The following is a 230686-nucleotide window of genomic DNA, read 5'->3' on the forward strand; positions in this document are numbered from 1 at the left end:
TAGGCCAGCCAATTACGGTATTTCCATTCAGTAACCGGATTACAACAGCTTGCATTTGGCTCACGGCCAGTTGGATCTCATCGTTCATTCGTACAACCTCCTCTCTATACTATTTGTCGTCGGATATTTAATCTTTTTTTATAGTCGGTAAGGGGTTACAAAAAATAAAATCTGGGGATTGCCTTAGCTGAAGGTCATTTACTGGAATAGCTTGAAAGGAAGAGGGAAATTGAAGAAAAAGTTACTAAGTTTTATAGCTTTAGTGCTGCTAGCTGTGGGCGCGTACTGGGTTGAAGGAGACAATCTTTTTACAAAAATAACAGGAGAAAACCCGCCTTCATCAGCTCAGGTAACGCTGCAATTTCCGTCAGGTCGTTATCCTGAAACGGCGCAGCATATTAAGGAAGCCATTCAAGCGGGAAAATCACCAGTATGCACAATTGACCGGGAAGGAGCCGAGCAAAATCGTAAGCATTCGCTTGCGGGTGTTCCTACTCGTAAAGGGTTTGATCGTGATGAATGGCCGATGGCTATGTGCTCAGAAGGGGGCAAGGGTGCAAATGTCAAATACATAGCTCCTAAGGATAACCGTGGGGCAGGATCATGGGTCAGTCACCAGTTAGATCAGTATGAGGATGGAACTCGTGTAAAATTCGTTATTAAATAGTTTTTGATTTCGTGTTTTTACCTTTTAGCTCCTTAGATGTTTCCTGTTTGGCTTTAATCAGCGCCAGAAAATCAAAAAAATCACCTAGTGTATTGAAGCCGGCACCTAAAATGGCCAGGTCTTCAGCAGATAGTTGATTGAACCATTCCATTTGCTTAGCGTCAAACATATTATCACCGCCAACCCTTAATAATGTATAGTATGTAGTGGCGGCAATGAAGGTCAGGGCTCTGGCATACCTTTTAAGTATGCCTGTTTTTTGTGCAGAGGATGTGTGAAACTCATGTTTAAATTTAATTTTTATACTAAAATCGTGTCCATCGTTATCGTATTGCTGATACCTGTGCTGCTTCTGTATGTCTACTCTAATCAGACAACGACAGGTGTATTACGTGAGGAACTGAATCAATCCAATTATAATCAGCTGACTTTTTTTCAAAACCAGGTGAATACAAATATTGAAATGATTTCCTCCTGGCCGCATCTGCTGATTCATGATCCGGATGTTGCCAGTTTTCAAGCGATTTTTTTAAAGGACAAGACTCTCAACTTGGATGGAATTAACCTTGTCAAGCGAATTCAAACCAAGCTTGGGCTTCAGGAAAGCTCTTCTAACTGGAGAACAGGGCTGAGTATATATTCCCCTTCACTTGGACGAGTTGTATCGGAGAATGGAGCCAGTTTTTATGATCAGAAGGTATTAAATCAATCGATTACAAACGGCTGGCAGGTATCTAAGAAAAGAGTGTACGGTAAGGATCAATTTATATTTTCATTGTATACCTTATCCCCGTTTTCCTCTCTAGCTAATCCGAAAACCGCTAACACGATTATTAAAGTGGAATTCGATAGCAGCAATATTCAGGACATGCTTGACCGCTTTAAAGGCGATGGACGAAAGGAGCCTTTTTATTATAAAAAAGGCGTAGGAGTGATTTATAATCGCTCTGCAAATGAAGAATTGTCAAGCCAGCTGATTGCGAAACTGGAGAAATTGGGATTACATGAAGTTGATAATTTGACCGTGAAAATTGGAGAAGAGAGTTACCTTGTTCACGCCGTTCTTTCGCAAACGACAGGCTGGTATTTGATTGACTACATGCCTTTGTCCGATATGATGTCTCCGATTTACTCATCTAACCGACTATTTTATATAACCGTTGTTGGTTCACTACTGGTAGGCATCATTGGTGCTTATCTCCTTCACTCACAGGTACAAGTCCCGATTCTTCAGCTTGTGCGGGCATTTCGGAGATTAAAGGATGGAGACTACGCTGTTCGTTTGAGTCCTAAGGGCAGTCACGAGTTTGCATTTCTGTCACGTCAATTCAACCTGATGGTCGAACAGATTCAGGAGCTGTTTGAGAAAGTTTACGTTGAGAAGCTGCATGTGAAGGAAGCGCGTCTAAAGCAGCTCCAGTCTCAAATCAATCCTCATTTTTTTTATAATTGTTTTTCCTTTATCACGAGTATGGCAAAGTTGCGCAATCATGAGGCAGTCGTGGCCATGGCTCATAATTTATCCAAATATTATCGCTATACGACAAGACAGGAAAGAGATTTGGTTCCTTTATCAGATGAAGTCGAGTTTGTGCAATATTATTTGAAAATTCAGCAGATGCGTATGCCACGGTTAACGTTCACTATTGATATTTCTTCACAGGCCAATCATCTGCTGGTTCCACCGCTTGTGTTGCAACCCCTGGTGGAAAATGCGGTGTTGCACGGAATAGAACCTCAGGCGGAGGAGGGGATCATCCGTATTATGACTGAGTGTGTCGGCTCATCCATGTACTTGATTGTAGATGATAACGGGCTCGGTTTGAGTGATGAAGGTACAATGTCCCTTACATTAGCACTAGAGAACCCTGTAGAAGAAAAAAGTGGTTATGGTTTATGGAATGTGCACCAACGAATGCGGTTACATTTTGGTGAAAACGCGGGCTTGGAATTCTCGTTGTCTCCGTTGGGAGGATTGAGAGTGATTTTAAAATGGCCACTGTCAATTGAAGAAGGGCAGGAAGACGGTTTGATCCATTCTTCGTCAAATTCAAGAAATAGTAAATTGGAGGATACTGATGGTTCAGATATTACTAGTGGATGATGAAAGCTATGTTACTGAAAGCCTGGCGGCTACTATACCGTGGGAGACGTTGGGAATCGAGAAGGTTCATCAAGCAGCTTCTGCCTTGGCAGCAATAGATGTGCTGGAAGCATACGATATTGATATTCTGGTTACGGATATTCGTATGCCCGGCATGACGGGATTGGAGTTGATTGTTGAAGTAAACGAGCGTTGGCCGCATATCCGTAGTTTATTACTGACAGGCTATGCTGATTTTGAATACGCTAAAAAAGCGCTCCAGCTTAAGGCTTTTGATTACATTTTAAAGCCGGTGGATGATGAAGAGTTTATCAAATGTGTGTCAGCTGCCATGGATTCGCTAAAGGAAGAATGGGAAGCATTCGACAAGGTTCATCAATTACAATACAGTCGCAGGAACGATTACGGTGTGCTGCGCACTCATTTGATGCACGATTTGTTACTCGGGCGTGATTTAACTTTACAAAAAATAAAGGACAAAATGTCCGAGTATGAAATCAAGCTACGCACAGAACATCCTGCCAGTATGCTGCTTATTCAGCTGGGCAAGCAATTTTCTGACATGGATTATCACTCAGTGTCCTTAATTGAGTATGCGATTGGGAATATTGCAGAAGAAGTGTTCGCTCCTGATTTTCATGTTTGGCATTGCAAAGCGCCACATGATTGCCTAATCGTATTAATAGAAGGGAATTGGGATTTGTTTCCTAAACGGACTCTGGATGAGCAGAATCATTTTTTGCGTGCAGCGATTGAAACCTTTCGAAAAAATGTGAGCAATTACTTGAAAGGGGAAATTTACGTCACATTAACCAATTGGTTTCATTTCCCGGATGAGCTGCCTAAGCTATATCAGACAGCGATCAGATCCTTATATTGGAACCAACAGGAGGAGACGAATCCACTCCTATTCATAGAAGAGCAGACAGAACAGTCACACAACTCAGTGAAGTCGCTGGAGGGGCTTTATACGCACCCTACGCTTACTCATCTGCTAGAGTCCAGGCAATGGGAAGAGGCCGAAGCAAAAGTAAGCCGTGTATTTGGCAAAATGGAAGAGGCGGGATATACACGCGAGCATTTATATGAACTGTTTATTTCGGTAACGAGCGCCTTTATGTATACAGCTCACAAACAAGGACGTTTCATTACACAGATGGACCAAGTAGGCTTTGATCCGTTACATGCGCAGAAATTGGTTCATTCGTTCCCACACCTCAAAGAGTGGATATTTTCCATGATGAACAAGCTTAAAGCCGAGTGGTCTGCAAGCGAGCAAAGCGCCAAAAGCTATGTGGTCAAGCAGGTCCAGGAGCTGATCGCCCAGGATAAAGGGCAGGAACTGTCTGTTAAGACGATTGCCGACCAAGTTTATCTTCATCCCGTCTATTTGTCTAAAATCTATAAAGCTGAAACTGGAGAAGGTCTGGGAGATTATATTATCCGAATGAGAATGGAACGGGCTCTTTATTTGCTCAAATATTCCAACAAAAAAATATATGAAATAACCACTGAACTCGGCTATCAGAATCCCCAATATTTCAGCAAGATGTTCAAAAAGCATTATGGAATGACTCCGCATGAATTTCGGGACCAGTAAAGACAAATGAGTAAAGATCAGTTGGGAAAGGTGCAGAAATATTTATTTTGTGACATAGGCTGCTAAGAAAAGCCCTCTTATAATAAAAGAGTAGAAAATGATTTTTAGAGGGGGAACAAGATGCGAGTTCATTCGAAAAAAAAGCTATTGTCGTTGCTCGCCGCAACTATGGTATTAGGGGTTGGCCTTGTGGGCTGCTCAGGTGCAGGAAATGATGGGAATGCGGACAGCACAGCTAAAACTGAAAACGTATACAAAGAAAAATACAACCCAGAAGTTACAATATCCACGGTATGGGGTGTAGATCCCGCCTTAAAATTTAAAAATGGCGAATCTATCGAAAATAACGTTGCGACAAAATGGGCCAAAGAGAAATTTGGTATTAATGTAAAATCACTCTGGTCTGTCACGGATACAAATGGTGCGTTTGCGACCAAGCTGCGGTTGGCGATGTCCTCCGGTCAGGAGATGCCTGATGTCGTTGTACTGGGGACGGAGAATGAGCAGCTGGCCCAGGATATGATCGATTCCGGTATGTTCGCTGAAGTTGGCCCATTATTTGATAAATATGCTTCGGACTCTTGGAAGCAGGCCATGAGTCAGGATACGAACGTATGGAATCAGTATAGCCGAGATGGTAAAAAAATGGGTATCCCTGTGCTTGATTTCGCTTATAACCATGATTATGTATTGTGGGTACGACAAGATTGGTTGGATAAGCTGGGGATGAAGGCTCCGGAGACGATAGATGATCTGGAAAAAGTGATGGATGCCTTTAAAAACAAAAATCCAGACGGACTGGCTCCGGACAAAGTGACCCCGCTCAGCATCGGTTTCAAAACATCCATGAACACATGGATGGGTGATCCGTCCTGGATTTTCGGAGCTTTTGGCACACTACCCCAACAGTGGAACAAAGGTGCAAACGGTAGCTTGGAATATGGCTCTGTTCAGCCTGGCATGAAACCGGGTCTGCAAAAGCTGAGCGAGTGGCTCAAAAAAGGATATATTCCTCAGGAAGCAGCATTGTGGGATGAAAATAAAACGGCAGAACCTACAGTTGCAGGGACAGCCGGGATGATTCCAGGACCATATTGGATGAGCGGTTGGCCGCTCCAGGATACGGTTAAAAATGCGCCGAGTGCTGTATGGAAGCCGATCAAGATTCCAGCGGGACCTGACAACAAAGCTATGCGCCATGGAACGCAGTACACCAATGGTGTCGTACTCATCAACAAACAAATGCAGCATCCTGAAGCTTTCTTCACGTATCAAAATTACTTGTTTGACCATTATGCAAATGCCAAACCGGACGGTGACTTGTCGAATGGGCTGTTTAAGGGCTACGATTATGATTTAGATGCCAATGGAAAGCTGATGTCTATTGATAAAATACCAGGCGGTTATGTAAACTCTATTCGTTATTTGCTGGTTCGTGATGGTGCACGTATCCCTGATGCCCAAATGAAGGCTTTGTTAAGCTTGGCTGACGGTGCAGAACCGAAAACCAGACTGGAGAAAGATGTAATGGTGAATTACGGGAAAGACACTCCCGCAGCGGCCAAAGTGCTTATGGAACAAAAGGATATCTCTATGAAAGATCAGTTCACAGGACCAACTACACCAACCATGAAGGCTAAAAAGGATTACCTGGATAAGATTGAAAGCCAGACCTTCAATGAAATTATTTATGGCAAACAGCCGATCTCTGCTTTTGATACCTTTGTGCAGACGTGGAAAACAGCTGGTGGCGAACAAATTACAAATGAAGTAAACGAATGGTATAAGAGCGTAGAAAAGTAAAAGTTATTGATGATGTAAAACAAATTAGGAGGGCTGTCCCAAGGTGGACAGCCTTTTTACTTAAGCTTCACACGGATTAATTAAAATGATTGCTTTTGTGCCATGTATGTTGGTTTTTTGAACTGTTGGGACTGCGAAAACGCTTTTATAATTAAGGTATACCATGAGAATTACAGGAGGAACTGCAATGAGAAGTCTGCAACGTACGTGGCCATTTCATATCATGCTGCTGCCAGCCATCATTTTCTTAATTGTATTCAGCTACATTCCGATGGGCGGCATCGTGATGGCCTTTCAAAATTACAAGCCTTGGCTAGGCATAACTGGTTCCGAATGGGTTGGACTGGATAATTTCCGCTTTTTGTTTCAACGGGAGGACAGTCTTCAGGTCGTATGGAACACACTGATTATTGCTGTGTTAAAGATGTTTTTCAATCTGTTGGTTCCGTTTGTTTTTGCTATACTGCTGAATGAAATTCGCAAGGTCGGACTTCAGCGCTCCATTCAGACATTGGTGTATCTGCCACATTTTCTGTCATGGGTTATCTTGGGCGGAATTCTGATTGACCTGTTGGCTACTGATGGATTTATGAACCGGATTCTTGGAAGTATAGGAATCCAGCCTATCTTCTTTCTGGGAGATAACAACTGGTTTCGTTTTACCGTCATTGTATCGGACATATGGAAAGAGTTTGGCTACAATACCATCGTATTCCTCGCTGCACTGGCGGGTATCAATCCTTCGTTGTATGAGGCTTCTGAAATGGATGGAGCGAGCCGATGGAGACAGACACTGCACATTACTGTACCTTCATTGATTCCGATGGTGGTCGTTGTTGGGACGCTCGCCCTTGGTAATGTTCTGAATGCCGGTTTTGACCAGATTTTCAACCTTTATAATCCGTTGGTATACCAAAAAGGCGATATTATTGACACATTCGTCTATCGGACAGCATTGATCAATGGGGAGATGGGCTTTGCTACCGCCATTGGGTTGTTCAAATCCGTTATCAGTATGATTCTCATTCTGATATCTTATCGGCTTGCTTACAAATGGGCAGGTTACCGCATATTCTGATTCCACGAGGCTGAAAGAGGGAGAGTCATGTATCATAAAACAACGCCATATCGCATTTTCAATGTGTTCAATATTTGCTTACTAGTGATTTTGTCTATCATGTGTATCGTTCCATTGATTCATGTGTTGGCAGTATCATTTAGTGCTAAATCAGCAGCAGATGCCAATCTGGTTGGCCTGTGGCCAGTGCAGTTTTCATTAGAAGCCTATAAGAAGACGATGAATAACCCGATTTTTCTGCACTCCATCTGGATTTCTGTCTGTCGGACTGTATTGGGAACCGGCTTGACGCTACTTATTACCTTTTTAGCTGCTTATCCGCTTTCGAAGGAAACAACGGTGTTCCGCAGTCGCAACATTTATTCATGGCTGTTTGTATTTAGTATGATTTTTAACGGTGGTCTGGTTCCATTCTATATGGTTATTCAAAAGATCCATCTTATGGACAGCTTCTGGGTACTTGTTTTGCCAGGAGCGGTCAATACATTTCTGGTCATTCTTATGCTGAACTTTTTTAGAGGAATTCCCAAAGAGATGGAAGAGGCCGCATTGATCGACGGAGCAGGGCATTTTCGGACATTGTTTAGTATTTTCTTACCAATATCCATGCCTTCCATTGCAACGATTGCGCTGTTCAGTATGGTATTTCATTGGAACTCATGGTTTGACGGTCTGCTCTATTTGAGCAATGCAAAGGATTATCCGCTGGCGACGTTCCTGCAAACTGTAATTATACAGAAGGACATGAGTTCCATGAGCATGAGTCCCAAAGAGATGGAATTACTGTCACAAACGACGGTTAATGCAGCACAAATTTTCATTGGTGCAGCGCCTATTCTTGTCGTATATCCTTTTTTACAAAAGTATTTTGTTAAAGGTATGACACTAGGTTCCGTCAAAGAGTAATAGAACTAATACAAGGAGATGATTTGTAATGACCTATTCAAACATAACCAAGTACCCACCCATTAGTGAGCGAGTTCCACGTATGCTGCATGGAGCGGACTATAACCCGGAGCAATGGCAGCAATATCCCGAGGTATTAGCGGAGGATATCCGCTTGATGAAACTAGCCAAATGTAACGTGATGTCTGTCGGCATTTTCTCATGGGTTTCATTAGAGCCTGAGGAGGGCGTATTTACGTTTGAATGGCTGGATCGTATTTTGGATTCGTTTGCTGAAAACGGAATCTATGCGTTTTTGGCTACTCCTAGCGGAGCAAGACCAGCCTGGATGTCGCAAAAATATCCCGAGGTACTGCGAGTGGAGGCTAACCGTGTCCGTAATTTACATGGGTTTAGACATAACCACTGTTATACGTCGCCTGTCTACCGGGAAAAAGTACGTATCATGAATACGAAGCTGGCTGAGCGTTATGCTAATCATCCTGCTGTTATTGGCTGGCACATTTCCAATGAATTTGGTGGAGACTGCCACTGTGATCATTGTCAGGAGGCATTTCGCGCTTGGGTGCAGGATAAATATGGTACGTTAGATAAACTTAATCATGCATGGTGGACGACATTTTGGAGTCATACAGTTACGGACTGGAGCCAAGTTGAATCTCCGGCACCTCATGGTGAAACGCAGGTTCATGCCATGAATTTGGACTGGAGACGATTTGTAACCGAACAGACCGCAGATTTTATCAAACATGAGATTGTGCCGCTCAAGGCTGCGAATCCGGACATTCCAGTCACAACCAATTTAATGGAGTTTTTTGAAGGATTGAATTACTGGAAGTTTGCTGATCTGCTCGATGTTATATCCTGGGACAGTTATCCGACGTGGCATGACCGTGAAGGGGATGACAGCCGTCAGGCTGCGAGAGTGGCTATGATGCACGATATTATTCGCTCCATTAAAGGTGGGAAACCCTGGATGCTCATGGAAAGTACGCCAAGCTTAACGAACTGGCAAGACGTGAGCAAGCTGAAGCGACCAGGTATGCATCTGCTATCGTCTTTACAGGCTGTGGCGCACGGTTCAGACACCGTTCAATATTTTCAGTGGCGGAAAAGCCGCGGTTCAAGTGAAAAGCTGCACGGTGCAGTCGTCGATCATGTCGGACACGAGCATACTCGGGTATTCGGAGATGTGACAGATGTCGGTCATGCACTGGAAAAACTGGAAGAGGTTATCGGTACATCCGTACCGGCTGAGGCCGCAGTCATTTTTGACTGGGAGAACCGTTGGGGAATCAACGATTCACAGGGACCGCGGAACAAAGGCGTGAAATATGAGGAGACAGCTGAAGCACATTATTTGGCATTGTGGGAGCAGGGAGTGCCAGTAGATGTCATTCATATGGATGCAGATTTCTCCAAATATAAGCTTTTGGTAGCTCCAATGTTGTATATGGTTCGCAGCGGTGTAGGAGAGCGCATACAGAAGTTTGTTGAAAACGGGGGCATATTCGTAGCAACCTATTGGTCCGGCATCGTGGATGAACAGGATTTATGCTTTCTTGGAGGCTTTCCAGGACCGCTTCGTAAGACGCTGGGGATCTGGTCGGAAGAGATTGATGGATTGCATGATCATGATCGTAATTACATTATACCGGTTGAAGGAAATGAGCTGGATCTACAAGGGGAATATGAAGCTGTAGAATTGTGTGATCTCATTCATACGGAGGGTGCAGAGGTACTGGCTGAGTACGGAGCAGACTTTTATGCAGGACGTCCGGCTTTGACGGTAAACCGTTTGGGACAGGGAAAAGCTTATTACATTGCTTCACGCAACACTGGACTATTCCATAGTCATTTTTACAAAAGTTTAATTGATGATGCAGGTCTCAGTAAAGCACTCGATGTGCAGTTGCCACATGGGGTGAATACAGCGATTCGTACTGATGGAGTTCATGACTATATTTTTGTAATGAATTTTACGCATGAGCCGCAAAAGCTTACACTGGATGGACGAACTTATTCGGATCTGCTTGAAAATGATGTGATAGCAGATAGCAGCGTTCAACTGGGTGCCTATGCTGTTAAGGTTTTAAAGGCAGAGCGCAATAATTAGAACACGTTATACATGTGATCGCCGCCGTTTCCCGAGTGAGGGAGCAAGTGGATTGGCCAGAGGCAATGTGAGTATATAATTTAGACAGGGGATGACTTATGAGAACAGGTAAACGTACTATGGTATTTGCGATGTTGATCTTGTTATCCAGCTTTTTGTACCCATTGGGCTCTGTGGGAGTGAGTGCGGCTTCGGCCGCCCCTGCTTTCGCCAAAGGAGCAGATATAAGCTGGGTTGCAGGGATGGAAGCCCAAGGTATGACCTGGAAGGATAAAAAAGGGGTTCGCCGGGACGTGCTGCAAATTTTACGGGACGATTATCAGATCAATTCGGTTCGTATTCGCGTATGGGTAAATCCTGACATGAAGGATTATGCAAGCGGATACATGAATGCTGAAAAGGCGGCAGAACTTGCGCAGCGAGCCCAAAAGTTAGGCATGAGCGTTATGCTGACCCTGCATTATAGCGATTCCTGGGCTGATCCAGGCCAGCAGAATAAGCCTTACGCATGGCGCAATTTTACATTTACACAACTTATGGATGCGGTCTGGTCCCATACTGTCTATGTAATGAACACGATGAAGAGCAAGGGTGTGACACCGGATTGGGTGCAAATCGGCAATGAGACGAACAATGGCATGCTCTGGGATGATGGCAAAGCCTCGGTGAATATGAAAAACTATGCGTGGCTCGTCAATACAGGGAATAACGCTGTTAAATCCGTAAGCAGCAGTACCAAGACACTCGTGCATTTAGCTAATGGGGATAACAGTTCCGTTTTAAACTGGAACATTGGTGGACTGATTGAAAACGGAGCTCAGTTCGACCTTATTGGCCTGTCTCTATATCCGTCTTCCTCTGACTGGCAGGGTAAGGTGGATCAGACGATTACCAATGCCAATAGTCTCATTGCAAAATATGGTAAAGGCATTGTCATCAGTGAAATCGGAATGGAATATAATGAACCTGCTGCATCCAAGGCATTTATTTCTGCAATCAAAGCGAAGGTTCGGAGTATCGGAGGGGGCAAAGGCGTGGGCGTATTTTATTGGGAGCCGGCTGCAACCCCAGGTTATAATCAAGGTTATAACAAAGGTGCTTGGCAGGCTGACGGCAAGCCAACCTCAGCGTTGGAAGGCTTTCTAAACTAAAGAAGTGTGTAAAATATCAAAGAACCTCTAATGTGCATTCTATGCAGACTAGAGGTTCTTTATTGTTATGAGGATTGGATAGTTATAGTTTTAGACTTCACGGTTTACTTTGAAGAATGAAATAAGCTCTTCCAGCTCCCCGGACATCAATGTAAGCTTGTCCGAAGCTTGGACAATCGAGGCCATAGACTCAGCCTGTTCCCCAATGGTTTGTTCAATTTGTTTGCTGCTGTTGACTGTTTTGCTAACTGTGGAAGACAACTCGTCCGAGGTAGCTGACATTTCCTGCGTGCTGGCCGAGATTTGCTCAGTTGCACTGGATACCTCCTGGATTTGTGACGACACTTTATTGGACGCTTCTAAAATTTCAGAGAACATTTCGCCTGTCTGCTTCGTAACTTCCAGTCCGACGTGAACTTCTTTTGTACCCAGGCTAATGCCTTTTACAGTTTGTTCAATCTCTTTTTGAATTTCTTCAATAAGCTCTGCAATTTGTTTGGCGGACTCTTGAGATTGCTCAGCCAAATTACGCACTTCTCCCGCTACGACTGCAAAACCCTTGCCTTCTTCACCCACTCTGGCAGCTTCGATCGAAGCGTTGAGAGCAAGCAGATTCGTTTGGCTGGCAATGCCGGTAATGATGCTTACAATATTACTGATTTCGTTAGAACGGTTCTGCAGTGCATTAACCGAATCAACTGTACTGCCCATTGTAGTGGAGATAGAGTCCATTTGAGTGGATAGCTTTTGGGCTACCTGATTGCCTTCAACGGAGCGTTTTTCCATGGAATAAGCTTGATCCGCTACAGAAGAGGAGCTTTCAGCAATGGTTTGGATCACTGTAGACATTTCATTCATAGCCCTGGAGCTTTCAAGTGCTGCGTGATCCTGAGCTTCAAGTCCCTGAGTTATTTCCCGAATATTGCTGTTAATGATGTTTGTATTCGTACTATTTTTCTCGCTAATGCTTAACAATTCCTGAGCTGATCCTGTTACTTCTTGCGTCGTATCCTGTACTTTCACCATCGTATCGTTAAGGCGCTTGATCATTGAATTAAATTTTTGATTGATAATACCAAGATCGTCTAGGCCTGTCTTGATTTTTACATTCAGATTACCCTCGCTGACTTCTTCAATCCCCTTCATCAAGGAACGAATCGGGGAGAGCGTGCGTTTTACCAGTAAGTATTGAATTGTCAAGAAGATAGCAAGAAACAGAATGAGCAGTGAAACACCATATACAAGCAACTTATGAAGACCCGTAGGTACAGAGCTCGCATCTACGTCAAAGTAAATTGCACTTGTGACTTTACCGCTTGCATCTGTAATCGGATAAACAATAGTAGTCCATGTGCCATATTCGTCCGTATAAAAGCTGCTCAATGCTGATTCATTGGATTGAAGCATTTTATTTACGGCGTCTGCATTTTCGTCAGGCAACGTGTACATATCCCCAATATTCATCTTCGAGTTTTGGAAAGCTTGAACCAAATTAGTGGGAACGCCAATAATGGAGGTTTGATTTCCTTCTTTTAGTTCTGTCCCAAATATGTAAGCTTGGGCGACATTAGGATAAAATGTGTGAATGGAATCTAGAAATTTGCGTATTTCTTGTTGAGCAGAACCGTTATAATCTTTTTCGCTTAATGCTTGTTGTACTTTTGTTTTGTCAACATCTTCTGCCCATTTTTTGGTCAGCACTTTTACCTGATCTTGCAGCTGCGTGGTGAGAATGTTCTTTTGAAGTATATAGCTAGATGTGATAAGAATAGCACCTATTAATACGATGTTAAGAAAAGATATTAATAGATTTTTACCAAAAAAGGACATAGTGCTCCACTTCAAGTTTTTCACAAGTTTCTTCTCCTTTAAATTTTAATTTAATGCTACAGTACAGCTATCCCTTATATATTTCGTCAATTTCCTTTATAAATGTTAGCGAATTATTACAATTGGGATATACTTACTGATGGATAGTGAAAATAATGATAAGAACCAACAAAAGGTATGGAAGCTTACCAAAAATAAAAAGCGGCAACCCACATGGAATAAATGTAGGTTGCCGCTTGCTAGCAAAACGGGATATCATACTGGTTTTCAGCTCAAATATGACTAAATCACTTTATTGTTTGGACAATATTTAAAAAATAAGATAAATGAGGGCGAACGAATGCCCTTAACTATTATATATAACAGTCTTTCGCTGAACGTTGAAAGCTTTCTGTCATTATACAAGTAGTGAAATGAGCAGAGGGAGCGAAATGAGCGATAATACTGAGCTTATAACAAATGCAGATGCCGCTTCTGTTTCCAGTGATTCATAGCGGGTCGCAATCATAGCGGCTACAGCAGATCCGGGAAATGCGACAAGCAGTACGGCTTTGGTTACATCCTCAGGGGACAGTCCGATCAGAACAGCAATACCGAGCATAACCATAGGCATCACGATCGCTTTCAGTACAGCGATACTAAGTGCTTTTGGACTGAATGTAATCTTTTTAATTCCAATAGTTACCCCGATGGCAAATAGAGCCGTACCAGCAGTAATATTGCCGATCTGATCAAACATAGATTGCAAAAGCTTCGGAGCTTGGAATCCGCATAAAGTCAATACAACACCAATCAAGGGTACGCAAGCTAGCGGCTCGCTGAGTCCATGAAGGACAGATTTTATAGTGACTGTAAATAAATTGCCTTTAGTGTCGTCAGATTCTGTTGATTTACGCTGGCCGACCGTTCCCAAAATACTTGCAAGCGGATCAAGAATCGCATTAACGACGATGCCGGTAATCGCAATAGGAATGGCGACCGCCGCACTTCCGAACAAGCTTCCCAAAACCGGAATCCCCATGAATGCGAAAGAGGGCTGTGTTGAATTCAATGCGAACATGGAGGATTCTGTCAGACCTTTTTTTGCAATTAAGCGATATAAGATGAGCAATACAATGTAAAAGCCGATCACTCCAAGCAGCAATGCAACAAGAAAGGGCCACTTTTGGATTAACGTCTCTCTTGGTGTCGTCGTAATACCAATAAACAAGTGTGCAGGTAAAGCGAATTTGGTTACCAGTGTATTTAATCCCTTAGATGAAGCTGGGTTAAAAGCCTTAAAAAAACCTGCAAAATAACCAATTAAAATGACAAAGAAAATAGGAATTAAGATAATAAAGATATGACCTGTAGCCATGATGTCGCCTCCAATAAAGATGTCCGCCAAAAATGGCGGACATCAGTTAAATAATCACTTTGCTTACAGCAAGTATAAATTTTGATGTTGTTCGCTATTTTTAAACCAGAACGGCTTCCTGTCCATACTGTTTTATGGGTTTATATTTGCATTCCCACATGGAATCCCGAACCGCTTGTACGATATCATCCGGCTGATGACGCGCAACTCCATCTTGAACTGCCGCCTTAGCAACTGCTACAGCAACAGCTTCAGATACTTCTCGCAGTTCGTTGATTTTTGGTAGCAGGGAAGCACCAGGCTGTGACAAATCAACCATTTGAGCTACTGCATGTGCAGCTGCTGCAAACATGCTATCTGTTATAATTTTGGATTTTACTACGATTGCTCCAAGACCAAGACCTGGGAATACGAATGCATTATTGGATTGTCCAATTTCAAACTTAATATTGTTGTAGATTACTGGCTCAAAAGGACTTCCTGTTGCAATAAGGGCTTTTCCTTCCGTCCAGTGGATCAGGTCTTCAGGAGTTGCCTCTGCCAGAGGAGTCGGATTGGACATTGGCATAATAATAGGGCGTTCTGTATGCTTGGCCATCTCTTTCACGATTTCCTCACTAAATGCTCCAGCAACACCGGAAGTTCCGATCATAATCGTCGGTTTCACACGGCGAATGACTTCAAGCAGAGGGATTTTGCCATCTTCAGCATGCTCCCAGTCACGGCATTCGGCAGCATCACGCACATAAGGGACCTGGAATGGGAAAAGTCCTTCCGTTTCATTGGTAAGCAGACCACGGTAATCATATGCCCAGAAGTTACGTCTTGCTTCAGCTTCTGACAATCCTTCGAGCATCATAGCCGCACTAATTTGGTCTGCATTGCCGATTCCGGCAGCTCCTGGACCAAACACTAGAACCCGATGCTTGCTCAGTGGGATTCCGGACAATTGAACACCAGACATCACACCTGCGAGCGTAACCGCGCCAGTACCTTGAATGTCATCATTAAACGTTAAAATATTATTTCCGTACTTGTTGATAATATTCCGAGCATTGACGTTACCTAGATCTTCCCAGTGCAGCAGTGCGTTCGGGAAAGAAGAAAGTGCAGCTTGAACATAAGTATCAATAAATTGATCATATTGTTCTCCACGTACACGCTTATGACGATTCCCCATGTATAAAGGATCTTCTAACAGCTTTTCGTTGTTTGTACCTGCATCAAGCACAACGGCCAGCACCCGGCTAGGATCAATTCCAGCAGCAGCTGTATATACAGCAAGCTTACCGATAGAGATGTTAATACCGCCAACTCCCCAGTCCCCGATTCCCAAAATACTTTCGGAATCTGTGGCTACAATCAGGTCGATATCATCAGGGCCCAAGTTCAAATTCTTAAAAGCTTCTTTGATGCCAGCAAGGTTATCAATAGATAAATACATACCACCTGGTTTATGATATTCATGACTGTATTCCTGAATAGCCTGACCGACTGTTGGTGTATAAACAATCGGAAGCATCTCGCTCAGGTGCTCGGAAAGCAAACGATAATAAAGGACGGTATTCCGATTAAAAAGATCATTTAATGCAACGTTTTTACGCAAATTATCTGGTTGGCTTTGAAATTGCTCGTATACCCGTTGAACCTGTTCCTCAATAGTTAATATGGTAGGAGGAAGGAGGCCGTCAAGTCCAAGCTGCTGACGCTCTTCCAGCGTAAAAGCCACTCCTTTGTTCAGCAGTGGGTTGGCAAGAAGATCCTTTCCGGTTAATTTGGTTTCGATAGTTCCATCTTCCGTAACATGAAAAGCACGCATTTCCAATTCCTTCTTTCCTAAAAAAATACATTTGGTTAACCCTTGAACAATTCGTGAACAAGTATACGCCTTATTTTAAACGAAGTGAACAAGTATGTTGTGTGAAAAATGGTTATATAAGTGTTTACATAAGAAAAAATATGAAAATGAAAGCGATTTTCAATGATTTTCAACTGAAAAATTCATTAAATTTTCATAATGTTTTCGGTAAATATTCATTAAATGTGACTTTTTTCATAGATTTTATAATTAGTTTGAATATGTATAAGGAAATAGCTTAACTTCATTTTTCTATAAACGAAGTTAAGCTATTTTTGATTATTAGGGATAATTGAGGCTTAAAATCTAACGGCTTCATTAGCAACTGGAGCAGAACGTCGCATCCAGCTGTCGCGCCATTTCAATTGCATGATGATCACGAGGGCAAGAGCACAGAATGTGATCAGGCTTAGGCAGATGAAGCCTGGCATGTAAGAACCCGTTAATTTGTACAGATGTCCCAGAATCAGGGGAAGAAAGTACCCGCCTATACCGCCAGCAGCACCGACGATGCCGGTCATGAGCCCGATTTCGTTGCCAAATCGCTGCGGCACGAGCTGGAATACGGAGCCGTTGCCAGCACCAAGGCACATCATACCTACGAACAGCAGGACTACGACCACGGCAAGGGGTGGTAAAAACGCAATACTGGCGAGCATAATCCCGGCTCCGGCATACAAGTACATTAACATGCGTGAACCACCAATCCGGTCGGACAAAAAGCCGCCTACAGGACGAAAGAAGCTTCCGGCAATGACACAAACGGTCGCAAAATCAGCAGCATGTACCGCGGAGAGACCGTATTGTGTATTGAAGAAAATGGTCAAATAATTAGAAAGGCCAACGAACCCGCCGAACGTCACGCAATAAAAGGCACAGAACACCCAGGCATCCCTCTGTTTGAGCACCGAAGCATATTGTGACAGACTTTTTGGTGCTGGGCGATGAGGGCTGTTGCGGGCAAAAATACTAAACAGAACAAAAACGATGAAAATCGGGATGATGGCTAAGCCAAAAACGACCTCCCAACTGCCAAAATGTTGGGCAATGCGGTTGGCAAACAAAGTTGCGAGGACGGTCCCACTGTTGCCGGCACCGGCAATTCCCATGGCCAGCCCTTGATGCTCTTTGGGGTACCATTGGCCAGCCAACGGCAGTGCAGCTGCAAATGAGGCTCCGGCCACACCCAGAAGCAGGGCTACAGCGTACAACTGCTCCAGCGAATCAACCCACAGCCAGCCAAGCAGGAGAGGAATGATTGTGACAAGCATACCGATCTGTCCCGTGAGCTTCGGACCGATATAATCTGACATGAATCCAAGCACGAGTCGCAGAAGGGAACCACTAAGTATTGGGAGAGCGACAAGGTTGGCTTTTTGTACAGGGTCCATTGGATAGTCATTAGCAATGACAACGACCAACGGTCCGATCATTCCCCATATCATAAAGCTAATATCAAAATACAGAAAGGAGCCCAATAGGGTGGGCTTGTGCCCGCTTTGCCAGAAACTTTTTTTCTTCATTCTCGATCTCTCCTCTTCTTATTGTGGTTTGTAGAGCTCAGTCTTCAATCTTCTGTTGAACATAAAAAAACCGCAAATCGTCCCGACATCGTATCTGGGAAACGCTTTGCGGCTTCATTGCCGTGTTTGACACACCTCATTGTGCATCGCTTTGATATGATCACATCGTAGTGATTTTAATTCAAATTATAAAAAGACATTCTATCTATGTCAATATACATAACATTAAAATTATAATAAATTTAAAATAAGGTTTAAATACAGGTTTCATGTATTGAATATTGACATGACGCTCACAATTCAGTAATCTTAAGTACATATCGGTACAACGATGTGCCGACATTTACGGCAACGGTGCCCTTTTCCATCGAATGGAGAAGGGCTTTTTCTGTCTTATTTTAGTACGGAGAATGGGGCTGGATTCATTATGATAAAAAGACTGGTCGTCATCGGTAATGGTATGGCAGGCATCAAATGTGTGGAGGAAATTATCAGTCTGGAGCCGGAGCGGTTCCAAATCACAATATTTGGTGCTGAACCGCGGCCCGGATACAACCGTGTGCTCCTGTCCAAAATGCTTCAGGAGGAGAGTACGTTCCAACATATCGTTACCCATAGCTGGGACTGGTACGAAGAAAATGAGGTAAAGTTGCAAGCTGGTGAACGTGTGTGTCGTATTGATGTGGCAACTGGTATGGTGGAAACGGAATCCGGTATTCAAGAGCCCTATGACATTCTCGTACTGGCAACTGGCTCATTGCCTTTCATGCCACCCATTCCCGGAGTTCGAAAAGAGGGAGTAATTGCTTTTCGTGATGTAAATGACTGTGAAACCATGGCGAGATATGCTAAGACGTACCGCAAGGCCACTGTCATCGGAGGAGGGTTATTGGGGCTTGAGGCTGCTCAAGGCTTGCTGAATCTGGGGATGGAAACTGACGTTGTTCATAATGCGCAGTATCTGATGAATCGTCAGCTTGACCGTACTGCAGCTGTACTTTTACAACGACGGTTGGAGCAACAGGGCATGCGGTTTCATTTGGCGAAGGATACAGTCAACATTATAGGTCGCAACCGGGCACAAGGATTGATGTTTGCGGACGGGAACAGATTGGAAACGGACTTGGTTGTGCTGGCGGTTGGTATCCGGCCGAATATTGGTTTGGCTCAGGACAGTGGTCTGACAGTAAACCGTGCCATTGTCGTGGACGATTATATGCGCACGAGTATTCCTGGTATTTACGCAGTTGGCGAATGTGCTGAGCACCGCGGGATTTCATATGGGCTGGTGGCGCCGCTATATGAGCAGGCCAAAGTGCTGGCAAAGGTGATTTGTGGTCGTGAAACGGCTCCCTATGAAGGGACGGTCCCGTATGCACAGCTCAAGGTGGCGGGAATTCATGTGTTTTCGGCAGGAGACATTCGTGAAGAGGGCAGCGAGATCGCGATCATGGAATATAACGGTATGCAGGAGATTTACAAAAAAGTGATGATGCGCGCCGGCAATATCACTGGAGCAATTTTGTTTGGGGATACGGCGGAAAGCACCTCGCTGCTTGGAATGGTACGGCGCGGCGCGCCAACTACAGAGCTTACATCCCAGAATAATAGCAAAAGCAAAGCAGAGGATGCTGCGGAAGCATTGCCCGAAGGAGAGACGGTATGCGCATGCAATGGTGTGAGCAAGGGGGATATTTTGCGAGCGATTGCCACGGATAAGTTGAAAACAGTTGAAGAGGTGAAGAGCCGTACCAAAGCGTCCGGTTCCTGCGGAGGCTGCCGGCCGCTAGTGGCTGCACTGGTCAAAAATGGTTTGTCCCGAGAAACAGCTTCTGGACCTGTGGTAACTCCGACTGCTCAAGAAGTTGTTTCTGTGTGTGGTTGTACGCATTATGATCATGATTCGCTTAAGACAGCGATGGTGGACGCAGTTTGTCGAACTCCAGAGGAAGTAGTATCCCGTCTTGGTTGGACCAGACAGCAGGGGTGTGAATTATGTCGTCCAGCTGTACTTTATTATCTGGAATCTCTAGGTTTGCGGAACGGATCTGCAACAAATCAACTGGGAATAGACGTTGCGGTTCAGTCCACCGTACCGTACGAAGGGGAAGTGGGTTCTGTGGGCCTGAGTTTTACAAATTTGAATGCTGAACGTCGGGATTGTGTTGATCCTGCCCCGATCGATCAGGCTTGTGGTGGAGTGATCTGGCTAAGAGAGCGGCTGGCGGCAGTATGGGGCAGTCTTTCATTACCGTCACCAGTTGCGGTTGCTGTCAGTACGGGTTCAGATTATCCCGGTGGCGTGCTTGTCCATGACATTGGAATATCCCGATCACCAGCAGGTTGGGAGGTTTATGCCGGTGGGCATGCAGGGCACCCGGTTCGTCAGGGGTTGCTGCTTGGATTGGAGGAGAATCTAGAAGAAGTAGTGCTGATGGCTGTAACCTGCTTGCAAATATACAGGCATAGTGCTAGGTATGGGGAGAAAATGTGGGAATGGATTGAACGGACTGGCGTTCTGGCGCTGCGGGAAAGTGTGCTCGACGCTACTCTGCGAAGTGAACTGACCGGTAGCCTGCGGTCCACCATGCTGACAGGTTAACGGATTGTGGGAGTTGTAGTGATAGATTCGTATGCGAGGACAGTAACATTGCAGCGAATGGAGAGAGAAGGTGGCTTTTATGTGTCAGTCAGGAGAAAACAAACTGGAAGCTGGTCAATTCGTCCTCCCTGTGGTGGAGACACAATGCCCATTTTGCAGCGTGCAATGTAAGATGACCGTTAGTACGGAAACGGAGACACTCGCGGGTATCATTCGAACGGTGTATAAAGCGGAAGGCAAACCTAACGCAGCCTCACAAGGCAGGTTATGCATCAAGGGTATGAATGCGCATCAGCATGCAACTCATGCAGAAAGGCTGACACAGCCCCTACTGCGCAAAGAGGGCAAGCTTGTTCCCGTTCAATGGGGGGAAGCGATGGATGCTGTAGGTAGCAGTTTCTCTTCGCTGCTGTCCACGCAGGGCCCTGACGGAATCGGCATTTACGGCGGAGGCTCGCTATCGAATGAAACGGCTTATTTACTCGGGAAATTTGCGCGGGTGGCTATTGGCACGCGCTATATCGATTATAACGGGCGCTTTTGCATGTCGGCAGCAGCATCTGCTGGCAGCAAAGTGTTTGGTATTGACCGCGGACTGACCTGCAGGCTGGCTGATATTCCGTTGGCTCGTTGTATTGTGCTTGCAGGTACGAATATCGCTGAATGTCAGCCGACGTTAATGCCTTATTTTCACCAAGCGAAGGAAAATGGTGCGTTTGTCATCGTAATTGACCCGCGCGCGACACCCACAGCGGCAATAGCCGATCTGCACCTGCAAATCAGACCGGGTACGGATGCTGTGCTGGCCAATGCCATGCTAAAGGTCATCGTGGATGAGGGATTGGTAAATGAAGAATTTATCCGCAAGCGGACCAACGGGTATGAACAGTTGTTGACTCATTTGAATGGGGTGGATCTGAACGAATCAGCTGCGCTGTGCGGAGTCGAGGCAGAGATGATCCGGCAGGCAGCGCGTGCCTTTGGCAGTGTGGAAACGGGTATCGTTTTTACCGCCAGGGGTGTCGAACAGCAGACGGATGGGCACATGGCAGTGCGTGCATTTCTTAATCTTGTGCTGGCCACCGGAAAGATTGGAAGAGAAGGGTGTGGGTATGGGGCCATCACAGGTCAGGGAAACGGGCAAGGGGGACGAGAACACGGTCAAAAGGCTGACCAGCTTCCTGGCTACAGATCGATTGAGAATGAAGAAGATCGAGCCTATGTTGCGTCCGTGTGGGGAGTTGAACCAAGCAGTTTGCCGGGAAAAGGAGTGTCGGCCTATGAAATGATGGAACTGGTTCATCAGAGAAAAATCCAAGCTCTGTTCGTGATGGGCTCTAATCCTGTTGTATCTAACCCGAATGCCCGATTTGTCGAGGAGGCGCTGAAAAAGCTGGATTTGTTGATTGTGGCGGATATGTTTCTCACTGAAACGGCGCGAATGGCCGACGTTGTTTTGCCTGTGACGTCTTATTTGGAGAATACGGGGACGATGACTAATCTAGAAGGCCGCGTTTTGCTGCGGGAAGCGGTGCGGATTGCACCGGGCGAAGCTAGAGATGACTGGAGCATTTTATGCCAGATAGCTTCAAGATTGAACAAGGGTGGATATTTCGCGTACAAGGATACAGAGGATATCTTTGAAGAACTGCGCCTCGCTAGCCGGGGAGGGGTTGCTGATTATTACGGGATCACTTATGACAGGCTGCGTCGCGAGGAAGGAGTATATTGGCCATGCCCATCTACGGATGAAGCTGGTATGGATACGATGTTTCGGGAAAGCTTTGCTCTTTCCGACCGAAGGGCTGTTTTTACAGTGGTTGAAAGCTGTGGAGCAGGAGAGGAAATATCCGAGGAATACCCGCTTACTTTGACGAATGGCCGCGTGCTAGCTCACTATTTGACCGGCGCACAAACACGCAGAAGTCCTTCGCTGGCCGCGCGTGAGATTGAGAATTATGTAGAAATTCATCCGCGTACAGCACAGCGCTGGTATATCAAGGACGGGGAGTGGGTAGAAATAGTATCCCAGCGCGGTAGCTTTACTGTCCGCAGCCGGATCAGGCCGCATATTCGCGAAGATACGCTTTTCGTACCTATGCATTGGGGCGGGGCGCAAAATGTAAATCGGGCGACCCGTCCAGACCTTGATCCGTTCTGCCGGATGCCCGGCTTCAAGACGGCAGCTGTATGCATCCGTCCCCTCCGCCTAGCTGTAGCTGCAACCAGTGGACATAACGGGGAGTGGTCACAGTTCTAGAACAGGAAGGTGTGAGTGCATCTTCTTTTTCCTTGCATAAAAGGCCCGCCCCCTTTGCATGAGCATGGGGGCGGACCTTTTTGAGTAGTTCAGTTTATGTCCCGATAAATGCTGGACTGTAGGAGACGAGTTTTATAAATGAAAATGGGGTTCGGATGTGCCGACTCCCGTTTTTATTTCTTTTCTCAACATAGCTTCACGCCAACGGCAGTACAAATCCCAGGCTTCCCCGTTTTCAAGCAGTGGTTTGCAGGTATATAAGCCTTCCTCAATGGAGTCTACTCGCCCTGCAACGAACAGTCGGACCGCGCCGTTGAGCAACACTTGGTTCGAGAAGGCAGTAGGAGCTGTACCTTGCAGCACTTCCTCTGATATGCGCAGTTGTTCAGCGGGGGTCCAGTTGTGTTCTGGTACTACCGAATCCAGCCCGTACATTTCGGGATCTATAACCTGGAGTGACACTTCACCGTTAGCAAACAGGTAAGTCCGGGTCGGTCGATCGATGAACAGGTCCTCCGATCCTTCGCTCCCCTGAATGATCAAAGCCCTGCGATAATTCAGATTCTGCATAACTTTCGCCGTCTTGTCGAATACGGTGTTGTGGAAAACGCCGAATACAATGTACGGGGAAGAACCGTAATCAACTAGTTTCTCGGCTGTGTTCAGTACTGTGCGAAGCCCCAACTCTTCGCGAATAGGCCGCAGATCTCGCAGGGGCGTGCACCATTGTTCGGAAACGACGAAAAGCACGCCTGTCTGCTTCGCAGCATGAATGGCGGTTTCGTGTGTTATGTCCGCAGTTGCTACCCCCATCTCCTGCAACAAAAGTGGGAGTGTAACCCCCCATTTGGGAGGGAGAGGTGCACTGCCATGCATCGTTACAGGTATTCCGTAGGAGGAAAGCAGAAAGGCAGTTGCGAAGGTGGCAATAAATGATGACTTTCTACCGTCGTACGGACCAGCGAAATCAATGCCTTCCTCCATGGGAAAGTGGTGGGAATATTTACGACAGACATTAACGAATGCTTCCAGCTCGTCAACACTCTCCATTTTGATGCGTTCCGCGGCAAAGAAGGCTCCGATTTGAGCAGGGGTTGCCGACCGAGTCATAATCAGTTCGGCGGCAGCTTCGGCTTCGGCGTAGTTCAGATCACGGGCGCCTCTTTTGCCGCACCCAACTTCTTTTAATATTTCAATGATATTCATGTTCAGGCCCCTTTCAGATTTATGCTTTTAGCATTTGCTGTGCTTTCACAATGGAGATGGCCACATCAACGATTCGTTTGCGTTCATTCATCGCTTTTTTACGCAGTAGATCATATGCCTCCGCTTCCGGTATGCCGTTTACTTCGCCAAGTATCCCCTTCGCCATATCAATCCATTTGCGTTCTTCCAGCCGAGCGGTCAGTTGTTTGCGTTCACTTTGCCAATGCTGGCGTTCAAAAAAGTGTTTGGCGCTAAAATGAAGAGCCCAATTCAGCTCATGAGCTGCCATGGAAGGGGTTAGAATACCGTCGACAATCACATCTGCTTCGCAAGCCTCCGTCGATGACAGCGCTGATATCGGGCTGCACCACCAGAGCAACGGAATTGCTTTGGTTTGCTCTAACTTGCTGCTCCACATGCTGATTGTGCCGACAGGTATGTTAAGTACTGCCGCATCTGCATTATGGATGAGCTGTTTGATTTCAGATTCATTGCGGCAGGGCAAAGGTAGGTATCCGTTGGATTCTAAAAGGTGCTCAGGTCCTGCCTGCCATGAGGGAATGGCGTTTGCCTGCTCGGATGCAGGGTCAGCGTGTAAGTGGATTACTAACAAGGAACGCAAGCGGGCTCCTCCTCTCTTTAACTCAAGGGTAAATAAGCATGAGGATTGTATGTCTTGATAAGAAATGTGACATAGAACTTTGCGAGATGGTTTTGCTTTTCCATCATAATGAAGTGGAAACGGACTTTTAAACCATTCTGGCGTGTTTTGGACTGAAAATCAATCCTAATTTTGCAGAAGAGTGATATTTTATACGTCATGGATATGTTACTTAGTGATAAAATATAATTTTTTATAAGATAATGCGTAAGGAATATTGACATGTGATTTGAATCGTTATATATTGGCTACAGTACTTTAAATTCATACTCTGATGGATACAACGGCGTATTCAATGAAACGGCAATGGAGCCTGTTTTTACATGTGGAGGGATATTTTTTATCCCCGTATGTGAAGCAGGCTTTTTATGTTTTAAGGATAGAAATGGAGAGGGAGTGACCTAATGAACTACATCCAAAAATTAGTGCTGGTCGGCAACGGAATGGCGGGGATACGCACTCTCGAACATTTGCTGAAGATCGCACCAGGTGCTTATGAGATTACGGTATTTGGGGCCGAGCCCCATCCCAACTATAATCGGATCATGCTGTCCTCTGTTCTGGCTGGAGGAGCAGGTTTGCAGGATATTATCATCAACGATTGGAGTTGGTATGAAGAGAATAATATCCGATTGTATACCGATGATCCTGTCACAGCTATCGATACGGAAAAGCGGCAGGTGACTTCACGATCCGGTGTATGCGTCTCTTATGATTTACTGTTGTTGGCAACAGGTTCTAAAGCCTTCATCCTGCCGCTTCCAGGAGCCGACAAGGATGGTGTGATTGGTTTCCGGGATATCCGTGACTGTGAGACGATGATAGAGACGGCGAAGACGCACAAAAAAGCAGCCGTTATCGGCGGCGGATTGCTTGGGCTAGAGGCAGCCAGGGGGCTGCTTAATTTGGGGATGGACGTTACAGTTATTCATATCAATGGATATATTATGGACCGACAGCTGGATGAGGCAGCTTCCCTTATGTTACGGCGCGAGCTGGAGGAACAGGGAATGACTTTTCTGGTCAATAAGCGGACGGCGGCTATCACCGGGCGTCGTCGCGTGGAAGGGCTGAAGTTTGCTGATGGCAGCGAACTGGAAGCGGATTTGATCGTTATGGCGGTAGGTATCAAACCAGATATTGAACTGGCGGTTTCGGCGGGAATTCCCGTAAACCGCGGCATCATCGTAAATGATAACATGGAAACGAACATTCCTGGCATATACGCCGTTGGAGAATGTGCAGAACACCGGGGAATCACTTACGGTCTGGTTGCCCCATTATATGAGCAGGGGGGTATCCTGGCTCAGCGACTCGCGGGAATAGAGACTCCCGGCTATAGTGGTTCCGTCACTTCGACAAGGTTGAAGGTATCGGGCGTCGATGTGTTTTCAGCAGGCAATTACAAGGATGAGCCAGAAACGCGATCTCTGCGGTATCAGGATGATATTGGTGGCGTCTACAAAAAAATCGTCATCAAGGAAGAAAAACTGATCGGAGCCGTTCTGTTTGGGGATACATCTGATGGAGCTATGTTGTTTTCTCTGATCAAAAGTGGTGATTCGGTGGTTGGTCGAGAGAAAGAGTTGTTACTTGGCTTTAACCCTGGTCAACCAGAAGGTAGTGGCACCATGATGCTGGAGCAGATGCCTGAAGATGAAATTGTATGCGGATGTAATGGTGTATCCAAGGGTGACATTGGAGAGGCGGTTGCGGCAGGCTGCAGGAGTCTTGGGGAGATTAAGGCCTGCACGAAGGCATCGGCATCATGCGGCGGCTGTAAGCCAGTAGTGGAGGGGCTCTTACAGCTGTACGCAGGTGCAGAAACCGGAGAACCAATTAAAGAGGGGATATGTGGTTGTACAACACTTGATCGGGAAGCGATTATTGATGGTATCCGGGAAATGGGGCTGAAGAGCGTCAAAGAAGTGATGAACGTGCTGGGCTGGAACGAACCTGAAGGATGTACCAAATGCCGGCCGGCCCTCAACTATTATCTAGGTATGCTGTGGCCACTGGATTATGAGGATGAGAAGGAATCCAGATTCACGAATGAAAGGTACCATGCCAATATCCAAAAGGATGGTACCTACTCTGTGGTGCCCCGCATTTATGGAGGAGTTACTTCACCTGCCGACCTGAAGAAGATTGCCGCTGTCGCGGAGAAATACAACGTGCCTTTGGTTAAATTTACGGGTGGCCAACGTCTCGACTTGCTTGGTGTGAAAAAGGAAGATCTACCGGGAATCTGGTCTGAATTGGATATGCCATCAGGGTATGCATATGGAAAGACATTGCGAACGGTCAAGACGTGCGTTGGTAACACCTTTTGTCGCTTCGGCACACAGGATGCTATGGGTATGGGCATCCGGTTGGAAAAGGCATTCGAGCGTCTGAATGCACCATCCAAAGTCAAACTGGCTGTGTCGGGCTGTCCGCGTAACTGCGCAGAAGCGACGATTAAGGATTTGGGCGTTGTCGCTATTGATGGTGGCTGGGGGATCTACATTGGAGGTAATGGCGGTATTAAGGTGCGGGCAGCAGAACTGCTGTGTACTGTAAAAACCGAGGATGAAGTTATGGAATGGACTGGTGCCTATTTACAGTATTACCGTGAGCAGGCGAATTGGAACGAGCGAACAGCTCATTGGGTAGAACGGGTAGGCGTAGACTCGATCAAACAGGTACTAGCAAATGCGGAGATGAGGCAGCAACTGGTAAGCAGAATTGAGGAGACGTTAAGCACAACGACGGATCCGTGGCACGAAATCATTCATAACGAAGAGCTGCGCAAAAATTTTGTGCAGCTGCCAGAGCTTAAGGCAGTAATGGAATAGGGGGCTGACCAAATGGAGAGCAATACGATAACCAGCAGAATCAGGATTGCAGATCTGAACGAAATTGACCAACGTGGAGCAAGAACAGTTCGCATTCAAAATACAGAGATAGCCGTATTCCGCCTTAGTGACGGCAGCGTGCGTGCGCTTGAGAACCGTTGTCCGCACAAAGGGGGACGGTTATCTGAAGGAATGATCTGTGGATCGGTAGTCCATTGTCCGCTCCATGACTGGAAAGTCGACCTATCCACCGGCCAGGTGCGAGATCCGGATACTGGATGTGTGACCACTTATCCCACAGAGATTGACAGTGAGAGTGGAGCTGTTTTTATTATAATCTAGAGGCTTTGAGTTTATTGTGCTTGGGGTGCTGGGCTTAGTTGTTCTTCTATATAATAGAAGAGATATGTATTGCCTAACGATTCTCTAGAATTCAGTCTTACTGAATAAAGAGATATTACAACTTAAGTGTAACGGTAGAGTATATAAAAAAGTCAACCTTATTGGGACTGACCCCCGTTTGTGAGACAGGGATCAAAACACCTTCCAAGTTTAAGCAGTTAGTTGTCGGAAATGAACCGGCGACTGGTTGTTTAGTTTTGTTTGAATGCGAATTGAGTTATAGTAAAGGATGTACTCTCGAACGGTCTGCTCGACGATTGCCGTCGTCGTACAGGTTAAACCTTCGAGGTAGAACGTTTCAGACTTTAGTGTGGAATGAAACGATTCGATGGGGGCATTATCAGCAGGCGTTCCCTTACGGGACATGCTCATGATAATGCCTTTTCCTTTTACAGCTTCCTGGTAGGCCAAGGAAGTGTAGACGCTGCCTTGATCGCTATGAAGTATTGCACCTGGTAGAGATGGCAACTGACGAAGGGTATCGAGCACAAATGCGGTGTCCTGCTTGTCAGCTATACTGTATGCCACAATCTCTCCGTTAAACAAGTCTAAAATACTCGACAGATACAACATTTTTCCTCCAAATGGCAAATACGTAATGTCCGTTACAAGTTTTTGCATAGGCGTATCTGCTTCAAACTGTCGCTTTAGCAGATGCTCCGCGATATGAATGGGTTGCCCAGTAGGTTTCCGTTTCTTCGCTTTGACACGACATTGTAGCCCTTCACGCTGCATAATCCGTTGCACGCGTTTGTGGTTTACCGCATACTCCCTCCGAAGCAAGGCCGTGATTTTCCGGTATCCATAACGATATTTATGCTGGATACAGAGTTCGCGGATTTTCTCTACCAAGTGGTCCTCAAGTTTGCTCACATACTCCGCCTTCCAGCGATAGTACGTGGCGCGAGAGATTCCTATCCATGCACAAGCTTGCTTCACACTCACTTCCCCTCGGATCGACTCTATCCACTCCATTACGATCTTTGACGATACCTCCTCTCCAGTACCCTGTACTTTTTTAGCAACTCTAGTTGTTGTCTCAAAAACCTGTTCTCAGCCTGGACCTTCTCTAATTCCGAAGTGTATTCGGGTCCTTTGCCGTAGCTGTATTGCTTACCTACAGGCTGCTCTAAACGGTTTTGCTCGCCACTACGGTACCATCTCATCCAAGTTTCCACTTGTGTCTTGTTTCGTATGTTTAATTGCTCCATGATTTCTTTGACTGGTATACCAGCCATTCTCATTTCAATCGCCTTCATTTTAACCTCTAATGGATAACTGACTCTTGTTGCCAACGAAAAAACACCTCCAAGGTTGTCTCCATATCTTACGACATGGTTGCATTCTCTTGAAGGTGTTTTGATTTGTCTCACGTTAAGGGGTCAGTCCCATTTCAGGTTGGCTTTTTTATCAATAAAATCTTGAACAATGGACAGTCTCTCTTTTTAGCAAAATTCGCTGTATCTCCAAATAAACAAAAAAACCTTGAATATCAAGGCTTTAGACGTATAGGACGGATGGGGATCGAACCCATGACCCTTACCCTGTCAAGATAATGCTCTCCCGCTGAGCTACCGTCCTGTAGTTACTAGATAATATCATGTATTAACCATATATGTAAAGTGAAAAAATACAAATCAGCCTGTACTTCATAACCATTTATATATATAATTCAAATTTAGCGAGTTTACATTTGAAATTAGAGATGGAGGAACAGATGATGGCCGCAGAAATTATAACTGTAACAACAGAAGAGCAACTGCAGAAGGCAATATTAATCCGGACCAAAGTGTTTGTCGAAGAGCAAAAGGTTCCTCTAGATCTTGAAATTGATCATTATGACAAGCTGGGAGATACCGCCCATCATTTACTAATTTGTGAACATGGGGAAATGGTGGCTACTGGTCGGTTGACATATTATGATGAGGATACAGCTAAAATGCAACGTATTGCCATTCTCAAGGAGCATCGTGCAGCAGGTTATGGACGTGTATTACTGCTAGCACTGGAGGAACGTGCACGTGAACTGGGGCTGAGATACTCGTTGTTAGATGCTCAATGTCAAGCTGAGAAGTTTTACGAAAAACTTGGCTATGAAACGATCTCTGATGAACCTTTTGACGATGCGGGAATACCGCACGTACGTATGCGCAAAAAGTTGTAATTGAGGCACGGGGTGTATACAAAGCTGTACAATGCGCATGCTAGTAAAAGTTCCTCCACTATACTATGGATAAGGAGCGATGCAGCATGGCGAATACAGAACGAGAACAAATTACGGCAGTACGTAAAAACGGGGATGGCGATCTTACGTCATTTCAGACATCTACTGGACGGATTTTGGATTATAGCCAAGCGTTGAACGAGATTGAAGCAGGCTCCATTGCAGGCGTCAACGTGTTCAAGGCCAAGGATGGAAGCAAACGAATTCGAGGGGATGCCGATGGAGATCCTTCTAATAACCTGGATCAACTGCCGTTGTTCTGACCTTGACTCGCAACATTAACGTCCAAGCTTATCATTGTATACAAAAAATATGCAGCAAGCCGCCCGGCTATCCTTTGTAGGAAAGCCGGGCGGCTTTTTGTTAATTGTTTAAGCTCTCATTAGCTCGGCTACTCTGCACGTTCCAAATCTGCTAGCGGATAAACTCGCTGCTGCTCCAGAAAGGACATAATCCCTGCCTTATCTCTAAATTGTTCCATATCATCACTATAGTGCATCAGATGAATTTGCTCTTGCAGAGGTGTTGGCAAGCTTAGCAGCTCATCTAACGTTGTATGTACTTCTCCAGCGCCTTGTAACTGAACCTCATGTAAAATGCTCCGGCATCCCCGTTCATGCACCAGATGATGAAGTAAATCGGGATCAAAAACCATGTCCGCACTATAAAAAAGACGATCATTTATGAACAAAGAGTAACTGTGTTTACCAGGAATATGCTGTGTAGGGATCAGCTCTACCTGGATACCGGGTACTAATGTGGTGGATACGCCAGGCGTTATGACATTTACCTCAAATACATCCTCAAGCTTGTCAATCATACCTTGCTGGGACATGCCGCCCTTGAGCGTATGCTCCCATAAAGGGTGGATTAATGGTTCGGCGATATAAAGTAGAGGTTTGCGACGATGGAGGATATTCATTTGAAAACCAAATTCCTCTAAGCCTCCGACATGATCTGCGTGAATATGTGTGATTAAAATAGCGTCAATATCAGGCAAAGGGACACCCATCTGGTGTAATGCCAGCGATGCGGTTGTACCGCAATCGATCAGCAGCTTGCCTTCCCCGCTATCCAGCAGTGCGTTATTGTTGTAATAATGCTTGGCAAAGGCGCTGCCTGTACCAAGCATTTGTATCGTTAGGCCCATTATGGATTCACCCTCCAGACGATGTGTTATAGGACATTCTACAATCGTATTTTAACATCTAGGCTGCGAGAACTAAAGATTTGGCTCCTTATGTAAAAACTTTGGACAATTTGTGAAACACAGCGCAACTTGTGCGGCTGAGCTAGGTATAAATGTACGACAGATGGTTTTTAACAGATAACGATGGAGGGATATGTAGTATGAAATGGAGAAAAGTGATGGCCCTAGTGATGGCCTTTTCAATAATGGGAGGGACCGTCATTTCGGCGGAGTCCGCCAAGGACCAAGTGCAGTTGATTATTAACGGAGAAGTGTCAAAAGATGGCGCAGTTGTCATTGATGGGAAAACTTATGTGCCTATCCGTGATTTTAATGGGCTTGTAAATTTTGATCCCTCTGGTGGAAAAGTTGTTTTCGACCAGCCAAACGTGCATATGTTCCTGTTCAAGGGGGATACTGTGTTTGGTAACGTGAATAAAGGCAACAAAGTGAAGTTTAATGTTTTCAGTCAAATTGATACCCTGAAAACAGATATTTCCGGAGTGAAAGTAGCAATTACCGACCCTTCGGGCAATGTAAAGGATATTCAGTCCCAAGATATCAAAGGAGCGCAAAAGGATAACTTCTGGTTCCGTACAAACGACTTTACGTATGATTTCAAAACAGCAGGAAACTATCGGGTCGGTTTCTACATTAAAGAAAGTAAAGATGGCAGTTATACCCTCGTGTCCGAAAAAGTCATTACAGCGATAAATTAGGCATACCACAAATTGACCTGCACTCTTGATCATGTTACGATACGAGGGAAAATAAAACAATTTGAAGGTAGGTATTTCCATGAGTGATCACAAACATGAACACGGTGAAGCCTGCAACCACGATCATGACCACGAACATGAAGAAATGGTTCTTACGCTAACTGATGAAAATGGCAAAGATGTAGAAATGGTGCTGGTAGAGACCTTTGACGTAGAAGATCACGTGTATGCTCTTTTGCTTGAGCGAGGCAATCCCGAAGCGGATGGTATCATTCTTCGTATGGAAGAAGAAAACGAAGAAATGGTGCTTTACAATATTGAGGACGAAGATGAGTGGAAGCGTGTAGAAGCTGCATATAGCGAGCTTGTTGCCCAATACGAATAGGATTGGATACAGTAGCTGTTCTTGCTCATCACACAATAGAAAAGCCCCCAAATGGGGGCTTTTTTTGTTGACTATCAACATTTTTTGCAAGCAGGTGTTAACAGATCATGTTTAAGAAATAGCGTCAGTTTCAACGATAACCTTCACCTGATGTACCGTTCGATCCTCAGGTCCTTTAACAGGCAGGCCTACTTCCACATGATCTACAATATAATCAATATTGTCCTGCGAAATAACTTCTCCCGGCAAAAGGATCGGGATGCCCGGTGGGTATACATAAATGAATTCTGCAATGATACGGCCAGCAGATTCCTTGAAGGGCACGATTTCTGTATCTCCGTAAAAAGCGTCTCTCGGAATGAGGGAGAGCTGCGGTATATCCGGTATCTTTACAACCAGCTCATGCTGCTGACCTGTGGAATAGTGCAGTGCAGCCAGCTCTCGCAAAGCTTTTAATAAAATGTCAATTTCCTCTTTGGTATCACCAGGGGTCACCAAACAGAGAATATTATACATATCGCTAAGCTCAACCTCGATATTGTAGTGATCTCTCAGCCAATTTTCCACATCATATCCGGTAAGGCCTAAATGGCGAATATGAACTGTAACTTTGGTCGGATCATAATCATAGGTAGCTTCTGTGCCAAGAATTTCGCTGCCAAAGCAATATAGCCCTTCGATTTTGTTGACCTCTGCGCGGCAATATTCAGCTAATTCCAGAGCACGTTGTGCTATTTCATGGCCGTTAAGGGCCAGGTTGCGTCGGGATGTGTCCAACGAAGCCAGCAGGATATACGAAGTGGACGTCGTTGTCAGCATGCTGAAAATAGTTTGTACACGCTGCGGATTAACGAATCCGTTTTTTGTATTGACATTCAGTATCGAGCTTTGAGTCAAAGAACCACCCAGCTTGTGGACGCTTGTAGCTGACATGTCTGCCCCCGCCTCCATAGCAGACATCGGCAAATCAGCGTGAAAATGAATCAGTACTCCGTGAGCCTCATCGACCAGGACCGGCACATTATAGCTGTGAGCGAGATCTACAATTTCCTTCAAATCGGCGCACACACCGTAATATGTCGGGTTGATGACAAGGACGCCCTTGGCGTCAGGGTGACGTTCCAATGCCCGGCGTACGGACTTGGTTGTAACCCCGTGGTGAATACCGAGATTCTCATCACTGACCGGAGAAATGAATACCGGCTTCGCACCAGCGAAGATAATGGCAGACATTATGGATTTGTGTATATTTCGGGGTACAATAATTTTATCACCTGGCATGCAAATGGACATAATCATGGTGATAATGGCTCCGCTTGTCCCCTGTACACTGTAATAAGTATAATCAGCTCCGAAGGCTTCTGCTGCAAGCTTTTGAGCTTCTTCAATGACGCCTGATGGCTGATGCAGATCGTCCAATGGAGCGATGTTAATCATATCTATGGAAAAAGCATTATCCCCCATAAATTCGCGAAATTCCCGATCTGCGCCCACTCCCTTTTTATGACCTGGGATGTGAAATTGAACCGGGTTGCTCTGAGCATGCTTTTTCAAAGCAGTAAAAAGCGGGGTGTTGCTTTGATTCATTAGTGTTGTCACAACCTTTCATGCAGGATTTCGACAATCCTGTGCAATTGATAATAGAACAAAATTGAGTATAGCAGTTTGAAGTAGGAATGCAAGCGATTGAGGGCGCATTTATTTGCGAAAGAGCGGAGTAGGCGGAGAACCCCGAATGTATAGACAATAAACGAAGGCGGAGGATGTGGGATAAATGAAGCAAATAAGACGAAAAAAAGCTTCGCAGCGGCTGTGGACTCCTTTTTTCGCCAAATTATGGATACTGGTGTTTCTGGTCGAATTCATGAAGGGATCTCTTCTGGTATCCATCCTGCCGGTATATATGGGAGAAACGTTAGGGCTGTCGGCCGGAATTATCGGATTAGCCTTTTCGCTTCAGTATTTTGGAGACAATGCATTCCGGGCACCGGCGGGCTGGATGGCTGAACGGCTCGGTTATCGTGGAACGATGTCAACCGCGTTGTTGTTTACCCTTGTAGCGATCATTATGCTAAGCACCCTGACAGAACCTGTGTGGCTCGTCATCGCGTGTCTGCTGCTAGGACTGGGGACATCTCCGCTCTGGCCTTGTGTGATGACTGGAACGACCGAAATGTCTGGTCCTAATAACAATAACGGTGCAGCGATGGGGACACTGGAAATTGCGTCCATGGGCGGAACGGGCTTCGGTCCACTCATTATGAATTTCGCCATATCCCATTACGGACACTCTTACGGTATGGTGTTCATGATTTTAATAGGATGCAGTATTGTATTGCTGTTGGTTGCTCTTATGCTGCCTGGAACGAACAGGTCTGCTGGCAAAGACGACCTCGAACAGAGCGCTCTCATATCTTCTGGTGGGAACTCCAAGCAGAAGCGGCAAGTGTTGAGAGGTATCCAGGAGACGATCAACACGCTCAAAACAAAGCTTAATGTGAATCCGTTAATTTATCCTGCGCTGTTTTTGCAGTCCTTTGTCATCGGCTTGATCAGCCCTGTGCTAACGCTTTACGCGCGCACGGATCTCGGAATTTCACCGAACCTGTATAGCGTGCTTCTGATTGCCGGTGGTGGGGTGACTGTGCTGGCATTGATCCCTTGTGGCAAGCTGGTGGATCGCCTTGGAACCAAGTACTTTTTGCACATCGGTTTTTTGCTTGCCGGGACCACGCTATTTTTCTTTTCAACAGTACAGACCATTCCACTTGTGTTTGTATCTGTAGCCATTATTGGCTTGGGATATGCGCTCATTTTGCCTGCATGGAACACGTTTCTTGCCCAACTGATTCCGGAAAGCGAGCGTGCAACAGTATGGGGCTTTTTTTTAACACTCCAAGGCTCTGGCATGGTTATTGGCCCGCTCGTTTCAGGAGTGCTATGGGACCGTGCTGGACACACAGCTCCCTTTATCATCAGTGGGATCGTGATGCTGCTCATGTTTGGCTGCCATCTGGCTTTGGCGCGCAATCCACGGAGAAAAACCGTTGTTAAGACTTGAACGGTACTCTTAGTAGCGGATCAGGGACGCATTTATCTGAAACTAGTCCTTTGGAAAAGACATCCGGTACAGTGGCAGTAAATGCTCAAAGGTAGAACGCACCGTCTGCAGTAACGCAGCTCCGTCACTGGCAAGAGGGTCATTACGATCAATACGGAGCCCACACATGACCTCGGCTTTTTTCACCTGCTGTAGCTTGTTAATAATGGTTTGAAACTCTTCCGTGTCCATTTGCTGCTGTTCTGTACCTTTTGGATCCATATGATCCATGGACCAGTAGAAATGACCTGGTATGTTAGAGCGCACATCGCTCAGGTTGGCTTCAAGCGCCTGGGCAAACGTGATTTTATTCGGACTTTCATAAATGACTGCGAATATGACGAATATATGGGAAGCGAACATACCTACCTCAAAATGCGGCAACGCCTTATACCCGCGTTTATTTGCCGCCCAAGCTACCCATGTATCGATCGGGGGATTGACCTTGCGTCGTGCATGCTTGGCCACGTGAACGTGCATAGGCTCCCCGCATAAGTCCGTCAGGAAGGGGGCTAACTCCTCGCCAATCGCCTCCAACTTGGGCCGAACCTGCTGAATCAGCACCTCCATGCGAGGTTCCAATCCTGGTATTTCAAAGACATCAAAGTCCTTTGCAGTAAATCCACTGAATGTCATTCCTATTCCTCCTGTATCTAGGCTAAGCCATATCGTGTGGCGTAATATGTCCGATTATAGCATAATGTCAGCGGGCTTGGCCGACTTTAGGCCGGGCTCGGTACAAGCATATAAGGCAAAAGTAGGATTGTGCGTTGTTACTCATAAAAATAGGTCAAATAACCAAGTACCCTTACATAAAATGAAGTATAAAATAGAGCAAGGGAAGATCAAGCGGGAAAGCCGCAGGCTTGCTGTAGCCGGACTTCTTGAATCGGACTTGAAAAAGGAGGGAATGCCGTGAACAAGGGCTGTGAGGTAGAATATTGCAATCTAGAGCTCCGGTTTAGCCGTCGGCATATCCATAATCTGATCAAGGATTTGATATCGGAAGGGTATTCGCTGTACTGGAGCGAGGATGAGTCGTATCTGGTTTTGTCGGTGAGAACCGGGCGCAAGCTGGTGAAGCTCCGTTTTCAACAATTGCGCACAGGACACTACAAGCTGGCTGGAGATTATGTAATCCGCGATGCCAAGCTGGCTGAGTGGTTGGAGAAGCTGATTGGAAGCACCCGAGGTCATGCCATTGTCAAAAGAGTCAAGGATCATCATATTTTGGTGGAAAATATTTTGTTCGGCGAGGTCATTCGTCTGGTCGAGGTTACTGGCTTTAAGCAGCGTGTTATTTATCAGAAGGGACCGGTGCTGTCCGCTCAGGAAATGGAGGATATGTACGCTTCCAATGAAGGGGAAACCCGGCTGCTGCTGCTTAAGATGGAAGTAGACGATGAATTGGAGAAGCTGTTCAAGGCGATGACGGAGAAAGATAAGATTAAAATCGAGAATAGCCATAAACGCCTGCAAACGCTATCTCACCAACTGCTGATGATGGAAGCGTAGTACATCGGAACACCTCATGCAAAATGAGGTGTTTTGATCTGCGATCAGACAGGGGTTCACTTCTGACACTAAAAACGTTAAAATAGAAGTGCACGTGTTCCGATTCACATAAAGTGTAATGCGGTAAAGCGGCGATATAGAATACAAAATATGTTGCAAAGGATGAGGAACCAGATGGCAAAACAGCAAATTGGTGTGATCGGCCTGGCGGTAATGGGTAAAAACTTGGCCCTTAATATTGAGAGCAGAGGCTTCACCGTTTCGGTTTTTAACCGCTCTCCAGAAAAAACGCACGATCTTATCAAAGAAGCAGAAGGTAAAAAACTGACGGGTACTTTCTCTATTGAAGAATTTGTGAACTCACTGGAATCACCCCGTAAAATCCTGATCATGGTTCAAGCTGGTAAAGCTACAGATGCCACGATTGAACAGCTTGTGCCTCATCTGGACAAGGGCGACATTATTATAGACGGAGGCAATGCCTACTTCCCTGATACACAGCGCCGCAGCAAGGAGCTGGAGGAAAAAGGACTTCGCTTTATTGGTACAGGCGTATCCGGTGGTGAAGAAGGTGCCTTGAATGGTCCTGCCATTATGCCAGGTGGACAAGAAAGTGCCTACAAACTGGTAGAGCCGATTCTGACTGCAATCTCTGCTAAAGTGGACGGCGACCCATGCTGTACATATATCGGTCCCGACGGTGCTGGTCACTATGTAAAAATGGTGCATAACGGTATCGAGTACGGCGACATGCAATTGATTGGTGAAGCATATCACTTGCTGAAATCAGTTCTGAATGTGAGTGCAGAAGAGCTTCATGAAATCTTTACAGAATGGAATAAAGGTGAATTGGACAGTTACCTGATCGAAATTACAGCTGACATCTTCTCCCAGTATGATGCTGAAACAGGCAAGCCTATGGTAGATGTGATTTTGGACGCTGCAGGTCAAAAAGGGACTGGTAAATGGACAAGCCAAAGCGCGCTGGATCTGGGTGTGCCATTGTCCATGATTACTGAGTCCGTATTCTCCCGTTTCTTGTCTGCTATGAAAGACGAGCGTATTGCGGCAAGCAAAGTGCTGAGCGGTCCTAAAGCTGAATCCTTCAGCGGCGACAAAAAAGAATTTATCGAAAGCGTACGTAAAGCACTGTTCGCAAGTAAAATTGTGTCTTATGCTCAAGGTTTCGCTCAAATGCGTGCAGCTTCCGATGAGTATGATTGGGATTTGAAATACGGAAAAATTGCAATGATCTTCCGCGGTGGTTGCATTATCCGTTCGCAATTCCTGCAAAACATCAAGGATGCGTATGACCGTGATCCTGCTCTGAAAAACCTGTTGCTGGACTCTTATTTCAAAAATGTAGTAGAAACGTATCAAGATGCATGGCGTCAAGTGATTTCCGTGGCTGTATCTCAAGGTATTCCAGTGCCTGGCTTCTCCAGCGCGCTTGCTTACTATGACAGCTATCGCACTGAGCGTTTGCCAGCAAATCTGTTGCAAGCGCAACGTGACTACTTTGGTGCACATACGTTCAAGCGTGTGGACAAAGAAGGCGTATTCCATCATCAATGGTTCTAATGAACTGACGAATATGTAAGGATGTAGTATGTAACACAACGGAAGCTTTTTTGCCCTTGGGGTAGAAGAAGCTTCCGTTTTTTTAATTGGTATTTTAGATACGAATTTGGATGTGCTAAAGGATTGTGTATTCTTTTGACGCTATGGTATGATAGAAGCACAATAGTTTAATGCTTTACCGCGTCTAAGCCTGAGCTTAAATAAAAGAGACGGAAAGTTTCCGTCTCTTTTATAGACTAGCTGTTTTACTGCTCCTGTGACCATTGCAGCATGCCACCAGTCATGTTGGTGCATCCCTCGTAACCTAGCTGCTGCAAATATTCGCAGGCACGTTCACTGCGATAACCGCTCCGGCAAATAAAGATAATTTCACCGGTGCGTTCAATTTCCTCAAGGCGGCCCGGAATCTGTCCGAGCGGAATGTGTTTGGCACCTTCAATCATACCTTCCGCTACTTCTTCCGCTTCACGGACGTCGATCAATTGCAATTGCTCTCCTGCTTGCAGGCGTGCGCGAAGCTCAGAAGGTTCAATCAGAGCGATTTGCGTCATGGCTGGACCTCTTTTCTAATGTAAATGGGTACTACTTGTATTGTTGACGTGTGAGAAACGTCACACTCTCTATGTATGATAGCGAAGCGATCTCTAAGCTGTCAATTAGCCTAAATCTAAAAATCAAATAAAGATTAGTCAACCAGGTTGCTAAACCTCGATAGACCTAGATGAATATTCCTTATTTTTTAGGTGGAGAAATGAACGTTACAACTTGTATAATTAACGTAAACTAGGATGGTTTGAATCGAAAAGGAGCATGTATAATATGGATGTTATCGTTAGACCTACCCCTTCCTTGCAAGGAGAGATTGGGGCTTTGTCCTCCAAAAACTACACGACTCGTTATCTGCTTACGGCTGCACTAGCCGATGGACAAAGTACTATTTATTATCCAGCTCATAGTGAGGACAGTGACGCTATGCGTCGTTGTATCACCGATCTGGGAGCAGTGCTGGAAGAGGATGATGAAAAAATAGTGATTACAGGTTTTGGTAGCCATCCTCAAGCTGTGAAGGAACTGAACGTAGGCAATGCAGGAGCGGTGCTCCGTTTTTTGATGGGAATTGCGTCCCTATGTCCGGATGTTACATTTGTGAATACATATCCCGACTCATTGGGGAAAAGGCCCCATGACGATCTAATTGATGCATTGGGCCAACTAGGTGTTAAAGTAGATCATCGTGAAGGCAAGTTGCCAATACGTATTCAGGGTGGTCAGGCGAAGGGCGGTAAAATTCAGGTGTCCGGCTCGGTTAGCTCACAGTATTTAAGCGCTCTGTTGTTCCTTACACCTTTACTGGAGGAAGATAGTGAAATTGAAGTGCTGCATGATTTGAAATCCAAAGTGGTCATTGGGCAGACTCTAGAGGTATTGCAAGAGGCTGGTATTACCATTCATGCAAGTGATGACTACATGTCTTTCCGCGTCCCGGGGAGGCAATCCTATCAGCCACGTACGTATACTGTACAGGGGGATTATCCAGGGAGTGCTGCGGTGCTGGCGGCGGCTGCAGTAACGAATTCCGATGTTACCATCCATCGTCTTAAAGAGCAGAGCAAACAGGGAGAACGCGCTATTGTAGATGTACTGCGTATGATGGAAGTACCACTGACACATGAGAACGATACCGTTGTTGTAAAGGGGAACGGCCGATTGAAGGCCATCGAGTTTGATGGTGATGCCGCGACAGATGCTGTACTTGCCATGGTAGCTGCGGCTGTATTTGCCGAAGGTACATCTCGTTTTTATAACGTGGAAAATTTACGGTATAAGGAATGTGACCGAATTACGGATTATTTGAATGAGTTGAGCAAGGCTGGGGCTCGGGTAGAAGAACGTCAAGCGGAAATCATTGTGCATGGTAGACCGGAGGGTGTCGAAGGTGGAGTGGAAATCAACGCGCATTATGATCACCGTGTCATTATGGCATTGACGGTTGTAGGTTTGCGCGCGCAGAAGCCGCTAGTGATCAAGGATGCGCATCATGTCGCCAAATCGTATCCACAGTATTTCGACCATCTGACGACGCTTGGTGCTTCCGTAGAATGGGTAAAATAAAGGTAAGTTAAGATACAGACAGGAGGAGATAGAATGGCTTTTGAAAATCCGTCCAGAGAAGAGATTAAGAATATTTTGGAACAAGTAGGCAATATTGCGGTTGTAGGTTTGTCTGATAAATCAGACCGCACCTCATACATGGTTTCTTATGCTATGCAAAAGCGGGGATACCGGATTATTCCGGTTAATCCTGCGGCCGCAGGGCAAACAATTCTTGGAGAGACTTGCTATGCCAGTCTTGCTGAAGTACCAGAGCCCGTTGAATTGGTTAATGTATTCCGTCGTAGCGAATACTGCGCAGAGGTTGCGCGTGAAGGCGCTGCTATTGGAGCTAAGATATTGTGGCTACAACAGGGAATTATAAGCCAGGAAGCCGCTGACATTGCGCAGGAGCATGGAATGACGGTTATTATGGATCGTTGCATTAAGGTGGAGGATTCAGTGACCCAAGCTGTTCGTAAAGGATAATCACACCTCTGACCCATGCTATATGCACATGAAGAAAACCTTCTTCCCTTGTTTCATAGGGTTGAAGGTTTTTGGTGTGAAATCAGAATCATGATACAGTATATTATACTTTCAGGAATCCATATAATGTATATATGCTTGGAATGTGATGTGGTCTAGTTAAATTCATAGGGTTATCGTTGAGTAATAAGTTATATGACCTGTAAAAGCGTAAATAAATATTTTTGGCTGACGGAACCATGGCTTTGACAAAAGTATTTATTCGGCTTACCATCAGGGATAGAAGGGAGAGGAATGCCATGAATTGGCTCGGATCCTTACAACAGCTTGGTCGTGCTGTCATGCTCCCGACGATGGTGCTACCGGCAGCTGCAATATTGCTAAGTCTCGGCAGCCTTCCTTGGGCCACGTGGGGATTTCCTATGGTGTCCGATATGGCAAATGCGGCGGGACACGGGATTTTTTATTTTTTGCCGTATTTGTTTGCGGTTGGTGTTGCACTGGGTATGTCGAATCAAGCAGGTCAGGCGGGACTGGCTGCATTGGCTGGTATGGCTATATATGATCAGGTCACATTGAGATTTGGAAACGGACTCATTCAGCCAGCGACGCTCATTGGTATCATTTTGGGGATCATTTCAGGGTTGGCTTATAATCGCTTCAAAAGCATTAAGTTGCCTGAAGTGCTTCAGTTTTTTGGGGGAACCCGATTTGTTCTGCTGCTTATTGGTCTGTTCTCTGCTGTATTTGCAGGGCTCATGTTGATTATTGCTCCGCTGATTCAACGAGGACTGGAATTTATTGTAGGCCTGGAATCGAGCTTGGGCGGTTTTGGACTGCTTATTTACGGCATTCTATACCGGCTGTTGGCCGCTTTTGGTCTTCACCATCTGCTTAACAATATATTTTGGTTTCAACTGGGTACATACAAAACTCCGTCTGGCAACGTTGTGCAGGGGGATCTACCCCGGTTTTTTGCTGGCGATCCGACAGCGGGTTATTTCATGTCTGGGTTGTTTCCCATTATGATGTTTGCGATCCCTGCGATTGCTTTAGCGATCATTCAGGAAGCTCGTGAAGATTTGAAGCCAAAGGTGCAAAAAACGTTTCTGACGGCCGCATTGGTCTGTTTTTTTACCGGAGTGTCGGAACAGATTGAGTTTGCCTTTTTGTTTGCTGCTCCTTATTTGTTCCTCGTTCATGCGGTTATGTCCGGTCTGGCCATGTGGCTTACCTTTGAACTGGACATTCATCATGGCTTTTCATATTCGGCGGGTTTTATAGATTATGTCCTTAATTTCCATCTATCACATAACGCCTGGTTGTTAATTCCAGTCGGAGTGGCATATGGGCTTGTGTATTATGTACTGTTTCGATGGGCAATCCGTCGCTTCCGGATTCCAACTCCTGGACGTGAGGAAGGCTCGGTTCTGGAGGATTGGGCCGGTAATATTCCTTACAGTGCTCCACTTATTTTGGAAGCACTCGGTGGGAAGGAGAATATTGTGCAGGTAGAAGCCTGCATCACCCGTTTACGGCTGACTGTCCATAATGACAGGCTGATTGATACCGGAGCGATGAAGGCTTTGGGATCGGCCGGGCTTATTAATCTGGGCGGAGGTAATTTACAAGTCGTATTTGGAACCTATTCAGAACTAATTCGTGAGGAAATTGCAAAGCTGATGGAGCGTGATCTCCCTCAAATTTTGTTCAATGCTCCTGTACATGGAAAAATGCTACCGATTCATGAAGTGCCTGACAAAATTTTTGCAACGAAGCTGGTTGGGGACGGTGTTGCTTTTGTTCCTGAACGCGGTGAACTTGTGTCTCCGGTGTATGGTACTGTGATGCACTTGTATCCGACCATGCACGCTTTAGGCATCTCCACACGAGAAGGACTTGAGGTTCTGCTTCACATCGGGATTGATACTTCACAGCTAAAAGGGAATTTTACTGCTATGGTAGAAGCAGGCGATACGGTGGAACCGGGGCAATTGCTGATCAAATTTGATTTGCAGGCGCTACGAGAGCAAGCTCCATCGCTGGTGACTCCTATGGTCATCACGAATCCGGATCGCGTCAAGTCGTGGAGCTTTGCTCCGTTTAAAACAGTGAAAAAAGGTCAGGCTTCGGTAATGTCCGTTGTGCTGCATGACAGGAATGTTGGAGGGGTAGAAACATGATAGAAGGCATCGGCGCCGCAGCAGGTGTGGCCATCGGGAAGGCATTTGTCCTGCCGAGCTGGGAATGGGATTTACCTGATCAAAAAATGGATACGGTAGATCTAGCGAAGGAATTTGAACGTTTGTATGAAGGGATACGTACATCCAAAAGTGAAATCCAGTTTATTAAGGATGAGTTCCGAGAGATGGTGGGAGCGGAGGAATCCAGCATTTTTGATGCTCATCTAGCGATATTGGAAGATCCGGAGTTCATGAATGAAATTAGCGGCATTATTCAGCGTCAGTATAAGGCGGCCGAGGTGGCTGTGAAGGAAGCTATTGATCATTTTGTGACAATGTTTGATTTGCTGGATGATGAATATATGAAGGAGCGGGCAATCGACATCAAGGATGTGGGGAACCGACTGCTCAAGCATTTGCTGGGCGCACCGGAAGTGACTCTTCCCAAGGACACTCAGCCCTATATCCTGGTAGCCAAAGAGCTCTCACCATCCCAATCGGCACACTTGAATCCCAGCTATGTGTTAGGGATTGTGACTATGAATGGTGGTAAAACATCGCATTCCGCGATTATGGCCCGTGCGCTTGGTATTCCACTCGTTTCTGGATTGGAGAGCAATATGAATTTGCCTGTTCAAACCGGAGATATGATGGTTGTGGATGGAGACCTGGGTAGAGTGTATGTGAATCCAGAAAAATCTGTAACAGACCACTATATCATTTTACGTGACGAGCAGCGACGTAGAAAAGAGCAGCTTCAGGTACTCGCTTCGGTAGAAGCTGTGACCAAGGATGGAACCACGCTGAGACTGGCGGCCAATATTAGCTCCGTTAAAGAACTAGAGGCTGCTTTGAAGCATGGAGCTCAAGGTGTGGGGCTGTTCCGCACGGAATTTTTATATATGGATCGTAAATCTGCTCCTAATGAAGAGGAGCAGTATCAAGTATATCGACTAATAGCGGAAAAGGCAGGCAATCACTCCGTAGTCATCCGTACATTGGATATCGGCGGCGATAAGCCGTTGGATTATCTTGAGCTCCCAGAGGAAGAAAATCCTTTTCTAGGTTATCGTGCTATACGGATTAGTCTGGATTGGAAGGAAATGTTTAAAACTCAGTTGACTGCAATTTTGCGAGCCAGTGCAACGGGGAATATCAAGGTCATGTATCCGATGATCTCCTCCGTGGAGGAAGTCCGTCAGGCAGATGCTCTTTTGAAAGAAGCTATGGCGGATTTGGATGCAAGAGGGCTTGCCTATAATCCTAAAATTCAGCGAGGGATTATGATTGAGGTTCCAGCTGCAGCGATGATCGCGGATCTATTAGCAGCTGAAACCGACTTTTTTAGTATCGGAACGAATGATCTAGTTCAGTATGTGCTGGCTGTAGACCGTATGAATGAGCAGATTGCACATATGTACCATCCATACCACCCGGCTGTACTTCGAATGCTGCGCATGACTGCACAAGCGGCACTTCAAGCCGGAATTGATGTGAGTGTCTGCGGTGAGATGGCTGGAGATGAACGATCCGTTCCACTTTGGCTAGAACTGGGAATACATCAGCTCAGTATGTCCCCCCAATCTTTGTTGCGGGTCAAGCATCGTGTGCTGAATACGACTGCATCTGAAGCAATGGCAATCGCTCGTGCTTGCTTTGGCATGTCCACTGGTGCAGCGATCGAAGACAAGCTGACTGCAGCTAATATCAGCTGTACCCCGGCCGGACCCGGGCGGCCGTAATATTTTAATATCCGCAATGCTTAGATAGCTCGGACGAAAAAGCACCTTCAAAACCATGAATAAAGTGGTTTTGAAGGTGCTTTTTCGATATAGCCATAGATAAGGTTACTCAAGTCCTAAATGTGCGGACTACATATCTTATTTCCGAGCGCTATTAGCTAATACATCGCAGAACGCTTTTCCGTAAGGTGGAAGATCGGGCGGTCGACGAGCGGATACAATGTGTCCGTCTGTCACAACAGCTTCATCCTTCCAGATTGCTCCTGCATTTTCCATATCATCACGGATACCTGGTGTGGAGGTGACTGTAACACCATCCAATATTTTAGCAGAAATCAGTACCCAGCCTGCATGGCAGATTTGTCCGATGGGTTTATGTGCGGCATGAAACTCCTGTACGAGTTGAATTACCTTGGGATAGCGGCGCAGTTTATCGGGCGCCCAACCACCTGGGACAAGAATACCGTCATAATCGCTACTATTGAGTTCTTCAAAGGCATATTCTGCTTCAGCAGGTACGCCGTATTTTCCAATATATTTTTTCCCCTTTTCAGCACCGGCTAAATGTACCTCTGCGCCTTCTTCACGAACACGATACACCGGGTACCATAATTCCAGATCCTCGAATTCCTCATCTACGAGGGCAATGACCTTTTTTCCGGTAAGTCTTGACATCTAACCATCCTTTCATGGGTCACATATGACATCTTTGTTTTGTAATCTGTACTTTTACATCTTAAGAAAAAGTAAGCCCGAAGTCCATTCCTTCGCAGATTCTCAGGTTAGGAGTCGCTCTTTTACAACAATCGCCGTCATTTTTTGACCCTCTAATGCCTTGGTAATTTGTACATTGCTGCAATCTGTGGAAGGATTTGAGACCCCAAAGTCGAAATAAAAAAAGGTATGATAGATTTTATAGAGTTAACAAATATTTTATAGACTAGTAGATAGATATATCTGGATGCTGAAGAGATCCTTATATAGTTTGATCCTATGTAATGAGGTGGTAATAGTGCAAAAGCAATGCCAATGCGGTGAACCGATGGGACTGGAATTGCGAAAGGTAATATATGCGAGTAAGGTTGAAATTTTGCATGTTCCTGTATTTTCATGCCCGTCATGCTTTTCCAGTGAGGTTCTGCAACATGTGACGAAGGACATTAAGGAACTTTTACAAAGTCTAGGGAGCAAACCTGCGCCCCGGCGAATATCTTTTGCTCGCAACAATGAACTGGCAGAAATTATTCGCAAGCTTGTACTGGAGGAAGCGGACAATCCCAATGTTGATTGGCAATCTGCTTTGGAGGAGCGAATGGAGCTTCGAATTAATCTCTTGCTGGATCTTTATCGCTATGCGAGAAGCCTAGGAGATGAAGACTGGATGAATGATGTAGAGAAAAGATTGGTTCAATTATCCGGTTTTACCAGTAAATCGGTGTTCACGAATACGAAAAACTAAAAAATATGAAAATTTTCATGGTCACCATTGGATTTTACATGTTCTTTTTGTTACGATGAGAATAGGCCATACGACAAGACACAGAAAGGAATGTATATCCAATGGCGACGATGACGAAAATGACTACTATTCAACAATTAAATACGGCTCTGGAAGCGTCATCAGACAAACCGTTACTCCTCTTTAAGCACAGCACACGTTGTCCGATAAGTGCAGGCGCATACCAGGAAGTGGAGTCTTATTTGGAAGGTGCTCCCGACGAAAATATTGAATACGGTATCATTTATGTAGTAGAAGATCGGCCGGTGTCCAATGCGGCTTCGGACAAGCTTCAGGTGAAACATGAATCGCCGCAAGCCATTTTAGTCAAGGACGGGGAGGCTGTCTGGCATACATCCCATTCGAATATTACAGCCCGTGCGCTCCACGATCATCTCACATAGATAGAATGAGTGCTGTCGTTGCATAAAGTAGTATTTTGTCGTATCATGGTTCTAATTAGTTGATCTAGGATTCGGTTGAAAATTTATTGGCAATGGAGAGAAGGAATGTGACGGTAACGATCTATGATGTAGCTCGCGAAGCTGGGGTCTCAATGGCGACAGTGTCCCGCGTAGTTAACAATAATCCTAATGTAAAACCTCAAACTCGCAAGAAGGTGTACGAAGCGATTGAACAATTGGGATATCGCCCAAATGCGGTAGCTAGAGGTCTGGCCAGCAAGAAGACAACGACTGTTGGCGTTGTTATTCCGGATATATCGAACTCAATTTTTGCAGAAATTGCGCGCGGTATTGAGGATATTGCAAATATGTATCACTATAACATCATTTTATGTAATGCCGACAAACGGAAAGAAAAAGAGATCCGTGTTATCAATACGTTACTTGAAAAGCAAGTCGACGGGCTTCTGTTCATGGGCGGCACAGTAACGGACGAGCATATTCAAGCGTTCCACACAGCTGCTGTCCCTATTGTTCTATGTGCAACGAGTGATGAAAAAGGTAGCTATCCTTCGGTCGATATTGACCATGAAGCCGCTGCTTTCGATGCGGTTAACACATTGATCCGCCATGGACACCGTCAAATCGCAATGATCAGTGGTACGCTTCAAGACCCTGCAAATGGTTATGCACGTTTCCAAGGTTACAAGAGAGCATTGGAAACAGCCGGAATTGATTATCAGGAAGATCTCGTGCGAATCGGGAATTACCGCTATGAATCCGGTGTTGAAGCCATGAAATACTTCCTCGGTCTGAAGAAGAAACCAAGTGCTATTTTTGCCGCTACAGATGAAATGGCAATTGGTGCGATTCATAGCATTCAGGATGAGGGATTGAAAGTACCTGATGATTTTTCGGTCATCAGTGTTGACAATATTCGCATGGCCTCCATGGTTCGTCCTCAGCTGACAACCGTCGCACAACCAATGTACGATTTGGGTGCGGTAGCAATGCGTTTGCTAACCAAGCTGATGAAGAAGGAAAACGTGGAGAACTCTCGCGTTATTTTGCCGCACGAAACTATTTTACGGTTATCAGTTAATTATTTAGACTAGCGACAGTGCTGAATAGGATATATCTTCGATGAAAGCTCCTTTGACGGAGCTTTTTTCGTAGATACATATTCTCTTGTGAAATCATCATCAAACTAAGAAACGAGGGATGCGTAATGAGCCGACTTTATGGATTAATGGGTGCTATGGATGAAGAAATTGAATTGCTGCTCTCGGCGATGACGGAAGCAAGTAAGACGACCAAGGCGGGAATCACATACACTACAGGAATGATTCACGGGCAAAGGGTGGTTGTCTGCAAGTCCGGTGTGGGCAAAGTCAATGCTGCGGTAACAACACAAATCCTGATTGATCATTTTGGCGTAGAACAAATTATATTCACGGGAGTGGCAGGGGCGGTACACCCGGATTTAAACATTGGGGATATTGTCATTTCATCAACATGTATGCAACATGACATGGATGTAACGCCTTTGGGTTATGCCAGAGGGGTCATTCCTTATCAGGACACCTCAGAGTTCGCGGCCGATCCCGAACTTGTCCGTCTGGCTGAACAAGCCTGCAAATCGTTTGGAGATCGATATATTGTCGGAAAAGTACTTTCCGGCGATCAATTTGTCGCAAGCCGTGAGATAGTAACAGCATTGCATCAAGAAATGGACGGTGCTTGTACCGAGATGGAAGGCGCCGCAGTGGCTCAGACAGCTCATATGAATGCTGTGCCTTATGTTGTCCTACGATCTATGTCAGATAAGGCTGATGGATCGGCTCACGTGAATTATGCTGAGTTTACAGTGGAAGCTTCACATCGTTCACACCGTATTGTGGAGTTCATGCTCAAGCATTTGGATTAAGGGTGTAATTTTTTTAATACATGAATCTTCGGACAAACCGGATGCGGTCAAACTGTTCTCGTGATTCGAGGGGCACATCATCTCCCATTCGTACCATCAGACAGTTCGCAGGATGTGAGCATATTTCAGGATCATCCGTGGCGTACCATACCATATTTACGGTTTTCATTAGGCGTTCCATCATGCGGCGGTATTCCCATACGGAAAGACCGCTGCCTTTTAAATCCCAGTGCCAGTAATATTCGGTTGTAAAAATAATATAGGATTCGAGCTGTCCGTCTTCAAAGGCAATCCGAATCATTCGGCTACCTAGGCCCAGTCCGCGATAGTCATCGGCTACCTCGACAGCTCCGAGTTCCAGTAAATCCTTCATGCCAGCTTCCGACCAGCGTTCCATCTCATCAGGATAGTGAAAAGTAACGTATCCCAGAAGGGTTTCTCCGTCATGGGCAATGATAATTCTGCCTTCTGGCAGTTCTGAAATTTCCACCAGCGCCTCGAATTGCTCCTTTGGTTTACGAAAGGCATCCAATTGCGTATGCATTTGAAATGAACGCAATCGATCAGCGGATACCGGTCCTTCTACATGGATGGTTTGTCCGTTGTGATCCAGCGTGTCCAAGTGGTACAATTTTAAATGCTGCATGGGTGCGACCTCCTTGTTTGCCATCAGTAGCTCTTCATATCCCCTACTTATAACAAAAAAACAAATAAATGAAAAGGATGGTCGTCACATCCTTACCTATGATATACTGATTTAGACACGAATTGTTCACAATTAAGTGCTTTTAAATCAAACCACAAATCAAAAGAAATCATTTGCACCATTAATTTTGTAAGCGCTATTTTGTTCTGTGTAATTCTCATTATTCCATTGTGAGGAGGCTGAACGCATGAAGATTGAAGAACTCCAGGCTGTAGTTCCCACATCCAACATGGGCTCTTATGAACAAGCTTACAACAACTTTCAGTGGGAAGATGTAGAACGTCATTTTACGTGGTATGAAACAGGCAAAGTGAATATGGCACATGAAGCGATTGATCGACATGTAGAGGAAGGTCGGGGTGAGAAAGCAGCACTTTTGTATTGTGATGCAAACCGTCATGAAACCTACACTTTTTCTCAGCTTCGTGCCAGCTCGAACAGGTTCGGAAATGTGCTGCGCAAATACGGTATTGGTAAAGGGGAACGGGTGTTTATATTCATGCCGCGTTCACCTGAACTGGTCATTAGTATGCTTGGGGTTTTAAAGGTAGGCGCTGTTGTCGGTCCACTGTTTGAGGCGTTTATGGAAACGGCGGTTAAAGATCGCTTGGAGGATAGCGGGGCGGTGGCATTAGTAACCACACCTGCGCTTCTTTCACGGGTAAAACGTGAGGAGCTTCCTGAGTTGCGTCATATTTTTGTGGTCGGTGATATGGACGAACGGGAGCAGGGAATTATTGATTTCGAAACGGAAATGCTCACATCCTCAGAAGAGCTTGAGCCCGAATGGCTGAGTCGTGAAGATGGATTAATTATTCACTATACATCAGGCTCAACGGGCAAGCCCAAAGGCGTGTATCATGTACAAAATGCAATGATTCAGCATTACTATACGGGTAAAATGGTGCTGGATCTGCGGGAAGATGATGTATATTGGTGTACTGCGGACCCTGGCTGGGTTACGGGAACGTCATATGGCATTTTTGCTCCTTGGCTAAATGGAGCAACAAATGTCATCCGTGGAGGCCGTTTCAGCCCAGAGGACTGGTACCGTACGATTGAACGTCACGAAGTGACGATTTGGTATAGTGCTCCTACGGCGTTTCGGATGTTGATGAGCGCAGGGGAGCAGGTAGTTTCCAACTATGATCTCAGCAGCTTGCGGCATGTATTATCCGTTGGGGAGCCACTGAATCCCGAGGTAGTGAGATGGGGGTGGCAAGTATACACACAGCGTATTCATGATACTTGGTGGATGACGGAAACAGGAGGCCAGTTGATCTGTAATTACCCAGAGCTGCCGATTAAACCAGGTTCGATGGGAAAGCCACTTCCAGGTATTCAAGCTGCTATTTTGGACGACAGAGGCCAGGTGTTGCCTCCTAATAGGATGGGACATTTGGCGATTCGTACACCATGGCCATCCATGATGAACCGTATATGGAACAACCCAAATAAGTTTCAGGAATATTTCCGCTTTCCCGGTTGGTATGTATCCGGTGATTCAGCTTACATGGATGAGGACGGATACTTCTGGTTTCAGGGAAGAATTGATGATGTTATCAACTCCTCCGGAGAGCGCATCGGTCCTTTTGAGGTTGAGAGCAAGCTTCTGGAGCATCCTGCTGTAGCGGAAGCTGGAGTCATTGGGAAACCAGATACTGTTCGAGGAGAGATCATTAAAGCATTTGTCGCCCTGCGTGATGGCTATACCGCGTCGGAAGCGTTACAACAGGACATTTACCGCTTCGTCAAGGAAGGGCTGTCTGCTCATGCTGCTCCGCGTGAAATTGAATTTAAGGAAAAGTTACCCAAAACCCGTTCCGGCAAAATTATGAGACGTGTGCTGAAAGCCTGGGAGCTTAACCTTCCTACAGGTGACCTGTCTACCATTGAGGATTGAATTGATGCATGTTTGCACTAAAAAGGGAGTCTCCATAGCCATTATAGCTATGAAGACTCCCTTTTTTATTAGGATGAACTCATTCATCTCACCCAAAATATTGCTTCTTGTTTTTGTCTTGAACTATGGACGAACGGCTCCAGAAGGAGCCGATTCCCCCATGGTATTCATGGAAGTAACACGGAACCAGCCTTTGGGCTTGCGGCCTGGTTTATACTCAAAGTTGGTGTTTGCGGTAGAGCCTATGTTTTTAAAAGGCTCCGCACCGCTTTCACTGTAATATACGTTATAGCCTGTTATAGCGTCCGCAGGCTTTCCTGCACTCCATTGGAGCACTACGGACGTGCCTGCCGCTTTAGCTTGGGGCTGTTCAGGAGCAGTAGGAACTTCTGTAGGCTGCGCACCTGTTTCATCTCCCTCGCCCGGAACTTCTGGTGACTCAGAATCCGCAGGTGGCACTACAGGTGCTGTGTCTGCTTTGCTGCTTGGTCCAGACTCATGTCCTCCCACATCAACGGCGGTCACATAGTAACTTGCGCTGCTTCCACCAGGGCTGTCGGAGAATACCTTGGAGCCATCAGCCATGACAACCTTGCCAAGCCGCTCGAAGCTGCCTCCATCTGTAGAACGATATAGACGGTAACCTACAACATCACTGTTTCCGCTTGGGCTAAAGCTAATTATGGCCTTGCCGTCGCTATAGCTTACGCTGACGCTAGATGGAGCGTTAGGAGCTGCCCCATCGTCCTTGCGTGGATCAATCTGAGTAGGAGCTTCTTTATCTGCATCTTGAGGCAGATAGTAGGACAACGAATTATGCCGTCTCATCACTGTAAAGGCTTGCTGAAGCTCTTTAATCAATTCTGAGATTGGCTTTTCCCGTTTTCTAACGGTCCGTTCATACAACATATCATCTGGCGTACCATCACGTGGAATGTAATTTACACCCTGATAGGTAATATATTTCGCACGGGTAACGCCATTTTCACTGTTTTTGGGTAAATATTTACTGTTATAAATATCTGAACCATAAGCGGATGCTGTCCGGCTTACAATACCGTCAGGTCTCTTGAAACTATCCGTTTGGAATAACTGAGAATCTTTAGCCGTTACTTCATTCATGATTAGAGCCCATAGACGACGAGCCCGCTCTTTTTGTGCTTTCGTTTCAAGCTTATTGACAGGTTGCTTGTATCCAACCCACACTCCCAGCGTGACGTCAGGTGTAAAGCCCTCGAACCACACATCGGTGTAGGATTGCGTAGTGCCTGTCTTACCGGCAATCGGAATCTTGCCGGATTGATTAAAGTTACGTCTCACCAGTTTGCCTGTGCCTTCCGATACGGCTGTACGTAACATATCCGTCATCAGGTAGGCAGTTTGTGGTGTGAAGGCTTGCACGGGATTAGGCTGATGCTTGTATACAATATTGCCTTGCGAATCCACGATCTTTTCGATCATGTAGGCATCATTAAACACACCGCCATTTGGGATGGCTCCATATGCATTGGTGAGCTCCTCAACGGTTACCCCGTGGGCCAAGCCACCGAGTACACCGGTTTGGGCGTTGTTATCGCTTGGTTCCAAGGTGGTAATACCCAGTTTTTTAGCAAAAGCCCACGCCTTATTGATCCCTACCTTTTCGTTAAACAGCTTGAGTGCTATCGTATTTAGCGATTGATTCAGTGCATAACGCGCTGTGACTAATCCTTGGTAGCGGTTGTTGGAATTTTTCGGGATGTGATATCCATTACTGCCATCCTTCAAAATAATAGGGGCATCATCCACAATCGTGCCAGGCTGTACAAGACCGCTGTCCAAAGCAGGCAGATAAGCAGCAATCGGTTTCATGGCTGAACCCGGCTGGCGTACCATCTGGGTAGCGTAGTTCATTTGCTCTTTTTGGAAGTCACGACCTTCCATCATACCGAGAATGGCGCCGGTTTTATGCTGAATCAGAATGGCTGCCGCTTGCTCGTCACCTTTGGTTTTACTAGTAGCAGAGAAGTTGTCCTTATTTTCTGCAATTTGACGCATAGATTTGTACACGCTCTTATCAATGGTGGTATATACCATATAGCCGCCTGTGCGAAGCTGCTGTTCGGCTTCTTTGAGCAAGTCGTTATCATCCTTGGTTTTGGTATCCGCACTGGCATTAGCCTTTTGACTCGGATTGGTGACAGACATGAGTGCCTGCGCAGCTTGCCGCTCTGTTTCCATCATAAGATATGGATAGGTGTTATAAGCCTTAACAGTGCGTGGTGCGAGAGATTTTTTGATATCAAAAGCCATCGCTTCATCATATTGTGCTTTATTGATTTTGTTCTCCTCCAGCATTCGGCTGAGCACCAGGTGCTGGCGGTTGATCGCTCTTTTAAAACCAGCTTCATTAAATTCGCCTTTACCGTTGTAAGCAGAATAAGAAGAAGGGAGTTGTGGCAAACCTGCCAGATAGGCAGCTTGGGCTACATTAAGCTTGCCCAAATCATTCTCATTAAAAATACCTTTGGCCGCTGCTTTAATACCAAAGACGTTGTAACCGCTTGATCCGTTACCGAAAGGTACCTTATTGAGATAGGCTGTAATTATTTGCTGCTTACTCAGGAAGCGCTCCAGGCGCAGAGATAGTAAAATTTCTTTGACCTTGCGGTCATCCGTACGATCAAGATTTAAAAAGACACGACGTGCAAGCTGCTGGGTAAGAGTACTCCCTCCAGTTTGTACGGATTCATGTAGTGCCTTTTGCTTCACAGCACGCAGCGTTCCCGACAAATCGACACCTTTATGCTCGTAAAAATGGTTATCTTCAATAGCAATGACTGCGTCAATGACGAGCTGAGGAATCTCCTTAAATGTAACAGGTCTTCGATCTTCCTCGGTCCGAAGCTGCCCGATGGGAGAGCCATCATTGAAATAAGCGAAGCCTGTAATTGCATTTTTATCTACTTCCTGTAGAATCGTAGATCTGGAACGCACGGGCTCGTTTTTTACAATAGAAGCAATATAGCCGGCGGCGGTTCCTCCTGCGAATAGTGCTCCCATAAAACCGATGATGACGACCCACTTTATGACACGGCCGAGCCTTCGCATGGTTCTCCGTAAGCGGGAAGGCTTTGGCTCTGATACATTGTTTTTTTCTTCAACCATTAAGTCTTCCTCCTTTATAACAGCCATTATTATAGCATAAAATTACAAAATGAACCCATATGCTAAAAAGCCTGTCTTTTGGTGTCGTTGACTACATAAAAACAGTGTGTTATAAATAGGTCAAAGTAAATATCGTGAAAAGCAGAGAAAGACTTCAGTAGAAGGCGGAATCACGTTGTGCAGAGAGCCGATGGGTGGTGTGAATCGGTAGCGTCCCTCCTTTGAATTACCGTCTGGAGCTGTCTGGATGAATGGAAGGCTTTTGCAGGTTTGCGAAGCTCATCATAGTAATCCGGTACCGGGTGTAGACCCGTTATAGGAATGAAGTGAAAGAAACGTTTGCTTTTGCATACGTTTCTTTAATTAGGGTGGTAACGCGAGCAGCTCCTTCTCGTCCCTTGGGATGAAAGGGGCTTTTTGGTTTGTTAAAATAGTAATTTTTGGATGAAAAATAGGAGGGATTCAGGATGAAGTGGGAAGAATTGAAGCCTGAGCAACAGGCAGAGGTAGAACGACAACTAGAAGTGATACGTCGTGGAGTAGCGGAAATTGTACCTGAGGATGAGCTGAAGCGTAAGGTTGTTAAATCGGTTGTTAGCGGCGAGCCACTCAAAATTAAGCTGGGTCTGGATCCGTCTGCGCCCGACATTCACATCGGACATACGGTTGTTATGCACAAACTGCGTCAGTTCCAGGAATTAGGTCATCAAGTGCAACTGATTATCGGAGATTTTACAGGCAGAATTGGTGATCCGACAGGTAAATCGGAGACCCGCAAGCAACTGACTGAGGAAGATGTACAGCGCAATGCACAAACATACAAGGAACAAATTTTTAAGATTCTCGATCCTGAAAAGACAAAGGTATACTACAATTCTGAATGGTTAGGCCCGATGTCTTTTGCGGATGTGGTAACCCTGTCTGCTAAAGTAACGGTTGCCCGTATGTTGGAGCGGGATGATTTTACAAAAAGATACCAAAACGGCCTGCCGATCAGCATCCATGAGTTCTTTTACCCGCTGATGCAGGGCATGGATTCTGTGGCTCTCCAAAGTGATATAGAATTGGGTGGTACAGATCAGAAGTTTAATCTGCTGATGGGTAGAACGCTGCAAAAAGAATACGGAGTGGAGCCGCAGGCAACTATTACATTACCACTGCTTGAGGGTCTTGATGGCGTTCAGAAGATGAGCAAAAGTTTGGGGAACTACATTGGTGTGGATGAGGAGCCAAACGAAATTTACGGTAAATCAATGTCCGTTCCTGACGAGCTGATGCTGAAATATTTTGAGCTTGCAACGGATATTACCAATGAGGAGCTGGCAGAGCTGGCGAAAGGTGTTAAGGAGGGTTCTGTGCATCCACGTGATGCCAAAATGAAACTGGCCGGAACATTAGTCCGCATGTACCACGGTGAAGAAGCGGCGGAAGCAGCCAAGCAGCATTTTGTGACCGTATTCCAACAACGCGCGCTTCCTGATGATATTGAAGAATTCACCTTGACAGCAGATCAGCTAGAAGAAGGCGGCATTCGTGTGATCCAGTTGCTGACTCATCTAGGCTTTGCAGCATCTAACGGTGAGGCCAAGCGTAGTATTCAGCAGGGTTCGGTTAAAATTAATGAAGAGAAGTGGACCGATGTGAACGAAGCATACAAGCCGCAAGAAGGCGACATTGTACAGGTAGGTAAACGGAAATTTGCTAAAATCAAGCTCGGATAATTAAAATACATTCACTAGCAGCGTTGAGATTGATTTTACATCTCAGTGCTGCTTTTTTTTATTTCTGCCAAATGAAAAGCCGTGGTAAACTTAGCACAAATAATCAAACAAGTAGGTAAAGAGTTATACATAATGAATACGTGGGTTACCCAATGTGGATGTAGGCTAGATAAATTACAAGTGCGGGGAAGGATTATATGGACTACTTTAAACGAATTCAGTGTGCGATTGAGTTTATTGAATTGAATCTCCGGGAGGATTTAAAAATTGCCGAGGTTGCTTCACAGGCATACTTTTCAGCATTTCATTTCCAGCGGGTTTTTCAGGCCATTTCGGGTTTTACAGTTCAACAATATATAAGAAGGAGAAGATTGTCCGAGGCGGCTAAACGGCTAAAGCAATCCAATCTAAAGGTATTGGACATTGCTATTGAGTATCAGTACAACTCGCAAGAAGCTTTTACTCGCGCATTTGAAAAAAGTTTTGGGATCACCCCTGGGAAATATCGTAACTGTGATATTGAGCTTTCTGGTCAAAGCAAAATCAATTTTCTGGATTACCAAAAAAACGCAACGGAGGAATTAGAGGTGAACAAGCCTGTGATATTGCAACTCGAAACGACCAAAATTGTAGGATATGAATATAAAACAAATCTGAATAATGAGCAGCACTATAAAGAAATCCCAGGATTTTATGAACACTTTGGCGCACATGAATATTTTATGTGTATTCCGAATAAAATCGCTCCGGGAATGTCATATGGGATTGCCTGTCGATTTGAAGATAACGGTGCATTTTCATTTGTGGTGGGTGAGGAAGTTGAAAAAGAATCAAAAGAACTGGCAGAGGGTTTCATATATATGGAGATTCCAGCAGGCAAGTATGCTGAGTTTGACGCTTCAGGTTCAAATGGACGAGTTCAGAATATACGAAATTTTATCTATGGCACATGGCTTCCTAATTCTAATTTTGAACGGAGGGAGGGGCCTGATTTTGAAATTACGGACGTGATGAATTCCTATCCTGAACATTTGAATATGAAAGTGTACATCCCCATTGAATAAAAATCTCAGGCTTAATATGTGGGGAATATAAAAAGCACCCGAATGAATTCGGGTGCTTTTTGGTGCTAATGCAAGGATTAGCGGTTGTAGAACTCGACGATTTGTTTTTCATCGATATCTTGGGACAATTCAGCACGCTCAGGCAAACGAATGTATTTACCTTCCAGAGCTGCGTCATTGTACTCCAGGTAAGCTACCAAGTGGTTACGGTTTTCCAAAGCTTCTTTGATGGAAGACAGGGAACGACTTCTTTCACGAAGACCGATCACGTCGCCAGGGCTTACTTGGTAAGAAGCGATGTCAACTTTTTTACCGTTCACAGTAACGTGACCATGAGCTACCAATTGACGTGCGCCTGCACGGGAATTAGCAAAGCCAAGACGGAATACAAGGTTGTCCAGGCGGCTTTCCAGCAAGAACATAAAGTTTTCACCAGCGATACCGTGCATGTGTTGAGCTTTGTTGAACAGGGTACGGAATTGTTTTTCACCCAAACCGTACATGTGGCGCAGCTTTTGTTTTTCTTGAAGCTGCATACCGTAGTTACTGATTTTTCTCCGTTGGTTTGCACCATGTTGTCCCGGAGGGAAAGGGCGTTTCAATTCTTTACCTGTGCCGCTCAGGGAAATACCGAGACGACGGCTCAATTTAAATTTAGGACCAGTGTAACGTGCCATTATAGAGTTAACTCCTTCATAATTAAAATTTGAGTTGGGGCTCTCTTTGCGCTCCAATTTGTTCGGCGCTACCTAGAAGGTGAGACGCACTACTGACAGAAAAGTTCAGCCGCTGTCCTGTCAGCAACAAATAAGATGAGGGTGACACAAACTGTTACGCCCAAAATTTAAGATCCGCACAGTAGATAGTTCTGCCGTACAGTCTTTTTCAATAATATATATTATATGTTATAGTGGGTCAATGTCAAGTAGAGAAAAAGAATGAAAACGTCAAAATTTGTCGATAGGGCTTAAGAACTAAAAAGGTGGGACGAATTTCTGAAAAATGGATGCAAATTTCTAAAGTTGAGAGTAAAATAGATCATATTATGAGCTATAGTGGTGTATAGCCGCTGTCTTGGTACAGCTAATTTTGCTGTGAAGGAGCGCCTTAATATGTCGGAATTTTCAACAACGGATCAGCAAACGCTTGACAGTAAAACAGTGCAGGCTAGCGGTGCTCCGCTGTTTGATGATAAAGGATATACGTCTTTTGCCTGGCTCCAGAACATGGATATGACACCCTATGATTACCCCTATATTAATCAGCTTCTCGTCCAAGGATATCGGTATTGGTTACAGCAGAGCAATGGTATATCCTGGATCAGTGAAGAGTATACTGCTGTCTTTAATTTTACAGGTGTTCGGGTTGCTGGTAGGGAAGAGGATGATGACGAGGATTTAGAGTTGGTCGAGCGTTGTTGCATATCTAGAGAGATGGAAGTGAGCCAGCGTAAACTTCGAGATGGGAGCCTTGCATTTGTATACATGGTTCCCATACTATGCCGCAATTACAAGAGAGAGCCTTTCGCCGCTCTTCGTTTTACACGGCCTGCTCAACATTTTGTCTCGAATCAGGACGCATTGTTAGTGGCTTCTTTGCATTTTAGATCCTGCTTTTACTCGAAGTTTGAGTATATATTTATGGAAGATATCCTAGGGATGCAGAATCGGAGTGAACGTGAAGGCAGACGCCGCTCTATTTTATTTCAGATTGTAAAACGGATGCATGACAAGATTGATGTGGAAGGCGTGCTGGATGAAGTATTTGGAAGTATCGCCTATTTGTTTCCCCATGTGGATATCACGTTGTATATGAGTCAGGATCGGCACAGTCGAAATCCTCAGGTCAAGCCTTTGTTGCTACATGAACGGGACGAGGATGTATGTGTCCGTGCATTTATGAAAGGGCAAATGGCTGTGAATGAGCCTGCCGGTCCACAAGATGAAATAACTGAAATCGGTATCCCGTTACGTGGCAAACAGGGCGTATATGGTGTTTTCCATATGATTCTTCCGGCAGGTGCGGATAGTATGGAAAAAGTGGACGTAGAGCTGATTGCGATGATGGCAGATACAGCTGGCACCGCATTTGAAAATGCGAAGCTGCTGGAGCAATCGAATGTACTTATTCATGAATTACGGCTCATTAATGAGTTGGTTCAGCGTTTGAATCAGAGCCTGAAATTAAATGAAATATTTGAGTTTGCCGTGCAGGAATTATTAAAAATGTTCATGGCCGACTTTTGTTGTATTGTGCAGCTGGATCAGGAGGGAAGTTGTTTTAGGGTGATGTCAAGCAATGTGGAAAGTTTAAAGCTGGAGAGTTACCCTCGTGAAGGTGGATTTGCTGGACTGATATGCAAAACGGGAGAACCCGTGATTGTGTCTGACTATAGAAAGGATGGGAAGATATCCTCTCGGTTTATGGATACGACGGACTCTCAGTCTTTGATGGCTGTGCCTATGAAGAACAGGGGGACTCCTAGAGGGGTTATATTATTGTCGAGCAAGCTTCCACATTTTTTTTCTTACGATAATTACAAGATGCTGCAAATGCTAGCTCCTCATATCGGACTGGCCGTAACCAATGCTATGCTACATGCCGAGGTGCGGCGTCTGGCTAATATGGACATGTTAACAGGTTTATATGTACGTCATTATGTAGACCGAATTATTCAGGAGCATCAGGAAAAGGATTTCTGTGGCTCTCTTATTTTGGTTGATATTGATCAATTCAAGCAGGTGAATGATACGTATGGGCACCAGACGGGTGACGAAATTCTGAAAAGCGTCAGCAATATTGTTCGCTCGGCGACTCGTGATGAGGATGTATGTGCCAGATGGGGCGGAGAGGAGCTTGCCATTTATTTGCCGCAGCTGGGGGTTCAACAGGCACTGGGATATGCAGAAAAAATACGTAGCCGTGTGCAGCATGAAACTAATCCTCAGGTGACTGTTTCTTGCGGGATTGCCGAATGGAACTGGCTGGACGAGCAAATCAGCATCGAATCTTTATTTTATAGGGCTGATATGGCCTTGTATGAAGCGAAAAATGAAGGACGTAATCGTATAGTTATTGATCATGTAGGCGATATGTAGAGAATATTCCTTAAGGAATGTTCTCTTTTTGTTTTGCATAACCGATTGTAGACAGGTAATCCTAAGCATAGCTATAACCTGGATGTTCTGAAACAGAATTTTTATCATGATTTATAGTCATGTTTAGGATAGGACGGATGATGGTATGCATTGGAGAAAGCAATGGGTAATGCGGGGCTGTGTGTTTCTGATTATATGTGTGTTAAGCGGTTGTGCACTGGATCGGCAATATACTCCTGAGCAGATTTTTAGAAGAGCTGTTGCAGGAATGGCTGGCAGAGAGAGGATAACGTTTATCGGACAGACTAGAATCAGAACTGACGGCCTGCCTACGACTAAACAGTTTGAATATCGCGGGAAGCTAAAAAATCACGATGAACTGATCATGCACTGGGGATCTGCAGAGGCTTTGCGTAAGCAAGGCGACTATGTAGCACTGAAAGAAGATAAGTTTGAGCCTGGTGTTACACATGAACGGTTTCTTCGTCAAAATGGAAAATGGATTGCGCTGACATCTGGGGATACTTCTATGGTTCAAAATGGCATGTTAAATCGCTTCAATCCGATTCAGGAGCTTGAGGAATTAAACACACTGAATAAGAGCATTCGTATGGAAAAGGGAGCTGCCCGGGGAACTTGGGTGGTGAGGATTGAACCAGAACCTGCCTCGGCAAAGCGTTGGTTGAAAGAACGTTTAATGGAAGAAATGAATACGTTAAATCCTCAAATCAGGATTTTAAAAACGCAGCAAACAGAAACGAACCAAGAGCTGCAACAAAAGCTAAGCCAAGTATGGAAGGAAAGTTGTGAGGATATGAACAACCAGCTGGAGCACTCCGATGTGCGGACTGTGTACCATTTAACTATAGATCGCCAAACGGGTTTGCCCTTAAAGCTGTCATCGGAATGCCGAGTTTCCCGACAGGTTGCGAATGAAGAGCTGCACCAAGAGGCTCTGATAACCAGGGTTGCTTTTGAGGACTACAAGTAACGGAGCGGGCATGATACAATGGAATTTGAATTAACCGTTGTTCAAAAAGAGCGAAATAAAGAAGGAGAGACACTACATGAAAGATCCTAGAATACTTAAGCTGGCGGAAAATCTGGTAGGTTATTCTGTTGAAGTGCAGCCTGGAGAAAATGTATTGATTGAAATGATTGGTACAGAGCGTGACTTGCTTAACGCCATCATTCATGAAGTTGGTAAAAAAGGCGGAAATGTTTTTGTTCAGCTTACAGATCGTAAGGTGCAGAGCGCTATGCTTCGTAATGCGACAAAGGAAATGCTGGAAACTTGGGCTGAAATTGACCTCAACCGGATGAAACAAATGCACTGTTACATCGGAATTCGTGCAGGCGAAAATGTAAATGATCTGTCAGATGTACCGGAAGATAAAATGAAAATGTATAATTCCATTTATCAGCATGCGGTACATAGCGAACAACGAGTGAAACACACCAAATGGGTAGTGCTGCGTTATCCGAATGACAGCATGGCTCAATTGGCCAATATTAGCACTGAAGCATTCGAAGATTTTTATTTCGATGTATGTAACCTGGATTACGCGAAAATGGACAAGGCTCAAGATGCATTGGCAGACCTGATGAACCGGACAGACAAAGTACGGATCAGCGGTCCAGGTACTGATCTGAGCTTCTCTATCAAGCAAATCGGAGCCATTAAGTGTTCGGGTCAATGCAATATTCCGGATGGCGAAGTATATAGCGCGCCTGTACGTGATTCAGTTAACGGAACCATTAGCTATAATGCACAAACCCTGTATAATGGAATTACCTTTGAGAATGTTAAATTCCGTTTTGAAAATGGTAAAATCGTGGAAGCGACAAGCAACGATACCAAGCGGTTAAATGATATTCTCGATTCCGATGAGGGAGCACGCTATATTGGCGAGTTTGCCATTGGGTTTAACCCACACATTTTACACCCAATGAAGGATATTCTGTTTGACGAGAAGATTGCTGGTAGCTTGCATTTTACACCAGGTCAAGCTTATGAAACGGCGGATAACGGTAACCGTTCTTCGATTCATTGGGATTTGGTATTGATTCAGCGTCCGGAATATGGTGGCGGTGAAATTTATTTTGATGATGTTTTAATCCGTAAGGACGGTATTTTTGTGCTGCCTGAGCTGGAGCCGTTAAATCCTGAAAACTTGAAATAACGATATCTGTTCTTGCTGAGAAAGCGATTTCAATGTATCATAATGAATGAGCATTGATATATGAAAATCCAGTAAAGCGAGGGATCTCACTATGTCCAACAATAATGCGGCGGTTGTTGAAATTGCACAGACGGCGAGCAAATTCACTTCTTCCATCGTCCTTCATTCCGAAAATAAGTATATTGATGTGAAAAGTATACTGGGCTTGTTTACGACCTTGGTCAGCAGTCACAGTTATGAGCTACATGTTCACGGGCCTGACGCCGAGGAAGCCCAAAAAGCGATTATTGAGGTGTTCCAGAAGCACGGGCTGCACATTTCAGTAGCCACCTAACTTATTGAGGAAGCAAAAGCATCCCTACCTGTAACTGTAGGGATGCTCAGATTGTCGAGAAACCCTGTCTTTGGAGACGAGGGTTTCTTTTTCTTTACATAATAATGGGTCTGGCACCTGGGGAAAACGGGGGATTACCCCTGTTTCGCCAGGCGATCCAGGTGAATCGCCATCTTCTTCATGTTCTGCACGGCTGCCGTCATGAGGGCTTGTTCCCTGACGTTCGGAAGTCCGCGCAAACGGCAATAGCGAAACCCATGGAGCTCTTTAGCATCCGCGAAGCTTCGCTCAATCGTCTCTTTTCGTTTGCGGTACAGCCGTTTTCCAGATGGGCTCAGCCGGTTATTCCGTACCCATTCTTTGCTGTCTTCCCAGACATGGCGAGTCACCACTTTACGGTGATTCTGAGACTGGGTACACTGGCTCAGTAACGGGCAGTGCTGGCACTGAGCTGGATCGGACGCGTACTGTCTGTATCCCTTTCGGTCCGTCGTTCGGTAGGGCAGTTCCTGTTGGGCTGGGCATCTATACACATTGCGTTTGGCATCGTATTCAAACTTCCATTTCGGAAACAGTCCTTGTCTGGGATGGAATCTTCGGTGAGCAATCACGGCAAAAATCTTTCGGTTTTGCAAACCTCGGCAAATCGGCGTCGTTAAATAACCTGAATCTAGTGCAACAGCTTCTACTTGAAAACCAAAACGTTCTCTTTGGCGATCCAAACGGAACAAATAGGGGACGGAATCATGTACATTCCCCGGTGTCACATGCACGTCCGTAATCACATTGTACTTCGTATCCACCGTACGGTGGTCCAGATAAAAGAAGCCTTCGGGCTTGCCATCACGGATCATATAGCCGCTGTCTGGGTCTGTTTTGCTTACTTTAATCTCTTTCTCTTCGTTCACTTCCTCTCGGGATTTTAAGGCTTTTTTCCGTGGTTTTTCCGGTCCTCTTTCACCGCTTCGTTCAGCTCGTCCATATAGTCTTTGGTATTCTGTAATACTTGTTCTTTGGTGTACTGGTGTCTGTTAGCATTGGCTTTGACGTGTGTGGAATCGGTGACGAGAACACGTCCGCTCACCATTCGGTGAGAGATCGCCTGCAGCACAATTTCATCGAAGATATCTTGAAAGATCGTGGTGTTTTTAAAGCGGGTGCGACGATTCCAGCTTATGGTGGTGTGGTCCGGAACCTTATCCGTTAAGCCCAGCCCCAGGAACCAGCGATAAGCCAGGTTCGTCTGAATTTCTCGCTCGAGTTGTCGTTCCGATCGAATGCCGTAGAAATAACCGAGGAAGATCATTTTAAACAACACGGTAGGATCAATGGCAGGACGCCCGTTGTCTGTACAATACAGTGGTCGAACTTTATCATCGATAAACGAAAAATCGATATACTTATCTACTTTGCGGAGCAAGTGATCTTGAGGAACCAGATCTTCGATGGAAACAAATTCGTAGGATTGTTGTTTTTCGCGGTTGGAACGTAGCATATCAACACCATCCGTTCTACAATAGTCACCTATATTATACAACATTAACGCGGTGCCGTCTTAAACAAAATAAACATAAAATAGGCTGTCGAGACTTTCTCGACAGCCTGAGCATCCCTACCTGTAACTGTAGGGATGCTTTTTTTGTCAGGTTCTTGTATTAGCCTGCAATTTGGTCTAATATTAAGGTTAGGACGTCTTGTGCGACATTGAGACATAGGGGGGAAGAATCCATGACTTCATCTGATTTGCAGGAACAATTGAATATCAAGGCCATTAATCTGCTTCAGGAAGATGCAGATAAAATAAAGAAGCTTATTGAAGTACAGATGGAGAATCTGGCAACCCGTTATTGCCCTCTCTATGAGGAAGTGCTGGATACTCAGATGTACGGATTTTCCAAGGAAGTGGATTTTGCGGTTCGCGCCGGACTTCTTCCGGAAATGGTAGGTAAACAGCTGGTCAGTGAGCTGGAACGCAATCTGGCTATTCTATATGAGGCCATGAATAATAAGGCTAATTAGGAAGACGGTTGAATTGATGAGAGCATGCGAAGTTTGAGAGCATGCTTTTTTTGATGCCATTTTTTAAAAAGAGGATGAGAGGTTGCTTTTTAGCGTTCACCTTTGCCCTTGAATTTTAACAGCTTACAGGATTATATTGTCTTAAAAATTCAAGGGCAATAGTGATCAGATGTTTAAATGAAATGCGAAGCAGTCACTACAATTTAAATTAACATTTTAAATTAAAACTTTGGAAGCTACACAAGAAAGAAGGATACACCTAACAATACATACACTACCAGCAGCATAAGTCCCTCATACCAGTTGGTTGATCCGTCCTGGGTGATGGATTTGGCGATAAATACAGCGACGGCAATGGCTACCAATTCAATGGTTGTGAAAACAATATTCATCGTGTTTCCCATAAAGTAACTGACAAAAATCAGCACAGGGGCAACGAATAGGGCAATTTGCAAACTGCTGCCGACAGCAATTTCAACAGATGCACCGATTTTGTTCTTCATAGCCAGTAAAATGGCAGCGCTATGTTCGGCCGCATTACCAATAATAGCGACAAGAAATGCACCCACGAACAATTCGCTGAGTCCAAATTGAGTCGTAAATACTTCCAGTGTACCTACCAGCCATTCGCTGACAAAAGCGACCATAACGGTAGCGAGTACCAAATAGGCAATGGATTTATTTCTAGACCATACAGGGGCATGCTCATGCGGCAATTCTTCATCTTTTTGTTCGGTCACGTCAGCTAAATAGTCCTTATGCGTAATCATAGAAAAAATAAGCCAAGCAATATACGCGACAATAAGCGTGCCTGCAACGATAAGACTGAGTGTATCTGACTCGCTATCCGTGATCACATGCGTGTTCAGAAAGACAGCTGGAACGAACAAGGCAATAACAGCCACAATCATCAGGGAGCCACTTAATCCAGCCAGCGATATATTGAAATTTTGTACTTTATATTTCAAACCGCCAGCAAACAGACTCGCTCCGAGCACCAGCAGCAGATTGCCGATGATCGAACCGGTAAGACTGGCCTTTACCATATCGTAAAGACCTTCTTTGACGAGAAAAATGGCGATGATCAGTTCGGCTGCGTTACCAAAGGTGGCATTTAAGAATCCACCTAAACGTTGACCAGCATAATGAGCAACACTTTCAGTCGCTCTACCGAGAAAACCGGCTACGAATACAACAGAAATCGCACAAATAACAAATTGGGCTATGGCATTCCAATGTGTGTAATGAGCGACTGCACTAAGAGCAAATGTCGCTAGGAGCAAAGCGGGAGATAACCATTTTTTCAATGAAGAGCACCTCGATATCAATAGTTGTGTACAAGTTTGGTGAATACTGTCACTTGTATGGATTTTCTAAATTAATATACCCAAAATGATATAGGTTGTAAACGAACGATGTTTTTATACGTAAGGTTTGCATTTGGAGTGGCTGAGGCTTTACAATACAAATAAAGGATGGATGAAGGGGGACATAGGTCATGGCAGAGCAAATTCAACAACTGGAAGCAGGAAACATCAAGATTTCCAACGATGTCGTAGGAAAAATTGCCGGGATGGCCGCATTAGAGACACCAGGCATTGCTGCAATGTCAGGCGGCTTATCGGAAGGCTGGGCCAAAAGGCTGAGCGGTAAAAATGTACAAAAGGGCGTATCAGTGGAGGTTGGACAACTGGAAGCTGCCATTGATCTACGTATTATCGTGCTCTACGAAACACCTATTCATGAGGTGTCCCGAATTCTTCAGCAAAATGTGCGAGAAGCCGTCGAAAGTATGACGGGATTGCGGGTCGTGGAAGTGAACGTAAAAGTGGAAGGTGTCGCCTTCAAGGACGATGCAGTGTAATAGACCCATCACATGCTAAATGGACATTTTTCATCAATGGTATAGATGCCGGGAATTCCCTGCGATAATCCGAATAAGTTACACGAAAACTGGTGGTTATAAAACGCCAGTTTTCGTTTTGTGAATCTGCTGGATAACATTTTGCAGACGGACCTGTAGTTATATACATATACAAAAAAAGAACTTCCAATGCCACCGTGGTTAGTGGCTATATGGAAGTTCTTTTTTTAGCGGTAACGGTTGGTTCTACGAGTTTGAAAGCGAGTAGGGACTTCATTACGGACAGTTACCCCTGTAGTGCGTTCTTGCACTGCTTGTTTGGTGTTCTCACGAGAAATACTGAGCATGATGCCCATGGAGAACATCATAACAAGCAGGGAGGAACCACCAAAGCTAATAAACGGAAGGGTTACGCCAGTGATTGGAATCGTTTGGGTTACTCCGCCGATATTAATGAAGGCCTGAATGGCGATCAAACCCATGATGCCAGTGCCCACCAACGTTCCGAACGGATCATGGCAACGCAGAGCAATGAGCATGCCTCGCCAAATGAAATACAAATATAGCATTAGGAAAATGGCTGTTCCGATAAATCCAAACTCTTCACCAATGACAGAAAAGATAAAATCATTAAATGAATTGGGCAAATAATGAAGCTTGATAATGCCTTTACCAAATCCTGATCCGTTTAAGCCGCCTTCGCCAATAGCTTGCAAGGACTGCACCAGATTGTATCCCGTTCCTTGTCTATACTTCTCAGGATCAAGAAAGGCTTGAAACCGTCCGATTTTATAATCTTGCTTGGCAGCAGTAGCTTGTCCATTTGCGCTTTCGGAATCTCCTCCAAACAATGACCCAATACCAAATACGATGGAAGCGCCTAGCACGAGCAGGATGATTGATGCGGTAATGTGTTTGACGCTGGCTCCCCCGGCATAAATAATCAGGCCACTGGTGGCTACCAAAATAAAGCAGGAGCCTAAATCTGGTTGAAGCATGATGAGCCCTGCGACAGAGCCTACAATGACAGTTACAGGTATGTAGCCAGTCCGCAAATCTCTAAAGCGATCTCCTTTTTTGACAATCAGCGCGGATAAGTAAAGGATAATGGAGATTTTTGCAAGTTCCGTTGGCTGGAAGCCAATACTACCAAATCTGAGCCAGCTTTTTGCACCATTCAGAGAGCCTGTAAAAAGAACGATGATTAGCAGTAATATGGTTATGAAAAATAAAGGCACAAAAAGCTTTTTATATTTTTCCATCTTAATATTCATAGCTACCAACATAATGAAGAGTCCAAGTACAGCAAATGCGGCTTGGCGCTTCACAAAATATAAAGAGTCAAAATTGTATTCTTTATTCAGCAGAGCTACGCTGGAGCTGGAGCTAAATACCATGATTACACCGAATCCAACCAGCAACAAAGTGAGGATCAGCAATTGGAAATCCGGTGTCCCTCTTCTTCGAGTCTCCGGCTTCGTATTTCTCATATCAGCTTCCCCCGGTATTCGCCGCAAGGTACATTCCTCGCAGACGTTTATCATTTTATCGTTTATCCATTTTATCATAGTATGTTTGATAGGCTTCTGCAACCATCTGGAGCAACAGATATCACAACAATTCCATATCTGCTACAATAGGATAAAAATAAAGACTTGAGAGAAACGGCGCATACGTGGTAAAGCTGCATGATTTATCGGAAACTTGCCCGATGTTTTAAAAGGAGAGGTGGAACATAATGACACAACAGGCGATGGACCAAACCTGGTTCGATCAATTACAAGAAAACATGGTAGAGTGGCGTAGACATTTACATAAGAATCCCGAAATTTCTTTTCAGGAAAGTAAAACTGCCGCTTTTGTAGCGGATAAGCTAGAAAGCTGGGGATTAGATGTTCGTCGACAGGTAGGGGGACACGGTGTTGTAGGTACCATTCGTGGTGCCAAACCTGGACCTGTTGTTATGTTGCGCGCCGATATGGACGCTCTTCCTATTAAGGATGAAAAGGAGTGTGAATATCGCTCCACCGTGGATGGGGCCATGCATGCTTGCGGACATGACGGACATACGTCCGTATTGCTTGGGACAGCTTACTATTACAGTCTGAACCGCGATGAGCTGGAAGGAGAAATCCGATTTTTGTTCCAACCTGCGGAAGAATTGTTGCCTGGAGGTGCGGTCAATGTAATCAAAGATGGTGTACTGGAAGGTGTGGAAGTTATTTATGGCATCCATTTATGGACACCATTCTCGGTCGGGACCGCTGCGAGTTGTGCAGGGCCGTTGATGGCGGCGGCCGACGATTTTTATATTGAAATTGCAGGTAAGGGTGGGCATGGTGGTATGCCCCAATCTACAAATGATAGTGTGGTGGCAGGCTCAGCTCTTGTTATGCAACTGCAGAGTATCGTAAGCCGTTCAGTCGACCCGTTAAGTCCTGCTGTGTTGACGGTGGGAACCATCGAAGGGGGCTCTGCGCAAAATATAATTGCGGAAACCTGTCGCTTGAGTGGAACCATTCGTACGTTTGATGAGCAGACCCGGACGGTCATGAAGGAGCGACTGCATGAGGTAACTGAGCTTACAGCAGCAACATATGGGACATCAGCAAAGATTCGTTACATTATGGGATACCCGCCAGTTGTTAATGATGCCCGAGAAGCAGCTCGCTTTTTTAAGGAAGCCAAGCCTGTGTTCGGCGAGGGGAATGTACAGGAAGCGCCGAAGTTGATGCCAGCAGAAGATTTTGCGTATTATTTGGAACGTGTACCAGGTTGTTTTATGTTCGTAGGGGCGGGTAATCCGGCCAAAGGAGCAATTTATCCGCACCACCATCCAAAATTTGATTTTGATGAGGATGCCATGATCGACGCAGTTCGTCTGTTTATTGCCATGTCTACCGGATATGCTGCTGAATGCAAAGAAGGGGCAATTAACGGCTAATACGAGCTAAATTGGGAACGGTCCAATCTGGAGTATGAGCTGAATGAAATGGGGTACCCTACTCTTGAAAAGGAGGGAGTACCCATGAAAAAGGTTCAGGAAGTTATGACTAAAAAATGTGTAACGGTTACCCCGCAGGACAATATTTACGAAATAGCGGTCAAAATGAAAGACAATGATACTGGCTTTATCCCAGTTGTGGAAAGCGAAGGCAGTGATAAGTTGATCGGTGTAGTAACAGACCGTGACCTTGTAATTCGCGGCTACGCAGCTAAAAATTCTGGTTCTGGTTCGGTGGATACGGTAATGACAACAGGTATTCGTACAGCCAGTGCTGACATGTCAGTGGACCAAGCAGCTGAACTGATGGCAGAGCAGCAAATCCGTCGTTTGCCCGTGACGGAAGGAGATCGTCTGATCGGGATTGTTTCGATCGGGGATTTGGCTGTTCGAAATATTTTTGCAGACAATGCTGGAGAGGCGCTTAGCCAAATTTCCGAGCAGGTTCACTAGAAGGATAATAAAGTGGGCACCAGTTTGGGACGGTTTTTATCCCGAGCTTCTGATCAGGAGTTCAACCCGAGTGTGGGTTGGACTCCTTGCTATTCCGGTTGATCTGCGAATAAACGGATAAGCTATTATTATAGAACTTTTGAGTGTCAGGAGGTAGTCATGAATCCAGATCATCCTTGTATTGTACAACGTGATTTTACCGTTTTGCTGGAAATGGGTTTGCCTGATTCGGAATGGGCTCGTTCACAGTTGCAGATTTATGCGGAGCTGGTAAAAAGTCCGTCCGCTTTTCATACATATCACATCACTCCATTGTCGCTCTGGAACGCAGCCGCTCTCGGGTGGAGTGCTGAGGACATTCAAAATAGTTTGCACTCTATGTCCCGTTGGGATATTCCGCGTGATTTGTTGAAGGATATTGAACAGCTTGTTTCTCGTTATGGGACGTTGACGCTGTCACGGGCGAGTGCAAAAGAAGAACAAACTTACGGCACAGATACGATTGACGCGCATCGTGATGAGCAAGAGTCAGACAGAGATACAAAGGCGAGGAAAGCCAACACATACACAATAGGTGATCACTTGATCTTGGCAGTAGAGACTCCAACTTTACTGGATGAGTTATTGAACAAGAAAGAGCTAAAACAGCTTGGTTTGCTTCGCACCAATGAGACAAGCGCATCCGTACCGCCCGAAAATCGTGGTTTGCTCAAGCAGGAATTAACTCGCTTGGGATATCCCGTTGTGGATACGGCAGGTTATCTTGAGGGGAATCTGCTTCGTTTTACATTGGGGAAGGGACAAACGGAGTTGCAGCTTCGTGATTACCAGCTGAAAGCTGCTGATGCATTTGAAGGCACAGACGGCTTAGGGGGGAGTGGTGTACTAGTGCTCCCATGCGGAGCCGGAAAAACAGTGATCGGTATGGCAGTGATGAATCGACTTCAGTGCGAGGTGCTTATTTTAACTTCTAATACTATTTCTGTGCGGCAATGGATCGAGGAACTGAAGCAAAAGACAAATATTCCTGTCGATTCTATTGGGGAATACAGTGGTCAGAAAAAGGAGGTGCGACCGATAACGGTGGCAACCTACCAGATTTTGACGCATCGGCGCAACAAAGACGGAGAGTTTGAACATATGAAACTGCTGAGTGAGCGGAAGTGGGGACTCATTATATATGATGAGGTACATTTGCTGCCTGCGCCAGTATTTCGAGCCACGGCCGATATTCAGGCTACCCGTCGTTTGGGATTAACAGCTACGTTAGTTCGAGAGGATGGGTGTGAGCGGGATGTGTTCTCTTTAATTGGACCCAAACGGTACGATATGCCGTGGAAGGAACTGGAGCGACAGGGCTGGATTGCTCAGGTCGATTGTGTAGAACTGCGTTTGCCCATGACCGCTGACCTTTTGGAGCAAAGTATGCGTGCTGAAGGCAGACAGCAATACCGAATTGCAGCCGAAAATCCGGCTAAGATGGAGGCAGTACGTAGTCTGGTGGAGAAACACAAGGGGATACCAACACTTATTATTGGTCAATATTTAGACCAGTTACGTAAATTGGCTCAGGAGTTGGACGTCCCACTGATTACGGGTTCCATGACTCAGAGCGAGCGGGTGCGTTGGTTCGATGCGTTTCGCAAGGGTAATATTCAAACCTTATTAGTATCCAAGGTAGCAAACTTTGCAGTCGATTTGCCGGATGCAGCAGTAGCGATAGAGGTATCGGGCAGCTTTGGCTCCCGTCAGGAAGAGGCGCAGCGACTTGGCCGCATTTTACGACCAAAGCCAGGCGACAATAAAGCTTATTTTTATGCATTAGTGACGGAGAACAGTAAAGAGATGGATTTTGCAGCACGTCGTCAGCTGTTTCTGATTGAACAGGGCTATGAATATGCGATTCGCAGGTTTGATGGGACGATGGCTGGCAGAAGCCAGGAGGATGAGATTGAAGATGGCGGAAGAAAAAGGAGGCCTAACCAAGGATGGACGTAACGAGTACGCAAGGCAACTGGAATGAGCTTTCAGCGGATGAGTTGCTGGTGCTTAGACGATGCTTTGTCCGGTATGCGGCACAGCCTATGAAGGAAGAGGAGCCTATACAGCTTACCCAAGGTGCCTTAAGCGGAGTCGAAACAAAACTGGCACTGCATGGGCTTCGCTCTCGGGGGTGGCTGGAGGCAGTCACCAAATCGTGGGGCGAACGGATTTTATATATTCCGGTTGATCGGCTACCCGCTCTGTACGATATGTTGTTAGAGCAAACTCCAATGAACGGGATACATACAGATCATCCAATAACGGTACATGAAGCAATGACAGGACTGGAGTCAGAGTTACTGCATGTGTTGTCACGTATTGCGATACAGGGAGTTCCTTTGACGGCCAAAGGAACCATACATAAACGGTCATTGCAAAAATTGAATGAACTGACCCCCTTTCGTCCGGAGGACCTGGAGGGACTTGGGTTGCATTATGCGCATGCCGAGCTATATCCAGTACAAACGGTGGTAATGATCGATTTACTACTCAGTTTGGGGCTGTTAGTGAAAGAAACAGTGTCTTTTCGCATTCAGGAGGCGGAACTGGCGACATGGATTCGTTTGTCTGCTGGGCAAATGCGCAAGCATATTTTTGACACCCTCATGGAGAGGTACGGCAAGGCTAAAGCGCCTATGCAGCATTTTCGCTATATGCTGTGTGCCGTCTCGCAGTATGGAGGAACAGATGGATGGATATCTATTCAGTATCTGCTGCAATGGATGCTTCAGGTAGGATTAATACCGCAGAATAGTTTAAGTGGAGATGATTCTACGAACAGTGCCTTTATAGATATTGTTCCTACAATCGCAAATCTCAAAGGGCTTGCGGACGAGACGGTATCTGATTTTAATTTCAATGGATTTTTTATGGAAGATATAATGGGTTGGTTGAAGGCCCTGACGGCTTTTGGAATGGGGGATTGGGGTCAGACTACATCAGGCGAAATCTGTTTTCGCTGGAATGTCTCTGTGACAGATCTGCTTCGTCCCTATAATGACGAGGATACACATCAAGAACAAGGTGCCTTTTATGTGCAGCCTGATTTTGAAATACTGGTGCCGCCAGATGTCGCATATGATGTGCGCTGGCGATTGGAATGCTGCTGTGAACGTGTGACAGGAGACCGGATGGTAGTGTATCGGATTACCAGAGAGAGTATTACAGAGGCAATCGAGCTGGGCATGGAGGCCAAGGAGATTCCTGCTCTTTTGGACAAGTACAGTCGGACAGGGGTGCCAGAACATGTACGGTTGGCAGTAGAGCAGTGGGCAGGCAATGTCGGACGAACGGCTTTTGCGACGGTAACACTTTTGCGATGCGGTACTCAGGAGGATGCGGACATGGTTGCGCGTCATCCTGCACTTGAAGGATTACTGGAGCGACTCGGCGACAAAGATTTTATGATCCTGGTACACTCTGCTGTAAAAATACGAAAAGCGCTTGCTGCAATTGGATTAAGTCCGCGTCTTGAGCCGAAAAATGCGGATGAGCCAGCTCACCATTATCCACTTTTGACGGAGATAGAGAACCTAGATGCAGGCCGTTCCCTATTTTCACAAGAGGGAAGGGCTGGTCTGGTTTACACAGGGCGCACGTTGCATTTTTATGAACAAGAGCACACCCTGCCTGACCCGTCTGGCTATTTTCCAGAAAGGTCTACAGTACCCTCTTCATGGACAAAAGAATGGAGGAGTTACCATACGTCCACTTCCAGGCAGTTGATGGAGCAAGCGATCCGTTGGCAGGCGGCGGTGGGATTGCGAATCAGTGGGAAAGAGGTTAAATGGATACCGGAATCAGTGGTTTCCGGCGATCCCTGGAGTGTCACAGGCTGGTACGCCTCAGGAATGGATGAGGAAACACCTTCTCGTGCGACCTTGCAGCCAAGTGATTGGTCCGATATGAGGCTGTTGGTTCCTTTTACATAGTCGTGTCAGGAAGTGTATGAAATTCCTTCTTCTCAAAAGAAGGATGTGGTATGATAAATGAGTCTACTTTTGTTGGGTAGAACTTTATATAAAGTGAGATGACATTCATGAGCGTAGCCGAATTGAACACGGTCAATATGGCAGAAGTGCTTATTAACGCCTATGAATTGGGCGATATGGTCAACCGGTCCTTTGAGGTATCGGATTATTTATATTGGAAGCAGCGTGTGGAATTGAACCCGTCTATTCAGGCGTGTGTCCGCAAGCTGGATGCCAAAAAGGAGCTTTTCGCTGAAACGGAGCGTTTTGGGCATTTTCATCCCAACTATCATGAAGCGAAGGACGCAGTGCAGGCCGTTGAACTGGAGCTGGAACAATTTGAGGCTGTTAAGGAGTTCAAGCGGGCCGAAAAGGCGTTGGATGATATGCTTCATGCCATGTCTGAAACGATTGCATATTCCGTGTCCGAGACCATTAAGGTGCCGAGCAACGACCCAAATGTGAAAAAGGGCGGATGCGGCAGCGGAGGGAAATGCTCCTGCGGATAGGCCATAGGAATGATACGGAGGGGAGATGAAGCGAATGTTTGCCGAGCGGACAGGGTACATCATTTGGGTAAGCGATATCAAGGCTGCCCGCAATCTGGAGAAATACGGAAATGTCCACTATATTTCAAAGCGTATGCATTATGTAGTTATATATATGAATGCGGATCGGGCAGAGGACACCGTTAAAAATATTCGCAGACTTTCCTATGTACGTAAGGTTGAGCGCTCTTTCCGAAATGAGATTAGGACGGAGTACAACGACGATAAGGAAAAGATGAAAGAATATGAAATATAAGCTTTGATTGTCTATACATTCAAATTTCTTGAAAAAGGTCAGCCTACGGGCTGGCTTTTTTTTGTGAAGCCAGGACTTTTGCATACTAATCTTAATGCTGTTAGACCTAAAAAATCTTTAAAAAACACCCATAAACTTCAATTTTGTAACTTGTAGTCCCGGGTCTGTTGAGGTAACATATGAATATATTGGTAGATATAAAGACCTATCTGGTGGGGAGAGTGATCCCGTGCGTGACAAGGCAATGCAGCGATGGAGTACATACGAACCGTTCTACGTGGAGATGGGCGATAAGAAAGTCGCCGATATCGTGATTACAAATCATGCGAAAACACGTTATTTAGATCGGGTAGAGCAGAAACAGTCCGAGACGAATCATATCGCCGCCTGGCTTTGGGAGTGCCTGAAGCAAAACAGGATGGAGTCCTACTATCATAATGAAGAGGATGTATATTTAATTGATGGTGATCTGGTCGTTGTCGCCGAATTTGGTGAGTTGCCAGGTGAGATGGACATTGCGGGGAATCCGCTTCATAAGATGATTATTATTACCTTTTTGGGTCGGATGTCAGAGACTATCGAATTAAGGGACTTGAAGTCCTACTATTCATGGCTACGCCATTCACGGCGCATGACACTGATGAAAAGCACTCGTAAGCAAAAATAGACGGTGATTTGACGGACGGTTCCATTAGAAAGCGGGCACATTGACACCGTCGAGTTTGAGTAGAAGTATGCAGTTATCAGCTGCATGCTTTTTTATTTTGCAAGCATATAACTTCCCATTTCGGTAAGTTTACTCGGAAATTGTTCGCCAGATGTTTTTCTTATGTTAAAATAAGGAGATCAGAGGGGAGAGGGCTGGTCAGTATGAACTTTCATCAGCTGCACATTTTTTATACCGTAGCGGAGCGCGGAAGCTTCTCGGCGGCGGCGCAAGCGCTGCATATGACGCAACCTGCGGTGACGATGCAAATTCAGTCTTTGGAAGATTATTTTGGCACGAAGCTGCTGCACCGATCGACTAAAAAAATTGAGCTTTCGGAGGCAGGAGCGACATTACTGCCTTTTGCAAAAAGAAGTATGCAACTGATCAGGGAAGCTGACGAAGCGATGTCTGCTTTTACTCACATGCTGGAGGGAAGATTGCATATTGGTGCCAGCCTAACGATTGGTGAATACATTGTGCCAAGAATGTTGGGACCGTTTGGTCAGGAGTACCCTCACATACGTATGGCAATGAATGTAATGAATACGACTCAAATTATGGATGATATACTAAAGCACCAGTTGAATTTAGGGCTGATTGAGGCCCCGGTTCAACACCCGGATATTGTGGTAGAATCTGTGATGCAGGACGAACTGAAGCTGATTGTTCCTTCGGGGCATGTGCTGGCCAAGGCCAAAAAAGTAGTTTTAGAAGATGTATTCAAGCATCCCTTTGTAGCCAGAGAAAAAGGTTCTGGTACACGCCAAGTCATAGAAGACGGGCTGAAAAATCGTGGTGCGGATGCCTCTCGACTTGATATTGTAATGGAGATGGGCAGCACTGGAGCGGTCAAATCAGCGGTAGAGGCAGGACTGGGGATTACTATGCTGTCACCTTCTTCAGTCAAACATGAGGTTGCGCTCGGGTTATTGAAAATTGTAAATATTTCAGATATTACCTTCAAACGAGAATTTTATGCAATTCATTTGAAATCAGCGTTGTTGCCGATCCCGGTAGTAACTTTTCTGTCTTACTTGCGTCGCCATGATCAGGGAATGGACGTATTCGAGGACTCGTAGGACAAGCTTTAGAGATGAAGAGGAGGAGAATCTACATGATGAAGGAACAGAATAATTTGCAACGATATGATCTACATACACACACCCAAGCATCTGACGGTATGCAATCACCTGCTGATAATGTGCGCTGGGCGAAGGAAAAAGGGCTGGCCGGTGTGGCTATTACAGATCATGATACGGTGGCCGGTTTGGAGGAAGCCTTGGAGGAGGGAAGACGCATTGGGATGACCGTGGTGCCGGGTGTGGAAATCAGCACACGTGCTGGCGGCAAAGATATTCATATATTAGGTTATTTTATGGATTACCGTAATAAAATGTTTTTGGAACGGTTGGAAAAGCTGAGACAGGCGCGGGATACCCGTAATGATTTGATTTTGAGTCAATTGCGTAGCTTGGGCGTGGAAATCACGCTAGATGAGGTGGTGGCTACAATGGGCAGACCACTAGCGCCGGATGAAAGTATTGGACGTCCGCATATGGCAGATACCCTGGTTCAAAAAGGTTACGCGAAGGACATGCGGGATGCGTTTGATCGTTACTTGGCAGAAGGTGCGCCCGGATACGTGTCTGTACCCCGTATAGAGCCTGCGGAGGCTATAAGCTGGATTCGTGAAGCAGGAGGAGTGCCTGTAGTGGCCCACCCTGGCTTGTATGGAAATGACGAACTGGTGTGCTCCATTATAGAGGCAGCGAAGCCTGTAGGGTTGGAGGTGCGCCATTCGGATCATGATGCTGAGGCCGAGAGACGATATACTGCAATGGCGCTGCATTATGGGCTTATCGCAACGGGCGGCTCGGATTTTCACGGTGCACGCCAAGGTGTGATTTTCCACGGCGATCTGGGTAGCCGTAGTGTGGACGGTCAGGTCGTCGAGGAGTTGAGAAAGGCTGCTGTTGGACAAAAGTAATGAAAAAGCCCCTTGCCTACCGCATGAAACACAGAAGTGTACCGTGCAAAGGACAAAGGGCTTTTTATGTGGATTCCATATGCTAGTGGAACCTAGCCGTTTTTGATGCGATTCGGCAGCTTTTTGACCAGTTCCTCATCAGGTGTGATAAAGAGCGTACGCTGATGATCGTAGATGACAAAGCCGGGCTTCGCTCCGCTGGGCTTGCGTACATGTCGAATCAAGGTGGCGTCTACAGGTACGCTGCTGGACTGCTTGGCTTGGCTGAAATAGGCAGCCAGTTGAGCTGCTTCCTCCAACGTCGCGTCTCCGAATTTCTCGGCACGAATAACGACGTGTGACCCTGGAATATCCTTTGTATGCAACCACGTGTCATTGGGTCCGGCCAGTCGGTTGGTCACATATTCATTCTGCAAGTTATTTTTGCCAACCAGTAGCTCGATGCCTTCGGATGATGTATATACATGCAAGGTCGGACGGTCATTTTTCTTCTTTTTCTTTCCTTTTTTAACCCGATCCCTAAGATAGCCCTGCTGAACCAGTTCTTCACGTATTTCCTCAATGTCGTTGATAGAGGCATGGGCTAGCTGCTGAAGAAGATTGTCCATATAACGAATTTCTTCGTGTGTCTTCTCGAGTTGTTCGTCTATGACAGCCAGGCTGTTTTTATATTTGTTGTACTTTTTAAAATAACGCTGTGCATTATCTGAAGGGTTGAGCAGCGGGTCCAATGGAATGGTGATCGCACTCTGTTCCTCGTCATAAAAGTTAGTGAGTGTTACTTCCTTGTCACCCTTTTTTACCTCATGAAGTGAAGCGAACAGCAGCTCTCCGTAAATCCGAAATTGATCGGCATCTTCTGCTTCGGCCAAATCTTGATGGAGATGATCGAGTTTTTTTACGTTTTTGCTCCGCTCGTTTTGCAGAAACCGCAGTAGGTCGCTAACCTTTTGCTTAACCGTGTCCCTTTCTGCCTTTTCGCCGAAAAAGTCCTCCATACACTCACTGATGGTAGCGTATTCCTTACGTTCTCCTTGGATCAACGTCAGTGGGATGGCTGAAAATATTACTTTATCTTGTGCGTTCAGTCCAGATACCGGCTGAAAATGATGATTCCGCACGTCATCCATGATGTCACTGAATGCCCTCCACAGTCGACGATCCTTGTCACCAGAAGCTTCTTCATTAGATGCTCGGATTAGTATCTCTTCAGCAATGAGGGGACTAAGTCCGGTAAAAGTGTTCACGATCCAGCGTTTGGGAGCTTCTTCCGCCTCAATGGCTGCTTGATACGAGGAAAAGAAGGCTGCTTCTTCGACTTCTAGTGGATCTAGCTTGTTTTGTTCAGGAGGCTCTGTGTATTGAAAGCCTGGCATAACGACCCGATAGCTGCTGATAGAGGGTGTGACATGATGAATGCCATCCAGCATCACACCTGTTTCCGGGTCAAGCAAAATAATGTTGCTATGTCTACCCATTACTTCAATAATAATGCGCTTAAATGAAATATCCCCCAGCTCATCACGCTGACGTATATCCATATGAATTATGCGCTCCATGCCCACCTGCGTAATGTTCTCAATAATGCCTCCTTCGCAATGTTTGCGAAGAAGCATACAAAACATGGGAGCTTCTGTCGGATTGAGAAAACTTTGCTCTGTAAAATGTACGCGCGGAAATGTCGGATTAGCCGACAGCAACAGTTTTACACTCCCACCTTGTGCCCGCAGGTTCAGCACGATATCGCGTTCGTTTGGCTGATGTATTTTATTAATGCGCCCGCCCCGGATGGCTTGCAATTCGTGTACGATAGCGCGGGTTACGATTCCGTCCAATGCCATAATGTATGTTCTCCTTTGAAGCAAATGTATTTTCGTCTTCCTTCTATGATACATAACTTTGGGACAAAACTTAAGCGGCTTTGTGATATTTCGAGTCCTGTCCGAATAGATTGAATCAAGAAAGTCTGTCCAGCATATCAGCAATCGTGGCACAAAAATATAATAACGGGCAGCCATCCTACGCACAACCGACGGAATCGGACTATCTGACCGGGAGGGAATTGGGGAGAATGGAACAAGCACACTGGCACCAATTAAGCAATGAACAGCTTTCAACAAGTCTGGAAGTCGACCCGAAGCAGGGTCTTTCGGAGGAGCAGATTGCGGAACGAAGAGAAAGGACGGGATGGAATGAGCTGAGCGAGGGCAAGCGTGTTTCGGCAATTTTGCTGCTGCTCAACCAGTTCAAGGATTTTATGATGCTTGTATTGATGGGAGCGACCCTGATATCTGGCTTACTCGGTGAGTATTTGGACGCGATTACCATTATTGCTATCGTTGTGCTAAATGGAATTCTCGGCTTTGTGCAGGAATTCAGAGCTGAACGTTCATTGCGAGCCTTAAGACAGCTTTCTGCTCCAACCGCCAAAGTGCTGCGAGGAGGTAAACGAGTACATGTTCAGGCCAGAGAGCTGGTTGTGGGCGATATCGTGCTGCTGGAAAGTGGTGATCGTATCCCTGCAGATGTAAGGTGGTTGAGTACAAACGGCTGCGATGTCGAGGAGTCTGCCCTGACAGGTGAATCGGTTCCGGTGAGTAAGCATTGCCGCCCTATTCATGCCGCCGAAGTACCTCTTGGGGACCAAAAGAACATCGGTTTTATGGGCACTATGATGACCAGAGGCACTGCACAAGGCGTGGTCATTCGCACAGGCATGACTACCGAAATGGGGAAGATCGCAGACTTGATCGAAAATACGGAGTCGCAAGAGACACCGTTGCAGCACAGACTGGAACAACTGGGAAAAATCTTGATTATCGTAGCGTTGGCGCTAACCGTGCTCGTGGTCGTAGCGGGCATTTTGCATGGTCAGCCAGCCATGAACATGTTTTTGGCCGGCGTGAGCTTGGCTGTGGCAGCTATACCAGAAGGATTGCCCGCGATTGTAACCATTGCCCTCGCTTTGGGTGTACAGCGTATGATCAAACGCAAGGCCATTGTGCGCAAGCTGCCTTCCGTTGAGACGCTCGGCTGTGCGTCTGTCATTTGCTCTGACAAAACGGGCACACTGACTCAAAATAAAATGACAGTCACCAAGCTGTGGCTGGATGGTCGTTTCTGGGGAGTTACCGGAGAAGGTTATGATCCACACGGTCATATTATGGACAGGGATCTTCCGGCCGACCTAAAAAACGGACAATCCTTGCGTAGATTGCTGCAAGCCAGTGTACTTTGTAATAATGCGGAGATTGTTCAAGCTGACATAGATGAGCTGCGTTCGAAAAAGAAAACCAAAGAGCCGACGCCTTCCGCTGTTTGGGAGCTGAAAGGTGATCCGACAGAAGGAGCGCTGGTCACGTTAGCTGCAAAAGGCGGAGTCACGCGACAAGGCCTATATGAACTGTATACACGGGAGCGAGAATTCCCTTTTGACTCGGATCGGAAGCGGATGTCGGTGCTCGTACGCCACCAGGGAGGACATATTGTATTTGCCAAAGGAGCGCCGGACGTGCTACTGGGTCAGTGCTCTTACATTTTATGGGAAGGTAATGTCGTTCCGCTAACGGGTACGCTGCGCCAAAAGGTATTGGCAGCCAACGAAGGTATGGCATCAGAGGCGCTGCGTGTACTTGGTGTCGCTTACCGTGACATCCGCTCGCATGAACGTGTCTCTACGGCTGAGGAGGCTGAAGAACAGCTGGTTTTTATCGGCCTGACCGGCATGATTGATCCGCCACGCCGCGAGGTTCGCGAGGCCATCGGCAAGTGCCGTCGTGCTGGCATTCGCACCGTGATGATTACGGGTGATCATGGCACAACTGCGGAGGCCATTGCACAGCAGCTGGGTATTCTCCAACGCGGCTCACATGTGTTGACGGGACAGCAACTGTCTCTCATGGATGATGCGGCGTTGGATAACGTTGTGGATACCGTCTCCGTGTATGCGCGGGTGTCGCCGGAACACAAGCTGAGAATCGTCAAGTCGCTGCAAAGACGCGGACATGTCGTAGCTATGACCGGAGATGGCGTCAATGACGCACCAGCGATCAAGGCATCGGATATCGGTATTGCCATGGGCATTACAGGAACAGACGTGACTAAAGAAGCGGCTGCACTTGTACTGAGTGACGATAATTTCTCAACGATTGTAGCGGCAATTGAGGAAGGCCGAAATATTTACGAGAATATCCGTAAATTCATCCGTTATTTACTCGCCTCCAATGTTGGTGAAATTTTGACGATGTTCTTTGCCATGATGGCTGGGCTGCCGCTACCTTTGCTACCCATTCAGATTTTATGGGTAAATCTGGTAACTGACGGTTTGCCGGCGATGGCTCTGGGTGTGGATCAGCCGGAAAAGGATCTTATGGAGCATAAGCCTCGTGGCGCAAAGGAAAATATTTTTGCTCGTCGACTGGGCTGGAAAATCATTAGTCGCGGTCTGTTGATCGGCTTATGTACACTTGCGGCCTTTTGGTTGACATTACGGATTTCTCCGAATGATGCAGGGCAACTGATCAAAGCACAGTCGGTTGCGTTTGCTACGTTAGTGCTGGCGCAGTTAATTCATGTATTTGATTGCCGCAGCTCCCGTTCCGTTTTCCATCGTAATCCGTTTCAAAATAGTTATCTCGTGCTTGCTGTACTGTCATCCATTGTATTGATGCTGGTTGTAATGTATGTGCCTGTGCTGCAGCCTATTTTCAAAACGGTACCCCTTGGTTTACGTGAATGGGCATTATCTATTGTCGCTGCTGGAATTCCAACGTTCCTGATGGGAGCGGGAAGTGTATGGGGCGGTCGACGTAACCGTCGGCACGGCGGAAATTCACACTTTTCAGCGGGACGTACAAAGTTTTCAGCCTAGAATTTGAGTCATGCATATCGCATCGCTTTCCCGCTTTTGCCCTGTATGATATTATGGGATCAAAGCTTCAAGAGGAGCATGAGATCAGCAGCAACGGCGGGGGGAAGCTATGGAATTCACTAAAATGAATGGTCTGGGTAATGATTTTATCGTTTGGTACGGGCATCAGGAATTGCCGTCTGACGCCTCGGAATTAGCTGTTCGGCTATGTGATCGACATTTTGGTATTGGCGCCGATGGATTGGTATATATATTGCCGTCTGACAAGGCAGATTTTCGCATGCGTATCATTAACTCGGACGGCTCGGAGGCCGAGCAATGCGGTAACGCTATTCGTTGTGCTGCCAAATACGTGTATGACCGTAAGCATATCAACCGTGAACAGATTACGATCGAGACGCTGGGTGCAGGTGTGCAGCAGGTTGAACTGACTGTTGAAAACGGAGCTGTACGAATGGTGAAGGTAGATATGGGGGAGCCAATTCTGGAAGGGTTGAAAATTCCAACTACACTCGATCTGACTAACGTAATTGATGAGCCCATTGAAGCTGGAGGAAGTGGTTTTCGCTTTACGGCTGTATCTATGGGAAATCCGCACTGTGTCATTTATGTTGAGGATGCGCCTAGCTTTGATCTGGAGGCCTGGGGACCGAAGCTGGAGTGTCATCCATTGTTCCCTAAAAAAACAAATGTTGAGTTCGCCACGGTACGAAGTCGGAAGCATATAGATATGAGGGTATGGGAGAGGGGAGCTGGACCTACGCTAGCCTGCGGAACCGGAGCCTGTGCTACGCTTGTTGCTTCTGTACTAAATGGATACAGCGACCGCCGCGCCATGGTAAGCCTAAAAGGCGGCGATCTGGATATCGAATGGAGCGAGGATGATAATCACATTTATATGACAGGGCCGGCTGAGATTGTGTTCGAAGGTCGTATATAGAAGTGAGGGTGAAGAAGACCTTAGCAGGTCTTCTTTTTTTGCCCTTTTATGCCGCTGTTTACTGGGAAAATGGTGAACAGAGCGATATTCTGTCTTTTTTTGACGTCTGAACGATGTATAATATAGAAAATGAGAAAACGATAAGGAGGCCGTTCATAGTGCGGAAATTTCGTTGGGTATCAGCAATTGCAATCCTCATTCTTATAGCCACCGCGCTTCCGGTTCAAGCGGCGACTATTCCTGCTGCCACAGAAACGACGGACAAGCAGGTTGGTTCGCTAACTCCGACAGTCGTAAGCCGTTTAGAAAAAGCAGTGCAAGAACTTATCGGTTCAAAAACTGCATTTCAATTTGACGATGTAACGGATATGGGGAAAACCTGGATTGTCGAGGGTGAATTGGAAGATGGAACAGCTACGTTACAGACAGAATATAATAAAGAGAAAAACAGAGTAGATTCTACAACCATACGATATAAAATAAGTAGTTTGGGAAAGGCGATGAACGCGCCACTCAAGGCAAAAGTATTAAACAGCGCCAAAGCGTTTGACAGCAAGCGCCCCTTACAATTTGAAGCATTCTGGCGAGTCAAATCCCCTTATCAGTCCAACAAGCCTTCAAATTACTGGGTATTCTGGGGGGCAGGAGAAAAAGCTTCCTCATTGTATGTTGATGTGGATCAAGGTAATGCTATTACCGTCAATGCGGACTATGCGCTGAAGCAGGTGGATCCTGTGTTACTGAACCGTGCAATGAACACATTTAAGCGAGTGAGTGGACAGCGAATCACAGTGCAGCATGTCTCACGGTACAAGGATGAGAAAAAGGGGCTTTCTTATTGGTCGTTCGAGGATGCAAGCGAGGCGAATGAAGTCAAAATTGGTGCGGTAACCGGCAAAGTACTGGCTGTGTCCACATCAGGGATGGACTGGGATGATGACGCAGATTTCAAAAAATCTTTTGCAAGTCCAAAATATACTGCCGCCGAAGCATTGAAGTTGGTCAAGCCTAAGGTTCAGTTGTTGTTTAATATCAATGTGTCCGGCTATAAAGTGAAAGTTCAAGGAAATCAATATACGTTCTCCAAGCAGCAAAAGGGGACGGATTCTATTGTGGCTAAAGTAAATAAAAAAGGGACTTTTTACGAGTTTTCTCTCCATTCTTCTGATGGGAAAATGCAATGAAAATGTAGTGGGAAATAGAAAATGATCAATCAAGTTGCTTCACTCCTGATATCATATTGTCGGGACGTGAGGCGGCTTTTTTTGTTTTTGGCTTATGTTTGTAGTCTCTTTATGTTACATTAGTATGAAAATAAAGTGCGGGGTGGAGCAGAGGACATGAAACCGGATTTGCGTACTGTGCTGAATCGTGAAATTATTGTCGGAGACGGCGCTATGGGGACTTTTTTGTCCCAGCTAGGATTTCCAGTAAATACGTCTTACGAAGAACTGAACATTACTTCGCCTGGCGTCATATCAGACGTGCATGGTCAGTATTTAAATGCAGGAGCACGATTGCTGGAGACGAATACATTCTCTGCAAATGATTATAAATTAGCCCGCTTTGGATTGGAATCTAAGGTAGAAGAAATCAATCGTGCTGGTGTGAGGATTGCCAGGGCTGCGGCTGGACCCGAACATTATGTAGTAGGTGCGGTCGGTTCCATATGCGGAGGCAAACGTCTCAGCATATCCAAGCTAGAGCTGTCAAGAAACTACGAACAGCAGATTGATGCTCTTCTGTCCGAAGGGGTTGACGGCATTTTATGCGAAACGTTTTATTCACTGGACGAAATGCGCATTGCGCTTCACAGTGTACGTAAATACAGTGACATTCCGGTAATTTGTCAATTTGCGGTTGACCAAGTTGGTCGTACCCAAGATGGGTTTTTAATGGTACAAGCCTTTTCAACACTGCGTAGTGAAGGAGCTGACATCCTCGGGTTTAACTGTCACTCTGGTCCACAGGGAATTATGAGTGTAATGGAGCAACTGGACGGTCCCTTGTCTGTACCACTGTCTGTATATCCGAATGCGGGATTGGCAGATTATGTGGACGGTCACTATGTATACGGTGCATCACCTGAATATTTCGGAGAATGTGCTACGTCCTTTGTAGATCTCGGTACGAGACTGATTGGTGGTTGCTGCGGAACGACACCAGACCATATTGCTGCTATTTCCAAAGCTTTAAACAATTTGAAACCGCCCCCGTTGGCTCCAAAAGAAACCTTTTCGACGGAAGTCATTCATGTGGTGGAGCAGACAGCAGATGAAGGGGGACGAGGAAATGGCAGACATACCAGCGAACCCAACATTGTGGATCTGGTTAAGGAACGGCATACGGTTATTGTAGAGCTGGACCCTCCGCGAGATCTCGACATTACCCGGTTTATGCAAGGTGCGCATGCCTTGAAGAAAGCCGGAGCCGATGCACTTACACTTGCTGACAATTCGCTCGCAGTCACTCGTATGAGCAATATGGCGCTTGGGCATCTGGTTAGTATTGAAACAGGCTTGCGTCCATTAATTCATATCGCATGTCGTGACCGTAATCTGATTGGTACGCAATCCCACATGATGGGTTTTGACGCACTGGGTATTGACCATGTACTGGCGGTTACTGGAGATCCAGCGCGGTTCGGTGATTTACCAGGCGCCAGTTCGGTGTATGATATGACATCTTTTGAAATCATACGCATGATCAAGCAACTAAATGATGGTGTCGCATTTTCTGGTAAGCCACTCAAGCAGAAAGCTAATTTTGTGGTGGGAGCTGCTTTTAATCCAAATGTTAAGCATTTGGGGAAAGCCGTACAGCGGTTGGAAAAGAAAATTGCCTCCGGGGCCGATTATATTATGACCCAGCCTGTTTACGATCCCGAGCTGATTACAGCTATTGCAGAACAGACACGACACTTGGATATACCGATTTTTATCGGTATTATGCCGCTGGCTAGTGGCCGCAATGCAGAATACTTGCACAATGAAGTGCCAGGCATTCAGTTATCCGATGAGGTGCGTGCACGCATGTCGGGGCTGGAAGGCCCGGAAGGACGAGCTATGGGCGTGTCTATTGCCAAGGAGCTGCTTGATACGGCCATGGAACATTTTAATGGGATCTATTTCATGACTCCTTTCATGTTCTATGAAATGACAGCTGAGCTGACTTCATATGTGTGGCAAAAATCAGGCCGAGCACAGGCCCCCTTGTTTCGACTATAATAATCAATTACAATAGTATAATGGATGTGATGCCGATGTCATTGAGTATGACCGGATACGGTCAAGCCATCCTTCATCATGAGGGGTATAAAGTGCGCTTGGAATTGAAATCGGTCAATCACCGCTATTGCGAAGTGATGATGAGAATTCCACGTGAATGGACTCGTTATGAAGATGGCTTGAGAAGAACGGTTCAACAGCAGATTAAACGCGGTCGTATCGATGTTTTCATCCACAGGGAACGTGATGAAGAACAGATACCCGCCGCACGGTTGAATGACACTGTCGTGCAGGCTTACCTGCGTGCAGCGGAGCAGCTGGCGGATCGTTATGGCGTGAAAGGAACGTTAGGTATAAGTGATATCCTTGCTTTGCCTGATGTTCTGGGTGAGCCTGGAGAGGCTTGCAATGGAGACGAAGAGGACTGGGAAGAGCATTTACAGCGAGCTTTGAACGAAGCTTTGCAAGGATTGCTGGAGATGAGAAGGCGAGAAGGCGGGCATTTGGCACAAGATGTGGAATCTCGTATCTTACGTCTGGAATCCTTTCATCATGAAATGACGGTGTTGGCTCCTCATGTTGTGAGCGACTACCGTAACAGGCTGAAGCACAGGCTTAAAGAGCTTCAGGACGGTTCATTTACGCTTGATGAACATAAGTTCGGAATGGAGATTGCGTTATTCGCGGATCGCAGCAATATTGATGAGGAGCTTACCCGGCTTCAAAGTCATTTTGGACAGTGCAAAAGGTTGCTGCTGTCGGACGAGCCGGCCGGTCGCAAATTAGATTTTTTAATCCAGGAAATGAACAGGGAAGTCAACACGATCGGCTCTAAGGCTAATCATCTCACATTAGTTAATTTGGTCGTTGAGATGAAAGCAGAGCTCGAAAAAATTCGTGAGCAGGCTGCAAATATTGAGTAGCTACCTGGTAGCGGCACGGCTGCAATAGTCACATGTATAGGGGGAAAGACCTGAATATGGCAATCAAATTGATCAATATTGGCTTTGGCAATATCGTGTCGGCCAACCGAATAATCTCCATCGTCAGTCCGGAGTCTGCTCCGATCAAGCGGATTATACAGGAAGCCAGGGACCGTCATATGTTAATTGATGCTACCTATGGCCGCCGGACACGGGCTGTTATTATTACAGACAGTGATCATGTAATCCTGTCTGCGGTGCAGCCGGAGACGGTCGCTCATCGCCTATCCACTAAAGATGATGACAATGACGAATAAAAATGGAGTGTACTATGGCTAAGGGATTATTATTTGTAATATCCGGACCTTCGGGGGTCGGTAAAGGGACGGTAGGCAATGCATTGCGCGAAAAGCTACCTGAGATAACGTATTCCGTTTCTGCTACAACTCGAACACCTCGTTCGGGCGAGCAGGATGGAGTGACCTATTTTTTCAAAACGCGTGAAGAATTTTTAGGCATGATTGAACGAGATGAATTGCTGGAGTACGCAGAGTATGTAGGTAACTACTATGGCACTCCACGTGATTTTGTAGACCAGACGCTTGCGCAGGGTAAAGATATCTTTCTGGAAATTGAAGTTCAGGGCGCGCTAAAGGTTAAAGAAAAATTCCCGGAAGGCATATTCATTTTCTTGCTTCCGCCTTCACTGGATGAATTGAAGGATAGAATTCGGGGACGTGGCACAGAAACTCAAGCAACCATTGATCACCGTATGTCGGTAGCTGTGGACGAGATGAACCTGTTACGTCACTATGATTATGCGGTTGTCAATGATGAGATTGATTTCGCTTGTAAACGAATAGAATCCATTATTATCGCCGAACATTGTAAGGTTCGACCTTAATCGAGGCTTTACATATGCCAAGCGTACCAAAAGAGAAATAATACTGTATAAGCTGAGCTTGAAGGTGTACACTGGAGTTCAGCTTATACAGCTTAAAACTACATGAAGAGGTGTCTATTCGTGCTGTATCCTTCCATTGATGAAATGATGAAAAAGGTAGATAGTAAATATTCGCTGGTTGTAGCGGCATCACGCCGTGCTAGACAGTTGCGTGAGGGCGAGAAGACGAGCTTGAAGAGTCCTAAATCTCACAAACAGGTTGGAGTAGCTCTGGAAGAGATCTATGCAGATCATCTTTTGCTTGAAAGCGGCGAAGAAGAATAAGAATTATAGACAATCATTATAACCAGGCGCAATGCCAATTCCTTTGACAACCGCAAGGTTGTTATTTTTTTCGGTCAGGGGGAGTTAACGATGTTGAAGGGGAAAGTTATTATTCTTGGTATAACCGGTGGAATTGCTGCTTATAAAGGGGCTGCGCTCTGCAGTAAGTTGACGCAAAAGGGGGCCGATGTTCATGTGATTATGACGGCTTCTGCCAAGGAGTTTATTACCGAACTTACACTGCAGTCACTCTCTCGCAATCCGGTGTACAGTGATACATTTGATGAAAGAGAGCCGTCCATCGTATCTCATATTCATCTGGCGGATGCGGCTGATTTGGTGCTGGTTGCTCCTGCAACGGCGAATATCATCGGAAAAATGGCGCATGGTCTTGCTGATGATATGTTATCGACAACGTTACTGGCTACGACAGCACCTATTATGGTGGCCCCTGCGATGAACGTACATATGTACACTCATCCGGCAGTCATGCAAAATATGGAGACACTGGTATCACGTGGTGTGAAGATGATTGAGCCTGGGGAAGGATTACTGGCTTGCGGTTACGTTGGCAAAGGACGTTTGGAAGAGCCAGAAACTATTGTGCAAACGATTGAGCGCTTTTTTGATCAGCAGGCTCTGGAACCTGAAGCCGCAATCAAATCTGAATCACGGTGGTTTGGAGAAGAATCTACAGAGAATCAAGTAACTGAGCCACTTGTAAATAAGAATGAACTAGCGCTTTCAGGAAAAAAAGTCATTGTCACGGCTGGAGGCACGATTGAGCGAATTGATCCTGTCCGTTATATTACGAATGATTCATCCGGTAAAATGGGCTTTGCTATTGCGAAAGTGGCTCAGGAGATGGGGGCGGAGGTACATTTGATTGCTGCCAATACCAGCGCGGAGCCGCCTTCAGGTATTTCGCTTGAAAGAGTCCAGTCAGCTGAAGATATGTACCAGGCTGTGCTAAAACAATGGGAAACGAGTGACATGGTCGTTATGGCTGCTGCTGTGGCAGATTATCGACCACGTGAGGTGGCACAGACTAAGATCAAGAAAAAAGATAGTGTATTTACATTAGAGTTAGTGAAGAACGTCGATATTTTGGAATCACTCGGACGCAGCAAGAAACATCAATTTTTAATTGGCTTTGCAGCAGAAACGGGAAATTTGGAGACGTATGCAATAGATAAATTAGAACGTAAAAATTGTGATTTGCTTGCGGCAAACGATGTAACTGTGGATGGTGCAGGTTTTGGTGTTGATACAAATGCTGTTCAAATATATGACCGAAGCGGGATGGTAGAGCAGATCCCTGTACAGTCAAAGGAAGAAGTTGCGCGTAAATTGCTTACTCTAGCCGCGGGACGCATGGGTGGGGTGTTGCATTAATGGAAACAGGCAATTTAGTTGCCAAGGTTATTGTCGATGTACCTGCCAAAGATACAGATCGTACCTTCGATTACCTGATACCGGATTCAATGAAACCTTGGATTGAGCCAGGTAGTCGGGTAGCTGTGCCTTTTGGCAAACGGACGGTGCAGGCTTTTGTTATCTCGGTAGTTCCAGCTGAGGAGCCGCCAAAATACAGGATGAGGGCGATTCAGGAGTTGCTAGATCTGGTACCGCCCTTATCTCCAGATTTGGTTGAATTGGGCAAATGGATGAGCGAACGTTATGCTTGTAATCAGATTATGGCACTGCAAGTGATGATTCCTACCGCGCTTAAGGGCAAGGCGGAACGTTATATCTCAATTGCCGAACAGCATGAGTCTACGAATCCACAGCGGTCTATGCTGTCTAATCAAGAGGATGAGATCGAATGGGCCCTTCTGACTGACGACGGTATGAGTGACCCGGCGGAGCGTCAGATTGTCAGCTTCATTCAGAATAAGGAGCAAGTCCCGTTGCAGCAACTCAGTAGACGCTTCCCCGAGGAGGCGGAGGTTATTAAATCGCTGTTGCGCCGCGGAGTGCTTCAGGAAAGTCAGGTTATAAAAGACAAGCTTGGCAAAAAGACGATGAAAGCTGTTGATTTGGCTATCAGCATAGATGAGGCATCCATGGCACTGGAGCAATTTTCTGCCAAGGCACAGCGTCAGCGGGAGGTACTTGCTTTTTTGCTGGAACGTAGCGAGTTTCTGCCTCTGCCGCTGAAGGAAGTAATGACCTCGCTAGGTGTATCGGCTGCGACGGTTAAGGCACTGGAAGATAAGGGCTATGTGTTACAGGAAGACGTTGAAGTCTTTCGCGATCCCTATCGGGGCAGACACTTCAAGCCTACAGATCCTCTTCCGCTTACGGCAGAGCAGCAGTCGGTGTATGAACGGATTGTTCGTCAGCTGGACATGCGTGAGCAAGGAGCTTATTTGCTGCATGGAGTCACAGGGAGCGGTAAGACGGAAATCTATCTGCAGACTATTCAGCGCTGTATCGAGCAGAATCGCCAGGCCATTGTGCTCGTACCTGAAATATCATTAACCCCACAAATGGTCGAACGTTTCAAAGGTCGTTTTGGCGACCAGGTCGCAGTGATGCACAGTAGGTTGTCGGGGGGAGAACGGTACGATGAGTGGCGCAAAATACGCGAAGGCCGTGTGAAAGTGGCGATTGGCGCTCGCTCGGCGGTATTTGCCCCTTTTCGTGAGCTAGGGCTCATTATTATGGATGAAGAGCACGAAACATCCTATAAGCAGGAAGAGACGCCCAAATACCATGCGCGTGATGTAGCCATTCGCAGAGCACACCAGCACGGGGCTGTCGTTATTCTCGGTTCAGCTACACCATCATTGGAAAGCTATTATGCTGCCCGATCCCAAAGTAACGACGAATTCGCGCCGTTGCTGCTTGAAATGCCGACCCGCGCATTAGGGAACACGTTACCCGAAGTCCATATCATGGACATGCGTGAGGAGCTACGGGCCGGCAACCGCTCCATGTTCAGCCGTGCGTTGCATAATGGAATCGCAGAGCGATTAGAGCGTAAGGAGCAGACGGTATTGCTGTTGAATCGGCGTGGTCACTCCACGTTCGTCATGTGCCGGAGCTGCGGCTATGTGGCAGGATGTCCGGATTGTGATATTTCGCTTACCTATCATCAGCGGTCGAACAATTTACGTTGTCATTATTGCGGCTATTCCGAGCCTGTACCTCAGACTTGCCCGGAGTGCGGTAGTGAGCATATTCGTTACTTCGGTACAGGTACGCAGCGAGTGGAAGAAGAGTTGGCTAAGCTATTCCCCGGCATACGTGTTGTCCGAATGGATGTCGATACCACAACTGAAAAAAACGCTCATGAAAAGCTGCTCAAGCAATTTCGTGATAAAAAAGCAGACGTACTGCTGGGTACTCAAATGGTAGCCAAAGGGCTGGACTTTCCCGATGTAACGCTGGTAGGTGTCATTACTGCGGATTCCGCTCTTAATTTACCGGATTTTCGGGCTGCGGAAAAGACATTTCAGCTGTTAACACAAGTAGCCGGGCGTGCTGGAAGGCATCAATTGCCGGGGGAAGTATTCGTACAATCCTACACTCCAGAGCATTATTCGGTGGTTCACGCAAGTCGTCATGATTATGCATCTTTTGTGAGAGAAGAGTTGAAACATCGTCGCAATCTGCACTACCCGCCATATTGCCGACTAATTTTAGTGACCTTTTCTCATGAACAGCTCCCGGTGCTGGTCCGACTGGCTGAAAATTATTCAGCGACACTACAAGGACGAGCCAGACAACGGGGCTGGTTCGGGAATATGGACCGGCTTACATCGGATGTGCTGGACATTTTGGGGCCAGTAGCTTCACCCATTTCGAGAATCAAGAATAGATACCGATTTCAATGTATGATAAAATGGCGTGGAAATATCGACGCGATTGGTTTGGCTCAGCAAGTGGCTGATGAAATGGCCGAATCTGCACAGGCACAAAAGTTGCTGATTAGTTTGGATGTTGATCCGCAAATGCTTATGTAGAGTGTTAACACTAAAGTTATTAGTACAATTAATGCGGACAAGCCGTCCGTACATAGGATAATGTAGCAGTCGCTTTTGTGATGAATACAGTAAAGCCTAAATGAAGGAAAAAGAGGAAGGTGTTCTGTTGTCATGTCAATTAGAATTATAGTGTTGGAGCCGGATGACGTATTGCATAAAGTAGCAAAGGAAGTTACAAAAATTACGCCTAATGTGCAAAAGCTGTTGGACGATATGGCTGATACGATGTATGAAGCAGAAGGAGTAGGTCTTGCTGCTCCACAAGTAGGTATTTTGAAGCGACTCATCGTTGTAGATGCTGGAGACGAGCATGGCTTGATTAAAATGATCAATCCAGAAATTGTGGCCGAAGAAGGAGAACAATTGGGACCTGAAGGCTGCCTGAGTATTCCAGGGTTGAACGGAGATGTACGTCGTGCCGAGAAGGTTACAGTCAAGGGACTGGATCGCGAGGGCAAGGCTATTACCGTTACAGCGACAGGATTGCTTTCTCGTGCTTTTCAGCACGAAATTGATCATCTAAATGGAGTATTGTTCACGGATATTGCAGAAAAAGTATATGAGGTTGCTCTGGAACAGCCAGGACCGAACCGTCAGGCAGGGGAGTGAGGTTCGATGAGTCAAGACATTCGTATTATCTTTATGGGTACACCTGAATTTGCAGTCCCATCGCTGAATATGTTGCTGGACAACGGATATAACGTGGTCGGCGTAATTACTCAGCCAGATAAACCACAGGGACGGAAAAAAATATTGACGCCTACACCAGTCAAGGAAGCGGCTGAAAAGCGCGGATTACCTGTGCTGCAACCGACCCGCCTTCGGCAGCCGGAAGCAGTGGCTCAGGTGGCAGAGTTGCGTCCCGACCTGATCGTCACCGCAGCTTACGGTCAAATTTTGCCTAAGTCCGTATTAGACTTGCCTCGTTTCGGCTGTCTGAATGTGCATGGTTCGTTACTTCCCCGATATCGGGGAGGTGCACCGATCCAGCGTGCGATTATTAACGGTGAAACAGTGACGGGTGTAACGCTAATGTATATGGCGGAAGGGCTGGACACCGGTGATATGATATCGCGGGTTGAGGTGGCTATAGAGCCGGAGGATACGTCGGGCACAATTTTTGAGAAGCTAAGCGTAGCCGGAGCGAGACTTTTGCAGGACGAGCTGCCCAAGTTGCTGGCAGGGCAATCAGACCGTACGCCGCAAAATGAGGACGAGGCGACCTATGCCCCTAACCTGAACCGTGATGATGAGCGCATTACATGGAGTGATAATGCGCAGCAAATATACAACCGGATTCGCGGTCTGGTTCCTTTTTCTGGCGCGTTTACACTTTGGGAGAACAATGTTTTTAAAATATGGGCTGCGGAGCAGCCTTCCATAAATAATGAAGCGAGTGGCTCAAATGCTCCAGCACCCGGCACGGTTCTTCAATTAACCGCTCGTGGCATTGAGGTGCAGACAGGTAAAGGAACCCTCTGGCTGACCCAGGTTCAACCGGCAGGCAAGAAGGTTATGGAAGCCGGAACCTTTGCGCGCGGTGGACAGATGAAGCCCGGCACGGTGCTCGGATGAGCGGGGGACACTCCCGTCAGGGAGACCAACGCAAGGGAGTGGGGACCAGATCCGGCAAGACTCGCAAACAGACGGCGCGGGAAGTTGCACTTGATGTGCTGACCGGTGTGGAGCAAGAGGGCGCGTATAGCAATCTTGAGCTCAATCGCCGGCTTCAGCAGGCAGGTTTATCTGCAAGTGACGTTGGTTTGACGACGGAACTTGTATACGGTACAGTGGCACGCCGAAATACACTGGATTATTTTTTGAATAAATTTGTTCAAAAAGGAACGGCCAAGCTTCAGCCTTGGGTACGTTCATTGCTGCGGATGAGCGTGTATCAGCTGGTGTATCTGGATCGAGTTCCGGATCATGCAGTTGTTAGTGAAGCAGTGACCATTGCCAAACGGCGCGGGCATCAGGGGATTTCCGGTATGGTCAATGGCGTACTTCGCAGCATGCTGCGTGAGCCGGACAAGCTGCGCATTCCTGACGATTTGTCAGCAGAGGAACGGATTTCTCTAGAACATTCCCATCCACAGTGGCTAGTTAAGCGCTGGATCAAGCAATACGGTGCCGATACAGCTGAGGCTATCTGCAAGGCTAATAACGAGCCCCCTGCGGTCAGTGTACGAGTGAATACGACGATGACCAGTCGTGATCAGCTGCTGGACGAGATGGTTGCAAAAGGGATTGATGCCGTTCCTTCGCCCGTTAGCCCCTATGGGATTGTTGTTCGTAGCGGCGGAAATATGGCGCTTACCTCGTGGTATACGGACGGATTGTTGTCTGTACAGGATGAAAGCTCCATGCTTGTTGCCGAAGCGGTCGCTCCTGAGCCTGGCATGACAGTGCTGGATTGCTGCGCAGCTCCAGGCGGCAAAACAGCTCATATGGCTGAGCTGATGAAGGATCGCGGCCGGATCGTTGCGAATGATCTGCATGCCCATAAGCATCAATTAATCCGTGAGCAAGCGAATCGGCTTGGTCTGGATGCTGTTGAGACGGTTACCGGTGATGCGTTGGACTTAAAGGAACGATATGCTCCGGCTTCTTTTGACCGTATTTTGCTGGATGCACCATGCTCCGGTTTTGGGGTAATTCGCCGTAAACCTGATCTGCGTTGGAGCAAAACTGCGGAGGATGTTCGCGATATTACTCAACTGCAGCACGAGTTGCTGGATAGTGTGGCCGGACTGTTGAAGCTGGGTGGTATTCTGGTATACAGCACTTGCACGATTGAGCCTGATGAAAATGAAGGACAATTGGCTCGGTTTTTAAGCGAACATCCAGAGTATGAGTTGGCAAAGGATCATTCTTTTCCAGACGTGAATCACGAAATGGATGGTATACAGAAAGGCTCAGTACAGCTGTTACCGCAGCATTTTCACAGTGACGGATTTTATATCGCGCGTCTGCGCCGGGTAAAGTAGATCGGAAGAGAATTCCAGGTAGCTGCCCACCAGTATTTCCACAATCCGCCGGACACTTCCGGCGGTTTTTTGCATGAAGATGAAAAATTTTTACCCCCTCAGGGATTTGTGCTAAAATAGGAAGAATGAAAAACACTGTCTGCGATTAAACAGAACTTAATGAAGAAGGAACGGGTGCAAATATTGATGAAACCTTTTATATACGATTTAACACTGGAAGAGCTTCAGGACTGGGCCAAAAATAATGGTGAGCCTGCCTTTCGGGGAGGACAAATTTTTGACTGGCTGTATGTAAAGCGGGTCAATAATTTCAGCGAGATGACCAATTTGTCCAAGGCGCTGAGAGAAAAGCTGGAGGAGCAATTCAGTTTTGTGACGCTTCACGAAATTACAAAGTTGGAATCGAAAGATGGTACTGTTAAATTTCTGTTTGGTTTACATGATGACCATGCTATTGAGACGGTTATCATGAGACACAATTACGGAAACAGTATTTGTGTAACGACTCAAGTGGGTTGCCGGATTGGCTGTACTTTTTGTGCCTCGACGCTTGGGGGTCTCAAAAGAAACCTGACGGCTGGCGAAATTACTGCACAGGTGGTGCAGGCTCAGAAAATTCTGGATAAAACGAATGAACGAGTGAGCAGTATCGTGATTATGGGCTCGGGTGAGCCTTTTGAGAACTATGAAGCGACAATGACGTTTTTACGTACAATGATTCATGAAAAAGGCCTGAATATTGGTCAACGTCATATTACGGTCTCAACCAGCGGCATTGTGCCCAATATTTATAAATTTGCTGACGAGGATACACAAATTAATCTGGCAATATCCATTCATGCGCCTAATGATGCGCTGCGTTCGAAGCTAATGCCTGTAAATCGGCGTTATCCTTTTAAGGATGTTATGGATTCTCTTCGTTATTATCTTGCTAAAACGGGGCGGAGAATTTCATTCGAATATGCCTTGATCGGTGGAGTGAACGACCAGGCAGAACATGCTGAAGAGCTTGCGGATGTGTTGAAGGACATGCTGTGTCACGTCAATTTGATTCCAGTCAACCATGTGCCTGAGCGCAAGTATGTGCGCACATCGCGCAGTGATATTTTTAATTTTCAACGTATTCTTGCCGAAAAAGGCGTCAATGTGACGATCCGGCGTGAACAGGGTCACGATATTGCCGCTGCTTGCGGTCAGTTGCGTGCAAAGCATATGGAGTTGGGGTGAAACCATTTGATCAAAACAGTTCATGTCAGCCATGTCGGACGTGTGCGTTCGGTAAATGAGGATTCTGCCTGGATCAGGCACTTGGAACAAGGCTATATTCTTGGAATTGTTGCCGATGGTATGGGGGGGCATCTGGCCGGTGATACGGCCAGCCGCCTTGCGGTAGAGACACTTGCCGCTGATTTGGCGACGCTGGAGAGCGGGTTATCCGCACATTCTTTGACGGCGGCGCTCAGCGACGCTATTTTGCATGCCAATGAAGTCATCTTCCAAACGGCTGCGCGCGATGACCAGTATCATAATATGGGAACGACCGTTGTTGCCGTTTTGCTCAACGATGCATCTGGAATTATCGGACATATTGGTGACAGTCGCGCTTATGTCATATCCAAAGGTACGGTACGTCAGCTTACAGAAGACCATACTTTGGTTAATGAGTTGTTCAAAAACGGTCAGATCAGTAAGGAAGAGCGGGAAAACCATCCCCGTCGCAATGTGCTGACACGGGCATTGGGCACTGATTCCGAGGTAAAGGTGGACATTGACACCATTACGCTGGAAAAAGGCGATGTGCTATTACTATGCAGTGACGGATTAAGCAATTTGGTAACAGAAGAACAGATCCGTAAGGTAGTAGGTGCCGCAGAAAATCCTTTGGAGGAACGTGCGGATCGTCTGCTACACCTGGCGTTGCTTGCCGGTGGAGACGATAACATTACTGTAGCTTTGTTTGAATTGCCCGACAACACGGTTTCATTGAGTGAAAAGGGGTGTGAAGCATGATCGGGCACCTGCTTGGGGGAAGATACGAAATTATTGAGCGCATCGGTGGCGGCGGTATGGCGCTGGTGTATAAGGCTCAAGACATTTTGCTGAATCGCAATGTCGCGGTTAAAGTGTTGCGTCAGCAATTTGTTCATGATGAGGAATTTATTCGCCGGTTTCGGCGCGAGGCACAGTCAGCAGCCTCACTTTCTCATTCGAACGTGGTCAGTATTTATGATGTCGGCCAAGAGGATGAAATCCATTATATTGTAATGGAATGCGTTGAAGGCAAAAATTTGAATGAGATTATTAAAGAACGTGCGCCACTACAAGTGGATGAAGCAGTACGGATTGCTTCCCAGATTTGTGATGCTCTGGAACATGCCCACCAAAATCAGATTATTCACCGAGACATTAAGCCTCATAATATCTTAATTGGACGTAATGGACGGGTTAAGGTAACCGATTTTGGGATTGCTCGAGCTGTTACGTCAACGACAATTACCCAGACAGGTTCTGTTGTGGGTTCTGTTCATTATTTTTCACCTGAGCATGCAAAGGGTGTCATTACCGGTGAAAAATCGGACTTATATTCTTTAGGTATTGTCTTATATCAAATGCTAACGGCACAGCTTCCTTTTCTGGGAGAAAGCCCAATTAGTGTGGCACTCAAGCATTTGCAAGAGGAATTTGAGGAACCGCGTAAAATTAACCCGTTGATTCCACAAAGTGTAGAAAATGTCATTTTAAAATCGATGCGCAAAAATCCGGAGGAACGTTATCAATCGGCAGACGAAATGCTAAGAGATTTGGAAACCTGTCTGCTACCGGGGCGGCGCAATGAATCTAAGCTGGAGTTTACACATTTGGATGATGAGGACCAAACGCGGGTTATCCCAGCTATTAAGCCTCAACAACTAGGTGTGTCTTCCAGTGGTGACGATGTGCCTGTCCAACCTCGTGAGTCTGAACAGCTTCCGAGCAAGCAATCGTCCAAGAAAAATAGAAAAAAAACGATCTTCTGGGTAACACTAGTGTTGGTGCTACTTTTGTGCATGGGCGGCGTGGTGTACTATGTGCAAAGTGTGCTTGTCGTGCCTGAGGTGAAAGTACCAAGTGTACTGACACAAACAGAAGACCAAGCGAAGGTCACTCTAAGTAAAGCAGGACTAGTCATTGACGATCCAATCCAGCATGAATATAAAGAGGGGATTGCACCAGGAGTTGTTTTTTATCAAAGCTACCCTGAAGGCTCTTTAGTCAAGGAAGGAACGGAGATTAGTCTGAAAGTCGGAATTGCCAAGCCGCTTACCCCGATGCCAGATGTCAAAGGGCAAAGCTACGAGAATGCTGTAAAGCTACTGACCGCCCAGCAAATTAAGGAAACGCAGATTCAGCAAAATGAGCAGTTCAGTGATCAGGCTGAAGGAACCGTCCTTAGTCAGACACCCGCTGCAAATGAGCCATTTGATAAGGATTCAGTCCAAGTTGTGCTCACAGTCAGCAAGGGCGCTGACACTGTAAAAATGCCAAGTCTCGTAGGGAAAACGCAGAACCAAGCTGAAAATGAGGTCAAAAAGGCAGGGCTGAAGGTTGGCTCGATTAAAGAAGAATTTAGCTATGAGCAGGAAAAAGGAAGAGTAACCAAACAATGGCCATCCGAGGCAGGCAGTGAGTTGCCACCAAATACGGAAATTACGTTTTATGTAAGCACTGGTTACCCGCCAGAAGCGATTACGCTGCCATTTAATGTGCCTGTTGCACCGAAGGAAGAGGGCAAGAACAGTAAAATTCGTATCACTTATACAGATGCACGTGGAGAAAATCAGGAGTGGGGCAGCCGTACGATTAATACGACACAGACGTTTACGATCAACCTGCTGATGGCCCCTAACAAAGACAGTGTCGTCTCCGTATTTAGAGATGGTGCTTTTGTTGACACGTATCCTGTTTCTTATATTGATGCAAAAAATGGAACGGTGACGATGCCTCAAATTGCTCCACCTGCAGGAACATCACCGACTGATTCATCTGGTGGTACTTCCTCGCAGAATGGAAACGGTGAGGAAGGAAACAGCGGGGAATCTTCTAATGATAACGGTAATGGTGGAGGCGACTCTAACAATCAGGAGGGAACAGAAGGTGATGGTGACCCTTCTGCTTTTGCCCCAGGAACCGATTCCGCAGGAGTTACGCGCAGTGAGTTAGCGGTTAGCAAAAAGAACAATCCTGGTCACGGTTCCTACAAAAAGAAGGACAAAGTGATCGAGGCTGTGCAGCATCAGTAAACTTACTAGAGAAAGAAGCTTAACCTGTTCCACACAATGAAACTTGAACATTATGAAGGAGGACATCTTACACATGCCTGAAGGTCTGATCGTCAAGGCGCTTAGCGGATATTATTATGTCTCCAGCCTGGATCAGGATGGGCGTCCGGTATCCGGCGAAGCTACGGTACAATGCAGAGCACGTGGCCTTTTCAAGAAAAAAGAGATTACGCCCCTTGTCGGTGATCGGGTCGTTTACGAACTGACTGAAAACGGGGAAGGTATGGTCAAGGAGATTAGAAAGCGTACGACGGAGCTAATTCGCCCTCCTGTGGCTAATACCACGCTGGCTGTGTTGCTGTTTTCCCTGCGTGAGCCGGATTTAAACCTGCCTTTACTGGACAAATTTTTAGTCCATATTGAGCACGCCGGGCTGGATACGATTATCTGTCTGACCAAGCGCGATTTGTATGAAGGCAGCCCTTCAGAGGATGATACGGTGCTGAAGGTTCAGGAAATGTACCGGAAGATCGGTTACGAGGTGCTGGTAACCAGCGCCCGTACCGGAGAGGGGACGGCTGAGCTCAAGAAGCTGTTGGCCGGCCAAATCAGCGTGTTTTCCGGTCAGTCAGGTGTAGGAAAGTCCTCCATGCTAAATGCTTTGGAGCCCGGGTTAACGCTGGAGACGAGCGCCATCAGCAATAAGCTGGGACGAGGAAGACATACGACTCGTCATGTGGAGCTGATTCCATTAGACAACGGTGGGTTTGTAGCAGATACACCAGGGTTTAGCCAACTGGATTTTTTGGAGCTGGGTGTGGATGAGTTATCGCCTTGTTTTCGAGAATTCCAACAATATGCAGAAGGATGCAAATTTCGAGGTTGTACGCATATTCACGAACCTGGCTGTAAAGTAAGAGAGGCCTTGGAAGAGGGACATATTTCACAAGGACGATATGATAGCTATCTGCAATTTTATCAGGAATTAAAAGAAAAAAAGCGGAGGTATTGAGCATATGTTAAAAATAGCACCGTCGATTTTATCCGCTGATTTTGCTCGTTTGGGCAGTGAAGTCGCGGAAGTCCAAGCAGCGGGGGCAGACTGGATTCATGTTGATGTTATGGATGGTCATTTTGTATCCAATATTACACTGGGCCCCCCTATCGTTCAGGCTATTCGGCCGCATACAACTCTCCCACTGGACGTTCATCTGATGATTGAGCAGCCTGAACGTTATATCGGTGATTTCGTAAAGGCAGGAGCCAATATCATCACGGTTCATGCGGAGGCCTGTGTTCATTTGCATGGTGTCATTCACTTGATCAAGCAGCAAGGCGCTCTGGCGGGAGTGGCTCTCAATCCGGGGACATCACCATACGCGATCAAGGAAGTGCTGCCCAATGTGGATATGATTCTTGTGATGACGGTTAATCCTGGTTTTGGGGGCCAGTCCTTCATTCCAGAGACGTTGAATAAAATCAGACAAATCCGTACTTGGTTGAACGAATTGGGTCGTCCAGACGTACATATCGAGGTGGACGGAGGTATTGCGGAAGAGACGGCACCAGCCGTATTTGAAGCAGGTGCTGACGTATTAGTGGCAGGTAGTGCAGTATACGGCAGAGCGGACCGTGTAGCGGCTATTACTGCTATTCGGGATAGTGTCGCTCATTTGTCCAAGTGAAGCTAACTGAAGCACTGTGGATGACCTTAGCGAGTATGATGACCGGTTTGACCCTCAGTTGTTTCTCGCTAGTGAAGACACCTTGGAATGCCATTCTTTCACTTTTGGCTGTTCTTATTGTCCTGTTTTATTTTCGTAAAAATGAACGGCGTGGTTTGCGCATCGGTTTTGTGGTGTGCAGTGTGCTTTATTATATCTTGTTTATTTTTATACTCTCAGCATATCTCTATGTTCACGGACTTGTCTGATGGTATAGCCTGGGATGGTTGTGCATAAATATGGTTACATGAGCGGGATTCTCATGTAGCCTTTTTTTTGTGGGGCAACAACCCTTGACAGGTTGCATAAACTACAGAGAACGGATGCAGGAGGATGATGGGGAGGGTGAGGCATGAAGTTTTACACAATCAAGCTGCCAAAATTTCTGGGTGGATTCGTCAAAGCCATTTTGAATACATTCCAGAAGAACTGAAATCAAAGTAACGTTAACACAGGATGTAGGATGAAGGCCAAAGGTACACAGGAGGCACGCTTCCCGAGCACAGCAGATTGATAGCTCGGCAGTAAACGACAGAAACGCGCGGGAAGGTGCCTGACATTTTGTCCTCTTGAATCAGTGGGATATTATTGGAATAATCAAAAAAGCACCCGTTTAAAACGAGGTGCCTTTTGTTTATAACGATATTTTTTTACGACTACACGCGAGTCACTTTACCGGCTTTCAATGCACGAGTGCTGACATAAACGCGTTTCGGTTTACCGTTAACGAGAATGCGAACTTTTTGTACGTTGACGCCCCAAGTACGGCGATTACGGTTGTTAGCGTGAGATACGTGGTTACCGCTGCCAGGCTTTTTGCCTGTTACAGAACATTTACGAGACATGATTCCACCTCCTATTCTGAAAATAACCAAACTCCATATGGAATGGGTCGCTCTTCAGGCCGACTGGGTCAGCCGGACTTTATAAGTCACTAACCTGAACAAAACAATACTTAAATATAATATCATAGTCAAAAAAGCTCCGTCAACTGATTCAAAAACTTTATTTATTTCTCTTTCGCATTATAGTACAATATGGGATAGCTATTGCTGCGACTATTTTGTTTTTTAATGGAATGTGAATTCTTATTCCAGTCATGCCGGGCAGTTCAGAGGCGGGACCATAATCATTATTCCGGCCAATGATTTTTTGTTGGGTAGTTGACTGGTTTTTCATATTATATGAGCTGTAGAAAGAAACCAGAGGATGGTTACGGAAGCTTACGAAAGGGTGACATTCGTATTCGTCGTCTGGCTTTAGTATAATTCAATTAAACCTTGAACAAGTGTTGTGAAGATGGATTGTAAAACAATTGTATTAAGCTAGGAAGGGGAATTCTCTTGAGTAATCGTTCTTTGAATGGAACAGACTTTACCGCGATGGTTTTAGCCGGGGCGGAACAATTACAGCAGCATGCGGAGCATGTCAATTCACTAAATGTATTCCCGGTGCCAGATGGTGATACGGGAACCAATATGAATCTGACGATGAGCGCGGGCGTAACGGAATTGAAGAGGGGAGATTCTTCCTCCATCGGTGTCATGTCCGGCATCTTATCCAAAGGCTTGCTGATGGGGGCCCGCGGCAATTCAGGGGTTATCCTGTCTCAGTTGTTCCGTGGCTTCAGCCGTTACGCTGCCCCATACGAGGAATTGAATACCCTTCAGTTCGCATCGGCATTGCAGAGCGGGGTGGATGCGGCCTACAAGGCGGTGGTTAAGCCGGTGGAGGGTACAATTCTTACCGTGGCGAAGGAAGCGGCCAGACATGCTGTGTTTTTCTCGCGCCGGACGAACGACATCACAGAACTGATGGAAGAAGTGCTTGCCAAAGCAAAGGAAACGCTTGCCATGACGCAGGACATGCTCCCTGTACTGAAGCAAGTAGGGGTTGTAGACTCGGGTGGACAAGGGCTTGTGTATATTTATGAAGGGTTTATGCAGCATCTTGGAAGCGGATTGGTGACATCTCCAACTTCAAAAGGCGATAATGTACGTCCGGTTTTTGCTCCTTATGTATCGGAGAGACCTACTTCTGCGCCTGTTGCTCCGTCCCCAGATGCGCCGATTTCTGCGCAGGCGAAGCTCGAAACGGAGAATATTGAATTTTTGTATGATATGGAGTTTTTTATTAATCGACAATTGGGCGAAGCGCAAGGTACAAATTTTGATGAGGAAGCTTTCCGGAAAGCGTTGTCAGTAGACGGTGATTCGATTATCGTTATTTCGGACGATGATGTTATCAAGGTTCATGTGCATTCTAAGGCTCCAGGTGAAGTCTTGAATCTTGCGCTGCGTTATGGGGAAATTACACAGATTCGAATTTTGAATATGCGCGAGCAGCATCGTGATTTGCTGTCTGCAGGTATGGATGGTGCTCCTGAGCCTGAGTGGTTTGCTGAAATACCAACAGAGCCTGCACGTGAGGAGGAGCCATCTGAGCCCCCAGCTCATGAGCTGGCACCCTTTGGCTTTATAGCTGTGGCTTCTGGTGAAGGGATTGCTGATATTTTTAGAAGCTTGGGTGTTGATGTTGTCCTTTCGGGTGGTCAGACAATGAATCCGAGCACAGAGGACTTCGTTAATGCGGCTCGCTCGATTGCGGCTCAACATATTTTTATTCTGCCGAATAATTCCAATATAATCTTGGCGGCTGAACAAGCGCGTGAATTGCTAGAGGTCGAACGGTTGGTGTCGGTTATTCCGAGCAAAACAATTCCTCAGGGCATTGCAGCAGCATTTGCTTACCAAGAGGAAGAAGCCTTTGAGGTAAATCAAGATAATATGCGGGACGCAGTTACCCGTGTGAAGTCTGGACAAGTGACCTATGCGGTACGGGATACGACACTTGATGATCTGCATATTACAGCCGGCCACTACATTGGTATTCAGGATTCTAAAATTGTGGCGACTGAGGAGCAATTAATGGCAACATCCCGTCTTTTGCTGGCGAAAATGCTGGTGAATGGCGATGAAATTGTTACGATTCTTACAGGTTCGGATGCAAAACAAGAAGAGACAGATCAGCTTGTTGCGTGGCTTGAAGAAAATTATTCGGATGTTGAAGTGGAAGTTCATGAAGGTGGTCAGCCGATTTATCCTTATCTGTTCTCAGTGGAAACCTGATGTGCTTTAGCACGCCCATGGTAGTCCACTACAAAGGAGGTCTGACTGATGAGAACTATCATTTTGACGGATAGCACGGCTGATATTCCACAGGAAATAGCAGATCGTCTCGGCATAGTCATTGTACCATTGACAGTGATGTTCGGTAGCACAGCTTACCTGGATGGTATTGAGATGTCAGCTGCACAGTTTTACAGCGAACTGGTACGGGCTGATGAACTGCCTACAACGTCACAGCCATCACCAGCCCGTTTTTTGGAGACGTATACGGAGCTGTTGGAGCAATACCCCGAGAGCCAGATTATCTCCATCCATTTATCCTCCGGTGTGAGCGGAACGTACCAGTCCGCTCTGCTGGGCAAATCCATGTTGGAGAAGCATGAAGATAGAGTGACCGTTATGGATTCCAAGTCGGCCTCGTACGGATACGGTATGCTCGTGGTTTATGCTGCAGAGCTGGCGGCTGCCGGGCAATCCCCGACTGAAATTATTCAGGGTGTGGAACGTCTTGGGGAACGCCGTTGTTTGTATTTCCTGGTGGATACACTGGAATACTTGCAAAAAGGCGGACGTATTGGCAAGGCAGCGGCTATGGTTGGTACGTTGCTTAACATTAAGCCAATTCTTTCGATTGACAAAGAAGGTATTATTTATTCGGCTGATAAGGCGAGAGGGAATAAAAAAGCGACAGCACGAATTATTGAACTGCTGGAGCGGGATTTAAAAGGCCAAAAAATTAATATTGCTGTGGGTCATACGGCAGATCGCTCGGCGGCAGAAGCGTTCGTGGCTCAGCTGGCAGAGCATTTTGAGCTGGGCGATCAAATATATACTGAACTTGGCGCTGTGATCGGAACTCATGTGGGACCAGGAACGATTGGTATTTTTGCATGGCCGGCCGGAGATGAGAGGTAATATGCTGCAATTGGATCAAATACCATTAAAACAAATACACGGCGTGAGTACTCTCAAAGAGGGAGAGCTTCACGCTTTTGGCATTTCTAACGTGCAAGATATGCTGGAATATTATCCGTTTCGGTATGAAGATTACCGGCTGCGCTCGCTAAGCGAAGTGAAGGACGGAGATAAGATTACAGTACAGGCGAAAATTATGGGCATTCCGGTGCTTCAGCGTTACGGGCGCAAATCAAGGTTGACTTGTAAATTGATGGCTGAGGATTGGATGTTTACTGCAACATGGTTTAATCGGCATTTTTTGAAGGATCAGCTAACATCAGGTCGTGAAATTGTGGTGACTGGTAAATGGGATCTTAAGCGAATGCAGATGACTGTTGCAGACTCTGAGTTCCCTGATAAAGGAGTGGCCCGTTCAGGGACACTTCAACCGGTGTACTCTATAGGTGGCAAGATTACGCAGAGCTGGATGCGAAAAACAATGAATCAGACACTCCAGCAGTTTGGTGAAATGATTCCCGAGATATTGCCAGATCTGCTGGTACGCAAGTATAGTATGATGCCACGCAAGCAGGCTATTGCAGGTATACACCAACCTCAGGACAATCGAGAGGGACAAGAGGCTCGGCGACGAATGGTGTATGAGGAGCTATTTTTATTCCAGCTGAAAATGCAGGCATTCCGGGCGTTAAATCGTGGTCGAGCGGACGGGGTGGTGCATACGGTGGATAACGCCACGATCCGTGAATTTGTGAGGGCTTTGCCTTTTGAATTAACGGATGCACAGAAGAAGGTTGAGCTTGAAATACTGCATGATCTACGCTCACCTTATTGTATGAACCGTCTGCTTCAAGGGGATGTTGGGTCGGGGAAAACAGTGGTTGCTGCCATCGGTTTATTTGCAACAGTACGTTCTGGTTTTCAGGGAGCACTGATGGTGCCAACCGAAATATTGGCCGAGCAGCATATGCGGTCGCTTCACAAGCTGTTTGAACCCTTTGGAATCAGCGTGGGATTACTGACAGGAAGTACAACTGGGAAGAAGCGTAAGGAGTTGCTTGCCGCTCTTCAAATGGGTCTGCTGGATATTGTGGTGGGCACGCATGCCCTTATTCAGGAGGATGTGTATTTCCGCCAGCTTGGACTAGTTGTGACGGATGAGCAGCACAGGTTCGGAGTCAACCAGCGTAGTGTACTGCGCCGCAAGGGCTACAATCCCGATGTACTGACCATGACGGCCACACCGATCCCGCGTACGCTGGCGATTACTGCTTTTGGTGATATGGATGTTTCTACGATATCAGAGCGGCCCAAGGGACGTATTCCAATTTCTACGTATTGGGTGAAGCACGAACTGATGGATCGAGTGCTCGGTTTTATTTCTCGTGAGGTAGATCAGGGACGGCAGGCTTATCTGATTTGTCCGTTGATTGAAGAGTCAGAGAAGCTGGACGTACAGAATGCCATCGATCTGCATATCCAAATGCAGCAGGCTTTTCCACATTATCGCGTTGGGCTGTTGCACGGACGAATGACTCCTGCAGAAAAGGAAGAAGTTATGCGTTCCTTCTATGCAAATGAGGTTCAGCTACTTGTTTCAACCACGGTTGTAGAGGTGGGGGTAGATGTGCCCAATGCGACGCTAATGATCATTATGGATGCAGATCGCTTTGGATTGTCCCAGTTGCATCAGTTACGTGGACGTGTTGGAAGGGGCGCACATGCCTCATACTGTGTACTCATCGCTGATCCTAAGTCGGAGGTTGGTCAGGAACGGATGAAGGTTATGACCGATACGGACGATGGTTTTGAGGTTGCTAGACGTGATCTGGATTTGAGAGGGCCGGGGGACTTTTTTGGCACCAAACAAAGCGGGTTGCCCGAGTTTCGGTTAGCAGATATGGTAGCGGACTTTGAGGTGCTGGAAAAGGCACGTGAGGATGCAACTGATCTGATCAAAGACTCCTCTTTTTGGACATCTCCGCAGTATGAAGCACTTCGCGGTTATTTGCAAAAAGAGCAGATTTTCCAAGGGGATCTTATCGACTGACCCATGATGAATGATGAGGATGCTCTAAACGTTTTTAACAGATAGGCACAATGGACAGGCTGGCCGTCATATATTTGGGAATGACCGAATGATATGGGAGGTGTGGCAACATGAGCTATCAGCAATATGGAATTAGTCCGCAACTGGTGGAGCGGATTAAGTTGAAAATGAAAAATCGTGTGCTCAAGGAGCGGGTTAAGCAGCAGATTGAGGGCGTGACCAAAGCAGATCTGCAAAACAAAGCTAAGGTGCGCCATCTTGTGAAAACCACTTCTGCTATTTTAAACGAGCGATTGACGGCTACACAGGAGGAGCAACTGACCGCCTTCGTATTGGCACAAAAAATTGATCCGTCCAATACGTTCCATCTGATCAAGCTATGGGGGATGTTCCGTTGATTGCTGTTCGAAGGGGTGCTTCAAAGCACTTTCTATGTTTTATGTGAAGCATAGAAAAAAAAGGATTGCCTGATGTTAGGCGATCCTTTTTGGCTTTATTTTAGGCTTTTGTATTTCATTCCCCGGGCAATAGGCAGTGGTCTTAGTGTGAAATTCTATTTGTAATGACCGCTAATTTTGATAGACCATTTCATGGCCTGTACATCTGGACGTACCGTTGTTCGGTGTTGAAAGTGCTCCCTGCCCCAGACGCCTGATTATTGAATTCGCCGCACGGGGCGGTAGCTGCGTTCGATAAAACGGTCAAATTGGTCTAGGTATGCAGTTCAGCTTCTGTCAGACTTGGATAAGTTCGTATGGAAGACTCCTTTAATGATGTGTTTAAGAAAAGCTTTATTCGACCCTCAACCTTACCTGAAGGACCAAATCCGGTTACTGTACGGATAGTTCACCTTGTTCCCGTCTTGCCCGAACCTCCTGGACAATTTTTCTATTCATTGTTTCCGTTAGCTCATAATTCTTCATTGGAAATACAGAGAGAAATGTCAGAACCCCCGGAATAATCGTAAATAGTAGTGTGAGCCAAACAAGGGTTGTATTTGTTTGGACTATATTGGGCTGGTAACCCGCCAACGCTAGCGCATAACCACCCACGGCGCTGCCGATTGCGGCCGCCAATTTGGCCCGAAAAACGTTAGCTGAGAAAACCATCCCCTCTGATCTGTTTCCTGTTTTCCACTCTCCATAATCGACGCAATCTGCTAGCATTGTGGACATGACAACATAGTTCAGCCCCACGCCAAAAGAAATGATACAACTGAGAATAAAGACAAGTACAATAGAGTTGCCGCAGAAGAAAAGAGCTATCATGGATATGGAGGTGATTAGCACCCCTGCTATGCTAGTGCCTTTTTTGCCGATCCACTTGGCAATGAACGGAACTGCGACGTTGCCTGCGATTTGAAAGCCCACGGTTAGTCCCATAAACAGTGGAATGAATGCTTCGGCACCTAGGTTGTATTTAAAATAATACAGAGTAAACGCATTACGGATGTTGGCAGTCATTTCGATAATAAAAAACGAGATGATCAACAGCCGCAAAGGTCGGTTTTCGATGAAGAAAAGGCGGAGTACTCCTTTTAACGTTTGTTTTTCATGTCGAGGCACTACGTGTTTTTCTTTTACGCCAAACACCGTAAACATCATGCAGACGAAAAACAGACCACAAAGTACAGCAACGGCTCCAGCCCATCCGTTGAAGAAATGGACGAGGGGAAGCGCTACGACATTGACCGTCCATAAGCCAGCACTTGCAACCGTACGAGGGACAGTCACGACCTTGGTTCGTTCTGCAGCATCTTTGGTTATGGCGGCGGACAGTGACCAATACGGAATGTCCAATATGGAATAGCTAATGCTCCAAGCGATATAGGTAACATAGGCATAAACCAGCTTCCCGGCGGAAGAAAGGTCCGGACTGAGGAAAAGCGCCAAGGTGGTGAGTGTTACCAAGAAAGCCCCGATGAACATGTAAGGCCTGAATTTCCCCCAACGCGTATTCGTGTTGTCGACTGCAATGCCAATAAAGATGTCAACGACCGCGTCAATCACCCGTGCCACCATCAGCAATGTTCCGACTGCAAGCGCATTCAATCCGAAGCTGTCAGTATAGAAGAACATGAGATAAACGGCGGTTAAATTGTAAATAACATTCATCCCATAACTACTCAGTGAGTAAGAGATAAGTGTTTTTAAACTGACTTTGTCGTTATTTTTTGCAGCTGCAGAAGTAAGCATGTTTTAACCCCTTTCAAAAATTGACGATCATAACAAGCTGTTATGATGTTTTATTATGAGATCTTGTAAGCGTTATCTTGAGATACAGAATAACAAATGCTGTGGCAGGAGTACATGATTTTTCTAAAGTAAAAGATAGTAAAAACAAAGATTATTGCATACATTTACAGATCAAGGTTTCATTTTAGGTCTTAGAATATGCTTCTTAATTTATGCTATATTTGTTACGAGGACACCGTCCTTGGTTAACTATAAAATTCTGAAGCATGGAGGTTAGGGATGGGTGACAATATGATTCAATTTGTAGATACACGTACCAGTTCAAAGCATAAAAATATTACAGATTTAATTCTGTATAATTGTGGATCGGAGCCTTGTTCTCCCAACCAGGATTTCGGACCTATCGCCAGGGATTTCAATCTTATTCACTTTGTATTAAAGGGTAGAGGCAAGCTGGTATTAGATAAGGAAACATATAACATAGGGAAGGGACAGGCTTTTTTAATCCCTGCCAATAAGGCCGCTTATTATCAAGCTGATGAGTACGAGCCATGGGAGTACAGCTGGGTAGGGTTTATGGGGATCAAATCCGAAATGTACTTGCAGAATATCTCTCTTGTTCAGGATAATCCGTATGTGGTAAGTATCGGAGACATCACTTTTTTTCATTCGACTATTCTTGAAATGCTTCGTATAGGGAATAATACACTTTCTTCATCCTTGGCTATTCAGGGCTATTTGTGCCATATTCTTGCCAAGTTGGTACATGAATCAGGTGAAACGATGCCTGTGAAAGAAGAGCTTCCCTATTCAGTTCAAGCTATCAACTATATGGAGAAAAACTACAACGGTGGCATTCAAATTAGTGAGGTGGCAGAGTATCTCGGACTTCACCCAAATTACTTGACCTCTGTTTTTAAGCAGGAAATAGGTGAAACACCGAAGCAGTATTTAATGAACATTCGGATTAAAAAGGCATGCGAGCTGTTACAGGATACCAGTTACTCTATTCAAGTAATCTCCAATTCTGTCGGTTACTCGGATCAACTGACCTTTTCGCGGGCATTTAAAAATATGATGGGCATTTCCCCCAGCGCTTATCGTGAGAAAACTCTTTGATTTTACTATATATATCTTCTAAAAATACTGGTGCTTGAGGTAGGGTTGTTTTGATATCGTAAAGCTGTTGGTTTTTCCTGCATGGTATTTTAAAGGATTGCACGGAAGAACTCACTTTACGAGAGGGGAACTGCATGTGGATACACTCATTGCCTTTATTCCAGCCATAGGCTGGGGATTCATGCCAATACTGGCGCAACTGACAAAAGCCAGTCCTCGCGAGCAACTGACGGGGACGGTCATCGGTGCCGTATTGTTCGCACTGTGCCTGTATTCGTACTCACCTGTTAACTTTCAAGTCACACCATTTATTGTGAGCTTTGTCTCTGGTGTGTTTTGGTCCGTAGGACAGTTGCTTCAATTTCAAGCTTTCCAGAAAGTAAGCGTTTCAACGGCCATTCCTATTATTTGCGGGCTGCAACTCATGGGAACGACGCTTTTTGCAGCACTAATCTTGGGCGAATGGACGACCGGGTACCAAATTGGTATTGGATCAGCAGCGCTTATATTTATTTTGTCTGGCATCTTGCTGACGAGCTATCAGGGGAGATCAAGTGGTTTGTCCAAGCCCTTGCCCCTTCAAATTCTTGTCATGTTGGTTTGTTCAGGTATAGCCTTAACCTTGTATGTTATTATTAATCAAATCTTTCATGTCTCCGGTCTGTCAGTCATCTTACCGCAATCACTTGGCATGTTGTGTTCAGCGCTTTTAATGAACTGTAAGGGAGGGCAGAAGCTCCATTTGGTTCAGGTGCTGCGCAATTTGTCTACGGGTTTGTCGTGGAGCGTAGCGAATTTGGCGCTATTTATTTCGAATGGGCTTATTGGGGTCGCTGCCAGTTTTCCCATCTCTCAGGCGAGTATCGCCATCTCCTGCGTTGGCAGTATTCTGATTTTCAGGGAAAAGAAGAGCCCAGGGGAATGGCTTCGTCTATTGGCTGGCATTATGGTAATCATGGTCGGAGTGGGATTGATTAGCCTGGTCAAGCTCTGAGAATATTCAGAATTAAGAACTGTACATGCAGTACGGCTACAGATGGTTAGGGTATATGAGTCGATGATTAAATAGATTTGTGTGATCCAGAATCCTTTCAGGTTGTACAGTAAATCTATTTAATGTCTTACTTATAATGCCCCCCAATCTTCCTGGATCTTTCCAGGGCCTGGCCGACATGAGTGAGGGAGGAGGCTCTTACGATCGCCGTATTGCCGTAGCGCTCCTTAATGCTGTCGGTGGCTTTCTCTAGGGAGCGTGCCCGTTTCTTATCATCAAAAAAGGAAACCTGGTACGTTTCCGCATCCATTAGACTGCTTAGGCTAACGCCCAATCGCCTTACCGGCATGCGATCCCAAAATTTATAGAAAATTTCCTTGGCGGCTTTGTAAATTTTATTCGTGTTGTTAGTCGGATCGGGCAGCTTCATCTGGCGCGAAAACCCGGTCGGCGACTCAAACGGGCTGCACATGCAACTGACAGTAACGACATACCCCATATACCCTTTGCGCCGGCTGTCTTGACATACTTCCTCGGTGAGCTCGAGCAATATCTATAAAAGAATGAGCATAATTCTTTGTGAGCATTAAAAAAAGTATAAACCCTTTGTCTACGAGTATTTCTGCTATTTTAAGACCATTTCTTTATGAGCATTTATAACGGCTTAACATGATAACTTAGATATGGTAATATATTGAATGATGGGTTTTTATTGTGAGCATAAATACAAGCTCAATTACATATAAGGGAGTTCAAATGAGTTATATTAATTCAATCACGCCTTTTATTGGAAAGATAGATGGTTTACGTTTTAGTGTACAGAGTGTAGCAATTGAACTATGGAAAGTGCATCGAGATAGCAAGCCTGTTATTAATAAACATGCTGTGATCGTTCTCCAAAATAAAAATAATAACAGGTTCTGCGTTCATCCCCTTACGGAGTTTATATTCCATTATTGGAAATATAGAGCCTATAATTCCCAAAGGCTCCATGCTAATTTTCTGTGTTCTTTTTTAAATTACATACTTATCAAGCATCGTACAAAGTATAAGCTTTCTTCTTTACAAGAGCTCCAGTTTTCTCATGGAACGGCCTTTTTAAATGAATTAACAAAAAAAGATAGATCAAGAGTGACAGTTAGAAAGGCAGAGAGAACATTAACCTTGTTCTATGAGTTCTTAGCGAAGAAAAAGCTGTTATTTTATGTTGATGAGAGTGTTTTTAAAAAGAAAATTCTCTACGGAAAATCAAATCAAAAATATACGATTTCCCCATTTGAAGGGGTTGTCATACCAAAAAATAAGCAAGCCCATATAGCACACGATTTACCAGAACAATATATTTTACCTTTGATTGAGATGGCTGTAAAAGTGGCCAATCCCATTGCTCTGGGAGTTTATTTACAGTGTTTTGGAGGAATTAGGCAAGGGGAGATTATGAACATTCAAAAATCTGATGTCACTTCTATCGGTTCCTACGGGGAATTTGGTTTAGTGATTAGGCTACAACAAAAAAACTTGAGAACAGATATAAAAGATAGTTCTGGTACAAGCGGTGTTAAAAAACCAAGAAGACAAATCATATTTCCAATTCAAGATTGGCTGCAACTGTTGTATAAAAACCACATTGAAATTTATTCTTGTATAGATGGTTCTGATGCGTTATTCGTAAATAGAGATGGAAAGGCCATGTCGGGACAAAGCTACAGGGCCTATTTCAGTAAATTGAAAAATGAGTTTTTAAAGCAACTGAGGAAATCGTCTAACCCAGATGATTTGATTTATGCAATCAAACTTGAAGAATACAAATGGTCCACCCATTTAGGTAGAGGTATTTTTACAAATCTCCTAGCCGAAGAAGCTAATAATCCATATGATATTGCTTTGCCAAGAGGTGATTCTAATCTTGCATCATCCCTTGTTTATCAAGGAAACACAGAACGAATGAGAAGAAAAATTGAGAGTCGAATGCAGTATTTATACAAAGGCTACTTACCAAATTTATCGAAAAAATAGGTTTTAGGAGTAGAAAAAACATGCCATCATTAAATCCTACTGAAGCAGTAGAGAAATTAGGAATGAGCTATGCTAATTTAATGCGATTATTGAAAAAAGGTGCCTTTACAGACGCAAAAAAAGTACGTGGTTCGTGGCAAATCCCTTTGAAAGCTGTGGAGGATTACAAGGCATCATTAAACGCCCCCGATGGATATTTGACCATTGCGGAGGTTGCCAAGCGACTAAATCTTACTGAGCTTTGGGTTGGCAAGCTTACAAAGAAAGGCTCATTTGTTGGGGCGAAGAAACATAGAGGTTCTTGGATAGTACCCTCGATTTCTTTGGAGGAGTATATCGATTCTTTTTCTACTCCAGAAGGATTTTTTTCCTTATCGGAAGCAGCCGAATATTTATCCGTAAGCGAAGCTTGGGTTAGAAAATTAATATTAAAAAAAGTATTAACAGGGATCGAAGTCATTAAAGGCGTTCGTTACATCCGAGAAGATTGTATGAAAAATTATTTAAAATCGATTCTACCGCCTGAGGGATACTTCTCTACAGCTCAAGCTGCACAAGAATTATTGGTGAGTAAACTGGTAATTAATGTACTAGCAAAAGCAGGCACATTTCCAGGCGCAAAAAAACAAAAAATACCCTATCATCACGCAGGATGGATTATTCCTATTAATGCAGTAAATCAGTATAAAAAAACACATCCTTTTCCGAAAGAGTTTGTACCATACACTAATATTGCTGCCCAATTAGGGGTTAGCAAAGATTGGGTTATAAAATTAATTAGGGCAGGTGTGATATATAAAGATATAAAGCAAAATAACGAGTGGATTGTTCCTGTTAAAAAATCAATTGATTTTGTTGAAAAGGAGAAAAAAAGACAGCAGGAAATGGCGAAACTATTAACACCAATTGATTTATTTGAATATAGGTTGGCCCGACTGGAAGTGCCTAAATCATTGCGAAAAACGATGGAGCTCTATCGTGAATTTGTTATTTTAAAAATCAATAGTAGTCTAGGCAACAGTAAAACACTCCACAACTTGGCTTTAAAGTTTAGCAGCACATTCAAGAAATTATTACGATTATTAGAGACTGAAGTGTTTTTAATGAATGCAGAGCAATTGTATCTTATCTTTCATAACCCCGAAATTGGGATTCAAGATAAACGTACCTTTAGTTCCTTTTTGGAGTTTTGTACAGGTAAAGGTTTATGTACATTCTCAAAAAATTACGCAGTAACTCCTGTACCTGTTGAAGAAAGAGAAATGTACAGTCCAGAACGATTTTTAGATTATTACAATTATGTAAAGGATATCGATCTTCACCTCCAGCGGGCCATCGAGAGTAGAGACTATGCAGTAACGTGGTTATATGTATTAATGCATGTCATTGACGCGTGGAGACCATCAGACATTATTAAGCTACCAAATATTATGCTAGATTTTCACAATTTACAGACTTTTGATCAACTTAAAGAAAAAAAACTGTCCCTGGAACAGGCGCAAGCGGTTATTAACCATATGTATAGACGAGTAGAACGAATGTATATTAGCAAGACAGGATCTCTGGGTCATTTCCTTGTTAATCAAGACATGATTGTTCCAACGGCTACCGTTCTTGTCATCACAGAGATTCATCGCAGAAGTGAGGGAGATCAACAACTAATCAGAGTTGGTAAAAGAAAATTCGCCCATTTTGATAAAGAAACCCATTTTCGATCATTTTTCAAAAAACGGCCGAATCTTGTTGATTTCCAGAGTCGAAAAATGAATAGAACGCTCTTGACATATTTTTTCTACAGTGTTGTGGAAGGAAAAGAAAATGCGAATATTGCTTATGAATTGTCACAACAAGTCAGAGGGCATATTGATATAAATACGACTGCAACATATATTCAATCTACAAACAAAGATGGTTCTATAGAACGAGTGAGTCTGAACTTGTTTAACCGAGGACATTTTGGATGGTTATATCATCATCTTATTAGTCTATTTATGCCGGACGGTCCGCAGCTTGGGCTAGAGCAAAGTACCGCATTGATAGAGAAATTTCGAAAAGAATTTAGTCCTTATCAATTAGAACAACTTAGCTATTTCTTAGTGCGCCAGCAAAAAAGTAAAAAATCTTTAGCTTTGCAATTATCCAATATTACAGAAAAAGACCTTGAAACTTTGTTGTATAAAGTCTATAAAGGTGAGATGCCAGCCAAACTACAGCACGTGCAATGTTTGACTTATCCGAATTGCACTTCTCCAACTGCTATGACTTGCTTACAGTGTGAAAACGCAATACCGAAAATTTATATATTAATTTCAATTTATCATGAACTTGATAGATTGATCGTATCGATTCAAAATACCAAGTATCCTGCCACTCGCATCAGAGACAGCAAGTTTTTGTTTCAAATTCTGGATCTTTTAAGTCAGGCGGTACAGCAATTTGGAAAAAACTATGTTGAAACTTTTGTAGATCTTAACAATATAAAATTAAAGATACTTGCCATTCAAAATTTAATCAGTGGGGAAATTTGATGACTAAATTCTACTCAGGATTACAGAGAAGACAAACCTTAGAGGAATTGAGCAACAAGTACATTTTGGAAAGTATTGAATCCGTCACTTTCAAACTTGGAGATCTTCACGATTACAAGGAAATGTTTAGACAATTGAAACGGAAAGGAGGAAATATTACTGGCGATTTTGAAGATTACTTGTGGGTATTTAAAGAGGAATTCAGTAATTTTCACTTTGAGTTTGACTGTGAGGTCTATGGAGAGATTAATCTTGCTTTAAAATGCTATTCCGTACAGAAAATATACAATGGAATTAGCACTCAAAATGTTCGGCAAAATTTAGGGCATATAAAAGAGGCTATACGAATTACCCGAGGTTTTCGGTTGAACGAGCTAGCACATTTAGAAGATGCATTTAATCATTTCGGGATACATAAACGTTTTACCATGGCCGCTAGTATAAGGGAATTTCTGATTTTTTTTAATCATCGTTATAAAGATGCATATTGCGATTTATGTGCAAATTATAAGACGAAAGTCTCAAATGTACGCGAATTACCCAATTTTCATGATATCTTACTTTTCGACTTAGCTTTGGATGAATATTTTAAAACCTGTACTTCCGAAGAAGAAAAATTGCAATATTATCCGATCTTTCTATGGTGGAGATTAACTCGTATCATTCCCATGAGGCCCATTGAATTTTATTTATTATCTAGGGATTGTACAATGAAAGATAAAGAGGATAGATATTGGATGGTTTTACCTCGAAGAAAGAATTCATCTAAATATCCAGGAAGCCTCAAGATTACGGATACTGTCCAAGTGAATAAGGAAGTCTTTGAATTAGTTGAAGACTATAAACAACTCACATCGGCTTACGAAGCTGTATCTCCCTATTTGATATCGTACAAGGCTTATCGTAAGTTCGTTAAATTAAACACGAGGGAACGAGCTCAAGAAAAGATAGGGGCCTTTCAGTTTATCAATATGATAGATCGATTTTATGATGATGTCATTATTCCGAAGTACGGCAATTTAGAACGGGTAAAGCCCGGCGATACGAGACATTTTGCTTTTTGTAATATGATGCTGCAAGGTTTTAATATGTTAACTATTGCTCGCATAGGTGGACATAGCTCACTGGAAACACAACTACATTACCATAAGCATTTGGATCATTTTGCTCAATCTTTTGTCCACCACGCAGCGCAAAAACTTCGATTGAAACGTAAGAACCTGTGGAGATTAAATAGTGAACTTGGAACTCAAGCAATAATTGCTAAAAGTAAAATCTACCAAGCTAGCGATTTTCAAGAGAAATACAAAGTAGAACATGGCTATTGTACGGATCACCCATCCCGGTGTAATGTCGGGGATTGTCGTTTTTGTGATTATTATTTTTTCTCTCCAGAAGATGAACAACTAGGATTAGCCTGGTTAATTGATTGTTCTAAAGTACTGGAAAGCAGATTGAAGGAACAATTGGAACTTATACGATATCTCACAAAATCCATGAATTACGATTGTCCAACGTTGATGTATCAGCAATCTGGTCAAGAAAAGCTATCTTTAGCTTGCAATGAACTAAGACGATTTATGGATCAGAAGGCCATGGTTGATTCTTATCTGTTGGAGGATGAATTATGAAAAAAGGTGCACCACCAAAATATACGGATAAGTATTTAAAAGACATCTTGTTAAAATATGTTTCAAATAATCCTGGTAAGAAAATTAATCCCTCTAGGTTAGAAAGGGAGACAGGGATCAATCGATTTATTTGGACAAGAAGAATGTCTGAACAGATCACAAAGATAAATCAGCCCGTGGAGCAGAAGGTTGGAACTGAAAATTCATATCCCTTGCCTAATGTTGTTGAACTTGTCGAAACGCACTGGAATAACAAAACTGGCTTGATTAACGCATTAGCACATTTTAATGAGATGCTAAATGCTCTGTATCAAAAAGCAAAGGATTACGAATCAATGCTTAAGCAAAATCAAGACTTAGTTGTTAACTTGTCTTCAAAAGAAGAAAAGATTAAATTGCTTGAACACGAAATTAAATTACTCAGAAAACAGTACCTTGAAGTGGCTGTCAAAAGCACCTATAAAACTTTTCAAGAAGAAGGACTAGAAAAAATCATATCCATCACCAAAAATAAAAATGCAGAAGATCGAGCTTTAAATGCGGATATTGTAAAAATGTATCCAGAATTATTTGATAATTGATGGAAGTATAACAGTAAATATTTATTTAACGAGAAAGTTTGAGCAAATAGTCTTTCTCTTATTGATAATATAAGAAGATCCATATAGCAGCACGTAGTACTTTTGGCTTGATTAAAGTTAAAAAAAGTTGACTGCCTTACGGGAGTTCCACTTGCTACCGGAATTCTGCCGGGAAGAGAAAAGCTACTCAGTTGAGCGACAAAAAGGTAAGAATTTTAACGAGTCAAAAGTTTTGGATCAAGCAAAACACGTGACTCAGGAATTCCAGTAGATCTCATGCGTATCATGGCATGCTGCCAGAGGTTGACGCTTGAATCAGAAAAAGTATGCGCGGATTGTCTGCTGTCAAAAACGCATAGATCTCTGGTTGAAGAAGATTATTTGTAAAAAATAAAATTACGGAATTTTCATGTAGTAACTAAAATTTTGAGTTACAGAGATAAAGAATAATCGTGGGTGTTGCTATCGGAATAATTATGAGAAGTGAAAAGGGAAGCAGCAAAAATCAATGTATTACAATATGAGCATCCTAAAAAAATGAATTTTACCGTTAGTAAACAAAAAGTAGGTGTTGTGATAGTATGAACTAAATAAACTACAAAATGGAAAAAAACATAACCTATACGAGACGAAAGTCGTATAGGTTATGTTTTATTTATATGAGAATCTACAGTAGCTAAAACATTATGAGCAAGCTGTTGAATCATCTGAATATCATGAACAGATCTCTTTGATAGTAAATCATTTAAGCTGTCCAGGACCTCTTCTTTTGCCTTTTCATCTTCAGAGAGGTATTTGTCGTTGTAATATCTAAAAAACTCGCTAGGAGTGAATTCAAGTGCTCCTAAAATTCTTTCGAGTGTTTCTAATGAAATGTTTCTCTCACCTCGTTCTATTCCCCCAATATAGGGTTGAGGTAAGCCGACTTTTTCACCCAGCAGTTCCTGAGTATAATTTTTGCCTTTTCGGATAGCTCTTATTCGCTCTCCTACATAATCAGTAATACGAATTCCCACAGCAACCACCTCTCTTTAAAGATTAGGTAAGTTGCTGCTTATATTACAGATATTCATGTTATATATTGTTAATTGAAATAATATAATTTAAGGTCTATATTATCTAATGAAACTACGAAAAATATAACAACAAAAGGTGATTAAACTTCTATGAATAGCTTGCCAAGACCTATTGTGATTGAAAATGTCCTTCAATATAAAATGCGTGGTAAAGTAGCCTACCAAAGTTACCTACCTGCCTCAATTGCACTAAATGTTACTTATGTTAAGCATTACGATCATCCTGCTGGAAAAGGCTATCAAAGACCTGTAGATTCCAAAAGAAGTACTGATTTTGCAATATACTTATCAAAAGGTGACGATGCTTTATTTACCCCTGTTTTGTTGAATGCTGCTGGGAATTGGGAATTTTCAGCTTACGATAATATAAGAACAAACTACGGAAGACTTGTATGCAAAGGGAAAGCATCACTTATGGATGGACAACATCGTCTTGGTGGTATTGAACGTTATATTCAAGAAACAAATGCTGAATTAAATATTCCTTTTCTTGCCTTCCACCATTTAGATGAAGATGAAGAAATACAATTATTTGATACTATTAATACTAAAGCTAAAGGTATCGGGACTTCATTAAGTAAATATTTACGACGAAATTCTGACGAATATAGCTGGATTGCAACAGAGCTAATTACACGTCCTGAAAGTCCCTTTCACAACATTGGCAGCATTGTTGGTAAACGTACCCGTGGTCGTCATATTACTCTTCAAAATCTGTATCGAACACTCCAGTATCTATTTAAAGAACAAAAAATGGTAGCAATGAACAACGAAGAAAAATATCAAATCGCTTTAAATTATTATCGTTACATCAAAGATATTTTTTCGAAAGAATGGATAGATTATGGGGATTATCGTATTACCCATATTGTTTGTCTTGATGCCCTTTCTATTGCCGGTAGTAAGATTTTGACAAAGAGTATAAATGAACGTGGTAGATTAGATTATAATCTAATGCACAAGCATGTAAAAAAACTTGTGTCAATGAACTGGTCCTCAGAAGGTCCTTTAAAATATGTTAAAGGTATTAGTGGATCTAAATCTTTGGCGATTGATTTAATTGATATGATGATGTTGTCTTCAAATTAATGAGTGTCCAAAGAAAATACAATATTTAGGGGTAGTACCACATGCCCATCAAGCTAATATTTTGAAGTACCCCCAAAACGAAATTTTTATCTCTTGATAGTTATTTATGAAAATTAAATTCATTTTTTCGTTTTGGGTAACAGCCAATTTCTTAAGTTGATGGATGTGTGTTGCTACCCCAATAAGTGCTAATCGTTGATTGTATTGAATTTTAAGTAAATCTATTATGTGCTTGACATGGTTGAATGCTATAATAGTAAATTGTGGATAAAGGATATGCCTTATATGTTTAGAGAGGTGATGAATTATGCTTAATAAGCCGAGTGATTATATTGAAGCTGGTTTGAAGCTGGAGTTGGAAGAAGATTTAAAATACTTATTTAATTCAACAGCTGACATAAAGATGGTACCAAAGGGTACAATTGTTTTAAGGCAGGGGCAAAGAGTTTCTTCACTGTATTATATTCATAAAGGAATTATGAGAGGATATTATATAGGTGCTGCAGGGAATGATGTGACAAAATGTTTTGCAGCTGAAACAGAATTTGCCTGTGCAGAGGGTTTATTAAGAGTTGAAGAAGCTAGATTTAGTGTAGAAAGCCTGCAAGACAGCATTTGCGTAGTTATTCCGTATAATTCCATAGATCAAGGTATGAAGAAAACTAATCAAATGAAGGTTATATTCACTAATTATATTCAGAAGATTCTTGTTGGTATGCTAAATCGAGAACAGGCGTTACTTATGAAAGATGCACTGGAAAGGTACATGGAGTTTAAAAGAGAGTATTCTTCTTTAGAAAGTAGAATAAATCAATCATATATTGCTTCTTATATTGGAATTAGAGCAAGCTCACTTAGTAGAATTAAGAGAAGTATGAAATAGAATAAACGTTTTTAGGAAACATCAAATAAAAGTATTTGGTGTTTTTTTATTGCAATTTACCTATGTCAATTACAACAGGCTATTATCGCATTATGATAACTGGTGTAATCACTGATTTAGGAGGGTTTATTTATGAAGAAAATTTCCTTGGTAACAGGTGCAAATGGTCATTTGGGTAACAACTTGGTAAGGGAATTATTAAAAAGAGGAGAAACTGTTAGAGCAAGTGTACGAGATTTAAATGACAAAGAACCATTTATAGACCTTGATTGTGAGATCGTCTACGCCGATTTGAGGGATAAAGACTCACTTCATAAAGCACTTGATGGAGTGAATACCTTATATCAAGTAGCTGCTGTATTTAAACATTGGGCACAAGATCCTGAAAAAGAGATAATTATTCCTAATGTTGAGGCAACTCAAAATATAATGGAGGCTGCTAAAGAAGCAAATGTAAGAAAAATAGTATATGTAAGCTCCGTAGCAGCATTGTCATTGGACAAGACAAACTTAAAGGGTAAAATTGATGAAACTACATGGCTTGAAAACAGTCATGGAAATGCATACTTTGATTCAAAAGCACGAGCTGAAAGAACAGCTTGGGAGCTGGCAGAAAAATATGATTTGGATATGGTTAGCGTTCTTCCTGGTGCAATGATTGGTGGAGAGTATTTAAAGAAAACTCCAACCATACTGGCCTTTGACAGTATTCTTTTAGGAAAGATGAAAGTTAACTATATAAGTGAAATGACGCCAATAGATGTAACTGATGTTGTGAAAGGTATGATTGCTGCAGCGGAAAAAGGTGTAAGGGGTACAAGATATATCTTGGCTAATGAAGAGCCTGTAACTTCAGATGATATCATTAAAATTGCAAAAAAATTTATTCCTAATCTTGAGATACCACAAAAATATACTAAAGAACAGTTGTTAAATTTAGCTGATAAACTTGAATTTGAAGCAAAGGAAAAGAATACTCAGCCATCACTACTTAGAAGTCAAGTAGAATTATATTATGGTGGAATAAATAGACACTATGACCTTACTACATCAAGACAGGATTTGAATTTTAAGCCTAAGTTGGGTGAAGTGGCATTAGAAGAGTATTTTAAACGTTTTTTTGCTAGCCTAAGAAAAAAATCCTTATAATGAATCGGTTACACTTAACTGGACAATAAAATAAAGGTCAAGTAGACTTACCGCCAATTCTGGGCATACTTCTAACTCACATAAGTGAACAGTCCCAGAAACTTTATATGGGGTCCCACCACATCGTCATCAAGTTAAGACGAATTTGTATCTATATAACGAAAAAAACGCTATTCTTTTTGTAGAAATATACAAAAAGGATGGCGTTTTTGATGAATCCTATCATTTCAAATGAACTGAATCTTTTCGCACAAGAGCTACAATACTTTTTATCTCCAGTAGTCCTACAAGATATCGCCAAACAAGTTGGCTTTGTACAGCGATCTAGTAAGTATCAAGCAAACGAACTCATTGCCCTTTGCGTATGGCTCAGTCAAGAAATAGCTAGCACATCACTTACACAATTGTGCAGTCAGTTAGAGGCTTCCACTGGGGTACTGATGAGTTCAGAAGGACTGAATCAATGCTTTAATCCAGCGGCTGTCGCATTTCTTCGAGAAGTCTTTACTTCTCTTCTCACACAAAAACTCTGTTCAAATCGCTCGCTTACTAAGTAAATCATATTCCAATTGGATTTTCACGCCTGCCGTATTACTACTCCCACCTGAACCTTGATAGTCAGTGGCGAAATGATCAGGCAGTTGAAACACCGTCGCATCTAAAATACGGATACGATTGAAAGTAGAGATCATGTGTACAGTTTTAGCCAGGTTAAGAGAAAATGTCGCAGCTTGTGTGGAGACAGATTTTGAGTCATGCCGGCAACTTCCGAATATTTGGCTAGGATTTTGCGGATTCCCCGATCAGTATATTTCTTCTTCCATGATGATTCGAAAAGGTACACCGCTTGCTTCTTTTTCATGGAATCAGCATGCATGGCCAACATTTCCTTGAACGAATGAGGGAATGGTACAATACGATCCTTCTTCCCCTTGCCATTATTAATGCGGATCTGGCAGTAACGGAAATCAACATCGACCAACTTGATACTAATCAGTTCACTGACCCGAACGGCTGTATACAGAAGTGTCTTAACGATCATCATATCTTGAAAATTCTTCGCCTGCCAAACAACATCATAATATCGCTTTAGCTCCTCTTCTGTGGGTACATAGGGGAGCTTCTTCGCTGCTTTGGGTACCTCGACTTCCAGTTCTGCTCGAAGGTGCTGAAAAAGGCTTTTGAGATACGCATAGTCTGGTCGTTCCCTGCGGATATGCTTGGCCAGTTCTTTCGCTTTACGTTTTGGAGATGTACGCTTTTCGTTCATGCAAGCACACTCCCTTCCAGGGGGAGACGTTCACTCATATTCAGCTTGAACGTTCCGTACGGGTTCACATGCGTATAAACCAGGGGCGTAAGTGCCCGTAAGTCTTCCGGCGTCATCATATCGTACCATCTTCGGTCAGACAGGATGTTTTGTAACATGATGGTATTTATGTAGACCAAGCAGTTCTGCAGGAGGTGGAGCGACAGTACGGCCATCTCTTGATCCTCTAAACGGTTGGTAGCTATTTCTCCGCCTTTTCCGTAAAAAATGAAACTGTTTGCCGAGTTCCAGTTCTCCACGACATTCAACCCTGAATTAATCTCCCTGCGCAGCTCCTCTGAGTGAAGATAATCGCACAGGAATATCGTCTTGACTGCTTTACCCAGTTCGCCCAAAGCTTGATACGTGGGATGTTTTAAGTTATTGCGTGTAAATCGCTTCAGGATCGCTTCCGTTTCAGCGGTACCAAGGCGCAAAGCAGTGGCATACTTCATCATTTGGTCGTACAGCTGCCGAATCAGCTCCCAATTGATCGGACGAGTCAGTACCGGCTGTAAATTCTGATAAGCATCGGTCATGCCTGGTTCCGGTCTATACAGCTTTTGTGAATGAATAGCTTTAAGGCGCGGCATGAGATGGTATCCTAACAGGTGGCAAAATGAGAATGCAACCTCGCTCTGGCCATGGGAGTCCACGTAATTCTTCTCGACTTCCATCTCTGTGCAATGCCGGAGCAATCCTTCCATCATAGCAGCTACCTCGGACGAGGAACATGACTTGAGCTGCGAGTAGATGCAGGTCGAGTGTTTCTCAACATGCCAATAAATCATCACGCCACGACCACGGTACCGAATATGCCATTCTGTCATTAAGTTTTGATCCCACGCGCCGAATTTTTTGGAATCCGATGCACAGGATGTTGTGGCGTCGCCCCAAATTTCCTGCATCCGCACGCGAAATATCGCATTAACGACTTCAGAAATGGCGTTGCGAAGGTTATCTTTATGGATGAATTTTCTCCGGACGTAGAGCAAGTCTTTGTAGCTTTCTCCATGCTCACCAGCACTCACCCGTTTCAATCCTGTATTGGTCCCAAGCCCGTATAGAGCCAGGATAAGTCTCTTTTGTAGACTTTCTCGATCTAACGTTTCTCGCGAAGCTACCGTCTTGAATTGTTCGGTGAACCCGACGCGGAGATCCGTCTCCTTCAGGATATCCAGTAGGCTCGTCATGGGCCACCGCCGTAGTAACTCTGCCTTGACGCGGGATAAATTAACGGGTTCTGTTTGTGGCTCTAAAGGTGACAAACTGATCCAATCATTCCCTTTCTCAGTAATCCGGACTTTTTCGTTTTTGGAAAGCCCGCAATGCAGCTTCTCCAATCCATCCTTCATCGCTTGCTTCAGCGTCTCAATAAAGTCAACGGCGTCCAATGGTTGCTTTAAGGCCTTGTAGTTTTCCTCACGTCGTTCCTCAAAATCGGTGGGGAGGTCATCATCCGGGTTCCGATATCGATTCGCACCTACCGCCCATATTTCCTTACAGCGGAGCTTGTCTCTCAACGCTTGCAAAACACTGATTTCATAATTCATACGGCTTATACGCTCTTGTCCTTTCTCGTCTTTCTCTACAATGATTTCTCTGTTAACGGTACGTATGACTCCATCAATCGGGATATCTTCCATTAGGGGTAAATAGTGCTGGCCTGTATCTGAATACTTTTTGACCAGTTCTAGCGCGAGAATCACTGGCCGATGAACCTCATTATTGGAACGGAAGTCCAGGATACCTAATATCTCAGGAACCATCCGGCGATAATGGCTCCCATAGGAAGCGCGGATAATCGTGTGAACCTTCTCGCGATAAGCCGGGCCTGTATGCTTGAACTCTTTAACTAGATCCCGCAATGTCTGCTCGTTGACGATGGGAAAGATCACATCCCGTACAATACCATCCGGATTATTAACGACAGATTGGGCCAGGTTAAATAATATGCCGTGCTTATTGCCCACTTTCCGCAGGTCGTTCAGAATCTCTTTCTCTACCTTGCGTTCAGCCCGAACGCCAATACGATGAACAATCTGGATGAGCAGTTCAATTAAATTATCCGTAATCTCCATGCTTCGGAGCCAAAAGAAGGCCGATAATAGCGTGTAGCGAGTCGGATTGGGATGGCGACGTAATTCCCGGAGATCCTCTGTTGCGGTCCGCTGCCGGTATTTGATTAAGGCTTTAAACGGGATATCCCGGAATAGCTCATCCGGAAGCTCCAAATTACGAATCGCTCGTAGTTTGCTGACCTCCTTTAATACACTTTCCACTCCAGGTTTTCCCGGATCGGCTTTCATTTCATGAATTGAAAGGATTACATCGGAGCTCCTTGCCCCTTCTAGATCTTCATCATCAAGAAATGCATTGCGGTCCACGAGTGCATCCAGCTTGGCTAAAGAAGCAACTGGAAGCTTTTCAAGGGTGGCCTGGAAAAACTGTCCTTCGTAGGTGCGGATGGAGGTTTTTATCAGCCGCTCGATGCGATCTGGCGTAGGCGGGACAATCTTCATCTCTCGGAACCGTCTGTATACCGTATCCACTAAATATTCGAAATCATGACCATGGAATAGTTCATGAGTACAGAGCCAATCGGTTACATCTTTCAGCATCTTGTACTGTATCCTCACGATAACCGAAGAAGTCCCTAATTTGGGTTCGGTGGTACGTGATGGATCGCCCGGCCCAATCATATTGTGCGTATAGTTCCGGCTGCACTTCAATCTGCTTCGCAATATATTGGATAACCGCTTTGGGAACTTCAAATTTATGGAAGGGAAAACGCGCTTCGTATTGAAAAAATTTGAAGAGGACCGCAAAGCCCAATCTTGTTTCTCTCGACTTGTTCCCGATTTGCTGCATCTCGTTGGGCAGAAAGGTAAAGTGTTCAGTCAGCTCATCCAGCACCCAGTTACGCTTCATGTAATCCCCTCCAAACAAAGTTCCTAAAATGATGAGTATCGGAATAATGCAGTTAAAATCAGTATATCGAAGCTATATTTTATGGACAATATGTATCTCGAAAAGTGCGATATTCTATTTACAAAAACAAAAACGGAACTTATCCGTAATAATCGGTGCCAGATAAGTTTTGAAAGTCTACAAATTTCCAAAAGAGATAGCTTGACTTAGAGTAAACTTAAAGGTGTAAGATGGGTCCAAGTCGACAACAAAAGGAGTTCCTTGAAATGAATATTAAAGAAGTTGCGGAAAGAACCGGACTTTCTGCACATACCATTCGATTTTATGAAAGAAGTGGGTTGATTCCAAAAATAAAGAGAAACGATAGCGGAATACGAGAATTTACGGATTCTGAAGTAAACTTTCTTATGTTTATGGTAACTCTCAAAAAAACAGGGATGTCCCTTGAAGATATTTCGGAGTTTACAAAAGAAGGCTGCATACTGGAACGTTTGGAATCCGGAGAGATGCCCAAAGAGCCAGTTAGCAATCGACTTTCAATTCTTATGGATCATCAGAATAAGTTACTTGAACAACAACAAAATATTGAATTACTTATTAATGCCGTAGCTCAAAAAATTTCATTCTACGAAAAGTACATTGAGGGCACGGGTAAAAAAGAAACGGAGGATTTTGAAGATGATGGAAAAAAGATATGAAGTCGGTTTACAATTAATGAATGAGGTTGTCGGAGAATTTGGAGGTCATACTCGTGATTTTTTGAAAGGAGTTGCCCCTGATTTTGAACGTTTCTTAGTTGAATTTCCATTTGGTGACATCTATAGCAGACCGGGATTGGATCTGAAATCTCGTGAAATTGCGACGATCGCTGCTTTAACCGCTCTTGGTTACGCAATTCCTCAAGTGAAAGTTCATATTAATGGTGCCTTAAATGTTGGATGCACAAAAGAAGAGATTGTAGAGATAATGATGCAAATGGCAGTTTATGCTGGTTTCCCCGCCGCTTTAAATGGACTAAATGCGGCTAAGGAAGTTTTTACAACTAGAAATTTATAAAAGGGGGAGCATCAACATGTTAAACCGGAATATTTCTTTTACTTGGCTTGGTTTTGGCGGATTTTATATAAAGACACCCGGAAATAAAGAAATACTTATTGATCCATGGATTAAAAACAATCCCTCCTGCCCCGAAACGATTAAAAACATTGAAAAAGTAGATTACATTTTATTCACACATGCACATCGAGATCATGCTGAAGATGCCGTTTGGCTTGCGCAAACGACAGGTGCGATGGTATTGGCGGGTTGGGAATTGGCATTTATTCTTCAGAAAAAAGGTGTCCAAAATGTTGTTGCGATAAATAAAGGTGGAACTCGAAAATTAGGAGACATTGCGGTTACTGCTGTACATGCAGACCATTCCTCAGCTTTCGTTGATGATGATCAGATTATCTATGGTGGGGAGCCAATGGGGTACGTAATCAAATTCGAAAATGGATACACGGTCTATCACGCTGGGGATACAAACGTATTTGGCGATATGGCTCTAATTGCGGAATTATACGAGCCAGAGCTGGCACTATTGCCAATTGGCGATGCTTATACGATGTCCCCTCGAGAGGCGGCTAAGGCAGTCCGCCTTCTAAATATAAAAAATGTAATCCCGACACATTTTGGCGTATTTGATTTTTTAACCGGTCGACCAAGCGAACTTTCTGCTATGCTTTCTGATATTGAAGATTTAACGGTTTATGATATATGTCCTGGTGATACTATTCAGTAAAAAACAGGTTTGTGAACGGAATTTTCCCGGTGCTGGAAGATAGAAACTATAATTAAATAACAAAGTGAGCAGTCAATTAGTTTTGGACTGCTTTTTTTATAGTTGTTAGAAAAGAAATTAAATACGTTGCCTTTGGTAACAGCTGACTACTAATAAAATTGAATAACATTCCATCTACTTTGCGGGTGGTATCAGCTTCGCTGGTACTACCCCATTTACATTGAACATACTTTATTTTGGTTAGATAACGAGAGGAAGCCCTTTTAATGGGGCTTGCTCTTTCATGAACTATATCAGTTTTTCCATAATCATAACGTCTATATACTGGCCGTCCATAACCCCTTGTTTTTCAAAAATGCCGACTTTACGGTAACCCATTTTTCGATAAAGCATCTGACCGTTTTCATTAAAGGGAAAGGTGAATAGGACGATCTTATAAAAATTGTTTTTCTTGGCCTCTTTCTCTAATTCCGAATGAAGCGTACTACCAACGCCTTTACTGCGGAAGGTTCGGTCTACGTAAATTGATAGGTCTGCTACACCATCATAAGCACAACGTCGAGAATAACGATTCAAGGAAGCCCACCCAACCACAATTCTGTCCGACTCTGCGACCAAAACGGTGTAGCGGTTTTGATGTTCTCTAAACCAGTTAACCATATAGTCGACGTCTTTGGCTTCCGTCTCTAGTGTAGCTATCCGATCTTCAATCCCCTGATTGTAAATGTCTAGAATACGATCCAGGTCTTCTGAGGTTGCTGTTCGAACGTTCAATATTGGCATGCTGATCCCCCACCCATAAGCACATTAGGCTTTCTTGGCCTTTATGATCGCAGAAACAATGTAATTATCCACGTTTGCACCAGGTAACCAATCTTTGATGAATGATTTGGACTCATCTTTAGGCTCGATGCTAATACTGGTAAATCCACTCTGCAGAAGCATGGACTTCACTTCTTCCAATGAAGAGGCGCCGGAAATACAGCCGGAATACAACTCGCTCAGGTCATTTTTTATTTCAGAAGGAAGCTCTGCAGTAGTAATAATATCGGAAATTGCTAGTCTGCCGCCCGATTTCAGAACACGAAAGGCTTCGTTGAAGACCTGCTGTTTATCCGGTGAAAGGTTGATCACACAGTTGGAGATAATCACATCTACTGTGCCATCTGCTACTGGCAGATGTTCGATTTCTCCTAAACGAAAATCAGTGTTTGTGAAATTCCCTTTAACTGCGTTACTGCGGGCCCGACTGACCATATCTGGGGTCATATCGACTCCGATGACTTTACCGTTCCCTCCTACTTGTCGTGAGGCCAAAAAGCAGTCAAATCCGCCACCGCTGCCCAAATCCAAGACGATTTCACCGACTTTTAATTCAGCAATAGCTTGCGGGTTACCACAGCCAAGCCCGAGATTTGCTCCTTGGGGAACAGCTGTTAACTCCTCTGTGGAATAACCCATTTGTGATGAGAGGGCATCCACATCGGACGGGGCCCCACAGCAGCTACCTGCTGCGGGGGGATTGACTTCCTTAACGGCAATTTGTTGGTAATGCTTCCGTACATTTTGGCGGATCTCATTATTCGTAGGTTTATTCATCGCAAAACACTCCTTTAAATTGGATAGATGGAACAGAATTTTAACAGCTATTAAGTTTTAGTTAGCAGCAAGGCGTGCAGCAGATGGAGGTTTGCACTGGCTTAGGAAGAAAAAAGTCAAAAGATAACCGGCTTTTTTTAGAATTTGCATGTGACCATTTCCAAACGGATTGAGATCGGTACTGCTTTTCCAGTTCATGAGCTTTCATCAGGTATTCTGCAACATAGATGTTTTCATTCATTTTTAATACCTCCAACGATTTGAATTTGATAATTGTAATTTGCAAGTATAAGGAGTGAGTATTATCCTTTCACCGGAAAACAACATTTGCTGGATTGAGCCATAGCATCATTAAAGAGTTGTACGGACCGAATCACCGTTTCTCGCTCAAAGTCGGTCAAATACAAAAAAACTTCATTTAAGTAGTCATTCATTTGTGTGTCGATGGTGGTCGCTACATATTTACCTTCCACGGTGAGGGACAAGGTATAGACTCTACGATCACTAGGGTCCGGCGTTTTCTCAACCAGGTTCATCTTGGTTAAGCTCTGAACCTGTCTACTAAATGTGGTGATATCGGTTCCAAGGGTTTCAGCAATTTGCTGCATGGAAGGTTTGTGCTGGCGATCAATTTCATAAAGAATATGGCTTTGAACCGGAGAAATGTCGTGCCCACCAACCGTACAACAGTTTTTGTTCAGTAAGCCTAAACGACGGGTCATGTTTTGAAATAACTCTCGTGTATTTTCCATGTATGTTTCACCTCATGCCTTAGTTATATATTATTAATTTGCAAATTGCAAGTAATATTCTTTGTTGATTTCAAAATGAATTTGAATTAGCATATAAGCATATAGTTATATATATGGAAGGAGGCTACGCATTGGAGCAACTTGGTTATGTAGCCGATCATTTAAAGCTTTTGGGGGATAAAACCCGGCTGGCAATGCTTTCTCTATTGAGAGAAAAAGAATGGTGCGTCTGCGAATTTGTAGATATCTTTGATATGTCGCAGCCTGCCATTAGCCAGCATTTGAGAAAATTAAAGTCGCAAGGGATGGTTAAAGAAGAAAGACGAAGTCAGTGGGTATACTATTCCTTAAACGTAGACGACAAACCACATATTCAAGCTGTTCTTGAGTGTATGCCGGATTCAAAGCGGATTTTAAAATGGCTGAATAAAGAGGGACCCATAGCAACTTGTGGACCGGATTCCTCAGGCTGCTCTTCCTAAAGGTTGTTCAGTTTATCTCCTTGCGGGGATAAATGTTGCCTTCAATATAAGTATATGGTTATAAGATTATGGATTACAAAGAGGAGGAATCAGAAAAACGAGAAGATGAGGACTACGGATATCTTGGCTAATGGAGGTTTTGAACATTGGTTTGGTTGGCATGCATTATATTTTTAGCCACTTTAGTGTTGGTGATCTGGCAGCCTAAAAATTTGTCTATTGGCTGGTCTGCCTGCGGAGGAGCTGTACTTGCTCTACTGGTAGGTGTCGTCGATTTGCATGATGTTTGGGAAGTGACTCAAATTGTCTGGAATGCAACCCTAGCTTTTGTGGCCATCATTCTGATTTCGTTGGTGCTTGATAAAATTGGATTTTTCGAATGGGCGGCGCTTCACATGGCACGAGCTGCACGGGGAAGCGGAACTCGGATGTTCGTGTATGTGACCATTCTTGGAGCTGTTGTCGCTGCTTTTTTTGCGAATGATGGTGCGGCCTTAATTCTGACACCCATTGTTCTAGCGATGGTTCGAGCACTTAAATTAGATGAGAAAATGGTTTTTCCGTTTATCATAGCGAGTGGTTTTATTGCAGATACGACGTCGCTTCCGCTTGTAGTCAGCAACCTGGTGAACATTGTATCAGCCGATTTTTTTGGTATCACGTTTATGGAATATGCGGGTCGTATGGTCGTACCTAATTTATTTTCCTTATTGGCTAGTATTGTAGTTCTGTATCTCTTTTTCCGCAAAAGGATTCCAAAAACGTTTGATGATGCACAATTAATGGCACCTACAGAAGCGATTAAAGATCCAAAAATGTTCCGTATGTCCTGGATTGTTCTTGTGGTGCTGTTGATTGGCTACTTTGCATGCGAATTTTTTAGTATTCCTGTCTCAGTCGTAGCCGGTATCATAGCCATCTTTTTCTTGCTGCTGGCGAGAAAAAGTCCTGCGGTACCGTTGAAAGAAGTCATCAAGGGTGCTCCATGGGCAATCGTATTTTTCTCTATCGGCATGTATGTAGTGGTGTATGGTCTGCGTAATGCCGGTTTGACGGATCTGCTGGCTCATGTGATTCAAGCGGCTGCCGATCAAGGTATGTTTGTAAGCACCATGGGCATGGGTTTTATCGCGGCGGTTATCTCGTCGTTGATGAATAACATGCCTACGGTCATGATTGATGCACTTGCCATTAATGCCACCCATACGACTGGAATGGTCAAAGAAGCGCTGATTTACGCTAATGTAATTGGATCGGATTTGGGTCCGAAAATAACTCCGATTGGTTCATTGGCCACATTGCTATGGCTACATGTGCTTAGCTCTAAAGGTGTGAAAATATCTTGGGGAACTTATTTTAAAACAGGCATTGTTTTAACGATCCCTACTCTTTTTATTACGCTATTAGGCTTGTATCTGTGGTTAGTCATTTCATAATTGAACATTAAAGGAGACGTTTCCCATGGAGAGAAAGACAATTTACTTTTTGTGTACTGGTAACTCTTGCCGGAGTCAAATGGCAGAAGGATGGGGTAAGAAATATCTAGGTGACAATTGGAACGTATATAGTGCAGGCATTGAGGCGCACGGCCTTAATCCTAAAGCGGTGCAAGCGATGAGTGAAGTAGGTATCGATATTTCTGGTCAAACTTCGGATATTATTGATCCTGTCTTGCTGAACAGCGCCGATCTGGTGGTGACGCTGTGCGGGGACGCGGCCGATAAATGCCCTATCACTCCTCCACAAGTTTGCCGTGAGCATTGGGGATTTGATGATCCGGCCAAAGCTGAAGGATCGGAAGAAGAGAAACGGGGCGTCTTTCAGCGGGTTCGTGACCAGGTAGGAGAACGCATTAAACAATTTGCAGAAACCGGAGAATAGCAGTTCCTGCTATGAACTCGATAGAAGGAGAATGATTAAGGTGAATTATCACGCGCTTGTTGATAACAAAGTATATATTGGCGGAGAAAGTGCATTGCTTCAAGTTCTTCGGGAGCAAGATATCACGGATGTTTTTGATCTGCGAGATAACGGTACTGTGGCAGAAGGATTTCCGGCGAAAGTAACACGTCACCATTATCCGATTGTGGAACATGAGACTGGGCAAGAGGCTTCAGTACAAGCCGCTATTCAGGCGGTAAAAGAAGCAGTGAACAGCGGTAAGACCGTGTATTTCCATTGTGCTGGCGGACGGAATCGTACAGGAACCGTAGCAACTGGAGTCTTACTTGAGCTGGGTGTCGCTTCCACAGTGGAAGAGGCTAAGGCCTTGGCCAAAGAAAAACGTCCGGATATCAATATCAAGCAAGAGATGCGTGATGTGTTGAAAGGTCTTTATCCATCCAAGTAATTAAATCGATATGGCAAAGGGACTATTTCCAATGGGAGATAGTCCCTCTTTAGTTTTTTGACAATAAGGAGCACGTTTCTTTGACTTCATTACCTATGGAGAAAATTTAAACTCCCCAATCTTTTCATTTGCAAATCATACAAGCCCTATAAATTACCTGAATACAGAACTAGTGTTTGGTATTATAATAATTAAGAATGTATGTTCGTATATACGTAATCGGTTTTTTGGAGGATACAGCATGACTAAAACAACTGAGCGGACAATTCTTTTAGCGGATTGTCAGAGTTTTTATGCGAGTGTAGAAAAAGCTTCTTACCCAGAGTACAAAAATAAACCGCTTGCGGTAGCAGGCGATCCTGCACGCAGATCTGGAATTATTTTAGCGGCATGTCCTATGGCCAAAAGTTTCGGGGTGTCTACAGCAGAACGGCTCGGTGAAGCCCTTAAGAAGTGTCCTGAGCTTGTGATCGTTCGTCCCCGTATGAAGCATTATATTGATGTCTCTTTAGCAATTACGGATATATACAAGGAATACACTGACTTGGTAGAGGTGTTTAGTATCGATGAGCAGTTTCTGGATATTTCGGGGAGTTTTAAAATTTTTGGAGACTCTTTAAGCGTTGCAAGAGAAATTCAAAAAAAGGTTCTTTTACAAACCGGGGTTTGGGTACGAATAGGAATCAGTTCCAACAAGATTCTTGCCAAAAGTGCAACCGACATTTGGGCTAAAAAAAATAAGAGCGGTATATTCACGTTGCCCAAGACAAAAGTAGAGCAGCTACTCTGGCCGCAGCCAGTTAATAAAATGTTTGGGGTAGGTTCGCGGATGTCGTCCCATTTTGAGCGGCTTGGTATGACAACCATTGGCGATATTGCCAGAATGTCTTTGTCAGAGCTTAAGACCAAATTTCGTGCTCGTTTTGGAAAACAGTCGGATATACAGGCGGAGGTCATGTGGAAAACTGCCAATGGCTTAGATGAGAGTCCTGTGACTTCACATACCTTAAGTTCCCCGCAAAAGTCGATAAGTCATATGATGACCCTACCCCAGGATTATTTGGAACCAAATGAAGTAGACACAATATTGCTTGAACTCTCGGAAGAAGTTTGTCGAGACAGTCGCCGTAAAGGGTATATGGGCTCTGTCGTGACTGTCAGTTGTACTTGTAGTCCATATGAAGCACCTACCGGATTTTCAAGGCAAATGAAGCTTCCAGATCCGACTAACAATACGAATAAAGTGTACAACCAAGCAAAAAAAATATTTTATAATTTTTGGAACGGTATGCCGATACGACGCTTAGGTGTTACATTAAGTGGGCTGGTTGACAACCAAACTTATCAGCTTTCCTTCTTTGAGGATCATGAGCGTATCCGTTCCCTCGAAGAAGCAACAGATAAAATTAAAGAACGCTATGGTAGCGCAGCTATCGTAAGAGCGTCCTCTTTGACCCACGCTGGTCAGGCACTGGAGAGATCCCTAAAAATCGGGGGGCATTATAAATAAACAGTTCAGGAATAAGGAAGAGACCAATATCTACCACTATGCGTTTAGAATGCTACTTTAAGGATAATACCATAAATCAATAATTAAAGTAAAAATATATGTTTATATTACTAAAGGAATATAATGTATAAAATGTGCCAATTTATAATGAGAGTGTAGAAAATAAATGAGAAGAACATTGAATAATCTTTCTCAACATTTTAGTCGAAAATAGTCTGAAATACTCTATTAAGTCCTTAAAAGATACTATCCAGATCAGGTTAAAGAAATTGGAAAATCATTTAAGTGAGATGGAGAAAAATTAGAAAAGAGGATATATCTAATTGTTCTGAAAGTAGTGAAAATAAATTGAAAAAGCGGTGAATAAACTTTTGTTCACACATTATCGCAGAAATGAGCATAAATCTTTTTATTTATGCTCATTTTTTATTTATGCTCATTATTCAACTGCCCAAAAATACTGTTTTTTCGGGCGAATAATGAATTTTTAAATTTATGCACATCTATTCTTATATTGATACCCAAAAGAACGGTTTCCACTTCCGCAGGCTGGAGATAGTCTCGGGGAAGAGTCATCATATGACCGATGGATTTAGGAGGTGTCTCAAATGTTTCCGGCTTAACCGGGCTATGATCGATCCCGTTAGCAGTTCGCCATATCACCTCTGCCTGTATGTTGGACTGTTTGCCGAAATGAGAGCGGAATCTGTCCTGAAGCCGGGGTAAGGGAGTACGGGCGATGTCCCCAATGGTATACAGTCCAAGCCTCTCCAAATGTCGTTCCATACGCGAACCGATACCGAACATAAGACGTACTGATTGGGGCCACAGCAAAGTTGCAATGTCAGACGCAGGCAACAAGAAAATGCCGCTGTCATTTTTTTTAGCCCATATATCTGTTGCGGTTTTAGCCAGCATTTTATTGGGACCGATACCAATTCGAATCCATACTCCTGTTTGTGCGAGCACTTTCTGCTGAATTTCACTTGCAATGCTCATTGGATCTCCGAACAGGGAGAGACTTCCGCTCATATCTAGAAATTGTTCATCAATGCTGAAAACCTCAACCAAATCCGTATATTCATTATAAATTTCTGTTATTTTTAATGAGACATCGATATAATGCTGCATGCGCGGGCGTACAATGATAAGGTCAGGACATTTTTTTAGAGCTTCCCCCAGACGTTCTGCAGTGGATATACCAAGTTTTTTTGCCAGCGGACACGCAGCTAAAATAATGCCTGAACGAAGTGCAGGGTCACCGGCCACAACGAGCGGCTTATGTTGGTAGGTGGGATTATCCGCTTTTTCGACGCTGGTGTAAAAGCTTTGGCAGTCCGCTAGAAATATGGTTCTACTTCCACGCTCCTTCAAAATGTTGACCTCCTCCCCTGATATGTAATTGATCATATTCCAAAATATTCTTGAACGTATACTCTTATAGTAGTATTATATACAGAACAAGTGTTCCTAACACAAATGTATTTTTTGGAACATTACAGTTTACGGGAAACCTAGCATGGCGTATCATATTATCTTGAACAAAAACAAGTGGAAATGAATGAATATTGAGGGGAGAAAACCATTTTTATGAACCCAAAACGTCGACCATCATCTCAAAAACGCAGTAGGTGGCGCATTTTTGGCAGAGTTTTGCTGATTAATATCAAGTGGTTCTCGCTTGCGGGTGTACTTGGAGTGCTGTTTGCCGGAGGTCTTATATCCGGTTATGTGGCGGCACTGGTTCATGATGAACCTGTACGATCACGTCAATTGATATATGAAAAGGTAAATGAGAATGCTCTGACCAGCTTTGTATTTTTTAATGATCAGGTAACTCCGGTTGGAAGAATGCGCATGGAGGAGGACCGACAGCTCGTTGACCTGAAGGATGTTCCTCAGTCCATTGTGGATGCCCTCATTTCAACGGAAGACAGCCAATTTTATGAGCACCATGGTGTAGATTTAAAGGGGACGGCTCGTGCTGTCAAGCAGAAGCTTTTGAATGAAAACCGCCAAACTGGCGGCAGCACACTGACACAGCAGGTAGCCCGAAGAGTTTTCCTGAGTCTGGATAAAACGGACAGCCGAAAGGTGAAGGAAATGCTGCTGGCACTACGTATGGAGCGTTTTATGGGCAAAGACAAAATATTGACGGCTTACTTAAATAAAATGCCTTTTGGTAATGGTTCCGCTGGTTACAATTTGTATGGAATCAAGTCTGCTTCGTTAGGGATTTTCAATGTAAGCGACCTACATAAGCTTCATATTGCTCAAGCGGCTTATTTGGCAGGTCTTCCACAGCTGCCATCTGTTTATTCCGCTTTTGATGGTAAAGGGAATTTTGATGAAGAAGGTTTCAATAAAGCGATGGAGCGCCAACGCGTTGTGTTGGGAAGAATGCTGGCAACAGGCAAACTCACGCTGTCCGAATATAACGAGGCGCTTCAATTTGATGTGAGAGCGACCCTTGCCCCACATCGCGAAAAAAGCTATAATACATTCCCTTATTTGATGCTGGAAACAGAGCGGGAGGCCGCACAGTTGTTAGCACTCCAGCAAAATCCGAATCTCACAGCAGCCGAGATTTCTAAGCCTGAGCATGCTGAACTTCTTCAAAATACGCGAGAAGAGTTGCAACGATCCGGCTATCGAATTTATACAACGATAAATAAAAAAATTTATAGCAATATGCGGCAGATTGCAGCCAATCCACAAAATTTTTCTCCATACAGTAAGAAGAAGGGGCTAGAACAGATTGCAGCAATCATGATTGATCATAAGACAGGGGCTATCCTCGGTATGATCGAGGGCCGGGATTTTAATACCGAGCAAATGAACTATGCAACTCAAATGACACGTCAGCCGGGTTCTGCCATAAAGCCTATTGCTGCTTACTTACCTGCTTTGGAGAAGGGCTACACTCAGCCCGCCGGTCTTATTGATGATTCACAAATCATATTGAAAGACGGACGTAAGGGTTATCATATTCCTAAAAATTATAACAGAAGGTATGAAGGGCTTATGACAGCCCGTGAAGCACTCAATCGGTCAATCAACATCCCTGCACTGAGGCTGTTTTTATATGAAGTTAAAATTCCAAACGCTTGGAATTTTGTGCGTTCTCTTGGAATTACAACGATTCAACCACAGGATGAACATGCTCAAACAGGAGTGCTAGGTGGACTTAGTAAGGGGGTATCCGTCGAGGAACTGACCGCAGCATATGGGACAATTCCCAATATGGGCGTGTATAATGCCCCTCACTTGATCAGTAAAATTACAGATGCCAACGGTAAGATTGTATATGAATTTAAACCACAGACAAAGCGTGTATATTCGCAGCAAACCGCATTTTTGATGACGGATATGCTCAGAACCGTTATATCAGACCCGAGAGGAACTGGCAAACGTCTGCAAAAAGCTTTTAAAAGCTACGGTACCATTGATATCGCGGGTAAAACGGGTACGACACAGAACTTTGGTGATGTGTGGTTTATGGGATACACACGTGACGTTACGCTAGGCGTCTGGGCTGGTTATCGCCAACAGGTTAATACATTATCTCAAGAAGGTCACACCAGAGCACAGTCTGTGTGGGCACTGATCATGAATGAGGCGGTCAAGGACCAGCCTGAGCTTTTTAAGCATAAGCATTTTATACAGCCGGAAGGCGTTGTGAAAGTTACAGTATCTAGTCTTACAGGTAAGCTGCCAGGGCGTTATTCTCGCCAATCGGGTCACCTCGTGACTGACTGGTTTAACCAAAAGTATGTGCCGACCGAAGTCGGAAGAGAACAGCTTCCACGTTCTGCTAGACCAGTAGTTCCGTCCAAACCAGAGGTCAAGAAAGAAGATGTCCCTGAGGTTAAGGTGCCTGCAACAGATCAAGAGGAGCTTCCACCAGAGGAAACATCTCCTGCTGTTCCTGACACAGATGCAGAGATCGAACCGCTTGATGAGAATAACGATGTGCCATCAACAGATACATCGCAACCTTCTATTGAAAGCGAACCGGAGACACCTTCTGAATCAGAGAACCAGAGTGGTGCTCCAAAAACTCAGCCTGACGAGGTTATCTATCCTGAACCAACGGCTGATCAATCCAACAACTAAGCAACACGGGCGATCAGTCTGTTGTAATTATGAGTAGAGCCAGCATTTTATGCGGCTCTGCTCTTTTTTTTCATATTTTAGATTTCTCCTTTTTGAAAATACGAGCCAAATTATTTGCTATGTAACCAATGGGCTTTAAAATCTTCTCTTTGTTTAGGCAAGTAGGCAAGGCGAGATTATAAGGGGGCATAGTCTTGGGTCAGATCAATTCCCAGGTAGTATCCGAGTTTACGCCGAACCTCACTGCGGGCAAAGGATGAAAGCATGAAAAATCGCCTTTGGTAACCGCGGCATACATACAAAACCTCTACGCCTTCATGATTTCGGATTTCGCTGTATATTTTCACTCCCTGTCTTTTCATTCGCGCTTTTGTTTCTGCTAATTGAACAGTTATGCGCTGTTGTACTTCAGTCAGGCTACGAATATACAAATCGGGCATTTTTAGAGGAGAGATATTCATAATACGAATGTCTCGTTCCAACACATCTAGCACAAGAGTTAGAAGTACACACATCTTGATCAGTCCTGCGTCTTCTTCAGAAGGCAAAGGAGCTTTATGCTTGTTATCAAGTACCTTTTTGTTTGTCATAAATATCTCCTTTACTTGGAGTAAAATTACAATATATAATAAGTATATAGAACACACGTTCTGTATATACCTCATCATAGAGATTTTTCTATTGCCAAAGCAATCATCAATTATTGGAAAAGGGGCAGGGAGCCCTACTTCCATGTGCCATTGCCTAAAGGTTCTTTCGTATATGACCGATGACAGTCAAACAGAGTTTGTGTTAAGCTGATGGATAAAAAACCTTACATAGAAGGGGATAGTGTTCTGCTAGCGGTCATTTTTACTATTTAACTTAAGAAAGTAGAGAAAGAAGGTTTACATATTGTCACGTTCGTTATATGTAGCTTTATTATTGTTGAGCCTTATTTGGGGCGGTTCCTTTATGTTTATTAAGGTGTTATTGCTACATCAAGTAGGACCGTGGACCATTGTATTTCTGCGCTCCAGCTTTGGTCTTATTTTTATCGTCTTATTAATGCTTCTTATGCGCAAGCCGTTTAAAATCAAAAGCATTCCGTGGAAATCGGTTATTCTGGTAGCATGTGTCAACATGGTTTTACCATGGACATTGATTGGTTTTAGTGAGACCAGAATAGCTAGCAGCATGGCTTCTGTATTGAATGCGACCACGCCAATATGGACTATGTTGGTGGGCCTTGTCTTCTTCGGAGCTATATTTCATCGCCTGCAGTGGTTAGGAATGGGGCTCGCTTTTATAGGAATTATTATTTTATTGGGTATTAATCCTGCCTCTATTATTTCTGTTGATCCTGTAGGTTTTGGATGTATGCTGCTTGCGACTCTCTGCTACGGATTTGGAACACAGCTCTCCAAACGTTTTCTCTCCAATCTTTCCATGTATCAGGCTACCTTTGCGACACTGTTTGGTGCGACAGCAGGGGGTGGTATTATGATGGCAATTGTAGAGAGACCGGATTTGTCGATCGTTTCTGTTCCAGGAGTATTGGGTTCCCTCATAGGGCTAGGAGTTTTGGGATCAGGGGTAGCATATATCTTGTTCAACTATATGATTTTGCGCGGGAGTGCGGAATTCGCTTCTTCGGTAACGTATTTTGTACCCGTGAGCGCCATCGTATGGGGCTTTTTACTTCTGAATGAGCATATCGGCTGGAACGTGCTGACCGGGCTGCTTCTTATACTCGGGGGCGTATTTATGGCCAATCAGCGCAGAACAGCCAAACTAAGGGTAATAGCTCCAAGTGAAAATAAAACTCACTCAGGTCATTAAGTGTGTATTCGCCAAACCTTTGGTATAATGCGTCAACTCGCACATACAATAAAGCATGCTCGCACATAAAATAAAATATGGTGCAGCAAAAAAAGCAAGCTGTTTAGCAGGTGACAAGGTGTGGTATAATAAATTATAGAATTATATGCACCACAGAAATGTCGGAGTTTTATTCCACAAAAGAAAGGATCAGGATACCATGTGTCCCCGAAGGATACTTCCCCAAAGGACGATTTGGAAACGATTTGATCTGTCTTATACTTAGCTTTTCCGCGGAGTAACGTCAAGTTGCGAAAGCCAACTCTGCGGAAGAGGGGATTGTACATGCGAAGGACCAAGTCCTCCAGGCACATCTTACCAGGTTGCTTCCGTAAGAGTGGGTTCATCCACATCAAACTTACGAGAAACCGAGGGAGCCTGTATGAGGAAAACTTACGAATCTATCGTGAACAATGGAGCACTGAGACAGATTGCTGTCATGTTGCTCGGAACATGCATTTTAGCTTTTACGTACTATCACATTAATGCCCAGAATCATTTATCAGAGGGCGGATTTGCAGGCTTAGCTTTGCTGGGTCATTATGCGTTTGGCATATCTCCAGCATGGAGTATGCTGATGCTTGATGTTCCCGTCATATTGCTAGCATGGGTACTGAAGGGCAAAAGATTTATGATGCTAGCATTAATCGGAGCCGTCGCCTTTTCACTGTTTTATGCAGGATTTGAGAAATATTCGACTCTGGTTATAGACCTGCATGGAAATCTGCTAATAGCAGCTCTACTTTGTGGGGTGCTCACAGGTTTAGGAGCCGGAATCGTACTGCGATTCGGTGGAGCAACCGGGGGCGATGATATTTTGTCTCTGCTAATCAGCGAGTGGCGCGGATGGAAAATCGGCAATGTGTTTATCGTCAGTGACATCATCGTACTGGGATTATCGCTGTTGTATCTGCCTGTGAAGGAAACAATGTTTACAATACTGGCTGTGTGGCTTGCCGGAAAAATAATTACATGGACGACCACGTTCCAATTGCACCGACCTGTGAAAAAGGTACTCCCAGCGGCTATTCCCGCTAAAAAGGTAGTTGCCAAAACAGTGCCGGTCGTCCACAGCCTTCGTCAATAAGGAAAGGGTGTTACGTCAGGAGAGAAATCTTCTTACGTAACACCCTTTCGCTGTATTTAGCTTCATCAGAAAGGCTTTAAAGTAGAATGGATACACCCGTTCTGTTCGCCTCCCTCTCCTTTGATCGCTCAGAGACCCTCGTGCAGTACCACACAAATGAACCTTTAGTATGGGAAGAGGCAAGTGTTGATCATCATACTAAGTACTGCTTGAATGCTATTTTTTATATTTTTTCTACTGCTTCTTATTTTTTTCTACTGGATGATTATCGTTCCATTCCTCAGCTTGTGCAGTGGCAATCGCAATCGCACGCCCTTCTTCATAGCCTTCGCGGAGTAGAGCGTTAGCGATATCAACGGCTTTTTCTCGCACACGGGGTTCTAGATTTTTCATGGATGGCGGGTAATCATGTTTGTTCCAAGGCATGGTTGCACACTCCTTTTTAGCAGGTGATGTATTATGTATTACCCGTTGTCGGCTTAGACTAACAAAAATTAGAGTAATGAATATATTGTAAAATTTATCTTAAGAAAAAGCGTATAATGGTGAGCAGAATACCAGAAAAAGGAGTGAAACATTTGCTTGCCTGGGGTTTCGTTTTTTTACTAACCATCATCATTCATACTACCGATAGCTTGTCCTATGCTCTTCGGCTTGGTGGTTTGCGAGCACGTCGGATTGGATTGGCATTAACCGTGGCCGGAATGCTGCTGTTGGTTTCACGTACCTCCAATATGGCACAGGGACCTTTACTTGGAGGGATGGTCGATCAGGCTAAAGAGGCAGCACAATTGGGCGGAACGGATATGAGACTGGAACTGTATATGCACGGGGTACTGCTGGCCGCCACCGTTGGAACTATGCTTGCTATATTACTGTATCCAACAGTGGTACGCATGTCAGCCAGATGGATTGTACATTTGGAGCATACTGGATCTATTCCGGCTTTAATACGTCATTTAATAAAGCGAAATTGCTGGAAGCATGCAGGCTACTACATAAAGCGCCCTAGCTGGTCCATGTTTACCTCTCTGATCAGTGGAGTGATCCCCAAGCGTCTAATTATTTTAAATATTGCCGTTACCGCAATTTATACAACCGGAGTGGTATCTGCCTTGTATGCGTCATTCCTATGGCCCGCTCAAGGTACGGCAATGTCAATGTCGTCAGGCTTAATCAATGGTGTCGCGACGGTATTGTTGACCTTGTTAATTGATCCAAGATTGGCGGTGTTGTCAGAAAAAACGCTACGAGGGGAGCTGCCCCTAATCCGAATGAACAGCGTGTACGGATGGATGATCATCTCGCGTTTGGCAGGAACTTTATTAGCTCAGCTATTGCTGGTACCGCTAGCCATTTGGCTTGGGTGGGTGATGAGCTAAATCAGTAGATGCGCTACCATATCAAAAAAAAGCTGACCCGTGATCATCGAATACAGATAGATTCCGGGTCAGCCTCGTTATTTTTACGGCTACTTACTTTTCAAATAATGACTTATAGGCTCCATATCCTTCACGCTCCAAGTCTTCCTGAGGCACAAAGCGGAGCGCGGCAGAATTGATGCAATAACGCAAACCCTCTGGACCTGGACCATCATCGAATACGTGCCCTAAATGGGAATCTGCTTCGCGACTTCGGACCTCGGTACGAATCATGAAATGGCTGAGATCGGTCTTTTCTTTGACATTGTAACTGCGCAACGGACGGGTAAAGCTAGGCCAGCCGCAACCCGCATCATATTTGTCCAGTGAACTAAACAAAGGTTCTCCTGATACGATATCCACGTAAATGCCTTCAGCTTCATGATCCCAAAACTCATTTTGAAATGGGCGCTCGGTTGCGTTTTTTTGTGTTACTTCGTATTGAATAGGCGTCAGCCGATCTTTAAGATCGGATTTATCAATCTTGGCAGACCAATTTTGCTCAATAAAATCTTCACGTCCTGAGCCTTTGCGATAGCGTTTGTAGTGAGCGGGGTTCTTCTTATGATAGTCCTGATGATATTCTTCTGCTTCATAAAAAGTTGCCGCAGGCAGGATAGATGTAGCAATGGGCTTGTCAAAACGGCCACTTTGAGCGAGAGCTTCTTTGGAAGCCTCTGCCTTGATGCGTTGTTCATCATTATGATAGAAAATAGCCGTTTGGTAGGATGAACCTCTATCGTGGAACTGTCCACCTTCATCCGTTGGATCAATCTGTTGCCAAAATAGCTCCAACAGTTTTTCATATGGGAACACTTGAGGGTCGAATGTAATTTGTACGGCTTCCACATGTCCCGTTGTTTCAGAGCATACCTCTTCATAGGTAGGATTTTCGGTATGTCCCCCTGTATATCCAGATCTAACCTTCAAAATACCGGGCATTTCCTCAAAAGGGGAGACCATGCACCAGAAGCAGCCACCCGCAAAAGTTGCCTTTTCTACCGTATTTGGATTGTTGGTGCTCATATTTTATCACTCCAATCTGAGAATGTTTAATTAGTTGTTATTTAAATAGCTTACAATTAAATTATATACGGGATTTTTGCAAAATCCAACGAAACATCAGAAAGTACTCAGTTGCGTAGCTGTAGTGTGTCCCAAAAACTGCAATGAAACATTCTACAGAAGCGGCACAAACTCATTGGTGTTATGTTTTGTTGACGCGCCTAACTCTTTTTCTGTAAAGTACAAACCCTCCACCTACCAGTGCAGTATATAGCAGCAAAATAAGCAAACCCGTGATTGGATGTTCCGCAAAGGTACCGCCTGCATAAGCATACACTGCAATCGCGGGAAGCTTGCCGATCGCTGTGCCTAGCATAAAGCTCCAAAACGGAAACCCTGCTACTCCGGCATATACATTTACAGCTGCCTGAGGAATGATTGGAATCAAACGAGCCAGTAGCACAGCAGTAAAAGGCTCTTTCTCCATGACCTGATTGAAGCGCTCCAGTGCGGGAACACGCTCCAAATATGTACGTCCTTTGTCACGGAACAGGGTACGTACAGCACTGTAAACGACCAACGCAGCCAAAGTAGTGCCAAGCCAGCAAATCAAAGCACCTTGCCAGGCGCCTGCTGCATAAGCAATGGAAGCGATAATCAGCTTGTAAGGGATAAACGGAATTAATGCGAATAAAAATGCGAGCAGTAGCAGAACCGGAAAGGAGGTTTGCTTGTTTGCCCAGGCGAGCCAATCATATCTGTAGATAAACGCGATGCAGAGCAGCGAAACATAAGCCGCGGGGAGCAACCATTTTTTCATTTATATACCTCTTTCAATATCCCTGTTCGGCTTATTGCTTATACAGAAAAAAATGGGGTTCACATTCCCAAAAATGTATGCTATACTGCCACTAACAGAATAGTTCCCAAAGGGGAGTAGCTCAGCGAGTAAAGTCGTCATTACGGGATTCTTAATCCCCGGCTTTATTGGCAACGTAATGTTGTAAGCGAGACCTTTGCCAGGATTTTAGGAATCCGGGTAAATGGTCTTTTTTTGATGCCAAAATTGGGTCAAGCGCCATTTCCGGATTCCGCGAAATGGCGCTTTTTTTTTAGTATAAAGCGCTGAACTATGTACAGTATAACAAATAAACAAAGAAGGTGGGAGAAACGTATGGATTTTTTGTCAATTGAGTTTTTAACCGCATTATTGTCCATTATTATCATTGATCTGGTGCTAGCTGGTGACAATGCGATCGTAATTGGCTTGGCGGCGCGGAATGTTGATAAGGCCAATCAAAAGAAGGTCATTATCTGGGGAACGGTCGGAGCAGTCGTCATTCGTGTGATTGCTACAGTACTGGTCACATACTTACTGCAAATATATGGATTGCGTTTGGTTGGGGGTCTGGCCCTTATCTATATCGCCTATAAGTTGTTGGTCGAAGAGAAAAAACATGAAATTTCAGCTACAAATCAGATGTGGGCAGCGATTCGCACCATTATTATTGCGGATACAATGATGGGACTCGATAATGTGCTTGCTGTTGCGGGAGCCGCTCATGGAAATATGCTACTTGTTATTCTCGGTCTGGCAATCTCCGTTCCGATCATGGTGTGGGGAAGCACGATTATTCTGAAACTGACAGAACGTTACCCAGTAGTGATCACGATTGGAGCCGCAGTATTAGCGTATACCGCTGCTAAAATGGTGGTGGCCGAGCCATTAATTGCACACTGGTTCGCAAATGGAGTCGTTAAATACGGTTTTGAAGCCTTGATTGTAGTTCTGGTTGTAGCCATCGGGATGCGTGTTAAAAAAGTAAAAAGTGAGAAAACAAAAAAAGAAGCGTTGCACGCATAAGCTAACTTATATTGAAGTAATCTGGCTGAAGCTGGATACTCAAGTCTTAGAGGCTGTTCCTCAGATCCATCTGGATCAGGGGCAGTCTCTTTTCTTTGCTTGTCAGCGGACTTCCATGTAAACTAGACAACAGATGAAATGAGTGATTAGAGGTGGAACGATATGGACAAGCAAATCAAGACAAGAGTAGCTATTGCAGGATTAGGTGGAATCGCTCGTAAAGTGTATCTGCCGTTACTGGCTGCACACCAAGGCGTAGACATTGTAGGAGTGATGAACCGTTCACAGGAGCCGGTCAGTTCTACTATGGAGCAGTATAGACTACCAAGAGGAACGACGGACGTGAAGGAAATGCTGGCATGGGAGCCGGAAGCTGTATTTATACATGCGGCCACCGAAGCTCATTTTGACCTAGTTATGGCGTGTATTGAAAAAGGGATAGCGGTGTACGTAGATAAACCATTGTCCTATGATGTTCGTCAAAATTTGGAAATGACTGCTTTCGCGGAAGCACAGGCTGTACTGCTGGCGGTAGGTTTTAATCGACGTTTTGCTCCGCACTATGTGGCTGCAAAAGCTTGGCTAGAGGAAGTGGGCGGTTTCAGTCAATGTGCGGCGATTAAACACCGAACTGGATATGATCGTAGACCGGCGACACAGACGGTTTATGATGATTTAATTCATATGCTTGATTTGCTACTGTGGCTGGGTGGCGATAATTATGAGCTACTACATAGTAGTCTGGATACAACAAGTGAAGGGTATATGGACGCTGCGTTCGGGACTTTGCGTTTGGGGAATGCTGCCGGTACATACAGTATGAGCAGACAGGCAGGAGCTGACATAGAGAAGCTGGAGCTTCACGGGGCAGGACGGTCTGTTGAAGTCACGAATATGGAACAGGCTGTTTTCATGCAAAAAAATCATTTATCACGAACGCAAACTTTTGGAAGCTGGGAGACAATATTGGAAAGACGGGGATTCACCGGGGTGGTGAATCATTTTCTGGAGCATATTCATCGTCCGGAGGAGTGTGCTATACAAGCTGGAAAAGTGTTGGAAAGCCATATGCTAGCGGAAGAACTGATTAGTGGTTTGAGTGATTAATATCGAACCATGATGATCCAGACATCAAGAATTAGGTTGAAGGAGAAATGTATCAATGGAAGAAGACAACCGCGGTAAACAGGTAGAAGAAGCCATCATTGAAAATTATAAGCAAGAAGAAGATATGATGATCCTTGTGTTTGCTCAATGGTGCATCAATAACGACTTGGAACCAGAGGAATTATATCGTACAGCGTATCCGCAGCAGGATAGCAACGAGCGTCTGCTGCGAATACGCAAGCTGACTGTATCGCGCGAAGAAGCAGGTGATATTCCGCTGGATACGGTATTAGGGGTGCTGTCCATGTTCGGAAATGAGGACTTGGCGATGGTCGTATCCGAGGCGGCCGCCGAGCTCCCGTCGGAACGGAAATAAGTCCACCTATAATAAAGCATCTGGCAAAGTCATTCGTGGCATCGTGGAAATAAACTGTTTTTACTGAGGATATTGTTGATCGGGGAGGGTAAGCTGACGATGGAAGATATACCTGTGCCAAGTACTTGTAAAGGCTGTGAAAGAGATATCGCTTTATCGGAAGAGCAAATTACCAGAATTCTTAACAATATGAGACCCAAAATGGATTGTGTAAACGATGAAGTATACAAAGCCAGACTGTTGGCCTGTGCACAATGCAATGAGTTAATGTCCGGTCACACATGTGGCATTAGTGGAAGTATTGTTCGTATACGTGCCTTGGCAGTAACTCAAAATTGTCCCAGCTACCATGGTTCACGTTGGCAAGGATCAGTTTGAAAAATGCAAAGCCCAGACTCAATTAAATCTGAGATTACAGGCTAAAGTAGTCATCCCCTGGTCTGCCTTAATGGCAGACCTTTTTGGTTTGCTTGGACTTTGTTGTTAGCAATTGACAAATTGTAGACAATAAAATATATTAAATACGTAAAATGTTTTTGTTTAATTATTAATATTTATATTAATAAAAGGATTGTTAGGTGTGACAATGTGTAATATTAGAGTTCGAAAAGAGAACGGTAGTGTGAGTGTAATTTATGCGGTTATGAAAGCGTAATCATTTTTGTGATACTTCAACAATTTTAATGTTTGGGAGGTTTTGTGGTGAAGGGTTCTGTTATTGTAAATACCGATTGGGAACAGGGCGTTATTAATAAAAATATTTATGGGCAATTTGCCGAGCATCTTGGACGATGCATTTATGAAGGTTTATGGGTGGGACAGGACTCTCCAATCCCTAACACTGACGGAATTCGAAATGATGTGGTGGAAGCGCTCAAACAGCTGAACATTCCTGTGCTGCGTTGGCCAGGGGGCTGTTTTGCCGATGAATATCATTGGAAAGATGGGATCGGACCGAAAGAAAACCGCAAAAGAATGGTAAATACGCACTGGGGCGGTGTGGTTGAAAATAACCATTTTGGTACACATGAGTTTTTCCAATTGTGTGAGCTATTGAATGCAGAGCCGTATATCTGTGGGAATGTAGGCAGTGGTACAGTGCAGGAAATGTCGGAGTGGGTAGAGTACATGACCTTTGACGGGGAGTCCCCTATGGCTGCATGGCGTCAGGAAAACGGTCGTGAGAAACCATGGAAGCTCAAATATTTTGGAGTTGGTAACGAAAACTGGGGTTGTGGCGGTAACATGCGCCCGGAATATTATGCTGACCTGTATCGCCGCTATCAGACATATGTCCGTAATTATGGAGAGAATCGCATTTATCAAATAGCTGGTGGGGCGAATGTGGATGATTATCGTTGGACCGAAGTACTGATGCGCGAAGCCGGGCACCTTATGGACGGTTTGAGTCTACACAACTACACAATACCGGGGAGTTGGGAAGGGAAACGACACGCAGTCGGTTTTGATGAAGCAGAATGGTTTGAGACGATGAAAAAATCATTGCACATGGATGAATTGATTACTCGCCACTCTGCCATTATGGACCAATATGATCCTGACAAACGGGTTGGGCTGATCGTCGATGAATGGGGAACTTGGTTCCTGACCGAACCAGGTACCAATCCTGGCTTCCTGTATCAGCAAAATACGATGCGGGATGCGCTGGTAGCCGGACTACACCTGCACATATTCCATAATCATCATGATCGTGTGCAGATGACGAATATTGCTCAAATGGTCAACGTTTTGCAAGCGATGGTTCTAACTGAAGGCCATGCTATGCTGTTGACCCCGACATACCATGTATTTGAAATGTTCAAAGTGCATCAGGATGCACAAGCACTGGCTATTCATGCGAAGGTAGGCAATTATGAGTATGATGGAGACTCCATCCCACAAGTAAGTGTGTCCGCCTCTAAGGCACAAGATGGCTTTATTCATATAAGCTTATGCAATGTCCATCCGGGCGAATCGGCAAATTTAAGCCTTGAGCTAAGAGGGATCGAAGAGGTTAAGAAGATCAATGGTGTTGTCTTAGCCAGTGACGATATGCAGGCACATAATACATTTGATCAGCCAGAGCGTGTAAAAAAGAAAGCTTTTACATCTTATCAGCTGCAAGGTCAGCATTTGGATGTTACACTGCCACCGATGTCGGTTGTGATGCTGACAATCGCTCCTTAAAAAATTAGATTGTGGTATGTAAGCAGCACCCGTTAAATGATTTGTTAGAAAAAAGTGAGCGTTCCCCTGAACGCTCTCTTTTTTTCTACAATTGCTCGCGGTGAATCAGTCTGAATTCCTTAGGCGACATACCGAAGCGGGAACGAAACACACGGTGAAAGTATGTGTAGTTTGCAAATCCTGACGATTCTGCGGCTTGTTCCAGTGACATGGGACTGAAAATGATACGCTCCCTTGCCATGTTGAGCCTGATGTCCAGTGTGTACTGCATAATGCTCGTATCGAACGTTTCCTTAAACAGGTGTACTGCTCGGGATACGCTGATTCCGACGTGTGAAGACACGTCATCCAGCTTAAAATTAGATGATGCATTTTCTTCAATATAATTTTTTATCTGATAAGCAAGATAGTTATGATGAGTAGCAGTGGGCTGCTCGGATAGTATACGGTCAAACTCCAAACATAAAATGCGTATGTAATAGCTTGATATTTCCGGGTAAGGATTAGAAATACGTCGCTGTTCCAACACGAGCTGACGAAATAGGCCAAGCAGGGCTTCTGTGAGCTGAACCTTAATTCGGTTGGGACGTTTGTGATGATTCCACCACTCATCTACCCAGGGACCACCGAAAAAAATATGATAATCCCCACTTTCTACAACCTGCTCTCCCATGGGGTTCAACTCACTGTGAATATCCAGTTCATAAGGTTCGGTAGGATTGAATAGCAGCAGGTCACCTGCCTCAATCCGTGTCATTTTCCCGTCAATGCGTGCTTGGCAGCGTCCATCTGTTTGCAGTCGGAACAAATAATTTTTGATTCCATCAGGCTGGTTCGAATAAAAGGGCTTACGGTGGAAGGAATAGCCTGCGGTAAGAACCTGGCAAGGCTCAATGATAGACATGATGATGACTCCTTTTGGGCATATGGCTGTTTCAAATATTGACCAGATTGTTCATGTTTTAATCATATTATTCATTTTAAACGAAAGCAAAATAGAATACCATGTGAACTGTAAAGCTTACATGTTAGATGAGAAAGTACATGTTAGAGGCCAAGGAGTGTGAAGACGTAAAACGAATCAAGGCCGGGATTATCAGCTGTGGTAACACTAGCTCGGTATATCTTAAAATTCTCCAAACCAACTTGCCCTTTGAAGTAGTGACCTTTGGTGATCTATTGAATGGAAGGGCCAAGGAGAGGGCCAATAAATTGAATGTTGAAAACGTATACAAAGTGGATGAATTGCTTCACCAGCCTGAGATGGAGCTTGCATTTTATCTGCCAGTGCCTGGCAGCCATGCACGGCAGATGTGCGGATACCAAAGGCGGGCAAGTATGTGTAATGGAACAGATATAACAGAAATTCATCCTAACGAAGAGGTGAAGGGGATTGACTAAAGTAGGATTGCAATTATACACAGTTAGGGAAGAGCTTGAACAGGATTTTGAAGGCACATTGCGCAAGGTAGCTGAGCTGGGCTATAAAGGGGTTGAGTTTCATAGCTTCTTCGGGCGTAGTGCCAAGGATGTCAGGGCGCTTTTGGATGAACTAAATCTGGAAGTTGTCGGAACTCATATACAATACAGCCGCTTGCTGCATCATTTGGATGAGGAAATTGCGTATCACAAAGAATTGGGCAACAAGTACCTCATTGTTCCTTATTTAACCGAAGAAGAGCGGGAGTGGGATGACCTTTTTGTTAATCTGAATCGTATTGGTAAAAAAGTAAAGGAGCATGGGTTGATACTGGCTTATCACAATCATGATTTTGAGCTAACAGAGAAAATCAATGATCACCCGGTATTCGATGCTTTATATGATGCGGTTCCCGATGATTTGTTACAGGTCGAAATGGATACTTGTTGGGTATACTATGCGGGCTATGATCCGGTGGAATACATCGGACGATATCGTGGACGCCTGCCTATCATTCACTTAAAGGATATGGCACGCGACGAGCAGAAAAAAGCAGTTACTGTAGAGTTAGGCCAAGGAGAAGTGCAGCTTCAGACCATTACAGATGCCGCTATTGAAGCAGGTGTGGATTGGGTTGTTGTGGAACAGGATTTCAGCTCAAATCCTCCAATCGAAAGCATTGAAACCAGTATGAAGTGGCTCCAACAATACGCAGCTCAGGGAGGAAATATTCATGTCTAAAACACTTAAGATCGGGATTATCGGTTGTGGGGGCATTGCTAACGGTAAACACTTACCGAGTCTTGCCAAGCAAAAGAGAGCAGAAATCATAGCTTTCTGTGACATTATACAGGAACGTGCTGAAGAGGCTGCTGAAAAGTATGGTGCTGAAGGATCGCAAGTTTATAGCGACTACCGTCAGCTGCTAGAAAATAAAGACATTGAAGTTGTGCATGTATGTACCCCTAACGACTCGCACTCAGAAATTACGGTAGCGGCACTTGAGGCAGGTAAGCATGTATTATGTGAAAAGCCAATGGCTAAAACTGCTGAGCAGGCACGGGAAATGCTTGATGCGGCCAACCGTACAGGCAAAAAGCTATCCATTGCTTATCAAAATCGTTATCGTGATGACAGTCTGTATCTGAAGCAATTGGTCGAGCAAGGAGAGCTTGGTGAGATTTATCTTGGTAAAGCCATTGCTCTACGCCGCCGTGCGGTTCCCACCTGGGGAGTGTTCTTGGATGAAGAGAAACAGGGTGGTGGCCCGCTGATTGATATCGGCACACATGCACTTGATTTGACACTCTGGCTGATGGATAATTACAAGCCTAAAAGTGTACTAGGTTCAACCTTCCATAAGCTGGGAGATCGAAAAAATGCAGCCAATGCTTTTGGACCGTGGAATCCTGATGAATTTAAAGTAGAGGACTCAGCTTTTGGATTCATCACCATGCAAAATGGAGCCACAATTGTATTGGAATCCAGCTGGGCATTAAATGTTGTAGAGTTTGGTGAAGCCAAGACGTTGTTATGCGGTACCGAGGGTGGAGCAGATATGCAGGATGGGTTGCGTATTAACGGAGAAAAGAACAGCCGCTTGTTTGACACGAAAATAGATCTAGATGCAGGAGGAGTGGCCTTTTACTCCGGTGAAACGGAAAATGAGGCAGACCGTGAAGCCCGTCTGTGGATTGAATCTATTCTGGACGACAAAGAACTCCTTGTGAAGCCGGAGCAGGCACTGGTGGTTACTGAAATTTTGGAAGCCATCTATGAATCGGCCCGTACAGGAAAAGCAGTTTATTTTGACTAAGCCTTGTAATGATCCCGAATAGACAATCACTATAATGAAAGCAGCTTTTTTCACATATGATACAGGGAGGGATTTCTTTTGAAACTTGGAGTATTTATGGTGTTGTTCGGTGGACGTTCATTGGAGGAGGCGCTGGATTATGTGGCTTCTCAGGGACTGGATGCTGTAGAAATCGGAACAGGTGGCAACCCGGGAGATAAGCATTGCAAGCCTGATGAGTTGCTAGAGAACGATACGGCGCTCAAAAATTTTAAAAAGGCAGTAGAATCCCGGGGATTAACGATTAGCGCGCTTAGCTGTCATGGTAATCCGCTTCATCCACAAAAGCATTTGGCACAGGCAGATCATGACACATTTCTTAAAACCGTCCGATTGGCAGAAAAGCTGGAAGTTCCTGTTGTGAACACTTTCTCAGGCTGTCCAGGTGATCACGAGGATGCGAAGTATCCAAACTGGCCTGTGGCTCCGTGGCCTAATGATTTCCAGGAAGTGCTGAAGTGGCAATGGGAGAATAAAATTATTCCTTACTGGACTGAAACGGGTAAATTTGCAGCAGATCACCATGTTAAAATAGGGCTGGAGTTACATGGGGGCTTCTCCGTTCATACACCAGCAACCTTGCTTCGTTTGCGTGAAGCGGCAGGAGAGGTCATTGGTGCTAATCTGGATCCGAGCCATATGTGGTGGCAGGGAATTGATCCCGTACAGGCGGTTCAAATTTTAGGCCGAGAGGGAGCCATTCACCATTTCCATGCCAAGGATACGACGATTGATCCGATCAATGTTAATAAATACGGACTTACCGATATGCAGGAGTATACGAATATGTTAGATCGAGCATGGCAGTTCCGTACTGTGGGCTATGGTCATGATGTAAAAACCTGGGCAGATATTATCAGTGCTCTGCGTCTGGTGGGATACGATTATGTAGTAAGTATTGAGCATGAAGACGGTCTGATGTCCGTGGAAGAAGGCTTTACTAAAGCTGTCCATAATCTTCGCCAGGTCCTGATTGAAGAACCGCTGAGCGAGATGTGGTGGGTCTAACCTAATAGGGGGAACTGTGATGATTAACGTCACCATTTGGAATGAATTTTTGAACGAAAAGTTAAATGAAGAAGCCAAACGGATTTATCCTAACGGCATACACCAAGCATTGGCTGACGGCTTGGCAGATGAAGGTTTTGCCATTCGAACAGCTACTTTGCGTGAGAATGCCGAACATGGTTTGGAAGAAGAAATCCTCAATTCCACAGATGTGCTGCTGTGGTGGGGACATAAAGCCCACGATCAGGTGAGCGATGAAGTTACAGCGCGTGTCGTCAAGCGTGTGCAGGAAGGAATGGGCCTCATCGTATTGCACTCAGGCCATTTCGCCAAGCCATTTAAAGCTCTGATGGGCACTAGTTGTGATTTAAAATGGAGAGTTGCAGGCGAGCAGGAGATTATTTGGTCAGTAAATCCGTCACATCCTATTGCGGAAGGAATAGACGGCAAAATTCTCTTAGAGCAGGAAGAGATGTATGGCGAGTTCTTTGATATTCCTGCGCCGGATGAACTAGTCTTTATCAGTAACTTTGAAGGCGGCGAAGTATTTAGGACTGGATGCACCTTCCATCGAGGCAGTGGTAAAATATTTTATTTCCGACCAGGACATGAGACCTATCCGACTTATTACCAGCCTGATATTTTGAAGGTCATTGCTAACAGCATCCGTTGGGCTTCACCGACAAGTAATAAAAAACCAGTATATGGTAGAAGTGAACCGGTAAGGCCGCTTGGTGGAGTGTTGGTATAGTTACAATTATCACATATTGATGAATTATATAAATAACAGGTTTACAGGCGGAACCTCTGGGGATTCCGCCTTTTTGTATTTAACGAATTAGACATATACCTGCCGCATTGGTTTGTTGTATAATCAGTTTTGGTCATGGCAACTTTATCAGCACAGGTATTAAATTTAAGAAAGTGTTTTCTTTCGGGATAAAGTATGCTAAAATGATATATACTAACAAAAGGAAAGCTTTATCAAACCGAAATGCAAAAGAAGGTGAAAAATTTGGAGAGTCAACCGCAATTTACAAAAATGTGTCCGCGTTTTGAAACCGCCTTTTCATGTCTGGGTAAGCGCTGGAATGGATTGATTATTCAATCCATGATGAGCGGTCCCAAGCGGTTTAAGGATATTTCCAATCTGATTCCCACAATGAGTGACAAAATGTTATCAGAGCGGATGAAGGATCTGGAAAATGAAGGGATTCTTACACGCCATGTATATCCGGAGACTCCTGTCCGCATTGAATATGAGCTAACCACCAAAGGTCGTGCACTTCAGCCGGTTATGGAGCAGATTCAATTTTGGGCTGAGGAATGGATTAGATGATCACCAAACTCATTAAGTGTTTCTCATAGCAAAACAGCCTCTTCCTAGGAAAAGGCTGTTTTTTTATTTTGTGGTAGGCAGTACGGCTTAATAGCTTTTAGCGCGCCCTGCTACTGAGAATACTCCGGCTGTTGTACGGCGAGGGACACGGGATTGAATATCCAGTGCGGCTGAACGAAATGTGCCTAAACACGAGTGGCAAAGTCTTCCTGCATAAATGGGAGAACCGCAGGACTCGCAAGGATAATCAAGCTGATTGTATGTGGAGGGAAATTTACCTGATCTTACCCAATCTGTAAGCAAATCCATAGGTGTGCCAGTCACATCACTGAGTTGGCGGGTATGAGTAGAAGGATGCTTCCATAGATAGTTAGAACAGCGGTCAAAGAATATATTTTCTTCTTGAATACAAGTATTACACAGGTTTCTAAGATTTTGACGGAAAACGGAACCGCATTTTGGGCAATTCGAAGTATGTATCTCCATAGAAACCAGTCCTTTGTATCGGGATATAATAATATTTTTAAATTTATTAGTTACATATTACTATGACTTTATACCTATATCAATCTTTATTTAAAGAATTGCTGATCTTTAAGTATATGCTGGCATCTATATTGACATTACTATATTACTTATGTATTATTGCTTACATAAAGTTACTAAGTGAATAAAATAAATTGTTTGCGATAAGGGGATTTTTTAATGGTACCATCTTTATTTTTAGCCCACGGATCACCTATGCTTGCTATTGAACAGACAGACTACACTGCATTTCTAGAGCAGTTGGGGAAAAGCGTTCACCCTAAGGCGATTGTTATCTTTACAGCTCACTGGGAGACGCAAGTGTTAACGATTAGTTCAATGGATGACATATACGATACAATTTATGATTTTGGAGGCTTCCCACCCGAACTGTACGAAGTGAAGTATCCAGCACATGGTTCTGTTGAACTAGCTAATAAGTTGAAAAAGTTATATGAACAAAAGGGCATCGATGTACAAACTGATCGGGTGAGGGGACTGGATCATGGTTCCTGGACATTGTTGCATCGTATGTATCCTGAGGCAGACATTCCGGTAGTTCAGATTTCCGTAAATCCGTACCTCTCGCCCAAAGCACAATTTGCCATTGGTGAGGTGTTGCGTGAGTTGGGAGAACAAGATATTCTGGTCATTGGCAGTGGCGTGACTGTCCATAATCTGCGTATTGTCAAATGGGGAGAAACGAAAACGGAGCCTTGGGCAATTGATTTTGATGACTGGATTATCGAAAAAGTGCAAAGCGGAGATATAGAAGCTTTGGATCACTATGAAAGCGAAGCGCCATTTGCTCGTCAGGCCGTACCTAGAGCAGAACACTTTGTACCGTTGTTTATTGCAATGGGTAGTGGCAATCCTGCAAACAAAGCTAAGGTCATCCATAGAAGCTATGAGATGGGAAATTTAAGTTATCTATGTTTTCAGTTTTAAAGCGTGTAGGGCAGAAGAAGGTCGAGTTATGTGCTTTGTTACTGTCCCGTCCGTTCTCTAAAAAATGGGGAGTGGAATAAAATTAGGGAGTGTTATAAGCTAATAATGGCTTACAGCACTCCCTTTTACATTAAAAAACAATTTATTATATCCGGCAAATCTCACGTGGGCACAATTCACAATGACATACACCTTGCAGCATTTCCAAATCCTTGACAACAATCATACCATTATCGTATTCTACTGCATTTTTCTTACGCAGATCACTGAGCATCCGATTTACGCTTTCCCGGGTAGCACCGATCATATTTGATAAGTCAGTATGAGTAATCTTTTTATGAATCAGGATATAGTCGCCGTGAGGCTCACCATAGGTGTTGCATAGTCGGATGAGTGTGGAACATAGAGCGCCAGGCTTGCCGTACATCATCAAATCGCGGAACTTGGTCTGAGTAATGCGATGATGCGATCCCATCCATTTCATAAAGTCAATCGCAAAATCACAATGCTGGCAAATAAGCAGCTCCAAATCTGTATGATCGATTACGCCAATATCACTGTCCTCCAGAACCTCAGCAGAAAAGGAATGCTTGGTGCCGAAGAAAGGATCAGCTTGACCAACAAGATCGCCGCTTTGATACATATATAGAATAAGTTCCTTACCCTCATCCGTTGTTTTGGTTACCTTTACGCGTCCGCGCTTAATATAAAACAGCTTATCCGCTGTATCTCCTTCCCAGAACAAATGCGAGCTTTCTGGCATGACTCGATCTTTCATCATCACTTGCAACCGGTTGAAGCTGGCCTCCGAGAAGCAACAGGTGTTGCCGCGGGCTTCCATTACATTTGTAGGGTTTCTCATCGTCCATTTCCCCTTTGTATCCTATGTTTTTTATCTGCAACTTGATCAATTCAAATTCATTATATACCTGTGCAATGAGTTTTTGGGGCAAGAAGAGGGGGTAAAAGTGGCAGAATTCCAAACTTTGTGATTAAATTCACGTCATAAAATAAAATTTTAAATAGATTGTGAAAAAAATCACAAAATATCTTGGAAAGCTGTGTTACGATCAGTGCGTAGACAAGAGATAGTACACGAGATAACAGGAGGATGAGGGAAATGGCTGTTAAAAACGAGGTTATTCAAAAAGAGCAAAGCGCAGAGCAGTATATTCAAACGCTGATTGACCGGGCGAACCGGGCACAGCAAGCTTTCATGAGTATGAATCAGGAGCAGATTGACGAAATCGTACAAGCTATGGCACTCGCAGGGATGGATAAGCACATGCACCTAGCGAAGTTGGCTGTTGAAGAAACAGGACGCGGCGTGTACGAGGACAAAATCACCAAAAACATGTTTGCAACAGAATATATCTATCACAGCATCAAAAATGAGAAGACCGTTGGTGTCATTGAAGATAATGATTTCGATAGCTTCCAAAAGATTGCAGAGCCAGTCGGTATCATCATGGGGATTACTCCAGTAACAAACCCGACTTCGACTACGATGTTCAAAGCGTTAATTGCCATTAAAACACGTAACCCAATCATTTTCGGCTTCCATCCATCTGCTCAATCGTGTAGTGCGGAAGCAGCCCGCGTCTTGCTTGAAGCAGCTGTTAAACATGGTGCTCCAGCGGATTGCATCCAATGGATTGAAGCACCTTCGATGGATAAAACAAATGTACTGATGAACCACCCTGATGTGGCATTGATTTTGGCAACTGGTGGATCAGGCATGGTTAAGGCAGCTTATAGCTGTGGTAAACCTGCACTTGGCGTAGGTCCTGGTAACGTACCTTGCTTTATTGAAAAAAACAGCCGATATCAAACAGGCCGTGAACGACCTTATCCTTTCTAAATCTTTTGATAACGGTATGATTTGTGCTTCGGAACAAGCCGTAATTATCGAAGAGCCTATCTTCGAGCAAGTGAAGAAATTGATGATTGCTAATGGTTGCTACTTTGTAAATAAAGAAGAAGCAGCTAAGCTCACTCAAGGGGCTATGAATGTAGAAAAATGTGCAGTGAACCCGGCCATCGTCGGACAGTCTGCTGTAAAAATAGCTGAAATGAGCGGCATTACAGTACCGGCAGGAACAAAAATTTTGGTCGCTGAAATTGAAGGAGTAGGAACCAAATTCCCATTATCTGCGGAAAAATTGAGTCCGGTATTGGCTTGCTACAAAGTGAAAAATGCAGAGCAAGGTATCCAACGTGCTGCTGAAGTTGTAGAGTTCGGCGGTATGGGTCACTCGTCAGCTATCCATTCGCAAGATGAGGACGTTATCGCTCGCTTTGCAAACCGTTTGCAAACAGGTCGTATCATTGTAAATGCACCTTCCACACATGGTGCAATCGGTGATATTTACAACACCAACCTTCCTTCGTTGACACTTGGTTGCGGTTCGTACGGTCGTAACTCGACTTCGTCGAACGTATCTGCAGTTAACTTGATTAATGTGAAAAGGGTGGCGAAACGGACGGTGAATATGCAATGGTTCAAAGTACCTTCCAAAATTTATTTTGAGAAAAATTCGACACAGTATCTTGCTAAAATGCCTGATATCACACGTGTAGCCATTATCACTGACCCTATGATGGTGAAACTCGGATATGTGGACCGCGTCATTCATTATTTGCACCAGCGCCAAACACCAGTTGCGATTGAAGTGTTCTCTGAAGTTGAGCCAGATCCATCGACAGTTACGGTAGAGCGTGGTACTGAAATGATGAGACGTTTCCAACCGGATTGCATCATCGCACTCGGCGGCGGTTCGCCAATGGATGCTGCTAAAGGCATGTGGATGTTCTATGAATATCCGGATACTGATTTCAATAACTTGAAGCAAAAATTCATGGATATTCGTAAACGGATTTACAAGTACCCACGTCTGGGTCAAAAAGCACAATTTGTAGCTATCCCTACAACCTCGGGTACAGGTTCGGAAGTCACATCGTTTGCAGTAATTACAGACAAAAACCTGGGCAACACGAAGTATCCGCTGGCTGACTATGAGTTGACTCCTGATGTGGCAATTATTGACCCTGTGTTTGTATATTCGCTGCCTAAAACAGCTGTAGCCGATACAGGTATGGACGTTCTGACACATGCTATCGAGGCTTACGTGTCTGTAATGGCCAATGATTACACAGATGGTCTGGCAATTAAAGCCATTCAACTGGTATTCCAATACCTGGAGCAATCGGCTCTGATCGGCGACAAGTTGGCTCGCGAAAAAATGCATAATGCTTCTACACTTGCAGGTATGGCGTTTGCTAATGCATTCTTGGGTATTAACCACAGTCTTGCACATAAATGGGGCGGACAATACCATACGGCGCATGGCCGCACGAATGCTATCTTGCTGCCGCACGTTATTCGCTACAATGCGAAAAAACCGACAAAATTTGCTTCGTTCCCTAAATATTCGCACTTTGTTGCGGATGAGCGTTATGCAGAAATCGCGCGCATACTGGGACTGCCTGCACGTACCACTGAAGAAGGGGTTAACAGCTTAATTGACGCGATCCGTAAGTTGAACAAAACGCTCGGTATCGAGGAATCGTTCCAACAACTCGGATTCGATCCAAAAGACTTTGAATCACGTGTAGATTATCTGGCTGACCGCGCTTTTGAGGATCAATGTACAACTGCAAATCCAAAGCTGCCGCTGGTTACTGAATTGGCTGATGTATACCGCAATGCCTTCTACGGACGCTTTGATCAATAATATAATAGTATGAAGAGGCTTGTAACAAAGCATTTTCCTATACAATACCAATGCAGGCTCTCTATATAGAGGGCCTCTTGGTTTGGGAAGGGAGGTGAGCGGCGAAGCTGAAGGTATAGGCGTGAAGCTAGGGAAAATAAAGTGACATAAATCACTCATATTGTGATTTATGTCACATACTACACTCTATCATTATTCTACAATAAGAGTGTAAGAAAGGTCCCGACACTGAGCGTAAGGCATCGGTGAAAAGGCCGGGCTCAAGAAATAGTTTAAACGTGAAAAAAATCACAAGTCCGGAAGACCAAACAATTTGGAGGGATTTACATGTCGGTGATTGAGAGAGAATTACAAGAGCAACAATCTGGCTGGAGAGGTTTTAAAAAAGGAAAATGGACTAGAGAAGTTAACGTCAACGATTTTATTGAAACCAATATCTCACCTTATGTTGGTAATGAAGAATTTTTGGTTGGTCCTACTGCTAACACAACTGCACTGTGGGAAATTGTATCTGATCTTACTAAAAAAGAGTTGGCAAACGGCGGTGTGCTTGATGTAGACGTGAATACGCCATCCACCATTATTTCACATAAACCAGGCTATTTGGACAAGGACAAAGAACAAGTTGTCGGTGTACAAACAGATGCTCCATTCAAACGTTCTTTGCAACCGTTCGGTGGAATTCGGATGATGATCGACGCTTGCAAAGCCTATGGTTTTGAAGTGCCACAAAGCATTGTTGACATTTTTACTCATATTCGTAAAACGCACAACCAAGGTGTATTTGACGCTTATACAGATGAAATGAGAGCAGCTCGTAAAGCTGGTATCATTACTGGTTTGCCAGATGCATACGGTCGTGGTCGTATAATCGGTGACTATCGTCGCGTAGCTCTGTATGGTGCAGACTTCTTGATCCAAGATAAAAAACTTCAATTGAAAAGCCTTGAAGTTGATTCCATGGAAGAAGACGTAATCCGTCTACGTGAAGAAATTTCTGAACAAATTCGTGCCTTGAATGAATTGAAACAAATGGCTGCTGAGCACGGTTTTGATATTTCTAAACCAGCTAACAATGCAAAAGAAGCTTTCCAATGGGTATATTTTGGATATCTCGCAGCGATTAAGGAACAAAATGGTGCAGCAATGTCCTTGGGACGTGTATCTTCATTCCTCGATATCTATACTCAACGTGATCTTGAGGAAGGTACGATGAACGAAGAACAAGCTCAGGAACTGGTCGATCATTTTGTTATGAAACTGCGTATTGTTAAGTTCCTGCGTACACCTGACTACAACGAACTGTTCAGTGGTGACCCAACTTGGGTAACAGAATCCATTGGTGGTATGTCTGTCACTGGAGAAACTCGTGTTACCAAAAACAGCTTCCGCTTCTTGCACACACTGTACAACTTAGGACCTGCTCCAGAGCCTAACTTGACTGTACTGTGGTCAGAAAAACTGCCTGAGGGCTTTAAAAAATATTGTGCAAAAGTTTCTATTGAAACTAGCTCCATTCAATATGAAAATGACGATTTGATGCGTCCAATCTACGGCGATGATTATGGTATTGCTTGTTGTGTATCCGCCATGAGAATCGGTAAACAAATGCAATTCTTTGGTGCTCGTGCCAACTTGGCAAAAGCTCTGCTGTATGCCATTAACGGCGGTAAGGATGAAAAATCCGGCGTTCAAGTAGGACCTGAGTTCCCAGCCATTACAAGCGAAGTGCTGGATTACGAAGAAGTGTTGAGCCGTTTCAAACCTATGATGGAATGGCTGGCAAAACTGTACATGAACACTTTGAATGTTATTCACTATATGCATGATAAATATAGCTACGAACGCATTGAAATGGCGTTGCATGACCGTGATATTCTGCGTACCATGGCTTGTGGTATTGCGGGTCTGTCAGTTGCTACCGACTCCTTGAGCGCCATTAAATATGCAAAAGTTAAACCAATTCGTAACGAAAAAGGAATTGCTGTTGACTTTGAAATCGAAGGCGAATACCCTTGCTACGGTAACAACGATGACCGCGTAGATACTATCGCTGTAGAACTGGTAGAAAGCTTCATGAGCATGATCCGCAAACATAAAGCTTATCGTAATGCGGTTCCTACTCAATCAGTACTGACTATTACTTCCAACGTGGTATATGGTAAGAAAACAGGTACAACACCTGATGGACGTAAAGCAGGCGAACCGTTCGCACCAGGTGCAAACCCGATGCATGGTCGTGATAAAAAAGGTGCTCTGGCATCTCTGAGTTCCGTAGCCAAATTGCCATATGAACACAGCTTAGATGGTATTTCGAATACCTTCTCTATCGTGCCTAAAGCACTGGGTAAAGAAGAAGAAACACGCAAAACAAACCTTGTTTCGATGATGGATGGCTATTTTGGAAGCCACGCACATCATCTGAATGTCAATGTGTTTGCTCGTGAACAACTTTTGGATGCAATGGAGCACCCAGAAAACTATCCACAACTTACGATTCGTGTTTCCGGCTATGCCGTTAACTTTATCAAGCTGACTCGTGAGCAACAATTGGATGTTATTAACCGTACTTTCCACGGTACAATGTAAATAAGTTTTACGTATCAAATAATACACTGACGCACGCATAGCGGATGCGGGAAGGATGATGCAACATGTTGAAAGGTCACATACACTCATTGGAAACCTTCGGGACCGTCGATGGTCCCGGCATCCGCTTCGTGCTCTTTATGCAAGGATGCTTGTTAAAATGTCAATATTGCCATAATCCGGACACTTGGGCCTTGAATGAAGGTAACCCGATGACGTTAGAAGAAGTATTGGCTGAGATTGAGCCATATTTAGCCTATTACCGTTCTTCAGGAGGCGGATTAACCGTATCCGGTGGAGAACCGACATTGCAAGCTCATTTTGTAGCAGCGCTGTTCAAAGAAGTGAAACGTCGCTGGAATTTGCACACGACATTGGACAGTAACGGCTTTAATGATGCAGGTCGTATCCATGATCTGCTGGACGTAACGGATTTGGTACTACTAGATATTAAGCACATCGATAACGACAAGCATATTAAGCTTACAGGCAAGTCTAACGACCGTATGTTAAGTACGGCCCGATGGTTGTCTGAGCAAGGGCGCAAGATGTGGATTAGACACGTATTTGTACCGGGTATTCATGATGACGAGCAAGATCTACTAAATTTGGGACGGTTCATTGGAACGTTGAACGGAGTCGAAAAATTCGAAATTTTACCTTACCATCAAATGGGTGTTTACAAATGGGAAATGCTCGGTAAGGCGTATCCGCTGGAGGGAGTTCCGTCCCCTACAGATGAAGAAGTTCAACGCGCTTATCGACTCATTGAAGAGGGTCGTCTGGAGACTGCAGGAACGAATACTGCCTGTCGTCCATCATAATGTAAATGGATCAGAACTACTTTCAGGTTATGAAGCCGCCGCCACATCAGATCAGATGGACGGCGGTTTTTTGTTGTTGAATTTTTGCATTCACAGGAGAATGTTCCCTTTTTTTCATGATCGTCAAAATTTCCAGAAACTTTTTAGCAACTGTCGCGTCTAATAGTATGACTTTTCACGGGAATGATAATAATTTGGGGATAGAAGGAGACAGACAATGAATTTCAAGAAATGGACCATGCTCACCGCCCTGGCGGTAGCTCAGGTGGCTGCAGTAGCCCCTGTAGGAGCAGAAGCAGCATCAACAACTGTTCAATCCACCGATTCGGTTAGCGCACAGCAGGCTCAGACCAATGTTGCTGATTCCGGCGTTCAGAATAGTATCGGAGATCAAGATGGAACAAGCACACAAAATAATACGGTAACACCTAATAACACAGGTGTATCCAATGATCCATTGACTGGTCTGCCTACAGATACTACTAACGGATCGAACGTAACCAATGATGTATACGGTGGAGACGGAACGATTACCAATCCTGGTGGAGCTCCAACATCCATGAATGCGAATCAACTGATTTTGTATTTGAACAGTGCTAAAATGGAACAAAACGGACAGGTATATACAGCAACTCAGCCGATGACAGTCAAAGACGGAGTTTCCTATGTAGCTATCCGTTCTCTTGTCAGTCGTGTCGGATTGCAGTTTAGCTATGACACTGCCACTAAAGAAACCGTAATCACCCAAGGAACGAATGTTCTACGCTTCAAAACAGACAGCAAGGTTTATACGGTTAATGGTGAAGCTAGACAAATGAAGGGGCCGGCTTTCCAGCAAAAGAACGTATTTATGGTGCCGTTGACCTCGATTACACAGGCCTTAAATATTCCTTATACCGTGAATAATACAACTAAACAAGTTATCATGGATTTGAATCAGAAACCAAAAGCTTCTTTTACGGTTCAACAAAAGGATATCTACGCGGGTGAAACCCAAGTTACGTATTTGACCAAGGAATCTTCTCCTACAGGTCTTCCGATTGTAAATCAACGTTGGGAAGGGAAGCAGGACGTATTTCAGGAGCCGGGTACATATGTAGTTACCTATTCCGTTCTTGACTCTGCTGGGAACTGGAGTGATCCTTACTCAGTAACAATTACAGTAAGACCACCAAACCAGCCGCCAGTGGCTCTGTTTACAACAGATAAAAAAGAGTACAAGATGGGTGAAAAAATCACCATTACCGACCTGAGTACTGACGATGAGAATGCTATCACTAAGCGTGATTGGGAGAACAAGAAACTTGCCTTCTTCCAACCAGGTGATGTAACAATTAAACTGAACGTGACTGATAAGCATGGCGCAACAGGTACCAAAAGTGAAACAATTAAAATTACAAATGAACTGCTGTACAACGAAGATGATTTCAATAAAATTTTCACGCCATATGGCGATAAATACAGTGTAGATGGCAGTCAGGTGCCTGCTATGGCCACTATTCCAGTGACAAGCACTTCTTCACCACGTCTTCTGATTCGTGCTAACAGCCCAGAGCGTGTGTTCCAGGATGGTATCGTGTATCAGGAAACAGGCTCAGGCAGTACGCGTATTCTTGTCCATCATGTCAATGAAACAGGTCGAGATGTGAAGATGTACGTGATTGCGACGAACAACAATCTTGCTCCAACCAACATAAATGTTGAAAATTCCGGTTTTGCTGGACCATCTGAATTTGCCACAGCTGCGGGTAAAGTTTCGATTCAACGGTATTTTCAATCTATGCTGGACGGAAGCAAACGTTCCAGCACGGTTCTGAACCCAGGCGAAAGCCGTGTTATTTTGGAAGATTTGAACGCGCAAAAAATCAAGCAAAAACAAGTTATTTCTTTGTTATCTGATTTGTATACGGATCAACCTATTCAATATACGGTGGTTGTGCTGGATGCAAATGTAGATCCGTTGACTGCGTTGCCTACTCTGGCAAAACTGCCTAAGGACGGTATTCATAACCGTGGAACGTACGCAAATTCGGATATTTCACTCAATTATACCGAAGAGGTTGGTAAAACAGCTCAACGTATCGTTCTTGGTGATAATAAGGTAGACCCGAACCTGATTGGTACCGACGGTCTGGACGGTTCTTCTGCTTCCAATGCCGGTAACTTTGGTGTTGTATATAAGGTTAAGTTGGACCATGTAGCGCCATATTCACTGATTACGTTTAACCCGCGGGGAGGCGAATATTCCGGCTATGCGATGGTTAACAATCAGGTTGTGGGTATACCGACAAATGGTTCTGTATGGGCTCCGAATGAAATGAGTGTACTGTATCGTACAGGTCATATTGAGGAAAGTGTAGAGATGTATTTCACTGCAGCTGCTGGTAGTAATCTGCCAGTTTCCGTAGTAGTTATGCCTTTACCAGCTATTAAAAATTAATTTGAAATAACCGGTGCTGTTTACCGGCTTAGACCACTTGAGTCTCATCATTCACCGTTTTAAAAGTCGATGTCACTTACAGAATATAGGCGTTCTCCCGTTGCGAACTTGGTTGCAGCACTGGAGAACGTCTTTTTCTTATGAGTAGCACGAATATCTCTTATAATATTGACTTTATTCGTGGTATAATGAATAGATGCAAGCCTAAGCCTGCATCAGAAAACCTGAAACTATAGACAGGGGAGGGTGAAACGCATGCTGACAAAGGATGAGATTATCGCAACGATGTCCGCTCAAGGGCTGCGTATTACAGATCAGCGCAAGACGCTGGCCACGTTATTTTCCGAGAATGAAGGGTATCTGTCCCCCAAAGACGTTTATGAATATATGGGTAAGAAGTACAGCGGACTTAGCTTTGATACAGTTTATCGCAATCTGCGTGTAATGCAGGAATTGGGTGTACTGGAGCAGGTATCTTTTGAGGATGGAATGAAGTTCAAGGTGAGCTGTAATGAACATCATCACCACCACCATATGATTTGCTTGAATTGTCAGAAAACATTGCCGATTTCTTTTTGTCCAATGCAAATGACAGACCCGACAGATCAATTCCAAATCGTTGAGCATAAGTTTGAAATTTTTGGTTATTGCAAAGACTGCCAGCAGAAGAATGGGCATACTGAAAGTAATTCGGATGGGGGTTTCAGACAGACGAGCAGTCACACTCACAGCCACGGAGGCTACTGAAATGAAAATCACCACACGTAGAGTGGTACAGGCTCCGATTCAGTTTTATCGTGCATACATTTCACCATTAAAACCTGCTACCTGCAGGTTCTATCCGACGTGTTCGGCGTACGCGCTGGAGGCGGTAGAAGTGCATGGTGCACTCAAAGGCTCATGGCTGGCTGCAAAGCGTATAGCTAAATGCCATCCATTTCATCCCGGCGGCGTAGATTTGGTCCCTCCTGCAAAAAAAGGGGTAGATAAGTCTGACAAAGATCGTTTGGCTACCCATACCGAGAAGGGTCTGACTTGACAGCGCCGTGCCGATTTGGTTATATTTTGGTTAATATTGTTTTCCTGTGAAGGGATGAGTAAGGTAAGTCGTCCAGTACAGAGAGCCGGAGTTAGCTGAAAACCGGTCTGGAGTGAAGCCTGAATATGGTCCTGGAGGAACCTTTTTCGAGCGTATTTGCCATAGTGAAGCTGTGTTCAAGAGGCAATTGTAAGGAGGAGGCGTGATCCAGCGTTAATGGGCGGTCGATGTGACCGGTGAAGCCTGTATTCTGCGAAGGTACAGGGAATTTGGGTGGTAACGCGTGAGGTGACTCTCGTCCCATAGGGACGGGGGTCTTTTTTGTGCCAATTTGTGTCTAATTCATGAATTGGAGTACCTATCATGGTAGCAAATCTTTTGCAGCCGTGAACAAAACAGGAGGAACATACATGTCTAGTGAGAACACATTTTACATTACAACACCGATCTATTATCCCAGTGACAAGCTACATATAGGTCATGCCTACACGACGGTAGCGGGTGATGCGATGGCTCGCTATAAGAGGCTACGGGGCTATGAGGTTCGTTATTTGACAGGAACGGATGAGCATGGTCAGAAGATTGAACAAAAGGCAAGTGCAGCTGGGAAAACGCCGCAACGTTTCGTAGATGACATTGTGGCAGGTATCCAAGACCTGTGGCGGAAGCTCGACATTTCCAATGACGATTTTATCCGTACTACGGAGGAACGTCATAAGGCTGTCGTACAGGAAATCTTTGATCGTTTATTAAAACAAGGCGATATTTACAAGGGAGAATACGAAGGTTGGTACAGCATTCCTGACGAGACTTACTACACAGAAACTCAGCTCGTTGACGTAGTGAAGGACGCTGAAGGCAATGTCACTGGAGGTAAGAGCCCAGATAGTGGACACCCTGTAGAACTGGTCAAGGAAGAGAGCTACTTTTTCCGCATGAGCAAGTATGCTGATCGGTTGCTACAATTTTATGAAGAGAACCCGCAGTTTATCCAACCGGAATCCCGGAAAAAAGAAATGATTAACAACTTCATCAAGCCGGGGCTAGAGGATCTGGCTGTTTCCCGTACAACGTTTGATTGGGGAGTTAAGGTTAAGGGGGACCCGAAGCATGTCGTATACGTGTGGATTGACGCACTTTCCAACTACATCACAGCCTTGGGGTATGGCTCTTCTAATACTGAGCTGTACGATAAATTTTGGCCAGCAAATGTGCATATCGTAGGTAAAGAGATTGTACGGTTCCACACGATATATTGGCCAATCATGCTGATGGCACTGGATCTTCCGTTGCCTAAAAAAGTATTTGCACATGGTTGGTTGCTCATGAAAGATGGTAAAATGTCGAAATCTAAAGGCAATGTGGTAGACCCGGTAACGTTGATTGACCGTTATGGTCTGGATCAACTTCGGTACTACTTGCTGCGCGAGGTGCCATTTGGAGCGGATGGAACATTCACACCTGAAAGTTTTGTAGAACGTGTAAATTCAGATTTGGCCAATGATCTGGGCAACTTGTTGAATCGTACTGTAGCGATGGTAGACAAATATTTTGACGGCAAAGTTCCCGCTTATGAAGCCAATGTTACCTCATTCGACGTAGCTTTGGTAGATATGGCAACATCGACTTATAGTAAAGTTGAAGAAGCTATGGAAAATATGGAATTTTCCGTGGCTTTAACGGCGATTAGCCAATTTATTAGCCGCAGCAACAAGTATATTGACGAGACTCAACCATGGAATCTGGCTAAGGATGAGGCAAAACGTAGCGAATTGGCATCTGTTATGGTGCATTTGGTAGAAAGCTTGCGTATTGCTTCCATTTTACTTCAGCCTTTCTTGACACGTGCGCCTCACCAAATTTGGGAACAACTCGGTATTCGTCAAGGAGAGCTGACTACATGGGATAGCGGTAAGCAATTTGGGCGTATTCCAGAAGGAACGCAGTTGGTTAAAGGGAATCCGATCTTCCCTCGTCTGGACTCTGAGCAAGAGGTTGCTTTTATTGTAGAAGCAATGACTGGAGGTAAGAAACCGGAGGAAGCTGCGACACAAGCTCAACCGCTGAATGCATCTGAGTCGAGTCAGGAAGCACCAGAGGCGAAAGAAGAGATTGGCATTGAGGATTTTGCCAAGGTAGAGCTGCGCGTTGCTCAGGTTGTCGCCTGTGAGCCTGTGAAGAAGGCTGATAAACTGTTAAAGCTACAGCTCGATCTCGGCTATGAGCAGCGGCAGGTGGTGTCGGGAATTGCGAAATTTTATACCCCTGAAGATATCATTGGGCGTAAGGTGATCTGTGTGACCAATCTTAAGCCAGTAAAACTTCGGGGTGAGCTGTCGCAGGGTATGATTTTGGCAGCATCACATGGGGATCAGCTTACATTGGCCACTGTACCGGAAGGTATGCCGAATGGTGCGATTATAAAATAAGAGGCTAAGTAAAATAAAAGAACGTAAAAAGCGTATGCTTGGGTGTTATTCTCCCAGGCATACGCTTTTTGGCTTGCATCATATTTTTCTCTGTCTATACGTATGTTTTAGTAGGCAGGGCTTGTATCTGCTCTGCGTGTTCACTAAGACAGGTGGGAGGAAATAATGATGTCAGATGTCAACGCCGGGTTGGCCATCGTTGCCGGACTGGTTTCTTTTTTTTCACCGTGCTGCTTGCCACTATATCCATCATATTTATCGTATATAACAGGAATGTCGGCACGTGAACTGGCTGAAGGACGGCACAAGGCAGAAATTCGCTATCGTACCATGGGGCACACACTTGCTTTTGTATTAGGCTTTTCGGTTGTTTTCTATTCACTGGGGGCAAGTGTCGGGTTACTTGGAGAATGGTTTGCCAATTATGGGGATACGCTAAGAATCGTAGCAGGGCTGCTTATTATACTCATGGGTCTGGTATCTCTTGGTTTCGTCCGTCCATTGTTTCTAATGAGAGAGCATAAGCTGCGCTGGACATGGAAGCCTGCCGGATACGCCGGTTCCTTTGTAATCGGAATTGGGTTCGCGGCAGGCTGGTCCCCCTGTATCGGTCCTATGCTAACAGCTATTATCGCTTTGGCAGCGGTAGAGCATCACATGTGGTTCAAGTTGATTACTGGCTACGCGCTTGGTTTTGCGATTCCGTTTTTTATATTGGCTTTGCTGGCAGGCTCTGTTAAGTTATCGTCCCGTTATACTTCCATACTTCTCCAAATAGGTGGCATGTTACTTGTGATCACCGGCGTTTTGTTGGTAACGGATCATATGACAGATGTAACGCTTTTTTTACAACGGATTACCCCGGATTGGATGCTAGTTATGTGAAATATTCAATACGACTTAAAGGAAAATGTTCAAAAATGCGTTCAGTAATAAATTCCCGCAGTGCATTTTGCTGTTCATCAGGATAAACATATTTATTCTGTCCCCAGCGGCCCCATTTTTTCTTGCGTTTCTCTATGTCCATTTCCAGTTTGGTTTTCGGGTAACGCTTCTCGATAACCGCTTTGGATGTTTTGGTAAAGCGATGTTGTATTAATTCGAATGTCAGATCCTTTGTAGCATGCTGGGGCAAGGTTTCTCCCAATCTACGCAGCAGCTCTCCGTAACCTGCTTCCCAGCCGTCATACCAAATGATGGGTGCAATGATGAATCCCAGCGGATAACCGGCCCGTGCGATTTTGCCCGCTGCTTCAATACGTTCCTCGAAGCGCGAAGTTGCAGGTTCAAACTGTTTAATAACATAATCGGAATTAATGCTAAAGCGGATGCGAGTATGACCATTATGTTTAATATCCAGCAATGGATCCACATGATGATATTTAGTAACAAAACGAAGTCGGCCAAATTCCTCATCTGCCATGAAACGAATCAAGTCTTCAAGCGATCCGGTGATATGCTCCAAACCAACCGGATCAGAGGTACAAGCTGCTTCAAAACGAGTAATTTCAGGCACTCGCTCCTCAATATAGCCTTTAGCTGCTGATATGATATCGTCAGTGTTGACATAGATGCGAATATACGGTTTCGCTCCCAAGGTTGTTTGTAAATAACAGTAGTGACAGTGCCCCATGCAGCCGGTCGAAATAGGGATGGCATATTCGGCAGAGGGTTTGGATTGGTCAAAAGTTAATGTTTTACGGATTCCGACAACCAGTGTCTTTTTTGCCATTCGGTACTTTTCAACTTCAGTTTCACCTGGTAAATTGGTAATTCGGTTGTGAGAGGTCGTCATACGATACGGAATATCCTTAGCTTTGACCCAATCCATAATACGCTGGCCTTTGGGATAATTTAGTGCGTCTGGCTCAAAAAACACCAGATCAGGCATGAATGGCTTGGTTCCTCTGGTTTGGACAGGAGTACGCTCAAGCGTAGACATGGCTAACGCTCCTTTCGAAATAAATCCTCTGTGCTCTGGTGTCCAACTCTAAAGTATCTCCGCAGAAAGCAACGAGACAGGGGCGACAACCTTAGTGTACCCTGCTTAAATTGAACAAATCGTGGCAATAGATGTGAGTGGAGGGACGAGACTTGCCAATGAGCGATGATAACATGTATCATTACATAGTAGGTTTAATGCAGGAAATGAAGGCGGTAAGCGCCCGTTCAATAACAGAAAAGAGGGAAACAAGTGCCAACGCCAAGCATGGAAGATTATTTGGAGCGCATTTACCAACTGATCGATGAGAAGGGATATGCTCGTGTCTCGGATATCGCAGAAGGTTTGGAAGTGCATCCTTCGTCCGTCACCAAGATGATTCAGAAGTTGGATAAGGACGATTATCTTGTATATGAGAAGTATCGGGGACTGATTTTGACACCAAAAGGGAAAAAGGTTGGCAAACGGTTGGTTGACCGCCACCAGCTACTAGAGCAATTTCTGGATATGATTGGGGTTGACAAGGACCTGATATATAAAGATGTGGAAGGTATTGAACACCATTTGAGCTGGGATTCCATCACCCGTATCGAGACATTGGTTGAATATTTCCGCCGGGATGAAGATCGCTTGCGCCAGCTTCATGACATACACAAGGAATTAAGTGGAGATTCCTAAAAGCATCTGTCCTTACGGACGATGCTTTTTTTATTTGTCCTGACCGCAACAAATATCCGGTTAATAGCGTCTATCCATTATATAGCAGGACAAGATAGGGGTTAAAATTAACAGGGGTAGCGGAGGATTATAAAGATATGAATCGGAAGAAAATAGGGCTCATGGTTGCGGGTCTACTCTTAGCAGTACAGACTGCCATCGTGCCTGGAGTTCAAGCGGCACCAACTGGTGAGATTGAGATTATATTGGACGGACAGTCCCTGCAAAGTGATGCATCACCGTACATTGTACAGGGAGCGAATGTCACGATGGTTCCTTTGCGAGTGATTAGTGAGGGATTAGGCGCTCAGGTTAACTGGTCGGCATCGTCTGGTACGGTAACGATTACAGCACAGAACAAAAATATATCTATGGATAATGGTGCACAAAGCGCTACTGTGAATGGTAAGTCGGTTCGCTTGGACGCATCTGCGCGTATGTCAAGTGGGAGAGTCATGGTACCGTTGCGTTTTGTTGGGGAAGAGTTGGGCTTAAAGGTAGACTGGCAAGCCTCAGAACGGGTCATTACGTTAAGCAGTGGTAAAGAAGGTGCCTCTACTAGTGGGAACACTTCTGCTGTGGGAAGCAGTAGCTCATCATCAGATACATCAGCGTCTGGCAATCAGGAAAGTGTAAGCACGGATCAGGGAGTTAAAGATGATGGACAGGACGTAGCCAACTCATCTTCCACATCTACTAATGAGGACAGCTCAGGTTCCTCCCAGGGAAATGTGGCTCAGGTAAAGGCTACAACCTCTATGCGAGGAGCATGGATTTCCACCATTAATGGAGATTGGCCTTCTTCGGCTGCCCGAAGCAGCTCCGAGAAGCAAAAGCAAGAGTTTACAAAAATGCTCGATGATCTGCAGGGCATGGGAATTAATGCAGTATTCGTTCAGGTTCGTGCCAGCGGTGATGCGCTCTATCCGTCTGATCTTGTGCCATGGAGCAAGTATTTAACAAATACCCAGGGTAAAAATCCAGGCTATGATCCGTTGAAATTTATGATTAGCGAATCACACAAGCGGGGGATGGAATTTCATGCCTGGTTTAATCCGTTCCGTGCGAATTCTACAGGAACAACTAGCGGTTTGGCAGCAAACCATGTAGCTAATCAGCACCCGGATTGGATTGTTAAGAATGGTAGCCAGTTGTACATCAATCCTGGAATTCCTGCTGCACGTCAGCATGTCATTGCTGCGATTATGGAAGTCGTAAACGGATACGATATTGACGGTGTCCATTTGGACGACTATTTTTATCCTTACAGCGGGACTTTTGATGATGATGCGACCTTCAAAGCATATAACGCCAACAAAATCTCTAACAAAGGTGACTGGCGGAGAGATAATGTGAATAGTTTTGTTCGCGATTTGGGCAAAAGCATTCATGCCAGCAAGTCGAAAGTTCAATTCGGGATTAGTCCTTTTGGGGTGTGGCGCAACAAGTCTCAGGATATAACGGGTTCAGACACCAAGGCAGGCGTTACTGCATATGACACGACATTTGCGGATGTAAGAACCTGGATTAACAAAGAATGGATTGATTATGTAGCTCCACAAATTTACTGGAGTATCGGTTTCCCAGCGGCTGGATATGACAAGCTCGTCGCATGGTGGTCCAATGAGGTCAAAAATTCAGATGTTAAGCTGTATATCGGTCATTCACCTTATAAAATCGGCACCCCTGAAAAAGGGTGGCAATCAGCTCAAGAGTTAATTAAGCAGCTTGAACTGAACGAGAATTATAAACAGGTTAAAGGGGATATTTATTTTAGTGCACAGCATTTGCGCAAAAATCCATACGGACTCATTCAACTTCTTCAAAATTATTATAAATTATGATATAAATTGGATCATTTAGGTTCTATATGGACCTTTGTTCTCATAGATAAGCAGTAGAACTGCTTACTCCCAAGAGAACGGAGGTTTTTTGATCTATGCTGATCAATGCTGTGTTCCAGGGTGGAGGGGTTAAGGGAATATCGCTGGCGGGTGCAGTTAAGGCTGCCGAGGATCATGATATTGTATTCAATCGTTTGGCAGGTACATCATCAGGTGCTATTGTAGCTGCTTTATTGGCTGCGGGATATACGGCGGATGAAATGAAAGCCGTAATTGAGAAAACCCCCTTGGTCAAGTTGTTACGACGTTCTCCAGTATTCAACATTAAGTGGGTTGGGCCAGCAGCACGTATCTTTCTTAAAAAAGGGCTCTACTCAGGGGAGGCACTGGAGCATTGGGTACGCGAGCTGTTACGAGCTAAAGGAGTGCGTACGTTCGCGGATCTACCTCCTGGCAAGCTGCGCATTATTGCATCAGACATTACGAATGGACGCATTTTGGTGCTTCCTGAAGACATCAAACGTTTTGGTATAAACCCCTCTTCGCTGGAGGTAGCCAAGGCCATTCGGATGAGCACCAGTATCCCTTATTTTTTTGATCCTGTTATGTTAAGACTTGATTCTGCACTTGCCAAGGGAAAAACCTTTTCCCAGCAATTTGTATTTGTAGTTGACGGGGCCTTGCTCAGTAATTTGCCTTTGTGGCTTTTTGATGAGCCTGTAAATGAACGTGAGGCCAAAACGATTCCAACGGTAGGTTTTCAAATGGTGGGCAAAACAGGGACGGAGACGAAGGTTTCTTATATACGGGGCCCACTGACGATGCTACAAGCTATTTTTGATACAATGCTATCGGCACATGATGAACGGTATATTGAGCAGGAGAATCGATATCGGACCATTAAAATTCCAACTTTGGGTATCCGAACAGCACAATTCAGCATTTCACCCGAACAAAGTGATTTGTTATACGCTTCAGGTATGCAGGCAGGAGAAGCTTTTTTCCACAAATGGAGCATCACTTCTTACCAGCAGCAGTATAGTAAGTATCAATTGATGAAAGATACCATGTATGCCATGAAGTAGATACCATTTACTGGAGGTTAGAGTTGAGTTTAAAGAAAGAAAAAAGGAGCCTATTCCCGGTCATTTCAAAACACGGGTGATGGCTCCTTTGTGCTACATTTTAAAGGAAATGATTATTAATGGTACTTTGGCTGTTCCTCTTCATTTTTACCCTTGGACCCTTCAATCACATGAAAAGGATATGTTTTGCGTTTGTTTGTAGTCTGCTGCTTACGTGCACTGGCTGTTTTGGTCATCGTGCGCACAGAGGGCTTAATTTTGGGAGTTCGCTTGCGTTGTCCAGGCTGGTATTTGTACAGCAGAAATATAACTGCAAAAATAAAAACAGGGATTAGTAAACTAATGAGAAAGCCCCAGCTACCTTTCCATAGCATATCTATAATTCCATATGCGCCCAAAGCAAGGGTAAGCCAGAAAATAACGGCATGTCTGTACATCATTCACTCATCCTTTCACAGGATCAAGGACCGGACTGTTGAGGGTCTCCTTTACAGGTACATTTTCCAACTCAGCATCCAATTCAAGCATACGCTTAAATGAGGCAATCGATACCTCCACTTGATCATCGGTCGGTTCTTTGGTGGTAAGCAACTGCAGCCATAGGCCGGGGTAACCTAGATAACGAAGCACTGGAATTTCCCGAAGTGCATTGGTCAGCTTGAGGAATTCAAAAGAAAGCCCCAATACGATCGGAAGCAGTAAAAGACGTTGCCCCATGCGCTCCCACAGATTATCGTAGGTAAACAGGGAATAGACAAGTACCCCGATAATCACGGTGAGCATAATAAAGCTGCTGCCGCAGCGGTAATGCAGTCGACTATATTTTTGTACGTTGGCTGGAGTTAGTTCTTCCCCTGCTTCAAATGCAGTAATCACTTTATGCTCCGCGCCGTGATATTGAAACAATCGCTTGATTAACGGAGTCTGGGAAATACCCCATAAATAAGCCAGCAGCAAAATCAGCTTAATAGCTCCTTCAGCGAGATTATGCAAAATCTGGTTGTGAAACAAACCGCCAAACAGGAAAGTCTCCACAACAACTGGAACGAGGGTTAATACAATTTTGCCAAAGAGGAAGGACAATATACCGACCGCAGCCACGCCGATCATCATGCTCAGGCTCCAACGGGATTCCTCTTTTTTCTTTTGTTCAGCGCGTTCTTCTGGATCTACTTCATCATCAGCATACGCATCGGCTGAATAGTTCAAATGCTTGGTACCCTTGGCACTGGAGTCGATGATGCTGACAATCCCCCGCAATAACGGAATTCTGCGGAATTTGGACACCCAGGATTGCTCCTTGCGTGGTACTTCCAAATATGTGATTTCGCCAGATTTGCGGCGAACTGCCGTGACATTGACACGCTTGCCGCCGAACATGACACCTTCAATGACTGCCTGACCGCCGTAGCTCACAGGCTTGGATGCTTGTGACAACCGTCTCACCTCTCTTAATACATGCTTTTTTGTATATTGTATCGAATTTGGAAGGGAATATCTAGTTAGACGAAAATGGGATGTGGTGACCTGCTAATTTTATCATTTGAAAAGGCTAATTAGTCATAACGGAGAAGATGGAAATCCTTGTAGTGTGTGGGGGAGACTCATACCATAGGTTTAAAAAAGCATTTATGAGAGCGGTCAAACTGCCCACATAAATGCTTATTATCGTCAGTTATAAATCCAGACGGAATCGTCAACATGAAATTTATTGCGTGATTGCCCCTACTACTCCATCAACCAGTCCCTTTGACGAGACCGGACCGCCAAACGTCCATGTTGTACTGGCCAACGGATAAGTACGTTTTTCTTTGACGAATTTCAAACCGTTCCAAACAGAATTATTTTTCATAGATGAGCCGAAAACATTATCGTCCGGCTGCACAATATAGATAAAGTTACTGTCCTGAACAGCTGACAGAGCTTCAATGCCTACAGTTGAAAAGCCATATGATTCAACCTTGCTCGGTTTCCAATCGTTGACCAAACCGATCTTCGCCAATGTTCCCACGACGACTGAATTATCTGAAAACATACGCAGGCTGGCTGCATTTTGCGAAGTGAAAGCCTGTGTCAGTATAAAATGAAAATCCGACTTGTCTGCAGCGGCGAGCTTTTGTTTGGCTTCGGCATAATGCTGATCCAGATCGGCAAGCACCTGCTTAGCTTTATCCTCTTTTCCAAGAGCGACTGCGATACTATTAAAAATCTCTACCATCTTATCATAGTCGTAGCCGTTACCATCGTTCAGATTATATTCAATCGTCGGTGCGATAGCCTTGAGTTGCTCATAGATTGTTTCATTCCCATCAAAGTTGGAGATGATGAGATCCGGCTTTAATGCAGCAATCGCCTCCAAATTAGGCTCGTTGCGTGTACCGACATCGACCACGTTACTGTCCAGAGCTGCCTCTGGAGTCACATACACCTTATAGTTGGCATTGTCCGCATTACCAACCGGCTGCACGCCCAATGCAATCAAATCCTCCGTGAATGTCCATTCCAGTACTACGACACGCTGAGCGGGCTTGTCAAGCGTGAGCTCACCACGGTTATGCTTTACTGTCACAGGACCGGTCGCTGCTTTAGTAGGTTTGCTACCCGACGTAGCTGTCTGGCCTTTATTCGCTGCATTGTCAGTTGCTCCACAACCTGCCAGTGTGAGCATAAAAGTCAGTAACAATAAGAATCCGATAAATCCCTTTTTCATAGATTGCGTTCTCCTGTATAAACGTATTATAAAATGATAATGATTATCATTTTCATCATTATATTATGAAACAGGATTGAATTTTTGTCAACGAAAAGAATACAAAATCCATTCAATTTCATTGTTAAAATACCCCCCACTGGAGCATACTACCTCTCAAAATGGATAGGCACGAATCTGGTGGAAGTACACATGCTTTTCCTTATAACAATGAGTCTTTACCATGAGAAAATTTATGCATTTTGAAAGGAGATCCAACCACATGAGTGAAACTTACTCTATACCGAAAATAGGTCATGACCAGGAACAGTCTCGCGAATCTCAAGATCAACGTAATCATAATGACAACAGTAGTAGAGGCAGACAACAGTCAGGCAAAGTACATACACCGCTTATTCCCTTTGCACTTGAGCTGGGTTTTTTTGCGGGTTTGCTCTGGGGATTGCTGCGCTGGCTGTTTTATACGCTGCACTTTACAGTAGTGGCGCCTGGCTTTCTGGCAGAGCCGTTTTTTAAGCATTCGTTCATGAATACCATGGCAGGGCATTTGGTAGGGCTGCTGTTTTTTATTGCATTGTCCGTTGTAGCGTCATTGGTGTACACTTTGATTTTGCGCAGGTTTAATGGCCCTATACCCGGTATTATATACGGTCTGATTTGGTGGGTTGTTTTATTTGTGTTAACAGGTCCTAAGTTAGGGATGATGAACCCTCCTTATCGGTTAACATGGAATTCCATATATACGGAAGTTTGTGTATTTATACTGTGGGGACTATTTATCGGATATACCGTTGCAGTCGAGTATACGGATGAAAGAATGCGCGAGCCTGAGAAGGCTGGGGGCAGAACGTAACAAAAACTTCTCAAGCGCCTATCCCCTGTGTTAAAATAGCATTTGGTTATTTGACAGAGGGGAGCGGAATGAAGATGAAGAATGACCGGGTGCTAAAGTTGCGGCAGGCGCTGGGCGAGCATAATCTGCGGGCTATGCTGATTACTAGCCCTGTCAATCGTCGATATTTGACAGGCTTCACAGGTTCAGCGGGTTATGTGCTGATTACAGAATCCCATAGCTATTTGCTGACTGACTTTCGTTATATGACACAAGCGACCGAACAAGCCCAAGGCTTTACGGTAGTGCAGCACGCTGCGCAGGTCATGGAAACAGTAAAAGAATTGCTGTCCTCCCATCAGATTAGCGAAACAGGCTTTGAGCAGGATGATGTAACTGTTGCGACACATAAAGCTTACAGCGAAGATTTGTCACCTATTAAGCTGGTTCCGGTATCGGGCATTGTGGAAAAGCTGCGGGTGTACAAGGATGCGGAAGAGCTGGAAGTGATGCAACGGGCAGCGGATTTGGCAGATGCTACATTTGCACACATTTTACCTTACATCAAACCAGGAGTCAGCGAGCGTGAGCTGGATCTGGAAATGGAATTCTTCATGCGCAAGCAGGGAGCTACTTCTTCTTCATTTGACACGATTGTGGCATCCGGAGTTCGTTCGGCATTGCCTCATGGAGTAGCCAGTGCAAAGTTAGTACAAGCAGGTGAGCTGATTACGTTTGATTTTGGTGCGTTGCTGGATGGCTATTGCTCCGATTTGACCCGTACAGTGGCTACACAAGGGGATTTGGCGCCTCAGTTGCGCGAGATCTATGATATTGTACTTAAGGCGCAGCTACACGCACTCGAACATATTAAGCCGGGCATGACAGGCCGTGAAGCGGATGCGTTGACCCGGGATATTATTGCGAGCCATGGCTATGGAGACAATTTCGGACACAGTACAGGTCATGGTCTGGGTCTTGAAGTGCATGAATCTACACGTCTGTCGAAGGCAAGTGATGATATTCTGGAGCCGGGCATGGTTGTAACGGTCGAACCAGGTATCTATGTGCCTGGATTGGGCGGTGTACGGATCGAGGATGATATCGTTATTACAGATAGCGGCATCAAAGTATTAACGCATTCGAGCAAAGAATTTACAGTCGTTTAATAACGATAACAGTCCTGTAGGAGGGGTATTTTAGTGATTAACGTTAATGATTTTAAAACAGGTTTGACCGTCGAGGTAGACGGAGATATTTTTACAGTTCTGGATTTTCAACACGTAAAACCAGGTAAAGGCGCAGCATTCGTACGCTCCAAGTTGAAAAACCTGCGTAACGGTAATACGGTTGAACGTACATTCCGTGCGGGTGAAACAATTGGCCGGGCGCAAATCGAAAATCGTGGTGTATCTTATCTGTATGCTAGTGCAGACGATCACACATTCATGGACAACGAAACATATGATCAATTTACATTGTCCAGCGATCAACTGAAATGGGAGCTTAACTTCCTGAAAGAAAACATGAATGTAAACATCATAAGCTACAACGGAGAAATCCTGGGTATCAACTTGCCTACCAGCGTGGAGCTCAAAGTAATTGAAACAGAACCAGGTATTAAAGGGAATACAGCTACAGGTGCAACCAAAAATGCCAAACTGGAAACAGGTTTGAATGTTCAAGTTCCTCTGTTTATTAACCAAGATGACGTATTGTTAATTGATACTCGTGACGGCAAATACATGTCACGCGCATAGAATTTACAGTTTCTGGTATCCTCTGTCCTTGTTAAGGGCGGGGGATATTTTTATATATAGGAATATTAAAAAACATTGGCTCCACACAGCACTTTCGTATTATACTGTACTAAAGTTATGCCGCAGGATGTCACGTTCAAATCGTTTGGTGCCATCTCAAGGTTACATACTGTGAGTCTGAGGGAGTGAATATCGTTGTCTTTGTATGTCATGAAATTCGGAGGCAGTTCCGTCGGTGACACGGAGCGCATGAAACGCGTGGCAAAACGCGTCGTTGAGAAACAGAGTGAAGGGCATCAATGTGTAGTGGTCGTTTCCGCAATGGGAGACACGACAGACGAATTGATTGACCAGGCTAAATTATTAAATGAGCAGTTGCCTGCGCGTGAGCTGGATATGTTGATGACGACAGGCGAGCAAATTTCAATCGCATTGTTGTCGATGGCTATTCAGCAGCTGGGTCATGAAGCGGTATCGTTTACAGGATGGCAGGCTGGCTTCCGTACTGAATCTGACTTTGGTCGGGCACGGATTACGGATATTCAACCTCAGCGTGTGCTGGATGCACTGAGCAGCAACAAGATTGTTGTTGTAGCTGGTTTCCAGGGGATGTCTGCAGATGGAGATATTACTACGCTGGGACGTGGTGGTTCTGATACGACGGCCGTTGCGCTGGCGGCGGCGATTCAAGCGGATGCCTGTGAAATTTACACAGATGTGGACGGCATATATTCAACAGATCCACGAATTGTGAAGGTGGCACGTAAGCTAAAAGAAATTTCTTATGATGAGATGCTGGAATTAGCCAATTTAGGTGCGGCTGTTTTACATCCCCGTGCGGTAGAGTATGCCAAACATAACCGGGTACCGTTGATTGTGCGGTCCAGTTTTAACCATAATGAAGGAACAGTCGTAAAGGAGGATGCAGTAATGGAGCAAGGCGTTGTAGTCAGTGGAATTGCATATGATAAAAATGTAGCAAGAATCAGTATTTTGGGCGTTGCAGATATCCCTGGTGTACTGGCAAAAGTTTTCGGAACACTGGCAGCAGCCAAAATTGATGTAGACATTATTGTGCAGAGCGGGGTTGAAGCTGGAAAAGCAGATTTCTCCTTTACAGTAGCTCTGACGGATCGTGAAGCTGCACTTAAGACACTGGAAGGTATTCGCGGAGAGCTTCCATACCGTGAAGTAACGTCTGAGGAAAATCTGGTGAAGGTATCCATTGTAGGTGCGGGAATGGTTAGCCACCCGGGTGTTGCAGCGCAAATGTTTGCCGTGCTGGCCGAGCAAGGCGTTAGCATTAAAATGGTAAGCACATCCGAAATCAAGGTATCGTGTGTAATTGAAGCTGGAAAGCTTCATGAGGTTATTCAAGCGTTGCATACAGCTTATAATCTGGATACCGAGGAGCAAGCGTTTGTGGGCGGACCTAAAGACCGTCGTTAATAACATCAAATGATTTAGAGAAACGCTATAACGGGGAAAGGTCGATATATTATACGCTCCCTAGTTATAGATGGATAAATCATAGAATACAGCAGTAGGTTAAGAGGTTGTTCCATCAGTGAGAGTCAGACTGTGGAGCAGCCTCTTTTTGCTCTAAATCTAGCGTTTTTATTTAAGGGTATCCCTTAGCCGCCAAGGCTTAGGGGGAGCCTTTTTTATTATATAAAGCAGGGAAAGGGGCTTGAATGAGCGGGGGAAAGGTCCGCTGAGCGTGGATAGGAGTGAGCAAATGTTCGACTGAATTTTCAATATATTTTCGGCATAAAAAGCGAGAGTCAGCCATAGACTTGTCTTAAAGAAAAAGGACAACTGTGAGGGGGCGGCACTGGTATGGAATGGCTGGAGTTATTTCCGGAACCGTTGCACGGTATACTCGGAAGGCTTCCAGAAACCGTATTTAAGCAACTGGAAGAAATCCGGATCCGGGAAGGAAGGCCGCTGGAAGTTAATGCGAATGGTGATCATCATTTTGTTACGACTGCTGGTCGGCTGACTTTGAATCCTGTTGAAGCCTATAAGCCTAACCGCGAGGATGCCCACCGATTACTGGATTTTATCAGTAATCATTCCCTGTACACCATGGAAGAGGAGCTTCGCAAAGGGTTTATTACGATCCCTGGCGGTCATCGTATTGGCTTGGCAGGGAGAACCGTGCTCAACCGAGGGCGAGTAGAGCATTTGCGAGATATAAGCAGCTTTAATGTACGAATTGCTCGGGCCATTCCTGGCATAGCTGATCGGATATTGCCTTATGTAGCGGATCGAAAATCTGGAATGATACGGCATACGCTCATCTTGTCACCGCCTCAGCATGGCAAGACGACGTTGCTTAGGGACTTGGCTCGGCAACTGAGTTACGGAGGGATGGAAAGCAACGGAGGGCGACGAAATGGACTTAAGGTGGGTATTATAGATGAACGCTCTGAGATTGCTGGCAGTCACAAGGGCATCCCCGGTTTTGATGTCGGACCTCGCACCGATGTATTGGACGGATGCCCGAAAGCAGAGGGCATGATGATGATGATTCGCTCGATGTCACCGGATGTCCTGATTGTTGATGAAATCGGGCGGCCAGAAGATGCAGAGGCGGTGCGTGAAGCACTTCACGCAGGCATCGCAGTCATTGCTTCCGCACATGGTCGCGATGTGGCTGAAATGGCGAGCCGATCTGCCTTTGCTGGATTAGCTACAGGACAGGAGCTGTTCCAGCTCTACGTCATGCTGGAGCGGACGAGCCGGGGCCTCTCTTTTCGTCTGGCAGATGCCAAGCAGCGCAGGCTGACACTGCCTGGGGAAGGGCAGAGCGGGGGCATCTCCTATGCTTAAGCTGCTGGGAGCTGTCTTGGTTATACTAGCCACCACACTGGCAGGCTGGCAGCGGGCAAGGCAATTTGCCATGAGGCCGCAGCAAATCAGAGAGTTAATTCTCGCACTGCAAAGACTGACCACCGAGGTTTCTTATGGGGTGTCTCCGTTACCAGATGCTTTCGCCAAGACAGGAGAGCCCTTGCGAGAGCCGCTGCGCTCTCTGTTTCAGCAAGCCTCATGCTGGATGCACCCCTCTTTTGGCCTGACCGCCAGAGAAAGCTTGCATAAAGCGATTGAAGTTTCGTGGAGCCGTTCCTCTATGAAGCAGGCCGAGAAGGAAGCGATGCGTCAGCTTGCTTACAGCCTTGGAACCAGCGACCGTGAGGACCAGATCAAGCACATTGCGCTGACCATCCAGCAGTTATCCCATGAAGAAGCGCAGGCGCAGGCAGATCAGGTGAGATACGAGCGTATGAGCAGAAGCCTGGGACTGCTGATCGGAGCATTGATCGTCATTTTGATCTATTAGCGGGGTGCTCGAATGAATTTAGAAGTGAACGCAATTTTCCAGATTGCCGGAATTGGCATTATTATCGCTATGATTCATACCGTACTAAAGCAAATGGGCAAGGAAGACATGGCCCATTGGGTGACGGTCATCGGTTTCGTTGTAGTGCTGTTCATGGTGGTGCGAATGCTGGATAACCTTCTGCAAGAGATCAAATCTATTTTTCTTTTTCAGTAGGTGAACACATGGAAATCATTCAAGTGGTGGGCTTCGCCCTCGTTGCCACAGTCCTCATCTTAGTTATCAAGGAACAGAAGCCGATGTTTGCCTTTTTGATTGCAACAGCTGCGGGAATCGTCATTTTTTTGCTGCTGATTGGCAAGATCGGATCTGTGGTTGCCGTGCTGGAGCGACTGGCCAGGTCTTCAGGCATGGACATGATTTATTTTAAAACCGTATTAAAAATAATCGGTATCGCTTATATTGCTGAATTTGGAGCACAGATCGTACGGGATGCGGGACAAGACGGTATTGCTTCCAAGATAGAGCTTACTGGAAAGGTACTCATCATGGTACTCGCAATCCCGATTATCAGCATTATTATTGATACCATTCTGAAGCTGATGCCCGCCTGAGGGGGTGATGCCATGAAAAGGCTGGGGGGCATGCCGAATCTCAAAGTTATTGTGATTTTGCTGCTATGTCTCTGGTGCGCCTCGGCTGCGGTCCTCTTCGCAGATACACCTACAAACGAATGGATCAGACAACAGGCGGAGCAAATGCCCAAAGATGATGTTGAACATTATTGGGACGGACTCATGAAGCAATACGGCGGATTTTTCCCTGACCAGAAAACGCCTTCTTTCATGGACATGCTGCTTCCGGGTGGTGAAGGATTCAGCATAAAAGGTGTGTTGATTGCCATAGCTGATTTTTTCATCCATGAAATCCGGGTGAATGCCAAGCTGCTCGTCACCATCGTCATGCTCAGCATTATGAGTATGGTACTGGAAACGCTGCAAAGCGCTTTTGAAAGCAAGCAGGTCAGCAAAGTTGCCTACGCTATCGTGTACATGGTCATTATCATTTTGGCGATTAATAGCTTTAGTGTAGCGATTGGTTATGCCAAAGAAGCAATTGACAGCATGATTCATTTCATGATGGCGATGTTGCCCTTGCTGTTTACCATGTTGGCCTCGATGGGTAACGTTGTCACGGTTTCGGTGACCCACCCGCTGATTGTATTTATGATCAACACGGTCGGAACAGTCATTCATACGCTTGTTTTCCCGCTGCTTTTCTTCTCGGCTGTGCTGTACTTGGTCAACTCGCTCACGGGCAAATACAAGCTGACCCAGTTAGCTGATCTACTGCGGAACGCTGGTGTTGCCGTGCTGGGGGTGCTTCTGACTATTTTTCTAGGAGTCATTTCGGTACAGGGATTAACCTCTTCGGTTACTGACGGATTAACAATCCGTACAGCTAAATATATTACAGGTAGCTTTGTTCCGGTGGTAGGCAAGGCGCTGGCGGATGCAACTGATACGGTCATTTCGGCATCACTGCTCGTTAAAAATGCCATCGGTCTTGTGGGAGTCATCATTATTTTGTTCCTGTGCGCTTTTCCTGCTCTCAAGATTTTGACACTAGCTCTCATTTATAAAGTGACCGCAGCAATCATGCAGCCTTTGGGAGATACGCCTATTGTGGAATGTTTGGATGCCATCGGCAAGAGTATGATTTATGTTTTTGCGGCACTGGCGGCAGTGGGATTAATGTCCTTCCTTGCGATTACCGTCATGCTCGCAGCAGGCAACATGACGGTCATGATGAGGTGAATACATGCACATAATCCAACGAGAGGGAGGCGAGTGACGTGACCTGGCTGGGAGGCTGGCTCAAGGAACTAGTGCTAATCGTGCTGCTGGCTTCTTTTGTCGATATGATCTTACCGAGCCGATCTATGGAAAGGTATGTCAAACTCGTACTTAGCCTGCTTGTTTTGCTGACATTGCTGTCTCCGATTGTGCGCTTGCTGAGCAGCAGTCCCTCAGAGGTTCTGGGGCGAGCATTGGATCTGCAACGCCAGGCAGAGACAGGTAACAGGGAACCGACATTGGAGGAAATCTTAGCCAAAGGCAACAAGCTAAAGCAACAGCAGGAACAAAGCTCCATGCAATGGGCAGGCAAAGAGGTAGCTAAGGAAATGAAAGGGCAATTGGAGCAGTACACTGGGTTAGCAATTCAGTCGGTCCAGGTGACCCTTGCGCAGATTCAGCAGAAAGAATCGAGGCTAGAGGCAGGAACGGGTGTTCAGTCAGTAGTGGTCAAATTGGCGGAGCAGAAGGCAGAAAAAGAAAAAAACACAAACGTCCCGCCGGATACAGATATCAAGCCGGTTATCGTGGAGCCTGTAGCTGAAAAGACAGTGAATATTCGTGTAGAGCCGACACAGTCAAAAACCTCTAATCATAATGAAGGAACGCGAGAAGATGATCGTAGTCCTGACGGAACCACAGAGGATGGCAAACCTGCGGATCAGAAAGCTTTTGGCTTAATCACAGGCATTCTACGTGAAAAATGGGGGATCGACAGCACACATGTTCAGGTGATTAATTCGCAGGATGGAACACATGAATGGTAACAGGAGGTGATCCGAAATGGGTAAATGGAGGAAAAAGCTGGAGCAATGGATGGGTGGAGGGGGGGACGGAGCGAAAAAGTTCAATTCATTTCGTTGGCTACTTATTCTTGGCCTTATCGGTGTAGCGATCATGCTCTTTAATTCATTCGTTAATGTGAAAAAAGTCGACCCGGAAAACGTAGGGAGAGAACCGCCTGGCGTAATGAAAAATGAACCTGCGTTAGAAACAACGGTAGGTGAGGACAGTTCCTTTGCCGGAATCGAGAAGGCTTTTGAGGACAATATGAAACAGATGCTGGAGCAGATTGTTGGCGTAGGAACCGTCGATGTCATGGTTACGGTAGACTCTACCGAAGAAGTGATCGTTCAACGGAATGTGAAGGACATGCAGGAAGAAAATAACGAGACGGACGCCAATGGTGGACAAAGGCACACTACTCAATATACACGCGATGGTGAGATTGTCACCTATGAATCATCGGGCGGTCAGCACACTCCGATTGTTACCAAAAAAGTAAAACCACAGGTAAGGGGAGTGCTTGTGGTGGCTATGGGGGCAGAAAACCCTACCGTGAAGCAACTCATTGTAGATGCTGTGCAGAAGGGACTGAACGTACCTTCATACAAAATATCAGTCGTTCCGCGTAAGCAGGGATAATATGGAATTTAAGAACAAAGAAGTTAATATTGCAAACCACTTATGAATATGGAGGACAGAACATGAATAATAAAAGACAAACCGTTTGGCTGGTGTCCATGCTGAGTTTAATGGTGGTACTGTCTGCATATTATTTGTTTACGGAGGACTCTAGTCCGGCGAATCCGCCCGTGGCAGACAGCGAGCAGGTGAGCAAGGTTAAACAGGATGCTGCCCAGGAAGCAACGTCAAAGGCAGAAGAACAAATGAACGAACTGAAAGTAAATGAAGTGGTAACCAATGGAGAAGTAACTGACGGAACAGCAGGGACTTCCACAAAGGACACGGCTTCTACAACTGATCCAGCAACAGAATCATCAAAAGCCGGTAAAGACACAGCCGCCGCCCCTGCTACTGAATCGACTGCATCCGATCAAAACACAACTACAGCTAAGACAGACACGACAGCTAAAAGTGATGACAAAGCAGCTTCTAGCGCCAAAACCGACAAGCAGGTACTTGATCAAGTAGCAAACGAACAAGCAGCCCAACCAACAGCGGCAGCTGTGATTGACAACTATTTGCTGGAGCGGGATGTGGAAAATCAAAAGAAAAATGACGAGCTGACTACGGCAATGAATGATAGTACACCTCAGAAAGCTGCAGAGGCGCAAAAGGAATTACATGTACTTGAAGATAAACAGGCCAAAATTACCGGTATCGAAGAAGAGCTACAGCAGCAATTCGCCAATGCAGTCGTCCGCGAGGAAGATGCTGATAAATACAAAGTAGTGGTTCTGAGTGAAAAATTGGATGCTAAGCAAGCGGTAACGATTGTCGATAAAGTCATGAAGGAATTAAACGTTACGCAGGACAAGATCAGTGTCCAGTATGTTACACAATAAGACAAAAAACGCGAAAAAGCCCGGATTTCTGCACAATCCCGGGCTCTTTCTATTTTTAATGATTGTGATATAATACATAAAGCTGTTTCAAAAATGTTATCAGCAACCGGCAAAATGCTGAAGGAGTGATTAATAGAGATGTTTAAATTAAGCGAGATTAAGGAATTGATCAAGCTGGTGGATGAAACGTCTGTGCATGAGCTTGAAATTGAAAATGAAGGAACTCGCCTCATGATCCGTAAACCGGGCAAAAGCGAGATCGTTACGGTACAGGCTCCTGTAACAGCACCTGCTTATACAGTGGCGCCACAAGCTGCAATTCCGAATCCACAAGCACAGTCCGATGTTGGACATGCAACTGCTGGGGAACCGAAGGAATATGCAAGCAATCTACATAAAATCGTATCTCCGATGGTGGGCACTTTCTATAGTTCTTCATCCCCGGATACGGCCCCGTATGTGAGTATCGGCAGTAAAGTAGGCGATAAAACAACGGTATGTATTATTGAAGCGATGAAGTTGATGAACGAGTTGGAAGCTGAAGTGAAGGGCGAAATTGTTGAAATTTTGGCCGAAAACGGACAGTTGGTTGAGTATGGCCAGCCATTGTTCCTTGTGAAACCGGAGTAAGAAGCTTGTTTGTCCCCTTTTTTGAGGGTTCGGCAAGACTGCTCCCAGGGAGGATAAAGTCATGACATTTCAAAAAGTATTAATCGCGAACCGTGGAGAAATTGCAGTTCGTATCATTCGCGCTTGCCGCGAAATGAATATTTCGACAGTTGCCGTTTATTCGGAAGCTGACAAGGATTCGTTACATGTGCGTCTCGCAGATGAGGCTTACTGTATCGGACCGACGTTGTCTAAGGACAGCTACCTTAATTTTACGAACCTGATGAGTGTTGCTACATTAACTGAATGTGATGCCATTCATCCAGGTTACGGATTTTTGGCGGAAAATGCAGACTTCGCTGAAATTTGCGAATCGTGCAATATTACGTTTATCGGACCTTCTCCTGAAGCAATTAACAAAATGGGAGACAAGGCTGTAGCCAAGCAGACCATGAAGGATGCCGGGGTTCCGGTTATTCCAGGTTCAGACGGACTGGTTGAGGATGTGCAGGATGCAATCAGCATCGCACGCGATATCGGATATCCGGTCATTATCAAGGCCACAGCAGGTGGTGGTGGTAAAGGTATTCGTATCGCCGAAGATGAGGATAACCTTATTCAACAAATCACTACTGCTCAGCAGGAAGCGCAAAAGGCCTTTGGCAATGCGGGTGTGTATCTGGAAAAATATTTGACCGGTATGAAACACGTGGAAATACAGATCATCGCGGACAAGCATGGTAATGTTGCCTATTTGGGCGAACGGGACTGCTCTGTACAGCGTCGTCGTCAGAAGTTGTTGGAGGAAGCACCATGTCCAGTACTTTCGCAGGATGTTCGTGAAGAAATGGGACAGGCAGCTGTTCGTGCAGCTTTGGCCGTTCAATACTCTGGCGCAGGTACGCTTGAATTTTTGCTTGGCCCGGACAATAAATTCTATTTCATGGAAATGAACACACGTATTCAGGTAGAACATCCAGTAACAGAAATGATTACCGGTGTAGACCTGATTAAAGAAATGATTTCGGTCGCTGAAGGGCATCCGCTTTCCTTTACTCAGGAAGAAGTCACGATTAATGGCTGGGCAATAGAATGCCGCATTAACGCTGAGGACCCGGATCGTAATTTTATGCCTGCACCGGGTAAAATCGGATTTTATCTGCCTCCAGGCGGTCCTGGAGTACGGGTAGACAGCGCTGCTTATCCAGGTTATAGCATTCCTCCTTATTATGACTCTATGATTGCCAAGCTGATTGTATGGGCGCCTACACGGCAGGAGGCGATTGCCAAAATGAAGCGGGCTTTAGCTGAGTTTGCTATTGAGGGCATACCCACAACGATTTCTTTTCACCAGCGCTTGCTAGAGCATCCGACCTTTATTGAAGGCGATTTTGATATTAAATTTTTGGAGGAAAACGAAGTTTAATCGGTATATTTCCTCAGTTTGTCATAATGAACGCCAAATGATATAGTATGGATAATAAGTGAGCATGTCTGCTTTGATATCCAAAGCTGGAATGAAACTTATTTTGACCGAAAGGTGTTGAAGGTATGAGCACAGTGCCAACCGAATTCGAACGTACAGAAATTGGGGAAATTCAAATTGCCCCGGAAGTTATTGAAGTCATTGCCGGACTGGCTACCGTTGAAGTACCAGGTGTAGCGGGAATGAGTGGCGGATTTGCTGGCGGATTTGCCGAACTGCTAGGCCGCAAAAATTTATCTAAAGGTGTAAAAGTGGAAGTCGGACAGCGTGAAGCTGCTGTAGACGTCTCCGTCATTATTGAGTATGGTAACCGTCTGCCTGAGGTGGCTGCTGCTATTCAGCATAATGTTAAGCGTTCCATTGAAAACATGACAGGTCTTAACGTGGTAGAAGTGAACGTGCAAATTCATGATGTTCAATTCAAAAATGCTGAAAAAGTAGAAGAGCCGGAAGTGCTGGGCGCCGGACGGGTTAAATAGAGCGATACTTTGTACAAACCCCCGACCCTTATGGGTCGAGGGTTTACTCTAATTTAAGGAGGCTGTGCGTTTCGTGGCTAAAGTTATGGACAGACTTCTGCTGTTTTTGTACAGCTTAAGTATCGGAATTATTTCCATTCTCGCCATCCTCCTCCTGAGCGGGGCCATTCCGTATGTTTTAAGCATTGAGGATGAGCGAGTGGTGTGGTTTACCAGCTTGATTATTGCAGGAGTTCTGTTGTTATTGAGTCTTCGGTTTTTTTATATCTCTATTCGACGGAACCAAACCGTACAGCATTCTATTGATCAGCGAACCGAATATGGAGACATTCAGATTTCGGTGGATACCATCGAAAACCTGTGCCTCAAAGCGGCTTCCCGATTTCGCGGGATGCAGGATCTGAAAGCACGCGTTCGTGTGTTGGAATCGGGACTTGATATTACGATTCGGGCGATTGTTGACGGGGAAAGCTCCATTCCGGTGTTAACCTCCGAGGTACAAAAGGGGGTACACGACCATGTGGAAGAAATTACAGGAATTCCAGTATCCAATGTGTCGGTGTACATCGCTAATGTTTCTCAGTCACCAAGCTTTAAGAGTCGTGTGGAATAGAGGTGATTTTCCCTGATGCCCTGGAAAGAAATATGGGGAAGTTACAAGGGCCGGATCATGGGGATCACGGCCGGTATTTTTTTCGGTTTTATTTATTTGTGGGCAGGCTTTTGGAATATGTTGTTCTTTGCATTGATGGTGTTCATCGGATATACGCTAGGAAGACGTAGCGATTCAGCGCTTGGTTCATTCCTCCCTTGGAAAGAATGGAGCGAATGGTTGTCGCAACGTTGGCGTCCTTTTAAATGAACCCTGTGATACGTGTTCTCCAAAATACAGCTGTAGCTTATTTGCGCCCAACGGTTTTGGAGGATGCGTTCACAGGTTTTTTTGTGGAAATTGGTTAGAATGAAAAATAGATATAGGCAAGCGTAGGAGGCAGGGCATGAAAAGACGTCTGGCGAGGGAATTAGCGGTACAGAGTATGTACCATATGGAAATGAATGAAGTGGATGCGGCGGCAGCTGTAGACATGCTGCTTCAGGAAGCGGCTGAGGAAAACGAAGCCGAAGTTGTGATTAAAAACGCGGAAGTGTTAAGAGCATATGTTTTGGAGCATGTGCGTGGCACATGGGAGCACAAGGAAGCTATTGACGGGCTGTTGGCGGATTACCTGAAAGGCTGGCAGATCAGCCGACTTTCACGTGTGGATCGTCAAATTTTGAGGCTTGCGGTATATGAAATGATTTTCCGCGAGGATGTTCCAGCCAAGGTAGCAGTCAATGAAGCCATTGAATTGTCGAAGCACTTTGGAACCGAGGAATCGGGTAAATTTGTTAATGGTGTGCTGGGACGAGTTATACAAGAGCTGGAGCAATTGAAAGCACGTTTTTAATTAGAGACTACTGAATCAGGTTGGGGAGTGGTTAAACATGTCAGCACCGATCATTGATGGTAAACAAATCTCTCAGGATATCCGGGCAAGCATTCAGCAAGAGGTCATTCGTTTGAAAGAACACAGCTTTCAACCCGGACTGGCTGTTGTACTGGTAGGCGAAGATCCTGCTTCTCAGGTGTATGTTAAAAATAAGGAAAAGGCGTGTCATGATCTCGGCTATTACTCTGAGGTTCATCGACTGGCGGCAGATACTTCGCAAGAAGCATTACTGAAACTGGTGGATAAGCTGAATCATCAAAGTAATATCCATGGGATATTGGTGCAACTGCCATTGCCAAAGCATATTCAGGAAAAAGCTGTCATTGACGCGATTGCAGTGGAGAAAGATGTTGACGGATTTCATCCGGTAAACGTAGGAAACCTGGTCATCGGCGATGATAGCCTACTGCCTTGTACTCCCGCTGGAGTCATTGAGTTAATCAAGCGTGCTGGAGTAGAGATAGCTGGTAAACATGCAGTTGTTATTGGTCGCAGTAATATCGTGGGCAAGCCAGTCTCTTTATTGCTGCAGCGTGAAAATGCTACGGTTACGATGTGTCACTCTCGTACAGCGAATATGGCCGAGCTCAGCAGACAAGCGGATATTTTGGTCGTTGCCATCGGTAAAGCCAATTTTATTGATGCTTCGTTCGTAAAACCAGGTGCAGTAGTTATCGATGTGGGAATGAATCGTCTGGAGAACGGAAAGCTGGCGGGTGACGTTGATTTTGAGAGCGTAAAGCAAGTGTCCGGTCCGATTACGCCTGTTCCCGGCGGAGTAGGCCCAATGACGATTACAATGCTGATGCAAAATACGCTCGTAGCGGCCAAGCGGTCGTACGGTTTGGCATAAAGGCAGCTACCTGTGGCTGAACAACAACGTATTTATTCTATAAAGGACCTGAATCGTTATATCCGGATGAAACTGGAATCCGATCAGGTGCTGTCTGATGTATGGATACGCGGGGAGATTTCTAACTTTACGCATCATTCGAGTGGTCACATGTACTTTACGCTCAAGGATGAGGGGAGCCGGATACGTTCGATTATGTTTGCGACCCATAATAGACGGCTCCCTTTCGTACCAAAAGAAGGTACGCGTGTTATCGCCCGGGGAAACGTATCCGTGTATGAACGGGATGGACAATATCAATTTTATGCGACGCAAATGCAGCCTGACGGTATAGGCAGCCTTTATTTGGCTTATGAACAACTCAAACAAAAGCTTGATGCAGAAGGGCTGTTTGATACCGCTCGCAAACGGAATCTGCCCGCTCACCCGGCAACCATCGGTGTAATTACGTCACCGACCGGAGCGGCTGTGCGTGATATTATCACCACACTTCAACGCCGATACCCGCAGGCTGGAATCGTGTTGTATCCTGTTCTTGTGCAAGGAAAGGGTGCTGCCCCCTCGATCGTTAAGGCAATTGAAGCCATGAATCGTATGCAGGAGGTTCAGGTGATGATCGTCGGACGGGGCGGTGGCTCCTTAGAAGAACTGTGGGCATTTAATGAGGAAGCGGTTGCGCGTGCCATTTACGCATCGGTCATTCCTGTCATTTCGGCTGTTGGACACGAAACGGATTTTACCATTGCCGATTTTGTGGCTGACTTACGCGCAGCGACGCCGACCGCAGCAGCTGAGCTGGCTGTGCCTCACCAGGGAGAGCTTCGGGATCAGCTGCTCCAGCGGGAGCAACGGTTGCGCAACGCCCTTAGGCAGCGGCTGGAAGCCAGTCGTGAACGCTTGCTGAGGCTTCGGCGTTCGCCAGTGCTGCTGCATCCACGCCGCTACATGCTCCAGCATGCAGAGCGGATGGATATGCTGCATCAGCGTCTGATCCGCGCAGCAGCTAACCGTTCACGCTTAAACGCAGAGAAAAATGCTCGTATGCGTCAGGTACTAGAGCGGTTTAATCCGCGCGAACAAATTCGTTCGGCGCGCAAGCAGACGGATATGGCACAACGTCAGCTGGAGTCTGCGATGCGTGCGATCACAAAAACGGGACGGCAGCAGCTGCATACCGGAATTCGTCAGCTGGATGCGCTGAGTCCGCTCAAAGTCATGGCCCGAGGCTACAGCTTGGTATACGATGAGCAGGAGAAACGGCTGATCAAGTCGCTCAAAGATGTACAACCGGGAGATTCCATCAAGATAAAAGTGAGTGACGGGCAGTTAGACTGTCAAGTATGGGGAATGAAGGAGGACGCGAAGCACGGTGGCGAATGAAGCGGAATTGAATTTTGAAGCGGCCATGGCCGCTCTAGAAGAAATTGTCGGACAACTGGAGCATGGGGACGTTCCTCTGGAGCAAGCCATTGATTTGTTCCAGCGGGGGATGAAGCTGTCTCAGCTTTGCAGCCAGAAGCTGGAACAGGTCGAACGTAAAATTGAAATGATTGTGGAAGAGGATGGAGATTTGCGCAAGAAGCCTTTCGGTGGCGGATTGGATGAAAACGGCGGTGAAGGGCTTGAATAGACTGTCGTTCAAGGAATATTTGGCTGTGACGGCAGATGCAGTTTCGTCTGCATTGACCGAGCAGTTTCCGGCGCATTGGGACATTCCAGATGTCCTTCGAGAATCTATGAACTATTCACTGACCGCAGGCGGAAAACGGCTGCGGCCTCTGCTTTTGATCGCCGCTGCGGAAGCATTTGGTGGAAGCAGGGAAGCGGCGTTGCCAGTAGCATGTGCGGTAGAAATGGTACATACGTATTCCCTCATTCACGACGATTTGCCGGCGATGGATGATGATGATTATCGGCGAGGAAAGCTGACGAATCATAAGGTATACGGCGAGGCGGTTGCTGTTCTTGCGGGCGATGCTTTGCTGACCCATGCGTTTTATTGCATCGTGCAGGCAGGTCGTCTTCACGGTGTTTCTTCCGATGCGCTATTGTCCATAGTTGAGGATTTATCCGAAATGAGCGGCGCCAGAGGTATGGTAGGTGGACAGGTCGCAGATATGTCAGGCGAGCAGGGAATGACGGGGATCGAGGAACTGGAATATATCCACCTTCATAAAACGGCTGATTTGATCATTTTCTCACTCTTGGCAGGTGGACGGATTGCTGGGGCAGACAAGAGTCAACTAGAGGCGCTTCGCTGTTTTGGACGAGATCTGGGCCTGGCCTTTCAAATTCAGGACGATATATTGGATCTCGTAGGCGATGAAAGCAAAATGGGAAAAAAAACGCAGAGTGATGTTGAACAAGAGAAGGTTACCTATCCGTATTTCATCGGTATGGACGCATCTCTGCGACAAGTGGAGGAACTCACAGTGTCTGCCAAAAAAGTGATTGCAGAAGGTGGCATTCCCGATTCTTCGCGTTTGCTGGAGATAGCGGATTACCTGATGAAGCGTGATCATTAGTAGCATTAGAACTGGTTTGACTTGTCTGCGTTTAAGCACAGTCCAAAAGTGTGATATAATACTTGTTAACTTTACACACAAACTTGAAGGAAAGCGGGGAGATATGCGTGCTGCTTCCACACATAAAGCAACCAGGCGATCTGAAATCACTGTCGGTTGAGGAGTTGGCTTCTCTAGCCGAGGAAATCAGGAGCTTTTTGATTGAGAAGCTGTCCGTGACTGGGGGGCATCTGGCATCGAATCTGGGAGTGGTTGAGCTCACGATCGCCCTGCATTATTGCTATAACAGTCCAAAGGACAAGATGATTTATGACGTTGGGCACCAAGCCTACGTGCACAAAATATTGACAGGGCGAATGGATCGTTTTGATACACTTCGTCAGCGTGATGGACTTTGTGGTTTTGTAAAAAGAAGCGAGAGCGAGCATGATGTTTGGGAAGCTGGACATAGCAGCACTTCCCTTTCGGCTGCAATGGGGATGGCCTTGGCACGAGATTTAAAGGGCGAGGACAATAAAGTTATTGCAATGATCGGGGACGGAGCATTGACTGGGGGCATGGCCTTCGAAGCATTAAACCATATTGGTCATGAACGTAAAAATTTAATGGTCATTCTGAATGATAATGAAATGTCCATCGCCCCGAATGTAGGGGCCATGCATAATTATTTGAGCAAAATTCGCTCGGACCGTCACTATTTGCGGGCAAAGGATGAGCTGGAAGTTTTGCTGAAAAAAATACCCGCTATAGGCGGTAAACTTGCCAAATCGGCTGGCCGTGTCAAGGACAGTCTTAAATATATGATGGTGCCGGGTGTGCTGTTTGAGGAGCTGGGATTTACGTATCTTGGTCCGGTCGATGGACATGATTTGTCCAAGCTAATTGAGACTTTTCAGCAGGCTGATAACGTTACTGGCCCCGTATTAGTGCATGTCGTAACCACCAAGGGTAAAGGCTATAAACCTGCGGAGGCCGATTCGCACAAGTGGCACGGCATCAGTCCATACAAAATTGAATCAGGTCAGGTACTCAAAGCCGTGGGCAATCCGATGTATACAGAAATTTTCGGTAGAACGCTGATTGAGCTGGCTGAACAGGATGAGCGGATCATTGCGGTTACCCCTGCAATGCCTGGTGGATCAGGGCTAGTACCGTTTAGTAAAGAGTTTCCTACACGTATGATTGACGTCGGTATCGCTGAGCAGCATGCTGCAACCATGTGTGCAGCGTTAGCAATGGAAGGGATGAAGCCGGTATTTGCGGTGTATTCCACTTTTATGCAGCGTGCATATGACCAAATTGTGCACGATATTTGTCGTCATAATGCCAACGTGATGTTCGCGATTGATCGTGCTGGTTTTGTTGGTGCTGATGGTGAAACTCATCATGGCGTGTTTGATGTAGCATTCCTGCGTCATATCCCGAATCTGGTGCTTATGATGCCAAAGGATGAAAATGAGCTGCGCCATATGATGAAAACAGCACTTGACTACGAAGACGGCCCAATTGCTTATCGTTACCCACGTGTTAACGTGGTTGGTGTGCCATTGGATAATGAATTGCGGGCTATTCCCATCGGCAGTTGGGAGTTTCTGCGTAAAGGTGAGGGCTTCGCTGTAATCGCTTCAGGACCAATGCTCCAAGTGGCGACAGAGGCTGCGGAGGCGATGAAACGTGAGGGTATGCAAGTGGGCGTTGTGAATGCACGCTTCCTCAAGCCTTTGGATGAGGAGATGTTGCGTGAACTGGCCCGCCAGCATACGAAGCTGATCGTATTGGAAGAAGCTTCTGAAGCGGGAAGTTTGGGTAGCGCTGTACTGGAATTTTACGCTAAAGAAGAAACACAAGATGCACAGGTGCGCTTAATGGGGATTCCCGATCTGTTTGTGGAGCACGGCTCCATCAAAGAGCAGCGCGCTGAAGTGGGACTTACCGTTGAAGCTGTGTGCTTAAAGCTGCGTAAGTGGTCTGCTGAGCCAGCATATGGCATGGGGCAATCTGTATAGGGTAACTTAAAGTAAACAACATGATATTATAAAAAGTATGACAAGAGCAGCCTGGCTGCCTAAAGGGAGATTAACATGTCTGTTCCGAAGGAACGCATTGATGTATTGCTTGTAGAACAAGGTTTTTTTGAAAGCCGTGAAAAAGCTAAAGCCGCAATCATGGCAGGTCTAGTGTTGGCGGACAGCGAACGGATCGAGAAAGCGGGAATGAAGGTACCACGTTCCAGCGAGCTTAAAGTTAAAGGGGCGGTGCATCCGTATGTAAGCCGTGGAGGGTTGAAGCTCGAAAAGGCCATCCGTCAATTCGAGCTGGACATGAAGGGCAGGACGATGCTGGATATCGGTTCATCAACCGGAGGCTTTACGGATTGTGCGCTTCAGCATGGAGTTGAGTACGTGTATGCCATTGATGTGGGGTATAATCAGCTGGATTGGTCACTTCGTAATGATGAACGTGTATGCGTTATGGAGAAAACAAATTTCAGATATATGACACCTGCAGATTTGGGCGGTCCTGTGCCTAATTTCGCAAGTATTGATGTTTCTTTTATTTCGTTACGAATTATTTTGCCACCGTTGCTTGCATTGCTGCATCAACCTGCTGATATTGTAGCTCTAATTAAGCCTCAATTCGAAGCTGGACGCGAAAAGGTTGGGAAATCTGGCGTGGTTCGAGATCCTGCTACGCATAAAGAAGTGCTGCAGACCATCTTGATGTTTGCACATGAGCTTGGACTTTCATTGCAAGGCTTGGCCTATTCCCCCATAACAGGTGGCGAAGGAAATATTGAATTTTTAGCGCATTGGCGTTTGAATGGGCTTCCGGCGGCAGAATCGCAGCTGGAGAAAATGGATTTCAGTCCACTGATTGAACAAACTGTTCAGGAAGCAGGTCAGACTTTTAATAATGGCCCATCGCGTAAGTGACATTCAGGGGTTCTCCATGAGTTCTGTGAACTTAAGAGAACCTCTTTTTGGTGTGAGGGATTGATTGTAGAACTCACGTTCGCCTATAATGAGATGTATAATTGCGGATATTCATTTTCATTCACACAGATGTGATGAACCCAATTGAATATCCGGTCGCAGGTACAGCGTACCTGTATGAAGAAAAGGGATTTTACATCTTGTCCTAGAATATGTCCATGAGGTGATCGGTTCATGGACACGCGATACGATACGGTTATCATCACTGTGATCGGGGTGATATTAGGGATATGGGCTTTATATAGCCTGCGTGCCTGGTTAAAAGAGCCGGGACCGCTTGTGCTAAAAACGATACCAATTAACGAGGAATTGAACGAAGGACCTGCTGTGGACCAACTAGAAGAAGCAGGGTATGAAGTGGTGGGCGGGAAAATGAAAATACCGCTTGCTTTTAAAGTGAATGGACATACCGTGTATAGCCGTTTGTTTATTGATTACGTAGCTGTACGTAACGGTTCGACATATATGGTCAAAACGTCACGCCGCAAGAAACCGATGGAGTGGAACGGTCCTGATTTACGGGACAGGCTTATGCCTTATTTGCTGCTCTATCCGGGCTGTGCGGGGGTATTGTACGTTGATACGGACGAGAAAAGTATTCGCCTTATTACATTAGTGGAAGACCTCGAAGAAGAGGAATATGAAGGTTAATCCATAGGAGGATTATATGAAGGGTCAACGACATATTAAAATCAGGGAAATTATTTCACAACATGAGATTGAAACGCAGGATGATTTAGTTGAAGCATTGCGTGAGGCTGGTTTCCAGGTCACGCAGGCAACTGTATCCCGGGATATCAAAGAACTGCTGCTCATAAAGGTTCCAATGGACGATGGCAGATATAAATATTCGATGCCTTCAGACCAGCGCTACAATCCGACGCAGAAACTGAAACGTACATTGGTTGACAACTTTTTGCATATTGACTACACAACCAATCTGATTGTGATGAAGTGCCTGCCAGGAACAGCTAACTCGATTGCTGCTTTATTAGATAATATTGAATGGTCTGAGGTCATGGGTACGATCAGCGGGGATGACACCATTTTGATTATCTGCCGATCGGAAGAAAATAGTGAAACTATCGTGAATCGTCTTATGGGCTACATTTCCTAATTATAAAGTACGCATATTAGGCGTTTTAATTTGTACATCATAGAGGTGAAAGAACGATGCTGGTCACTTTGTCTATACGGAATTTGGCAGTCGTAGAAGCTGTCGATGTTCATTTTTATAAAGGATTTCATGTATTGAGCGGAGAAACTGGTGCTGGTAAATCCATTATTATCGACGCACTTGGGCTGATTGCGGGCGGCAGGGGATCTGCTGACCTAGTGCGTTACGGATGCGATAAAGCTGAAATGGAAGCCTTGTTTGAATTGCCGGTCAAACATCCCGTTTGGAATACGTTGGAGGAACAAGGGATTAAGGCTAATCCAGAAGAGCATTTGCTGATTCGTCGAGAACTTACAGTTCAGGGGAAAAGCTCATCTCGAATTAACGGTCAGATGGTTAATTTAACGATGCTGCGTGAGGTAGGTGAGCAACTCGTTAATATCCACGGGCAGCATGAGCATCAAAGCTTGCTGCGTGCGGATCGCCATCTTGCGCTGCTGGATACGTTCGGTGACTCGGTCATTGGTCCAGTCAAAGCGCTTTACCGGGAGCGCTACAATGCTTTTGTCAAAGCGGAAAAAGAAGTAAGAGAATTGCAAAGCTCCAGTCAAAAGGCTTATCAGCTATTGGACATGTATCGCTTCCAATTGGAAGAGATCGCTGCGGCGGAGTTAAAATTGGGTGAAGATGAATTATTGGCAGAGGAACGGGTCAAGCTATCCCATAGTGAGAAAATGATGGATGGAGTATCAGGAGCATACGAGCTGCTAAGTGGGAGAGGTGGTCTGGATACGGTCAATAACGTGTTGTCCAGATTAAATGATGTTCAGAGCTACGACAGTAAAAGCCTTCAGCCCATTGCGGAGCAGATTCAATCTGCTTTCTATCAGTTGGAGGATGCAGCGTTTCAATTACGCTCTTATCGTGAGGATATTGAATTTAATCCGGGCAAGCTGCATGAGGTGGAGCAACGTTTGAATCAAATTACCGGGTTACAGCGAAAATATGGTGATAGTATAGAGCAGATTTTGGAATACTATAGCCGTATTGAGCAGGAAACCGATCTGTTGGAAAATAAAGATGAGCGGCTGGAGCAGCTCATAGCAAAGCGGGATGAGTTGCTTTCGGATTTGCTGGAGATTGCTGAAGAGCTTACAGAAGCACGTGAAATTTGTGCTGAAGAGCTTGCAGAGCAAGTAGAACAGGAATTAAAAGATCTTCAAATGGAAAGAACGTCACTCAAGGTGCGTATTGATCCAATTGAGGATCCACGTGGATATGAATATAAAGGTCTAAAGGTACGACCTACCAAGCAAGGGATAGATAATGCGGAATTTCTGATTTCGCCCAATCCAGGTGAGCCACTTCGCCCACTCGGTAAAATTGCTTCTGGTGGTGAGTTATCACGTATCATGTTGGCAATGAAAAGTATTTTTGCGCGTCATGATCAAATTCCGGTGCTCATTTTTGACGAGGTGGATACCGGGGTAAGTGGTCGTGCAGCTCAGTCCATAGCCGAGAAGCTTTATCGTTTGTCTTCCGTTTGTCAGGTGTTTTCCATTACTCATTTGCCGCAGGTGGCGTGTATGGCAGATCATCAGTACCTGATTGAGAAAAATGTTCATGACGGAAGGACCATGACTCAAATTGAGGGACTAACGGAGGAAGGTCGTGTCAAGGAATTGGCGCGGATGCTGGGCGGGGTAGAAATTACCGAAAAAACATTGCATCACGCACAGGAAATGCTGAATTTGGCGGAAGGAAAGAAAGCCTGAAAAGAGCGGCTGGCGTAATGATTAACAGTTATAAAAGCCTGGGGGCAAGGTTACCTTATAGGTACGCAATTGGCGACCACCTTTACTCGTCAAGCGAAAGAAGCAAAGGGAGCGTGACAGCCATTGAATTTTTACTCCAGGATCAAATTGCTCGGTCTTTTGCTTGTTTTTCTTATGTGTTCTCTCGGTAACGCTCAGCATGTGCAAGCAGCGCTGCCTCTACAAGCTTCTTTGGATTTGTTCGGCACTAAAAGCATGCAAACAACCCAAGAAAGCGTGGTTCCCGATTTGAAAGTATACCCAGGGGGGCAGACGATCGGGGTCAAAGTAAAATCTTCAGGAGTGCTTGTCGTAGGTCACCATATCATTCAGGAAAGCAATGATCGTAAGGTGTCACCTGGTGAGATTGCTGGTATTCGCCTAGGGGACCGGATTACACACATGAACGGCAAACCCCTCAATAGTCTCGCCAGGGTAGCTGAAGCCGTGGACGAGGCAGGTAAAAACAAAAAGCCGCTGAACATCACGCTTTGTCGAGGTGAGCAGACGATTTCCACCAAGTTAACCCCAGCATATGATCAAGATGATAAAGCGTGGCGGCTTGGGTTGTATATTAGAGACTCGGCTGCAGGCGTAGGTACATTAACATTTTATGCACCGGACCAGGGGGTTTACGGGGCCTTGGGTCATGTAATTACCGATATAAATACTCAAACTCCCATTGTTGTGGGTAGTGGAGAGATTGTGCAATCCAATGTGACGTCAATTGCGAAGAGCCAGAGTGGGGAACCCGGAGAAAAACGTGCTCATTTTCTCAAAGATCATCGGATATTAGGAAATATAGAACGAAATACGAGCTTTGGAATATTTGGGAAAATGTCAGATGAGCCGCAGAATGGATTGTATTCGACGCCCATTCCGGTGGGACTTGCGAATGAAGTAAAAGAAGGACCGGCAGAAATATTGACTGTATTGGAAGGTCAACAAATTCAGCGTTTTCAGGCAGAAATTGTACACATTTCTCAGCAGGATAAACCGGCAACCAAAGGGCTTGTGATTCGGGTTGTAGATCCTAAGCTATTAGATAAGACCGGCGGAATCGTGCAAGGAATGAGTGGGAGTCCGATTATCCAAAATGGTAAGCTGATCGGAGCTGTAACACATGTATTCGTTAATGATCCTAAATCAGGTTACGGGTGTTTTATCGAATGGATGTTGCGTGATGCAGGAATCATGCATAATAAATTGAGCTTGAAGTCATCCTCTAATCTTAAGGCGAGCTAGTGGCCTTAAGATTTTTTTGTCGAAAAGCAGAGGAATAACTCAGAATTGCAAGATAAAAATTCAATTATAATTGAATTAATAAAAAAAATAAATAAAAATAATTTTCGACAGAAGGAATTCATAATTCGATGTCGAAATCATATACTCCGACAAGAAATATTTATTTAATGCAAACAGATGTCCCAATGGAATAACACTCAATAAGGAGGAAGTACATTGCAAAAAATTGAGGTATTGTTGGCTGATGACAACCGGGAATTTACGAATTTGCTTGCTGAATATATTTCCGATCAGGAGGATATGGAAGTTACAGGAATCGCCTTTAACGGTGAAGAAGTACTCCAACGCATCGCAGAATCCCGCAACATACCTGATGTACTTATTTTAGATATTATTATGCCTCATCTGGATGGTCTCGGTGTATTGGAGCGTTTAAGAGAAATGAACCTGACTCCACAACCGAAAATCATTATGCTGACTGCATTCGGTCAAGAAAATATTACACAGAGGGCCGTTCAACTCGGGGCATCTTATTATATTTTGAAGCCGTTTGACATGGAAGTGCTTGCTAACCGTATACGCCAATTGGTAGGACCGCAATTAGTCAGCAATAGCCCGGTAACCGTTTCATCCATGCGGTCCAACGTTGTGCCTATGGGTAAGACGAAAAACCTGGATGCCAGCATCACGGCTATCATCCATGAGATTGGCGTACCAGCTCACATCAAGGGCTATCAATATCTACGCGAAGCCATTACGATGGTGTACAATAATATCGAAATATTGGGAGCCATCACCAAAACCCTATATCCGGCAATTGCCGAAAAATTCAAAACGACGGCATCTCGCGTAGAACGCGCCATTCGCCATGCCATTGAGGTAGCATGGACCCGTGGAAATATCGACAGCATCTCCCACCTGTTCGGTTACACTATCAATATCAGCAAGTCCAAACCAACCAACTCAGAATTTATAGCGATGGTCGCAGACAAGCTGCGGATTGAGAATAAGGTGTCCTGAAAGTCTGATGAGACACGAAAAAATGAACATGAGTAGAACGCAAATTCTCAATAATTTATCGATCGTTGCGCCGGAGATTCCGATGAAGCTCTTCGCAATTGAGTTGAATTTTACGCTTTACACACATATCAATAGGTATTTTTGCTGAAACTAATACTAAATAAGTAAAAATTATTTGAATAACGCTTATCTCTTCGGAGGTGGGCGTTATTTTTTTGCAAGATGTCGCAAATTTGCAAATTCATCAAATTAGGGTAACTCACCGATAGAGGGCCCCTATACTAGGATTCATCGTATGAACGTTCAAAGAGCAATTAAGAGATGCAAGGTTGAATTATACCAAGCATTTAATGAATAAGGTTATGGAGAGACTACGAGCGAGGTAATTGCGGAGAGTTCATTTTATAGTAGGAATATCATTACAAGATCGAACAGATGTAATCTTGCAATTGCAATGGACTCTACGAATCATGCTGTCGTTATACGTTTACCGGTCTATCTCCTTATGCGCATCAGAGTGTAAATCTGCCAATGTTATTATATTATTGACTTTACTTCCCATTAAAATGTAAGGTATTAACATACACTATTACTAGGGGAGGTTGTTAGATGATGCGGGTAAAAATTTCAATAATTTTGTTAGTGATTGTTTGGTTTTTCACTACCGGCATTTCTGATCTACAAGCTAAACTGGATAGAGGAATAAAAAACACGGTTACATCTAATATGTTTGGTGCCAGTGGAGACGGGACTGATCAGACAAAAGCTATCCAGTCTGCACTTGACTACCTCGAGAGAGTGGGGGGAGGTAAGCTTATCCTTGGCAAAGGTACGTATCTCCTAAGTATCGCTAAGAGTATTCACAGTAAGGCATGTATTGTCATACCTGCCGGAGTGATTATAGAAGGCTCTGGTATGGGTGTCACCATCATCAAACGGATTAGTAGTGAACGGAAGCAAAACGGCGTATTGCTCGTTAATAAAGGCTACGACACAAAGGGTGGATATAAAGCAGCTGGCAATATCGTGTTACGAAATTTCACGATTACAGACGGTGATGTTACCTCCAAGCCGAGGACTTACGGGGACTTGATTGCGTTGGGACATGCGAATAATGTACTTATTGAGCGTGTCCAATCGTTAAATCATGATCAACATTTCGTAGACATTTGCGGTTCGAGAAATATAACCATGAGAGATTCAATCAGTAATAATCTTCAAGACACCTATGGGACGGCCACAATCCAAGTTGATCGAGCTAAAAACCTAGGGATATGGGGGTTGCTACTGGACGGAACTAATCCAAAAAATGTAACTATAGAGAATAACAAAATCAACTCAATGTCCGAACTGGTGTTACAACTTGGGCATGATCAATCTATTGCAGGAGATATACGTGTAGTAAAAAATGCAATTAATTGCTTGAATAAGGCTAGAGCACAAATAGCAATCGGTAAGGACGAAGATACATCAATATTGACTGCAAACATTAAAGACAATCAAATAAAACTCAATAATGCAAATAGTGTAGGGGTTAATCTAGTGGCCAATACAGCCAATAGGCTAGAAAATATCTCAATAGCTGGCAATACTATCACAGGTAAGATGCGGTCAGCGACTATTGTAGGCAATTCTGTCGCATCTGCGGGTTTTGAGGACATTTTGTATTCACATTACGTTGAGGTGTAACACATGAGTTTTCTACGCAGGTTGCTATAGACTTTTTTAATAAATCTTTATATTTTTATGTTAAACTTGTCTCTATATGGGTTACTGTGGCATGTCTGATTAGAAATATAATTAAAGCAAACTTTCAAATGAGGTGAATGGATGTCTTTCCGTATTGTTCGAAGTATTTAGTTTCCGGGCTGGAAAAAAACGCGTACCAGCTGTCAAGGGGGGAGTCTGCCTTATTGACTACAAAACTAAAATTTCGAATGATCTCGGTCTGCTATTCTGTAGTTTATTATCTTATTTGAAGGTGGATAAAAATGAATTCAATTGAATATAAAGAGTTTTATGATAAGGTTGGAAAAATCAACGGATGGGATTTTAGCAATGTGAAATGTATTTCTGAAGGAGTAAAATGGGACTTCTATAATGAAGTGTCGAAGACGTGCGAGAAGTCGGACATATTGCTTGATATCGGCACGGGTGGCGGGGAAGCTATTTTGTCAATAGCGGCTTCTGCATTACTTTTAGTCGGAATTGAACAATCTGCTGGAATGATTGATACGGCAAGAAAAAATTCTACTGAAGCAGACATAGCGAATGTTCGTTTTCTACAGATGGATGCTGAAAATCTGAATTTTCCCAAGGAATTCTTTAATGTAATCTCTTCTCGACATTCGTGTTTCTCTGCAAAAGAAATAGCTAAGGTGTTAGTTAAGGGTGGTATATTTTTAACACAGCAAGTGAGCGAAAATGACAAATTAAACATTAAAGAAGCGTTTGGAAGAGGGCAGGCATTGGGTACTAAGAAAGACTCGTTGAAAACTCAATGTATTACAGATCTCAATGAAGCGGGCTTTAACGATATTCAGTCATTTAAATTTAATGCAACCGAATACTATCAGACTCCTGCAGACTTAGTTTTTCTTTTGAAACACACTCCCATTATTCCTGACTTTGGACAAAAACAAATGGATTTTGAAATACTCCAACAATTCATTCTGGACAACCAAACTCCAAAAGGAATTAGGACAAATGCAGAACGATTTATGATTATAGCTAGGAAGTAAAACATAAAGAGATACCCGCTTTGAGGTATCTCTTTTTTACTTGCAATGCTTTAACGGATGAATTGGATGGACGAAAAATAATACTCTCACGCGGTTTATTAAATAAGCGTCAATCATTATATAACGATCACGAAGAGAAATTTTCCTTTTGTAAACAGTTCTGAAATTCTCTTTAATTTTGATATAAACAATGTGTCGATTCTTGTCGATATAATATCTATTATAAAGAGAACTAAGGAGCGAATATATGAAATTTAACATTCGAACAAAATTGTTATTGGGTTTCCTTGCGGTAATAATCCTGTTGGTTGTGATTAGTACAGTATCGATCTCGCGAATGAAAAAGTTAGGCGATACTTCAATGGAAATTGATAGCCATTGGATGCCAAGTGTGACCATCCTCGGAACACTAAATGGTGATATATCTGATGTAGAGCGGCTCTCATTAAACATTATTGTAGAACGTGACACGGAGGAAATGGAGAAGGTTCAGGCCGAATATGATAAGGTCTTAAAGAAAGTTGAAGAAGACCGAAAAACATACGAAAAATTAATTACTACTCCTAAGGAACGTGAAATGTATGAACAATTCTCCAAAACTTATACGGAGTATTTGACTAAGTTACCAGAAATGATTGCAGCAGGGAGAGCTAATGATTACACTCAATCAAGCATCCTTCACCAAGAATCCTATAAGTTATGGTATAGTTCAAACGATATGATCAGTCAGCTCATTAAGTTGAATGCAGATGGATCAAAACTGATTACGAAAGAAGCTGTTGACAACTTTATTTCAGGCAGACAATTAGTTATCGTTTTGAGTATTGCAGCCGTTATACTAGCATTGATCATGGCGATCATTATAGCCCAAATTATTTCTAAGCCCATTTTGCGCATCAGTCGTGCTGCTGAAAGCATTGCGTCCGGTGACCTTACTGGGGAAGCCATTGTCGTGAAAGGCAAGGATGAGATTAGTATTTTGGCCCATTCTTTTAATACGATGGTTGCAAATCTTCGTCAACTGATTCAGTCTGTAAGTAGTACGACCGAGCTGGTAACCACTTCCTCGGAGGAATTGACGGCCAGCGCAGAGCAAAATAGCCAAGCAACTGCGCAAATCACCGAAACAGTGCAAGAAGTTGCTACAGGGACAGGTGACCAGGTGGATATGGTGACCAAATCGTCCCAGGCTATTGAGGAAATGTCCATCGGTGTAGAACAAATTGCAATCCGTGCGCAAAATGTTTTTGCATCAGCTCAGGATGCGGCTCACAAATCAGCTGAAGGTAATCAGATGATCCAGCAGGCTGTTGTCCAAATGAATAGTGTGAATGACTCTATGAATAGCTTGGCTGATCTTATGGCTGGATTGGGAGAGCGTTCAGATGAAATCGGGAAGATTATTGATGTCATCACCAATATTTCAAGTCAGACCAATCTTCTTGCCCTGAACGCGGCCATCGAAGCAGCCCGCGCAGGAGATCACGGTAGCGGATTTGCTGTAGTTGCAGGTGAAGTGCGTAAGTTGGCTGAACAATCGGCTCATTCTGCTCAACAAATTACGGAGCTGGTGGGATTGATACAAAAGGATACCTCGCATGCTATTGAGGCGGTAGCGTCCAATGGGCGAGATGTCATGACAGGTCGGGAAGTCGTACAAAATGCGGGTGCATCCTTTGAGCTTATTCAGGAAACCGTTAATAAAGTGGCCAGTGAAATTGAAGAGGTCTCTGCTGGATCGGAGCAAATGTCTGCAAGTACCGATGAGATTGTTGGCTTTGTTAGACAAATTTCAGCGATTGCTGAAGAGGCTGCAGCTGGGACGCAGCACGTATCTGCCGCGACTCAAGAGCAATTGGCATCGATGGAGGAAATTGCTTCCTCTGCAAGAAACCTGTCCAAAATGGCAGAAGACCTACAAGGACAAATTGGTAAATTTAAAGTATAAATCGTATACCGGTTCTATATTTCAGGGGAAAAGCCGCTCTATTGTGAGCGGCTTTTTCTATTCATTTTTTAATAAATATATTTGCGATTAAAAGATGGAGATATGCGGAGCCTGTAATTGGAAAGATATGATACAATGGTGGGAAATTCTTTTGGGTTGGAGTGATATCATGGACAATAAAACTGAACTTAAAGCAAGCGACCTGCGTCAGTTAGCGATAGACAAAATCATAGCTACACCATTTTTGAATGATTTTAAATATCTGAAAAGCAGAAAAGTTTTGAAAAAAGAAAACAAGGAATTTATATTTGAAATTTGTTTCGGCGCGACCAAATATAGTGCATTAAAAGTTTACATTACCGTGGAATCCAAAAGTATAAAAAAGAAGTATAGTACAGGGGCTTGTTTTCACAGTGAGTTGATCGCTCTAACCAAGAAATATACGGGCAACAGGGATTACCTTGTGTCCACAGAAGTAGAAAGAGAACGAGTGATCCAAGAGATTGTGGAAGATATCTACACTTTCGCGTTGCCTTTTTTCAAGCGATTTGAAGATGTAGAAACCCTAGCAGAACAAGTACATAAGTCAGGCTTTTTACCGCATCGCAAACGTTTTGATAAATTTAATCCGTTGACGAAAAGATTCATTGATTTTTATTATCAAGGGGAGTAATGTAGCCATCTGGGACTTTTTTGTCCTCACCTTTGGAAAGTAGATAAGCATTATGATAAGGAGAACGATGTCCATGGATTGGATATTACCGTTTTTCAAAAGAATCATGTACAATTTGTAAAAAGGGTCAATGTACTCCTCGGCATAACAAGATTTACCTAACATGATCAATGTCTCGTTAAGAGGCGAGTCGGATGTTGCCCTGGAGGGTAGATTTTTACATGGGTAGCAATCGAATGAACAACACAGAGGCTGTATACACGGATATATACAATCATATGTTATAGGCAAAAGTCATCGCATTGAACGGGCTGTGGTATGGATGCAAAAGATTTTAAAGCAAAGAGGGGATGAGAGCATGTGGAATAGTCTGACTTGGGTGATCGTCTGCGTGTTGTTGTTGGTGGTGGGTTGGATTGTTATGGCATGGCGTAGACGTAGCGGCAATCAACAAGCGGATGAACATCGGGGCAGTAATGTTGTTGAATTTCGCCCTCGTAAGCCCGTTCGACAATCCCGCACTGGCAATGAAATGAAGTCTAAAGTGTCTTCGGGTACACGCGCGAATACAAAAGCGGCAGATATTCAGGCCCAAGCTGGATTTGGACTGTCTGACTCCATTCAGAGCACGAGTAAACAAAAATGCTCCTTTTGTAAAAAAGAAGAAAAATTAACCTTTTATGCCGATGATAATGGTTCGCTGTATGGGGTATGTAAAGAGTGTAAGCATAAGGCGGAAAGACAGGATATGCTGCCACTTTAGTCTATACAGACTATGGAGAACCATCATCAAATAATTCTTATAATTAATAAAAACTCCCAACCGTATGTAAGTAAATTGGTTAGGAGTTTTTTGTTAGTGTTTTACTACATTGTTAGCGAATTTGCCTGTCAATCATTTCCTCTAGCGCATCAGCTATATGATCTGGTCCATAGGATAGTTCTTCCCGGCTTAAGCTCAACCAGGCATGACGCTCATCCATATCAAAGGCATTTTCCAGCCAACCGGACAAGCCTCTGCCTCTACGATCTACTTCTACAAGCACATGGACACCCTCGGGTTCCAACTGTATAATCAGCTCTAGCTCCTCGATATCCCGTGCATACTCCGAGCCAGGCGTAAACTCAAACTCCTGCACGAATGGAACACCGCGTCCAAGCTTGGGGTGACGTTCACAGGTGGAGGAACGGAATCGAAAGCCTAACAGGTGAACTGCCTCAAACACCGTACTCATATAAGGATGTGGCTCGATTTTGAGTGAATCACGATCGGTCGGGTCCAAAGCCATGCCAATATCCAATGCTGTTTCCAGCCAGACAGGCTGTTTGGCATGAGTAACAGGGGTTTCCAAAGGCAACCTAAAGGAAAAGGGAGCTTCAAGCTCCTGTCCTTGCTTTAGATGAAAGCCATCAGATACCTTGATCCGCGCAATGCAGCAGGTGGTGACGGTTTTTTTATCATCGTGCTCTACGATATATTCAGTCTTGAGTTCAATATCAATTTTGCCGATTTCCTGATCAATTTTACCGCCCTTGATACGTATGATGCCACTAAGTTCTTCTCCAGGTACATATACAGTCTGATCCACCAACGTATCGACTTTGGCTGAACCGATTCCTGCACTTGCTAAGATCTTGTTAAAGAAACTCATCATTCCGTCCCCCCGATAATCTTATGGTTATTATGCACAAAAAAATAAAAACTTGTACAGCTTAACGGATATACGGGGAAATAGCTTGAACCGTTCCAAAAAAATGCAAGAAAAAAGTAATGGAAAACAAGTGGGCGTATGGAGTTTGCCGACCCATGTAGCTTACTAATCGCAGTTCACTTTATGAGGAGGTATAAAGCAATTACGACAACGAGGCTCATAAGCCTCAGAGTCACCGATCATCACGATAGGTCCTACAGTGGAAGGTTTTCCATTGACCATACGCTGCGTAAATACTGCTTCCGAGCTGCCGCATACAGCGCAGAAGGAAGTCAGTTTCTCGATGTCATCTGCCATAGCGAGCAGACCACCGACATAGCCGAACTCCTTGCCTCGGTAATCCAGATTTAGCCCATCGGCAATGACATGCTTTCCGCAATAAGCTAACTCTTGTATGAGCGACATAATATGCCGACTGAAAAACTGGACTTCGTCAAAGGCAACCACATCGGCATCTTTCGTTTCTTGCAAAATACGCTGAACGAGCTCATCCGTGAGTTTTCTTGGAATAGAGATAGCGGGCAGCCGATATCCGATTCGGCTTACAATTTCATCCTCCGCATAACGGTTGTCTTCAGCTGGTTTGTAAGCGACCACCTTGCGATGCCCGTATTGGATTAGTTTCTGACAACGGCGAATCAATTCGCCGGATTTTTCGCTGAACATGGGGCCTGTTATAATCGTAATTCGTCCTGTAGGCAAAGCGAATTCCCCTCTCTTAACATGTACATAACGCTGTAAATCTTCATCTCCGAAAGAAAACGCCATTATAGATTACCATAACGAGCCACATACAGACTAGAGAAAATATATTGTTTTTCGACATGTTTTTGTATGTCTATTCCTAAATCGTAAATGTGGTCGTCATTGCTCTGCCGCCGCGGGCATGATATGGTGAAGCGTAGTGGAATGAAGGGAAGAGTGGAAGGCATGGACGAAAAAAACACGGATTATAGTGCCAAAAAAAGAGTATTACTGGAACAAGGACTGATTAGCCCGCAAGCTCTGGAGCTAATCATTGAGTTGGAGACAGAGCTTGATTTTCTGAGCAAGCAAAATGAATCGTTTCGCAAGGCGTTGCGAGCCAAATCAGCACAAAGTCCAAGAATGTCTACCAAATTACGAGATGCGCTGTATGAATGATATGGAGAGATATCTAGATTAGGTAGATGATGATTTGCAGCCTATGCCTAAACGCTTTATTTTGTAGAGTGAAATAAAGAGAGTACAATAAGCTATATATAATCAATGTTAATGGAGGAGAAACATGACTATACATTGTGATGTCGCTATTTTGGGTGGAGGAACCGGAGGGTATGTAGCAGCAATTCGCGCAGCCCAGCTCGGCAAGGAAGTGGTGATCATCGAAAAGGACAAGCTCGGCGGAACCTGTCTGCACCGTGGTTGTATTCCGAGCAAGGCTTTGCTGCGCAGTGCGGAAGTATATGCAACGATTAAAGAAAGTGCGCAATATGGTATTGAGACATCTGGAGCACAGCTTGTATTTCCCAAGGTTCAGGAACGTAAGGAAGCCGTTGTGGAGCAGCTACACCAGGGCGTTCAATTTTTGATGCGTAAAAATAAAATTACGGTGCTTAGCGGTAAGGGACGCGTGATTGGACCGTCTATATTTTCTCCTAAAAGCGGTGCAGTGGCTGTGGAACTAGAAGATGGTGAGATGGAGACGATTGTTCCGGCACACCTCATTATTGCAACAGGATCACGTCCGCGTGTGCTGCCTGGACTGGAGCCAGATGGCGAATTTATTCTGAGCAGTGACGAAGCATTGACTATGGAGAACCTGCCAGCATCCCTGATTATCGTGGGTGGTGGGGTCATTGGCGTGGAATGGGCCTCCATGCTAAATGATTTTGGCGTGGAGGTTACGGTGGTTGAGGCCGCGAATCGACTTATTCCTACGGAGGACGAGGACGTTTCGCGTGAAATGCAGCGCTTGTTAACCAAGCGTGGTGTCAAGGTGCTGACGGGGGCACAAGTGTTGGCTGAAACCTACGGCAAGGATGAGGAAGGCGTACAGATTGACGTGCAAAAAGGTGAAGAAACCGAAACCCTCAGTGCTTCCAAACTGCTCATTTCTGTAGGTCGTCAGGCGAATGTCGAAAATATCGGGTTGGAAAATACGGATATCCGCGTGGAGCGTGGCTTTATCTCGGTTAATGAGCATTTGCAGACAAATGAGCCACATATCTACGCCATCGGGGATTGCATCGGCGGCTTACAACTGGCCCATGCCGCGAGTCATGAAGGCTTGCAGGCAGTTCATCATTTGGCGGGCGAAGAGTTTCACAGCGTACCCAACTATATGATTCCGCGGTGTATTTACACACGTCCTGAAGCCGCAAGCGTCGGCTTAACGGAGCAGGAAGCCCGTGAACGTGGACACCAGGTGAAAACAGGGAAGTTCCCTTTCCAAGCTATCGGAAAATCGCTAGTATACGGTAGTCGAGACGGCTTCGTGAAAGTGGTGGCGGACCAGCAAACCAATGATATTCTCGGTGTACATATGATCGGTACGCATGTAACGGATCTGATCAGCGAGGCCGCTCTTGCGCAATTGCTGGATGCTACGCCGTGGGAAGTCGGACAGCTTATTCATCCGCATCCAACGTTGTCGGAGATTTTGGGAGAAGCGATGCTGGCAGTTGATGGACAAGCGATAGGCATATAAACGTTTGAAATAAATCGGTACTTTTCTTTTTGGGGCGAAAAGGATTATAATGGGGTTAGTCAGAGTTTAGTACCAGGTTTTAAGACAAGATGGTACTAGGTGCTGAAAGTAGGATGTTTGACACTTAAGGAGGTGCCTCAATGAGTTCTAAAGGCGCTGTAGACGCTGGCTTCAGACATGAGCAGCTGGGACTTACTCACGGACAAGTAATTGATATGTACAGATATATGTTGCTCGCAAGAAGATTTGACGAGCGCAACATGCTCCTGCAACGGGCAGGGAAAATTAATTTCCACGTTTCCGGCATTGGACAGGAAGCGGCACAAGTAGGTGCAGCTTTCGCTCTGGACCGGGAAAAGGACTATTTCCTTCCCTATTACCGGGATTACGGATTTGTGCTTGCAGTCGGCATGACGCCGCGGGAATTGATGCTGTCGGCATTTGCCAAGGCAGATGACCCTAATAGTGGAGGGCGCCAGATGCCAGGGCATTTTGGTAGTAAACGGCTGCGTATTGTGACAGGCTCCAGCCCAGTGACGACACAGGTTCCACATGCAGTGGGTGTTGCGTTGGCCGCCAAGATGCAGAAAAAGGATTTTGTGTCGTTTGTTACGTTTGGGGAAGGCTCCAGCAATCAGGGGGATTTTCACGAAGGCTGTAACTTTGCAGGTGTACAGAAGCTGCCAGTCATCATTATGTGTGAGAACAATCAATATGCAATATCGGTTCCGATTCATAAGCAGTTGGCAGGCAAGGTAAGCGACCGGGCCTTGGGTTACGGATTCCCTGGTATTCGTGTCGATGGTAATGATGCGCTAGCCGTATATGCCGCGGTGAAGGAAGCACGTGAACGTGCTGTCCGCGGTGAAGGTCCTACGCTAATCGAAGCGATGATGTACCGTCTGTCCCCTCACTCCACCTCGGACAATGATCTGGCTTACCGGACCAAGGAGGAAGTGGATGAAAACTGGGCCAAGGACGGCGTAGCCCGCATGAAGAGTTACTTGATTGAATGCGGCATTTGGGACGAGGCCAAAGATGCAGATCTGTCGGCCGAGCTGCTGCTCGAAGTCAAGGAAGCCATTGAATATGCAGACAATGCGCCTTTTCCAAAGCCTGAAGATACGCTGCTGCATGTGTATGCTGATAGCGATGGGGAGGGTCGGTAACGATGGCGATTATGGAATATATTGATGCGATACGTCTTGCTATGAAAGAAGAAATGGAGCAGGATGAAACGGTTTTTGTATTAGGTGAGGACGTCGGCGTAAAAGGCGGTGTTTTTACAACGACTAAGGGGCTCATGGACCAATTCGGTGAGCAACGTGTCATGGATACGCCATTGGCAGAGTCGGCGATTGCAGGCGTTGCGATTGGTGCGGCAATGTACGGAATGAAGCCGATTGCCGAAATGCAGTATTCGGACTTCATGCTGCCGGCGACGAATCAGATTATTAGTGAAGCGGCTAAAATCCGCTACCGCTCTAACAACGATTGGAATTGCCCTGTGGTGATCCGCGCCCCCATCGGTGGCGGTATTTTTGGTGGTTTATATCATTCTCAGTGTCCAGAATCTATCTTTTTTGGTACACCGGGTTTAAAAATTGTTGCTCCATTTACACCTTATGATGCCAAAGGATTGTTGAAAGCAGCCATTCGTGACCCTGATCCAGTGCTGTTTTTTGAAAATAAAAAATCCTACAAGCTGATTAAGGGTGAAGTGCCTGAGGATGATTATATCGTTCCAATTGGCAAGGCTAATCTGCTACGTGAGGGTGACGATATTACGGTCATCGGATATAGCCAGCCGTTGCATTTTGTTATGCAGGCAGCTGAGGAATTGGAGAAGGAAGAGGGCATTACCGCACATGTTGTGGATTTGCGCACACTCCAGCCTTTGGATCGCGAAGCCATTATTGAGGCTGCACGACATACAGGTAAGGTTTTAATCGTTCATGAGGACAACAAAACGGGCGGTATCGGTGCCGAAGTATCGGCTATTATTAATGAAGAGTGTCTGTTCGAACTGGATGCACCGATTGAGCGTCTGTGCGCTCCTGATGTGCCAGCCATGCCGATCAGTCCACCGATGGAGAAGTTTTATATGTTAAACAAGGATAAAGTGAAGGAAGCCATGCGTCGTCTCGCAATGTATTAATATAGAGCAGATTCGGGCGAAAGCATTCCAAAAGTGTAGTGGGGCAGCGATAAAACGCGCCCTTCTATGATGTTAAGGAGTTGAAAAAAATGTCAGACCAAACACAATGGAACGACGTGACCATGCCGCAATTGGCTGAATCGCTCGTATCAGCGACAATCGCCAAATGGCTGAAACAACCTGGTGACCCAGTAGAGCAATTCGAGCCAATTTGCGAGGTCATTACAGATAAAGTGAACGCAGAAATTCCCTCCACATTGGATGGGATTATGGGTGACCTGTTGGCAGAGGAAGGTCAGACGGTAGCGGTAGGCGAGTTGATTTGCCGTATCCAGACGAAGTCGGCTGCACCTACAGCATCAACAGGAGGGACACCTGCGGCATCAGCATCTCAAAGCAACGTGCAAGCACAATCCCAGCAGAGTGCTGGATCGGATCAGTCCATGCGCGGACGTTTTTCTCCAGCGGTCCAAACACTGGCTGCTGAGCACAATGTAGACTTAAGCAGAGTGCCAGGTACAGGCATGGGGGGAAGAATTACCCGCAAAGACGTGTTGAATTTTGTGCAGCAGGGCGGCTCTGCTCCAACTGGAGTGACTGGTCAGACGAGTGGAACCACGCAAGGACAAGGATCTCCTTTTACAGGACTCCAGCAGTCTGCCGTTCAGCATAGTGCACCAGTTCAAAATATGGACCCTGCGATTCCGGTGCGCAACAGCGGCATTCATTTAACGGAAGCTCCAAAAGTTCCTATGATCGAAGTTGAGGGTGGCAACAATAACAGATCCGAGTATTTTATTGATGTTACACCCATTCGTAGTGCAATTGCCCGCAATATGCGGCAAAGTGTTTCGGAAATTCCTCATGCCTGGACAACGATTGAAGTGGATGTGACCAATCTGGTGATGCTCCGCAACAAGATCAAAAACGAGTTCAAACAAAAAGAAGGCATCAATATTACGTATCTTGCTTTTCTCATGAAAGCAGTCGTGAATGCAATCAAGGAATATCCGATCATGAATTCGGTATGGGCAGTGGATAAAATTATCATCAAAAGAGACATCAATATTTCGTTGGCCGTAGGTACAGAGGACTCCGTTCTTACTCCTGTTATTAAAAAGGCCGATCAGAAAAATATTGCTGGCTTAGCTCGTGAAATTGACGATTTGGCACGTAAAACTCGCGAAGGTACACTCAAACTGGACGACATGCAGGGTGGAACGTTCACCGTCAACAACACAGGTTCCTTTGGTTCAATTTTATCTTATCCGGTGATTAACTATCCGCAGGCTGCAATTCTTACCTTTGAATCCATTGTCAAAAGACCAGTGGTTATTGATGATATGATTGCGGTTCGCTCAATGGCTAATCTGTGTCTGTCGCTGGATCATCGTATTTTAGATGGAGTGATTTGCGGACGATTCCTGCAACGGGTTAAAGAAAATCTAGAAGGCTACACCTTGGATACAAAGCTGTACTAATCATCCGAACAGTTAGGTAAATGGACGGAGAGGAAGTGACAGGCCGTGAATAGACGACCGCTTGATGTAACCTATACGAATAGGATGGAATATGCCCATGCTTGGGATGTCCAGAAGGAGATTGTGGGAAAGCTGGATGCGGGGGAGGCGAGAGAAACGCTTATGCTTCTCCAGCATCCACCAACCTACACCATTGGTTCCCAGAGGCATCCTGAGCATTTGCTCCTTACACCAGAGCAGCTGAAAGAGCAGGGAATCAGCGTCTTTCAGATTGATCGTGGGGGAGACATTACATATCATGGACCAGGGCAACTTGTCGGATATCCCCTACTTGTGCTTGGCAACCGAGAGGCGCTAAATCTGCACGGATACCTTCGAAGTCTGGAAGAAGTGATCATTCAGTTGCTGGCATCTTATGGGATTGAAGGGAGCCGTAAGCCTGAATATACGGGGGTATGGATCGGGAATCTTAAAATTGCGGCCATTGGTGTCAAATTTAACAAATGTAAGCACCGTCGAGGCTTCGTAACCAGCCATGGCTTTGCCTTTAACATCAAGTCAGGAATACAGCATGAGGGCTTTGAAGGCATTGTTCCGTGCGGAATTCAGGAATACGGTGTGACATCATTAGAGGACTGTACACAGCAGTCTTTTTCGGTGGAACAGATTGCGAAGGAAATTGTACCGTACTTTGAACAGCAATTTTCATTTGCTGCGCAATGGCAAACGCATTCCTTCCAATAAAGGTCAGGCGGGCAATTGTGTAATTAACACGGGAGCCCGCCTCTTTGCTTGTGCAGCAGCTCGTCCACACATAGCTTCAACGGATCTTGAAGTAGTTCAACCTTGAGCGGTATAGCTATTATAGTGGCATAATAAACGGCTCAATCACCATGAACAGTGTAGAACCAATCATAGCTGCGAGCATAACGTAGACGAAAAAACGAACCCATTTTTTGTTAGACATGTGTAACTCCTTTAGGATAGGTTTAAGTCATAGATAAGAACATCTATCCGTATTGTAACGTAATCGGGAAAGAGAGGAAAGTTTAATGACAGTAGAGATAGTAAAAGACCGAATCGTACAGGAATTTATGGAACTCGTACAGGTGGATAGTGAAACGAAGCATGAACAGGAAATATCACGTGTTCTGAAAGAAAAGTTTAATGCACTTGGACTGGAAGTCGTAGAAGATGATTCTCGCGAAAGAACGGGACATGGTTCGGGCAATTTGATTGTTACCTGGAAAGCGGAAGGTGTGGAGCAAGCACCCAAAATATTTTTCACCTGTCACATGGATACCGTGACTCCAGGCAAAGGAATCAAACCGCAGTTGGGTGAGGATGGCTGGATTCGCAGTGATGGTTCAACAATTCTGGGTGCGGACGACAAGGCTGGGATTGCTGCTTTGTTCGAGGCGATTCGTATCGTGCGCGAGCAGAACATACCCCATGGTCAAATTCAGTTCGTGATTACGGCTGGCGAGGAATCTGGTTTAATGGGTGCACGGGCGATGAAGCCGGAAGTCCTGGATTCTGACTTCGGATACGCTTTGGATTCGAACGGTGAAGTCGGTTCTATTTGTATAGCTGCTCCCACACAGGCACGTATTGAAATGAGAATTACTGGAAAGTCCGCTCATGCGGGGGTCAATCCTGAAGATGGCATTAGTGCCATTCAAGTCGCTTCTAAAGCAATTTCTAAAATGAAATTGGGACGCATTGATAAGGAGACGACCGCTAACATCGGCAGTTTCGAAGGCGGCGGCGCAACGAATGTGGTCTGCGATTTTGTATTGATCCGTGCGGAGGCTCGTAGTATTGTACAGGAAAAGGTTAATCATCAGATTCAGCATATGCGTGAAGCACTCGAAACCACTACGCGTGAATTTGGTGCCCAAGGAGAGTTCCGCAGTGAAGTCATCTATCCAGCATTCAGCTTCACGGAGCATGATGAAGTTGTACAGGTTGCACAGCGTGCCATTCAAGGACTGGGAATGGCAACATCAACCTTCCATTCCGGTGGCGGCTCAGATGCCAATGTATTCAACGGGCTTGGTATTCCAACGGTGAATTTGGCGGTAGGCTACCAGAACATCCACACCACAGAGGAAAAGATCAAGGCCGATGATCTAGTGAAGGTTGCTGAAGTAGTCGTAGCTCTGATCCAAGAAACTACAAAGTAAGACTTACTTCTTACATTTACAATATACCGAAAAAAGGGTTCAGGCTAAAGACAGGAACGGTGTTCCTCCTTTAGATCTGAACCTTTTTTGGAACAGTTAGCGAAGCAATAGTGGCTGTAGGTCCGCATTCCTTTTGCCATTGACGCAGGAGGGCTTGTATCTGCCAGGCTTTGCCAACAATATGAAGGGTGGTTTCAGTTCGGTAACTTTTCATGTTCTGAAATCTCCTTATAGCAGAAGTTTTGATATACTACCCCCAGCATATGTCCCAAGTGGACAAGTTAGACTAATGTTGGAGATAATTAATAATGAAAGAAAGATAGAAGACGAAGGAGGCAACATGTCTGATGAACGACCAAACGAACGAACAAGTGAACAATCCAACAAACAATACACTTCGCAAGCCTTATTCCAATCCTGCGCTGGAGGAAAAGACCGTGTCCACACAGCCTATTTTTGAAGGAAAGGTCATTACGGTACAGGTCGACACGGTAGAGCTTCCCGACGGTTCCACTGGAAAGCGTGAAATCGTAAAGCATCCAGGTGCGGTGGCAGTTTTAGCTCTGCATGAGGGGAAAATGCTGGTCGTGGACCAGTACAGACAAGCTATGGGGCGATGTGAGGTTGAAATCCCCGCAGGCAAGCTGGAGCGAGGTGAAGACCCGCTGGAAGCAGCGGGACGTGAATTGAGAGAAGAAACAGGCTATACAGCCAAATCGCTGAAGCTGCTGCACTCTTTTTATACATCTCCTGGCTTTGCGGATGAAATCATACATCTATATGTGGCTGAAGACCTGGAGCGAGGTGAGATGGAACCGGATGAGGATGAATTTCTGGAGCTATTTGAAGTGACCCTGGAAGAAGCGCACACGCTTATTCGTGAAGGACGCATTAGTGATGCCAAAACGATTCTGGCCGTCTATGCATGGCAACTTCGCCAACAAACAGGGAGCTTCTAAGCGGATGGATACAAATATAATAGAACTTAACAACTACTTTGCAGACTTGCATATTCATATTGGCAGAACGGAGAAAGGAGCTCCAGTCAAAATTAGTGGTAGCCGTGATCTAACGTTTGCCAATATAGCCAAGGAAGCCTCCGGTCGCAAAGGGATTGGGCTTATCGGGATTATTGACTGCCATGCGCCTAATGTACAGGAAGATATTCGTAGCTATTTGCATACAGGTGAAATGGAAGAAATCAGCGGTGGTGGCATCGCATACAGGGATACAGTGATTCTACTTGGCACGGAGCTGGAAATACGGGCTGAAGGTCGTCCCGAAGCACACGTACTGGCTTATTTTCCTGATCTGGCGGCGATGGAGGATTTTACCCAATGGCTGAGTAAGCATATGAAAAATGTCAATCTCAGCTCACAACGGATCTACGCACCGCCACGTGAGTTGCAGCAGCAAATTTACGGTCGTGGAGGCATTATGGTGCCTGCGCACGTGTTCACTCCGCATAAGGGCATTTACGGCAGTTCTGCAGCCCGTATGGAGGAACTGCTGGATATGGAGCTCATTAGCGGGGTGGAACTGGGGCTGAGTGCAGATTCATCTATGGCTGGTTTGATTTCGGAGCTGGATCGTTTCAGCTTTCTCACGAATTCAGATGCCCATTCACTCGGGAAAATTGGACGAGAGTACAACAAATTATCATTGGAGAAGCCGAGTTTTGATGAATTCAGGATGGCTTTGGAGCGGCGTGAAGGACGGCGAGTGTGTGCCAACTACGGTTTGAATCCCAAACTTGGAAAATACCATCGCTCTTACTGTCAAAGCTGCGGTACGATTATTGATGAGCAGCAGATGGCGGACGAACGTTGCCCTAACTGTGGGCATACCAAGCTGGTGCGGGGTGTGCTCGATCGAATCTGGAGCATTGCCGATCGTGAACAGCCCGTAATTCCCTCCCATCGTCCTCCGTACATTTACCAGATTCCGCTGGAATTTATTCCAGGCTTGGGTAAAGCCAAGCTGAACCAGCTGTTAGCAGCCTTCAGAACAGAAATGAATATTTTACATGAGGTTACGCAAGAGGAACTGTCAGAGGTCGTCGGTAAAGTGTTGGCAGAGCAGATTGTGCTTTCACGCGAAGGACGCCTGGCGCTGGTATCCGGTGGTGGTGGAACATACGGAAAAATAGCGAAGTCCTAGTAAAGTGTCCTAGTAAAGTGTCCTAGTCAAGTCTTGTCTCCCTAAAAAGGCATATCAGCGTCTGCTTGTTCATAACCATAAAATATCTCTGCCGTTGGCTTGGCGCATCATTCGTGATGTTAGATTTGCAGCGAAAAGCTGCCCCATTTCTAGCCATCAGCCGTCGGATTACGGTTGTTTTTTGGACAAACAAGCAGATGAAAGGGGCAGGACCCGATGCAATGGTTTCGTCATACGTTAAAGGATCAGACGCCGTATTATGTTTTCTTGGCTGTACTGTTTCTAGTGGGAGTTGTCTTTGGCGCACTCATGGTAAATGCACTCTCCCTGGAACAGTTACAGGATTTGTCCCGTTACCTGAAGGATTTTTTTGTGACGGTCAATCAAAACAAGCAGGGCTTTGCTGATTCGCAGGCTGCCTCGACCTTTTGGGACAGCGTATCACTACATCTTAAATGGGTGGGCCTCATCTGGGTATGCGGGCTTTCGGTCATCGGACTCCCAGGTATTCTTGTATTGAATTTTCTCAAGGGTGTGCTGATCGGATTTTCTGTAGGTTATATGGTAGGGCAATATTCGTGGAAAGGACTATTATTTTCATTGGTTTCCGTTGCTCCACATAACCTGCTCGTGATTCCGGTACTGCTCGTCTGTAGTGTGGCTGCGATGACTTTTTCCATTCATATGATCAAAACTAAAATACTTGCTACTCGTCCATCAGACGGGATGTTGCGTCCGTTGCTTTCTTACGCAGGATTGACTGCTGTGATGATGGTGCTGCTTATCGGCAGCGCATCCTTTGAAACCTGGGTCACCCCGGTTATGATGCAATGGGTCACTCCTATGCTGACGGCTTCCGTGACATCTTGATCTCATTTCAAAATGTTTGACTTTATTTGTATAGACCCCCTATAATAATAGGAGTGAAAAAAAGTGCAGTAGGCAGTAGCTTTGCAGGGGGAGGGAGACACATGGAAGCACGGATCGAAAAAATTAAGCAGCAGCTGCAATCCCAGGGCTACAAACTAACGCCTCAGCGGGAAGCCACCGTCAGAGTTTTACTTGAGAACGAAGATGATCATCTGAGTGCGGAAGATGTATTTATGCTCGTCAAAGAGAAAGCTCCCGAAATCGGTCTGGCAACCGTATACCGTACCCTAGAACTGCTAAGTGAACTGCATGTCGTGGAGAAAATTAATTTTGGCGATGGCGTTGCGCGTTATGACTTACGCGGCGATACAGCCAAACATCACCACCACCATTTGATATGTGTGCAGTGCGGCAGTGTAGATGAAATACTGGAAGATTGGCTTGGACCGTTAGAGGAGCGTTTGGAACGGGAATATAATTTTACTGTAGTGGACCATCGTTTGGACTTCCACGGTATTTGTTATCGTTGTAAGGCGAAGAACGATACAACTGCCCAGAAATCCTCGGGCAAAACCAAGAAAAACAAATCCCAGGATTAATAAGCTGACTACCCAAGCTCTCACCGACGAAGACGCGTTCGGGGGAGCTTTTTTGGTTCGGAATTTACTGTGTAGGACCAAGTGGTATAAAACGGAATAGCTTGTCATACCCTTCCATATAGAGCCCTACATAGGGACTATATTTTGGGAAGGCGGCTGATCCACATGGTACTATCATTACGGAGAGGACTACAATGGTTGCGCTTGCTGATATTGTTCGGGGTGTTGGCATGTATGTTCTTTTACAGCCTCAGGCTGTTTACAGATTGGATAACACCTGTAGATCATTACCGAATACCGGAAGGACATGCAGTTAAGGTATTTGGCGGACAAACAGTGAATGAAGGGTCCGAGCAACGAATCGGAGTGTTGGAACGTTTACGTTTCTTTTATTGGTATGGTGAGTAGTCTATGTAATCTTCACGATGAGATGATGATATGAAGGCCGCACACGAAGAAGCAGGCGCAACAACTTGAATCGCTGTATGCAGGACAAGGAGACTTTTAGAACTCATGAAAATGTATATTCAACCTTTCGTTCAATATATGGAAGAGGAAAAAGGTTTGTCGCGCAGCACATTGGAAGCGTATCAGCGGGACGTACAGCAGTTTGCCGAATTCGCAGAAAGCTGTGGCCTTGAGCAGCCAGACAATGTACAGCGGTCACATCTGGTGCTGTATTTGGGGCATCTGAAGGAACAGGGAAAAGCCGCGGCGACAATTACACGTAGCGTCGCCTCGATACGTTCTTTTTTTCATTTTCTCATTCGGGAGGGAATCGCAATCCATGACCCGTCCGTTCTGGTGGAGCTGCCCAAAGCCACTAAAAAGAAGCCCTCGGTGTTGACGCAGGATGAAATAGAGCGTTTACTGGCAGCGCCAGATGTGAGTACCCCGCAGGGGGGACGAGATAAGGCCATGCTAGAGTTGTTGTATGCGACGGGCATCCGCGTATCAGAGCTGATTGCCCTGAACGTGTGTGATGTGCGCATAGATTTGCGCTTTGTACACTGTGGCGGTGAGGCGGGCAAGGAGCGTGTTGTACCGATCAGTCGTGAGGCATCACATTGGGCACAAGCTTACTTGGACGAGCAGCGTCCAGCGTTGCTGCGACCCGGGCAGGGTGAAGAGGCTCAGACAGAGCAGGAAGCCTTGTTCTTGAATGTATCGGGTCAGCGGCTCAGTAGACAGGGCTTCTGGAAAATAATTAAGAAGTACGCTCAGGAAGCAGGCATAAGCAAGGATATCACGCCCCATACGCTGCGACACTCCTTTGCGGTACATATGCTGGAGGGCGGAGCGGACTTACGCTCTGTACAGGAAATGCTGGGTCATGCAGATCTATCAACGACGCAGGTATATGCACAGACCGCTAGACGGAACATGAAGGAAGTATATGAAATGCATCACCCGCACGGCGGCAACCGCACTTCTCATGATAGCAAGGATCAAACGTAACGTCGCTTTGCTATTATAGAAAATGTGATAATGACTATAACTTTACGATTGTACAAGTCAGGAGAGATATTTATGTCAACAGCCAACCAAGCTACAATTCAGGAAGCAGCAGACTATATCCGTGCCAAGAGCGGAATAACTCCAGAGATTGGTCTTATTCTGGGATCAGGCCTCGGTATTTTGGCAGATTTGATTCAAGATGGAGTTAGTATTCCCTATCAGGATATTCCCCATTTTCCCGTATCAACGGTAGAAGGCCACGAGGGGGAGTTACTGTTAGGCACTATTGAAGGTCGCGCTGTCGTCATGATGAAGGGGCGCTTTCATATGTATGAGGGCTATGGCCCGCAACTGACGGCTTTTCCTGTTCGGGTAATGAAGCAGCTCGGGATTCAAAGCCTGCTCGTGACAAATGCGGCAGGTGGTGTAAACACTTCCTACAAAGCGGGCGATCTGATGGTCATCTCGGATCATCTGAATCTGACCGGACAAAATCCGCTGATTGGACCGAACGATGCTGCTCTGGGTGTTCGCTTCCCAGACATGTCAGAGGCATACAGCCGCCGCTTGCGTGAAATTGCCAAACAAACAGCTACCCAACAAGGCTTCAGCCTGCAGGAAGGTGTATATGCCGGATTGCTGGGACCCAACTATGAGACACCTGCTGAAATCGTTATGCTGCGTACACTGGGGGCAGATGCAGTAGGGATGTCGACCGTGTCTGAGGTTATCGTAGCTCGTCATGCGGGGATTGAGGTTTTGGGTTTCTCCTGTATTACCAATATGGCTGCAGGCATTCTGGACCAGCCTTTGTCTCATGGTGAAGTGATGGAGACGGCAGAGAAGGTACGTGAACAATTTCTGAAATTGGTACTGGCGATTATTCCACAAATGTAGATTAAGTATAATTTTCCACTCGAAACGGTGGTTATATTCAAAGAACCCCATATCCGAAGCGCCTTTTGATGGCGTGGGATACGGGGTTCTTTTACATACCGCGGTTGAGCTGAGTAAGATTGCCTAGTGAAGAGGGCGTGTGCTCCATGCAGCTGTATTCGCTTTTTCTGCCACAGTTAGTCTATGTCGCTCTTGCACCTTGATCACAATGACCATGAATATAATCCAGTAGATGGATAATGAGTTCAGAAAACGGCTATCCGTTATATTATTTAACACGATGAACAGGAAGAAGACGGCTGCCGTCAGCCAAGTATACATATCTGTTTTGCCGATTCTGAATTTAAATAAGGTAGTTACGACGAGTATAACCGTTGCCAGTAGTCCTATAAGGCCCACATCGATCCACAGATCTCGAAAGCCGCTATGGCTGCTGGTCAGATCAAAGCGGATGCCGTTCGCATAAATGCTGGGCCGGGCTGCCCAGAAGGAGCCATAACCATGGCCGAACCAGTAGTGGCTCTGAATAGCACCATCAATTCCCTGCCAGATTTCCGTTCTTCCGGTTAAGGTTGTTGTTTTTCCGAATTCCGAGGCAATCGCATCTCCATAAGAAAAGGTAAGTGCCAAACCCAAAAGAACAAGTAGGCAGGTACAGCTAACAAAGAACCCCCGCAACGCGATGCTTCGAATTCTTTTGAATAGCAATATAAACAAAATAAATACGAACAGTGAAGATGTCAGCACCAATGAGGTGGTAGATTGGCATTCGATGAGTAATAAGGCATTGAGTAAGATGAAGCCAATATGTAAAGCTTTGCGTGTGCCCCTGAAAAAATAAATGACATGTGAAACAAAACTTAACAGAGAGAGGGTTCCAAGTGTATTTTTATGACCGGAGATTCCCTTCCACAGTCCAGTATGTTCTACACCGCCATGAATGGCAAAGGAAGGAACGAGTACAACGGCGAGTAGATTGAGTACGCTCAGGATACTTAATGTAACGACTAAGAGGCGTATGCAGCCCTGTGTTGTATAATGGGTGACCAGATAAAGTCCAAAGGTAGAGAAGGCAATAAATTTGAGAACCATGAGCAGGGAAGAGGTCAGCTCTTGTTCGGCCCATATACAGGAGGCGGCGATGTACATCATGAGTAAAGTCAGCAACGGATTATCAGCTAGGGTTGCGATTAATGACTTGAGTGAAGGCAGAAGCATGGTGTAGCTGAACAACAAGATAAGCAGGGAAATCGTGATCACTCTGGGAGACAAACCCTGACAGGCAAAGGGGATCGAGAAAGCCAGTAAACCGGCTACTGTGAGTATGTGTTTCACGGTTTCACCGCCTAGATACGTTATGTATCTATAATATACAAAATGTATCTTCTTGTACAATCATAATAAAATATTTATTTTCATTTTTCACGATCCTAGAGCAAGCCTTATTGTGCATATACTCAGTCCATGCTAAGAAAATGAAGAATTCTTCGGGCATAGTCTGAAAGTATTTTCACGTTTTTAACAATGGGGGTGTTTGGGTGGCAGATTTTACAGACCGATTGAAGTTGAATTTGAGTGGTACGGGCAAAGAGTTAACGCCTCAGCAGTTAAATGACAATTTTAAAGCCATTGAAAAAGAATTCATGGAACGCAGTGTAAACGTAAGCTGGTTTGGAGCTGCTGGTGATGGTATTCAGGACGACACGGCAGCTTTGCAAGAATTGATTAACAAGACCCCCGATTACTCCATTCTTCACATCCCCAGCGGCCGATACAAAATAACATCTACCCTTCAGATTCGGAAGCAGGGTATGCGCATTTTTGGTATTCATAAGGGCAGATACCGACAGGGTAAGGGAGTTACGTCGATTGAATATTATGGCAAGGGCCCTTGTTTCCAAATTGGAGACGAAAGTCTGCCATCGTTTAGTGGCTTTCAAAATGTGCAGTTCCATGACTTATCGATCCGGTACGAAGGGACCGACAGAGCTACCTTAAATAATCCGTTTTCGCAGTCAGTGAAGCGCGGGTATTATGGCAAAGGTACTACGGGCATTCAGGATTGGAAGGGCGGCGGCGTTGTCCTGGATAACGTGTTGATTGAGCATTTTGAAACGGCTTTTTGGGGCTATGAAAGTGATGTGAACTTATTTAAATGCACGGAGATAAATTACAATAAAATAGGGATTCACTTGCAGAACAGAAGTTCACAGTTTACAAGCATTGCGCTTTTTACGCTCGGAAACGATACGGCGCTGGACCTGAATAGTTCTAACGGGGCGAGATTCATGGCTAGCCAGCACATTAAGGATGGGAGCCCCAGTGATATTCCCATTCTAATAAATGATTTTATGAATGCAGAATTTATAGGCTGCTGGTTTGAGGGACTAAGCAGAGAACACAAGGTGACAGTACCTTCTTTTATTCAAATTGGTGCTACGAAAGAAACCAAAAATGTTGCCTTGCGCGACTCTATTTTGGCGATAGCAGACAAATACGATGACACCCAATCAGTGTGCAATTATTTTGTGGATGTGGTCATTGGCAAAAAAGTTTTGGTGGACGAGGTGGGCGGATATCCCCGTAATCTAAAACAGCTTATTTGTTTCTCTGGCAGCTCCTCCACACAGCAGGTGACACTTCGCTCACATTTGGATTTTAGCTATAGCAATCATCGTTATGACGAAAATAATGGGACAGGGCAAGCGTTGTTGCTCGTAGAGAAATATTCGAATAATGGTATTGAACATTTGAATGAAACCTTTGTCAAAGCCTACCTTGGTTTAAGGCAAAATATCCCTGCAGGTAGCTGGCAGAAAGTAAGGTTCAATCAAATCAATCATGATGAGTTGACCGAATTCGATGGTTCGAATAGTCGGTGGCGAGCCAAACGAGCTGGGAAATACAGAATACAAGTCTACATTTCGACCGATCCCCAAGTAGATGGTAACCGGACACGGCTGGCACTTCACCTGAATGATGAGCAGCTTGCCGGAAGTTCTGCCTATGCATATCTCGATGACAGGGTGATTGGCGGGCTGAACTATGGTGCATTGAGTGGAGCAATGGAACTTAGACTTGAAGCGAATTCTTTTATTGATATACGGGTGTTTAGTCAAAATGCAGTGGATATTTTACCGGGTGGAGGTATTACATACCTCACCGTTAGCCGGATTTGAACGATTTTTATAGATCCTGTTACAGACGATACATGTTGTGTCATTTATAGATTGGAAAATAGCACCATGCTGGCTCAGCTTGGTGCTATTTGATGTTTTTATTTATATGGAATATTTTTCTTTCAATCTGACGACAATGGTTAGCAGCACGCGAATAGATCGGGGAGATCAGTAAATGGGCTCCGATGCTTTACGCCAATATGTTGAGGAGGGGACCGATTGTGAAGAAAAAAGTGGTGGCGTTCATCCTGGCTTGTCTGGTAGCCTTGACTGCCGTCCCTGTCGGCGGTTGGGCCGAAGAAAGCAGACCTGAAAGCAAAACCAAAGTAGGATCAGCAGCTGAGCTGGCTCCCGAGGCTCTTTCGGCGATCTTGATGGATGCAGATACAGGCACAGTCATCTATGAAAAAAACAGTCGTGAAAAGCTTCCTCCAGCAAGCATCACTAAGATCATGACGATGCTGCTAACAATGGAGGCCATTCATGATGGCAA

General features: G+C 44.9%; 206 protein-coding genes, 1 tRNA gene, 6 pseudogenes and 2 other annotated features (2 of these 215 running past the window's edge). Of the genes and pseudogenes, 163 read left to right on the top strand and 50 right to left on the bottom strand.

Going from position 1 to position 230686, the window contains the following annotated elements; translation table 11 throughout:
* A protein-coding gene (locus BN1546_RS21180; RefSeq protein WP_013371921.1) for a hypothetical protein crosses the window boundary here: on the bottom strand, nucleotides 1–88 show its start. 107 nt of this gene lie to the left of the window's left edge; 88 of the gene's 195 nt are visible here — the first part of the coding sequence; the start codon lies at nucleotides 86–88; its stop codon lies beyond the left edge, outside the window.
* Nucleotides 89–229: 141 nt separating this feature from the next.
* Between BN1546_RS21180 and BN1546_RS21185 the strand changes: the two genes are divergently transcribed.
* A complete protein-coding gene (locus tag BN1546_RS21185) occupies nucleotides 230–667 on the top strand; it encodes a NucA/NucB deoxyribonuclease domain-containing protein (protein ID WP_013371920.1) in 438 nt (145 codons plus the stop codon).
* On the opposite strand, the gene BN1546_RS27440 is transcribed toward BN1546_RS21185, so the two are convergent.
* The gene (locus BN1546_RS27440) at nucleotides 660–836 is read right to left on the bottom strand and encodes a hypothetical protein (RefSeq protein ID WP_176702348.1); all 177 of its coding nucleotides are present in this window, start codon (nucleotides 834–836) and stop codon (nucleotides 660–662) included. The genes BN1546_RS21185 and BN1546_RS27440 overlap by 8 nt on opposite strands.
* 114 nt (nucleotides 837–950) lie before the next feature.
* Between BN1546_RS27440 and BN1546_RS21190 the strand changes: the two genes are divergently transcribed.
* From BN1546_RS21190 to BN1546_RS21220, 7 genes are all read left to right on the top strand, one after another.
* Nucleotides 951–2771, top strand: a complete 1821-nt coding sequence (locus BN1546_RS21190) for a sensor histidine kinase (protein ID WP_090738782.1) — start codon at nucleotides 951–953, stop codon at nucleotides 2769–2771.
* A complete protein-coding gene (locus tag BN1546_RS21195; protein ID WP_090738783.1) occupies nucleotides 2746–4371 on the top strand; it encodes a response regulator transcription factor in 1626 nt (541 codons plus the stop codon). The genes BN1546_RS21190 and BN1546_RS21195 overlap by 26 nt, the downstream gene beginning before the upstream one ends.
* 120 nt (nucleotides 4372–4491) lie before the next feature.
* Nucleotides 4492–6174: a type 2 periplasmic-binding domain-containing protein gene (locus BN1546_RS21200; RefSeq protein ID WP_090738784.1), complete on the top strand. Its 1683-nt coding sequence runs from the start codon at nucleotides 4492–4494 to the stop codon at nucleotides 6172–6174.
* 187 nt (nucleotides 6175–6361) lie between these two features.
* Entirely contained in the window at nucleotides 6362–7252 is an 891-nt protein-coding gene (locus BN1546_RS21205) for an ABC transporter permease (RefSeq protein ID WP_016822416.1), read from the top strand.
* Nucleotides 7253–7279: 27 nt separating this feature from the next.
* Nucleotides 7280–8158, top strand: coding sequence for a carbohydrate ABC transporter permease (locus tag BN1546_RS21210; protein WP_013371914.1), 879 nt, complete (start codon nucleotides 7280–7282; stop codon nucleotides 8156–8158).
* A gap of 28 nt (nucleotides 8159–8186) precedes the next feature.
* Nucleotides 8187–10274 (top strand): beta-galactosidase, encoded by a 2088-nt coding sequence (locus BN1546_RS21215; RefSeq protein ID WP_090738785.1) that lies wholly within the window; start codon nucleotides 8187–8189, stop codon nucleotides 10272–10274.
* A 98-nt stretch (nucleotides 10275–10372) separates the two neighbouring features.
* Nucleotides 10373–11425 carry a glycoside hydrolase family 53 protein gene (locus tag BN1546_RS21220; protein ID WP_090738786.1) on the top strand — a complete coding sequence of 351 codons (1053 nt, stop codon included), beginning with the start codon at nucleotides 10373–10375 and terminating at the stop codon, nucleotides 11423–11425.
* Between the two features lie 90 nt (nucleotides 11426–11515).
* Here BN1546_RS21220 and BN1546_RS21225 read toward each other — a convergent pair whose 3' ends face one another.
* The 4 genes from BN1546_RS21225 to BN1546_RS21240 form a co-directional block, all read right to left on the bottom strand.
* Nucleotides 11516–13279: a methyl-accepting chemotaxis protein gene (locus tag BN1546_RS21225; RefSeq protein WP_090738787.1), complete on the bottom strand. Its 1764-nt coding sequence runs from the start codon at nucleotides 13277–13279 to the stop codon at nucleotides 11516–11518.
* A 373-nt stretch (nucleotides 13280–13652) separates the two neighbouring features.
* Nucleotides 13653–14612, bottom strand: a complete 960-nt coding sequence (locus BN1546_RS21230; protein WP_013371910.1) for an AEC family transporter — start codon at nucleotides 14610–14612, stop codon at nucleotides 13653–13655.
* A gap of 100 nt (nucleotides 14613–14712) precedes the next feature.
* The gene (locus BN1546_RS21235; protein ID WP_090738788.1) at nucleotides 14713–16431 is read right to left on the bottom strand and encodes an NAD-dependent malic enzyme; all 1719 of its coding nucleotides are present in this window, start codon (nucleotides 16429–16431) and stop codon (nucleotides 14713–14715) included.
* 338 nt (nucleotides 16432–16769) lie between these two features.
* The gene (locus tag BN1546_RS21240; protein WP_090738789.1) at nucleotides 16770–17993 is read right to left on the bottom strand and encodes a nitrate/nitrite transporter; all 1224 of its coding nucleotides are present in this window, start codon (nucleotides 17991–17993) and stop codon (nucleotides 16770–16772) included.
* Between the two features lie 427 nt (nucleotides 17994–18420).
* Between BN1546_RS21240 and nirB (BN1546_RS21245) the strand changes: the two genes are divergently transcribed.
* A complete protein-coding gene (gene nirB, locus BN1546_RS21245) occupies nucleotides 18421–20595 on the top strand; it encodes a nitrite reductase large subunit NirB (RefSeq protein WP_058829837.1) in 2175 nt (724 codons plus the stop codon).
* Nucleotides 20596–20674: 79 nt separating this feature from the next.
* A complete protein-coding gene (locus BN1546_RS21250) occupies nucleotides 20675–22855 on the top strand; it encodes an assimilatory nitrate reductase catalytic subunit NasC (RefSeq protein ID WP_058829836.1) in 2181 nt (726 codons plus the stop codon).
* A 132-nt stretch (nucleotides 22856–22987) separates the two neighbouring features.
* Here BN1546_RS21250 and BN1546_RS21255 read toward each other — a convergent pair whose 3' ends face one another.
* Both BN1546_RS21255 and BN1546_RS21260 read right to left on the bottom strand, forming a co-directional pair.
* On the bottom strand, nucleotides 22988–24061 hold the full coding sequence (locus tag BN1546_RS21255; protein ID WP_090738790.1) for an anthranilate phosphoribosyltransferase: 1074 nt from the start codon (nucleotides 24059–24061) through the stop codon (nucleotides 22988–22990).
* Between the two features lie 19 nt (nucleotides 24062–24080).
* Complete coding sequence (locus tag BN1546_RS21260; RefSeq protein ID WP_090738791.1) at nucleotides 24081–24683, bottom strand: ANTAR domain-containing response regulator; 603 nt, start codon at nucleotides 24681–24683, stop codon at nucleotides 24081–24083.
* A 443-nt stretch (nucleotides 24684–25126) separates the two neighbouring features.
* On the opposite strand from BN1546_RS21260, the gene nirB (BN1546_RS21265) reads away from it, so the two are divergent.
* Complete coding sequence (nirB, locus tag BN1546_RS21265) at nucleotides 25127–27559, top strand: nitrite reductase large subunit NirB (protein ID WP_090738792.1); 2433 nt, start codon at nucleotides 25127–25129, stop codon at nucleotides 27557–27559.
* Nucleotides 27560–27571: 12 nt separating this feature from the next.
* Nucleotides 27572–27901 carry a nitrite reductase small subunit NirD gene (nirD, locus tag BN1546_RS21270; RefSeq protein WP_064962258.1) on the top strand — a complete coding sequence of 110 codons (330 nt, stop codon included), beginning with the start codon at nucleotides 27572–27574 and terminating at the stop codon, nucleotides 27899–27901.
* Nucleotides 27902–28111: 210 nt separating this feature from the next.
* On the opposite strand, the gene BN1546_RS21275 is transcribed toward nirD, so the two are convergent.
* Both BN1546_RS21275 and BN1546_RS21280 read right to left on the bottom strand, forming a co-directional pair.
* A protein-coding gene (locus tag BN1546_RS21275) for an IS3 family transposase (protein ID WP_090738793.1) occupies nucleotides 28112–29256 on the bottom strand; the annotation gives its coding sequence in 2 pieces (ribosomal slippage) (nucleotides 28112–28983 and nucleotides 28983–29256; 1146 coding nt in all).
* Nucleotides 29257–29470: 214 nt separating this feature from the next.
* Nucleotides 29471–29542 (bottom strand) — tRNA-Val (locus BN1546_RS21280).
* A 139-nt stretch (nucleotides 29543–29681) separates the two neighbouring features.
* On the opposite strand from BN1546_RS21280, the gene BN1546_RS21285 reads away from it, so the two are divergent.
* On the top strand, nucleotides 29682–30125 hold the full coding sequence (locus BN1546_RS21285; RefSeq protein WP_090738794.1) for a GNAT family N-acetyltransferase: 444 nt from the start codon (nucleotides 29682–29684) through the stop codon (nucleotides 30123–30125).
* A gap of 86 nt (nucleotides 30126–30211) precedes the next feature.
* Nucleotides 30212–30448: a DUF3892 domain-containing protein gene (locus BN1546_RS21290; protein WP_013371899.1), complete on the top strand. Its 237-nt coding sequence runs from the start codon at nucleotides 30212–30214 to the stop codon at nucleotides 30446–30448.
* Between the two features lie 128 nt (nucleotides 30449–30576).
* Here BN1546_RS21290 and BN1546_RS21295 read toward each other — a convergent pair whose 3' ends face one another.
* The gene (locus tag BN1546_RS21295) at nucleotides 30577–31335 is read right to left on the bottom strand and encodes an MBL fold metallo-hydrolase (protein ID WP_013371898.1); all 759 of its coding nucleotides are present in this window, start codon (nucleotides 31333–31335) and stop codon (nucleotides 30577–30579) included.
* 200 nt (nucleotides 31336–31535) lie between these two features.
* Here BN1546_RS21295 and BN1546_RS21300 point away from each other — a divergent pair, with 200 nt between their 5' ends.
* Together BN1546_RS21300 and BN1546_RS21305 are read left to right on the top strand one after the other, a co-directional pair.
* On the top strand, nucleotides 31536–32093 hold the full coding sequence (locus tag BN1546_RS21300) for a hypothetical protein (protein ID WP_013371897.1): 558 nt from the start codon (nucleotides 31536–31538) through the stop codon (nucleotides 32091–32093).
* 79 nt (nucleotides 32094–32172) lie between these two features.
* A complete protein-coding gene (locus BN1546_RS21305; protein ID WP_007431055.1) occupies nucleotides 32173–32478 on the top strand; it encodes a DUF1292 domain-containing protein in 306 nt (101 codons plus the stop codon).
* Nucleotides 32479–32589: 111 nt separating this feature from the next.
* Here the strand turns inward: BN1546_RS21305 and BN1546_RS21310 are convergent, their stop codons facing one another.
* Nucleotides 32590–34065, bottom strand: coding sequence for an aminotransferase class I/II-fold pyridoxal phosphate-dependent enzyme (locus BN1546_RS21310; RefSeq protein ID WP_013371896.1), 1476 nt, complete (start codon nucleotides 34063–34065; stop codon nucleotides 32590–32592).
* Between the two features lie 187 nt (nucleotides 34066–34252).
* Here BN1546_RS21310 and BN1546_RS21315 point away from each other — a divergent pair, with 187 nt between their 5' ends.
* Entirely contained in the window at nucleotides 34253–35539 is a 1287-nt protein-coding gene (locus BN1546_RS21315; protein ID WP_040103392.1) for an MFS transporter, read from the top strand.
* A gap of 42 nt (nucleotides 35540–35581) precedes the next feature.
* Here the strand turns inward: BN1546_RS21315 and BN1546_RS21320 are convergent, their stop codons facing one another.
* Nucleotides 35582–36214: a YktB family protein gene (locus tag BN1546_RS21320; protein WP_058829832.1), complete on the bottom strand. Its 633-nt coding sequence runs from the start codon at nucleotides 36212–36214 to the stop codon at nucleotides 35582–35584.
* A gap of 279 nt (nucleotides 36215–36493) precedes the next feature.
* Here BN1546_RS21320 and BN1546_RS21330 point away from each other — a divergent pair, with 279 nt between their 5' ends.
* Nucleotides 36494–37093 (top strand): hypothetical protein, encoded by a 600-nt coding sequence (locus tag BN1546_RS21330; RefSeq protein ID WP_040103394.1) that lies wholly within the window; start codon nucleotides 36494–36496, stop codon nucleotides 37091–37093.
* Between the two features lie 174 nt (nucleotides 37094–37267).
* The gene (gene gndA / locus BN1546_RS21335; RefSeq protein WP_013371891.1) at nucleotides 37268–38674 is read left to right on the top strand and encodes an NADP-dependent phosphogluconate dehydrogenase; all 1407 of its coding nucleotides are present in this window, start codon (nucleotides 37268–37270) and stop codon (nucleotides 38672–38674) included.
* A 245-nt stretch (nucleotides 38675–38919) separates the two neighbouring features.
* Here gndA and BN1546_RS21340 read toward each other — a convergent pair whose 3' ends face one another.
* Nucleotides 38920–39225, bottom strand: coding sequence for a rhodanese-like domain-containing protein (locus BN1546_RS21340; RefSeq protein ID WP_013371889.1), 306 nt, complete (start codon nucleotides 39223–39225; stop codon nucleotides 38920–38922).
* A gap of 268 nt (nucleotides 39226–39493) precedes the next feature.
* On the opposite strand from BN1546_RS21340, the gene aroA reads away from it, so the two are divergent.
* From aroA to ptsP, 4 genes are all read left to right on the top strand, one after another.
* The gene (aroA, locus tag BN1546_RS21345) at nucleotides 39494–40786 is read left to right on the top strand and encodes a 3-phosphoshikimate 1-carboxyvinyltransferase (RefSeq protein WP_040103395.1); all 1293 of its coding nucleotides are present in this window, start codon (nucleotides 39494–39496) and stop codon (nucleotides 40784–40786) included.
* Nucleotides 40787–40819: 33 nt separating this feature from the next.
* Nucleotides 40820–41254 (top strand): CoA-binding protein, encoded by a 435-nt coding sequence (locus BN1546_RS21350; protein ID WP_090738795.1) that lies wholly within the window; start codon nucleotides 40820–40822, stop codon nucleotides 41252–41254.
* A gap of 299 nt (nucleotides 41255–41553) precedes the next feature.
* A complete protein-coding gene (locus tag BN1546_RS21355) occupies nucleotides 41554–43437 on the top strand; it encodes a glucose PTS transporter subunit IIA (RefSeq protein ID WP_013371886.1) in 1884 nt (627 codons plus the stop codon).
* Nucleotides 43434–45179, top strand: a complete 1746-nt coding sequence (gene ptsP, locus BN1546_RS21360; protein WP_058829831.1) for a phosphoenolpyruvate--protein phosphotransferase — start codon at nucleotides 43434–43436, stop codon at nucleotides 45177–45179. The genes BN1546_RS21355 and ptsP overlap by 4 nt, the downstream gene beginning before the upstream one ends.
* Before the next feature lie 138 nt (nucleotides 45180–45317).
* On the opposite strand, the gene BN1546_RS21365 is transcribed toward ptsP, so the two are convergent.
* Entirely contained in the window at nucleotides 45318–45854 is a 537-nt protein-coding gene (locus tag BN1546_RS21365; protein ID WP_013371884.1) for a type 1 glutamine amidotransferase domain-containing protein, read from the bottom strand.
* Nucleotides 45855–46191: 337 nt separating this feature from the next.
* Between BN1546_RS21365 and BN1546_RS21370 the strand changes: the two genes are divergently transcribed.
* The 4 genes from BN1546_RS21370 (at nucleotide 46192) to BN1546_RS21385 (ending at nucleotide 49008) form a co-directional block, all read left to right on the top strand.
* Complete coding sequence (locus tag BN1546_RS21370; RefSeq protein ID WP_013371883.1) at nucleotides 46192–46638, top strand: hypothetical protein; 447 nt, start codon at nucleotides 46192–46194, stop codon at nucleotides 46636–46638.
* 101 nt (nucleotides 46639–46739) lie between these two features.
* Nucleotides 46740–47081: a bacillithiol system redox-active protein YtxJ gene (gene ytxJ, locus BN1546_RS21375; RefSeq protein ID WP_014600036.1), complete on the top strand. Its 342-nt coding sequence runs from the start codon at nucleotides 46740–46742 to the stop codon at nucleotides 47079–47081.
* Nucleotides 47082–47188: 107 nt separating this feature from the next.
* A complete protein-coding gene (ccpA, locus tag BN1546_RS21380; RefSeq protein ID WP_013371881.1) occupies nucleotides 47189–48196 on the top strand; it encodes a catabolite control protein A in 1008 nt (335 codons plus the stop codon).
* 113 nt (nucleotides 48197–48309) lie between these two features.
* Complete coding sequence (locus BN1546_RS21385; RefSeq protein ID WP_013371880.1) at nucleotides 48310–49008, top strand: 5'-methylthioadenosine/adenosylhomocysteine nucleosidase; 699 nt, start codon at nucleotides 48310–48312, stop codon at nucleotides 49006–49008.
* Nucleotides 49009–49021: 13 nt separating this feature from the next.
* Here the strand turns inward: BN1546_RS21385 and BN1546_RS21390 are convergent, their stop codons facing one another.
* Nucleotides 49022–49654 carry a GNAT family N-acetyltransferase gene (locus tag BN1546_RS21390; RefSeq protein ID WP_064962872.1) on the bottom strand — a complete coding sequence of 211 codons (633 nt, stop codon included), beginning with the start codon at nucleotides 49652–49654 and terminating at the stop codon, nucleotides 49022–49024.
* A 247-nt stretch (nucleotides 49655–49901) separates the two neighbouring features.
* Between BN1546_RS21390 and acsA the strand changes: the two genes are divergently transcribed.
* Complete coding sequence (gene acsA / locus BN1546_RS21395; RefSeq protein ID WP_025675459.1) at nucleotides 49902–51617, top strand: acetate--CoA ligase; 1716 nt, start codon at nucleotides 49902–49904, stop codon at nucleotides 51615–51617.
* A gap of 123 nt (nucleotides 51618–51740) precedes the next feature.
* Here acsA and BN1546_RS21400 read toward each other — a convergent pair whose 3' ends face one another.
* Nucleotides 51741–54764 (bottom strand): transglycosylase domain-containing protein, encoded by a 3024-nt coding sequence (locus BN1546_RS21400; protein ID WP_090738796.1) that lies wholly within the window; start codon nucleotides 54762–54764, stop codon nucleotides 51741–51743.
* A gap of 135 nt (nucleotides 54765–54899) precedes the next feature.
* Nucleotides 54900–55166, top strand: a binding site (T-box leader).
* Between the two features lie 65 nt (nucleotides 55167–55231).
* Between BN1546_RS21400 and tyrS the strand changes: the two genes are divergently transcribed.
* A complete protein-coding gene (gene tyrS, locus BN1546_RS21405) occupies nucleotides 55232–56485 on the top strand; it encodes a tyrosine--tRNA ligase (RefSeq protein WP_013371875.1) in 1254 nt (417 codons plus the stop codon).
* Between the two features lie 197 nt (nucleotides 56486–56682).
* Entirely contained in the window at nucleotides 56683–57549 is an 867-nt protein-coding gene (locus BN1546_RS21410) for an AraC family transcriptional regulator (protein ID WP_090738797.1), read from the top strand.
* 77 nt (nucleotides 57550–57626) lie between these two features.
* On the opposite strand, the gene rpsD is transcribed toward BN1546_RS21410, so the two are convergent.
* Complete coding sequence (gene rpsD / locus BN1546_RS21415; RefSeq protein ID WP_013371873.1) at nucleotides 57627–58226, bottom strand: 30S ribosomal protein S4; 600 nt, start codon at nucleotides 58224–58226, stop codon at nucleotides 57627–57629.
* A 435-nt stretch (nucleotides 58227–58661) separates the two neighbouring features.
* Here rpsD and BN1546_RS21420 point away from each other — a divergent pair, with 435 nt between their 5' ends.
* The 4 genes from BN1546_RS21420 (at nucleotide 58662) to BN1546_RS21435 (ending at nucleotide 63164) form a co-directional block, all read left to right on the top strand.
* The gene (locus BN1546_RS21420; RefSeq protein ID WP_090738798.1) at nucleotides 58662–60647 is read left to right on the top strand and encodes a sensor domain-containing diguanylate cyclase; all 1986 of its coding nucleotides are present in this window, start codon (nucleotides 58662–58664) and stop codon (nucleotides 60645–60647) included.
* 169 nt (nucleotides 60648–60816) lie between these two features.
* The gene (locus BN1546_RS21425) at nucleotides 60817–61638 is read left to right on the top strand and encodes a hypothetical protein (RefSeq protein WP_090738799.1); all 822 of its coding nucleotides are present in this window, start codon (nucleotides 60817–60819) and stop codon (nucleotides 61636–61638) included.
* Between the two features lie 76 nt (nucleotides 61639–61714).
* On the top strand, nucleotides 61715–62830 hold the full coding sequence (locus BN1546_RS21430; RefSeq protein ID WP_013371870.1) for an aminopeptidase: 1116 nt from the start codon (nucleotides 61715–61717) through the stop codon (nucleotides 62828–62830).
* 91 nt (nucleotides 62831–62921) lie between these two features.
* The gene (locus tag BN1546_RS21435) at nucleotides 62922–63164 is read left to right on the top strand and encodes an HPr family phosphocarrier protein (RefSeq protein ID WP_058829825.1); all 243 of its coding nucleotides are present in this window, start codon (nucleotides 62922–62924) and stop codon (nucleotides 63162–63164) included.
* 134 nt (nucleotides 63165–63298) lie between these two features.
* Here BN1546_RS21435 and BN1546_RS21440 read toward each other — a convergent pair.
* Nucleotides 63299–64659 (bottom strand): IS1182 family transposase gene (locus tag BN1546_RS21440; protein ID WP_090737972.1). Its coding sequence is split into 2 segments (ribosomal slippage): nucleotides 63299–64092 and nucleotides 64092–64659, totalling 1362 coding nucleotides; the frame shifts between segments, so codons are not numbered across the junction.
* A 233-nt stretch (nucleotides 64660–64892) separates the two neighbouring features.
* Here BN1546_RS21440 and BN1546_RS21445 point away from each other — a divergent pair.
* Complete coding sequence (locus tag BN1546_RS21445; RefSeq protein ID WP_007431028.1) at nucleotides 64893–65183, top strand: Fpa/YlaN family protein; 291 nt, start codon at nucleotides 64893–64895, stop codon at nucleotides 65181–65183.
* A gap of 236 nt (nucleotides 65184–65419) precedes the next feature.
* Here BN1546_RS21445 and cax read toward each other — a convergent pair whose 3' ends face one another.
* Complete coding sequence (gene cax, locus BN1546_RS21450; protein ID WP_025675467.1) at nucleotides 65420–66490, bottom strand: calcium/proton exchanger; 1071 nt, start codon at nucleotides 66488–66490, stop codon at nucleotides 65420–65422.
* A 191-nt stretch (nucleotides 66491–66681) separates the two neighbouring features.
* Between cax and BN1546_RS21455 the strand changes: the two genes are divergently transcribed.
* Complete coding sequence (locus BN1546_RS21455; protein WP_013310912.1) at nucleotides 66682–67047, top strand: Asp23/Gls24 family envelope stress response protein; 366 nt, start codon at nucleotides 66682–66684, stop codon at nucleotides 67045–67047.
* A 227-nt stretch (nucleotides 67048–67274) separates the two neighbouring features.
* Here BN1546_RS21455 and ftsW read toward each other — a convergent pair whose 3' ends face one another.
* Nucleotides 67275–68537 (bottom strand): putative lipid II flippase FtsW, encoded by a 1263-nt coding sequence (gene ftsW / locus BN1546_RS21460; protein ID WP_040103401.1) that lies wholly within the window; start codon nucleotides 68535–68537, stop codon nucleotides 67275–67277.
* 248 nt (nucleotides 68538–68785) lie between these two features.
* Here ftsW and BN1546_RS21465 point away from each other — a divergent pair, with 248 nt between their 5' ends.
* From BN1546_RS21465 to BN1546_RS21505, 9 genes are all read left to right on the top strand, one after another.
* A complete protein-coding gene (locus BN1546_RS21465; protein WP_090738800.1) occupies nucleotides 68786–69991 on the top strand; it encodes a M20 family metallopeptidase in 1206 nt (401 codons plus the stop codon).
* An 84-nt stretch (nucleotides 69992–70075) separates the two neighbouring features.
* Nucleotides 70076–70504: a CBS domain-containing protein gene (locus BN1546_RS21470; protein WP_013371865.1), complete on the top strand. Its 429-nt coding sequence runs from the start codon at nucleotides 70076–70078 to the stop codon at nucleotides 70502–70504.
* A 159-nt stretch (nucleotides 70505–70663) separates the two neighbouring features.
* Complete coding sequence (locus BN1546_RS21475) at nucleotides 70664–72502, top strand: DNA repair helicase XPB (RefSeq protein ID WP_090738801.1); 1839 nt, start codon at nucleotides 70664–70666, stop codon at nucleotides 72500–72502.
* Entirely contained in the window at nucleotides 72493–74478 is a 1986-nt protein-coding gene (locus tag BN1546_RS21480; RefSeq protein WP_090738802.1) for a helicase-associated domain-containing protein, read from the top strand. The genes BN1546_RS21475 and BN1546_RS21480 overlap by 10 nt, the downstream gene beginning before the upstream one ends.
* 107 nt (nucleotides 74479–74585) lie before the next feature.
* Nucleotides 74586–75026: a YlbF/YmcA family competence regulator gene (locus tag BN1546_RS21485; protein ID WP_013371862.1), complete on the top strand. Its 441-nt coding sequence runs from the start codon at nucleotides 74586–74588 to the stop codon at nucleotides 75024–75026.
* A 34-nt stretch (nucleotides 75027–75060) separates the two neighbouring features.
* Nucleotides 75061–75321, top strand: a complete 261-nt coding sequence (locus tag BN1546_RS21490) for a YlbG family protein (RefSeq protein WP_017427798.1) — start codon at nucleotides 75061–75063, stop codon at nucleotides 75319–75321.
* A 229-nt stretch (nucleotides 75322–75550) separates the two neighbouring features.
* Complete coding sequence (locus tag BN1546_RS21495) at nucleotides 75551–75988, top strand: hypothetical protein (protein WP_013371860.1); 438 nt, start codon at nucleotides 75551–75553, stop codon at nucleotides 75986–75988.
* 203 nt (nucleotides 75989–76191) lie between these two features.
* Nucleotides 76192–77109: a selenium metabolism-associated LysR family transcriptional regulator gene (locus tag BN1546_RS21500; protein WP_040103406.1), complete on the top strand. Its 918-nt coding sequence runs from the start codon at nucleotides 76192–76194 to the stop codon at nucleotides 77107–77109.
* A 38-nt stretch (nucleotides 77110–77147) separates the two neighbouring features.
* Nucleotides 77148–78017: a PHP domain-containing protein gene (locus tag BN1546_RS21505; protein WP_090739181.1), complete on the top strand. Its 870-nt coding sequence runs from the start codon at nucleotides 77148–77150 to the stop codon at nucleotides 78015–78017.
* Between the two features lie 92 nt (nucleotides 78018–78109).
* On the opposite strand, the gene BN1546_RS21510 is transcribed toward BN1546_RS21505, so the two are convergent.
* Entirely contained in the window at nucleotides 78110–79858 is a 1749-nt protein-coding gene (locus BN1546_RS21510; protein WP_090738803.1) for an Rqc2 family fibronectin-binding protein, read from the bottom strand.
* A gap of 230 nt (nucleotides 79859–80088) precedes the next feature.
* Here BN1546_RS21510 and BN1546_RS21515 point away from each other — a divergent pair, with 230 nt between their 5' ends.
* The 19 genes from BN1546_RS21515 to spoVM all read left to right on the top strand — a co-directional run bounded on the left by BN1546_RS21515 (nucleotide 80089) and on the right by spoVM (nucleotide 102600).
* Nucleotides 80089–82887 carry a calcium-translocating P-type ATPase, SERCA-type gene (locus BN1546_RS21515; RefSeq protein ID WP_090738804.1) on the top strand — a complete coding sequence of 933 codons (2799 nt, stop codon included), beginning with the start codon at nucleotides 80089–80091 and terminating at the stop codon, nucleotides 82885–82887.
* Nucleotides 82888–82996: 109 nt separating this feature from the next.
* Nucleotides 82997–83827 (top strand): diaminopimelate epimerase, encoded by an 831-nt coding sequence (dapF, locus tag BN1546_RS21520; RefSeq protein ID WP_013371855.1) that lies wholly within the window; start codon nucleotides 82997–82999, stop codon nucleotides 83825–83827.
* A 158-nt stretch (nucleotides 83828–83985) separates the two neighbouring features.
* The gene (locus BN1546_RS21525; RefSeq protein WP_090738805.1) at nucleotides 83986–85011 is read left to right on the top strand and encodes a hypothetical protein; all 1026 of its coding nucleotides are present in this window, start codon (nucleotides 83986–83988) and stop codon (nucleotides 85009–85011) included.
* Nucleotides 85012–85167: 156 nt separating this feature from the next.
* Nucleotides 85168–87054 carry a bifunctional homocysteine S-methyltransferase/methylenetetrahydrofolate reductase gene (locus BN1546_RS21530; RefSeq protein WP_090738806.1) on the top strand — a complete coding sequence of 629 codons (1887 nt, stop codon included), beginning with the start codon at nucleotides 85168–85170 and terminating at the stop codon, nucleotides 87052–87054.
* 35 nt (nucleotides 87055–87089) lie between these two features.
* A complete protein-coding gene (locus BN1546_RS21535; protein WP_058710377.1) occupies nucleotides 87090–87977 on the top strand; it encodes a YicC/YloC family endoribonuclease in 888 nt (295 codons plus the stop codon).
* Between the two features lie 56 nt (nucleotides 87978–88033).
* Nucleotides 88034–88294: an extracellular matrix/biofilm regulator RemA gene (gene remA, locus BN1546_RS21540; protein WP_005548256.1), complete on the top strand. Its 261-nt coding sequence runs from the start codon at nucleotides 88034–88036 to the stop codon at nucleotides 88292–88294.
* Between the two features lie 14 nt (nucleotides 88295–88308).
* A complete protein-coding gene (gmk, locus tag BN1546_RS21545; RefSeq protein ID WP_013371851.1) occupies nucleotides 88309–88881 on the top strand; it encodes a guanylate kinase in 573 nt (190 codons plus the stop codon).
* A gap of 120 nt (nucleotides 88882–89001) precedes the next feature.
* Nucleotides 89002–89205, top strand: coding sequence for a DNA-directed RNA polymerase subunit omega (gene rpoZ, locus BN1546_RS21550; RefSeq protein ID WP_013371850.1), 204 nt, complete (start codon nucleotides 89002–89004; stop codon nucleotides 89203–89205).
* A gap of 90 nt (nucleotides 89206–89295) precedes the next feature.
* A complete protein-coding gene (gene coaBC, locus BN1546_RS21555; protein WP_090738807.1) occupies nucleotides 89296–90600 on the top strand; it encodes a bifunctional phosphopantothenoylcysteine decarboxylase/phosphopantothenate--cysteine ligase CoaBC in 1305 nt (434 codons plus the stop codon).
* The gene (gene priA / locus BN1546_RS21560) at nucleotides 90600–93176 is read left to right on the top strand and encodes a primosomal protein N' (protein WP_058710375.1); all 2577 of its coding nucleotides are present in this window, start codon (nucleotides 90600–90602) and stop codon (nucleotides 93174–93176) included. Before coaBC ends, priA begins: the two co-directional genes overlap by 1 nt.
* A 132-nt stretch (nucleotides 93177–93308) precedes the next feature.
* On the top strand, nucleotides 93309–93806 hold the full coding sequence (def, locus tag BN1546_RS21565; RefSeq protein WP_058710374.1) for a peptide deformylase: 498 nt from the start codon (nucleotides 93309–93311) through the stop codon (nucleotides 93804–93806).
* Between the two features lie 6 nt (nucleotides 93807–93812).
* Nucleotides 93813–94772 carry a methionyl-tRNA formyltransferase gene (gene fmt, locus BN1546_RS21570; protein WP_058710373.1) on the top strand — a complete coding sequence of 320 codons (960 nt, stop codon included), beginning with the start codon at nucleotides 93813–93815 and terminating at the stop codon, nucleotides 94770–94772.
* The gene (gene rsmB / locus BN1546_RS21575) at nucleotides 94769–96184 is read left to right on the top strand and encodes a 16S rRNA (cytosine(967)-C(5))-methyltransferase RsmB (RefSeq protein WP_058829812.1); all 1416 of its coding nucleotides are present in this window, start codon (nucleotides 94769–94771) and stop codon (nucleotides 96182–96184) included. The genes fmt and rsmB overlap by 4 nt, the downstream gene beginning before the upstream one ends.
* A gap of 186 nt (nucleotides 96185–96370) precedes the next feature.
* A complete protein-coding gene (gene rlmN, locus BN1546_RS21580) occupies nucleotides 96371–97411 on the top strand; it encodes a dual-specificity RNA methyltransferase RlmN (protein WP_025675760.1) in 1041 nt (346 codons plus the stop codon).
* A 6-nt stretch (nucleotides 97412–97417) separates the two neighbouring features.
* Nucleotides 97418–98194: a Stp1/IreP family PP2C-type Ser/Thr phosphatase gene (locus BN1546_RS21585; protein ID WP_013371843.1), complete on the top strand. Its 777-nt coding sequence runs from the start codon at nucleotides 97418–97420 to the stop codon at nucleotides 98192–98194.
* A complete protein-coding gene (pknB, locus tag BN1546_RS21590; RefSeq protein ID WP_090738808.1) occupies nucleotides 98191–100464 on the top strand; it encodes a Stk1 family PASTA domain-containing Ser/Thr kinase in 2274 nt (757 codons plus the stop codon). The genes BN1546_RS21585 and pknB overlap by 4 nt, the downstream gene beginning before the upstream one ends.
* Nucleotides 100465–100537: 73 nt before the next feature.
* On the top strand, nucleotides 100538–101455 hold the full coding sequence (gene rsgA / locus BN1546_RS21595; RefSeq protein ID WP_025674955.1) for a ribosome small subunit-dependent GTPase A: 918 nt from the start codon (nucleotides 100538–100540) through the stop codon (nucleotides 101453–101455).
* A gap of 4 nt (nucleotides 101456–101459) precedes the next feature.
* On the top strand, nucleotides 101460–102128 hold the full coding sequence (gene rpe / locus BN1546_RS21600; protein ID WP_090738809.1) for a ribulose-phosphate 3-epimerase: 669 nt from the start codon (nucleotides 101460–101462) through the stop codon (nucleotides 102126–102128).
* Between the two features lie 391 nt (nucleotides 102129–102519).
* On the top strand, nucleotides 102520–102600 hold the full coding sequence (gene spoVM, locus BN1546_RS21610; protein WP_010345573.1) for a stage V sporulation protein SpoVM: 81 nt from the start codon (nucleotides 102520–102522) through the stop codon (nucleotides 102598–102600).
* Nucleotides 102601–102823: 223 nt separating this feature from the next.
* On the opposite strand, the gene rpmB is transcribed toward spoVM, so the two are convergent.
* Nucleotides 102824–103012 (bottom strand): 50S ribosomal protein L28, encoded by a 189-nt coding sequence (rpmB, locus tag BN1546_RS21615; protein ID WP_013310881.1) that lies wholly within the window; start codon nucleotides 103010–103012, stop codon nucleotides 102824–102826.
* A 498-nt stretch (nucleotides 103013–103510) separates the two neighbouring features.
* Here rpmB and BN1546_RS21620 point away from each other — a divergent pair, with 498 nt between their 5' ends.
* The 4 genes from BN1546_RS21620 (at nucleotide 103511) to BN1546_RS21635 (ending at nucleotide 108658) form a co-directional block, all read left to right on the top strand.
* Nucleotides 103511–105295 (top strand): DAK2 domain-containing protein, encoded by a 1785-nt coding sequence (locus BN1546_RS21620; RefSeq protein WP_058829809.1) that lies wholly within the window; start codon nucleotides 103511–103513, stop codon nucleotides 105293–105295.
* Nucleotides 105296–105343: 48 nt separating this feature from the next.
* Nucleotides 105344–106210: a DegV family protein gene (locus BN1546_RS21625; protein ID WP_013371837.1), complete on the top strand. Its 867-nt coding sequence runs from the start codon at nucleotides 105344–105346 to the stop codon at nucleotides 106208–106210.
* 1 nt (nucleotide 106211) lies between these two features.
* Nucleotides 106212–108260 carry an ATP-dependent DNA helicase RecG gene (gene recG, locus BN1546_RS21630; RefSeq protein ID WP_058829808.1) on the top strand — a complete coding sequence of 683 codons (2049 nt, stop codon included), beginning with the start codon at nucleotides 106212–106214 and terminating at the stop codon, nucleotides 108258–108260.
* 110 nt (nucleotides 108261–108370) lie between these two features.
* Entirely contained in the window at nucleotides 108371–108658 is a 288-nt protein-coding gene (locus BN1546_RS21635; RefSeq protein WP_013371835.1) for a stage VI sporulation protein F, read from the top strand.
* A gap of 432 nt (nucleotides 108659–109090) precedes the next feature.
* Here the strand turns inward: BN1546_RS21635 and BN1546_RS21640 are convergent, their stop codons facing one another.
* Nucleotides 109091–110455 (bottom strand): MFS transporter, encoded by a 1365-nt coding sequence (locus BN1546_RS21640; protein ID WP_090738810.1) that lies wholly within the window; start codon nucleotides 110453–110455, stop codon nucleotides 109091–109093.
* 279 nt (nucleotides 110456–110734) lie between these two features.
* Here BN1546_RS21640 and BN1546_RS21645 point away from each other — a divergent pair, with 279 nt between their 5' ends.
* Nucleotides 110735–111574, top strand: coding sequence for an AraC family transcriptional regulator (locus BN1546_RS21645; RefSeq protein ID WP_090738811.1), 840 nt, complete (start codon nucleotides 110735–110737; stop codon nucleotides 111572–111574).
* A gap of 136 nt (nucleotides 111575–111710) precedes the next feature.
* A complete protein-coding gene (locus BN1546_RS21650) occupies nucleotides 111711–112568 on the top strand; it encodes a GRP family sugar transporter (protein WP_058829805.1) in 858 nt (285 codons plus the stop codon).
* Nucleotides 112569–112695: 127 nt separating this feature from the next.
* Here BN1546_RS21650 and polYB read toward each other — a convergent pair.
* A pseudogene (polYB, locus tag BN1546_RS21655) lies at nucleotides 112696–113121 on the bottom strand (DNA polymerase IV); the annotation flags it as partial.
* Nucleotides 113122–113324: 203 nt separating this feature from the next.
* On the opposite strand from polYB, the gene BN1546_RS21660 reads away from it, so the two are divergent.
* Genes BN1546_RS21660 through BN1546_RS21675 form a run of 4 tightly spaced genes read left to right on the top strand, consistent with a single transcriptional unit; the run spans nucleotide 113325 to nucleotide 119324 of the window.
* Nucleotides 113325–114584, top strand: coding sequence for a site-specific integrase (locus tag BN1546_RS21660; protein ID WP_058829803.1), 1260 nt, complete (start codon nucleotides 113325–113327; stop codon nucleotides 114582–114584).
* Between the two features lie 20 nt (nucleotides 114585–114604).
* Nucleotides 114605–117112, top strand: coding sequence for a helix-turn-helix domain-containing protein (locus tag BN1546_RS21665; protein WP_090738812.1), 2508 nt, complete (start codon nucleotides 114605–114607; stop codon nucleotides 117110–117112).
* Nucleotides 117112–118743, top strand: a complete 1632-nt coding sequence (locus BN1546_RS21670) for a site-specific integrase (RefSeq protein WP_090738813.1) — start codon at nucleotides 117112–117114, stop codon at nucleotides 118741–118743. The genes BN1546_RS21665 and BN1546_RS21670 overlap by 1 nt, the downstream gene beginning before the upstream one ends.
* Nucleotides 118740–119324: a hypothetical protein gene (locus BN1546_RS21675; protein WP_058829800.1), complete on the top strand. Its 585-nt coding sequence runs from the start codon at nucleotides 118740–118742 to the stop codon at nucleotides 119322–119324. The genes BN1546_RS21670 and BN1546_RS21675 overlap by 4 nt, the downstream gene beginning before the upstream one ends.
* Before the next feature lie 644 nt (nucleotides 119325–119968).
* Here BN1546_RS21675 and BN1546_RS21680 read toward each other — a convergent pair.
* Nucleotides 119969–120340: a helix-turn-helix domain-containing protein gene (locus BN1546_RS21680; RefSeq protein WP_058829799.1), complete on the bottom strand. Its 372-nt coding sequence runs from the start codon at nucleotides 120338–120340 to the stop codon at nucleotides 119969–119971.
* A gap of 150 nt (nucleotides 120341–120490) precedes the next feature.
* Between BN1546_RS21680 and BN1546_RS21685 the strand changes: the two genes are divergently transcribed.
* From BN1546_RS21685 to BN1546_RS21700, 4 genes and pseudogenes are all read left to right on the top strand, one after another.
* Complete coding sequence (locus tag BN1546_RS21685) at nucleotides 120491–121489, top strand: DGQHR domain-containing protein (RefSeq protein ID WP_058829798.1); 999 nt, start codon at nucleotides 120491–120493, stop codon at nucleotides 121487–121489.
* 307 nt (nucleotides 121490–121796) lie between these two features.
* Nucleotides 121797–122372, top strand: a complete 576-nt coding sequence (locus BN1546_RS21690) for a Crp/Fnr family transcriptional regulator (RefSeq protein ID WP_058829797.1) — start codon at nucleotides 121797–121799, stop codon at nucleotides 122370–122372.
* A 132-nt stretch (nucleotides 122373–122504) separates the two neighbouring features.
* On the top strand, nucleotides 122505–123521 hold the full coding sequence (locus BN1546_RS21695; protein WP_090738814.1) for an NAD-dependent epimerase/dehydratase family protein: 1017 nt from the start codon (nucleotides 122505–122507) through the stop codon (nucleotides 123519–123521).
* Between the two features lie 212 nt (nucleotides 123522–123733).
* Nucleotides 123734–124072: pseudogene (locus tag BN1546_RS21700) on the top strand (IS4 family transposase); the annotation flags it as partial.
* On the opposite strand, the pseudogene BN1546_RS27115 reads toward BN1546_RS21700, so the two are convergent.
* From BN1546_RS27115 to BN1546_RS27995, 4 genes and pseudogenes are all read right to left on the bottom strand, one after another.
* Nucleotides 124070–124222: pseudogene (locus tag BN1546_RS27115) on the bottom strand (IS4 family transposase); the annotation flags it as partial. The pseudogenes BN1546_RS21700 and BN1546_RS27115 overlap by 3 nt on opposite strands.
* Nucleotides 124210–124791 (bottom strand): tyrosine-type recombinase/integrase, encoded by a 582-nt coding sequence (locus BN1546_RS28535; RefSeq protein ID WP_369690591.1) that lies wholly within the window; start codon nucleotides 124789–124791, stop codon nucleotides 124210–124212. The gene BN1546_RS28535 and the pseudogene BN1546_RS27115, both read right to left, overlap by 13 nt.
* Nucleotides 124788–127604, bottom strand: a complete 2817-nt coding sequence (locus tag BN1546_RS21710; protein ID WP_369690592.1) for a Tn3 family transposase — start codon at nucleotides 127602–127604, stop codon at nucleotides 124788–124790. Before BN1546_RS21710 ends, BN1546_RS28535 begins: the two co-directional genes overlap by 4 nt.
* A pseudogene (locus BN1546_RS27995) lies at nucleotides 127489–127761 on the bottom strand (DUF4158 domain-containing protein); the annotation flags it as partial. The pseudogene BN1546_RS27995 and the gene BN1546_RS21710, both read right to left, overlap by 116 nt.
* Nucleotides 127762–128027: 266 nt before the next feature.
* Here BN1546_RS27995 and BN1546_RS21715 point away from each other — a divergent pair.
* Genes BN1546_RS21715 through BN1546_RS21725 form a run of 3 tightly spaced genes read left to right on the top strand, consistent with a single transcriptional unit; the run spans nucleotide 128028 to nucleotide 129544 of the window.
* A complete protein-coding gene (locus BN1546_RS21715) occupies nucleotides 128028–128459 on the top strand; it encodes a MerR family transcriptional regulator (RefSeq protein ID WP_014600020.1) in 432 nt (143 codons plus the stop codon).
* On the top strand, nucleotides 128440–128817 hold the full coding sequence (locus BN1546_RS21720; protein ID WP_058829796.1) for a carboxymuconolactone decarboxylase family protein: 378 nt from the start codon (nucleotides 128440–128442) through the stop codon (nucleotides 128815–128817). The genes BN1546_RS21715 and BN1546_RS21720 overlap by 20 nt, the downstream gene beginning before the upstream one ends.
* A 16-nt stretch (nucleotides 128818–128833) precedes the next feature.
* Nucleotides 128834–129544, top strand: coding sequence for a metal-dependent hydrolase (locus tag BN1546_RS21725; RefSeq protein ID WP_058829795.1), 711 nt, complete (start codon nucleotides 128834–128836; stop codon nucleotides 129542–129544).
* 288 nt (nucleotides 129545–129832) lie between these two features.
* Here the strand turns inward: BN1546_RS21725 and BN1546_RS21730 are convergent, their stop codons facing one another.
* The 4 genes from BN1546_RS21730 to BN1546_RS21745 all read right to left on the bottom strand — a co-directional run bounded on the left by BN1546_RS21730 (nucleotide 129833) and on the right by BN1546_RS21745 (nucleotide 131895).
* The gene (locus BN1546_RS21730; protein WP_058829794.1) at nucleotides 129833–130327 is read right to left on the bottom strand and encodes an arsinothricin resistance N-acetyltransferase ArsN1 family A; all 495 of its coding nucleotides are present in this window, start codon (nucleotides 130325–130327) and stop codon (nucleotides 129833–129835) included.
* A gap of 24 nt (nucleotides 130328–130351) precedes the next feature.
* Nucleotides 130352–131143, bottom strand: a complete 792-nt coding sequence (locus BN1546_RS21735) for an arsenite methyltransferase (RefSeq protein ID WP_058829793.1) — start codon at nucleotides 131141–131143, stop codon at nucleotides 130352–130354.
* A gap of 61 nt (nucleotides 131144–131204) precedes the next feature.
* Entirely contained in the window at nucleotides 131205–131384 is a 180-nt protein-coding gene (locus tag BN1546_RS21740) for a hypothetical protein (protein WP_058829792.1), read from the bottom strand.
* Nucleotides 131385–131445: 61 nt separating this feature from the next.
* Nucleotides 131446–131895 carry a MarR family winged helix-turn-helix transcriptional regulator gene (locus BN1546_RS21745; RefSeq protein ID WP_090738815.1) on the bottom strand — a complete coding sequence of 150 codons (450 nt, stop codon included), beginning with the start codon at nucleotides 131893–131895 and terminating at the stop codon, nucleotides 131446–131448.
* A gap of 131 nt (nucleotides 131896–132026) precedes the next feature.
* On the opposite strand from BN1546_RS21745, the gene BN1546_RS21750 reads away from it, so the two are divergent.
* The 5 genes from BN1546_RS21750 to BN1546_RS21770 all read left to right on the top strand — a co-directional run bounded on the left by BN1546_RS21750 (nucleotide 132027) and on the right by BN1546_RS21770 (nucleotide 136237).
* Complete coding sequence (locus BN1546_RS21750) at nucleotides 132027–132377, top strand: ArsR/SmtB family transcription factor (RefSeq protein WP_058829790.1); 351 nt, start codon at nucleotides 132027–132029, stop codon at nucleotides 132375–132377.
* A 146-nt stretch (nucleotides 132378–132523) separates the two neighbouring features.
* The gene (locus BN1546_RS21755) at nucleotides 132524–133813 is read left to right on the top strand and encodes an arsenical efflux pump membrane protein ArsB (RefSeq protein ID WP_058829789.1); all 1290 of its coding nucleotides are present in this window, start codon (nucleotides 132524–132526) and stop codon (nucleotides 133811–133813) included.
* A gap of 25 nt (nucleotides 133814–133838) precedes the next feature.
* Complete coding sequence (arsC, locus tag BN1546_RS21760; protein ID WP_090738816.1) at nucleotides 133839–134258, top strand: arsenate reductase (thioredoxin); 420 nt, start codon at nucleotides 133839–133841, stop codon at nucleotides 134256–134258.
* 31 nt (nucleotides 134259–134289) lie between these two features.
* A complete protein-coding gene (locus tag BN1546_RS21765) occupies nucleotides 134290–134727 on the top strand; it encodes a protein-tyrosine phosphatase family protein (protein ID WP_090738817.1) in 438 nt (145 codons plus the stop codon).
* Nucleotides 134728–134968: 241 nt separating this feature from the next.
* On the top strand, nucleotides 134969–136237 hold the full coding sequence (locus BN1546_RS21770; protein WP_058829786.1) for a DNA polymerase IV: 1269 nt from the start codon (nucleotides 134969–134971) through the stop codon (nucleotides 136235–136237).
* A gap of 516 nt (nucleotides 136238–136753) precedes the next feature.
* Here BN1546_RS21770 and BN1546_RS21775 read toward each other — a convergent pair.
* A pseudogene (locus BN1546_RS21775) lies at nucleotides 136754–137647 on the bottom strand (DNA polymerase IV); the annotation flags it as partial.
* A 180-nt stretch (nucleotides 137648–137827) separates the two neighbouring features.
* On the opposite strand from BN1546_RS21775, the gene BN1546_RS21780 reads away from it, so the two are divergent.
* Nucleotides 137828–140353, top strand: a complete 2526-nt coding sequence (locus BN1546_RS21780) for a transglycosylase domain-containing protein (RefSeq protein ID WP_090738819.1) — start codon at nucleotides 137828–137830, stop codon at nucleotides 140351–140353.
* 176 nt (nucleotides 140354–140529) lie between these two features.
* On the opposite strand, the gene BN1546_RS21785 is transcribed toward BN1546_RS21780, so the two are convergent.
* Complete coding sequence (locus BN1546_RS21785; RefSeq protein ID WP_013371828.1) at nucleotides 140530–140943, bottom strand: YhjD family protein; 414 nt, start codon at nucleotides 140941–140943, stop codon at nucleotides 140530–140532.
* A 304-nt stretch (nucleotides 140944–141247) separates the two neighbouring features.
* On the opposite strand from BN1546_RS21785, the gene BN1546_RS21790 reads away from it, so the two are divergent.
* On the top strand, nucleotides 141248–142174 hold the full coding sequence (locus tag BN1546_RS21790) for a DMT family transporter (protein ID WP_090738820.1): 927 nt from the start codon (nucleotides 141248–141250) through the stop codon (nucleotides 142172–142174).
* Between the two features lie 421 nt (nucleotides 142175–142595).
* Nucleotides 142596–143300 (top strand): YitT family protein, encoded by a 705-nt coding sequence (locus tag BN1546_RS21795; RefSeq protein WP_013371826.1) that lies wholly within the window; start codon nucleotides 142596–142598, stop codon nucleotides 143298–143300.
* A gap of 234 nt (nucleotides 143301–143534) precedes the next feature.
* Here the strand turns inward: BN1546_RS21795 and BN1546_RS21800 are convergent, their stop codons facing one another.
* Nucleotides 143535–143726, bottom strand: coding sequence for a DUF2188 domain-containing protein (locus BN1546_RS21800; RefSeq protein ID WP_090738821.1), 192 nt, complete (start codon nucleotides 143724–143726; stop codon nucleotides 143535–143537).
* 152 nt (nucleotides 143727–143878) lie between these two features.
* Between BN1546_RS21800 and BN1546_RS21805 the strand changes: the two genes are divergently transcribed.
* Complete coding sequence (locus BN1546_RS21805) at nucleotides 143879–144682, top strand: lipid II flippase Amj family protein (RefSeq protein ID WP_040103423.1); 804 nt, start codon at nucleotides 143879–143881, stop codon at nucleotides 144680–144682.
* Nucleotides 144683–144775: 93 nt separating this feature from the next.
* On the opposite strand, the gene msrA is transcribed toward BN1546_RS21805, so the two are convergent.
* Both msrA and BN1546_RS21815 read right to left on the bottom strand, forming a co-directional pair.
* Nucleotides 144776–145747, bottom strand: coding sequence for a peptide-methionine (S)-S-oxide reductase MsrA (gene msrA / locus BN1546_RS21810; RefSeq protein WP_013371823.1), 972 nt, complete (start codon nucleotides 145745–145747; stop codon nucleotides 144776–144778).
* A gap of 181 nt (nucleotides 145748–145928) precedes the next feature.
* Nucleotides 145929–146546 (bottom strand): TVP38/TMEM64 family protein, encoded by a 618-nt coding sequence (locus BN1546_RS21815; RefSeq protein ID WP_040103424.1) that lies wholly within the window; start codon nucleotides 146544–146546, stop codon nucleotides 145929–145931.
* Between the two features lie 354 nt (nucleotides 146547–146900).
* Here BN1546_RS21815 and BN1546_RS21820 point away from each other — a divergent pair, with 354 nt between their 5' ends.
* From BN1546_RS21820 to BN1546_RS21840, 5 genes are all read left to right on the top strand, one after another.
* Nucleotides 146901–147590, top strand: a complete 690-nt coding sequence (locus BN1546_RS21820) for a TerC family protein (RefSeq protein WP_040103425.1) — start codon at nucleotides 146901–146903, stop codon at nucleotides 147588–147590.
* Nucleotides 147591–147752: 162 nt separating this feature from the next.
* Nucleotides 147753–148697, top strand: coding sequence for a Gfo/Idh/MocA family protein (locus BN1546_RS21825; RefSeq protein WP_040103426.1), 945 nt, complete (start codon nucleotides 147753–147755; stop codon nucleotides 148695–148697).
* Between the two features lie 55 nt (nucleotides 148698–148752).
* The gene (locus BN1546_RS21830; RefSeq protein ID WP_040103427.1) at nucleotides 148753–149073 is read left to right on the top strand and encodes a hypothetical protein; all 321 of its coding nucleotides are present in this window, start codon (nucleotides 148753–148755) and stop codon (nucleotides 149071–149073) included.
* Nucleotides 149074–149172: 99 nt separating this feature from the next.
* The gene (locus tag BN1546_RS28540) at nucleotides 149173–149451 is read left to right on the top strand and encodes a hypothetical protein (RefSeq protein ID WP_040103428.1); all 279 of its coding nucleotides are present in this window, start codon (nucleotides 149173–149175) and stop codon (nucleotides 149449–149451) included.
* Nucleotides 149452–149775: 324 nt separating this feature from the next.
* Entirely contained in the window at nucleotides 149776–151260 is a 1485-nt protein-coding gene (locus BN1546_RS21840) for an alpha-N-arabinofuranosidase (protein ID WP_058829780.1), read from the top strand.
* 85 nt (nucleotides 151261–151345) lie between these two features.
* Here the strand turns inward: BN1546_RS21840 and BN1546_RS21845 are convergent, their stop codons facing one another.
* Nucleotides 151346–152164 (bottom strand): AraC family transcriptional regulator, encoded by an 819-nt coding sequence (locus BN1546_RS21845; RefSeq protein ID WP_058829779.1) that lies wholly within the window; start codon nucleotides 152162–152164, stop codon nucleotides 151346–151348.
* Nucleotides 152165–152304: 140 nt separating this feature from the next.
* On the opposite strand from BN1546_RS21845, the gene BN1546_RS21850 reads away from it, so the two are divergent.
* The 7 genes from BN1546_RS21850 (at nucleotide 152305) to BN1546_RS21885 (ending at nucleotide 158355) form a co-directional block, all read left to right on the top strand.
* Nucleotides 152305–152661 (top strand): Gfo/Idh/MocA family oxidoreductase, encoded by a 357-nt coding sequence (locus BN1546_RS21850; RefSeq protein WP_058829778.1) that lies wholly within the window; start codon nucleotides 152305–152307, stop codon nucleotides 152659–152661.
* The gene (locus tag BN1546_RS21855) at nucleotides 152654–153421 is read left to right on the top strand and encodes a sugar phosphate isomerase/epimerase family protein (RefSeq protein WP_090738822.1); all 768 of its coding nucleotides are present in this window, start codon (nucleotides 152654–152656) and stop codon (nucleotides 153419–153421) included. The genes BN1546_RS21850 and BN1546_RS21855 overlap by 8 nt, the downstream gene beginning before the upstream one ends.
* Entirely contained in the window at nucleotides 153414–154496 is a 1083-nt protein-coding gene (locus tag BN1546_RS21860; protein ID WP_013371813.1) for a Gfo/Idh/MocA family protein, read from the top strand. Before BN1546_RS21855 ends, BN1546_RS21860 begins: the two co-directional genes overlap by 8 nt.
* A gap of 78 nt (nucleotides 154497–154574) precedes the next feature.
* On the top strand, nucleotides 154575–155543 hold the full coding sequence (locus BN1546_RS21865) for a sugar phosphate isomerase/epimerase family protein (protein ID WP_013371812.1): 969 nt from the start codon (nucleotides 154575–154577) through the stop codon (nucleotides 155541–155543).
* Between the two features lie 19 nt (nucleotides 155544–155562).
* Nucleotides 155563–156294, top strand: coding sequence for a ThuA domain-containing protein (locus tag BN1546_RS21870; protein ID WP_013371811.1), 732 nt, complete (start codon nucleotides 155563–155565; stop codon nucleotides 156292–156294).
* A 243-nt stretch (nucleotides 156295–156537) separates the two neighbouring features.
* Nucleotides 156538–156882, top strand: coding sequence for a winged helix-turn-helix transcriptional regulator (locus BN1546_RS21875; protein WP_013371810.1), 345 nt, complete (start codon nucleotides 156538–156540; stop codon nucleotides 156880–156882).
* A gap of 705 nt (nucleotides 156883–157587) precedes the next feature.
* On the top strand, nucleotides 157588–158355 hold the full coding sequence (locus BN1546_RS21885; RefSeq protein ID WP_025674991.1) for a DODA-type extradiol aromatic ring-opening family dioxygenase: 768 nt from the start codon (nucleotides 157588–157590) through the stop codon (nucleotides 158353–158355).
* A 145-nt stretch (nucleotides 158356–158500) separates the two neighbouring features.
* Here the strand turns inward: BN1546_RS21885 and BN1546_RS21890 are convergent, their stop codons facing one another.
* Nucleotides 158501–159217, bottom strand: a complete 717-nt coding sequence (locus BN1546_RS21890; RefSeq protein WP_014599995.1) for a Crp/Fnr family transcriptional regulator — start codon at nucleotides 159215–159217, stop codon at nucleotides 158501–158503.
* 258 nt (nucleotides 159218–159475) lie between these two features.
* On the opposite strand from BN1546_RS21890, the pseudogene adhE reads away from it, so the two are divergent.
* The 8 genes and pseudogenes from adhE to BN1546_RS21935 all read left to right on the top strand — a co-directional run bounded on the left by adhE (nucleotide 159476) and on the right by BN1546_RS21935 (nucleotide 172295).
* Nucleotides 159476–162089: pseudogene (gene adhE, locus BN1546_RS21900) on the top strand (bifunctional acetaldehyde-CoA/alcohol dehydrogenase).
* Between the two features lie 327 nt (nucleotides 162090–162416).
* A complete protein-coding gene (gene pflB, locus BN1546_RS21905; RefSeq protein ID WP_040103435.1) occupies nucleotides 162417–164678 on the top strand; it encodes a formate C-acetyltransferase in 2262 nt (753 codons plus the stop codon).
* Nucleotides 164679–164743: 65 nt separating this feature from the next.
* A complete protein-coding gene (gene pflA / locus BN1546_RS21910) occupies nucleotides 164744–165502 on the top strand; it encodes a pyruvate formate-lyase-activating protein (RefSeq protein WP_090738823.1) in 759 nt (252 codons plus the stop codon).
* A gap of 217 nt (nucleotides 165503–165719) precedes the next feature.
* A complete protein-coding gene (locus BN1546_RS21915; RefSeq protein WP_090738824.1) occupies nucleotides 165720–167942 on the top strand; it encodes a copper amine oxidase N-terminal domain-containing protein in 2223 nt (740 codons plus the stop codon).
* 255 nt (nucleotides 167943–168197) lie between these two features.
* A complete protein-coding gene (locus tag BN1546_RS21920) occupies nucleotides 168198–168689 on the top strand; it encodes a Fur family transcriptional regulator (protein WP_090738825.1) in 492 nt (163 codons plus the stop codon).
* A gap of 1 nt (nucleotide 168690) precedes the next feature.
* A complete protein-coding gene (gene yidD, locus BN1546_RS21925; RefSeq protein ID WP_013371800.1) occupies nucleotides 168691–168981 on the top strand; it encodes a membrane protein insertion efficiency factor YidD in 291 nt (96 codons plus the stop codon).
* 37 nt (nucleotides 168982–169018) lie between these two features.
* Nucleotides 169019–169287 (top strand) — a binding site (T-box leader).
* Between the two features lie 104 nt (nucleotides 169288–169391).
* Complete coding sequence (gene metG, locus BN1546_RS21930; protein WP_090738826.1) at nucleotides 169392–171410, top strand: methionine--tRNA ligase; 2019 nt, start codon at nucleotides 169392–169394, stop codon at nucleotides 171408–171410.
* 168 nt (nucleotides 171411–171578) lie between these two features.
* A complete protein-coding gene (locus tag BN1546_RS21935; protein ID WP_040103438.1) occupies nucleotides 171579–172295 on the top strand; it encodes a cytochrome c biogenesis CcdA family protein in 717 nt (238 codons plus the stop codon).
* On the opposite strand, the gene splB is transcribed toward BN1546_RS21935, so the two are convergent.
* Nucleotides 172288–173352 (bottom strand): spore photoproduct lyase, encoded by a 1065-nt coding sequence (gene splB / locus BN1546_RS21940; protein ID WP_090738827.1) that lies wholly within the window; start codon nucleotides 173350–173352, stop codon nucleotides 172288–172290. The two genes, BN1546_RS21935 and splB, sit on opposite strands and share 8 nt — an antisense overlap.
* A 252-nt stretch (nucleotides 173353–173604) precedes the next feature.
* Between splB and mntR the strand changes: the two genes are divergently transcribed.
* From mntR to BN1546_RS21955, 3 genes are all read left to right on the top strand, one after another.
* Nucleotides 173605–174030 (top strand): transcriptional regulator MntR, encoded by a 426-nt coding sequence (mntR, locus tag BN1546_RS21945; protein ID WP_007430946.1) that lies wholly within the window; start codon nucleotides 173605–173607, stop codon nucleotides 174028–174030.
* 137 nt (nucleotides 174031–174167) lie between these two features.
* The gene (locus BN1546_RS21950) at nucleotides 174168–175913 is read left to right on the top strand and encodes a family 10 glycosylhydrolase (protein ID WP_090738828.1); all 1746 of its coding nucleotides are present in this window, start codon (nucleotides 174168–174170) and stop codon (nucleotides 175911–175913) included.
* A gap of 95 nt (nucleotides 175914–176008) precedes the next feature.
* Complete coding sequence (locus BN1546_RS21955) at nucleotides 176009–176998, top strand: patatin-like phospholipase family protein (protein ID WP_090738829.1); 990 nt, start codon at nucleotides 176009–176011, stop codon at nucleotides 176996–176998.
* 116 nt (nucleotides 176999–177114) lie between these two features.
* Here the strand turns inward: BN1546_RS21955 and BN1546_RS21960 are convergent, their stop codons facing one another.
* The 3 genes from BN1546_RS21960 to BN1546_RS21970 form a co-directional block, all read right to left on the bottom strand.
* On the bottom strand, nucleotides 177115–177435 hold the full coding sequence (locus BN1546_RS21960; RefSeq protein ID WP_176702371.1) for a hypothetical protein: 321 nt from the start codon (nucleotides 177433–177435) through the stop codon (nucleotides 177115–177117).
* 7 nt (nucleotides 177436–177442) lie between these two features.
* Nucleotides 177443–178435, bottom strand: coding sequence for a DUF1385 domain-containing protein (locus BN1546_RS21965; protein ID WP_090738831.1), 993 nt, complete (start codon nucleotides 178433–178435; stop codon nucleotides 177443–177445).
* Between the two features lie 271 nt (nucleotides 178436–178706).
* Nucleotides 178707–179708, bottom strand: coding sequence for an ABC transporter substrate-binding protein (locus BN1546_RS21970; protein ID WP_090738832.1), 1002 nt, complete (start codon nucleotides 179706–179708; stop codon nucleotides 178707–178709).
* A gap of 262 nt (nucleotides 179709–179970) precedes the next feature.
* Between BN1546_RS21970 and BN1546_RS21975 the strand changes: the two genes are divergently transcribed.
* The 34 genes from BN1546_RS21975 to BN1546_RS22140 all read left to right on the top strand — a co-directional run bounded on the left by BN1546_RS21975 (nucleotide 179971) and on the right by BN1546_RS22140 (nucleotide 211567).
* Nucleotides 179971–180561: a YqhR family membrane protein gene (locus BN1546_RS21975; protein WP_058829765.1), complete on the top strand. Its 591-nt coding sequence runs from the start codon at nucleotides 179971–179973 to the stop codon at nucleotides 180559–180561.
* A 74-nt stretch (nucleotides 180562–180635) separates the two neighbouring features.
* Nucleotides 180636–181709: a M24 family metallopeptidase gene (locus BN1546_RS21980; protein WP_040103444.1), complete on the top strand. Its 1074-nt coding sequence runs from the start codon at nucleotides 180636–180638 to the stop codon at nucleotides 181707–181709.
* A 33-nt stretch (nucleotides 181710–181742) separates the two neighbouring features.
* The gene (gene efp, locus BN1546_RS21985; protein ID WP_013371789.1) at nucleotides 181743–182300 is read left to right on the top strand and encodes an elongation factor P; all 558 of its coding nucleotides are present in this window, start codon (nucleotides 181743–181745) and stop codon (nucleotides 182298–182300) included.
* 195 nt (nucleotides 182301–182495) lie between these two features.
* Nucleotides 182496–183749, top strand: coding sequence for an aspartate kinase (locus tag BN1546_RS21990; protein ID WP_013371788.1), 1254 nt, complete (start codon nucleotides 182496–182498; stop codon nucleotides 183747–183749).
* 390 nt (nucleotides 183750–184139) lie between these two features.
* Nucleotides 184140–185135 carry a stage III sporulation protein AA gene (gene spoIIIAA, locus BN1546_RS21995; RefSeq protein WP_040103445.1) on the top strand — a complete coding sequence of 332 codons (996 nt, stop codon included), beginning with the start codon at nucleotides 184140–184142 and terminating at the stop codon, nucleotides 185133–185135.
* Nucleotides 185128–185646, top strand: coding sequence for a stage III sporulation protein SpoIIIAB (gene spoIIIAB / locus BN1546_RS22000; protein WP_040103446.1), 519 nt, complete (start codon nucleotides 185128–185130; stop codon nucleotides 185644–185646). Before spoIIIAA ends, spoIIIAB begins: the two co-directional genes overlap by 8 nt.
* A gap of 12 nt (nucleotides 185647–185658) precedes the next feature.
* Entirely contained in the window at nucleotides 185659–185862 is a 204-nt protein-coding gene (spoIIIAC, locus tag BN1546_RS22005) for a stage III sporulation protein AC (RefSeq protein ID WP_010345636.1), read from the top strand.
* An 8-nt stretch (nucleotides 185863–185870) separates the two neighbouring features.
* Nucleotides 185871–186260, top strand: coding sequence for a stage III sporulation protein AD (spoIIIAD, locus tag BN1546_RS22010; protein WP_013371785.1), 390 nt, complete (start codon nucleotides 185871–185873; stop codon nucleotides 186258–186260).
* Nucleotides 186261–186272: 12 nt separating this feature from the next.
* On the top strand, nucleotides 186273–187463 hold the full coding sequence (gene spoIIIAE, locus BN1546_RS22015) for a stage III sporulation protein AE (protein WP_025675014.1): 1191 nt from the start codon (nucleotides 186273–186275) through the stop codon (nucleotides 187461–187463).
* Nucleotides 187464–187501: 38 nt separating this feature from the next.
* Nucleotides 187502–188269 carry a stage III sporulation protein AF gene (locus tag BN1546_RS22020; RefSeq protein WP_090738833.1) on the top strand — a complete coding sequence of 256 codons (768 nt, stop codon included), beginning with the start codon at nucleotides 187502–187504 and terminating at the stop codon, nucleotides 188267–188269.
* 16 nt (nucleotides 188270–188285) lie between these two features.
* Entirely contained in the window at nucleotides 188286–188927 is a 642-nt protein-coding gene (gene spoIIIAG / locus BN1546_RS22025) for a stage III sporulation protein AG (RefSeq protein WP_013371782.1), read from the top strand.
* 62 nt (nucleotides 188928–188989) lie between these two features.
* Entirely contained in the window at nucleotides 188990–189811 is an 822-nt protein-coding gene (locus BN1546_RS22030) for a SpoIIIAH-like family protein (RefSeq protein WP_058711536.1), read from the top strand.
* 138 nt (nucleotides 189812–189949) lie between these two features.
* Nucleotides 189950–190441: an acetyl-CoA carboxylase biotin carboxyl carrier protein gene (gene accB, locus BN1546_RS22035; protein WP_013371780.1), complete on the top strand. Its 492-nt coding sequence runs from the start codon at nucleotides 189950–189952 to the stop codon at nucleotides 190439–190441.
* A 61-nt stretch (nucleotides 190442–190502) separates the two neighbouring features.
* On the top strand, nucleotides 190503–191846 hold the full coding sequence (gene accC, locus BN1546_RS22040; RefSeq protein WP_013371779.1) for an acetyl-CoA carboxylase biotin carboxylase subunit: 1344 nt from the start codon (nucleotides 190503–190505) through the stop codon (nucleotides 191844–191846).
* 125 nt (nucleotides 191847–191971) lie between these two features.
* Complete coding sequence (locus tag BN1546_RS22045; protein WP_013310820.1) at nucleotides 191972–192385, top strand: Asp23/Gls24 family envelope stress response protein; 414 nt, start codon at nucleotides 191972–191974, stop codon at nucleotides 192383–192385.
* Nucleotides 192386–192458: 73 nt separating this feature from the next.
* Entirely contained in the window at nucleotides 192459–192998 is a 540-nt protein-coding gene (gene amaP / locus BN1546_RS22050; protein WP_040103448.1) for an alkaline shock response membrane anchor protein AmaP, read from the top strand.
* Nucleotides 192999–193013: 15 nt separating this feature from the next.
* On the top strand, nucleotides 193014–193247 hold the full coding sequence (locus tag BN1546_RS22055) for a DUF2273 domain-containing protein (protein WP_013371777.1): 234 nt from the start codon (nucleotides 193014–193016) through the stop codon (nucleotides 193245–193247).
* Nucleotides 193248–193383: 136 nt separating this feature from the next.
* On the top strand, nucleotides 193384–193833 hold the full coding sequence (gene nusB, locus BN1546_RS22060) for a transcription antitermination factor NusB (protein WP_013371776.1): 450 nt from the start codon (nucleotides 193384–193386) through the stop codon (nucleotides 193831–193833).
* Between the two features lie 37 nt (nucleotides 193834–193870).
* Complete coding sequence (gene folD / locus BN1546_RS22065; RefSeq protein ID WP_013371775.1) at nucleotides 193871–194728, top strand: bifunctional methylenetetrahydrofolate dehydrogenase/methenyltetrahydrofolate cyclohydrolase FolD; 858 nt, start codon at nucleotides 193871–193873, stop codon at nucleotides 194726–194728.
* Between the two features lie 12 nt (nucleotides 194729–194740).
* A complete protein-coding gene (gene xseA / locus BN1546_RS22070; RefSeq protein ID WP_013371774.1) occupies nucleotides 194741–196108 on the top strand; it encodes an exodeoxyribonuclease VII large subunit in 1368 nt (455 codons plus the stop codon).
* Nucleotides 196098–196358 (top strand): exodeoxyribonuclease VII small subunit, encoded by a 261-nt coding sequence (xseB, locus tag BN1546_RS22075; protein WP_013371773.1) that lies wholly within the window; start codon nucleotides 196098–196100, stop codon nucleotides 196356–196358. The genes xseA and xseB overlap by 11 nt, the downstream gene beginning before the upstream one ends.
* Complete coding sequence (locus BN1546_RS22080; protein ID WP_064962911.1) at nucleotides 196330–197253, top strand: polyprenyl synthetase family protein; 924 nt, start codon at nucleotides 196330–196332, stop codon at nucleotides 197251–197253. The genes xseB and BN1546_RS22080 overlap by 29 nt, the downstream gene beginning before the upstream one ends.
* 107 nt (nucleotides 197254–197360) lie before the next feature.
* The gene (gene dxs / locus BN1546_RS22085) at nucleotides 197361–199259 is read left to right on the top strand and encodes a 1-deoxy-D-xylulose-5-phosphate synthase (protein WP_090738834.1); all 1899 of its coding nucleotides are present in this window, start codon (nucleotides 197361–197363) and stop codon (nucleotides 199257–199259) included.
* Between the two features lie 75 nt (nucleotides 199260–199334).
* Nucleotides 199335–200186, top strand: coding sequence for a TlyA family RNA methyltransferase (locus BN1546_RS22090; protein WP_090738835.1), 852 nt, complete (start codon nucleotides 199335–199337; stop codon nucleotides 200184–200186).
* 234 nt (nucleotides 200187–200420) lie between these two features.
* Nucleotides 200421–200897 (top strand): hypothetical protein, encoded by a 477-nt coding sequence (locus BN1546_RS22095; protein WP_058711534.1) that lies wholly within the window; start codon nucleotides 200421–200423, stop codon nucleotides 200895–200897.
* A 16-nt stretch (nucleotides 200898–200913) separates the two neighbouring features.
* A complete protein-coding gene (argR, locus tag BN1546_RS22100) occupies nucleotides 200914–201363 on the top strand; it encodes a transcriptional regulator AhrC/ArgR (RefSeq protein ID WP_013371768.1) in 450 nt (149 codons plus the stop codon).
* A gap of 56 nt (nucleotides 201364–201419) precedes the next feature.
* Nucleotides 201420–203138: a DNA repair protein RecN gene (recN, locus tag BN1546_RS22105; protein WP_058711533.1), complete on the top strand. Its 1719-nt coding sequence runs from the start codon at nucleotides 201420–201422 to the stop codon at nucleotides 203136–203138.
* Nucleotides 203139–203261: 123 nt separating this feature from the next.
* Complete coding sequence (spoIVB, locus tag BN1546_RS22110; protein WP_090738836.1) at nucleotides 203262–204422, top strand: SpoIVB peptidase; 1161 nt, start codon at nucleotides 203262–203264, stop codon at nucleotides 204420–204422.
* A 216-nt stretch (nucleotides 204423–204638) separates the two neighbouring features.
* Nucleotides 204639–205442: a sporulation transcription factor Spo0A gene (spo0A, locus tag BN1546_RS22115; RefSeq protein ID WP_013371763.1), complete on the top strand. Its 804-nt coding sequence runs from the start codon at nucleotides 204639–204641 to the stop codon at nucleotides 205440–205442.
* Between the two features lie 609 nt (nucleotides 205443–206051).
* A complete protein-coding gene (locus BN1546_RS22120) occupies nucleotides 206052–207131 on the top strand; it encodes a hypothetical protein (RefSeq protein WP_058711531.1) in 1080 nt (359 codons plus the stop codon).
* 302 nt (nucleotides 207132–207433) lie between these two features.
* Entirely contained in the window at nucleotides 207434–208183 is a 750-nt protein-coding gene (locus BN1546_RS22125) for a class I SAM-dependent methyltransferase (RefSeq protein WP_090738837.1), read from the top strand.
* 247 nt (nucleotides 208184–208430) lie between these two features.
* Nucleotides 208431–210131 carry a methyl-accepting chemotaxis protein gene (locus tag BN1546_RS22130; RefSeq protein ID WP_090738838.1) on the top strand — a complete coding sequence of 567 codons (1701 nt, stop codon included), beginning with the start codon at nucleotides 208431–208433 and terminating at the stop codon, nucleotides 210129–210131.
* 169 nt (nucleotides 210132–210300) lie between these two features.
* Nucleotides 210301–210804 (top strand): hypothetical protein, encoded by a 504-nt coding sequence (locus BN1546_RS22135; RefSeq protein WP_058711125.1) that lies wholly within the window; start codon nucleotides 210301–210303, stop codon nucleotides 210802–210804.
* A gap of 358 nt (nucleotides 210805–211162) precedes the next feature.
* Nucleotides 211163–211567: a hypothetical protein gene (locus BN1546_RS22140; RefSeq protein WP_090738839.1), complete on the top strand. Its 405-nt coding sequence runs from the start codon at nucleotides 211163–211165 to the stop codon at nucleotides 211565–211567.
* 112 nt (nucleotides 211568–211679) lie between these two features.
* Here the strand turns inward: BN1546_RS22140 and BN1546_RS22145 are convergent, their stop codons facing one another.
* Together BN1546_RS22145 and BN1546_RS22150 are read right to left on the bottom strand one after the other, a co-directional pair.
* Nucleotides 211680–212456: a sporulation protein gene (locus tag BN1546_RS22145; RefSeq protein ID WP_176702372.1), complete on the bottom strand. Its 777-nt coding sequence runs from the start codon at nucleotides 212454–212456 to the stop codon at nucleotides 211680–211682.
* 165 nt (nucleotides 212457–212621) lie between these two features.
* Nucleotides 212622–213218: a thymidine kinase gene (locus tag BN1546_RS22150; protein WP_176702349.1), complete on the bottom strand. Its 597-nt coding sequence runs from the start codon at nucleotides 213216–213218 to the stop codon at nucleotides 212622–212624.
* A 207-nt stretch (nucleotides 213219–213425) separates the two neighbouring features.
* On the opposite strand from BN1546_RS22150, the gene BN1546_RS22155 reads away from it, so the two are divergent.
* From BN1546_RS22155 to lipB, 6 genes are all read left to right on the top strand, one after another.
* Nucleotides 213426–213659: a hypothetical protein gene (locus tag BN1546_RS22155; protein ID WP_058830135.1), complete on the top strand. Its 234-nt coding sequence runs from the start codon at nucleotides 213426–213428 to the stop codon at nucleotides 213657–213659.
* 124 nt (nucleotides 213660–213783) lie between these two features.
* Nucleotides 213784–215205, top strand: coding sequence for a dihydrolipoyl dehydrogenase (gene lpdA / locus BN1546_RS22160; RefSeq protein ID WP_017427511.1), 1422 nt, complete (start codon nucleotides 213784–213786; stop codon nucleotides 215203–215205).
* A 140-nt stretch (nucleotides 215206–215345) separates the two neighbouring features.
* Complete coding sequence (locus tag BN1546_RS22165; protein ID WP_013371751.1) at nucleotides 215346–216374, top strand: thiamine pyrophosphate-dependent dehydrogenase E1 component subunit alpha; 1029 nt, start codon at nucleotides 215346–215348, stop codon at nucleotides 216372–216374.
* 2 nt (nucleotides 216375–216376) lie between these two features.
* On the top strand, nucleotides 216377–217363 hold the full coding sequence (locus BN1546_RS22170; RefSeq protein ID WP_013310796.1) for an alpha-ketoacid dehydrogenase subunit beta: 987 nt from the start codon (nucleotides 216377–216379) through the stop codon (nucleotides 217361–217363).
* Between the two features lie 89 nt (nucleotides 217364–217452).
* The gene (locus tag BN1546_RS22175; protein ID WP_058829755.1) at nucleotides 217453–218844 is read left to right on the top strand and encodes a dihydrolipoamide acetyltransferase family protein; all 1392 of its coding nucleotides are present in this window, start codon (nucleotides 217453–217455) and stop codon (nucleotides 218842–218844) included.
* Nucleotides 218845–218889: 45 nt separating this feature from the next.
* Entirely contained in the window at nucleotides 218890–219588 is a 699-nt protein-coding gene (gene lipB / locus BN1546_RS22180) for a lipoyl(octanoyl) transferase LipB (protein WP_025675624.1), read from the top strand.
* Nucleotides 219589–219706: 118 nt separating this feature from the next.
* On the opposite strand, the gene prli42 is transcribed toward lipB, so the two are convergent.
* Nucleotides 219707–219811, bottom strand: coding sequence for a stressosome-associated protein Prli42 (gene prli42, locus BN1546_RS22185; protein WP_016822268.1), 105 nt, complete (start codon nucleotides 219809–219811; stop codon nucleotides 219707–219709).
* 85 nt (nucleotides 219812–219896) lie between these two features.
* Here prli42 and BN1546_RS22190 point away from each other — a divergent pair, with 85 nt between their 5' ends.
* Nucleotides 219897–221030 (top strand): tripeptidase T, encoded by a 1134-nt coding sequence (locus tag BN1546_RS22190; protein WP_090738842.1) that lies wholly within the window; start codon nucleotides 219897–219899, stop codon nucleotides 221028–221030.
* A 70-nt stretch (nucleotides 221031–221100) separates the two neighbouring features.
* Here BN1546_RS22190 and mciZ read toward each other — a convergent pair whose 3' ends face one another.
* Nucleotides 221101–221244 carry a Z-ring formation inhibitor MciZ gene (mciZ, locus tag BN1546_RS22195; protein WP_090738843.1) on the bottom strand — a complete coding sequence of 48 codons (144 nt, stop codon included), beginning with the start codon at nucleotides 221242–221244 and terminating at the stop codon, nucleotides 221101–221103.
* 133 nt (nucleotides 221245–221377) lie between these two features.
* Here mciZ and BN1546_RS22200 point away from each other — a divergent pair, with 133 nt between their 5' ends.
* From BN1546_RS22200 to BN1546_RS22230, 7 genes are all read left to right on the top strand, one after another.
* The gene (locus tag BN1546_RS22200; protein ID WP_040103460.1) at nucleotides 221378–221989 is read left to right on the top strand and encodes an NUDIX domain-containing protein; all 612 of its coding nucleotides are present in this window, start codon (nucleotides 221378–221380) and stop codon (nucleotides 221987–221989) included.
* A gap of 4 nt (nucleotides 221990–221993) precedes the next feature.
* The gene (locus BN1546_RS22205) at nucleotides 221994–223190 is read left to right on the top strand and encodes an endonuclease Q family protein (protein ID WP_090738844.1); all 1197 of its coding nucleotides are present in this window, start codon (nucleotides 221994–221996) and stop codon (nucleotides 223188–223190) included.
* Between the two features lie 216 nt (nucleotides 223191–223406).
* Complete coding sequence (spoIIM, locus tag BN1546_RS22210; RefSeq protein WP_013371743.1) at nucleotides 223407–224060, top strand: stage II sporulation protein M; 654 nt, start codon at nucleotides 223407–223409, stop codon at nucleotides 224058–224060.
* A 101-nt stretch (nucleotides 224061–224161) separates the two neighbouring features.
* Nucleotides 224162–224659 (top strand): ferric iron uptake transcriptional regulator, encoded by a 498-nt coding sequence (locus BN1546_RS22215; protein ID WP_013371742.1) that lies wholly within the window; start codon nucleotides 224162–224164, stop codon nucleotides 224657–224659.
* A 165-nt stretch (nucleotides 224660–224824) separates the two neighbouring features.
* Nucleotides 224825–225067 (top strand): YqzK family protein, encoded by a 243-nt coding sequence (locus BN1546_RS22220; protein WP_013371741.1) that lies wholly within the window; start codon nucleotides 224825–224827, stop codon nucleotides 225065–225067.
* A 105-nt stretch (nucleotides 225068–225172) separates the two neighbouring features.
* Nucleotides 225173–226117 carry a site-specific tyrosine recombinase XerD gene (gene xerD / locus BN1546_RS22225; RefSeq protein ID WP_090738845.1) on the top strand — a complete coding sequence of 315 codons (945 nt, stop codon included), beginning with the start codon at nucleotides 225173–225175 and terminating at the stop codon, nucleotides 226115–226117.
* 72 nt (nucleotides 226118–226189) lie between these two features.
* Nucleotides 226190–227014, top strand: a complete 825-nt coding sequence (locus BN1546_RS22230; protein ID WP_025675629.1) for a purine-nucleoside phosphorylase — start codon at nucleotides 226190–226192, stop codon at nucleotides 227012–227014.
* Between the two features lie 123 nt (nucleotides 227015–227137).
* Here BN1546_RS22230 and BN1546_RS22235 read toward each other — a convergent pair whose 3' ends face one another.
* Entirely contained in the window at nucleotides 227138–228349 is a 1212-nt protein-coding gene (locus tag BN1546_RS22235; RefSeq protein ID WP_090738846.1) for an O-antigen ligase family protein, read from the bottom strand.
* Between the two features lie 203 nt (nucleotides 228350–228552).
* Between BN1546_RS22235 and BN1546_RS22240 the strand changes: the two genes are divergently transcribed.
* Nucleotides 228553–230193 carry a glycosyl hydrolase family 28-related protein gene (locus BN1546_RS22240; protein WP_090738847.1) on the top strand — a complete coding sequence of 547 codons (1641 nt, stop codon included), beginning with the start codon at nucleotides 228553–228555 and terminating at the stop codon, nucleotides 230191–230193.
* Nucleotides 230194–230414: 221 nt separating this feature from the next.
* A protein-coding gene (locus tag BN1546_RS22245; protein ID WP_013371735.1) for a D-alanyl-D-alanine carboxypeptidase family protein crosses the window boundary here: on the top strand, nucleotides 230415–230686 show its start. The gene runs 922 nt beyond the window's last position; 272 of the gene's 1194 nt are visible here — the first part of the coding sequence; its start codon is at nucleotides 230415–230417; the stop codon falls past the right edge of the window.

The organism is Paenibacillus sp. Mc5Re-14, from assembly GCF_001049835.1.
GTDB classification, from domain to species: domain Bacteria; phylum Bacillota; class Bacilli; order Paenibacillales; family Paenibacillaceae; genus Paenibacillus; species Paenibacillus polymyxa_C.

Coding starts and splice junctions, on each gene's coding strand:
- BN1546_RS27440 (WP_176702348.1), bottom strand. CDS start 836: ATGTTTGACGCTAAGCAAATGGAATGGTTCAATCAACTATCTGCTGAA.
- BN1546_RS21190 (WP_090738782.1), top strand. CDS start 951: ATGTTTAAATTTAATTTTTATACTAAAATCGTGTCCATCGTTATCGTA.
- BN1546_RS21195 (WP_090738783.1), top strand. CDS start 2,746: ATGGTTCAGATATTACTAGTGGATGATGAAAGCTATGTTACTGAAAGC.
- BN1546_RS21200 (WP_090738784.1), top strand. CDS start 4,492: ATGCGAGTTCATTCGAAAAAAAAGCTATTGTCGTTGCTCGCCGCAACT.
- BN1546_RS21205 (WP_016822416.1), top strand. CDS start 6,362: ATGAGAAGTCTGCAACGTACGTGGCCATTTCATATCATGCTGCTGCCA.
- BN1546_RS21210 (WP_013371914.1), top strand. CDS start 7,280: ATGTATCATAAAACAACGCCATATCGCATTTTCAATGTGTTCAATATT.
- BN1546_RS21215 (WP_090738785.1), top strand. CDS start 8,187: ATGACCTATTCAAACATAACCAAGTACCCACCCATTAGTGAGCGAGTT.
- BN1546_RS21220 (WP_090738786.1), top strand. CDS start 10,373: ATGAGAACAGGTAAACGTACTATGGTATTTGCGATGTTGATCTTGTTA.
- BN1546_RS21230 (WP_013371910.1), bottom strand. CDS start 14,612: ATGGCTACAGGTCATATCTTTATTATCTTAATTCCTATTTTCTTTGTC.
- BN1546_RS21235 (WP_090738788.1), bottom strand. CDS start 16,431: ATGCGTGCTTTTCATGTTACGGAAGATGGAACTATCGAAACCAAATTA.
- BN1546_RS21240 (WP_090738789.1), bottom strand. CDS start 17,993: ATGAAGAAAAAAAGTTTCTGGCAAAGCGGGCACAAGCCCACCCTATTG.
- nirB (WP_058829837.1), top strand. CDS start 18,421: ATGATAAAAAGACTGGTCGTCATCGGTAATGGTATGGCAGGCATCAAA.
- BN1546_RS21250 (WP_058829836.1), top strand. CDS start 20,675: ATGTGTCAGTCAGGAGAAAACAAACTGGAAGCTGGTCAATTCGTCCTC.
- BN1546_RS21255 (WP_090738790.1), bottom strand. CDS start 24,061: ATGAATATCATTGAAATATTAAAAGAAGTTGGGTGCGGCAAAAGAGGC.
- nirB (WP_090738792.1), top strand. CDS start 25,127: ATGAACTACATCCAAAAATTAGTGCTGGTCGGCAACGGAATGGCGGGG.
- nirD (WP_064962258.1), top strand. CDS start 27,572: ATGGAGAGCAATACGATAACCAGCAGAATCAGGATTGCAGATCTGAAC.
- BN1546_RS21285 (WP_090738794.1), top strand. CDS start 29,682: ATGGCCGCAGAAATTATAACTGTAACAACAGAAGAGCAACTGCAGAAG.
- BN1546_RS21290 (WP_013371899.1), top strand. CDS start 30,212: ATGGCGAATACAGAACGAGAACAAATTACGGCAGTACGTAAAAACGGG.
- BN1546_RS21295 (WP_013371898.1), bottom strand. CDS start 31,335: ATGGGCCTAACGATACAAATGCTTGGTACAGGCAGCGCCTTTGCCAAG.
- BN1546_RS21300 (WP_013371897.1), top strand. CDS start 31,536: ATGAAATGGAGAAAAGTGATGGCCCTAGTGATGGCCTTTTCAATAATG.
- BN1546_RS21305 (WP_007431055.1), top strand. CDS start 32,173: ATGAGTGATCACAAACATGAACACGGTGAAGCCTGCAACCACGATCAT.
- BN1546_RS21310 (WP_013371896.1), bottom strand. CDS start 34,065: ATGAATCAAAGCAACACCCCGCTTTTTACTGCTTTGAAAAAGCATGCT.
- BN1546_RS21315 (WP_040103392.1), top strand. CDS start 34,253: ATGAAGCAAATAAGACGAAAAAAAGCTTCGCAGCGGCTGTGGACTCCT.
- BN1546_RS21320 (WP_058829832.1), bottom strand. CDS start 36,214: ATGACATTCAGTGGATTTACTGCAAAGGACTTTGATGTCTTTGAAATA.
- gndA (WP_013371891.1), top strand. CDS start 37,268: ATGGCAAAACAGCAAATTGGTGTGATCGGCCTGGCGGTAATGGGTAAA.
- BN1546_RS21340 (WP_013371889.1), bottom strand. CDS start 39,225: ATGACGCAAATCGCTCTGATTGAACCTTCTGAGCTTCGCGCACGCCTG.
- aroA (WP_040103395.1), top strand. CDS start 39,494: ATGGATGTTATCGTTAGACCTACCCCTTCCTTGCAAGGAGAGATTGGG.
- BN1546_RS21350 (WP_090738795.1), top strand. CDS start 40,820: ATGGCTTTTGAAAATCCGTCCAGAGAAGAGATTAAGAATATTTTGGAA.
- BN1546_RS21355 (WP_013371886.1), top strand. CDS start 41,554: ATGAATTGGCTCGGATCCTTACAACAGCTTGGTCGTGCTGTCATGCTC.
- ptsP (WP_058829831.1), top strand. CDS start 43,434: ATGATAGAAGGCATCGGCGCCGCAGCAGGTGTGGCCATCGGGAAGGCA.
- BN1546_RS21365 (WP_013371884.1), bottom strand. CDS start 45,854: ATGTCAAGACTTACCGGAAAAAAGGTCATTGCCCTCGTAGATGAGGAA.
- ytxJ (WP_014600036.1), top strand. CDS start 46,740: ATGGCGACGATGACGAAAATGACTACTATTCAACAATTAAATACGGCT.
- BN1546_RS21385 (WP_013371880.1), top strand. CDS start 48,310: ATGAGCCGACTTTATGGATTAATGGGTGCTATGGATGAAGAAATTGAA.
- BN1546_RS21390 (WP_064962872.1), bottom strand. CDS start 49,654: ATGCAGCATTTAAAATTGTACCACTTGGACACGCTGGATCACAACGGA.
- acsA (WP_025675459.1), top strand. CDS start 49,902: ATGAAGATTGAAGAACTCCAGGCTGTAGTTCCCACATCCAACATGGGC.
- BN1546_RS21400 (WP_090738796.1), bottom strand. CDS start 54,764: ATGGTTGAAGAAAAAAACAATGTATCAGAGCCAAAGCCTTCCCGCTTA.
- tyrS (WP_013371875.1), top strand. CDS start 55,232: ATGAAGTGGGAAGAATTGAAGCCTGAGCAACAGGCAGAGGTAGAACGA.
- BN1546_RS21410 (WP_090738797.1), top strand. CDS start 56,683: ATGGACTACTTTAAACGAATTCAGTGTGCGATTGAGTTTATTGAATTG.
- rpsD (WP_013371873.1), bottom strand. CDS start 58,226: ATGGCACGTTACACTGGTCCTAAATTTAAATTGAGCCGTCGTCTCGGT.
- BN1546_RS21420 (WP_090738798.1), top strand. CDS start 58,662: ATGTCGGAATTTTCAACAACGGATCAGCAAACGCTTGACAGTAAAACA.
- BN1546_RS21425 (WP_090738799.1), top strand. CDS start 60,817: ATGCGGGGCTGTGTGTTTCTGATTATATGTGTGTTAAGCGGTTGTGCA.
- BN1546_RS21430 (WP_013371870.1), top strand. CDS start 61,715: ATGAAAGATCCTAGAATACTTAAGCTGGCGGAAAATCTGGTAGGTTAT.
- BN1546_RS21435 (WP_058829825.1), top strand. CDS start 62,922: ATGTCCAACAATAATGCGGCGGTTGTTGAAATTGCACAGACGGCGAGC.
- BN1546_RS21445 (WP_007431028.1), top strand. CDS start 64,893: ATGACTTCATCTGATTTGCAGGAACAATTGAATATCAAGGCCATTAAT.
- BN1546_RS21455 (WP_013310912.1), top strand. CDS start 66,682: ATGGCAGAGCAAATTCAACAACTGGAAGCAGGAAACATCAAGATTTCC.
- ftsW (WP_040103401.1), bottom strand. CDS start 68,537: ATGAGAAATACGAAGCCGGAGACTCGAAGAAGAGGGACACCGGATTTC.
- BN1546_RS21465 (WP_090738800.1), top strand. CDS start 68,786: ATGACACAACAGGCGATGGACCAAACCTGGTTCGATCAATTACAAGAA.
- BN1546_RS21470 (WP_013371865.1), top strand. CDS start 70,076: ATGAAAAAGGTTCAGGAAGTTATGACTAAAAAATGTGTAACGGTTACC.
- BN1546_RS21475 (WP_090738801.1), top strand. CDS start 70,664: ATGAATCCAGATCATCCTTGTATTGTACAACGTGATTTTACCGTTTTG.
- BN1546_RS21480 (WP_090738802.1), top strand. CDS start 72,493: ATGGACGTAACGAGTACGCAAGGCAACTGGAATGAGCTTTCAGCGGAT.
- BN1546_RS21485 (WP_013371862.1), top strand. CDS start 74,586: ATGAGCGTAGCCGAATTGAACACGGTCAATATGGCAGAAGTGCTTATT.
- BN1546_RS21490 (WP_017427798.1), top strand. CDS start 75,061: ATGTTTGCCGAGCGGACAGGGTACATCATTTGGGTAAGCGATATCAAG.
- BN1546_RS21500 (WP_040103406.1), top strand. CDS start 76,192: ATGAACTTTCATCAGCTGCACATTTTTTATACCGTAGCGGAGCGCGGA.
- BN1546_RS21505 (WP_090739181.1), top strand. CDS start 77,148: ATGAAGGAACAGAATAATTTGCAACGATATGATCTACATACACACACC.
- BN1546_RS21510 (WP_090738803.1), bottom strand. CDS start 79,858: ATGGCATTGGACGGAATCGTAACCCGCGCTATCGTACACGAATTGCAA.
- BN1546_RS21515 (WP_090738804.1), top strand. CDS start 80,089: ATGGAACAAGCACACTGGCACCAATTAAGCAATGAACAGCTTTCAACA.
- dapF (WP_013371855.1), top strand. CDS start 82,997: ATGGAATTCACTAAAATGAATGGTCTGGGTAATGATTTTATCGTTTGG.
- BN1546_RS21530 (WP_090738806.1), top strand. CDS start 85,168: ATGAAACCGGATTTGCGTACTGTGCTGAATCGTGAAATTATTGTCGGA.
- BN1546_RS21535 (WP_058710377.1), top strand. CDS start 87,090: ATGTCATTGAGTATGACCGGATACGGTCAAGCCATCCTTCATCATGAG.
- remA (WP_005548256.1), top strand. CDS start 88,034: ATGGCAATCAAATTGATCAATATTGGCTTTGGCAATATCGTGTCGGCC.
- gmk (WP_013371851.1), top strand. CDS start 88,309: ATGGCTAAGGGATTATTATTTGTAATATCCGGACCTTCGGGGGTCGGT.
- coaBC (WP_090738807.1), top strand. CDS start 89,296: ATGTTGAAGGGGAAAGTTATTATTCTTGGTATAACCGGTGGAATTGCT.
- priA (WP_058710375.1), top strand. CDS start 90,600: ATGGAAACAGGCAATTTAGTTGCCAAGGTTATTGTCGATGTACCTGCC.
- def (WP_058710374.1), top strand. CDS start 93,309: ATGTCAATTAGAATTATAGTGTTGGAGCCGGATGACGTATTGCATAAA.
- fmt (WP_058710373.1), top strand. CDS start 93,813: ATGAGTCAAGACATTCGTATTATCTTTATGGGTACACCTGAATTTGCA.
- rsmB (WP_058829812.1), top strand. CDS start 94,769: ATGAGCGGGGGACACTCCCGTCAGGGAGACCAACGCAAGGGAGTGGGG.
- rlmN (WP_025675760.1), top strand. CDS start 96,371: ATGAAACCTTTTATATACGATTTAACACTGGAAGAGCTTCAGGACTGG.
- pknB (WP_090738808.1), top strand. CDS start 98,191: ATGATCGGGCACCTGCTTGGGGGAAGATACGAAATTATTGAGCGCATC.
- rsgA (WP_025674955.1), top strand. CDS start 100,538: ATGCCTGAAGGTCTGATCGTCAAGGCGCTTAGCGGATATTATTATGTC.
- rpe (WP_090738809.1), top strand. CDS start 101,460: ATGTTAAAAATAGCACCGTCGATTTTATCCGCTGATTTTGCTCGTTTG.
- spoVM (WP_010345573.1), top strand. CDS start 102,520: ATGAAGTTTTACACAATCAAGCTGCCAAAATTTCTGGGTGGATTCGTC.
- rpmB (WP_013310881.1), bottom strand. CDS start 103,012: ATGTCTCGTAAATGTTCTGTAACAGGCAAAAAGCCTGGCAGCGGTAAC.
- BN1546_RS21625 (WP_013371837.1), top strand. CDS start 105,344: ATGAGAACTATCATTTTGACGGATAGCACGGCTGATATTCCACAGGAA.
- recG (WP_058829808.1), top strand. CDS start 106,212: ATGCTGCAATTGGATCAAATACCATTAAAACAAATACACGGCGTGAGT.
- BN1546_RS21635 (WP_013371835.1), top strand. CDS start 108,371: ATGAGCTATCAGCAATATGGAATTAGTCCGCAACTGGTGGAGCGGATT.
- BN1546_RS21640 (WP_090738810.1), bottom strand. CDS start 110,455: ATGCTTACTTCTGCAGCTGCAAAAAATAACGACAAAGTCAGTTTAAAA.
- BN1546_RS21645 (WP_090738811.1), top strand. CDS start 110,735: ATGGGTGACAATATGATTCAATTTGTAGATACACGTACCAGTTCAAAG.
- BN1546_RS21660 (WP_058829803.1), top strand. CDS start 113,325: ATGAGTTATATTAATTCAATCACGCCTTTTATTGGAAAGATAGATGGT.
- BN1546_RS21665 (WP_090738812.1), top strand. CDS start 114,605: ATGCCATCATTAAATCCTACTGAAGCAGTAGAGAAATTAGGAATGAGC.
- BN1546_RS21670 (WP_090738813.1), top strand. CDS start 117,112: ATGACTAAATTCTACTCAGGATTACAGAGAAGACAAACCTTAGAGGAA.
- BN1546_RS21675 (WP_058829800.1), top strand. CDS start 118,740: ATGAAAAAAGGTGCACCACCAAAATATACGGATAAGTATTTAAAAGAC.
- BN1546_RS21685 (WP_058829798.1), top strand. CDS start 120,491: ATGAATAGCTTGCCAAGACCTATTGTGATTGAAAATGTCCTTCAATAT.
- BN1546_RS21690 (WP_058829797.1), top strand. CDS start 121,797: ATGCTTAATAAGCCGAGTGATTATATTGAAGCTGGTTTGAAGCTGGAG.
- BN1546_RS21695 (WP_090738814.1), top strand. CDS start 122,505: ATGAAGAAAATTTCCTTGGTAACAGGTGCAAATGGTCATTTGGGTAAC.
- BN1546_RS28535 (WP_369690591.1), bottom strand. CDS start 124,791: ATGAACGAAAAGCGTACATCTCCAAAACGTAAAGCGAAAGAACTGGCC.
- BN1546_RS21715 (WP_014600020.1), top strand. CDS start 128,028: ATGAATATTAAAGAAGTTGCGGAAAGAACCGGACTTTCTGCACATACC.
- BN1546_RS21720 (WP_058829796.1), top strand. CDS start 128,440: ATGATGGAAAAAAGATATGAAGTCGGTTTACAATTAATGAATGAGGTT.
- BN1546_RS21725 (WP_058829795.1), top strand. CDS start 128,834: ATGTTAAACCGGAATATTTCTTTTACTTGGCTTGGTTTTGGCGGATTT.
- BN1546_RS21730 (WP_058829794.1), bottom strand. CDS start 130,327: ATGCCAATATTGAACGTTCGAACAGCAACCTCAGAAGACCTGGATCGT.
- BN1546_RS21735 (WP_058829793.1), bottom strand. CDS start 131,143: ATGAATAAACCTACGAATAATGAGATCCGCCAAAATGTACGGAAGCAT.
- BN1546_RS21740 (WP_058829792.1), bottom strand. CDS start 131,384: ATGAATGAAAACATCTATGTTGCAGAATACCTGATGAAAGCTCATGAA.
- BN1546_RS21745 (WP_090738815.1), bottom strand. CDS start 131,895: ATGGAAAATACACGAGAGTTATTTCAAAACATGACCCGTCGTTTAGGC.
- arsC (WP_090738816.1), top strand. CDS start 133,839: ATGGAGAGAAAGACAATTTACTTTTTGTGTACTGGTAACTCTTGCCGG.
- BN1546_RS21765 (WP_090738817.1), top strand. CDS start 134,290: ATGATTAAGGTGAATTATCACGCGCTTGTTGATAACAAAGTATATATT.
- BN1546_RS21770 (WP_058829786.1), top strand. CDS start 134,969: ATGACTAAAACAACTGAGCGGACAATTCTTTTAGCGGATTGTCAGAGT.
- BN1546_RS21780 (WP_090738819.1), top strand. CDS start 137,828: ATGAACCCAAAACGTCGACCATCATCTCAAAAACGCAGTAGGTGGCGC.
- BN1546_RS21785 (WP_013371828.1), bottom strand. CDS start 140,943: ATGACAAACAAAAAGGTACTTGATAACAAGCATAAAGCTCCTTTGCCT.
- BN1546_RS21795 (WP_013371826.1), top strand. CDS start 142,596: ATGAGGAAAACTTACGAATCTATCGTGAACAATGGAGCACTGAGACAG.
- BN1546_RS21800 (WP_090738821.1), bottom strand. CDS start 143,726: ATGCCTTGGAACAAACATGATTACCCGCCATCCATGAAAAATCTAGAA.
- msrA (WP_013371823.1), bottom strand. CDS start 145,747: ATGAGCACCAACAATCCAAATACGGTAGAAAAGGCAACTTTTGCGGGT.
- BN1546_RS21815 (WP_040103424.1), bottom strand. CDS start 146,546: ATGAAAAAATGGTTGCTCCCCGCGGCTTATGTTTCGCTGCTCTGCATC.
- BN1546_RS21820 (WP_040103425.1), top strand. CDS start 146,901: ATGGATTTTTTGTCAATTGAGTTTTTAACCGCATTATTGTCCATTATT.
- BN1546_RS21825 (WP_040103426.1), top strand. CDS start 147,753: ATGGACAAGCAAATCAAGACAAGAGTAGCTATTGCAGGATTAGGTGGA.
- BN1546_RS21830 (WP_040103427.1), top strand. CDS start 148,753: ATGGAAGAAGACAACCGCGGTAAACAGGTAGAAGAAGCCATCATTGAA.
- BN1546_RS28540 (WP_040103428.1), top strand. CDS start 149,173: ATGGAAGATATACCTGTGCCAAGTACTTGTAAAGGCTGTGAAAGAGAT.
- BN1546_RS21845 (WP_058829779.1), bottom strand. CDS start 152,164: ATGTCTATCATTGAGCCTTGCCAGGTTCTTACCGCAGGCTATTCCTTC.
- BN1546_RS21850 (WP_058829778.1), top strand. CDS start 152,305: ATGTTAGAGGCCAAGGAGTGTGAAGACGTAAAACGAATCAAGGCCGGG.
- BN1546_RS21860 (WP_013371813.1), top strand. CDS start 153,414: ATGTCTAAAACACTTAAGATCGGGATTATCGGTTGTGGGGGCATTGCT.
- BN1546_RS21870 (WP_013371811.1), top strand. CDS start 155,563: ATGATTAACGTCACCATTTGGAATGAATTTTTGAACGAAAAGTTAAAT.
- BN1546_RS21875 (WP_013371810.1), top strand. CDS start 156,538: ATGCAAAAGAAGGTGAAAAATTTGGAGAGTCAACCGCAATTTACAAAA.
- BN1546_RS21885 (WP_025674991.1), top strand. CDS start 157,588: ATGGTACCATCTTTATTTTTAGCCCACGGATCACCTATGCTTGCTATT.
- BN1546_RS21890 (WP_014599995.1), bottom strand. CDS start 159,217: ATGAGAAACCCTACAAATGTAATGGAAGCCCGCGGCAACACCTGTTGC.
- pflB (WP_040103435.1), top strand. CDS start 162,417: ATGTCGGTGATTGAGAGAGAATTACAAGAGCAACAATCTGGCTGGAGA.
- pflA (WP_090738823.1), top strand. CDS start 164,744: ATGTTGAAAGGTCACATACACTCATTGGAAACCTTCGGGACCGTCGAT.
- BN1546_RS21915 (WP_090738824.1), top strand. CDS start 165,720: ATGAATTTCAAGAAATGGACCATGCTCACCGCCCTGGCGGTAGCTCAG.
- BN1546_RS21920 (WP_090738825.1), top strand. CDS start 168,198: ATGCTGACAAAGGATGAGATTATCGCAACGATGTCCGCTCAAGGGCTG.
- yidD (WP_013371800.1), top strand. CDS start 168,691: ATGAAAATCACCACACGTAGAGTGGTACAGGCTCCGATTCAGTTTTAT.
- metG (WP_090738826.1), top strand. CDS start 169,392: ATGTCTAGTGAGAACACATTTTACATTACAACACCGATCTATTATCCC.
- BN1546_RS21935 (WP_040103438.1), top strand. CDS start 171,579: ATGTCAGATGTCAACGCCGGGTTGGCCATCGTTGCCGGACTGGTTTCT.
- splB (WP_090738827.1), bottom strand. CDS start 173,352: ATGTCTACGCTTGAGCGTACTCCTGTCCAAACCAGAGGAACCAAGCCA.
- BN1546_RS21950 (WP_090738828.1), top strand. CDS start 174,168: ATGAATCGGAAGAAAATAGGGCTCATGGTTGCGGGTCTACTCTTAGCA.
- BN1546_RS21955 (WP_090738829.1), top strand. CDS start 176,009: ATGCTGATCAATGCTGTGTTCCAGGGTGGAGGGGTTAAGGGAATATCG.
- BN1546_RS21960 (WP_176702371.1), bottom strand. CDS start 177,435: ATGTACAGACATGCCGTTATTTTCTGGCTTACCCTTGCTTTGGGCGCA.
- BN1546_RS21970 (WP_090738832.1), bottom strand. CDS start 179,708: ATGAAAAAGGGATTTATCGGATTCTTATTGTTACTGACTTTTATGCTC.
- BN1546_RS21975 (WP_058829765.1), top strand. CDS start 179,971: ATGAGTGAAACTTACTCTATACCGAAAATAGGTCATGACCAGGAACAG.
- BN1546_RS21980 (WP_040103444.1), top strand. CDS start 180,636: ATGAAGAATGACCGGGTGCTAAAGTTGCGGCAGGCGCTGGGCGAGCAT.
- spoIIIAA (WP_040103445.1), top strand. CDS start 184,140: ATGGAATGGCTGGAGTTATTTCCGGAACCGTTGCACGGTATACTCGGA.
- spoIIIAB (WP_040103446.1), top strand. CDS start 185,128: ATGCTTAAGCTGCTGGGAGCTGTCTTGGTTATACTAGCCACCACACTG.
- spoIIIAC (WP_010345636.1), top strand. CDS start 185,659: ATGAATTTAGAAGTGAACGCAATTTTCCAGATTGCCGGAATTGGCATT.
- spoIIIAD (WP_013371785.1), top strand. CDS start 185,871: ATGGAAATCATTCAAGTGGTGGGCTTCGCCCTCGTTGCCACAGTCCTC.
- spoIIIAE (WP_025675014.1), top strand. CDS start 186,273: ATGAAAAGGCTGGGGGGCATGCCGAATCTCAAAGTTATTGTGATTTTG.
- spoIIIAG (WP_013371782.1), top strand. CDS start 188,286: ATGGGTAAATGGAGGAAAAAGCTGGAGCAATGGATGGGTGGAGGGGGG.
- BN1546_RS22030 (WP_058711536.1), top strand. CDS start 188,990: ATGAATAATAAAAGACAAACCGTTTGGCTGGTGTCCATGCTGAGTTTA.
- accB (WP_013371780.1), top strand. CDS start 189,950: ATGTTTAAATTAAGCGAGATTAAGGAATTGATCAAGCTGGTGGATGAA.
- accC (WP_013371779.1), top strand. CDS start 190,503: ATGACATTTCAAAAAGTATTAATCGCGAACCGTGGAGAAATTGCAGTT.
- BN1546_RS22045 (WP_013310820.1), top strand. CDS start 191,972: ATGAGCACAGTGCCAACCGAATTCGAACGTACAGAAATTGGGGAAATT.
- BN1546_RS22055 (WP_013371777.1), top strand. CDS start 193,014: ATGCCCTGGAAAGAAATATGGGGAAGTTACAAGGGCCGGATCATGGGG.
- nusB (WP_013371776.1), top strand. CDS start 193,384: ATGAAAAGACGTCTGGCGAGGGAATTAGCGGTACAGAGTATGTACCAT.
- folD (WP_013371775.1), top strand. CDS start 193,871: ATGTCAGCACCGATCATTGATGGTAAACAAATCTCTCAGGATATCCGG.
- BN1546_RS22080 (WP_064962911.1), top strand. CDS start 196,330: ATGAAAACGGCGGTGAAGGGCTTGAATAGACTGTCGTTCAAGGAATAT.
- BN1546_RS22090 (WP_090738835.1), top strand. CDS start 199,335: ATGTCTGTTCCGAAGGAACGCATTGATGTATTGCTTGTAGAACAAGGT.
- BN1546_RS22095 (WP_058711534.1), top strand. CDS start 200,421: ATGGACACGCGATACGATACGGTTATCATCACTGTGATCGGGGTGATA.
- argR (WP_013371768.1), top strand. CDS start 200,914: ATGAAGGGTCAACGACATATTAAAATCAGGGAAATTATTTCACAACAT.
- recN (WP_058711533.1), top strand. CDS start 201,420: ATGCTGGTCACTTTGTCTATACGGAATTTGGCAGTCGTAGAAGCTGTC.
- BN1546_RS22120 (WP_058711531.1), top strand. CDS start 206,052: ATGATGCGGGTAAAAATTTCAATAATTTTGTTAGTGATTGTTTGGTTT.
- BN1546_RS22125 (WP_090738837.1), top strand. CDS start 207,434: ATGAATTCAATTGAATATAAAGAGTTTTATGATAAGGTTGGAAAAATC.
- BN1546_RS22130 (WP_090738838.1), top strand. CDS start 208,431: ATGAAATTTAACATTCGAACAAAATTGTTATTGGGTTTCCTTGCGGTA.
- BN1546_RS22135 (WP_058711125.1), top strand. CDS start 210,301: ATGGACAATAAAACTGAACTTAAAGCAAGCGACCTGCGTCAGTTAGCG.
- BN1546_RS22140 (WP_090738839.1), top strand. CDS start 211,163: ATGTGGAATAGTCTGACTTGGGTGATCGTCTGCGTGTTGTTGTTGGTG.
- BN1546_RS22145 (WP_176702372.1), bottom strand. CDS start 212,456: ATGAGTTTCTTTAACAAGATCTTAGCAAGTGCAGGAATCGGTTCAGCC.
- BN1546_RS22155 (WP_058830135.1), top strand. CDS start 213,426: ATGAAGGGAAGAGTGGAAGGCATGGACGAAAAAAACACGGATTATAGT.
- lpdA (WP_017427511.1), top strand. CDS start 213,784: ATGACTATACATTGTGATGTCGCTATTTTGGGTGGAGGAACCGGAGGG.
- BN1546_RS22165 (WP_013371751.1), top strand. CDS start 215,346: ATGAGTTCTAAAGGCGCTGTAGACGCTGGCTTCAGACATGAGCAGCTG.
- BN1546_RS22170 (WP_013310796.1), top strand. CDS start 216,377: ATGGCGATTATGGAATATATTGATGCGATACGTCTTGCTATGAAAGAA.
- BN1546_RS22175 (WP_058829755.1), top strand. CDS start 217,453: ATGTCAGACCAAACACAATGGAACGACGTGACCATGCCGCAATTGGCT.
- prli42 (WP_016822268.1), bottom strand. CDS start 219,811: ATGTCTAACAAAAAATGGGTTCGTTTTTTCGTCTACGTTATGCTCGCA.
- BN1546_RS22190 (WP_090738842.1), top strand. CDS start 219,897: ATGACAGTAGAGATAGTAAAAGACCGAATCGTACAGGAATTTATGGAA.
- mciZ (WP_090738843.1), bottom strand. CDS start 221,244: ATGAAAAGTTACCGAACTGAAACCACCCTTCATATTGTTGGCAAAGCC.
- BN1546_RS22200 (WP_040103460.1), top strand. CDS start 221,378: ATGAACGACCAAACGAACGAACAAGTGAACAATCCAACAAACAATACA.
- BN1546_RS22205 (WP_090738844.1), top strand. CDS start 221,994: ATGGATACAAATATAATAGAACTTAACAACTACTTTGCAGACTTGCAT.
- spoIIM (WP_013371743.1), top strand. CDS start 223,407: ATGCAATGGTTTCGTCATACGTTAAAGGATCAGACGCCGTATTATGTT.
- BN1546_RS22215 (WP_013371742.1), top strand. CDS start 224,162: ATGGAAGCACGGATCGAAAAAATTAAGCAGCAGCTGCAATCCCAGGGC.
- BN1546_RS22220 (WP_013371741.1), top strand. CDS start 224,825: ATGGTACTATCATTACGGAGAGGACTACAATGGTTGCGCTTGCTGATA.
- xerD (WP_090738845.1), top strand. CDS start 225,173: ATGAAAATGTATATTCAACCTTTCGTTCAATATATGGAAGAGGAAAAA.
- BN1546_RS22230 (WP_025675629.1), top strand. CDS start 226,190: ATGTCAACAGCCAACCAAGCTACAATTCAGGAAGCAGCAGACTATATC.